General features: G+C 32.4%; 161 protein-coding genes, 4 tRNA genes and 1 other RNA gene (2 of these 166 cut by a window edge). 81 read left to right on the top strand and 85 right to left on the bottom strand.

Annotated elements, in window-relative coordinates; translation table 11 throughout:
• From ACR9ES_RS04340 to ygiD, 3 genes are all read left to right on the top strand, one after another.
• Positions 1-185 carry the final stretch of an NAD(P)H-dependent oxidoreductase gene (locus tag ACR9ES_RS04340; RefSeq protein WP_435255244.1) on the top strand. It extends 328 nt beyond the left edge of the window, so only the last 185 of its 513 coding nucleotides appear in the window; its start codon lies beyond the left edge, outside the window; its stop codon occupies positions 183-185.
• Positions 186-202: 17 nt separating this feature from the next.
• Positions 203-778: a YceI family protein gene (locus ACR9ES_RS04335; protein WP_435255243.1), complete on the top strand. Its 576-nt coding sequence runs from the start codon at positions 203-205 to the stop codon at positions 776-778.
• Positions 779-911: 133 nt separating this feature from the next.
• Positions 912-1,742 (top strand): 4,5-DOPA dioxygenase extradiol, encoded by an 831-nt coding sequence (gene ygiD, locus ACR9ES_RS04330; RefSeq protein WP_435255624.1) that lies wholly within the window; start codon positions 912-914, stop codon positions 1,740-1,742.
• 62 nt (positions 1,743-1,804) lie between these two features.
• Here ygiD and ACR9ES_RS04325 read toward each other — a convergent pair whose 3' ends face one another.
• From ACR9ES_RS04325 to ACR9ES_RS04300, 6 genes are all read right to left on the bottom strand, one after another.
• Positions 1,805-4,024, bottom strand: coding sequence for a nitric-oxide reductase large subunit (locus ACR9ES_RS04325; protein ID WP_435255242.1), 2,220 nt, complete (start codon positions 4,022-4,024; stop codon positions 1,805-1,807).
• A gap of 2 nt (positions 4,025-4,026) precedes the next feature.
• Entirely contained in the window at positions 4,027-4,749 is a 723-nt protein-coding gene (gene ric, locus ACR9ES_RS04320; protein WP_435255241.1) for an iron-sulfur cluster repair di-iron protein, read from the bottom strand.
• Between the two features lie 64 nt (positions 4,750-4,813).
• Complete coding sequence (locus ACR9ES_RS04315; RefSeq protein WP_435255240.1) at positions 4,814-5,254, bottom strand: RrF2 family transcriptional regulator; 441 nt, start codon at positions 5,252-5,254, stop codon at positions 4,814-4,816.
• A gap of 117 nt (positions 5,255-5,371) precedes the next feature.
• Positions 5,372-5,797 carry a DUF2147 domain-containing protein gene (locus ACR9ES_RS04310; RefSeq protein WP_435255239.1) on the bottom strand — a complete coding sequence of 142 codons (426 nt, stop codon included), beginning with the start codon at positions 5,795-5,797 and terminating at the stop codon, positions 5,372-5,374.
• A 45-nt stretch (positions 5,798-5,842) separates the two neighbouring features.
• The gene (locus tag ACR9ES_RS04305) at positions 5,843-6,370 is read right to left on the bottom strand and encodes a KdsC family phosphatase (RefSeq protein WP_435255238.1); all 528 of its coding nucleotides are present in this window, start codon (positions 6,368-6,370) and stop codon (positions 5,843-5,845) included.
• Complete coding sequence (locus ACR9ES_RS04300) at positions 6,354-7,112, bottom strand: Rossmann-like and DUF2520 domain-containing protein (protein WP_435255237.1); 759 nt, start codon at positions 7,110-7,112, stop codon at positions 6,354-6,356. The genes ACR9ES_RS04305 and ACR9ES_RS04300 overlap by 17 nt, the downstream gene beginning before the upstream one ends.
• 152 nt (positions 7,113-7,264) lie before the next feature.
• On the opposite strand from ACR9ES_RS04300, the gene ACR9ES_RS04295 reads away from it, so the two are divergent.
• The 3 genes from ACR9ES_RS04295 (at position 7,265) to ACR9ES_RS04285 (ending at position 9,599) form a co-directional block, all read left to right on the top strand.
• The gene (locus ACR9ES_RS04295) at positions 7,265-8,674 is read left to right on the top strand and encodes an MATE family efflux transporter (RefSeq protein ID WP_435255236.1); all 1,410 of its coding nucleotides are present in this window, start codon (positions 7,265-7,267) and stop codon (positions 8,672-8,674) included.
• Between the two features lie 77 nt (positions 8,675-8,751).
• Positions 8,752-9,468, top strand: a complete 717-nt coding sequence (gene bshB1, locus ACR9ES_RS04290; protein ID WP_435255235.1) for a bacillithiol biosynthesis deacetylase BshB1 — start codon at positions 8,752-8,754, stop codon at positions 9,466-9,468.
• Positions 9,469-9,523: 55 nt separating this feature from the next.
• Positions 9,524-9,599 (top strand) — tRNA-His (locus ACR9ES_RS04285).
• Positions 9,600-9,676: 77 nt separating this feature from the next.
• On the opposite strand, the gene ACR9ES_RS04280 is transcribed toward ACR9ES_RS04285, so the two are convergent.
• Entirely contained in the window at positions 9,677-10,588 is a 912-nt protein-coding gene (locus tag ACR9ES_RS04280) for a lysophospholipid acyltransferase family protein (RefSeq protein ID WP_435255234.1), read from the bottom strand.
• Positions 10,589-10,678: 90 nt separating this feature from the next.
• Between ACR9ES_RS04280 and ACR9ES_RS04275 the strand changes: the two genes are divergently transcribed.
• Entirely contained in the window at positions 10,679-11,326 is a 648-nt protein-coding gene (locus ACR9ES_RS04275) for a rhomboid family intramembrane serine protease (protein ID WP_274635424.1), read from the top strand.
• Positions 11,327-11,375: 49 nt separating this feature from the next.
• Here the strand turns inward: ACR9ES_RS04275 and ACR9ES_RS04270 are convergent.
• The 3 genes from ACR9ES_RS04270 to ACR9ES_RS04260 all read right to left on the bottom strand — a co-directional run bounded on the left by ACR9ES_RS04270 (position 11,376) and on the right by ACR9ES_RS04260 (position 12,255).
• Positions 11,376-11,448: transfer RNA gene (locus ACR9ES_RS04270), tRNA-Gly, on the bottom strand.
• Positions 11,449-11,495: 47 nt separating this feature from the next.
• Positions 11,496-11,568 (bottom strand) — tRNA-Gly (locus ACR9ES_RS04265).
• A gap of 240 nt (positions 11,569-11,808) precedes the next feature.
• Positions 11,809-12,255 carry a GNAT family N-acetyltransferase gene (locus ACR9ES_RS04260; RefSeq protein ID WP_435255233.1) on the bottom strand — a complete coding sequence of 149 codons (447 nt, stop codon included), beginning with the start codon at positions 12,253-12,255 and terminating at the stop codon, positions 11,809-11,811.
• 29 nt (positions 12,256-12,284) lie between these two features.
• On the opposite strand from ACR9ES_RS04260, the gene ACR9ES_RS04255 reads away from it, so the two are divergent.
• On the top strand, positions 12,285-12,719 hold the full coding sequence (locus ACR9ES_RS04255; RefSeq protein ID WP_435255232.1) for a GNAT family N-acetyltransferase: 435 nt from the start codon (positions 12,285-12,287) through the stop codon (positions 12,717-12,719).
• Between the two features lie 40 nt (positions 12,720-12,759).
• Positions 12,760-13,641: an MBL fold metallo-hydrolase gene (locus tag ACR9ES_RS04250; RefSeq protein WP_435255231.1), complete on the top strand. Its 882-nt coding sequence runs from the start codon at positions 12,760-12,762 to the stop codon at positions 13,639-13,641.
• A gap of 34 nt (positions 13,642-13,675) precedes the next feature.
• On the opposite strand, the gene ACR9ES_RS04245 is transcribed toward ACR9ES_RS04250, so the two are convergent.
• Positions 13,676-13,749: transfer RNA gene (locus tag ACR9ES_RS04245), tRNA-Met, on the bottom strand.
• Between the two features lie 104 nt (positions 13,750-13,853).
• Between ACR9ES_RS04245 and ACR9ES_RS04240 the strand changes: the two genes are divergently transcribed.
• Together ACR9ES_RS04240 and ACR9ES_RS04235 are read left to right on the top strand one after the other, a co-directional pair.
• Positions 13,854-14,237 carry an START-like domain-containing protein gene (locus ACR9ES_RS04240; protein WP_274634585.1) on the top strand — a complete coding sequence of 128 codons (384 nt, stop codon included), beginning with the start codon at positions 13,854-13,856 and terminating at the stop codon, positions 14,235-14,237.
• 108 nt (positions 14,238-14,345) lie between these two features.
• On the top strand, positions 14,346-15,176 hold the full coding sequence (locus ACR9ES_RS04235; protein WP_435255230.1) for an aminotransferase class IV: 831 nt from the start codon (positions 14,346-14,348) through the stop codon (positions 15,174-15,176).
• Here ACR9ES_RS04235 and ACR9ES_RS04230 read toward each other — a convergent pair.
• The 9 genes from ACR9ES_RS04230 to ACR9ES_RS04190 all read right to left on the bottom strand — a co-directional run bounded on the left by ACR9ES_RS04230 (position 15,173) and on the right by ACR9ES_RS04190 (position 25,425).
• Positions 15,173-15,730, bottom strand: a complete 558-nt coding sequence (locus ACR9ES_RS04230; protein ID WP_435255229.1) for a YqgE/AlgH family protein — start codon at positions 15,728-15,730, stop codon at positions 15,173-15,175. The two genes, ACR9ES_RS04235 and ACR9ES_RS04230, sit on opposite strands and share 4 nt — an antisense overlap.
• 95 nt (positions 15,731-15,825) lie before the next feature.
• Positions 15,826-16,575, bottom strand: coding sequence for a LytR/AlgR family response regulator transcription factor (locus ACR9ES_RS04225; protein ID WP_435255228.1), 750 nt, complete (start codon positions 16,573-16,575; stop codon positions 15,826-15,828).
• 2 nt (positions 16,576-16,577) lie between these two features.
• Positions 16,578-18,647 (bottom strand): sensor histidine kinase, encoded by a 2,070-nt coding sequence (locus ACR9ES_RS04220; protein WP_435255227.1) that lies wholly within the window; start codon positions 18,645-18,647, stop codon positions 16,578-16,580.
• 85 nt (positions 18,648-18,732) lie between these two features.
• Entirely contained in the window at positions 18,733-19,827 is a 1,095-nt protein-coding gene (locus ACR9ES_RS04215; protein WP_435255226.1) for a hypothetical protein, read from the bottom strand.
• A gap of 28 nt (positions 19,828-19,855) precedes the next feature.
• On the bottom strand, positions 19,856-20,071 hold the full coding sequence (locus tag ACR9ES_RS04210) for a hypothetical protein (RefSeq protein ID WP_274634590.1): 216 nt from the start codon (positions 20,069-20,071) through the stop codon (positions 19,856-19,858).
• 210 nt (positions 20,072-20,281) lie between these two features.
• Positions 20,282-22,459, bottom strand: a complete 2,178-nt coding sequence (locus ACR9ES_RS04205) for a PepSY domain-containing protein (RefSeq protein ID WP_435255225.1) — start codon at positions 22,457-22,459, stop codon at positions 20,282-20,284.
• Between the two features lie 22 nt (positions 22,460-22,481).
• Entirely contained in the window at positions 22,482-22,955 is a 474-nt protein-coding gene (locus tag ACR9ES_RS04200; protein WP_435255224.1) for a DUF2271 domain-containing protein, read from the bottom strand.
• A 66-nt stretch (positions 22,956-23,021) separates the two neighbouring features.
• Entirely contained in the window at positions 23,022-24,515 is a 1,494-nt protein-coding gene (locus ACR9ES_RS04195) for an ankyrin repeat domain-containing protein (protein ID WP_435255223.1), read from the bottom strand.
• A gap of 7 nt (positions 24,516-24,522) precedes the next feature.
• Positions 24,523-25,425, bottom strand: a complete 903-nt coding sequence (locus ACR9ES_RS04190) for a DUF6607 family protein (protein ID WP_435255222.1) — start codon at positions 25,423-25,425, stop codon at positions 24,523-24,525.
• Between the two features lie 93 nt (positions 25,426-25,518).
• On the opposite strand from ACR9ES_RS04190, the gene ACR9ES_RS04185 reads away from it, so the two are divergent.
• Positions 25,519-27,654, top strand: coding sequence for a TonB-dependent receptor plug domain-containing protein (locus ACR9ES_RS04185; RefSeq protein WP_435255221.1), 2,136 nt, complete (start codon positions 25,519-25,521; stop codon positions 27,652-27,654).
• An 11-nt stretch (positions 27,655-27,665) separates the two neighbouring features.
• On the top strand, positions 27,666-28,751 hold the full coding sequence (locus ACR9ES_RS04180; protein ID WP_435255220.1) for an HmuY family protein: 1,086 nt from the start codon (positions 27,666-27,668) through the stop codon (positions 28,749-28,751).
• 81 nt (positions 28,752-28,832) lie between these two features.
• On the opposite strand, the gene uvrA is transcribed toward ACR9ES_RS04180, so the two are convergent.
• A complete protein-coding gene (uvrA, locus tag ACR9ES_RS04175; RefSeq protein ID WP_435255219.1) occupies positions 28,833-31,628 on the bottom strand; it encodes an excinuclease ABC subunit UvrA in 2,796 nt (931 codons plus the stop codon).
• Positions 31,629-31,858: 230 nt separating this feature from the next.
• On the opposite strand from uvrA, the gene ACR9ES_RS04170 reads away from it, so the two are divergent.
• Positions 31,859-32,440, top strand: a complete 582-nt coding sequence (locus ACR9ES_RS04170; protein WP_028890901.1) for an RNA polymerase sigma factor — start codon at positions 31,859-31,861, stop codon at positions 32,438-32,440.
• Positions 32,441-32,761: 321 nt separating this feature from the next.
• Here the strand turns inward: ACR9ES_RS04170 and ACR9ES_RS04165 are convergent, their stop codons facing one another.
• Positions 32,762-33,418 carry an endonuclease III domain-containing protein gene (locus ACR9ES_RS04165; protein ID WP_435255218.1) on the bottom strand — a complete coding sequence of 219 codons (657 nt, stop codon included), beginning with the start codon at positions 33,416-33,418 and terminating at the stop codon, positions 32,762-32,764.
• Between the two features lie 108 nt (positions 33,419-33,526).
• On the opposite strand from ACR9ES_RS04165, the gene bcp reads away from it, so the two are divergent.
• Positions 33,527-33,979, top strand: coding sequence for a thioredoxin-dependent thiol peroxidase (gene bcp, locus ACR9ES_RS04160; protein WP_435255217.1), 453 nt, complete (start codon positions 33,527-33,529; stop codon positions 33,977-33,979).
• Positions 33,980-34,014: 35 nt separating this feature from the next.
• Here bcp and ACR9ES_RS04155 read toward each other — a convergent pair whose 3' ends face one another.
• From ACR9ES_RS04155 to ACR9ES_RS04135, 5 genes are read right to left on the bottom strand one after another with little or no spacing between them, the layout of a single operon-like run.
• Positions 34,015-34,962, bottom strand: a complete 948-nt coding sequence (locus ACR9ES_RS04155) for a sterol desaturase family protein (RefSeq protein WP_274634602.1) — start codon at positions 34,960-34,962, stop codon at positions 34,015-34,017.
• Positions 34,963-35,014: 52 nt separating this feature from the next.
• Positions 35,015-35,653, bottom strand: coding sequence for an alpha/beta hydrolase (locus ACR9ES_RS04150; protein ID WP_274634603.1), 639 nt, complete (start codon positions 35,651-35,653; stop codon positions 35,015-35,017).
• Between the two features lie 4 nt (positions 35,654-35,657).
• A complete protein-coding gene (locus ACR9ES_RS04145) occupies positions 35,658-35,984 on the bottom strand; it encodes a hypothetical protein (RefSeq protein WP_274634604.1) in 327 nt (108 codons plus the stop codon).
• Positions 35,985-35,988: 4 nt separating this feature from the next.
• Positions 35,989-37,248, bottom strand: coding sequence for a dihydroorotase (locus tag ACR9ES_RS04140; protein ID WP_435255216.1), 1,260 nt, complete (start codon positions 37,246-37,248; stop codon positions 35,989-35,991).
• A complete protein-coding gene (locus ACR9ES_RS04135; RefSeq protein ID WP_435255215.1) occupies positions 37,245-39,173 on the bottom strand; it encodes a BatA domain-containing protein in 1,929 nt (642 codons plus the stop codon). Before ACR9ES_RS04135 ends, ACR9ES_RS04140 begins: the two co-directional genes overlap by 4 nt.
• Positions 39,174-39,295: 122 nt before the next feature.
• Here ACR9ES_RS04135 and ACR9ES_RS04130 point away from each other — a divergent pair, with 122 nt between their 5' ends.
• From ACR9ES_RS04130 to rlmF, 3 genes are read left to right on the top strand one after another with little or no spacing between them, the layout of a single operon-like run.
• Positions 39,296-39,958 (top strand): class I SAM-dependent methyltransferase, encoded by a 663-nt coding sequence (locus tag ACR9ES_RS04130; RefSeq protein ID WP_435255214.1) that lies wholly within the window; start codon positions 39,296-39,298, stop codon positions 39,956-39,958.
• Positions 39,958-41,547 carry a bacillithiol biosynthesis cysteine-adding enzyme BshC gene (gene bshC, locus ACR9ES_RS04125; RefSeq protein ID WP_435255213.1) on the top strand — a complete coding sequence of 530 codons (1,590 nt, stop codon included), beginning with the start codon at positions 39,958-39,960 and terminating at the stop codon, positions 41,545-41,547. Before ACR9ES_RS04130 ends, bshC begins: the two co-directional genes overlap by 1 nt.
• Complete coding sequence (gene rlmF, locus ACR9ES_RS04120; RefSeq protein ID WP_435255212.1) at positions 41,547-42,401, top strand: 23S rRNA (adenine(1618)-N(6))-methyltransferase RlmF; 855 nt, start codon at positions 41,547-41,549, stop codon at positions 42,399-42,401. Before bshC ends, rlmF begins: the two co-directional genes overlap by 1 nt.
• A 205-nt stretch (positions 42,402-42,606) precedes the next feature.
• On the opposite strand, the gene ACR9ES_RS04115 is transcribed toward rlmF, so the two are convergent.
• The 4 genes from ACR9ES_RS04115 to meaB form a co-directional block, all read right to left on the bottom strand.
• Positions 42,607-44,448, bottom strand: coding sequence for a cystathionine beta-synthase (locus ACR9ES_RS04115; RefSeq protein ID WP_435255211.1), 1,842 nt, complete (start codon positions 44,446-44,448; stop codon positions 42,607-42,609).
• A 202-nt stretch (positions 44,449-44,650) separates the two neighbouring features.
• The gene (locus tag ACR9ES_RS04110; RefSeq protein ID WP_435255210.1) at positions 44,651-45,430 is read right to left on the bottom strand and encodes a hypothetical protein; all 780 of its coding nucleotides are present in this window, start codon (positions 45,428-45,430) and stop codon (positions 44,651-44,653) included.
• A 134-nt stretch (positions 45,431-45,564) separates the two neighbouring features.
• Positions 45,565-45,906 carry a tRNA-binding protein gene (locus tag ACR9ES_RS04105; protein WP_435255209.1) on the bottom strand — a complete coding sequence of 114 codons (342 nt, stop codon included), beginning with the start codon at positions 45,904-45,906 and terminating at the stop codon, positions 45,565-45,567.
• Positions 45,907-45,916: 10 nt separating this feature from the next.
• Positions 45,917-46,990, bottom strand: coding sequence for a methylmalonyl Co-A mutase-associated GTPase MeaB (gene meaB / locus ACR9ES_RS04100; RefSeq protein ID WP_435255208.1), 1,074 nt, complete (start codon positions 46,988-46,990; stop codon positions 45,917-45,919).
• Positions 46,991-47,090: 100 nt separating this feature from the next.
• Between meaB and ACR9ES_RS04095 the strand changes: the two genes are divergently transcribed.
• The 6 genes from ACR9ES_RS04095 to lgt all read left to right on the top strand — a co-directional run bounded on the left by ACR9ES_RS04095 (position 47,091) and on the right by lgt (position 52,680).
• Complete coding sequence (locus ACR9ES_RS04095) at positions 47,091-47,645, top strand: RNA polymerase sigma factor (RefSeq protein WP_435255207.1); 555 nt, start codon at positions 47,091-47,093, stop codon at positions 47,643-47,645.
• Complete coding sequence (locus ACR9ES_RS04090; RefSeq protein WP_435255206.1) at positions 47,638-48,204, top strand: hypothetical protein; 567 nt, start codon at positions 47,638-47,640, stop codon at positions 48,202-48,204. Before ACR9ES_RS04095 ends, ACR9ES_RS04090 begins: the two co-directional genes overlap by 8 nt.
• Positions 48,185-49,708, top strand: a complete 1,524-nt coding sequence (locus ACR9ES_RS04085; protein ID WP_435255205.1) for a hypothetical protein — start codon at positions 48,185-48,187, stop codon at positions 49,706-49,708. The genes ACR9ES_RS04090 and ACR9ES_RS04085 overlap by 20 nt, the downstream gene beginning before the upstream one ends.
• A gap of 108 nt (positions 49,709-49,816) precedes the next feature.
• Entirely contained in the window at positions 49,817-51,298 is a 1,482-nt protein-coding gene (gene cysS / locus ACR9ES_RS04080; protein ID WP_274633957.1) for a cysteine--tRNA ligase, read from the top strand.
• A gap of 148 nt (positions 51,299-51,446) precedes the next feature.
• Entirely contained in the window at positions 51,447-51,701 is a 255-nt protein-coding gene (gene yidD / locus ACR9ES_RS04075) for a membrane protein insertion efficiency factor YidD (protein ID WP_435255204.1), read from the top strand.
• A gap of 127 nt (positions 51,702-51,828) precedes the next feature.
• On the top strand, positions 51,829-52,680 hold the full coding sequence (gene lgt, locus ACR9ES_RS04070) for a prolipoprotein diacylglyceryl transferase (RefSeq protein ID WP_299001312.1): 852 nt from the start codon (positions 51,829-51,831) through the stop codon (positions 52,678-52,680).
• A gap of 63 nt (positions 52,681-52,743) precedes the next feature.
• Here lgt and ACR9ES_RS04065 read toward each other — a convergent pair whose 3' ends face one another.
• From ACR9ES_RS04065 to ACR9ES_RS04055, 3 genes are all read right to left on the bottom strand, one after another.
• Complete coding sequence (locus ACR9ES_RS04065; protein WP_435255203.1) at positions 52,744-53,106, bottom strand: DUF2200 domain-containing protein; 363 nt, start codon at positions 53,104-53,106, stop codon at positions 52,744-52,746.
• 9 nt (positions 53,107-53,115) lie between these two features.
• The gene (locus ACR9ES_RS04060; RefSeq protein ID WP_435255202.1) at positions 53,116-53,442 is read right to left on the bottom strand and encodes a DMT family transporter; all 327 of its coding nucleotides are present in this window, start codon (positions 53,440-53,442) and stop codon (positions 53,116-53,118) included.
• Positions 53,443-53,715: 273 nt separating this feature from the next.
• Positions 53,716-55,413, bottom strand: a complete 1,698-nt coding sequence (locus tag ACR9ES_RS04055; protein WP_435255201.1) for a M23 family metallopeptidase — start codon at positions 55,411-55,413, stop codon at positions 53,716-53,718.
• Between the two features lie 149 nt (positions 55,414-55,562).
• Between ACR9ES_RS04055 and ACR9ES_RS04050 the strand changes: the two genes are divergently transcribed.
• From ACR9ES_RS04050 to rny, 4 genes are all read left to right on the top strand, one after another.
• Positions 55,563-55,853, top strand: coding sequence for a hypothetical protein (locus tag ACR9ES_RS04050; RefSeq protein ID WP_274633962.1), 291 nt, complete (start codon positions 55,563-55,565; stop codon positions 55,851-55,853).
• A gap of 14 nt (positions 55,854-55,867) precedes the next feature.
• Complete coding sequence (locus ACR9ES_RS04045) at positions 55,868-56,155, top strand: cell division protein ZapA (protein ID WP_274633963.1); 288 nt, start codon at positions 55,868-55,870, stop codon at positions 56,153-56,155.
• 59 nt (positions 56,156-56,214) lie between these two features.
• Positions 56,215-56,323: non-coding RNA, 6S RNA (gene ssrS, locus ACR9ES_RS04040), on the top strand.
• A gap of 49 nt (positions 56,324-56,372) precedes the next feature.
• Positions 56,373-57,938, top strand: a complete 1,566-nt coding sequence (gene rny, locus ACR9ES_RS04035; RefSeq protein WP_435255200.1) for a ribonuclease Y — start codon at positions 56,373-56,375, stop codon at positions 57,936-57,938.
• Positions 57,939-57,997: 59 nt separating this feature from the next.
• On the opposite strand, the gene ACR9ES_RS04030 is transcribed toward rny, so the two are convergent.
• On the bottom strand, positions 57,998-58,705 hold the full coding sequence (locus ACR9ES_RS04030) for a hypothetical protein (protein ID WP_435255199.1): 708 nt from the start codon (positions 58,703-58,705) through the stop codon (positions 57,998-58,000).
• Positions 58,706-58,945: 240 nt separating this feature from the next.
• Between ACR9ES_RS04030 and ACR9ES_RS04025 the strand changes: the two genes are divergently transcribed.
• Positions 58,946-59,440 (top strand): DinB family protein, encoded by a 495-nt coding sequence (locus tag ACR9ES_RS04025; protein WP_435255198.1) that lies wholly within the window; start codon positions 58,946-58,948, stop codon positions 59,438-59,440.
• Between the two features lie 3 nt (positions 59,441-59,443).
• On the opposite strand, the gene ACR9ES_RS04020 is transcribed toward ACR9ES_RS04025, so the two are convergent.
• The 14 genes from ACR9ES_RS04020 to ACR9ES_RS03955 form a co-directional block, all read right to left on the bottom strand.
• Positions 59,444-60,619, bottom strand: a complete 1,176-nt coding sequence (locus ACR9ES_RS04020) for a gliding motility-associated C-terminal domain-containing protein (RefSeq protein ID WP_435255197.1) — start codon at positions 60,617-60,619, stop codon at positions 59,444-59,446.
• A gap of 9 nt (positions 60,620-60,628) precedes the next feature.
• Entirely contained in the window at positions 60,629-62,773 is a 2,145-nt protein-coding gene (locus ACR9ES_RS04015; protein WP_435255196.1) for a hypothetical protein, read from the bottom strand.
• Between the two features lie 9 nt (positions 62,774-62,782).
• Positions 62,783-63,544 (bottom strand): hypothetical protein, encoded by a 762-nt coding sequence (locus tag ACR9ES_RS04010; RefSeq protein ID WP_299008438.1) that lies wholly within the window; start codon positions 63,542-63,544, stop codon positions 62,783-62,785.
• 51 nt (positions 63,545-63,595) lie between these two features.
• Positions 63,596-64,543 carry a hypothetical protein gene (locus tag ACR9ES_RS04005; RefSeq protein WP_435255195.1) on the bottom strand — a complete coding sequence of 316 codons (948 nt, stop codon included), beginning with the start codon at positions 64,541-64,543 and terminating at the stop codon, positions 63,596-63,598.
• Between the two features lie 89 nt (positions 64,544-64,632).
• Positions 64,633-65,685 carry a D-alanine--D-alanine ligase gene (locus tag ACR9ES_RS04000; protein ID WP_435255194.1) on the bottom strand — a complete coding sequence of 351 codons (1,053 nt, stop codon included), beginning with the start codon at positions 65,683-65,685 and terminating at the stop codon, positions 64,633-64,635.
• A complete protein-coding gene (locus tag ACR9ES_RS03995) occupies positions 65,672-65,914 on the bottom strand; it encodes a DUF6095 family protein (RefSeq protein WP_435255193.1) in 243 nt (80 codons plus the stop codon). Before ACR9ES_RS03995 ends, ACR9ES_RS04000 begins: the two co-directional genes overlap by 14 nt.
• Positions 65,907-66,722 (bottom strand): N-acetylmuramic acid 6-phosphate etherase, encoded by an 816-nt coding sequence (murQ, locus tag ACR9ES_RS03990; RefSeq protein WP_435255192.1) that lies wholly within the window; start codon positions 66,720-66,722, stop codon positions 65,907-65,909. Before murQ ends, ACR9ES_RS03995 begins: the two co-directional genes overlap by 8 nt.
• A 207-nt stretch (positions 66,723-66,929) precedes the next feature.
• Positions 66,930-69,155 carry an NADP-dependent isocitrate dehydrogenase gene (locus ACR9ES_RS03985; RefSeq protein ID WP_435255191.1) on the bottom strand — a complete coding sequence of 742 codons (2,226 nt, stop codon included), beginning with the start codon at positions 69,153-69,155 and terminating at the stop codon, positions 66,930-66,932.
• A 706-nt stretch (positions 69,156-69,861) separates the two neighbouring features.
• Positions 69,862-70,209: a 50S ribosomal protein L19 gene (rplS, locus tag ACR9ES_RS03980; protein ID WP_274633975.1), complete on the bottom strand. Its 348-nt coding sequence runs from the start codon at positions 70,207-70,209 to the stop codon at positions 69,862-69,864.
• A gap of 126 nt (positions 70,210-70,335) precedes the next feature.
• Positions 70,336-71,010, bottom strand: a complete 675-nt coding sequence (gene trmD, locus ACR9ES_RS03975) for a tRNA (guanosine(37)-N1)-methyltransferase TrmD (RefSeq protein ID WP_435255190.1) — start codon at positions 71,008-71,010, stop codon at positions 70,336-70,338.
• A 30-nt stretch (positions 71,011-71,040) separates the two neighbouring features.
• On the bottom strand, positions 71,041-71,901 hold the full coding sequence (locus tag ACR9ES_RS03970) for an RluA family pseudouridine synthase (RefSeq protein WP_435255189.1): 861 nt from the start codon (positions 71,899-71,901) through the stop codon (positions 71,041-71,043).
• Between the two features lie 132 nt (positions 71,902-72,033).
• Entirely contained in the window at positions 72,034-73,713 is a 1,680-nt protein-coding gene (gene ggt, locus ACR9ES_RS03965) for a gamma-glutamyltransferase (RefSeq protein WP_435255188.1), read from the bottom strand.
• A 5-nt stretch (positions 73,714-73,718) separates the two neighbouring features.
• Positions 73,719-74,306 carry an ACP phosphodiesterase gene (locus ACR9ES_RS03960; RefSeq protein ID WP_435255187.1) on the bottom strand — a complete coding sequence of 196 codons (588 nt, stop codon included), beginning with the start codon at positions 74,304-74,306 and terminating at the stop codon, positions 73,719-73,721.
• 63 nt (positions 74,307-74,369) lie between these two features.
• Positions 74,370-75,833 (bottom strand): aminoacyl-histidine dipeptidase, encoded by a 1,464-nt coding sequence (locus ACR9ES_RS03955; RefSeq protein WP_435255186.1) that lies wholly within the window; start codon positions 75,831-75,833, stop codon positions 74,370-74,372.
• Positions 75,834-75,904: 71 nt separating this feature from the next.
• Here ACR9ES_RS03955 and recR point away from each other — a divergent pair, with 71 nt between their 5' ends.
• A complete protein-coding gene (gene recR / locus ACR9ES_RS03950) occupies positions 75,905-76,522 on the top strand; it encodes a recombination mediator RecR (protein ID WP_408036118.1) in 618 nt (205 codons plus the stop codon).
• Positions 76,523-76,552: 30 nt separating this feature from the next.
• Here the strand turns inward: recR and ACR9ES_RS03945 are convergent, their stop codons facing one another.
• From ACR9ES_RS03945 to ACR9ES_RS03930, 4 genes are read right to left on the bottom strand one after another with little or no spacing between them, the layout of a single operon-like run.
• The gene (locus ACR9ES_RS03945; protein WP_435255185.1) at positions 76,553-77,143 is read right to left on the bottom strand and encodes a CopD family protein; all 591 of its coding nucleotides are present in this window, start codon (positions 77,141-77,143) and stop codon (positions 76,553-76,555) included.
• A gap of 2 nt (positions 77,144-77,145) precedes the next feature.
• Positions 77,146-78,174, bottom strand: a complete 1,029-nt coding sequence (gene hemH / locus ACR9ES_RS03940; protein WP_435255184.1) for a ferrochelatase — start codon at positions 78,172-78,174, stop codon at positions 77,146-77,148.
• A gap of 12 nt (positions 78,175-78,186) precedes the next feature.
• Complete coding sequence (locus ACR9ES_RS03935) at positions 78,187-78,702, bottom strand: TrmH family RNA methyltransferase (RefSeq protein WP_435255183.1); 516 nt, start codon at positions 78,700-78,702, stop codon at positions 78,187-78,189.
• Positions 78,703-78,757: 55 nt separating this feature from the next.
• Entirely contained in the window at positions 78,758-79,642 is an 885-nt protein-coding gene (locus ACR9ES_RS03930) for a helix-turn-helix transcriptional regulator (RefSeq protein ID WP_435255182.1), read from the bottom strand.
• A 211-nt stretch (positions 79,643-79,853) separates the two neighbouring features.
• Between ACR9ES_RS03930 and hemA the strand changes: the two genes are divergently transcribed.
• The 9 genes from hemA (at position 79,854) to ACR9ES_RS03885 (ending at position 90,005) form a co-directional block, all read left to right on the top strand.
• The gene (gene hemA / locus ACR9ES_RS03925; RefSeq protein ID WP_435255623.1) at positions 79,854-81,125 is read left to right on the top strand and encodes a glutamyl-tRNA reductase; all 1,272 of its coding nucleotides are present in this window, start codon (positions 79,854-79,856) and stop codon (positions 81,123-81,125) included.
• Positions 81,109-82,695: a hydroxymethylbilane synthase gene (gene hemC, locus ACR9ES_RS03920; RefSeq protein WP_435255181.1), complete on the top strand. Its 1,587-nt coding sequence runs from the start codon at positions 81,109-81,111 to the stop codon at positions 82,693-82,695. The genes hemA and hemC overlap by 17 nt, the downstream gene beginning before the upstream one ends.
• A 3-nt stretch (positions 82,696-82,698) precedes the next feature.
• Positions 82,699-83,664 (top strand): porphobilinogen synthase, encoded by a 966-nt coding sequence (gene hemB / locus ACR9ES_RS03915; RefSeq protein ID WP_435255180.1) that lies wholly within the window; start codon positions 82,699-82,701, stop codon positions 83,662-83,664.
• 79 nt (positions 83,665-83,743) lie between these two features.
• Positions 83,744-85,036 carry a glutamate-1-semialdehyde 2,1-aminomutase gene (gene hemL / locus ACR9ES_RS03910; protein WP_435255622.1) on the top strand — a complete coding sequence of 431 codons (1,293 nt, stop codon included), beginning with the start codon at positions 83,744-83,746 and terminating at the stop codon, positions 85,034-85,036.
• Positions 85,037-85,106: 70 nt separating this feature from the next.
• A complete protein-coding gene (hemE, locus tag ACR9ES_RS03905) occupies positions 85,107-86,138 on the top strand; it encodes a uroporphyrinogen decarboxylase (protein WP_299008381.1) in 1,032 nt (343 codons plus the stop codon).
• Positions 86,139-86,158: 20 nt separating this feature from the next.
• Positions 86,159-86,761 (top strand): TlpA family protein disulfide reductase, encoded by a 603-nt coding sequence (locus ACR9ES_RS03900; protein WP_299001278.1) that lies wholly within the window; start codon positions 86,159-86,161, stop codon positions 86,759-86,761.
• A gap of 71 nt (positions 86,762-86,832) precedes the next feature.
• Positions 86,833-87,579, top strand: a complete 747-nt coding sequence (locus ACR9ES_RS03895) for an EI24 domain-containing protein (protein WP_435255179.1) — start codon at positions 86,833-86,835, stop codon at positions 87,577-87,579.
• 29 nt (positions 87,580-87,608) lie between these two features.
• Positions 87,609-88,511 carry an oxygen-dependent coproporphyrinogen oxidase gene (hemF, locus tag ACR9ES_RS03890; protein WP_435255178.1) on the top strand — a complete coding sequence of 301 codons (903 nt, stop codon included), beginning with the start codon at positions 87,609-87,611 and terminating at the stop codon, positions 88,509-88,511.
• A gap of 183 nt (positions 88,512-88,694) precedes the next feature.
• Positions 88,695-90,005: a dihydrolipoamide acetyltransferase family protein gene (locus ACR9ES_RS03885; RefSeq protein WP_435255177.1), complete on the top strand. Its 1,311-nt coding sequence runs from the start codon at positions 88,695-88,697 to the stop codon at positions 90,003-90,005.
• A 65-nt stretch (positions 90,006-90,070) separates the two neighbouring features.
• Here the strand turns inward: ACR9ES_RS03885 and ACR9ES_RS03880 are convergent, their stop codons facing one another.
• The 4 genes from ACR9ES_RS03880 to dapF form a co-directional block, all read right to left on the bottom strand.
• Positions 90,071-90,538, bottom strand: coding sequence for a peptidoglycan-binding protein LysM (locus ACR9ES_RS03880; protein WP_435255176.1), 468 nt, complete (start codon positions 90,536-90,538; stop codon positions 90,071-90,073).
• Positions 90,539-90,856: 318 nt separating this feature from the next.
• The gene (gene mltG, locus ACR9ES_RS03875) at positions 90,857-91,885 is read right to left on the bottom strand and encodes an endolytic transglycosylase MltG (protein ID WP_299001272.1); all 1,029 of its coding nucleotides are present in this window, start codon (positions 91,883-91,885) and stop codon (positions 90,857-90,859) included.
• Positions 91,878-92,402, bottom strand: coding sequence for a GNAT family N-acetyltransferase (locus tag ACR9ES_RS03870; RefSeq protein WP_435255175.1), 525 nt, complete (start codon positions 92,400-92,402; stop codon positions 91,878-91,880). Before ACR9ES_RS03870 ends, mltG begins: the two co-directional genes overlap by 8 nt.
• Positions 92,402-93,178: a diaminopimelate epimerase gene (gene dapF, locus ACR9ES_RS03865; protein WP_435255174.1), complete on the bottom strand. Its 777-nt coding sequence runs from the start codon at positions 93,176-93,178 to the stop codon at positions 92,402-92,404. The genes ACR9ES_RS03870 and dapF overlap by 1 nt, the downstream gene beginning before the upstream one ends.
• Positions 93,179-93,315: 137 nt before the next feature.
• Here dapF and ACR9ES_RS03860 point away from each other — a divergent pair, with 137 nt between their 5' ends.
• From ACR9ES_RS03860 to ACR9ES_RS03835, 6 genes are all read left to right on the top strand, one after another.
• Complete coding sequence (locus ACR9ES_RS03860) at positions 93,316-94,704, top strand: S1C family serine protease (protein ID WP_435255173.1); 1,389 nt, start codon at positions 93,316-93,318, stop codon at positions 94,702-94,704.
• A 135-nt stretch (positions 94,705-94,839) separates the two neighbouring features.
• Positions 94,840-96,282, top strand: coding sequence for a glyceraldehyde-3-phosphate dehydrogenase (locus tag ACR9ES_RS03855; protein ID WP_435255172.1), 1,443 nt, complete (start codon positions 94,840-94,842; stop codon positions 96,280-96,282).
• A gap of 100 nt (positions 96,283-96,382) precedes the next feature.
• Positions 96,383-96,745, top strand: coding sequence for a hypothetical protein (locus ACR9ES_RS03850; protein ID WP_435255171.1), 363 nt, complete (start codon positions 96,383-96,385; stop codon positions 96,743-96,745).
• Between the two features lie 129 nt (positions 96,746-96,874).
• Positions 96,875-97,438 carry a hypothetical protein gene (locus ACR9ES_RS03845; protein WP_435255170.1) on the top strand — a complete coding sequence of 188 codons (564 nt, stop codon included), beginning with the start codon at positions 96,875-96,877 and terminating at the stop codon, positions 97,436-97,438.
• Between the two features lie 4 nt (positions 97,439-97,442).
• Positions 97,443-99,440, top strand: coding sequence for an NAD-dependent DNA ligase LigA (ligA, locus tag ACR9ES_RS03840; RefSeq protein ID WP_435255169.1), 1,998 nt, complete (start codon positions 97,443-97,445; stop codon positions 99,438-99,440).
• Positions 99,441-99,595: 155 nt separating this feature from the next.
• Positions 99,596-100,252, top strand: coding sequence for a lysoplasmalogenase (locus tag ACR9ES_RS03835; protein ID WP_435255168.1), 657 nt, complete (start codon positions 99,596-99,598; stop codon positions 100,250-100,252).
• Positions 100,253-100,417: 165 nt separating this feature from the next.
• Here the strand turns inward: ACR9ES_RS03835 and ACR9ES_RS03830 are convergent, their stop codons facing one another.
• Positions 100,418-100,588: a hypothetical protein gene (locus ACR9ES_RS03830; protein ID WP_435255167.1), complete on the bottom strand. Its 171-nt coding sequence runs from the start codon at positions 100,586-100,588 to the stop codon at positions 100,418-100,420.
• 121 nt (positions 100,589-100,709) lie between these two features.
• On the opposite strand from ACR9ES_RS03830, the gene ACR9ES_RS03825 reads away from it, so the two are divergent.
• The 12 genes from ACR9ES_RS03825 to ACR9ES_RS03770 all read left to right on the top strand — a co-directional run bounded on the left by ACR9ES_RS03825 (position 100,710) and on the right by ACR9ES_RS03770 (position 111,795).
• Complete coding sequence (locus tag ACR9ES_RS03825) at positions 100,710-101,783, top strand: esterase-like activity of phytase family protein (protein ID WP_435255166.1); 1,074 nt, start codon at positions 100,710-100,712, stop codon at positions 101,781-101,783.
• Positions 101,784-101,811: 28 nt separating this feature from the next.
• Positions 101,812-102,324, top strand: coding sequence for a DUF6913 domain-containing protein (locus tag ACR9ES_RS03820; RefSeq protein ID WP_435255165.1), 513 nt, complete (start codon positions 101,812-101,814; stop codon positions 102,322-102,324).
• Positions 102,324-103,199 carry a 4-hydroxy-tetrahydrodipicolinate synthase gene (gene dapA / locus ACR9ES_RS03815; protein WP_435255164.1) on the top strand — a complete coding sequence of 292 codons (876 nt, stop codon included), beginning with the start codon at positions 102,324-102,326 and terminating at the stop codon, positions 103,197-103,199. The genes ACR9ES_RS03820 and dapA overlap by 1 nt, the downstream gene beginning before the upstream one ends.
• Positions 103,200-103,305: 106 nt before the next feature.
• Positions 103,306-103,821, top strand: coding sequence for a ferritin (locus ACR9ES_RS03810; RefSeq protein WP_274634735.1), 516 nt, complete (start codon positions 103,306-103,308; stop codon positions 103,819-103,821).
• Between the two features lie 131 nt (positions 103,822-103,952).
• The gene (locus tag ACR9ES_RS03805) at positions 103,953-104,765 is read left to right on the top strand and encodes an outer membrane protein assembly factor BamD (protein ID WP_435255163.1); all 813 of its coding nucleotides are present in this window, start codon (positions 103,953-103,955) and stop codon (positions 104,763-104,765) included.
• Between the two features lie 3 nt (positions 104,766-104,768).
• Positions 104,769-105,089 carry a DNA-directed RNA polymerase subunit omega gene (locus tag ACR9ES_RS03800; RefSeq protein WP_099216414.1) on the top strand — a complete coding sequence of 107 codons (321 nt, stop codon included), beginning with the start codon at positions 104,769-104,771 and terminating at the stop codon, positions 105,087-105,089.
• Between the two features lies 1 nt (position 105,090).
• A complete protein-coding gene (gene coaBC / locus ACR9ES_RS03795) occupies positions 105,091-106,302 on the top strand; it encodes a bifunctional phosphopantothenoylcysteine decarboxylase/phosphopantothenate--cysteine ligase CoaBC (RefSeq protein WP_435255162.1) in 1,212 nt (403 codons plus the stop codon).
• A complete protein-coding gene (locus ACR9ES_RS03790; protein WP_435255161.1) occupies positions 106,295-107,185 on the top strand; it encodes a DUF4835 family protein in 891 nt (296 codons plus the stop codon). Before coaBC ends, ACR9ES_RS03790 begins: the two co-directional genes overlap by 8 nt.
• A 102-nt stretch (positions 107,186-107,287) precedes the next feature.
• Positions 107,288-108,940, top strand: coding sequence for a DNA repair protein RecN (recN, locus tag ACR9ES_RS03785; protein ID WP_435255160.1), 1,653 nt, complete (start codon positions 107,288-107,290; stop codon positions 108,938-108,940).
• A 51-nt stretch (positions 108,941-108,991) separates the two neighbouring features.
• Complete coding sequence (locus ACR9ES_RS03780) at positions 108,992-109,804, top strand: enoyl-ACP reductase FabI (RefSeq protein ID WP_274634730.1); 813 nt, start codon at positions 108,992-108,994, stop codon at positions 109,802-109,804.
• 258 nt (positions 109,805-110,062) lie between these two features.
• Entirely contained in the window at positions 110,063-110,842 is a 780-nt protein-coding gene (locus tag ACR9ES_RS03775; RefSeq protein ID WP_435255159.1) for a DUF3050 domain-containing protein, read from the top strand.
• Positions 110,842-111,795 carry a glycosyltransferase gene (locus ACR9ES_RS03770; protein WP_435255158.1) on the top strand — a complete coding sequence of 318 codons (954 nt, stop codon included), beginning with the start codon at positions 110,842-110,844 and terminating at the stop codon, positions 111,793-111,795. Before ACR9ES_RS03775 ends, ACR9ES_RS03770 begins: the two co-directional genes overlap by 1 nt.
• A 49-nt stretch (positions 111,796-111,844) precedes the next feature.
• Here the strand turns inward: ACR9ES_RS03770 and ACR9ES_RS03765 are convergent, their stop codons facing one another.
• The 3 genes from ACR9ES_RS03765 to prfB form a co-directional block, all read right to left on the bottom strand.
• Positions 111,845-114,673, bottom strand: coding sequence for a M16 family metallopeptidase (locus ACR9ES_RS03765; RefSeq protein ID WP_435255157.1), 2,829 nt, complete (start codon positions 114,671-114,673; stop codon positions 111,845-111,847).
• A gap of 120 nt (positions 114,674-114,793) precedes the next feature.
• A complete protein-coding gene (gene arsC, locus ACR9ES_RS03760; protein WP_435255156.1) occupies positions 114,794-115,135 on the bottom strand; it encodes an arsenate reductase (glutaredoxin) in 342 nt (113 codons plus the stop codon).
• Between the two features lie 110 nt (positions 115,136-115,245).
• Positions 115,246-116,340: a peptide chain release factor 2 gene (prfB, locus tag ACR9ES_RS03755; protein WP_435255155.1), complete on the bottom strand. Its 1,095-nt coding sequence runs from the start codon at positions 116,338-116,340 to the stop codon at positions 115,246-115,248.
• A gap of 36 nt (positions 116,341-116,376) precedes the next feature.
• On the opposite strand from prfB, the gene ACR9ES_RS03750 reads away from it, so the two are divergent.
• Positions 116,377-117,396 carry a threonine aldolase family protein gene (locus ACR9ES_RS03750; RefSeq protein ID WP_435255154.1) on the top strand — a complete coding sequence of 340 codons (1,020 nt, stop codon included), beginning with the start codon at positions 116,377-116,379 and terminating at the stop codon, positions 117,394-117,396.
• A 35-nt stretch (positions 117,397-117,431) separates the two neighbouring features.
• Here the strand turns inward: ACR9ES_RS03750 and ACR9ES_RS03745 are convergent, their stop codons facing one another.
• Positions 117,432-118,040 (bottom strand): hypothetical protein, encoded by a 609-nt coding sequence (locus ACR9ES_RS03745; RefSeq protein WP_435255153.1) that lies wholly within the window; start codon positions 118,038-118,040, stop codon positions 117,432-117,434.
• Between the two features lie 4 nt (positions 118,041-118,044).
• On the bottom strand, positions 118,045-118,539 hold the full coding sequence (locus tag ACR9ES_RS03740; RefSeq protein WP_274634721.1) for an RNA polymerase sigma factor: 495 nt from the start codon (positions 118,537-118,539) through the stop codon (positions 118,045-118,047).
• Positions 118,540-118,689: 150 nt separating this feature from the next.
• On the opposite strand from ACR9ES_RS03740, the gene ACR9ES_RS03735 reads away from it, so the two are divergent.
• Genes ACR9ES_RS03735 through ACR9ES_RS03705 form a run of 7 tightly spaced genes read left to right on the top strand, consistent with a single transcriptional unit; the run spans position 118,690 to position 122,451 of the window.
• On the top strand, positions 118,690-119,106 hold the full coding sequence (locus ACR9ES_RS03735; RefSeq protein ID WP_435255152.1) for a DUF2141 domain-containing protein: 417 nt from the start codon (positions 118,690-118,692) through the stop codon (positions 119,104-119,106).
• Between the two features lie 27 nt (positions 119,107-119,133).
• On the top strand, positions 119,134-120,468 hold the full coding sequence (locus ACR9ES_RS03730) for a 2TM domain-containing protein (protein ID WP_435255151.1): 1,335 nt from the start codon (positions 119,134-119,136) through the stop codon (positions 120,466-120,468).
• Position 120,469: 1 nt separating this feature from the next.
• Positions 120,470-120,766 carry a 2TM domain-containing protein gene (locus tag ACR9ES_RS03725; RefSeq protein WP_435255150.1) on the top strand — a complete coding sequence of 99 codons (297 nt, stop codon included), beginning with the start codon at positions 120,470-120,472 and terminating at the stop codon, positions 120,764-120,766.
• A complete protein-coding gene (locus tag ACR9ES_RS03720) occupies positions 120,756-121,043 on the top strand; it encodes a 2TM domain-containing protein (RefSeq protein WP_435255149.1) in 288 nt (95 codons plus the stop codon). The genes ACR9ES_RS03725 and ACR9ES_RS03720 overlap by 11 nt, the downstream gene beginning before the upstream one ends.
• Position 121,044: 1 nt before the next feature.
• Complete coding sequence (locus ACR9ES_RS03715; protein ID WP_435255148.1) at positions 121,045-121,386, top strand: 2TM domain-containing protein; 342 nt, start codon at positions 121,045-121,047, stop codon at positions 121,384-121,386.
• The gene (locus tag ACR9ES_RS03710; RefSeq protein WP_274634422.1) at positions 121,370-121,678 is read left to right on the top strand and encodes a 2TM domain-containing protein; all 309 of its coding nucleotides are present in this window, start codon (positions 121,370-121,372) and stop codon (positions 121,676-121,678) included. Before ACR9ES_RS03715 ends, ACR9ES_RS03710 begins: the two co-directional genes overlap by 17 nt.
• A gap of 17 nt (positions 121,679-121,695) precedes the next feature.
• Positions 121,696-122,451, top strand: coding sequence for a LytR/AlgR family response regulator transcription factor (locus ACR9ES_RS03705; RefSeq protein ID WP_435255147.1), 756 nt, complete (start codon positions 121,696-121,698; stop codon positions 122,449-122,451).
• Here ACR9ES_RS03705 and ACR9ES_RS03700 read toward each other — a convergent pair.
• From ACR9ES_RS03700 to ACR9ES_RS03690, 3 genes are all read right to left on the bottom strand, one after another.
• On the bottom strand, positions 122,448-123,239 hold the full coding sequence (locus tag ACR9ES_RS03700) for a helix-turn-helix transcriptional regulator (protein ID WP_274634420.1): 792 nt from the start codon (positions 123,237-123,239) through the stop codon (positions 122,448-122,450). The genes ACR9ES_RS03705 and ACR9ES_RS03700 overlap by 4 nt on opposite strands.
• A gap of 5 nt (positions 123,240-123,244) precedes the next feature.
• A complete protein-coding gene (locus tag ACR9ES_RS03695; RefSeq protein WP_274634419.1) occupies positions 123,245-123,523 on the bottom strand; it encodes a putative quinol monooxygenase in 279 nt (92 codons plus the stop codon).
• Between the two features lie 78 nt (positions 123,524-123,601).
• Positions 123,602-124,144: a flavodoxin family protein gene (locus ACR9ES_RS03690; RefSeq protein ID WP_435255146.1), complete on the bottom strand. Its 543-nt coding sequence runs from the start codon at positions 124,142-124,144 to the stop codon at positions 123,602-123,604.
• A 124-nt stretch (positions 124,145-124,268) separates the two neighbouring features.
• Between ACR9ES_RS03690 and ACR9ES_RS03685 the strand changes: the two genes are divergently transcribed.
• The 4 genes from ACR9ES_RS03685 to ACR9ES_RS03670 all read left to right on the top strand — a co-directional run bounded on the left by ACR9ES_RS03685 (position 124,269) and on the right by ACR9ES_RS03670 (position 129,597).
• Positions 124,269-125,144, top strand: coding sequence for a PPK2 family polyphosphate kinase (locus ACR9ES_RS03685; RefSeq protein ID WP_435255145.1), 876 nt, complete (start codon positions 124,269-124,271; stop codon positions 125,142-125,144).
• Between the two features lie 70 nt (positions 125,145-125,214).
• Entirely contained in the window at positions 125,215-126,045 is an 831-nt protein-coding gene (locus tag ACR9ES_RS03680) for an exonuclease domain-containing protein (RefSeq protein WP_435255144.1), read from the top strand.
• A gap of 74 nt (positions 126,046-126,119) precedes the next feature.
• The gene (locus tag ACR9ES_RS03675) at positions 126,120-126,605 is read left to right on the top strand and encodes an ABC transporter ATPase (RefSeq protein ID WP_299001221.1); all 486 of its coding nucleotides are present in this window, start codon (positions 126,120-126,122) and stop codon (positions 126,603-126,605) included.
• Positions 126,606-126,669: 64 nt separating this feature from the next.
• On the top strand, positions 126,670-129,597 hold the full coding sequence (locus ACR9ES_RS03670) for a glycoside hydrolase family 3 N-terminal domain-containing protein (protein WP_274634413.1): 2,928 nt from the start codon (positions 126,670-126,672) through the stop codon (positions 129,595-129,597).
• Here ACR9ES_RS03670 and ACR9ES_RS03665 read toward each other — a convergent pair.
• The 7 genes from ACR9ES_RS03665 to ACR9ES_RS03635 all read right to left on the bottom strand — a co-directional run bounded on the left by ACR9ES_RS03665 (position 129,575) and on the right by ACR9ES_RS03635 (position 137,109).
• Positions 129,575-130,624 carry a lysophospholipid acyltransferase family protein gene (locus ACR9ES_RS03665; RefSeq protein ID WP_274634412.1) on the bottom strand — a complete coding sequence of 350 codons (1,050 nt, stop codon included), beginning with the start codon at positions 130,622-130,624 and terminating at the stop codon, positions 129,575-129,577. The genes ACR9ES_RS03670 and ACR9ES_RS03665 overlap by 23 nt on opposite strands.
• A gap of 2 nt (positions 130,625-130,626) precedes the next feature.
• Positions 130,627-131,538 carry a bile acid:sodium symporter family protein gene (locus ACR9ES_RS03660; protein ID WP_435255143.1) on the bottom strand — a complete coding sequence of 304 codons (912 nt, stop codon included), beginning with the start codon at positions 131,536-131,538 and terminating at the stop codon, positions 130,627-130,629.
• Positions 131,522-132,163 carry a DUF4159 domain-containing protein gene (locus tag ACR9ES_RS03655; protein ID WP_435255142.1) on the bottom strand — a complete coding sequence of 214 codons (642 nt, stop codon included), beginning with the start codon at positions 132,161-132,163 and terminating at the stop codon, positions 131,522-131,524. Before ACR9ES_RS03655 ends, ACR9ES_RS03660 begins: the two co-directional genes overlap by 17 nt.
• A 537-nt stretch (positions 132,164-132,700) precedes the next feature.
• A complete protein-coding gene (locus ACR9ES_RS03650) occupies positions 132,701-133,879 on the bottom strand; it encodes a helix-turn-helix domain-containing protein (protein WP_435255141.1) in 1,179 nt (392 codons plus the stop codon).
• A 42-nt stretch (positions 133,880-133,921) separates the two neighbouring features.
• Positions 133,922-134,632: a 16S rRNA (uracil(1498)-N(3))-methyltransferase gene (locus ACR9ES_RS03645; RefSeq protein WP_435255140.1), complete on the bottom strand. Its 711-nt coding sequence runs from the start codon at positions 134,630-134,632 to the stop codon at positions 133,922-133,924.
• A complete protein-coding gene (locus ACR9ES_RS03640) occupies positions 134,632-135,750 on the bottom strand; it encodes a GTP cyclohydrolase (RefSeq protein WP_435255139.1) in 1,119 nt (372 codons plus the stop codon). The genes ACR9ES_RS03645 and ACR9ES_RS03640 overlap by 1 nt, the downstream gene beginning before the upstream one ends.
• A gap of 18 nt (positions 135,751-135,768) precedes the next feature.
• Positions 135,769-137,109, bottom strand: a complete 1,341-nt coding sequence (locus ACR9ES_RS03635; RefSeq protein ID WP_435255138.1) for a transporter — start codon at positions 137,107-137,109, stop codon at positions 135,769-135,771.
• A gap of 140 nt (positions 137,110-137,249) precedes the next feature.
• Here ACR9ES_RS03635 and ACR9ES_RS03630 point away from each other — a divergent pair, with 140 nt between their 5' ends.
• Together ACR9ES_RS03630 and ACR9ES_RS03625 are read left to right on the top strand one after the other, a co-directional pair.
• Complete coding sequence (locus ACR9ES_RS03630; protein WP_435255137.1) at positions 137,250-137,531, top strand: DUF4834 family protein; 282 nt, start codon at positions 137,250-137,252, stop codon at positions 137,529-137,531.
• 1 nt (position 137,532) lies between these two features.
• A complete protein-coding gene (locus tag ACR9ES_RS03625) occupies positions 137,533-139,929 on the top strand; it encodes a YfhO family protein (RefSeq protein WP_435255136.1) in 2,397 nt (798 codons plus the stop codon).
• Between the two features lie 6 nt (positions 139,930-139,935).
• Here ACR9ES_RS03625 and ACR9ES_RS03620 read toward each other — a convergent pair whose 3' ends face one another.
• Entirely contained in the window at positions 139,936-141,624 is a 1,689-nt protein-coding gene (locus tag ACR9ES_RS03620) for a helix-turn-helix domain-containing protein (RefSeq protein WP_435255135.1), read from the bottom strand.
• A 308-nt stretch (positions 141,625-141,932) separates the two neighbouring features.
• Between ACR9ES_RS03620 and ACR9ES_RS03615 the strand changes: the two genes are divergently transcribed.
• From ACR9ES_RS03615 to ACR9ES_RS03595, 5 genes are read left to right on the top strand one after another with little or no spacing between them, the layout of a single operon-like run.
• Positions 141,933-142,460 carry a methyltransferase gene (locus ACR9ES_RS03615; protein WP_435255134.1) on the top strand — a complete coding sequence of 176 codons (528 nt, stop codon included), beginning with the start codon at positions 141,933-141,935 and terminating at the stop codon, positions 142,458-142,460.
• Positions 142,457-143,629 (top strand): glycosyltransferase family 4 protein, encoded by a 1,173-nt coding sequence (locus tag ACR9ES_RS03610; RefSeq protein WP_435255133.1) that lies wholly within the window; start codon positions 142,457-142,459, stop codon positions 143,627-143,629. The genes ACR9ES_RS03615 and ACR9ES_RS03610 overlap by 4 nt, the downstream gene beginning before the upstream one ends.
• 1 nt (position 143,630) lies before the next feature.
• The gene (locus ACR9ES_RS03605) at positions 143,631-144,911 is read left to right on the top strand and encodes a glycosyltransferase family 4 protein (protein ID WP_435255132.1); all 1,281 of its coding nucleotides are present in this window, start codon (positions 143,631-143,633) and stop codon (positions 144,909-144,911) included.
• Positions 144,908-145,990 carry a non-hydrolyzing UDP-N-acetylglucosamine 2-epimerase gene (gene wecB / locus ACR9ES_RS03600; RefSeq protein WP_435255131.1) on the top strand — a complete coding sequence of 361 codons (1,083 nt, stop codon included), beginning with the start codon at positions 144,908-144,910 and terminating at the stop codon, positions 145,988-145,990. The genes ACR9ES_RS03605 and wecB overlap by 4 nt, the downstream gene beginning before the upstream one ends.
• Positions 145,991-145,994: 4 nt before the next feature.
• Complete coding sequence (locus tag ACR9ES_RS03595; RefSeq protein ID WP_435255130.1) at positions 145,995-147,500, top strand: lipopolysaccharide biosynthesis protein; 1,506 nt, start codon at positions 145,995-145,997, stop codon at positions 147,498-147,500.
• 195 nt (positions 147,501-147,695) lie between these two features.
• Here the strand turns inward: ACR9ES_RS03595 and ACR9ES_RS03590 are convergent, their stop codons facing one another.
• The 10 genes from ACR9ES_RS03590 to ACR9ES_RS03545 form a co-directional block, all read right to left on the bottom strand.
• Positions 147,696-148,283, bottom strand: coding sequence for a Crp/Fnr family transcriptional regulator (locus ACR9ES_RS03590; protein ID WP_435255129.1), 588 nt, complete (start codon positions 148,281-148,283; stop codon positions 147,696-147,698).
• 179 nt (positions 148,284-148,462) lie between these two features.
• Positions 148,463-149,032, bottom strand: coding sequence for a Crp/Fnr family transcriptional regulator (locus tag ACR9ES_RS03585; RefSeq protein ID WP_435255128.1), 570 nt, complete (start codon positions 149,030-149,032; stop codon positions 148,463-148,465).
• A 21-nt stretch (positions 149,033-149,053) separates the two neighbouring features.
• Complete coding sequence (locus ACR9ES_RS03580; RefSeq protein WP_435255127.1) at positions 149,054-149,674, bottom strand: WbqC family protein; 621 nt, start codon at positions 149,672-149,674, stop codon at positions 149,054-149,056.
• A complete protein-coding gene (lepB, locus tag ACR9ES_RS03575) occupies positions 149,674-151,257 on the bottom strand; it encodes a signal peptidase I (protein ID WP_435255126.1) in 1,584 nt (527 codons plus the stop codon). The genes ACR9ES_RS03580 and lepB overlap by 1 nt, the downstream gene beginning before the upstream one ends.
• A gap of 79 nt (positions 151,258-151,336) precedes the next feature.
• On the bottom strand, positions 151,337-152,038 hold the full coding sequence (gene dapB, locus ACR9ES_RS03570) for a 4-hydroxy-tetrahydrodipicolinate reductase (protein ID WP_435255125.1): 702 nt from the start codon (positions 152,036-152,038) through the stop codon (positions 151,337-151,339).
• 1 nt (position 152,039) lies between these two features.
• On the bottom strand, positions 152,040-152,618 hold the full coding sequence (locus ACR9ES_RS03565) for a DUF5683 domain-containing protein (RefSeq protein ID WP_435255124.1): 579 nt from the start codon (positions 152,616-152,618) through the stop codon (positions 152,040-152,042).
• Positions 152,619-153,506 (bottom strand): ParB/RepB/Spo0J family partition protein, encoded by an 888-nt coding sequence (locus ACR9ES_RS03560; protein ID WP_435255123.1) that lies wholly within the window; start codon positions 153,504-153,506, stop codon positions 152,619-152,621.
• A 9-nt stretch (positions 153,507-153,515) separates the two neighbouring features.
• On the bottom strand, positions 153,516-154,280 hold the full coding sequence (locus tag ACR9ES_RS03555; RefSeq protein WP_435255122.1) for a ParA family protein: 765 nt from the start codon (positions 154,278-154,280) through the stop codon (positions 153,516-153,518).
• Between the two features lie 132 nt (positions 154,281-154,412).
• Entirely contained in the window at positions 154,413-155,531 is a 1,119-nt protein-coding gene (dnaN, locus tag ACR9ES_RS03550; protein WP_274635033.1) for a DNA polymerase III subunit beta, read from the bottom strand.
• A gap of 84 nt (positions 155,532-155,615) precedes the next feature.
• Positions 155,616-156,560, bottom strand: coding sequence for a lipid A deacylase LpxR family protein (locus tag ACR9ES_RS03545; protein ID WP_435255121.1), 945 nt, complete (start codon positions 156,558-156,560; stop codon positions 155,616-155,618).
• Positions 156,561-156,628: 68 nt separating this feature from the next.
• Here ACR9ES_RS03545 and ppk2 (ACR9ES_RS03540) point away from each other — a divergent pair, with 68 nt between their 5' ends.
• Together ppk2 (ACR9ES_RS03540) and ppk2 (ACR9ES_RS03535) are read left to right on the top strand one after the other, a co-directional pair.
• Positions 156,629-157,486, top strand: a complete 858-nt coding sequence (ppk2, locus tag ACR9ES_RS03540) for a polyphosphate kinase 2 (RefSeq protein WP_435255120.1) — start codon at positions 156,629-156,631, stop codon at positions 157,484-157,486.
• A gap of 2 nt (positions 157,487-157,488) precedes the next feature.
• Positions 157,489-158,268 carry a polyphosphate kinase 2 gene (gene ppk2 / locus ACR9ES_RS03535; RefSeq protein WP_435255119.1) on the top strand — a complete coding sequence of 260 codons (780 nt, stop codon included), beginning with the start codon at positions 157,489-157,491 and terminating at the stop codon, positions 158,266-158,268.
• On the opposite strand, the gene ACR9ES_RS03530 is transcribed toward ppk2 (ACR9ES_RS03535), so the two are convergent.
• The gene (locus tag ACR9ES_RS03530; protein WP_435255118.1) at positions 158,257-158,904 is read right to left on the bottom strand and encodes a hypothetical protein; all 648 of its coding nucleotides are present in this window, start codon (positions 158,902-158,904) and stop codon (positions 158,257-158,259) included. The two genes, ppk2 (ACR9ES_RS03535) and ACR9ES_RS03530, sit on opposite strands and share 12 nt — an antisense overlap.
• Positions 158,905-158,989: 85 nt before the next feature.
• On the opposite strand from ACR9ES_RS03530, the gene ACR9ES_RS03525 reads away from it, so the two are divergent.
• The 3 genes from ACR9ES_RS03525 to ACR9ES_RS03515 form a co-directional block, all read left to right on the top strand.
• Positions 158,990-159,532 (top strand): Smr/MutS family protein, encoded by a 543-nt coding sequence (locus tag ACR9ES_RS03525; RefSeq protein ID WP_299001170.1) that lies wholly within the window; start codon positions 158,990-158,992, stop codon positions 159,530-159,532.
• Between the two features lie 184 nt (positions 159,533-159,716).
• Entirely contained in the window at positions 159,717-160,850 is a 1,134-nt protein-coding gene (locus ACR9ES_RS03520; protein ID WP_435255117.1) for a cysteine desulfurase family protein, read from the top strand.
• Positions 160,851-161,229: 379 nt separating this feature from the next.
• A protein-coding gene (locus ACR9ES_RS03515; RefSeq protein ID WP_435255116.1) for an HYR-like domain-containing protein crosses the window boundary here: on the top strand, positions 161,230-169,486 show its 5' portion. The gene runs 7,001 nt beyond the window's last position; the window shows 8,257 of its 15,258 coding nt (coding positions 1-8,257); it begins with the start codon at positions 161,230-161,232; the stop codon falls past the right edge of the window.

The following is a 169,486-nucleotide window of genomic DNA, read 5'->3' as shown; positions in this document are numbered from 1 at the left end:
GTACTGAAAAAACCTATGATAGTTTTGTATCTTTAGAAGACCTATTAAAATCAGTAACAGTTTCGTTTCAATTTTGTGGATTGGAAATGTTACCAACACATGTGTTTTATGGGGCAAATGACAATCCAGAATTAGAAGAGATACAAATAAACTCAAAAGAATATGCAGATTTAATTTTTCAATAAATAAAAAACCAGAAACAATGAAAAATTTTAAAAATCTATTAGTGTTTATGTTAATCGCATTAACAATATTATCATTCACTACCATTATCAATGGTGTAAAAGAAGTAAATACCAAAGAAAGTAAAGTCGTTTGGAAAGGGTATAAGGTAACAGGTTCTCATGAAGGAACAGTTAATTTACAATCGGGTACATTAAACTTTGAAGACGATAAATTAGTAGGAGGAGAGTTTACTATAGATATGACTTCTATTGCGGTAACAGATTTATCAGGAGATTACCAAAAGAAGTTAGAAGGGCATTTAAAATCGGATGATTTTTTTGGTGTAAAGAATCACCCAATTTCAACTTTAGTATTTACTAAGGTAAAAGCAAAAGGAAAAAATTCATATGAAGTAACTGCTAATTTAACTATTAAAAATAAAACCAATCCTGTAACTTTTGAAATTTCAGTATATGGTAAAAAAGCAACAGCTTCACTAAAGGTAGATAGAGCTAAATATGAAGTAAAATACGGTTCTACAAGCTTTTTTGATGGTTTAAAGGATAAAGCAATTTACGACGAATTTGATCTAGTAGTTGATTTAGTTTTTTAAATTCAACATAGACTGCATACATATCTCGAATTAAAGTTTGGGATATGTTTAAATAATATAAATAAACAAGAATACCCTTATGAAACGATCTGCGTTTTTACAATTACTAGGGTTAGCATCAGTAAATTTGAGTATGGGATCATTAAGCGGATTAAAAAAGTTATCAGATAGTTTACCAGTTTCTCAGACAATGCCAGTGTTGTTTTTAGGACATGGTAGTCCTATGAATGCTATTGAAGAAAACGAATTTACTTTAGGGTTTAAAAATATTTCAAAAACACTACCTAAACCTAAAGCTATTATATGTATTTCGGCACATTGGTTTACTAAAGGAACCAAAGTAACTGCGATGGAAATGCCTAAAACTATTCACGATTTTGGTGGTTTTCCTCAAGAGTTATTTGAACAGCAATATCCAGCAAAAGGAAACCCAGAATTAGCTAAGGAAACAAAACAGTTATTACATCCTAATTTTGTTGAGTTAGATGAACATTGGGGACTAGATCATGGTGCTTGGACCGTATTGAAATATTTATTTCCAAAGGCAGATGTGCCCGTAATTCAATTAAGTATTGATTACACCAAAGATGCTAATTACCATTTTGAATTGGCAAAACAACTTACTTCTTTAAGGCAAAAAGGAGTGTTGATTATTGGTAGCGGAAACATTGTTCATAATTTACGATTGGTTGACTGGAAGAATTTTGATAAAGATAATTACGGATATGATTGGGCTATTGAAGCAAGAGCAACGGTTAATAAATATTTATTAGAAGGAAACTATCAACCTTTAATAGATTATACGAAACAATCAAAAGCTTTTCAGCTTGCAATTCCAACTCCAGATCATTATTTACCTTTAATTTATAGTTTAGGATTGCAACAAAAAAACGAAGAAGTTCAGCTTTTTAACGATAAGTTATTAGCGGGTTCTTTAAGTATGACTTCACTAAAAATAGGATAAAAAAAGTCTGTATAACACTTGTTTATACAGACTTTATCAATCAATCAAAAAAAAAATCAGGCTTAGAATTTTTGTTTTATTGCGCTAATTGTTGTTTTTACAACAAACCAGCAGAAATATACAATACCTAAAGAGAACACAATGTCTCCCACCATACGCATCCATTTTAAGGTTTGTACTGTAGGGTTGTATAATAACTCAGGATCTCTAGCAAAAGAATACCCTTTTGTTATAGAGGTGTATGCTTGAATTATTCCAACTGGTAGTAGGCTTAATACCACCATTAAAACTAATCCTATGTTTAGTAACCAAAATGAGTTTTTTACAAGTTTTTCGTTCCATGAAATGTTTGAATACAAGCGTAAGCAAATTAAGATGAAGCCCATACCTAACATTCCGTATACACCAAACAAAGCAGTGTGTGCATGTACAGAAGTTGTGTTTAATCCTTGGATATAATAAAGTGCAATTGGAGGGTTGATTAAGAATCCGAAAACACCAGCACCTACCATGTTCCAAAAGGCAACAGCAATAAAGAAAAAGATAGGCCATTTATAACGTTGAATCCAGGCATTCTTTTTCAATAAATTCCAGTTTTCTCTAATTTCAAATCCCATTAAGGTTAATGGCACCACTTCTAAGGCACTAAACGTAGCCCCTAAAGCAATAGCTTGCACAGGTGTTCCTGAATAATACAAGTGGTGTAAAGTACCAATAATACCTCCTGCTAAAAATATGGTTGCTGATGCAATTGCTGTTTTTCCTGCAGTTTTGGTTGAAATAATTTTCATTCGAGAGAAAATGTAGGCAATAATTACCGTAGCAAATACCTCAAAGAATCCTTCAACCCATAAGTGTACTAACCACCATCTCCAATAATTAATAACAGGTAAAGAACTGTTTTCACCATACATTAATCCAGAGAAAAAGAACATACCAATAGCAACTACAGCAATTAATAAGATGTAAAGTAAATGTTTTGAATCGTCATTTTTTCTGATACCATACAGCACGTGTCTACCTACCATAACAACCCATAAAATTAAACCAATACCTAAGAATATTTGCCAGAACCTACCTAAATCCATGTACTCATATCCTTGATGACCAAAGAAAAAGTTAGTGGTTAAGTCAAAGAATTGGTGTACTCCTAACCATTGTCCTGCCATAGAACCTAAAACGATAAATAATAAAGCAATAAATAAGAAGTTGGTACCAAATACTTGATATTTCATTTCTTTACCACTAATAATAGGAGCTAAGAATAACCCTGTTGCAAGCCAAGTAGCGGCAATCCAAAATACTGCAAGCTGCGTATGCCATGTCCTAGAAATTGAATATGGAAGGAATTCAGAGAGATTAAACCCGAAGAAAGCTTGTCCTTCTACTGTATAATGTACAGTAACAATACCCAAAACAACTTGTAACACAATAAGTAATGAAATAACTAAAAAGTATTTAAGAACAGCTCTTTGAGATTTGAATAGTTTTAAATCGAGTAAGGGATCGTTGTTAGGGTTTGTTACTGCTTCTCCTTTTTCATGATTTCGTATGTAGTAATAGGTTAATACTCCAATAAACAACAGTAATAGTATGATAGAGAACCCTGACCAAAGTTGTGAATCTGGCGTAATTGTATTGTTAATTAACGGTTCGTGTGGCCAGTTAGAAGTATAAGTGTAATCTTGATTAGGTCTTTCTGTACTAGCTGCCCAAGAAGTCCAAAATAAGAAAGCATTAAGCTTAGCAAGTTTTTCAGTATCGGTTAAAGCACCTTCAGGAATAGCATATTTTTCATGACCTTTAGAAAAGATTGCTGAATAATGTGCCGCATTTACTTCAATAGCCTCTTTTCGTTCTTTAGAAATTGTTATTGATTGGTCTTTTTCATTGAATGTATTGGTTCTAATATCTTTTACCAAACGCGCTTTTATAGCTGCTTTATTTTCTTCATCTAAAGCATCGTAATTAGTATTAAAATCTCTTTTAGCCCAATAGTCTAATAAATAAACAGCTTCTTTATGAATCCAATCAGCTGTCCAGTCTGGAGCAACATAACTTCCGTGTCCCCAAATAGAACCGACTTCCATTCCACCGATAGATTCCCAAACATTTTGTCCGTCTTGTATATCTTTTTTAGTATAAATAACCTCGTTAGTTTCCTTAACTTTTACAGTTTCAGGTATAGGGGGTTGGGTTTGATAAATTTCTGTACCTACCCATATTAATGCAATAAACGATAATACGACTACTGCAATAAATCCAGTCCAAATTTTTCTCATTATTAATTATTTAATTGTTTTTCTAATATGATTGCTTTTTTAAATAGAATGTTGTTTTCTAAATGAATGTGTTTGTGCAAGTCTTCTTCAAACTCTTGTAACATTGCAAACGATACTTTGTACGTATTACAAGCATCAGCTGGTGGTGTATAGTTGTTTGTTAGTTTTGCAATTGTTCTAAACCTTTCTCCTTCATTATCGTGCTCGGTATGCATCATGTTAATAGGGTTTTCTACAGTTCCAAATGGAGGAGGGGCAAGAGAAGTATTCGTAGTAATTGCTGTTACTAATTTTTTAATAAAAGGAAACAAAATCAGCTCTTCTTTTTTCATGTGTTTCGTTAGTTCACCTGCACTTTCGGTAAATAACTGTAAAACCTCATGTAATTCAGGGTGATTTTTTCCGTGTACTTTCGCTATTTTATTTAAATATTCTAAAAGTTCAGGAATTCGATTTTCTACATAGGTATGATGAGTTTGATAAATGTAGTCGCATAAAAAATCTAACGACCAGTTTTGATAATCATTATTAGATTTAGAGCCTCTATCAATACGAATAAGTTTATTGATTAACGTATCTGGATCTATATCTTTTTTTGTGGTTACTTCTTCAATAGTTCTGTTACCATTACAGCAAAAATCAATACCATATAATTTAAATATTGTTGCTGTTTTGTAGTTGTTTGCTACTATGTCTGCTACTGTTGAATTGTTGTTTATTTCCATCTTTCAAGTTTTTGTTTTATAAGTAATAAAGGGATCTTTTTATCTTTTATTGATTGAATTTTTTTTACTCTCGTTTTAACCAAAAAGTATTTTTTACATTGTTGGTGTATAGTACATCATAAAGGGTGTTTTCTTCTAGCATTATCCTTAAATTATCTCTAATTTCAATAAATTTAAAGTGAAGAGGACAAGGAGAACTGTCATCACATTGCTTAAGGCCTAATCCGCAACCCGTATAAATACTATCGCCGTCTAATACACGAACTACATCGCTCAGACGAATTTTTTTAAGATTATTTTTATCAATTACAAAACCACCATAAGGACCTTTTATAGAATCTATAATGTCATTTTTCGTTAAAATTTGTAATATTTTTCCTGTAAATGCTTCAGGAGAGTTAATAGCAGCAGCAATAGCTTTTACGCCCACCTTATTGTCTAAGCTAGATTGTTCTGCAACAAAAATTGTTGCTCTTAAACCATATTCACAAGATTTTGAAAACATATAATTATTTTACGCTACAAAGATATAGATTTAATTTTATAAAAGATAAAAAAGTCTTTTATATTTTATAATAAAAAGCACCATGAAAAAATGGTGCTTTTGAATCCTATTTAAAGGTTATATTTTTCGGTGCCAGTACGCTGTTCTACCAAAGGCAGAGAAACCAACATAACCTCTAATTTTAAGTTTGTTTTTACCGTCTAGTTTTATGTAACACTTGTATTCCTTACCATTTTTAGGATCCAAGATTTTTCCACCGCTCCATTCATCACCATCTTTAGATAATCCTGTTAAAATATTCATTCCTAAAATAGGATTGTTTTTTCTGTTGCCGCTACATTTATCACAAACAGCTTCTTGACGGTTTTTATCTGTTATTTCAACAATTTTAGCGTAAGCCTTTCCATCTTTTTTATATACTTCTATTACAGAATCAACCTTATTGGTTTCTTCATCTCGGTTTTCCCATTTTCCGAAAATAGTTTGTGCGCTCATCGATAAGCTAACGGTTGTAAATAATAAAGCAAAAAGTATTTTTTTCATAATCTAAAAGTTTTAATAGTATATCGTTTTCAAAAAGTATTCCAATTAATCGTATTGTGCATCAAAGTTGCTATCCCATTTTCCTTGTACACGTAATACTTGTTCTATAATATCTCGAGCACAACCATTACCACCAGTTTTATCAGAAATGTATTTAGAAATTTGTTGAATTTCACGTGCTGCATCATTTGGGCAAGCCGGCATTCCTATGAGTTTCATTACAGGGTAGTCAGGTATATCATCACCCATGTACATTATATTTTCTGGATTTAATTTGTACTTTTCAACCAATTCGTTGAATTGTTTTATTTTATTATGAGCACCTAAGTAAATATCGGTTATACCTAAATCTTCTAAGCGAGTACGTACACCTTCGTTTTTTCCTCCAGAAATAATACAAACTCTAAAACCAGCTTTTACAGCAGCTTTTAAAGCATATCCATCTTTGATGTTCATTTGACGAACTAATTGTCCATCAGGAAAAACAGTAACAATTCCGTTTGTTAAAACACCATCTACATCAAAAATTAAAGTATCTATTTGAGGTAGGTATTCTTTATAGCTTTTTTCCATTCTGTTGGATTGATTTTGTAATAAGTTTATAAATTTCTTGTTGTTCGGAATTCAATAACGCTAAATGGTTTTGAATGGTTTTTTGGTCATTTCTCTTTGCAGGACCAGTTTGCGCTGCTTCAGGATTTAGTTTTGTAATCTTTTCGGCAGTTTCTTGTATTAAAGGATATAAGATTTCAAACGGAACTTGGTGTTCATCACAAATATCAGCTCCAATTTTATACATATGATTGGTGAAATTATTCACAAAAACTGCAGCAACATGCAATCGTTTTCGTTGCTCTGAATTGATATGGTATATTTTTTTTCCAATAGTTTTAGCTAAAGTTTCTAAAAGTGTCGAGTCTTGCTCATTTTCAGCTTCTAAGCAAAATGGAATTTCATCAAAATTCACTTCTTTATCTTTAGAAAAACTCTGTAATAAGTAAAAAATACCTTTACGACCGGCATTTTGTAGCGACTGTATTGTAACACTACCAGAAGTATGTACAACTAAGCTGTTTTTATTTTCAATTGTACTTGAAACAAGACTGATAGCATCATCAGAAACCGCTATGATATACACATCAGCTTCTTTTAATAACTCTATGCTATTTGTGATGGAAGTAACGTCTTTTAAATGCTCTATCTGTTTAATATTTCGAGCATAAACTTGTACCAATGATACATCATTAGCTTTGCTAAAAGCATTGGCTAAATGTGTAGCTACATTACCACCTCCTATAATGACAACCTTAATCATAGTACGAAGATATTGAATTTAATTAAAAATATTTTCGCATATTTGTTTCATTATGATTGTATATGTCGCATAAATAGCACGGTTGCTTGAGCAACAAATAGTTACCTCTTAAGAATTTCTTAAGAGATATTTCTTATTTTAAAAATTTAGCAATGACTGAAAACAATCAAACTTCAAAACAAACTATATTTTCTCTTTTTAAAGATGCCATTTTAGGTAGGCAACAAGATTTTACGCAAGGAAGCATTCGTAAAGCAGTTTTTTTATTAGCAATTCCCATGATATTAGAAATGCTAATGGAGTCTATTTTTGCTTTGGTAGATATTATTTACGTTTCTAGAGTTAGCGTAAATGCAGTAGCTACTGTAGGATTAACAGAATCAGTACTAACCTTGGTGTATGCAGTAGCTATTGGTTTAAGTATGGCAGCAACAGCTTTAGTTGCTCGAAGAACAGGAGAAAAAGATAATGAAGGAGCAAATCAAACAGCTGTACAAGTAATATTTTTAGGAATCTTTATTTCAATTCTGATTAGTATTGTGGGGATTTTATATCCCAAAGAAATCCTCGAATTAATGGGAGGCGAACCTGATTTGATAGAAGAAGGGTATAGATATACTCAAGTACTTTTAGGAGGAAACATAACGGTAATGTTACTCTTTTTAATCAATGCAATTTTTAGAGGAGCAGGAAATGCATCTATAGCTATGTGGACATTGATTTTATCTAACGGGTTAAATATTATTTTAGACCCTATTTTTATTTTTGGTTTAGGACCAATACCAGCTTATGGTGTAGAAGGGGCTGCCATAGCAACAACTATTGGTAGAGGTACCGCAGTAATAGCACAGTTATTAGTACTATTTTTTGGAGCAGGTAAAATAAAATTAGCAGCAAAAGACTTAGTAATACGAATTGCTGTAATGGTAAACTTAATAAAAGTATCATTAGGTGGCATAGGACAGTTTATTATTGGTACTTCTAGCTGGGTATTTTTAATGCGAATTATGTCAGAGTTTGGTAGTGAAGTGCTAGCAGGTTACACAATCGCTATTAGAATAATGATGTTTACACTTATGCCTGCTTGGGGAATGAGTAATGCTGCGGCTACTTTAGTTGGTCAAAATTTGGGAGCAATACAACCCGAAAGAGCAGAAAAATCAGTTTGGATAACCAGTAAATACTGTGCATATTTTATGGGGGCTGTATCATTGGTTTATATATTCTTTGCACCAACTTTTCTAGGATGGTTCTCTGAGAATACCTTGGTGGTAGAAAATGGAGCTTTATGTTTACAAATTATCGCAGCAGGATATATTGCGTATGCATATGGTATGGTGGTAATTCAATCGTTTAATGGTTCGGGAGATACGAAAACACCAACCTATGTTAACTTTGTATGTTTTTGGTTATTTCAATTACCGTTTGCTTATATAATGGCAATTACTTTAAATTTTGGTCCTGTAGGAGTGTTTACAGCTATAACATTAGCAGAAGTTTTAATAGCTATTGTGGGCGTTTGGCTCTTTAAAAAAGGAAAATGGAAAACAGTTCAAGTGTAAACTTCATTTAGTAAATTAGCAGTGATTATTTTTAAGGAAATAATTATTGAAGGATTTGTAGAAAATAATAAAAATAAATGAAACTAGATATATTAGCTTTTGGCGCGCATCCTGATGATGTAGAATTAGGATGTGCAGCTACTATAGCCAAAGAAATTTCGTTAGGAAAAAAAGTAGGAATAGTCGATTTAACTCGAGGAGAATTAGGAACAAGAGGTTCCGCTGAATTACGTGATAAAGAAGCGGCGAATGCTGCTGAGGTCCTTGGAGTTTCAGTACGTGAAAACCTAGGTTTTGCTGATGGTTTTTTCAGAAATGATAAAGAGCATCAATTAGAAATCATTAAAATGATACGAAAGTATCAACCGGAAATAGTATTGTGTAATGCTATTGATGATCGTCATATTGATCATCCAAAAGGAAGTCAGTTAGTATCGGATGCTTGTTTTTTAAGTGGATTGTTAAAGATAGCAACAGAATTAGATGGGGCTCAACAAGAAAAATGGCGTCCAAAACAAGTGTATCATTATATTCAATGGAAAAATATAGAACCAGACTTTGTAATTGACGTAACTGGTTTTATGGATAAGAAAATAGCTTCTGTTATGGCATATTCATCTCAGTTTTATGATCCGAAAAGTGACGAGCCAGAAACACCAATAACTAGTAAAAACTTTACAGATAGTATAGAGTATAGAGCAAAAGACCTTGGTAGGTTAATAGGAGTTGATTATGCAGAAGGCTTTACATCAGAACGTTATGTGGCAATTGAAAATTTTAGTAAATTAATTTAAAAAAAAGTTTTGTCACAATGTAAAAATCTTGTATATTTGCACCCGCAAGTTACATGGTGATTGTAGCTCAGCTGGTTAGAGCGCCGGATTGTGGTTCCGGAGGTCGCCGGTTCGAACCCGGTCTTTCACCCAAAACCTTCTCATTTCGAGAAGGTTTTTTTGTTTTTAAACATGTTCTTACTAAAATAGAATAAAAAAAGCTTCTCAGTTATTTCTGAGAAGCTTTTTTATTTTCTAACCATTGCTCATATTTGTTTTTGTGTTTAAAACGATTATGAGTCCATAGGTAATACTCGGGTTGAGCTTTAATGTTTCTTTCTGTAAGCTCTAGGTATTTATCGGTAATTTCAAAATTATCGAAATCGTTAGGTGTATCAGTGATTAATTCAAATTCAACTTCAAAATAACCTCTTTTAACTTTGGTGGTTTTCATATTGATAACTACCGAGTTGTATTTTTTTGACAGAACTTCAGCTCCTGTGTGTACTGGTACTTTTTCATTTAAAAAGCTAGCCCAATACCTAGTTTTTCCCATTTGAGGAGATTGATCACTAAGTAAAAGGTATAGGTATTGTGTTTTGTTGGAGTGTTTTTCGTAGATGCTTTTATTAAACAGATACGTAGGTACGGCTTCAAAACCAAATTGGGTTCTAGATTTTTTTATTAATTTGTCAAAATAAGGGTTTTTGATCTTTTTGTAAGCTCCAAAACAGTTGATGTTTACAGAAAGAGGCATGCCGACAGACCATTCCCAATTTGCTTGGTGTGAACCTACCAAAGCAACACTTCTTCCTTGTTCAGCGTATTTGTTTATGAGTTCAGGATTTGTGTATTTGTAGCGCTTTTGTAATTCTTTTTTACTTATAGCAAAAGATTTTACGCTTTCAAAAAGGATGTCTACAAAGTGTTTAAAGAATTTTTTTGATATTCTGTTTATTTCAGCTTCGCTTTTTTCAGGAAAAGCAGTTTTAAGGTTTTTAGTGACTATTTTTTTTCTGTAACCAATGATATAGTATAATATCAAGAAGAAAAAATCAGAAAAAATATATAAAACCCTCATTGGTAATCTTGAAAGTGCCCAAATGAAAGGATAGGTAATTGTATAAATTAAAAAATTCATTTTAGAAAAATTAAAGTGCAAATATCGTATTAAATTATCAATATTTACTTTGTGAACTTTTGTTTATGTTTGTGAATATATATTAGAAGTATGAGTCAAATTATTATAGGATTAATTATAGCAAATGTGTTAATGTCAATTAAAGGGTTTAACGATCCTGTTTTTTTTGATCGATACAAGTTTCAGGTGCAAAGAGTGTTGGGAGGGGAGAAGATAAGAATGATTTCGTCAGGTTTTCTGCATGTAGATTGGTTGCACTTAGGGTTTAATATGTATGCTTTGTATCTGTTCGGGAAAGTAGTGGACTCTAGTTTCGGAACGCTTAATTTTGTGTTGATTTACTTTGCTAGTTTGTTAGCGGGAAGTATGTATTCGTTATATCAGCATAAAAAAGAACCATATTATAGTGCTGTAGGTGCTTCAGGGGCGGTTTCGGGAGTTATTTTTTCTTCAATAATGCTGTATCCAAGTATGGAGCTTATTATGTTGCCAATTCCGATTCCGATTCCAGGATATGTGTTTGGAATTGGTTATTTGTTATATTCTATTTACGGAATGAAAAATCAGGTGGGTAATATTGGTCATTCGGCGCATTTAGGAGGTGCTATAGGTGGATATTTAATTACTTTGGTGTTGCGACCAAGTGTTATAGCGAATCATACGATAATGGTAGGAATAATGGCGTTAATTATAGTTGGATTGTTCTTCTTTGGAGATAAATTAAAGCTTAATAGATAGCGTAAAATATAAAGAATAAAAAACCGAAACAAATGTTTCGGTTTTTTTGAGCGGGAGACCGGGTTCGAACCGGCGACATTCAGCTTGGAAGGCTGACGCTCTACCAACTGAGCTACTCCCGCGGTAAAGCTTTTGCTTTTTGTGTAATTACTTACACTATGTAAATTTGAGCGGGAGACCGGGTTCGAACCGGCGACATTCAGCTTGGAAGGCTGACGCTCTACCAACTGAGCTACTCCCGCAGTAAAGCGGTTGCAAATATAATACAGTTTCTAGAATTCGCAAGGGTTTTTTAGAAAAAAATAAATAAAAAAACGAAGGTTTTTTCTAACTTTCATAAAATGAATATAATAGCTGGATTTATTTTTTGAGTTTTTTGTTTTGCTCCATACATGTTAGATTAAATCTCTTGAAAATAATAGAAATTGAGTATGAAAAAAGCGGAGAGTGTCCGCTTCTAAATATTGTTTCTAACAAAAAAACTAATAAAAAGTCTTATCGTCTCGTAAAACCTTAACAAAATGAAAACCATAAATTTCAAAGCCTTCATTGTAGTAAAATTTATGAGACTTCCTATTACCTGTATAAGTGTTTAACTCAATAGCTTCACACCCTTTTTTCTTTGTGTAGTTATAGATCCAGTTAAAAAATTGTTTACCAATATTGTTTCCTCTGTAGGTTTCATCAATAACAACATGGTCTGGTTCTACACTTTTTCCTACATAATGTCTAACACTATACCAAAGACCAGAAATACCGATAAGCTTATCTTGGTCAAAAGCACCTACACATTCATAGTTAGAACAGTCAATCATTTCCAAAACTCTTGTTTTTAAAATATCATGAGGAGTGGTGGTGTTCAGCTTTTGTAAATGAGGAAGAATATCTAGGATATCTTTTTTGTCAATTGGCTTAAAATGTATATTCATTCTGTATTTTTGAGTTAAAAGAAATTAAGATGATAAAAATAAAAAATATATCGGCTCAAGAAACGTACGAAATACGATTGTCGGTACTAAGAAATAATATCGATTTACCATATAAATTTGAAGGAGATGAAGAAGGAAGTACCTTTCATTTAGGAGCTTTTTATGAAAAAAAACTAGTAGGTATTGCTACGTTTATGAAAAGTAACCTAGAAGCTTTTGATGTGGAGCAATATCAGTTAAGAGGAATGGCAACATTACCTGAAGTAAGAGGAATGGGAGCAGGAAAAAAGTTGATTATTAAAGCAGTAGAAATATTACAAGAAAGAAAGATAGCTGTTTTATGGTGTAATGCAAGAAAAGAGGTTTTAGGGTTTTATGAAAGTTTAGGTTTTAAAATTACAGGAGAAGAATTTCAAGTCTCAAATGTAGGAGCTCATTTTAAAATGTATTATCTTGTAAGCTAGATGTTTATTTTAATAATAGCTTAGATAAATCCTTAAGAATATGAAAGCATTACAATTAATACTAATAATCCTCTTTTTTAATTCATTGAACTTGTTGTCACAAGAAAAAGAAGTGAAAATAACTACAGAAAAGCTTACAGATCGTGTTTATGTTTTAAATGGACAAGGAGGAAATATTGGACTCTTTATTGGAAATAATAGTGTTTTTATGATTGATGATCAGTTCGCACCTCTAAGTAAAAAAATACAAGCTGCTATAAAAAAGATAACGGATAAACCAGTAACTTATTTAATAAATACGCATTGGCATGGTGACCATACAGGGGGAAATGCCAATTTTCAAAAAGAGGGTGCTATTATTGTTTCTCATGAAAATGTGCGAAAACGTATGAGTGTAGATCAGGTTGTTAGGGGAGAGGTAAGGTCAGCGTCGCCAAAAGAAGCTCTGCCAGTTATTACTTTTTCAGAAAATATGCAGTTTTATATGGATGAAGAGCCTGTTCTTGTTACGCATATTCACAATGCACATACCGATGGAGATGTTTTAGTGTATTTTGTTAATAGCAATGTGTTGCATGTAGGTGATGCTTATTTTCAAGGGAAGTTTCCTTATATAGATATAGATTCAGGCGGAAGTATTGATGGTTACATTAAAGGAATAAAAAGAATCATGAGAATTACTGATGCTAACACAAAAATAATTCCTGGACATGGAAATGTGACTACAAAAGAAGAGTTAAAAGAGTATTTACAAATGTTGGAAGATTTAAAAACCCAAGTTTTTACAGAAATTGAAAAAGGAGCGAGTTTAGAAGAAGTAAAGAATAATGCTAAAATAACTGAAAATTATAAAGGTTATAACGGTTGGATAACAGAAGATAAAATTAAAGAAGCAATCTATAAAAGTTTGAAAATGAAGTAAAAACAAAAACCCAAATCGAATGATTTGGGTTTTGTAGCGAAGACGGGATTTGAACCCGTGACCTCAGGGTTATGAATCCTGCGCTCTAACCAACTGAGCTACCTCGCCTGATTGCGGGTGCAAATATAATTACTTTTTGGATTTTGGCAATAAAACATTAAATTTTTTTTTAAAAAATAATTATCTATATTGGCGATCAAACAAAAAAATAGATGAGTAAAGTAAAATTTGAATTAGAGTTTCCTATACATGCTTCGCCAAGCATGCTATATCAATATTTTGCAACACCAGCAGGATTAGAAGAATGGTTTGCAGATAAAGTAAATTCAAGAGGTAAAATCATTACTTTTTTTTGGGATGATTCTGAAGAAGAAGCTAAAATTTTAACCAAAAAAACGGATGAACGTATTAAGTTTAAATGGACAGAGAGTGAAGACGATGATAGTTATTTTGAATTTAAAATACAAGTGGACCCATTAACAAAAGATGTAGCGGTAATTGTTACTGATTTTGCTGATGATGAAGATGATGTTGAAGAAGCAAAAATGCTTTGGGAAAATCAAATAGAAGCATTAAAACACAATATAGGAGCTTAATATTGGTAAGATTCCTTTTTTATAAAGATTAACTCGGCAAATTGTCGAGTTTTTTTGTGGCTAATACTTCTCTAAATTGTAAGTTTGCATTTAAATTTTTTTAAAGAAATGGTAAATTTTAACGGAGCTTTAATTGCAGAGAACGAAGTACAACTTTCAACCCAAAATAGAGCGTTTAAATACGGTGATGCTATTTTTGAAACCATTAAAGTAGTAAATGGGAAAGTAGTTTTTTTAGAAGATCATTATTTTAGGTTAATGGCTTCAATGCGTATGCTTCGTATGAAGATTCCGATGGAATTTACTCTTGAATTTTTACAAGAAGAAATTACCAAAGTAGTAAAAGAATTACCAGAGGCTTCAATGTATAGAATTCGATTGACTGTTTTTAGAAAAGATGGAGGTTTGTATACACCTATAACAAACGAAATTGATTATATTATTGAAGGTAGTCCGATAGAATTTACTGATAAAAAAGTGTACAAAGTTGACGTTTTTAAAGACTTCTATAATTATTCAGGACTGTTGTCTACGGTAAAAACAACCAATAAAATGTTAAATACATTAGCGGCTGTTTTTGCTGAAGAAAATGATTTAGACAACTGTATTTTGTTGAATGAAAGAAAAGGAGTTGTAGAAGCGATTAATGGGAATCTTTTTATAGTAAAAGGAAACGTTGTGAAAACACCAGCTTTAACAGAAGGGTGTATTAAAGGAATTGTTAGAAAAAAAGTGATAGATATTATTGAAAAGCACCCTGATTATACAATTGAAGAAACGGCTATTTCTCCTTTCGAAATTCAAAAGGCAGATGAAGTTTTCATCACAAATGCAATCATAGGAATTCAATCGGTTACCAATTACCGAAAAAAAGAATTCTCTACTGAAATAACCAATAAAATAAAGAGCAGTTTACAATTAGCAATCGTAACAAGTTAGTTCATTTGTATATCGCTAGGAGCATTTGCCCAAATTTTATATTTACCACCACGTTGTAATAATTTGTCTTTCCAAAAACTTTGATCGTTGGTGGTTAAAATATTATCGTAGTCATTTTCAGTAATAAACCAAGAATTCATTACAAGTTCTTCATCTAATTGATTACTACTCCATCCAGAGTATCCCAAAAAGAAACGAATGTCTGTAGATTCGAGTTGTTTTTTGTTAAGTAACTCTTTTAAAAGTTCAAAATTTCCGCCCCAATAAATTCCTTTAGCAACTTCAATGCTATTAGGAAGTAAATGAGGAACCTTATGTATAAAGTATAGGTTGTCTTGCTCTACAGGTCCACCTTGATAAACGGTAAAATCACAGTCAATTTCAGGAACTAAATCACTAAGAACATGATCTAAGGGTCTATTTAAAATAAAACCAACCGAGCTTTTTCTTGTGTGTTCAGTAAGTAAAATAATAGTTCTCTTAAAAGAACTATCATTTAATATTGCTGGATCTGCAATTAGCAACCTACCTTTTTCTGGTTTAAGTGCAACCATAATTTTTAATTTATAAGCACTAAGTTAAATAAATTTTTAATAAAAATTTAACATAAGTGTTAAAAATAGCAGGAAAAACAGGAAAAAAACGGTGATTACATTTTTTCTAATACCTGTATAACTTCGTTCTTTTTTCTTACGGAAACAGGAATAGTTGTTTTGTTTTTTAAAACTAAATACCCACCATCTGATTTGATGAATTCTTTAATGAATTGAATATTAATAAGATGGCTTTGATGAACTCTTAAAAAATCAAATTCTTTTAACATGTCGGCAAAGTGTTTAAGCGTTTTACCAACCAGTATTTTTTGCCCATCATTCATGAAAAACTCAGTGTAATTATTATCGGACTGACAACGGATAATATCGTCTAAATTTACTACTACAATCTTATCAGAGGTACTTAAAGAGATCTTTTTAGGGCGTTGATTTGGTTTTGTGATGGATTGTTGTAGTACAGATAACTGCTCTTTGTCGGGTTTAATTTGATCTTTAGCTTTGTTAATAGCATTTGTCAAATCTTCATTTGAATAGGGTTTTAATACATAATCAATCGCAGCAAATTTAAAGGCTTTAATAGCGTACTCATCACTAGCAGTAACAAAAATAATTTTTGAAGAAAGGTTAGGGTGAATTTCAAGCACATCAAATCCAGTACCGTCACCTAGCATAATATCCAAAAACAGGATATCTGGTTGTTGTTTTCGTAATATTTTAGAAGCTTCTACTACGCTTTTAGCAGTGCCTATAATTTCAATTTCAGGATGAAATTGTGTTAAATCATTTTGCAGCATATCTATAGCTGTTGGCATATCGTCTACTAAAATTGCAGTAAGTTTTGTCATTGTTAAAAGTCAGTTTTTAAAGGAATTTTAAAAGCAACTTTTGTGCCTTTAACCTGTTTGCCTTCGATTATTTCATCAATATGAAAAGTACTCTTTTTTGATAAACTTTCAATTCGTTCTTGCGTAACTTTTAATGCAACCGATTGATGCGTACTTGTGGTCTTTATTTTTTTTGATTGATGAATTCCAATACCGTTATCTACTATTTCACAATGTAAAAAATCGTTTTTCACAGAGAAATGAATATCCACTTTTCCGTTCTCTACAGAAGATATTCCATGTTTGATACTATTTTCAACAAAAGGTTGAATAAGCATAGGAGGAATCAGAATTTCTTCAGGATCAAGAGTAAGGTTTGTTATTATAGAATATTCGAAAGGTTTCGGATTCATTTGCTGTTCTAATTCAATATAATTTTTTAGCGTGGTAATTTCTTCTGTTAAACATATTTCTTCTTGTCTTGAATTGTGTAAAACACCACGTAAAAGGGTAGCAAACCTACTAATTGTAGCATTTAATTCAACTGATTTTCCTGAGTTTCCTAAGGCTTTTATTCCGTTTAAAACATTGAAAATAAAGTGCGGATTCATTTGTAGTTGCAATGCTTTTTGCTCAAGTGATAATAAATGATTTTCTAATTGTAGTTTTGCTACTTTAGTTTTATTTTTAGCTTGAATTCTACGAACGTATAACCAAATAATACTTCCTAATAACAAACTTACTAAACCAATAGCAGACCAGATAAACCATTTTTTTTGATAGATAGGAGTATCAATAAAAAAGTTAAATTCAATTGGGTCACTTTCTAGTTCTCCAATTTTTGATTGGGCGGTAAAAGTGTAATTTCCTGGAGATAAATAGGCTAAATCGATAGTACTTTTCTTACTCCATGGGCTTACTTGATTATTTAGGGTATAGCGATATTCTAAATTATTAGAATTGGTAATATCTACTGTTTTGTAATAAAATGAAATATGATTTTTATCTGCCGGAAGCTGTAACGTTTTTTCATACCCATTTATATTGATACTATCAATAGATTTAAAAACTACTTCTATGCTTTCAAAAGATATGGTAGGTTTTTTCAAGTTAGGTCTATCACTTTTAATAAAATAGATTCCTTTATCTTGTGTACCAATCCACGTATTTTTGTCGGAATCTTGAAAAGCAGTAGAAATTTTATTGGTAGTAAGGGTGTTGTATTTGTTGATAGTTCTTTCAAAATTGAAATTAGCGTCTAATACTTCAATACCTTCATCTTCAGAAATTACCCAAAATTGATTGTTGATTTTTTTGATTCCCTTGATATTTTGTGAAGTGATGGTTTGTGTGTCTATTTCATTATCTGTTATGAATTTAAGTCCGTTATTATAAGTGGTGGCAATAATAGTTTTACCATCAATTAAGATAGAAGTGTAATTGTTAACATCAATTCTGTCTAAAACTTCTGGATTGATAAGTTTATCCAGTTTCCATAAAGATTTATTGGTTGCTACCCAATAGAATTTACCATCAAACTGAATGTCATTTACTTTATTTAAATCTATTTGAAAATTGGTACGAAGGGGAGAAAGATAATCTTCACGAACTCTAACGATTCCTTTATCTGTTCCTAAAAAAGTATGATTGTTGACAGTTAAAACACAGTTAACGCTGTTTCCTTCAAAATTATTGAAACCGTTATGGTTTTTAATACTTAAACCTTTATCAGTTCCGATAAAAAGAGTATTGTTATTTGCTTTGACAACGTTTATATTGTTGGATATTAATCCGTTTTGAGATGTGTAGGTTATAAATGAGTTTCCATTATATCGAATTAAACCTTTATCAGAAGCTAACCATAAGTAACCTGTACGATCTTGAACTCCGCCTTTAATGTGTAAACTTGGAAGTCCGTCATTTTTATTGTAAGTTTTTAAGGGGTGATTTTGAGCAGAAATACTTATTAATCCACAAAAAAAGAAAAAGAAAACTGTGTAAACGAAATTTTGTATCAAGAGATTTTTGGTTCTTGATACAAAGCTATTTTTAGAGCAAATTTTTGTTGAAATAAGGTTTAAAAACTTCATCATAACAAACATACTTAAATTAAACGTCATTACGAAGGGCAGGAGGGAATTGCTTTATTCGTAATGACGTTTGTTCAACAATTATAAGTTATTTCATAGCATATAAACGCCTGTTGTTAGGGTCAGGTTTTACGTGTTCTAATTCACCATAAGGTTTTACTAAAGGTTTTAAAACACACAGAGCCGAAGCTTTTCCTGTGATTGTTAATTGGTCATTTTTTACAATATAAGTCCATCTGAACTTTTCTAAAGGAATGTTTGTTTTTTGTACTTCTTTCATCAAGTTTTCTTCACTAGCAATAAAATCCATAATTTCTTCTTGCATTACAAAGTGTGGAATTTCATTATCAGAATTGTGATAATCTAACTCTAAATTCACAGGAATGCTGTACTGAACTGTATATGGTTCTCCTACATAACGCTCTCTTTCGTTATTTAAAGCATCGTACCAATCAATTTCTTTTTCTTCTGGATACTTCTTAGCAATTTCTTTAGATAAATCTACTTTTCCAGGGGAATTTGCTGTTGGATAAAACACATAATACGGTTGCGCTAAATAGTGGTTAGAAAACTCTCCACCAAAAACATTGTAATAGGGTGATGCAACTACTTGCGGTATTTTATTTTCAGTAATGAAAGCACTTTTTAGCGTGTTAACTAAATCACTGTTTGATGCCAACTCATTGGTATGAAAGATAATTTTTGTGTCATCTGTAATAGCATCACTTTTTAGTAAAGGTAATCTACCTTGATCAATTGTTTTTTGTAAGCTATTAACAGTTATTTTCTCTCCATTTACAACCGTTTCTAAGTTCATTGCTTTAAACGGATTGTTGTTGTTTACAATATGAATTTCTCCATAAGGTTTTTCACTAGCATTACTATTCATCCAAGTAATGATTTCTTCAATAGAGTATTTTCCGTTGATAACATCATAGTTTTTCTCTTTAAAGTATACGCGCGCACTGTCGTAAAAATGACTGTTACCTTTGTCGTTTCCTGTAATGAAAACTACAGGGTTTCGGTATTCTACCACAGAATTTTCGATAACTTCATCTAGTTTAGCAATATTTCCCAGTTCTTGGTTTTTGTTTTCTTTTTTTGTGTCATTGCAGCTCGTAAATACTCCGATAAGTAGTAGTAATCCCATTACTGTACCTACTTTTAAAATGTTTTGTTTCATAGTTTTTTGTTTTAAGGTTATTATAGTTTTATTGTTGTAAGATGATGGTTACATCTCTACCTAAATTAAAATCGGTTGATAATTTATTTAAGATATTAGGTAGGTTTCTATCGCTAATCCATTGACCGTTTTCTTGCTTTTCAACAGAAGCGATTAATCCGTTATTACTGATTTGTAATTTTAAACTTGTGTATTTTTCCAAATACATTTTTAGTACTGATGAATAATTGTTGTTAGACCACATAATTGTTGTTTTTATATGATCAAAATTACCACAGATGTATAGGTAAATTGGGAGTAAATTAGAATTCGTAGCAGATAAATTAGAATTCGTATTTGTTAGTTGCTAGACAGTAGACGTTAGCCAGTAGTGAGTGGTTAATTTATAGAGAACATAGTAGATAAAAGCAATTGACTGAAAGCTTAAAGAATGCAGTCTTCAGCCAATTTCCTATTAATAACAATCCGTTTTAATTTGATTGTTCTTTTTAAAGTAATTTAAAGAAGTGTTCAGCTTGTTTGAAACAATTTGTTCTATGGAAGTTTCAACACCTTTCAACATTTTGATAGAGCCACAAATCATAATTGTTCCACCGTTTTGTAAAACAGAAGCAATTGTATTCTCTTCTTTTAATAATAAATCTTGAACGTACTCTTTGTTTTGTTCTTGGGAATAAGCAATATGAATGTTGTTGTTTTCTATATTGTTTAGTAAAGGAGTATAAATTTTTAAAGATTCTTGAGTTCTTCCTCCCCAAAACAAATGTGTTTTTGTACCATTTTTTTGTTGAAGCATTCCTAAAAAAGGAGCAATTCCGGTTCCGTTAGCAATTAAAATAACTTCTTTGTTTTTCTTCGGAAAATGAAAATCTTTATTTGATTGAATAGTTGCTTGAATTGATTCGTTTTCCTCTAATTGATAGAGTAAGTTAGAGCAAATTCCTAATTCGTGTTTTTTAATACTTAATAGAATATCATTATCAACTTTTCCGACAGAATATAAACGTTCAATATTGTCTTCTTTAGGGGTGATGGCGAGTAAATCTCCTGAATTAAAGCGGAGTTTTTTTGTAGGTTGTAAGCGAACTAAAAAAGAATCGTCGTTGTTTAAATCGGTTTTAGAAACTGTAGTAAAAGTTTGTTGCTTTTTAGGTTTTTTAATTATTTGAACTAGTTCTAAATCAATTCCTGTTTTGTTGCTCCATTGGTGCCCCCAAGTTTTAAAATCTTGAAATGATTGATTGTTGATTTTATATACAGGTACTACTGAGTTAAATTTTGGATGTTTTTGTAATACAGTATCAATATCAATAGCAAATTGACAAAATTTAGGGTATGCTCTAGAACCAAAACCAATTACCGAATAGTTAATCGCATTCTGACTATTTATTTGCTGAATTAATTTTAGAAACTTGTTCGCATTTGAAGGTGCCTCACCGTCTCCGTAAGTTGAAGTTAGTACAATTAAATGTTTCGCGTTCGTGTAAGAAGTATAGTTGTTTAAAACATCAATAAAAACAGAGTTATTTGTTTTAACTAATGAATTGTACAATGCAGAAGCAAACTGAAAAGTACTGTTTGTTTCAGATCCTACTAAGATGATAATTTCTGCTTTGTCTTTACGAATGTTGTTTTTAGGTAGCGAGCTTTTTTTAGTTCTGTTAAGAGTCATTACAAATCCAGAATAGATAAAAAACAGGATTGAAATTGAAGAAAGCAACAATACAATCGACCAAATAATGGTTCCGTTTCCAGTATGTAATAATAAACTCCAGTTTAAAAGGATGCTAGTTAATGAAAGGTTTTCTTTACTAATAATTGCACCAGTATATTGATGTACTAGTAATTCGCTGTTGGTTAGTTTTATGAAAAAGAAATCTTCTTCGTCTTCAGAAAAAGGGAATTCAACACTTTTTATGTTGTTTAAAGTGATGTTTTTGAAAGTGGGAAATTCAGCAATAGCTAATTTTTCTTCCGAGGTAGAAGAAGAAATATCAAAAGAATGATTGATTTTTTCCGTAGGTAAAAGAGAAAATTTATCTAAAGATAAATACACACCTGTTAGGGTGATAATAATAATAGGAATCAGTGTATAGCTTCCGATAACGATATGATAGTATTGAGCAAAATCTTCTTTTATAATCTTAGAAAAGAGATGTTTTATACCACCTTGTCGTTTGGCAATTAATATTAGTCCCGTAATTGCTATTAAACTCAGTAAAAAAGAAACGAAACCAACAATGAAACGCCCAGTTGATTTTAAAAATAATGACCTGTGTAAACTCGTTGCAAATTGAAAAACAGGATGTTTTTTTTCTGGTTCTCCTAGTTTTTCTCCGGTAAACGGATTTACATAAAAAGTAGCACTTTTTCCTTCTTTAGTAATTACCGAAGCGGTTACAAAATCATTTTCATCAACAGTAATAGAAATAACTTCATCATACTGTTTTTGTAGTTCAGAAATTGTTTCAGCTAGGGTGATATTTTCTGTATTAGGAATGCTGTATTCTGATAGCTGTTTTGATATAGGTTCAAACGCTAAAATAATACCTGTAACTGCAGCGAGAAGTACGAATATAGAAGAAGATATAGCCAAGGTTAAGTGGCTATATCTCCAAATTGAGGTGGTCATTTTTGTTAGATGTTTATTTAAACTATTGAGGTATTAGACGTATGTAACGGATAAAACCTTTTCCTTCAAATTTGTTTTTAAGATTTTCGGTTGTTAACTCAAATTCTACATCGTCTTTGTAATATTCTTGGTCTTCTACAGCCGATTCAAATCTGATTTTATAACCTTTATCAATCTTGTCGTTATCTATGTTTAGTACGCTAATAGTTCTACCACCACCGCTAACTGTAGCGCCAGTTATAGCATCGATATCAGCGCGAACTTTTCCTTGAAACTTCCACCATTCGGTAATATCAGAATACCATTCTTCATCATCACCAATTACATACAAGGTTTTATCATATTCTCCTTTCGGATTCAATAATGAAATAGTGATGTAAGCGCCTTCACCCGTATAATTTTTTAGTTGAATCATGCATTTATAGCTAGTGCTATTTGTTGAGGTAAAAGCCATGGTAAGCATAGCGATTAAAAGAACTGGAATTATTTTTTTCATCTTAATTTGTTTTTTTATTTCGATATAATTTTGATTGTTTTTCTCAAAATCACTCGATGTGATGTTTTATTTTAAAAAGTTAATATTGATGTTTTGGTTTTTAAGAACTTCGTTTTCTTTAGCTAAATCATAAACTGTTTCATCAAAATCGGTCGTGATTGATTTATCCGCACCAATACTTAATAAATAATTGATAACATCTGTATTGTTAGCTTGCATCACAGCTAAATGTAATGGAGTTAATCCGTCACTGTTTTTAGCATTTATATCAAGTTTTAAAGTGTTGATTTTTTGTAACAAGTCAACACTGTTTTTTTCTACAGCAATATGAAACAAGTTGTTTTTGTCTGCTTGAAGTTGTGTTAATTTTAATCCGTTATTCGCTAAAAGCTGCATTTTTTTGTTGAAATCCTCTGATTTTTTCGGATGGTAACTTTTCACTAAATAATAAGCCAACGAATTCTCTTTATTATCCTTTACATGAATGTCAGCCTTATTTTTGATTAAATAATCAACAATAGCTTCTGAGTTTTGTTCAACTGCGTAGGTAAGTGCTGAATGACCTTTTTCGTTAGTGTGATTAATGTTGGTTGTTTTTTCTGATAACAACTGAACAATATCTAAAGTATTTCTACTAGCAGTAATTAGTAGAGGAGTGTTTCCGTTTTCATCAACTTGATTAGGGTTTACTCCTTTGTTAAGGAAATAGTTAAAAGTAGCTATGTCTTTGTTTCCACGAGCTAAATTATGAAGCGGTGTTTTTCCGTCTTTATTCGTAATATTCGGATTGATTCCTAAGCTTTCTAAATACTTGAAAAACTCAAGTGAATTGTAACCTGCTCTAGAGCCTTGTGTAGCTAGCAAGATTGCATTTCCTCCTTTTTTGTTTAAGTTTTTATAAGGTATACCTTTCTTGATAAGAAGTTCTAAGATGGTTTTATTTCCTTTTTTTGCAGCATAGTTAAAGGCACCGTTTCCGTTATGGTCAACACTTTGCAAGCTTAATCCTTTAGTAGAAAGGTATTCTATAAAAGATAGGTCTTTTAAACTAGGTAAAACTAAAAGAAGAGCGTTGGCACCGTGTTCGTCAACATCTGTTTTAATATCAATTCCGTTTTTAATGCATAACTCATAAATTTCTTTATTGGTTTGTCCTGCATTAGCAGCAAAGGTTAATGGAGAAAACTGATGCGAATCTTTTACATCCATACGAGCATTGTTGGCTAGTAAATGCTTCATTATTTCAACATTGTTTTTGTAAGCAGCCCAGAAAATATAAGTTCTTTTATCGTGTGTTATTTTGTTAACATCATTCCCTTTTTTGGTTAGTAGATGTTTGATAACTTCATTCGGAGCATCTGCTAAAATAGCTTGTGAAACAGCATCAAATCCTCCAGAATTTGAAGCGGTAGCATCGTTACCTTCTTTTATTTTTTGTTCGATAAGTTCAACGGTAGGGGTATTTTTCCAAAAAGACCTTTCCAAAAAGATGTTTTTTGTTTGTGCTTGTATTGAACTAATAAGAACTGTTAGTATAAGAGTGATTTGTAATTTTTTCATTAGGAGTTTATTTTTTTATAAAAGATTCAATGGTTTTATCAATTTCATTTTCTTTTGAAGTTTCGTCAGAAAACAAATATTTGAATAGAGGTTTATTGTCTACTTTATTTTCTAAAGAAAGATTGGTATTTCTACCGTACACTTCATCCCATTTATTTCTTACGAGTTGCCACTTGTTTTGATTTTCTTTCCACCAATTTTGTGCAGCTTCGCATCTACTATCTGGTACTTTAACGTAGGTGTTATAACCTTTTTCGTGAGCAACAACAATATCTTCTTTACCAGCTTCTCGTATGATTTTTCTGTTGTCTTGGTCATGTAACCAACCATAATTTGTGATTTCATGACGATTACCTCTTTCTGTAACATTATAGTCACTTCTTTTGGTATATTCTCTCCTCGGTAAAGGAGCATCCGTAGTATTTTCCCAGTAGCTTTTTCCATCAACATGTACCCAAGTTCCAGAGCCTTCATATCTTGGACTATCATCTACTTGATATACTTTTTGAGTCCACTGTTTTTTTACTTCTGATTTAGGTTTTGTTTGAAATAACCAATTGTTATCACCATTATACATGTAAAAATCAGTGTTTTCGTATAGCCAATCTTGCCTCCAATGTTTAACTATATGTGGGTTAGCAGGGTTTCCAACTTGTAATAAGTGTTGAATAGAGATTTTATTATTCTCATCAACGATTAATTCTGCCCACTCTAAACCTTTGTCTTTTTTTGTTTTTGAAGGTTTGTAAAGAGAGTCTTTACTGTTGTTAAAAGTTTCAGCAAAATTGAAAGTTACTTCATAGCAACCGCACATGTTTTTTATGGCTTGTCTATCTTTTTTCTTTTTGCTTTGAGCATTAATGGTAAGTGCAGATAGTAATATAATACTACTCAATAATATTTTTTTCATTGTGAGTTTTGTTTGAATTTATTTTCGACAAAAATATAAATTTTATTTAGACTTGTTAAAAATAAAAAATATATTTGCAGAAAATTATTAAGAATGTTTCTAAATAAAAATATAGGAATTTTGTTGTTGCTTGTTGCTATATCGTCTTTTTCTCAAGAAGAAATTAAGCAGGATAGTGTTTATTATAATAAGCTTGAAGAAGTTGTAATCACAGGACAATACAATCCTCAATCAATAAAGAAATCAGTATATAACGTAACAGTTATAGATAGAAAACAAATAGAAAAACAGGCAGCTAATAATTTAGCTGATTTGTTAAACTTCAAATTAAACTTAACAGTTGTGCCAAATGCTCAGTCAGGGAAATCTACTATTTCGCTATTTGGTTTAGACTCTCAATACTTCAATATTTTGATTGATAATATCCCTTTAGTAAGTGATAATGGACTGGGAAATAATATTGATTTAACTCAAGTTAATTTAGATGACGTTGAGCGAATTGAAATCGTTGAAGGGGCTATGGGAGTGGAGTATGGAGCAAACTCAGTATCTGGAGTTATTAATATTATAACAAAAAAATCTGCTCGAAGTAAATGGAGTATAAAAACATCTTTACAAGAAGAAACAGTTAGTAATGAATTTGCTTTTTTTAATAAAGGAAGACATATACAAAGTGTAAGTGTAGCTCATAATTTTTCTGATAATTGGTTTGGTAGAATTAGCTTTAATAGAAACAAATTTGCTGGTTTTTATGATAATAGAAAAGGAAGAGATTATTATGAGAACGATAGTTTAAGAGGTTATAGCTGGTTGCCAAAAGAACAGATTAATACTAACGGGTTTTTAAACTATAAAAATGAGCGATTTAATTTAAGTTATCGATTTAATTATTTTAATGAACTTATAAATTACTATAATCCAAGTGTAAGAGCTAATATAAATACAGATACGCAAACTAGTAATCCGTCTGCTACAGATAGAGTTTTTAAAACTAATAGGTTTGTAAATAACTTAAACGTAAATGGTAATTTTAAATCAGGAAGTTCATATTCTTTCTCAGCTTCATATCAAACACAAGATAGGTATTTAAACGAGTTCAATTATTATATTTTGAATGGAGATAAAACCAATGAAGTCGATGAAGTTTATCAGTCAAGTGAAGTCTTCTTTTCGAAAGGAGCTATTTCAAATTTCATAAAAAGCAATCGCCATAATTTTCAATTAGGATACGAAACACGTTACATAAGTGGTTTTGATACACAAGCATCAGGTGGTGTTACGCAACAAGATAAAAAACGAACACAAAATAATTATGCTTTATATGGTTCTTCTGAAATTAACTTTTCAGACTCTTTTATGGTTCGTCCGGGGTTACGATTTGAATATAACTCTCTATTTCGTTCAAAACTTTTAGGTTCATTAAGCCTTCGTTATCTATTAAAAAATGGCTTTGAACTTAGAGGTAATGTAGGAACCTCGTACAGAACCCCAAATTTTGAAGAATTATACTACTATTTTGTAGATTCTAATCATGATGTAAGAGGGAATGAAGATTTAAACCCAGAAAATGGATATTCCGCTTCATTGAGTTTAAAGAAAATAAGTTGGTTTGATGGTTCAAGTATATCATTATTAAATAGCGTAAAAATTGACTATATAAATGTTGATGATAAAATTGATTTAGCAATTGTAAACTCTTCACCATTACAATATCAATACATAAACATTGATGCGTATAAGTTATGGGGAATTTCATCAACTAATACTATAAAAGCTAACAATTGGGCATTTAATTTAGGGGCAACTATACAAGGAATATCTAGAATAGCGAATAATGAAGCGAATGCAGAAAATGATTTTTTATACTCATTTCAGCTAAATACAAGTGCTACTTATGAAATAGAAAAGTGGCAAACAGCATTCACAGTTTTATTAAAACATAACGGAAGACAACAAAACTATGTTGCTTCGGGAACAGATAATGAAGGGAATTCAATTTTCTCAAAATCTACGATAGCATCCTACAATTGGTTAGATGCTTCTATGAAAAAATCATTTTTTAAGAACAAGTTAGAAACAACCTTAGGCGCTAGAAACTTATTTGATGTTACGAATGTTAATGTCAATAACGTAAGCAATGGAGGAACACACTCGGCAAATAATAATACTCTTTTGTTGGGGTATGGACGATCATACTATTTAAAACTATTATATAATATCAATTTTTAAAATTAATAATCATGACAAACAAGATTTTATCATTTTCTTTATTAGTAACAGCTTTCTTATTAGCAAGTTGTTCTAGTGATAATAATTTACCCTCAGAACCTATAAAAGTAGTAATAGAAGGGGCAACCGTAGCACCAGAAATAGGAGGGTCTAACCAACCTAATCAAGTGTATGTAGATTTAAGTACAAACACTACAACAAACGTAAAAAGAGATTCTTGGGATTTAGGCTTTTACTCAGGAGATAAGTTTAAGGTTACTTTAAATGGAGCTATTTATATGGCAGCAGCTCAGTTATCTTCTACAGATATAAATTCTGTAAACTCTTCAAATCAAGAGGTTAAAGATTTACAACCTAAAGTAGCTGTGGGTACTTTTGATTCTGAAAGTTCGGCATATATTGATGCTCCTAATGGAGACATAAATACTACTGCAATAGCTGAAATATCAGATAATGATGAAGATAATAAAGTGTACTTAATAAATTTAGGATACGAGATAGGTACAGAAACTCCAGCTGTAGGAGGGGTAGATATTTCTGATGATTCTAGAGGTTGGAAAAAAATTAGAATTTTAAAAGATGGCAGTAATTATGTTTTACAATATGCAGATTTAGATGCAATTACACATAATGAAGTTGTAATTACCAAAACAGAAGGCTATAATTTTACTTTTTTCAGTTTTAATACTGAAAATACTGTAAATGTTGAGCCTAAAAAAACTGAATGGGATTTAAACTTTACCGTTTTTACAAACGAAATTCCAGGTTACGGGGCATATGGTTATTCAGATTTTGTAGTAAACAATTTAAAATCTAATGTAAAAGTGTATATGATTGACACAGAAACTGAAGATTATACATACAACACTTTTTCATTGACAGATGTAAATTTAGACAGTTTTGAAAATGATCAACGTGGTATTGGTAGTAGTTGGAGAAAAGGTGGAGGTCCAGAAACTTTACCTTCTCTTAAAGAAACTATTTTTTATGTATTAGAAGATACCGATGGTAATTTATATAAACTAAAGTTTTTAGCATTAACAAACGAAGCAGGAGAAAGAGGTTATCCAGAGTTTGTGTATAGCTTATTAAAATAATTAAGAGTTCTTTATTTATTAAATTTTGTTAATTTTTGTTGTGAAAGGCTGTCCGACCGAGAGGTTGGGTGGCTTTTCTAATTAAAAAACTAGTTTTTCTTTTAAGTATTTAGAAGTGTACGACTCTTTATTTTTAGTAAGTTCTTCAGGAGTGCCTGCAAAAATTAAATTTCCACCTTTTTTACCACCTTCCAAACCAAGGTCGATTATGTAATCGGCACATTTAATTAGCTCAATATTGTGCTCAATAACAATAATAGAATGCCCTCTTTCTATCAAAGCATTAAACGATGCTAATAGTTTTTTAATATCGTGAAAATGCAAACCAGTTGTGGGTTCATCAAAGATGAATAGTGCTTTGTCTTTTGTGTTTCCTTTGACTAAAAAAGAAGCTAATTTGATACGTTGTGCTTCACCCCCTGATAATGTAGAAGATGATTGTCCTAATTGTACATAGCCTAATCCAACATCCTGTAAAGGTTTTAGTTTTCTGGCAACTTTTGTTTGATTGTGTTGTGTGAAAAAAGCAACAGCATCGTCGATGGTCATGTTTAAAATATCATCGATGTTTTTTCCTTCAAAAGCAACTTCTAAAACTTCCTTTTTAAAGCGTTTTCCTCCGCAAGTTTCACATTCTAAATGTACATCGGCCATGAATTGCATTTCAATCGTTACTTCACCTTCTCCTTTACAAACCTCACAACGACCGCCTTCAACATTGAAAGAAAAATGTTTAGGTTGATAATTTCTAATTTTCGAAAGTTTTTGATCTGATAATAGCTTTCGAATATCGTCGTAAGCTTTAATGTAGGTAACTGGATTGGAACGAGAAGAGCGTCCAATAGGGTTTTGATCAATAAATTCTACATGTTTTAAGGTGTCAAAACTTCCTGTAATTTCTGTATGTTGCCCTAATTTATCTCCATATCCTATAAGTTGCTTTTGCATCGCAGGATATAAAATTTTCTTAACTAACGTACTTTTTCCACTTCCTGAAACCCCAGTAATAACCGTTAAATTGTTTAGCGGAAAAGCTACATCAATATTTTTTAAGTTGTTTTCACGAGCACCAATAACTTCAATAAAATTCTTAGAATTTCTTCGCTTGGTTGGAATTTCAATTTTTAATTCTTCGGAAAGATATTTAGCTGTTAATGAATCTGATTGTAGAATTTCATCAAAAGTTCCTTCAGCAACTACATTTCCACCATAAGTTCCCGCTTCAGGACCGATATCAATAATATAATCGGCTTCTTTCATGATGTCTTCATCATGTTCAACTACGATTACGGTGTTTCCTAAATCGCGTAGGTTTTTTAAAACACCAATGAGCCTTTCAGTATCTTTTGGGTGTAACCCAATACTTGGTTCGTCTAAAATATACATCGAACCAACTAACGAACTTCCTAAGGATGTAGCTAAATTAATTCGTTGACTTTCTCCACCAGATAGCGTGTTTGATGTTCGGTTTAAGGTTAAGTAGTTTAAACCAACATCGGTTAAAAACTGTAAGCGATTGTTGATTTCAGTTAATAAGCGTTTCCCTATTTTTTCTTCGTATTTGTTGAGCTGAATACTATTGAAAAATACAGCTAATTCGTCTAATGGAAGTGTAACCAGTTCGGAAATTGTCTTTCCATATACTTGCACATAATTTGCTTCTTTGCGCAAACGTTTTCCTTCACACTCGGTACATTTAGTTTTTCCGCGATAGCGAGAAAGCATTACACGGTTTTGAATTTTGTAACTTTTTTCTTCTAATTTTTTGAATAAATGATTGATTCCTTTGAACTTTTTGGTTCCATTCCAAATAAGGCTTTTATGTTCTTCAGAAAGTTCAAACCAAGGTTTATGAATTGAAATTCCAAACTCTTCGGCATGAAGAATCAAGTCGTTTTTATATTTTTTATAGCTGTCTGTTTTAAACGGAAAAATAGCATCTTCGTAAATAGATAACCCTGTGTTAGGAATAACCAAATCTTCATCAATACCAATTACATTTCCATAACCTTCACAGGTAGGGCAAGCTCCGTACGGGTTGTTAAAACTGAATAAATGTGTGTTCGGTTCTAAAAAAGAAATTCCGTCTAGTTCAAATTTATTACTGAATTCTGTAGTAGTTTCGTCAGATAAGTTTTCTATGTAACAAATTCCTTTTCCTTCAAAAAAAGCAGTTTGAACAGCATCTCCCAAACGATTGTAAAAATCTTCTTCGTTTTTAACTACAATTCTATCAACTACTAAGAATAAAGTGTCACCATTAAAATCATCCGCAGGAAATTCATCAATTCTATAAACGGTGTCTTTGTATTTTAAACGAGCATATCCTTGTTGTGTTAATACCTGTAAAACAGTTTTAATGTCTCTCCTCTGTTCGTTTATTGTAATAGGAGCAAGTAATAAAAGTTTGGTACGTTCCTCAAATGTTTTTACATGGTTTATAACATCTGAAACCGTGTGTTTTTTTACTTCTTCTCCAGAAATAGGAGAGAAGGTTTTACCGATACGAGCGTACAATAATTTGATATAATCGTAAATTTCGGTTGAGGTTCCAACAGTAGACCTTGGATTGGTAGAGTTCACTTTTTGCTCAATAGCAATAGCAGGGGCAATTCCTTTTATATAATCAACCTTTGGTTTATGTAGTTTTCCAAGAAATTGACGAGCATAAGAACTTAAGCTTTCAACATAACGACGTTGCCCTTCGGCATATAGAGTATCAAATGCTAAAGAAGACTTTCCAGATCCCGAAAGTCCGGTAATAACGACTAGTTTATTACGAGGGATTACCACATCAATGTTTTTTAAATTGTGCAGTTTAGCTCCTTTTATTATAATGTTTTCTTTAGGGTTTACAGTTGAAATGTCAGTCTTCATGTGCTCAAAAAATAAGCGATAAAAATACCAATTTTTAAGTGATTTTAACGTGGTTACAACAGTGTTTTTCTCTTTTTTGTGAGTTTTTTTGCTTTTATTAATAAAAAATTCAATATTTGTAATTCATTATTAATCAATAAATAAAGGCCTATAGCATAATAATTACTTTATAACTTAATATCCCTTAACAAGAAGAGAACGAATTAGTTCCCCTTCAAAAAGTAATTATTATGAAAGACATAATCGACGATAGTGTTTTAGTAAAAAACTACATTAACGGCAACGAACTAGCCATTGAATTATTGATTAAACGACACCAACAGAGATTGTATAGCTTTATTTATAGCAAAATACAAGATCGAGATACTACAGAAGACATTTTTCAAGACACCTTTATCAAGGTAATAAGAACGCTAAAAAAAGGAAATTATAACGAAGAAGGTAAATTTTTACCTTGGGTTATGCGTATTGCTCATAATTTAATTATAGATTATTTTAGAAAGAACAACCGCATGCCAACGTTTAATAATACAGAAGAGTTTGATATTTTTTCGGTTTTAAGTGACGGAGCGCTAAATGCAGAAAGTAAAATTATTAAAGAGCAAATTTTAAACGACGTAAAAGAGCTAGTTGAAGAATTGCCGGAAGAACAAAAAGAGGTTTTAAAGATGCGTATATATAATGATATGAGTTTTAACGAAATATCAGAAAATACGGGCGTTAGCATTAATACAGCATTAGGAAGAATGCGTTACGCTTTGATTAATTTGAGAAAAATAATAGAAAAAAATAAAATTATTTTAGCAAGTTAAACAATATTTGAAAAAAAGCATCGTTAATTCATTGATTATAAGTTATAAATAAGGGGTTATATGATGCAAATTTACTCAGAAAAGTCTTCAGACTTTACTATGGAACCAAAACAAGAAACAGTTCAATATTTGATTAATTTTTCTAAATCGCTAAAAGTAGTTAAAACGAAATCAAACTATCTCATTGAATTGAATTTGAATTAAGAGTGGAAAAAGCTTCAACTAGGTTGGGGCTTTTTTTAGGCTCGTTAGAATATTGGATGTTTAGATTGTTGGACTTATAGATTATTAGGTTTTTATCAGAATCAAAACCCTATATAACTACTTTTTCTTATTATAATAATCGTCCATTACCGACTTTCTGCCAACCGTTTTAGTAATAATATCATTTTCTAATTTCCAACCACGAGCAGGAGAGTACTCACGTCCGTAATAAATAATTTGTAAGTGCAATTTATTCCATAATTCTTTTGGAAATAAACGCTTAGCATCCTTTTCAGTTTGTGTTACGCTTTTTCCGTTTGATAAATTCCAACGATACATCAATCTGTGAATGTGAGTGTCTACAGGAAAAGCAGGAATATCGAAAGCTTGCGCCATAACAACACTAGCAGTTTTGTGTCCCACAGCAGGTAATTCTTCCAAAGCTTCCATATCAATAGGAACTTCACCATTGTGTTTTTCAATCAAAATTTTAGATAACCCATAAATCCCTTTTGATTTCATAGGAGATAAACCAACAGGTTTAATAATATCTCGAATTTCATCTACAGAAAGTTTTACCATATCATAAGGGTTATCAGCTTTATCAAATAATAAAGGGGTGATTGTATTTACACGAGCATCAGTACTTTGAGCAGACATCAATACAGCAATTAATAAGGTGTACGGGTCTTTATGATCTAAAGGGATGGGAGTTTCAGGGTATAATTTTTCTAAAGTATCTATAACAAATTGTACTTTTTCTGCTTTCGTCATTGCTTTATAAAATTTGAAAAAATCAAAGGTACAAAGAAGCTACGTATGTTTATGGAAAATCAAAATCAACTTTGTAACTTTGACATTGTAACTTTGAAACGAAATAATATGACAACATTAAAAGTAGGAGATAACGCACCAAATTTTGAGTCGGTTGATGAAAAAGGTAATGTAGTAAAGCTTTCTGACTATAAAGGAAAGAAATTAGTTTTGTTCTTTTATCCTAAAGCAAGTACACCAGGTTGTACAGCAGAGGCATGTGATTTACGTGATAACTATCAAACATTTTTAGCTAAAGGATATGATGTATTAGGAGTAAGTGCTGATTCAGCGAAACGCCAACAAAATTTTATCAATAAAAATGAATTGCCATTTCCTTTGTTAGCAGATGAAGATAAAGAGGTAATTAATGCATTTGGAGTTTGGGGACCTAAGAAATTTATGGGAAGAGAGTATGATGGAATCCACCGTACTACTTTTGTGATTGATGAAAAAGGTGTGATTGAAGATGTTATTACAAAAGTAAAAACTAAAGAACACGCCAATCAAATATTAAGTTAATAGCTTAAAATAGATCAAAATAAAAGTCGAGTAAATTACTCGACTTTTATTTTTTCTAAACGTACTTCTAGAGGCGTGTTTTTTAGTTCTTGTTGTAATTCTTTACTTGTTTTAGAACTTCCGTCATGACTCCAACCAGGAGGCATAAACACATATTTTAATCGTGTAGTTAAAGGTAAGTTTCTTTTTCGTTTAAAGAAGTCGTTAAAAATTTCTTTCCACTCATGAAAAATAATATTGATAGGCCCTTTATTCTCTAAAGGTTTTGTTAACCCGTAACGTAACTTTTCGTATTCAGTTTCCTCTTCTTCAGCTTGAAAAGTGCCAAAAATACGATCCCAAATAATCAATACCATTCCCATATTCTTATCTAAATATTTGGTATTTGAAGCATGATGGACTCTATGGTGAGAAGGAGTAACAAAAATATAGCCCCACCAACCTAGTTTACTTTTAATAAAATTGGTGTGACATAAAGTACCGTAGTTTTGATTCATGGCGTAAGCAAACATAATATGCAGCGGCATAACACCTAAGAAAGCTAATGGTAAAAAGAACATGTACCTAAACAAAGGTTGTAAAACAGGAGATCTAAAACCTGTTGAAATATTATAAAATTCAGAGTTGTGGTGCGTTACATGTACAGCCCAAAAAAATCTTGAATGATGATCTACATAATGATGAATGTAATACAAAAAGTCTTGACCAATAAAAGCTAATAACCAATATGCCCATGACATGTTTCCTTCCCAATCAATAATTCTGTATTGATAACAAAAGCCCATAATAGCAAACGAAGTAACCTTCATAAGCAAATCTAGACTAAAGTTAATTAAGGCAAAGTAAACATTGGTCGCTGTATCTTTAAACTCATAGTTTTTGGCTTTAGCTCGATAGCTAAAGAACATTTCAAGTAAAATTACTGAGATGAAAAAAGGAGCACTCCAGTAGTAAAGTATGTCTTGATTAAATATATTGTTCATGCTATTTTTTAGATACAAAAATATTTAATTTTACTTTAATTAACTGTTAAAGTTATAGCCTTTCTTCTATCCAGTTTTTGAAACTATAAAAGTTTTGGGGAGCAACTCCATGTCCGACTGGATATTCAGAATATTCGTTTTCTAAATTAAAGTTTTCTAGTAGAATAGGCGCTTTTCTAGCCCAATCTACAGGAAGCACTTGGTCAACCGTTCCATGAGAAATATAATAATCTGTTGTAATAGAGTTGTCTATTTCAGTAGGTAATAACTCTTCGTTAATATAGCCGCTTAAAGCAACTATATGTTGTACTTTGTTAGGGTATTTAAAACTTAGCGCATAACTCAAAATAGCTCCTTGGCTAAATCCTAATAAGAAGGTTTTGTCAGGATTGGTATTATATTTTTCTTTGATTTCATCAATAAATATAGCAATTTTATCTATTGATTCATCAGCTTGAATTAAATCTGAAAACTTTCCGTTAATAGCATCGAAGTTGATAGCGTACCAAGCATAACCTCCATAGCCCATATCATGTGGAGCTCTAGCGCTTACTATTAATAAATCGTCAGGTAATTCTTCTGCAAATGAAAATAAATCTTCTTCATTGCTTCCGTATCCGTGTAATAAAATTAATAGAGGCGGATTAGAAGTTGAAGTTTTAGGCTTTCTTACAATATATTGTAAACTCATGTTCTTATATTCCTTTAAACAAGTTTTGAAATTGTTCTCCTACCACAGGAATTAGCTTTTTTTCTCCCTTTAAAACAGCTAAAAGGCTAATTATCCAAAAAGCAAACAAAAATAATCCTACAGCCCAACCTGTTATGTTTCCTAAGTATCTATATACAATCCAGATATTTGCCATGTATAATATGTTTAGTCCTAGCATTTGTCTGATATAAAAACTAGCAAACGCATTTTTATTGTTCATGTTTAAAACAAAAGCAACAATAAGTCCTATTACTGTAAAATGACTGATAATCGCTGCGGTTTTTCCTTCGTTCACTGTTAGGTTTTCCATAATTTTATGAATTTAAAATTAGTTGATTTTTAGAAAAAACTCCGTAGGCTTTACCTTTTAATTTTTTCTCTAAAAAGATACTGTTTTTAGAGGTAGAAATAATATTTTCTTCAGAAAAAGTGTATTCTCCGCTAGGATTGAATATAGATAAAGTTACTTTTTCATTCTCTTTAATAGTAACAGAATCAACTCCGAAGCGCTTTCTAGGATTGTCAGATAAACATTTTACAATTGTTTCAATATCTAACACGGTATTTAATGCTCCGAAAGCACTTTCTAAACCAACAGTTCCGTCTTTTGCAGTAGAATACTCTACTTTTTTATGCTCTACGTCAATCGGATTATGATCGGTAGTAATTATATCAATAATACCGTCTTTTATTCCTTGTAGTAAAGCTATTCTATCTTCTTCGGTACGTAGAGGTGGGGTTACTTTTTTATTCGCGTCAAAACCATGCAACTCATCGTCGGTTAAAAATAAATTATGAACCGCAACGCTACACGTTACATCTAATCCTTTTTCTTTTGCTTCTTTAATCAGTTGAACAGATTTAGCGGTAGAAATTGTAGGTATGTGTAGTTTTCCTCCAGTATATTCTAACAAAAATAAATCACGAGCAATTTGAATTTCTTCTGCCAAAGCAGGAATTCCCTTCAACCCTAAAAGAGTACTGTTCTTACCTTCATTTGCAACACCTTCACCAGCAATTAAATTATTTTTTGGAAAGCTTAAAACCAATCCGTCAAAATTTTGAGCGTACAGCAACGCAATTTTTAACAAATTATCATTGCTAACAGACTTGTTATAATCTCCAAAAGCAATAGCGCCTGATTGCTGCATGTCGTACATTTCTGACATTTCAATACCTTTACTTTGCTGTGTTAAAGCTCCGATAGGGTGAATGCTGGTAGCAGCTCCGTTTACTTTATTAATTAAAAACTCAACAGCCGATTTATTGTCAACTATAGGGTAGGTATTCGGGTTGATGGCTACATCGGTAAATCCGCTTTTAGCAGCTACTTGCACACCGTGTTGTAAAGTTTCGCGTTCTTCATACCCTGGTTCACCAAAAGACACACTAGTATCAAACCATCCAGTTGAAACGTGTAAATTATCGAGTTCTACAACTTGACAGTCTTCTTTTGGTTCGATAGCATCATCAATTGTAGTGATAATTCCGTCAGTAATTAAAATATCTTTGGTTTGCTTGTGATATGGGCTAGAAGCATCTATAATTGTTGCCGATTTAAGCAGCGTTGTCATGGTTTAAAGAATTTTAAAATCAAAATTTCTAACAGCAAAGATACAATAGCTAGTGCCAAAAACCATTTCCAAAGCCATTGAATTTTATTTTCATTATTAATATTTTCTAAAGTGTCTTTAACTGAAGTAGAAATAGTAGTGTTATCAATCCCTGAAAGTGTTAAAAAATCTAATGAACTTTCACTTTTTGGATAGTTGAAAGCACAATTTTTTATCAGGTTATTTTGTTGTTTAATTTGATAAAATCCAGCAACTAAAGGTTGATCATTAGTAGTAATTCGTACTTTATTTTGAAAAGTTTGTTGTAACGGAATGAACGAACTAGTGTTGGAAGTAATGGTTAAAATTTCGTCTTTTCCTAAATGTTTATCAATATCGATCGTGTTTTGTCTGTCGATGGTATAATACAATTCAGAAAGTTGTAAACTCTGTTTTCCGATGTTATAAAAAACAGGAACAATCAACGGAGAATTGGTGAAATTGCTATTTCCTTTTTGAAGTGGAGCTGCTACCCAATACAAAGAAGCTTTCGGTAAACGTATTTGCTGAATAAAACCTTGTCTGTTTTCAAAAGAAACAAGGTTAGAAGCATTTTTAAAAGTAGAACTGAATGATGTTTTTACAAACGGATATTGAAAATTGGTAACCTTTTTTTCAAACACATTTTTTAAAAGAGGATGATTGTAATTAATATCCGTAATTTTTAAACTGTCATTTTTTTGTGAAAGTAGCCTTCCGATATTCAACTTGTTGAATAAATTATTGTACGAAGTAATGTTTGTGTTTTTATTCGGGATTGCAACAATATTTCCTCCATTTTCTACATAAGATTCTAAGCTATTGATAAGTGTTTGCGGAATATTTTCCAATGCATTTAAAATTACCAGATGTTGCTTCGGAATTTCATTATAATTCACATTTTGCAACGAAGAAGCAGTAAAGTTAAATTCCTCTTTCGTGTAAATTCTACTCAGAAAATCGCCCGATTCTCCTACGCTTAACACATTAATTTTTTCGTTGGTGTTGATGGTAAAGTAGAATGAATTGTCGAAGCTATAGGTGTCTTTAAAATTAAGATCAATTTTTCCTAAGAAAATAGGTGTTTTTACAATAGAAAAAGTGATTTGTGTAGTGTTGTTTTCTTCTACTGAAAAAGTTTGTTTGTTAATGAGTTTGTCGGCGTTATAAAGAGCAATCGGAATGTCTTTTTTGGCACCTCCTTGATTTCTAACAGTGATGTGAATATTGAAGTTTGAAGAACCATTGTCGTTAACAAAAACACTATCAATAGAAATATTGCTTTTTTGTTCAGGACTTACTTTAACCAAAGACGTGTTTATAGGAAGATTGTTAATGTCTTTTTTTTGAGTGTTTTGGAAATCAGAAATTAGGATGTTTTTGGTGTTGTTTGAAGTGTTTTCATTTGCCGCTTTTAACAAGACATCTTTCAAATTCGTGTTTTTAGCAGTATTGCTAACTTTTAACAAAATGTCTTTAAGTTCAGAAGCTGTTTTGTTTTTATAAAAATTATCTTGAGTAGCTAACGAGTAGTTGGCTTTACCTGATAAGTTTTCAATGATTTCTTGCGAAGCTATTTGAAGTAAATTTCCTTTTTCACCGACAGCTGAGGTACTTAATGAATTATCTAAAAAAATAAAAAAGTTTTGCTTTTCATTTGCTTTATGATTGCTAAAATAAGGTTGGGCAAACGCAAAAATTAAAGCAGTAAGTAATAGTAATCGTGTAGCTAAAATCAACCATTTTTTTATACGAGAGCTTTTACGAGTTTGCAACACTAACTTTTGTAAAAAAGCTACATTGGTAAACGGAACTTTTACAAATCGCTGTAATTGGAACAAATGCACCAAAATAGGAATGAGCAAAAAAGCTAAAAAGTATAAAATTTCTGGGTGTTTAAACTGCATATTAGTGTTTTACCAATTGTAAAAATAGCCAAATTGATGGTTTAAAAAAGAATGTAGTTAAAAATCTGTTAGATACAAGTTTCTTTTTCGACAAAGGAGTAAAAATTTCCTATTTTTGAACTATGACTACAAAAGAGAGTGAATGTACACTTCCAGAAAATTTATTAAAAGAACACTGGGAAACTGCGTATAAAAAAAATCCTACTGAAAAACTGGGTTGGTTCGAAGAAAATTCGAAAGAAACCATTGGATTACTAGAGAAATCAGGTGTTGCTAAAGATGCCAAAATTTTAAATGTAGGTGTTGGGTCATCAATGTTGATTGATGAATTAGTCAACAAAGGATACTCCCAATTAATAGCTAACGATTTATCGGAAAGAGCACTAAACGATGTGAAAAATCGGTTAGGAGAAAATGCTTCGAAAGTTAGTTTTATTGCTGATGATATTGTCAATCCGACACAACTTCAAGGGTTAGAAGAAGTAGCTGTTTGGAATGATAGAGCTGTGCTACATTTCTTTTTAAAGGAAGAAGAGCAAGACGCTTATTTTAATTTATTAAAAAAAGTAGTGAAAGCGAGTGGATTTGTAATTATAGCTGTCTTTGCATTGGATGGAGCTGAAAAATGTTGTGGACTGCCTTTACAGCGATACGATGCTGAAATGTTGCAAGAAAAATTAGGAAAAGATTTTGAGTTAGTTAAAACGTTTAATCACACATTTATAAATCCGTATGGAGGCGAGCGTCCATATGTTTATACATTGTTTCAAAGAAAGAATAAGTAATGAAGGTAACGAATATCCCTTTTAAAAATACAGGGTTTTTCTCTAAAACAATGCTAGATTATTTAGAAGAATCTCCCAAAACACAACCGTTTTACGGTAATTTCTCAAATATAGAAGGTTTTAAAAAGCAGTTAAATCAAAAACGTAGCTTTTCTGTATCACACAGGCAAACTCTAGTAAGTGTTTTAAAAGAGCAATATAAAAGCAGTAAGGTTTCAGAAGCTACTCAGCAAAATATAGAAGCGTTAGCGTTAGAAAACACTTTTACGATTACTACAGGACATCAATTAAACTTGTTTACAGGTCCGTTATATTTTTTATACAAAATTGTGTCAGCAATCAACTTGTGTGAAGAATTACGTACACAGTTTCCTGAAGAAAATTTTGTACCTGTATATTGGATGGCATCTGAAGATCATGACTTTGAAGAAATCAACTTTTTTAATTTTGATGGAAAGAAAGTACAATGGAATTCACATCAAACCGGGGCTGTAGGACGTTTTTCTACAGAAGGTTTAGATCACGTATTAGAAGTGTTTTCAGAACATTTAGGAACATCGAAAAATGCACAATATTTAGCGCAACTTTTCAAGAAAGCCTATATAGAGCATACTAATTTAACCGCTGCAACCCGATACATAGCCAATGAATTGTTTGGAGAGTATGGTTTGGTGATTGTTGATGGAGATGATGCTAAGTTAAAGAAAGAGTTTGTTCCGTATATTACTAAAGAACTAACGGAACAATTTTCATATACCAAGGTTTCTGAAACGATTTCAAGCCTAGAAAACGACTATAAAATTCAGGTAAACCCTAGAGAGATTAACTTGTTTTATTTAGGAGATTCTCTTCGTGAACGTATTATTTTAGAAGATGGAGTTTACAAGGTAAATAGCACAGATATTTCATGGAGTTTGGAAGGTTTGCTAGCAGAAGTAAACGAGTTTCCTGAGCGATTTTCACCTAATGTAATTTTACGTCCATTATACCAAGAGGTAATCTTACCAAACCTATGTTACATTGGTGGTGGAGGAGAGTTAGCCTATTGGCTGGAGCTGAAAAGTATGTTTGAATCGGTTGATATTCCTTTTCCTATTTTATTGTTACGTAATTCAGTACAAGTAGTTTCAGAAAAGCAAGCCAAGAAACTAGGAAATTTAGAGTTGTCTATAGAAGATATTTTTATCAAACAGAACAACTTAATAGAGCAAAAAGTATTGGAAAACTCTGAAACTAAAGTAGATTTTACCAATCAAAAACAGTTTTTGCAAGAGCAATTTGTAACGTTAAGAGAACTTGCAGAAAAAACAGATGTTTCGTTTGTTGGAGCTGTAAATGCGCAAGAAAAAAAGCAGACAAAAGGATTAGAAAACCTTGAAAAAAGATGGTTGCGAGCAGAAAAACGCAGGCAGCAAGATTTGGTAGAGAGAATTACAGCTTTGCAAAACGAATTATTACCTAATCAAAGTTTAGAAGAGCGTCAACGTAATTTTTCAGAGTTCTATTTAGAGTATGGAGCAGACTTCATTACAATTCTAAAAGAAAACTTACACCCGTTACAACTAGAGTTTACCCTTATTACACTTTAATGAGCACAAAAAAAGGATTACATCCAAAAAACATACATAATCAAGGATACGATTTCAAATTACTAGTAGAAAAGTATCCGAAACTCTCTGAATTTATCATTGAGAAATTTGAGAAAGAGACTATTGATTTTTCTGACCCAATAGCTGTAAAAGAATTTAATAAGGCATTATTAGCAGCTCATTATAATATTAAACATTGGGATTTTTCTGATGAGAATTTATGTCCGCCAATACCAGGAAGAGTAGATTATATCCATCATTTAGCTGATTTAGTTGCAGATGAAGAAAATGTAACGGTGTTAGATATTGGTACAGGGGCAAGTTGTATTTATCCTTTGTTGGGAATTGCAGTATACGATTGGAATTTTGTAGCGACCGATATCGATTTAGACTCGTTAGATTATGCTCAAGATATTATAGATGATAATAGTTTTACTGATAAGGTTGAATTAAGACAACAGTTTAAAGAAGAACATATCTTAGAAGGAATTATAGAAGAAGGTGATGCATTTACGGTAACGATGTGTAATCCGCCATTTTATAAATCAGCAGAAGAGGCGAGAGGAGCCAACCGAAGAAAATCGAGAAACTTAGGGAACAATGCGGTACGTAATTTTGCAGGAAATTCTAATGAGTTATGGTATATAGGTGGAGAGAAAGCTTTTTTGCATACCTATTTATATGAGAGTTCTAAGTTTCCGAAAGTAAGTAAATGGTTTACGAGTTTGGTTTCTAAAAAAGAAAACGTAGAAAGTTTACAGAACTCAGGTAAGAAATTAGGAGTTAAAGAATTTAAAGTAATTCCTATGCACCAAGGAAACAAGGTAACGCGTATAGTGTGTTGGAGGTTTTAGAGAGATGTTAGAATACAAGTAATTAATAAACGTCATTTCGAGTGATAACGAGAAATCTTACTAAGGATAGTAACTCCTATCGTTAAGATTTCTCCCTCCGGTCGAAATGACGTTTTTATTTTGTCATTTCGAACTGAAGTGTAACGAAAGGAGAAATCTTTAAAATAGGAGTCACTCATATAGTCGAAATGACGTTTTGTAGTTCTTAAATACCTTTTACAAAGTCTAAGAAAACTTTTTTATGAAGCTCTAAATCCATATTAGGAGAAAGTGCTACACGTGCAATATAATCTTTATCACCTTCTTTGGTAGTTCCTTGTGTTGAGGTTGCAGGAATTGTCCAGTAACAACCTTTTAACTGTCCGTAGCTTACACAATACTTACTTTCATTCGGAATTTCAGTAATCATTAAATTGATAAGCTTTAAGTTTAAGGCTCTTTTATACGCTTCTTTTTCTTCCGCAGTATTTCCTTTGGTAGGAAGGTCTAACGAAAATACCGATGGTGTAAATCCTTGTGCTGCTAATTCTTCTGAAACAAAATTAATTTTAGCATCAGGTAACACTTCATGAATAAAGTTTACAAATTCACGAGTATTCTTATAAGCGTCACTAATTCGTTGCGTCATCGAAGGCATTTGTGCAGCCAATATTTCATATTGAAGCGGTGTAGCCTCGTTATCGCAAATATGTAAGTGCTTTTCTATTTTTTCTATTAACGCGTTGGTTGTTTTATTTCCAACACAGTATCCAGCAGTACATTTTCCACCACTAGGGAATTTAGAACCACTTGCAAACGAAATAGTTCTAATATTGGCTAACATGTCTGTATCTCCTAAAAAGTGAACATTCGGACAGAAAGTTTGATCTAGAATAAACACAGGATCAACCGCTGTTTCACCAGTAGGAGTCGTACGTTTTTTACTCAAAACATCTCTTAAATCGGTAAGGTTTGGTACTTCTACTCTTGGGTTGGTCGGAATTTCTGCAATGATATACGGAATCGCATCTTGTGCTGCAATGTTGGTTAACACGGTATCGATACTTTCTACCATATCATTGTCTCCATCAACAGGTAAATCAACAATATCTACGTTGTTTAAACAAGCAGCAACACGTCTTGCTTGGTCGTTTGTACCACCATAACAGTTTGGAGGCACTACAATTTTAATAGCTTTCCCTTTATGGTTTTCAAGAGCATCATCAATCAATCCCATTAAAATAGCATATTGTATTGAAAGTCCACTTGAAGCTACTAACGCTTTTGTGCTGGTGTTGGTAATTTCATTGATGAGTCTCTCAACCTTTGCTTTGTTTTGTGCTACGTCAGTTACTGTAACCTCATACGGCTCATCGATAAGACTTTTTAACGCTTTTAATGAATTAGCAGGAGTCATGGCAATAGTTTCTCTTCTTCTTACATGTTGAATGTCTGAAATATAAGAATCGTTTTGCTCACCGTTTACCAATAATAGGCTTCCTAATTCTGGGTGTGTGTTGATGTAGAAATCAACGTTTGGTACAATGGTAAAGTTGCAAATAGCTTCTTGTTCAACAATCAATACTGTGCTACCATCAAACTCAGGAATAGCTTCAACACTATCCACCTTTTTTAATTCAAATTGATATCCGTATACATTTTTAATTACCTCTGCATCAAAAAAGCTAGGGATTTCATTGGTGTACACTATTTGCGTGTTTTTATTAGCAAACAAATTCGCTCTTAACACAGCCAAAACAGGAACTGTTTGTGAAGAAAAACTAATTACATTTGCTGCTTTTGTGTTGTATAGTTTGGCTATCGTCCACTCTAATACAGACGATAACGGATGCCCTAAACGAATATAATCGTATGCAGTAGGCAACTCGCTTAAAGCTGAAGCAGTAGCATTGTTGTTTTTATACAAATCTTCAAACTGCTCTAAAAACTGAGTTTTGGCTAGTTTTTCTACATAAATATCCAGACGGTGCGTGGTTAGGTTTAACCAATCTGCTGGCATATTTTCTACAACATTTTTTATATAAGTATGTAAGTTTTTGTCTTGCATTATAGGTGTCTTTTAATAAGACTGCAAGATACGTTAATTAGATTTTTTTGAAATGTGTTTTTGTTGAAGTTTGGTTAATATGTTTATCTATGATTTGTTGCGTGAAAACCCAAATGATTTTTAGATTAAGAAACAAACAGAGAAAAAAATGCTAGGAAATTTCGATGGGAATTTAAGAAGTAATGAACTATACACGTCTTTGTTAGCTGTAGTTATTTTTTAAATAAGAATGTTTAAACTTTTCTTCTTTTGGATTAATATCTTTTGTTAATTCTAAAAATATTTTTTCTAATTCAATATTTTTTCCAAATAAACTTTCAGTTATAGTTATAACGCTTTTCATAGTTACTAATAAATTAAAGAAACTTATTAAAGATTTGACTAAATAAATATCTTCTTTAGGATTAAAATCGGAAAGAGATATTTTTTTATTTATATCAAGATTCGGATAATATTTTAAAAGTTCCTTCTTTGGATAAAAACGATTGTGCTTAATTGAATTTGAGATTAAGCGTAGTCTATCTCTATCTTCAAATAATTTCTTTTTGCCATAAGTGTCAATTCCTATTTTTTTAAAATCCTTAAAGTTTGTTTTATTTATGGTGTTAAAGTGGTTTAAAATTTCAGCCTCATAATTCTCAATTTTATGATAAAGTCCAACATAAAATAATAAAGTTATTTCGTCTGATAATTTATACTTTGGGTTTTCAAGTATTTTATTAATCTCTTTTAAAAGTTCTTTTTCTCCTTCAGTATATTGTTTTTTAAATTTTGAAGTGTAGTAATTTTCGGTTGTTGGAAAAATATTTTTAAGATAAAGGTCTGCGTACAAGTCCAACTCATTTTGTATTGTTTTAACCCTTAAACTAAATTGTAATAAATCACTAAAAGTTTTAAATAATCTCTCTCCTTTTTCTTTTCCATATTTTTCAACAAAGTCTTTGTTAATCTTGATGTATTCAGATACAATTTTTATTAGCATTTAGTAATTTACTTTTTTGGATTGAGTCCCTTAGATTACAGTCAATTAGTTTAAGAATATAAATCTGTTTTTATGAATTTATATTCAACGTTAGCGAAAGGTAGTAGAAATTAGTTTAAGAATCAAACTAAACCTTACCCAATCTTAGTTCCGTTTTTAACAGCACGTTCGGCAGTTAAAAGCGTAACCTCTTTATCATCACCTAAGCCACCTAATACCAAGCATTCGCTCATCATATTGGCAATTTGTTTTTTTGGGAAATTTACGACTGCTACCACTTGTTTTCCTATCAAGTCTTCGGGTTGGTATAGTTTGGTAATTTGTGCTGAGGTTTTTTTAATTCCGTAGTCGCCAAAATCTACCTGCATTTTATAGGCAGGGTTTTTAACTTCTTTAAAAATTTCAGCAGAAATAATAGTACCAATACGCATTTCTACTTTTGTAAAATCGTTCCAAGTAAGTGTGTTCTCTTCCATATATTTTTAATTATTTGTTACCTAACAATCGTTTCGCAGCCGTAAACGGTGTGGTTTTTCCGTTTTCTAGTTTGGTAACTTCTTGTTGTAACAATTCTTTAATTTTTGGGTTGTTGTAAAAATTACTTTTTAATTGTTGGTTAATGGTTTCTAACAACCAATAGTTGTTCTGTTCGTTTCTTTTTTGTTGAAAATAGCCAGAGTTTTTTGCCTGCGTGATGTATTCATCAATCATCGTATGAATAGCATCAATTCCTTGATGATGAAGTGCACTTGCCAACAAAACTTTGGGTTGCCAACCACTATCTTTAGGAGGATATAAATGTAAGGCTCTGTTAAACTCCACTTTGGCAATCTTCGCATTTTTTTCGTTACCGCTGTCTGCTTTGTTAATCACAATCGCATCTGCCATTTCAATAATTCCGCGTTTAATTCCTTGTAATTCATCACCAGCACCTGCCAACTTCAACAATAAAAAGAAATCGGTCATCGAATGTACCGCAGTTTCTGATTGACCAACACCTACAGTTTCTATAATAATGGTATCAAATCCTGCTGCTTCACATAAAATAATACTTTCGCGTGTTTTTTGAGCTACTCCACCCAGTGAAGTCCCAGAAGGAGAAGGGCGGATAAACGCATTTTCATCAGTAACCAATTCTTCCATACGAGTTTTATCTCCTAAAATACTTCCTTTGTGTACCGAGCTACTTGGATCTACTGCTAATACCGCAACTTTTTTACCTAGTGAAGTCAAATGTTTTCCGAAAGATTCGATAAACGTACTTTTTCCTACTCCAGGCACTCCTGTAATTCCAATTCGTACCGATTTATTGGCGTGTGGCAAACAAGCTTCTAAAATTTCATTTGCTTGTTCTTGGTGTTTTGGATTGGTACTTTCAACCAAAGTAATCGCTCTACTTAAAAAAGGAATGTTTCCTGCTAATATTTGGGTTACAAATTCTTCGGTAGAGGTGCTTTTTCTTCTGCTACGTTTTATTTTTTCTGCGGAAGCTTTGCTAGTCGTTTCAGGTTGTGAAACCCCATCTTTTTCAGTAAGTGCAGATTTGTTTTTATCGGTCATTGTATAGCTAAAACAGAATAATAATGTAAATTTAGAAATAAAAATGCAGGAAAATGCAACGGAGTATAAAAAGACTCGTCTTTAGGGTAAGAAATCAAGAATGAAATCAGCCAAACAGATACATCAACCGGTTATAGATGCCTGTAAAAATAATGATGCAAAAGCGCAAATGCAATTGTATGATTTGTATTGTGATGCTATGTACACAGTGGCATTACGGTACGTGAAAGATTCATTTACTGCGGAAGATGTAATGCAAGAAGCGTTTATAAAAGCGTTTAAAAATATGGATGCTTACAAAGAAGAAGTATCGTTTGGGGCTTGGTTAAAAAGAATTGTGATCAATCAAAGTATTGATTATTTAAAAAAGAGAAAATTAGAATTGATTTCGATTAATGAAGAAACTACCACATTGGTAGATGATGATCATGATAATTGGAATGTAGCATCGACCATATCGTATCAGGATATTGTAAACTGTATTCAACAATTAAAAGAAAAATACAGAATAGTGTTGACGCTGTTCTTATTGGAGGGTTATGACCATGGAGAAATTTCACAAATATTAGGAATTTCGGAAGTGAGTTCGAGAACACATTTATTACGAGGAAAAAAACAAGTACAAGAGCAATTAAAAGCAGTACATCATGTCTAAAGATCTTAGAGAAATACTAAAAAATGAGGTTGAAAACTCAACGAAGTTATCAACAAATCACAGACAGCGTTTTCAACAAAAGTTGATGGATGAATTGCACGAAAAACCATCAACAAGAAAATCATATCAATGGTTATTTGTAGCTGCATCAATTATGTTATTGGTGAGCATAGGGATTAAATTTTATTCAACAAATAATATAGAGTCAGACATTATTGATATTCCAGAAGAATATCGAACTCAAATTAGTTTAGGTTCTATTTCACCAGAATTAAAAACGGTGGAAGATTACTATGTAAACACTATTAATTACGAGTTAAGTCAATTAGAATTAACAAGTGCTAATAAAGAACTTTTTGATGGCTATTTAACCAAAATAGGTGAATTAACCAAAGAATATAAATCGCTAACTCAAGAGCTCAATACAAAAGGAGTTAACGATGATACTATCAATGCATTGATTGGAAACCTGCAACTGCGTTTACAGCTGTTAAAACGTATGCAAAAACAATTACAAGAATTTAAAAATCCAACTCAAAATGACATTCAAACAATTTAAAATCAGTGTTTTTTTACTGTTTATAACTGGCGTTGTATCTGCACAGCAGTACAATAAAAAGTTTAGTGAAAATTTTAAAACCAATAAAGATGTAGTGGTTGCTATAAATGCGTCTAACGCTGAAATAGATGTAACTACATGGAACAAAAACGAAGTTTCGGTAGAAGCAATTGTTGAGATTGAAGGGCTAGGTAAAAAAGAGGCTCAAAAATATTTAGACAATTGGAAATTTGAAGCTTTAGGAAACAAAAGTAAAGTACAAATTAATGCCAACCGAAGTAGTTTTCGTTCTGTAGGAAGCGAGAATATTGTCTTTTTTAATTCGTCGGATAATAATTTCCCGAAAGTATTTGAATACGATACAGAAAGTGAAGTTATAGTGATACCAGAAATTCCTGAAGTAAGAATTCCAGAAATGCCAGAGATCCCGGAAATTGAAATTCCAGAAATTAATTTTGAAGAAATTGTAACGGGATTAGAAGATATAGAGTTCGATTTTGATAAGTATGCAAAAGACGGTGATAATTACTTTTTTCAATGGAAAGATGGTGTAAACGATATTACGATTAAATCGAAAAAAGAATGGGAAGAATTCAAGAAAACAGCTAAATACAAAGAGTTTAAAAAGCACCAAGAAGAAAGAAAAAAAGAAATTCAAGAAGAATTAAAAAAGATTAAGGTAGAAAGAATTAATCAAGAAGAACTTAGAAGAGAAGTGGCGAGAGCTAGAGCTGAGGTTCGAAAAATTAATAGAGAAGAAATCCGAAAGGAGATGGCGATAGTTAGAGAGGAAATGCACAAGGTTAGAGAAGAGATGCATAAAGCAAGAAAGGAAGTGCATAAAAATCGTGTTGGCTATTCTTTTTCATCGGATAGTAACAACTTTATGGTAAATGGTAAAAAAGTAAAAGTTACCAAAAAAATTATGGTAAAAGTACCAAAATCAGCAACGTTTGATTTGAATACACGTCACTGCAAAGTTACGCTACCAAAAACGAAGGCTTCAGGAAAAGTAAGTTACGGAACTTTTAAAGCAGATGCTATTGATGGCGGAAAATTAACCGTGTCTTATTCGCCAGTAACTATTAATTCATTAAACGCTTGTACGTTGTTTTTAAATAATGTAACCGATGCTCAATTAGCGTCGGTTACTAACGCAACGGTAAATTCCAATTCTTCTGAAGTAAAACTTAATAATGTATTTAATGATGTTAAAGTTAATAGTGATTTTGGAGAGTTAGAAATTGTAAAAATACATCCTAACTATAATACTTTTAAAGTTTTTCTAAACTCATCTAAAGCAAATATAAATATATTGTCAATTAAGAAGAAATTAATATATGATATAGGAAAGAAATCTCCTGAGTTTGCTTCAGAGCCGTCGATGAAATTTACTATCCATAAACCTAAAGAAGAGATTAATGGGAGTTTTACAATTTTATCAAATGATAAAAAAGTAGAAATAAAAGGAAAATACAGTCAACTAGAGCTGAAAAAACAGTAGATATATGTAAATAAAACTACTTTTTCCTTAACAAAAATACTGCTAAATTCCATTTCTGTATTCTTTTTAAAGTGCCTATCTTAGCGTTTGTAAATAGTCACTTTTACTATGGAATTATACAAAGAAAATCAACTTAAAATATATAACTCTTTAAGCAAATCAAAAGAGCTTTTTAAACCAGTAACTGAGGGGCGCGTAGGAATGTATGTGTGTGGACCAACAGTTTATAGCAACGTGCATTTAGGAAATATTAGAACCTTTATGTCGTTTGATATGGTTTTTCGTTATTTACTACACTTAGGCTATAAAGTACGTTATGTACGTAATATTACCGATGCAGGTCACTTAGAAAATGATGCAGATGAAGGTGAAGATAGAATTGCTAAAAAAGCGCGATTAGAAGAAATTGAACCTATGGAAGTGGTTCAGCGTTACACGGTAGATTTTCATACAGTAGCCGCAAAATACAATTTTTTACCACCGAGTATAGAGCCAACTGCAACAGGACACATTGTAGAGCAAATAGAAATGATTAAAGAAATCATGGAAAAAGGTTTTGCTTACGAAGTAAACGGATCGGTGTATTTCGATGTGTTAAAGTATAATGAGAAGAATAACTACGGAATTCTTTCAGGGCGTACTATTGAAGATGCTATTCATAATACAAGAGTTTTAGACGGACAATCAGACAAGAAAAATCCACAAGACTTTGCACTTTGGAAAAAAGCAGATGAGCGTCATATCATGCGTTGGCCTTCTCCTTGGAGTGATGGTTTTCCTGGTTGGCATTTAGAGTGTTCGGTAATGAGTACCAAGTATTTAGGAGAACAATTTGATATTCATGGTGGAGGAATGGATTTGAAATTCCCGCATCATGAATGTGAAATTGCGCAATCGCATACTTGCTCAGGAGTACAACCTGTTAATTATTGGATGCACGCTAATATGTTACTGTTAAACGGTCAGAAAATGGCAAAATCTACAGGAAACTATATTTTACCTGATGAAATTTTAACAGGAACAAACGCTATTTTACCAAAGGCGTTTAATGCAGGTGTGGTACGTTTCTTTATTATGCAGGCACATTATCGTAGTATCCTAGATTTTTCAGGAGAAGCCTTGTTAGCTTCTGAAAAAGGGTATAATAAATTAATGGAAGCGATAAATGCTTTAGATAAAATAACTGCTGGCGCAACTTCAACATTTGATATTACTCAATGGAAAGAGGATTGTTATGCTGCTATGAATGATGATTTTAACACGCCTATTTTAATTTCTCATTTATTTGAAGCCGTTAAGGTTATCAATCAAATAAAAGAAGGAAATGCTAGTTTAACTGAGGAAGATTTAACAATGTTAAAAGAAACCATCAAGGCATTTGTTTATGATGTTTTAGGATTGTTAAATGAAACTTCTGAAGGAAATAATTCTGATAAATTAGACGGTGTGGTAGAAATGTTAATTACCATGCGTAAAGAAGCCCGCGAGAACAAAGATTGGGCATTGTCAGATGAAATTCGTGATAAGCTACTTGCTTTAGGTATTCAATTAAAAGACGGAAGAGAAGGAACAACGTTTACAGTGAATTAAATAATAGCTCAATGAGCTAATGATTTAATGAAACAATGATTTAATGAGTTAATTCGATCATGAGTAAATGTGTTAATGAAGTAAGATGTTATTTCGAGTACAGTCGAGAAATCTTTAGTAATATTGAAGAAGCCTTAAAAATCAAAATTTGGAACTAAAAACTATCATAGCATACCCGTTTATATTGTTGGTGCGATTTTATCAAACTGCAATTTCACCGTTTACACCCGCTACGTGTAGGTATTCGCCTACTTGTTCAAGCTACACCATAGAAGCATTACAAAAACATGGATTGTTTTATGGTGGATGGTTAGCACTCAAAAGAATTTTTAGTTGTCATCCGTGGGGCGGTAGTGGTTATGATCCTGTTCCAGAGAAAAAAGAAAAAAATAATCGTCATTAAGAGTAATAACTTCGTGAAGGTTTGCACTCAATTTGACAAAATAATAAGTGTAAAGATTCATTAATTGAAAGATTTCCCGTAATGTTGTTTTTCAATTTTTAAATCTTTTAATTTTTTAATTAGAAATATGAATTTTTTATCCATAGTGTGGGATTGGAACCCAGAATTAATAAACATTGGAGGTTTTGGTATTCGTTGGTACAGCTTAATGTTTGTAGCAGCATTTGTATTAGGACTTCGATTAATGAAAAAGATTTACATCAACGATAACATTCCTGTAGAAAAATTAGATCCGTTATTTATGTACGTATTCGTTTCTATGTTAATAGGAATGCGTTTAGGAGATGTGTTTTTTTACAGTTGGGATTATTACCAAAACCACTTACTAGAAATTATTTTACCAATTAAAAAGCAAGAAGGAGCTTCTGCTTTATTTGGTTTGTTAGATGGATGGAAATTTACAGGGTTTACAGGGTTTGCAAGTCACGGAGCAGCGATTGCTATTCCAATAGCAATGTATTTCTACGCTAAAAAACACTTAAATAAACCATGGTTGTTTATTTTAGATAGGTTAGGAATTATGGTGGCCTTAGCAGGATTTTTTATCCGTTTCGGAAACTTTTTCAACTCAGAAATCTATGGAAAACCTACAGGGAGTAGTTTTGGAGTAATTTTTAAACTAGCAGGAGAAACGGTACCACGTCATCCAACCCAATTATACGAAGCATTTAGCTACTTAGTTTTGTTTTTTGCATTGTGGTATTTCTACTGGAAAACAGATAAAAAGAATCAAACAGGGTTCTTATTCGGGTTGTTTATGGTCGTTTTATGGTCGTTACGTTTCTTTATCGAGTTCTTAAAAGAAGCACAAGTAGAAGGACGTGAAGATTGGGTGTTCAACTCGTTAAATACAGGTCAAGTATTAAGTATTCCGTTAGTGTTAATCGGTTTCTGGTTAATGTTTAGAAAAACGAAGTAAAAAATATATAAAATAGAAAACTCCAAGTGAAAGCTTGGAGTTTTTTTGTGGAAAATAGTGATATTATGTGCGTAAAATTTTCTCCATTTTACGTCCCTTAGCTAATTCATCTACTAGTTTATCTAAATAACGAACTTGTTTAGTTAACGGAGTTTCTATTTCTTCAATTCTGTAACCACAAATAACACCAGTAATCAAATCAGAATTTGGGTTGAGCGTCGCTTCTTCAAAGAAAGTTTTAAAAGTAACTTTTCTGTCAACTAGCTCGTTTACTTTTTCAATATTAAAACCAGTTAACCATTCAATTACTTGATGTAGTTCTTCTTTAGTTCTGCCTTTTTTCTCAACTTTTGTAATGTAATGAGGGTATACAGAAGAGAAGGTTATTTTGGCTATTTTTTCGTCGTGTTCTGGTGTTGTTTTCATAATGTAATATTAATTCGAAACAAATTTAAGCCCTATTATTGAAACGATTAATGTTGTGATAAAGAACAAGCGCCAAAAGGTAGCAGGTTCTTTAAAAACGAAAATACCTATTAACACAGTCCCCACAGCACCAATTCCTGTCCAAACAGCATAAGCCGTTCCAATAGGTAATTCTTGAGTAGCTTTCATAAGAAGTAACATGCTTATTGATAAACAAACTAAAAAGCCGATATACCAGTAAGTAGCTTCAGTTCCTGTGGCCTCTTTTGCTTTTCCTAGGCAAGTGGCAAATGCGACTTCAAAAAGTCCAGCAATAATTAATATAATCCAATTCATTTTTGTTCAGAAAGAAAATAAATTCATTATTCACTATACGAAAATAACTAATTAACAGAAACAAAGTAGGGTAAGTTTATAAACTTCCATAAGACCAGTATATTTTCTGTTTAAAAAGTTTAACAAGAAAGAATCAATTAAGTTAATTTAAGAGAGATTCTCTTGGTTTTGGCATTAATAATGTACCTTGCATCCTTTTAAACACAACATTTTATAGATACATTATTTCCCAATAATTAAGAGACACTTTTTTTATGCGTTGTTTTAAAGAGTTTAGTTTATTTTTTTAAAGAAAGTAGCAGATACAGTTTCAGTATTTCCAACATTGTCAGAAACTACAATTTTAAAAAGATGTTTACTTCCTTCTAATTTTTTATCACTAAAATCATAGGTTAAAATTCCTTTTTTGTGGTTTAATTCCATTAAAATCCATTGACCATTAATAGTAGCGCGGTAGTTTTTTACACCGGTTTCAGCATCTTTAATTTTAACTTTTAGGGTCTTATTTTTAGAAATCCACTGATTATTGCTAAAATTATACAGTTGAATAGTTGGTTTTTTAGTGTCAAAACGTAAAGCGTAACTACCTAAAACTTTAGTGGTAGTGTACACCTTGTCTATTTTTTTCTTGGTAGAAGTATATCTAGGATATTTAGGATTGGTAACATTAGCAATGTACACATGCTGTTTTTGATCTTCGGTTAAAAAAGAAGTTTCAAAAGTAAGAGTATATCGTTTATCAAGCGGAATGGTAGGTTCATGAATTTTAGCCGTACCGTTTTCTACCTTAAAGTCGATGAAACAATCGGTATAAAATGTGTTTTTTGGAAAGGCTACTGTAACATTTTTTTGATGAAATTTATTGAACTCAGCAGCAGTAATTTTGTAATTAGTTGTGTCTTTTTCTTTAAAAACTAAATTACTTTTTACTCCTTGTACCGGAATCCTAATTTTAGAGGTGTTGTTATCAAAATCTTTGGCTATAATTTCAATATTATAATTAGCATTTTCATCAATGTGAATTTTACCGTTATTTATAAGATCTTCGTATAAACTCAATTTATTAGCGGCCACTTTATGGGTTTTTTGAAGTCGATTTTTATATTTTTTGTAGTGTTTATAGTCAATTAACAAATTAATATACTTCGATTCAGCAAATGAAAAGGTTTCAACATCGTGGTAATACACTCTTTTACCATTTACGTTCATTTCTAAGCTGTAAATTCCGTTTTTATTTAAAGCACCATTAAGTCGGTCAAAAACGCTAATTCCAAAACCAATGGTACCGCTAGCTGTAATTTTTTCAGCAACATAATTACCGTTACTATTGTTTTTAAAAGAAATAACAGATTCTAACGAAGAATTATTAATTCGAGCATCATCACTTAATGGATAAGCCATCAGTTTTTGTATGGTAGGAGGGGTGTCATCATGCGCGGTTAATCCAAAATGCATTGGGTTGATAATGTTTTCTGTTTCGGTATCTCTAATTTCATAATGTAAATGTGGACCTCCAGAGCTTCCCGTATCACCAGTATATCCTACAAGCTGCCCTTTTTTTACAGGAAACTTATCAGCAGAAAGAAAAAGATTTCCAGTACTATAATTTTCTTTTTTATACTGAATGTCTTTCACATATTTTTGAATTTTTGGTTCAAAATATTTTAAATGCGCATATACGGTAGTATAACCGTTAGGATGTGTAATGTACAAAGCTTTTCCAAAACCATATTGTTGTACTTTAATACGAGAAACATAACCATCTGCAGGGGCATAAATAGGAATCCCTTCTTTACCTTGTGTTTTAATATCGATGCCTGAATGAAAGTGATTGCTGCGCAGTTCACCAAAAGTACCAGATAGTACCACAGGAATTTTTAAAGGGTTAGAAAAATAGTTTTTAGGGTACTGTTTCTGTGCATTAACAGTTGTGATAAATAGTAATAAAATAAGTGAAAAGTAAAGCTTCAAAGTACAATCGTTTTCAAACAAAAATAGTAAAATAATACTAAGTTGTTAAAGGGTTAATAAACAGTGTTTTGGTAAAAAACACTAAAAGTGTTGCTAATTATAAGTTATATTAATAACTTTGTGAATATAGTTTTATTCTCTAAAAATAAATGAGTAACCCTTTAGAAGCAATTCATTTACTGGAAGATAAGTTGAAGAACTTACTTGCTAACTATGAATTTTTAAAAGAAGAAAACCAAGTATTACTTCAGAATAACGCGGAGTTACAAGTTTTATTACAAGAAAAAGAGAAGCAATTAGAAAAACAGCAAAAAGAATATGCTTTGCTTAAAGTTGCAAAAACTATTGAAGGCAGTAATGAAAATACAAGAGAAACAAAACTCAAAATAAATACTTTAGTTCGAGAGATAGATAAATGTATTTCTCTTTTGAACACATAAAAAAGGTTCTTTACATGGCAAAAATAAAAGTTAATGTAGTTATTGCAGGAAGAACGTATCCGTTGAGTGTTAATGATACCAATGAAGAAGAAGGGATGCGAAAAGCGGCAAAAAACATTAACGAGTTAATAGCTAAGTTTGAACAAAATTATGCGGTAGCAGATAAACAAGATGTATTGGCAATGTGCGCGTTGCAATTTGCATCAAAAGCAGAAATAGTATCGTTAAAAAATACTAAAGAAAACACCGAAGTATTGGAAAAGATAAATGAATTGACTAACTTGCTAGAAAATCATTTATAATACGTTCTTTAAAATATAATATTTAAACATACTGCCTACATTAGTACATCGTTTGTTAAACTCAACGTTATTCAATTATAAAGGATGAGTCATGGTTAGTAAAGCACGCCGATTTCACCTCGGATCCTTGATCAGCCAGTTAATCCTAAACTTGTTTTTTTGGAGTTTATGATAACCCTATTAATGTAGGCTTTTTTTATATAATCAAATCACAATTATGGAGGGAATATTATTTCCTGTTTTAGCAGGAATTATAGGTGTAGCAATAGGTTTTTTTATTGCTAAGATGTTAGAGAAATCTAACGCGAATAAATTAATACAAGAAACAAAAAAAGAGGCAAATAGCATTTTAAAAGAAGCTAAAGTTGAAGCCGAAGCGATAAAGAAAGATAAGATTTTACAAGCCAAAGAAAAGTTTATAGAGTTAAAGTCTGAACATGAAAAAGTAATCTTATCGAGAGAGAAAAAAGTTTCTGATGTAGAAAAGAGAATAAGAGACAAAGAGAGTCAACTATCTTCAGAGTTAGATAAAACCAAAAAACTTAACAAGCAATTAGAAAAGAAAGAAGCTGATTTTGACTACAAAATTGAATTCTTAGAGAAAAAAGAATCCGAAGTTGAAAAAATGCACAAGCGTCATGTAGATATGCTTGAGCAAATTTCTGGTTTATCTGCAGATGAAGCTAAAACAGAATTAGTAGCTTCTTTAAAAGATGAAGCAAAAGCTGATGCGATGTCTTTTATTCAAGATACGGTTGAAGAAGCTAAAATGACTGCACAACAAGAAGCTCGTAAAGTAGTATTAAATACAATTCAGCGAGTTGGAGTAGAGCAAGCAGTAGAAAACTGTGTGTCGGTATTTAACTTAGAGTCGGATGATGTAAAAGGTAGAATTATTGGTCGTGAAGGACGTAATATTCGTGCATTAGAAGCAGCTACAGGTGTTGAGATTATTGTTGATGATACTCCAGAAGCAATCATTTTATCTTGTTTTGATCCTGTTCGCAGAGAAATTGCTCGTTTATCAATGCATAAATTAGTAACTGATGGTAGAATTCACCCTGCGAGAATTGAAGAGGTTGTTAAAAAGACTGAAAAACAAATAACTCAAGAGATTATTGAAGTAGGTAAACGTACGGTTATCGATTTAGGAATTCACGGTTTACACCCTGAATTAATTAAAACAGTTGGACGTATGAAGTATCGTTCTTCGTACGGTCAAAACTTATTACAACACTCGCGTGAAGTAGCTAATTTATGTGGTATTATGGCTGCAGAAATGGGCTTAAATGCTAAAGCAGCGAAGCGTGCTGGATTATTACATGATATTGGTAAAGTGCCAGAAACAGAAAGTGAATTACCACACGCATTATTAGGAATGCAATGGGCTGAAAAGTATGGTGAAAAACCTGATGTATGTAACGCTATTGGAGCGCACCACGATGAAATTGAAATGAAGAGTATGTTATCTCCAATTGTTCAGGTGTGTGATGCTATTTCTGGTGCAAGACCAGGAGCACGTCGTCAAGTATTAGATTCGTACATTCAACGTTTAAAGGATTTAGAAGATATTGCTTTTGGATTTAACGGAGTACAAAAAGCATACGCTATTCAAGCAGGACGTGAGTTAAGAGTTATGGTTGAAAGTGCTAAAGTAAACGATACCAAAGCAGCTGAATTATCATTTAACATTTCTCAAAAAATTCAAAATGATATGACGTATCCAGGTCAAGTAAAAGTTACGGTTATTCGTGAAACTAGAGCTGTAAACGTAGCTAAGTAATTACACGAAATTAAATAGAATAAAAAATCCCTCATCAATTTTGATGAGGGATTTTTTTATTAATCATGGTTTCTTCTTGATTTTCCTCTTTGCTCAGACTTTCCTTTTTTGTAATATTTATTGTCTTTGTTTTTACGTCTTTTAATTATTTTACTCTTTTTACCAATCTTAGCATTTGGTAACGCTCTGTAGTAGTAAAAGTCGTTATCCTCTCTAAACTGACGATAGTTTCTGGTAAAATCTTTTCTGTAAAAATAAACATCATTATAATCAAAAATATCACCAATGTTTATATCAATATTCACCCCAAATCCATCATCGTAATAGTAATGATCATCGTCATAATGGTGGTGGTTACCTGGTTTTACAAATCCTCTGTATCTAGGATTTCCCCATCTATCATATTGAATACGTAGGTTACCTACTTTAAATAAGTTACCAAACTTGTATTTCATAAACACACTACCAATTCGGGTAACATTACCTCTACGATCATAATTAATATGTACATTACCTACACTTCTAACACGTCCGCTTCTATCTCTGTTAATTCGTACTCCGTAATCAGAATATCTGTTGTAATGTGTGTTAAAATCGAAATCACCATTTAAAAATACATGAAATTGAATTCCTCTTTCAACAAAGGTAACTGCGTCGTTGTGGCGAATAGTAACCCCAATTTTGCTAGTTGATTTTGTAATGTTGTCGTCTGCTTTTACTGTGCTTAAAGACATCATTGCTAATAATAATAGTATCCCTGTTCTCATAATTGCTAATTTTAGGGTTATGCTTACTCTATATGCTTTTCGGCTTCCGCATTTGTTAGGGTAATTTTCAAAGAACGTGCCAAAAAATGAAAAGACTGATTTTTTGAAGTGTTTTTTAAGGTTGATTTATTTTGTATAAAACTGTAATTCAGTGTGTTACTTCTGGTTTAAAAAATAATTTACTTCTTCTGCTGAAAAGTTCTATATTTATACAACTTACTTTAAAACTTATATATACGAATGATTGAAGCTATCGAGAAAAATTTACAACGAGGAATTAAACTATTAACAGCAATAACAGACGAACAATACAGCGATAAATCAATACCTCCTTACTATTCAAGTATAGGAGCGAATATGAGACATATTTTGGATGTTTTTGCTTGTGTTTTTAACGGACTCGATAAAAAATGTGTAGATTTTTCTGATAGAGAACGAAACCAATTAGCAGAAGAAAAAACAACGTATGGAATCGCTTATTTTAACGAAGTAATTGCTCAATTACATTGTTTACAATCAGAAGATTTTGATGAAATTATCTCTGTTACAGATGATTTGGGGACAGGAAAAGTTACGGCAAATTATACCTTAGGAAGCGCATTGATACAAGCGCATAGTCATGCGATACATCATTTTGCAAGTATTGGGTTCATCATACATCAATTAGGAATAGAATTGCCTGACGCAGATTTTGGCTACAATCCAACAACTCCAAAGAAAATATTAGTTGAGTAATTATTATCGGTTAATATAAACCCACCCTTTTTTATGCTTTTGATAGGTGTTAGGTTTATCTCCTAATTCTAAATAATAGAAGTAAGTAGCAGCAGGAAGTTTGTCTTCTTTGTTAATGGTAGCTCTTCCGTTAGAAGTACCGTCCCAGTTATTTTTGTAGTCTTCTGTTTGGTAGACAATAGTTCCCCAACGATTGTAAATAACTAATTTATTGTGAGCGTATTCTTCAACTTCATCAAAAACTAAGAAATCGTTTAGATTATCGCCATTTGGAGAGATTAAAATATTATTATTGTTGTCTTTTATTTCGTCACTCATCAAAGAACCAATGGTAATTGCCTCATAGTTATCAGGAACAAAGGCAGCAGAGGTAATTGTTCCTTCATATAAATCTCCAGTAACTTCTAATACATCTAAATTTACCCATTGATTTTCAGTTTTACTCCATGCTACAACAATAAGTTGAGAAATAGTATTAGCTAAGGCTGAAATATCACTTCGAGAATTCCATGTTAATGTAATTTGAGTTTCATTATTTCCATCTAAATCCCAAAATTCAATATTGCTAATATTTTCAATGATCGCTTGTTTTTGATCAGTTAAAAAATTAGCAGTAAATGTTGTTGGAAAATTAGGGTCTTCATAAAAATAAGCTCCTTTAAACGTATAATATCTATTGGCATTCGGAATGCTCATCGGACGTAACATCGTGCCATCTCCCACAGGAAAGGTAAAATCTGCGGTATTTTTATTTCCTTGGTTTAAAGAAGTATAACCGTTAACATGCCGCTCATCGTCTTCACCTGCGTAAAAATCATAATCGATAAAATCGAGTGTGATATTGGTGTTGTTTCTAGGTGTAATTACTTGTCCGTTAATAAAGTCTAATTGATTACGTACCCCAAGAGAGTTGTATAGCTCAAGATTTTGTAGTGCATCAATTTCAACATTAAAAAACGTAATTTTATTGGTTCCTGAAATAGTTCTAATTTCAGTATCGGCATAAAAACCAGCAAAACCAGTATAATTATCTAGAGTGCCATTGTTTACTATATTGGTATGAAACCCAACTTCTGCATTACTATGTATTTGTATCGATCCGTTGTTTTGAAAAGCCTCTTGGGAGTAAAATTTGATTAAAAAACCAAAGAAAAAAAATATGAAGTAATATTTTTTCATGAAATGTTTTTAATAATCATAAACTGTGAACATGAATTCAACATTTTCTCTTCCATTTTCTACTGATGATCCTCTGAGTGTACCTCCTTGTCTCCAAAATCTATTACGATTATATTCTATATAAACTTCAAAGCCATTAACAGTTTGATTATAATAAGTTGGAATAGCTACGTAATCTGAACCTTTTGAATAACAAGTTAATTGAATTATATAGTTTGCATTGCTCAATGGATTGATAAATGTAATTTGGTAATGACCGTTAATACCTCCAGAAGTAATTCGTGTAGAGTTAGCATTAAAGAGGGGTTTATTTGAAGAACCATTTTCGTTTACTTTCCCCATCGCTTTTATTGGTGAGTTGTAATACACTCCACCGTTAGCTCCATTGGTTATACTGTTGTTAGCTTGAGTGTCTACTAATACTTTTTTTTGCACAACACCATTTGCATCGGTTGTTAAAATGTCATTATTTGTAGTAACAGTAGAGATGTCTCTAATACGTACTTTACCATTAACATCTAAACGTTCAGAAGGGATAGTGGTATTTATACCAACATTTTGATTAGATTGAAGAATTCTAACTGCTTCAGTATTGTTTGTTCTTAAAGATAAATCTTGAGCATCAGTAGTTCCAATAAAATTATTTGTAGGATTTGTGGCTGAGTTACCAGTAACTTTCCAATTATTATTAATATTGTTTAGAATATTACTAATACTTACCCATCTAGTTCCATCACTCTGTACCTTTAATGTAGTATTATTGTTTATCGTAGATGTATCTGTGTTTGATTCGTTTCTGTAAGTAGAAGAATTAATGTTTCCACCAGATACATTTTTAATTATGTAGATTCTTCCTTTACAGGTATTTGCTGTAGGAAAATTAATTGTAACGTTAGCTGTAACAACTACTGTATGATGGTCTTCATTAAGTGTAGTGTTAGAGTTAATTTGTTCAATAGATTTAGAGACAGATCCCTCAATTTGTAAAGTCGAATTAGCTATTAATTTAGGGTTTGTAACACCTCCGTTTGAAGGTGCATTTATATTGTCTGTTACAGAATATTGATTCTGATTAATATTAATACCAAAACGTGTTTTAGCATTCTCAGTAGCATTAGATCCTTGAACTCTAAAAAACTCTTTATAGAACTCTCCATTTCTATAGTCAAACCTTTTGAAAACAATAGGTTCGTTTCCATCATCGGCAATAACAAACTCCAAACGACCGTCATTAGTAGGACCAGCGGAACCTATTTCAAAAAAATCAGTACCTCCAGAACTACCTTTTAACCTAAAACTTCCATTAGAAGTTGTATAAAACATAGGTTTATAAAAGCTAGCACCGTCAGCTCTAAATTGTAATGCAGATACACCATCAGAACCATTTAAATATACTAACGATTGATCTGGGTTGTTATAATCAGTTCTAGTTGGTTCGTTTAAGCCTAATGTTTGTCTTCTACCAAACTCTAGCATAGAAACGTTATTAGAACGGATTTGCATTTTAACATCATCAATCGTTCCTAAAAAATTTGCATTAGTAGTTCCATTATTACCTGTAATTAGCCAGTTATTCAAAGCAGGATTGTCTATCCAATCTACACCGGTACCTGTAGAGCTTAGTATTTGACCAGAAGTTCCAGCAGAGCTATTTATGTCTATAAGATTTTTTTCTAATATAAGATCTTCGTTAATTCTAGTATTACTTCCAATTAAATCTATAAGACCGCCTGTAGCTCTTAAAGCTATAGATCCAGTAGATTCTATGTTAGTGAATCCAGAGTTACGAATATCAAATCGACTAAAGTTTGTAAAATCTAAAGAATTTCCATTTCCATTTAAAATTCTATCTGATGTTAAATTATCGTCGACAGTATAAATGTTTTGAGCTGTTGTAGAGGTAATTAATTTCCAACCGTCTGCAGTATCATAAACCTTTATTTCGTTGCTGGTTGTATCAAACCAAACATCTCCTTCAACAGGGTTAGGGGGTGGATTCCCGTCGTTAGTAGTGTTTACAAGGTTATTATTAATTTTTTGTATCGTTCCTTTATTGTCAATAACCCTAACTTCTTGTGCATTGGTACTTAAAGTAAAAAGTACCAATGCAAAAGTTAGTATAAAAAGTTTTGTATGTTTAGTTTTATTAAACATAAAAAAAAATTAATTTACCCATTGTACTTCAATAAGGTCACCAGCATAGGTAGTCCAGTCATTAGGAGTTGGAGCACTAGTGTCAAGAGTAATAGTGTCATCTGCTGTAAGGGTATAATCTACACCAGCTCTTAGTTTAGCACCATTTCTGTAAACAGATATTTTATTTATAGATGTTCCCATAGCTAAACCAGCTGCAGTTACAACAACATCGCCATCGTTTGTTATTGGAAACTCTGCTCTTCCTGCTGTCACTAAGTCTGAAGCTAATATTTTTTGTATTTCACCAGTTGCTTCATCACGAACTAATACTGTCCATCCAGTATCTGTACTTGCAGTACCAGTTGAACCTAAAGCAATACCATTAGAACCGACAGTTTGATCATTAGCTGCCGTAGCGGCTGCCGTAGCTGGCGGCACTAATTTAAGACCGTCTAAAGAAAAGGTCTTACCAGTGGCATCAATATAAGTGTTGTCTGTTAAAGTACCACCTAATTGCCAAGTAGAAATAACTCCTCCATCAGTACTAGTATCAGTTAAAAGAGTTAAACCATTCTTAACTTGTAAGAATTTTTTAGTTCCTTTGTTGTCTATGACTCTTATTGTACCATTAAGAGGTGATGATTTGCTTACATCTTCTCTTTTTCCAATTGTAGTTGTACCATCTGCTTCTGTAGCATCACCAGAGATTTGCTGCGCACTTACCGTACCAACAGCTAATAAACCAACAGCAGCTAGCGCGATTTTAAATTTGTTTGTAATTGTTTTCATAATTTTAAAGAATTGATTGCGTTATTAAACTTTTTTAATTTTTGTTTTATATTAATATAATTGAACGATTCGTATTTCATCACCTGCGTAACAAGTTGCTGCAGATTCTATGGTTATGGTGGTAGGGTTGTCTATTGTAAAATCAATACGTACTCCGTTTCTATATACATTTATCTTGTCGGTAGTATAAAGCGTTAACCCTGTAAACGTTACTTGTCCGTCAGTAGCAATAATGTCAGTTACCTCTTCTCTCAATAAGTTACTGGCAGGAGCTCTTTTAAGGACGCCTGTGGTTCTATCAACAGTTACAATATCATCTGTAGTAACATCTCCGTTTTGTAAACCTGTTATGGCTAAGGTATTGGTAGCATCGGTTTCAATAACGGTAGGTTGTATTAAAACGCCGCCTAACTGAATGGTGCTGTTAGCATTCACTAACAAACCGTTATTGGCAGATGGCGTTGTGTTTGAGTTTACCCAAGTAGTGCCATCGTAAGCATAAATAATTCCCGTACTGCTATCTACATACACATCACCAGCAGTAGGGTTAGGGGCAGTACTTGCATTCGGACTTCCGTTTCCTCTTCTCGGGTTGTTATCGATAGCAATCCAGTTGCTGCCATCCCAAATATGTGTTGTGTTATTTTGCGTATCGTTTATCCAAAAATCACCTAAACTATTACTGCTAGGTGCAGTACCCGATGTCGTTACGTTAATTCCGCCTCCTACACCTCCTGTACATAAACTAGCCCAAGCGGTTCCGTTGTACATAAACACACAATTACGATCGGTGTTAAACACCAACGCACCTCGTAAAGGTTGAATTGCGTTCATTTGAGTGTCAGTCATTTTACTAATAACTAAAACCTTGTCTGAACTTTCTAATTCTAAAATGGAATTTGAGTGTATAGAAGAAGGATTGTTCCCAATTTTTACCTGAGCAAAAATAGGGGTTAACAGAAAAATAAGAATTAAAGAAAAGAGTAGTTTTCTTTCCATTCAGTGAGCTAATTAATTGGTTTCTAAGACTCGGGGGATTCTTAGAATACAGGTTCTGTATCTGAGACAAATGTAATAAAAAAGTTTTCTTATTTTGAAAGATGCCTAATTTTTTTTGTGTATTTTTTTAAAACGAGTATTTCACCTAAGAAATGAAAAGGATTTTTATATGGTGTGTTAAAATCGGTGTGATTGGTAGTTGCTATGCAAAAAAGAGACTTCCAATGCGCTCTAATAGCTTTTAAAGCTTTTAGGTAGGTGTAGTTTTCAGAATCGTAAATATGCGTAGGTTCAGCGATGATTCCGTTAATTTCTAAAATCTTAAAATCGGTACCGTTTTCTAATTCTTCAAACGTATTGTATTTTATGTCAACCCTTCCGTAGTACCAACCAGGAATAGCTTTGCTTAGTTGATCGAAAGTCTTAATTAACTTTTTGCTGATAAGGTGATTACCATTGATAAATTGTGTTCCTTTGGAATGATTTCCTACCGCTGTAAGTTTTATGATTTCGTTTTTCTTCGGAATAGAAGCGAGTTTTTCTTTATGGATTTCAGCAAATAAATCGACGTATAATTTAGCCCTATCATCTGCAAGGATTAATTCTTTTAGATTTGCGTTACCATTTCCTGTTACTGATAGAAAATGTTTCAAGGTTAAAGAAGAAATTTGCCCTGTTTGCTCATTCGGATTTCTATGATAAAAAACGCCACATTCATTTTCGTAGTCTAAAAACTCCTGAATAATAATATTAATAGGATACTTTTCAAGATAGTTTTTAAGTTCTTCTTCGGAAGCTATTTTTTGAACCAATAATCCCCTGAAACCAACATCTGGTTTCGCAATTAAAGGAAAAGCTATTTGTTGTTGATTGATAGCAAAAAGAACGTCCTCAAATTTAGTAGTAGCTTTTACTAAAACTGATTTCGGACGGTGTTTTTCAGGAACCAATAAAATGGTTTCGTATTTACTTTCTGTTCCGTTTCCTGAACTTTTTATACAGGGATTCGTAGCGCTGAAAAAAGTTAAATGTTTAGCTCTTAACGCTAAATAAAAAGCATAGGGTAGGTTAGGGAGGTAAAACATGGCTGAAGGCCAATGCTCCCAATTCGTAAGTTTTTGTATGGTGTTACTTTTTCTCAAAAAGGTAATCTAGCAAGGTTTTAAATGTTTTAAAACCGAAATATACGGTAAAAAGGGTTAGCAAAATACCAATAGCCAATAAAGCATAAGCAAAGAAAACTTTTGGAGCTTCTTTAAATATGCGGATTGCTTTAAAAGCAATGCTTAATACCAGTGGAGATGCAATAAGTAATCCTAAAAAGATTAGGAGTTTTTTGATGCCTTTTTCTAAAGTAGAAGTGTTACTCATTGTTGAAATTTTTAATCGCTTCTCGAACACTTCCGTGTTTTTTTAATAAATCTGCTGCGGTTTTTTGGTCAATCTGTAACTCAGTCATTAACATTTTTTCGCCTCTATCAACTAGTTTGTTGTTTGATAGTTGCATGTCTACCATTTTATTTCCTTTTACTTTTCCTAATTGAATCATGCTTGCAGTAGACAACATGTTTAAAACCAATTTCTGAGCGGTACCAGCTTTCATTCGAGAGCTACCCGTTACAAATTCAGGTCCAACCACAACTTCAATAGGAAACTGTGCTGTAAGTGCCAACGGACTTCCTTCATTACAGGTTATACAGCCTGTAATTATATTGTGTTCATTGCATTTTTCTAGAGCTGATATTACATACGGAGTGGTACCAGAAGCCGCAATACCCACTACTACATCTTTAGATGATATATCGTGTTTTTGTAAATCTTCCCAACCTTGTGTGGTAGAATCTTCAGCAAATTCTACCGCTTTTCTAATGGCATAATCTCCTCCAGCAATTAAGCCAACAACCAACTCATGCGGTACACCAAAAGTAGGAGGGCATTCACTGGCATCAACAATTCCTAATCTACCACTAGTTCCTGCGCCCATATAAAATAATCGTCCACCTTCTTTTAGTTTTAGAACGATTTGTTGGGTTAGATTTTCTATTTGCGGTAAAGCTTTTTCAACAGCTAAAGGAACTGTTTTGTCTTCATTATTAATGTTTGTTAATAATTCAGAAATACTCATCTGCTCTAAGTTGTTGTACTTAGAATCTTGCTCGGTCGTTTTGGTAAACTTCATGCTTCAAATTTACTAATTTAAAAGTTTAAGGAAGAAGTGTGACGTTTATAATTTTTGAGTGTCTTATTATATGAAGCCTAACAATATTAATGGGGTATTATATAATAATTTGGGGGAATTATTAGTAAGTTGTTTGGTTTTCTTATTTTAAACAAAAAAGCAGGTGATTTCTCACCTGCTTTTTGTTTTATAAGTTGTTATACTATATTAAATGCTTTGTAAAATAGTATTGAAAGTAGTACTAGGACGCATAACATTGTCAGCTAAACCATCATTAGGTTCGTAGTAACCGCCAATGTTTACGGCTTTTCCTTGAACAGTGTTTAATTCATTTACAATGGTAGTTTCTTCTGCAGCCATTTTTTCAGCAATAGGAGCGAACTGAGCTTTTAATTCTGCATCATTGTCTTGAGCGGCTAATGCTTGCGCCCAGTACATAGCTAAATAAAAGTGAGAACCTCTGTTGTCTAACTCTCCAGTTCTTCTTGAAGGCCCTTTTTTGTTATCTAACAACTTGCTTGTTGCATCGTCTAAAGTTTCTGCTAAAACTTTTGCTTTATTGTTGTCATTTGTTTCACCTAAGTGTTCTAAAGAAACCGCCAACGCTAAAAACTCTCCTAAAGAATCCCAACGTAAGTGATTTTCTTCTACTAATTGCTCAACGTGTTTAGGAGCAGATCCACCAGCACCAGTTTCAAATAATCCACCACCATTCATTAATGGTACGATAGATAACATTTTAGCTGAAGTTCCTAATTCTAAAATAGGGAACAAGTCTGTTAAATAATCACGTAATACGTTTCCTGTAACAGAAATAGTATCCTTTCCTTCTTTAACTCTTTCTAAAGTATATTTAGTAGCTTCTACTTGTGATAAGATTTTAATTTCTAAACCAGTAGTATCGTGATCTTGTAAGTATTTTTCTACTTTTTTGATGATTTCTGCATCGTGTGCTCTTTCTTTTCCTAACCAGAAAACAGCAGGAGTGTCAGTAGCTCTTGCACGAGTAACAGCTAGCTTTACCCAATCTTGGATAGGTGCATCTTTAGTTTGACACATTCTCCAGATATCACCAGCTTCAACAGTGTGCTCTAATAAAGTAGTTCCGTTTGCATCGATCACTTCAACTTTTCCATCAGCAGCAATTTCAAAAGTTTTATCGTGAGAACCATATTCTTCAGCTTTTTGAGCCATTAATCCTACGTTAGGAACGGTTCCCATAGTAGTTGGATCAAAAGCACCATTTTTGATACAAAAATCGATAGTTTCTTGATATAATCCAGCATACGAACTATCAGGAATTACCGCTTTGGTATCTTGTTGTTTTCCTTCTTTATTCCACATTTGTCCTGAGGTACGAATCATTGCAGGCATAGAAGCATCAATAATTACATCTGAAGGAACGTGTAAGTTGGTAATTCCTTTGTCAGAATTTACCATTGCTAAATCAGGATTGTTAGCATAAACAGCTTCAATATCAGCTAAGATTTCTGCTTTTTTATCAGCAGATAATTCTTCTAGATTGCTTATTAAGTTTCCGAATCCGTTGTTTACATCTACACCAATTTCTTTGAAAGTTTGGCTGTGTTTAGCGTATAAATCTTTAAAGAAAACACGAACAGCATGTCCGAAAATGATAGGATCAGAAACCTTCATCATGGTTGCTTTCATGTGTAAAGAGAATAATACTCCTTTGTCTTTAGCGTCTTTAACTTGCTCTTCTAAGAAAGTTAATAAAGCTTTTTTACTCATTACAGAAGCATCTATAACTTCTTCAGCTAGTAAAGAAACTTTTTCTTTTAAAACAGTTTTGTTTCCGTTAGCATCAGTGTGTACAATTTGTACATCAGTAGCATTTGGTACAGTAACCGATTTTTCACTATGAGCAAAATCACCTGATGTCATTGTAGAAACGTGTGTTTTAGAGTCAGCACTCCAAGCTCCCATTGAATGAGGATTCTTTTTTGCGTAGTTCTTAACAGCTTTAGGAGCTCTACGGTCAGAGTTTCCTTCACGTAACACAGGGTTTACTGCAGAACCTTTTACTTTATTATAACGTGCTAAAACAGCTTTTTCTTCATCGGTAGTAGCTTCTTCTGGGTAGTCAGGTAATGCGTAACCTAAAGCTTGTAATTCTTTAATAGCAGCTTTTAACTGAGGAACAGAAGCAGAAATATTAGGAAGTTTAATAATGTTAGCTTCTGGTTTTGTGGCTAAGTCACCTAAAAAAGCTAAAGCATCTTCTACTTGTTGTTCTTTTGTTAAGTAGCTTGAAAAATTAGCAAGAATACGACCCGCAAGAGAAATATCTTTGGTTTCTATTTCTATGTTAGATGATTTTGTAAAAGCTTTTACGATAGGTAAAAACGAACGAGTAGCTAATGCTGGAGCTTCATCCGTTTTAGTATACATAATTTTAGCAGTCTTATTCATATTTATATGTAATAATTAAATTATATTTTGAAGTGATGCAAATTTAAGAATTACGAATGAGTTTTTCGCTGATAAATTATTATTAATTAAGGTGTTTTATTGTGAAAATGATAATATAATTATTGGAAATGGAGATTTTGTTATTAAAAAAAAAGCCATATCAAACAATTTCTTGTAATTGACATGGCTTTCCTGAAATAATAAGAGCACTGACTTGTATTGCTACATCATCAAATAAAACAGTGTTTATGTTTCTTCCGTAGAAAAAACTACATTACTACTTCAAATTTGAAGCTTCATTTTATAAAAAATCTATTTATAAAACTACTACTTCGATGTTTTTAAACGGATTCGCTAAATTTAAAACCAATAATACTTATAAACTTATAACTAGAAAATTATAAATTACTAATAACTTACAATTAATCAAAAATTACGATGGTATTTAGCTTTTCTAAGCTTAAAAACAAAATATATAAAGAACGTTACTTTAAATGGTTTACTTTGTGTGATTAATATAGTTTAACTATTTTCTGACGTCACTTATTTGTAAACTCTTTCTCAAATATAAGAAGATTTTTTGGAATTTCATTGGTTTTAACTAGTTAGTTATCAACAGGTTGAAAGGGAGGGGTTATTAACAAAATGTGCATAAAAAAAGCACTGTGAAACCACAGTGCTTTTGCTTCTTAAACGAAAGAAAATCTTAGTGTCTTCTTTCTTTAATTCTTGCTTTCTTACCAGTAAGACCTCTAAAGTAGAAAATACGAGCTCTACGTACTTTACCTCTTTTGTTAACTTCGATCTTTTGAATAGATGGTAAGTTGATTGGGAAGATACGCTCAACACCTACAGTACCAGACATTTTTCTGATAGTAAATGTTTCAGAAGCTCCACTACCTCTTTTTTGGATAACAACTCCTCTAAAGAACTGAGTACGAACTTTATCTCCTTCTCTAATTTCGTAGTACACTGTAATAGTGTCTCCAGCTGCGAATTCTGGTAATTCGTTTTTTGTTACAAATTCGTCTTGAACAAATTTTACTAAATCCATTTCTATAATTATTTATTGTTGCGTAAAAGCAACATACACGATTTTTTCGTCAGAGGTTGATTTTAGTGGCTGCAAATTTAAGATTTTTATTTTGATAAAAAAAATAAATAAATAGCTGATTATTAGTTAATCTAACAAGTCAGGTCGTATTTCTTTGGTGCGTTTATACGCTTGTTCTGAACGCCACTCTTCAATTTTAGGAAAATTTCCTGATAGTAACACTTCGGGTACTTTCATGCCTTTATATTCAGAAGGTCTTGTATATACGGGAGGTGATAATAAATTGTCTTGAAAACTATCTGTCAAGGCAGAAGTTTCATCACCTAAAACACCAGGGATTAATCGAATTACGGCATCACATAAAACTGCGGCCGCAAGTTCGCCTCCCGTTAATACATAATCGCCAATAGATATTTCTTTGGTAACATATTTATCACGTACACGTTGGTCAACACCTTTATAATGTCCCGTTAAAATGATGATGTTTTCTTTTAAAGAAAGTGTGTTTGCAGTAGCTTGATTTAAAGTTTTAGCATCAGGAGTCATGTAAATTATTTCATCATAAGTTCTTTCTGATTGCAACATGTCAATACATTTCGCAATGGGTTCAATCATTAAAACCATGCCTGCACCTCCACCAAATTGGTAATCGTCTACTTGACGATAGTTGCCAAAACCGTATTCTCTTAAATTGTGAAAATGAACTTCTGCTAAGCCTTTTTCAATAGCTCTTTTCATCATTGAGTTTTCAAAAGGGCTTTTAATTAAGTCGGGTTCTACTGTGATAATATCTATTCGCATGCGGCAAAGATATATCTTTTAAAGGAGATTTTACTGAGAGAATATTTTTTTGAATTTCTTCGGAAGTTCTTTCGTAATCGTTATTTTTTCTTTGGAAAAAGGATGTGTAAAAGCGAGTGTAGAAGCATGAAGAAATAGTCCTTTTCCGTTTAAGATTAGATCTTCTAAAAAATACTCTTTATCACCTAAAATCGGATAACCAATAGCAAAAAGATGCTTACGTAATTGATGTTTTCTTCCTGTTTGAGGTTGAAGTTTAACTAGATTCAAGAATTCAAATCGGGGGGAAGCGACTGTTTGAAGAATTTGATAGCTAGTAAAAGCGCTTTTATCATCAATAGGTAAATCGATTTCTCCGTTTCGTTTCATTTTACCAATACAAATCGCGTGATATGTTTTTTGAATTTCTTTTTGCTCAAAAAGTTTATTCAAAGCAATGATACTTTCGGTTGTTTTTCCGATGAGTAACAATCCACTAGTCGGATAATCTAATCGATGTACTGGTCTGGGACGAGTAGCAGTTGGTAAGCTACTTTTTTGTAGATTTTGAGTTAGTGCGTTGTCAATTGTAGCAAAAGAGTTTCCACTAACTAAAATTCCCGCTGGTTTGTATACAATAGCTAAATAATCATCTTCAAAAAGAATTTCTAAAGGAAGATGGAAGTGCTTTTTGTTAGCGTTGTCTTCAGCTTGAAATAATTCAATGGTTTCGTTTCCTTTAATAAATAATGCGGTAGTAGCAGGTTTTCCGTTAACAAATATCAAATTATTTTTAATAGCCTTTTTTAGTCCAGATTTTGTGGGTAATGTAGCAAAAATACCAACTCCATATTCTTGTAATCGAATAGGAGTTTTTAAAAGAGGAACTTTATGAGTTTCTAATAACTGCATATCTGTTGGTTGAAGTGGTAAAAGTGAAAAGTGAAAAGTGAAAAAAAATTATGAAATTATTTGTGATATAAGTGTAAAAAAATAAACTTCCTAAAGCCTAAAGCCTAAAGCCTAAAGCCTAAAGCCTAAAGCCTAAAACCCTACCGCAGTATCATCCCCTCTAGGATCAGCACCACCTTCTAGTTTTCCATTGGGAAGTACTAAAATAGCATCTACTTTACCAATAACAGGTGAGTTTGTTTCGTCTAGTTCGTATCCGAGTAGTTGTAATTCTTTTTTTACTTTTTCGTTAAAACCATTAGGTTCCATTTTAATTACATCAGGCAACCATTGATGGTGAAAGCGTGGTTGATTTACTGCTTCTTGCATTCCCATGTCAAATTCATGCACATTTAAAATGGTTTGTAATACAGATGTGATGATGGTTGAGCCTCCCGGAGTTCCAACAACCATATATAAATGACCGTTTTTTTCTACAATTGTAGGAGTCATAGAACTTAACATGCGTTTTTCAGGTTCTATTTTATTAGCTTCAGCACCTACCAAACCAAACATATTTGGTACCCCAGGTTTGCTTGAAAAATCGTCCATTTCATTGTTTAGGAAGAACCCTAAATCTGAACAATATAATTTAGAACCGTAAGCTCCGTTGATGGTTGTGGTGGCAGAAATAGCATTTCCAAATTGATCAATAATAGAGTAGTGGGTGGTTTCGTCGCTTTCAATCATAGTAATGCTTCCGTGAGAAACATCGGTTGAAGGAGTCGCTTTTTCAAAAGAAAAATCATCCATTCGATTTTTTGTATACTCTTTACTTATAAGTGTTTTAACTGGAATCTCAACAAAATCAGGATCTCCTAAGTAAAAACTTCTGTCTGCATAGGCTCTACGTTCAGCTTCGGTGATTACTTGCATTGCTTTTGTTGAATTATGTCCGTATTTGTCTAGATTAAACGGTTCAATTCCATTCATAATTTGTGCTAAACAAATACCTCCGCTAGCGGGTGGCGACATAGAAATGATTCGCAAATCATCGTAGGTAAAAGTAATCGGAGTTCTCCACTTAGCTTCGTATTTGGCTAAATCTTCTTTGGTCATAATTCCGCCATTGTTTTGCATAAAAGCAACTAAACGTTTAGCGGTCTCGCCTTTGTAAAATTCATCACGACCGTTTTTTGAAATGCGCTCCAAAGTTGCTGCTAGAGCAGGGTATTTAATAGTGTCGCCTTTTTTCCAAGATTTATCAAAAAGAATAGAGTCTTTATTAGTTTTTAAAAAGTAGTGTTGATACTTTTTAATGCGATCTTCTTGTTTTTGAGTAACCACAACACCTTTTTTAGCTAAGGCTATAACTGGTTTTAAAATTTCTTTTATAGGTAATGAACCAAATTTTTCGTGTGTAGCAAAAACTCCAGCTACTGTACCGGGTATTCCAACAGCCATAGCGCCCAAGGTACTTTTGTTTTCAATTACATTTCCTAAGCTGTCTAAATACATGTTTTTATGAGCGGCAAGTGGTGCTTTTTCGCGGTAATCTAACGCGCCAATTTCTCCTGAGTTTTTGCGGTAGACCATGAATCCGCCACCGCCTATGTTTCCTGCATACGGATAAGCAACTGCCAATGCTAGTTCGGTAGCAACCATGGCATCAAAAGCATTTCCTCCTTTTTGTAAGATATCTGATCCTATTTTTGAAGCTTCTTTACGAGCAGAAACTACCATGGCTTTTTCGGTAATTACACCCGTAACTTTATCTTTTTTACAACTGTATAGTGTTATAAATGCAGTAAGAAGTAATAGTGTTTTTTTCATGAGTTTTAACTTAATTCTTCTAGTTTTTGATGTGAAAAAGTACGTAAATCTTCAAAAAATGTGGTAAAATCGTTTTCAAAAATAGTATAGTGTTCTAGTAGGTCTTCCGTGGCTAAGTTCATGTGAGATTTACCATTGGTGCGTCTGTTCATTCCGCTTAATACTTCTTGAATACCTTTAGCAAACTGGTAGTTGTATAACCAGTTGTATTCAATCATGTATGGAAGCATCTCCTGAGTTTTTTGAGGAAGAATAGTGAAGTTTTTTTGTAGTAAATTATAGACAGAATCTACATAAACGTCTAACGGAATTTGTGAGTAATTTTTCCAATTTTTAGCTAAATAATGATCGTAAAAAATATCGATGATTACTCCGTCATAGTGGCGATATCTTTCGTGAAGGCGACGCTTACTAATCCTAACAATTTCATGTGCATCTGTATATGAGTCTATTTCTCGGTGTAGTAAAATACCTTTTTGAATATCTTCATGATAGTGAGAAAAGTTTTTCCCTTTTACATGATCGGCAATAAAGTTACCAATCATTATATTGGTATTGTTGCCTGAAAGGTATAAATGCGCTAAAAAATTCATTTTATAAATGTAAACAAAAAACCACAACCGAAAAGTTGTGGTTTGAAAGTTTATGTATAAAATTTAGTTTTTTACTGGAGTGTTTTTTAAAATCTCTAATAAAAACTTCCAGAATTTTTGTGTTGATGATATTTGAGCACGTTCATCAGGTGAGTGAGCTCCTTTAATATTAGGACCGAAAGAAACCATGTCCATTTCTGGGTAGTTTTGACCTAAAATACCACATTCTAATCCTGCATGACAAGCAGCTACAATAGGTTTTTCGTTGTGTAATTCTTCATATAAATCAGTTACAGTTTTTAGAATTTCAGAGTTTACGTTTGGTAACCATCCTGGATACGAACCAGAAAACTCTACGTCAAAACCAGCTAATTCGAAAGCTGAACGTAACGAGTTCGCTAAATCCCATTTATTAGTTTCAGAAGAAGAACGTGTTAAACATCCAATTTTAATAGAGCCGTCTTTTACAATAATACGAGCAATATTATTTGATGTTTCTACTAAACCATCAATATCAGGACTCATACGGTACACACCATTTAACGCGGTGTAAACAGCTTTAATTAATCCTTCTTGAACACCTAAATCCATTACAGTTTTTGGAGTTTCAACTTCTTTCAATTCAATAGAAAGATTAGGTTCTAATGTTAAAAACTCAGCTTTGATGTTGTTGATAAGTTCATGGATTTCAAATAAGAAAGGTTCTTTTGAAACAGCATCAATAACTACAGTTGAAAAGCTTTCACGAGGGATAGCATTACGTAAACTACCTCCGTTAATTTCAGTAACACGTAATCCGAAGTTTGTAAAACCATCAAATAATAAACGGTTCATTATTTTGTTAGCGTTACCTAAACCTTTGATGATGTCCATTCCAGAGTGACCTCCATTTAATCCAGTTACAGAAATTTCATAAGCGATTGTGTTTTCAGGAGTAGCTTCTTCAGTATAATTTCTAGTAGCGGTAACATCTACACCACCAGCACACCCCATTCCTATTTCATCGTCTTCTTCGGTATCAAGGTTTAATAAAATTTCACCTTCTAATAAACCTCCTTCAAGTCCCATAGCACCTGTCATACCTGTTTCTTCATCAATTGTGAATAAAGCTTCGATAGCAGGATGAGGAATGTCAGTAGATTCTAAAACTCCCATGATAGCAGCAACACCTAAACCGTTGTCAGCACCTAAAGTAGTTCCATCAGCTTTAACCCAATCACCATCTACAAACATTTTAATTCCTTCGGTGTCAAAATCAAAAACAGTATCTGCATTTTTTTGGTGTACCATATCTAAATGGCTTTGCATTACTACTGTTTTACGGTCTTCCATTCCAGTTGAAGCAGGTTTGCGAATAATCACGTTTCCTACTTTATCAACCATAGTTTCAAGGTTTAATTTTTTACCAAAATCAACCATGAATTGAATGACTCTTTCTTCTTTTTTTGATGGACGAGGAACTGCGTTTAAATCTGCGAAATTTTTCCAAACAGCTTTCGGTTCTAGGTTTCTTATCTCTGAATTCATTGTGAATTGTTTGTTTAATTTTAAAGCTACGAAGATACTTAATCCTTATCGAAAAATTGTAAATTCGCAGCATGGATTTTTCGTCAAAATTATTAGAAAATGCAGTAAATGAAGTAAGTCGATTACCAGGGATTGGTAAACGAACAGCACTTCGTTTGGTATTACATTTATTGAAGCAACCGAAAGAGAATACGAAGTATTTAACAGAAGCATTGACACATTTACGTAACGATGTAAAATCATGTAAAAAGTGTCATAATATTTCGGATACAGTGTTGTGTGATATTTGTAGTAATCCGAAGAGAAACGCTGAGATTGTTTGTGTGGTAGAAGATATCCGTGATGTAATGGCGATTGAAAATACAGCACAATACAGAGGTTTGTATCATGTGTTAGGAGGGAAAATTTCACCTATTGAAGGAATTGGTCCTCAAAACTTACAAATTGAATCCTTAGTAGAAAAAGTAAAAGAAGGCGAGATTAAAGAACTAATTTTTGCCTTAAGTTCTACGATGGAAGGTGATACAACCAACTTTTATATTTACAAGCAAATAGAACAGTACGGAATTACAACTTCAACGATTGCTAGAGGAATCTCGGTAGGAGATGAGTTAGAATATGCAGATGAGGTGACGCTTGGACGAAGTATTGTAAATAGGATACCTTTTGAACAATCGATAAAGGGATAAAAAAAGCGAAGTTTTAAACTTCGCTTTTTTCTAATTATCTAATTTTTCATCTTCTTCAATCAACTCTTGTTCGTATTTGTCCCAAGATTTTTTAGCTCTTACTTTTTTATAATAGCGAATACCAATCATCAATAATACTCCAAATAAGATAATTCCTACAACGCCCCAAATCCAATTAATTGCACTTTTTAAAACGACTAAAAATACAACAGCGAATAAAATTACAGTTGGAATTTCATTAAATATGCGGAGTTTATTAGGTGTGTATTTAATCTCATCACGTTGTAGTTCTTTGTAGATTTTGTGGCAAAATCCGTGGTAAAAATACAGCGCTAATACAAAGGCTAATTTTACATGCATCCACGGCATTTTTAAATAATAAGGATTTTTATATAGCATCCAAAAAGCAAAAAAACTCGCTAAAAATAAAGAAGGCCAAGTAATGATGTACCATAAACGTTTAGACATTAACTTGTACTGGGTTTGTAATATAGACTTGGCTGGTTCGTCTTTCTTTTCTGCCTCTACATGGTAAATAAACAGACGACCTATATAAAATAAACCAGCAAACCAAGTTACTACAAATATGATATGTAATGCTTTTACGTAATAAAAATCCATAATTAATCTTTATTGAAATCGTTGATCCATCCTGCTAATACATTTACCCATTCGTCGTTGTCGTTAATACAAGGAACTGTGTAAAATTCTTCACCACCAGCTTCTAAGAACTCGTGTTTACCTTCCATTGCTATTTCCTCTAGTGTTTCTAAACAATCAGAAACAAAGGCGGGAGTTACAATAGCTAATTTTTTAATTCCGTCTTTTTCAGCTTTATTTACAATCGTTCTGTCGGTATATGGTTGAAGCCAAGGATCTACTCCTAAGCGAGATTGAAATGAAGTGGATACTTTATTTTCGTCTAAACCTAATTCAGAAATCACATTTTTAGTAGTTTGATAACATTGGTGACGGTAACAATACTTATGAGCTTCTGAAGGAGTGTTACAACAACTTAAATTTCCTGCCTCAGGGTTACAGTGCGATTTAGTGATGTCAGATTTTCTGATGTGTCGCTCTGGTACTCCGTGATAAGAAAATAAGATATGGTCGTAGTCTTTATCAGCTAAATAATCTTTTATGCTGTTAGATAAAGCTTTAATATATTCTGGTTTGTTGTAAAAAGCAGGAACATCCGTAATTTTCATGTTAGGGAAGAATTCTTTTCTTAATTCTTCAGCTAAAACCAAAATAGTCTCAGTGGTCGCCATAGCAAACTGAGGATATAACGGAACTAATAAAACATCCGTAACACCTTTGTCGTGTAGTTCTTGTAATCCATTTTTGATAGAAGGGTTTCCATAGCGCATTGCCAAAGCAACGGGTAGTTCTGTTTTTGCTTGTACTTTGTTTTGTAAGCGTTCTGATAATACGATTAGGGGAGAACCTTCTTTCCACCATATTTTTTGATATGCTTCTGCGGATTTTTTTGGGCGTGTATTTAAAATAATACCTCTGACAATAAATGCACGTAACCAAAATGGAACGTCAATAACACGTTCGTCCATTAAAAATTCATCTAAGTACTTTTTTACATCTTTTGGATTTGTGCTTTCTGGTGAACCAAGGTTTACTAATAAAACTCCTTTCATATTTATCCGAATTTATTTCAGTTTTTTTTCTTTTAATTGATTTGTTGTTTCGTATAAAGCGATAGCTAAACTATGAACTACATTCATGCTGGAATTTCGCCCGTACATTGGTATAGCTACTGTTGTGTCTACCAAATTAACGTTTTCTATGCCGTTTCTTTCGCTACCCAAAAGTAACACAATTTTCGAATGTGGACTGAAATCGTAATCGCTAATATCTATGCTTTCATCGGTAATTTCAATTCCAATAATCGTGTTTCCTTCTTCTTTTAATTGATGGATAAGTTGTTCGAAATTGTTATACGTATTATGTGATATTTGTTGAATTGTATTTCGAGCAGTTTTCTTAACAATTCTGTTCTCTATAGAGGGAGAACTTTCGTGTAAATAGATTTTAGATACCCCAAAACTTTCTGAAATGCGAAAACACATTCCAATGTTTTCAGGAGTTCGGATAGCGTCACAAACAATAGTTATAGGAAAACTTTGTTGGTTGTTTTCTATGTCGTAATGAGTTAGTTGTTTCATTTGTTTTTAGTTGAAAAGTTAGAAGGTTTAAAAGTTTCTAAAGTTTATATTTTGCCTACTGACTCAAACTCATTACATATTGTTTAGGTGTAGTACCAAACTTCTTTTTAAAAGCAGCTATAAAGTGACTAGAAGTACTGTAACCAACATGCAATCCAACCTCGTTAACATTGTATTGATTACTTTCTAAAAGTTTACGAGCATGATCCATTTTGTAATCAAACAAGAAGCTATATACCGTATCTCCATAAATTTGCTTGAATCCTTCTTTTAATTTTTTAAGGTTTAATCCTACTTCATTAGCTAGGTCTTGTAAACTTGGTGGTTCACTCATTCTAGAGATAATAATATCTTTAGCTTTTCTAATTTTTAGAACCTCCCTGTCATCAATTAGGAAAGGGCAGTACTCTTCGCTAGTGTTTTCTCCGCTATCAAAATGTAAACTCAGTAGTTCGTATGTTTTTCCTTTAATATAAAGGTCTCGCATAGAACTTTGGTTTTGAGCTGTTAATATTTGCTGAAGCACAAATAATACATTTGGATTTATTTCAGCGTTGTCATAATACTTTTTGTTCTTATTGTTTTCACTTAAAAAAGGAATGTAGCTCGCTTCTTTAGAAAAAAAAGTGTGGAACTTTTCAATAGAAATCAACACAGAAACTAGTGAGGTTTTTGGTAAAATCTCTAAGTTAATAGGAAGGTTTTGTTGGGGGTTGTATAAGAAAATAGAATGCTTATCTAATACGTTAAAAGTATAGCTGTTGTTGTTAAAATGAAACTTACAATTACCTTTAACACAGTAGTGTAGTTGTATGTAAGAGTTGTCGATATCTCTTTTGAAAAACTCAGTCTCATCAGAGTTGTTTTGAAATTTTAGCACAAAAAAACCCTTTTCTAGCGAAACTTCTCTAAATGTACTTTCTGCGATATTTTTTGACATAGATTCTATGTTTTTTTTAAAGCTTGTTATTTAGAATGATTCTAAAATAATATATCTCTACAAGCCTAATTTACTGCAAAAATACACTTTTGAATAGGTTTTTGGTGTGTTTTTAGGTAAAAAAGCAAATAGCGACATTAAAAGTTCTTTTAGCGATACTTTTTTTTATTCAATATTTATATTTTTGACCGACTTTTTTGAAGAAGACTCAATGACAGTAGAAAACAAACAACAAGGCAACTTATACAACATAGGCGTTAGTTATAAAAAAGCTGATGCTGCAATTAGGGGGAAGTTTAGCATTTCTAAGGAAAATCAGAAAGCACTTTTAAAAGAAGCAAAGCAAAACGGTGTAGACGGTATTTTTGTATTGTCAACTTGTAACAGAACAGAAATCTGTGGTTTTGCCGAACATCCTTTTCAGCTAATTAGTATGTTGTGTAAATATTCAAACGGAACTGTTGAAGAATTTGCAGACGTATCAAACGTATATAAAAACAAAGAAGCTATAAACCATTTATTCAGAATGGGAACTGGTTTAGATAGTCAGATTTTAGGAGACTATGAAATCGTAGGTCAGTTACGTCAAGCTTTTAAACAAGCAAAAAAGTTAGGAACCACTAATGCATATTTTGAGCGTTTATTAAATCATGTAATGCAAGCGAGCAAGCGTGTTAAGAACGAAACAAAATTAAGTTCAGGTACTACTTCAGTATCGTATGCTGCGGTACAATATATCATCAATAATTTACCAGATTACAATTCGAAAAATATTTTAGTTTTCGGATTAGGTAAAATGGGGAAACACACCTGTAAAAACTTAGCGGAATATACCCAAAACAAATCGGTAAGTTTAATTAATAGAACAGAAGAAAAAGTTTCGGAGTTTGTAAAAGAACATCCGTTAATTAGAAATGCTAAGTACGCTGATTTAACAGCTGAGGTACATAATACAGATGTGTTAATTGTCTCTACAGGAGCTAGTTTTCCAACAATCACGAAAGAACACATTCCTGCAGATAAAGAATTGTTGATTTTAGATTTATCGATGCCTGCGAATGTTTCCAAAGAAGTAGCTGAGTTAGAAAATGTAACTATTGTAAATGTTGATGACTTATCTAAAGTTACTGATGAAACTTTAGCAATTCGCCAACAAGAAGTTCCAGTTGCTGAAGCAATTATCGATACTCACAATCAAGAGTTTCAAGAGTGGTTAAATCACAGAAGATTTACACCAGCTATTACAGCGTTAAAAGAATCATTACAAACGATTCAGCAAGATGAAATAGCATTTCATAAAAAGAAAATTAAAAATTTTGATGAAGAACAAGCAGAGATATTAACATCAAGATTTATTCAAAAAATAACTACACAATTTGTAAAACACTTAAAAGACGAAGAAACTTCGGTAAATACAAGTATTGAAGTAATGGCTAAAGTGTTTGGGGCAAATTTACAAGCGATCCATGCAGAAGATAATTAGAATAGGTACACGTGATAGCCAATTGGCTATGTGGCAGGCAACAAAAGTTCAAAAACTTTTAGAAGAATTAGGACATGAAACTAAAATAATACCCGTTAAATCAGCGGGTGATTTAATTTTAGATAAACCCCTTTATGAGTTAGGAATCACTGGGATTTTTACTAGGAATTTAGATATTGCAATGTTAAATGATGATATTGATATTGCGGTGCATTCCATGAAAGATGTTCCTACAGTATTGCCAGAAGGTATTATACAAGCAGCGGTTTTAAAACGTGCTAATTATAACGATATTTTGTTGTTAAAAGACAATGAGGAATTTATGTCGCAACCAAATGGAGTAATTGCAACGGGTAGTTTACGAAGAAAAGCACAGTGGTTAAATCGCTACCCAACACATAAAGTAGAAGGTTTACGAGGAAACATTAACACACGTTTACAAAAATTAGAAGATAATAATTGGAATGGAGCTGTTTTTGCAGCTGCAGGATTAGAACGTGTAGGATTACGACCAAAAGGAGCAGTGAACTTAACATGGATGATTCCAGCTCCAGCTCAAGGAGCAATCATGGTTACTGCTTTAGATGAAAACAAAGAGATTAAAGAAATTTGTGCTGAGTTAAATGATAAGGATACCGAAATCTGTACGGGGATAGAGCGTGAGTTCTTAAATCGTTTAGAAGGAGGTTGTTCAGCACCTATCGGAGCTTTGGCTTTTATCAACGAAAAAGAAAATGAAATAAACTTCAAAGGAATTTTACTAAGTAGAGATGGTAAAAAGAAGATTGAAGTAAGTAAAAAAGTAAAAGTAGGTAAGCATAAATTTGTAGCAAAAGATTGCGCAAATTATGTGATAGATAAAGGAGGAAAGCTAATTATGATGGAAGATGAAGGGATTGAAAAGCAATTTTCAGTTTATTCAACCAAAAAATTATCAGAAGCACAAAAGAAATTATTACCAACAACTATGCATGTTGAGGATAGTGATTTTATTAAAATCCGTTTTAATAGAATTGCTCCTAAGGTAATTAAGAATGGAATAGAGAATGTAATTATCACCAGTAAAAACGGAGTAGAAGCACTTTTAAACTCTTTTACTTCAGAAGAATTACAGTTCAAAAATATTTACTGTGTTGGTCGAAGAACTAAAAAGTTAATCGAACAACGTATTGGTAAAGTAGCTCATTCAGAAAATAATGCTAAAAAATTATCTGAATACTTATCAAAAGAATTAAAAGGACAAGAAGTTACTTATTTCTGTAGCGATTTACGTTTAGATACACTTCCTATGCTTTTAAAAGCAAACGGAGTTACGGTAAATGAAGTAGAAGCTTATAAAACCATGTACAGTCCAACTAAGGTTGATGAGAAGGTAAATGGAGTATTATTCTACAGCCCATCAACAGTTGAAAGTTATATGGAGGAAAACGCTGCTGATAAAATTGCATTTTGTATTGGTGAAAGTACAGCAAATGAAGCTAAAAAGCATTTTAAAGAAGTACAAGTAGCAAAAATGCCAACGGTAGAAAGTGTGATAGAGTTAGTAAACCTTCACTTTGTTAAAAAATAAACTATGTTTAGAACTCGTAGACTAAGAAAAACAGAAAACATCCGTCGTTTAGTTAGAGAAAACAAACTATCGGTTGATGATTTTATATATCCATTATTTATTGAAGAAGGAACAGGTATTGAAACTGAAATTCCTTCAATGCCAGGAATCAATCGCTATTCGTTAGATACGATTTCTAAAGAATTAGATGAGGTTGTAGCATTAAAAATTCCAGCAGTTTTGTTATTTGGAATTCCATCTAAAAAAGATGATGAAGGTACCGAAACATGGAATGATAACGGAATTATGCAACAAGCTATCCGATTCATTAAAAAGAATTATCCGAGTTTATATGTAATTACCGATGTGTGTTTTTGTGAATACACCTCACATGGTCACTGCGGTGTAATACACGATAATGATGTAGATAACGATGCAACTCTAGTAAACTTAGCGAAGCAAACAGTATCGCATGCCAAAGCAGGAGCAGATATGGTAGCCCCATCAGGAATGATGGACGGTGCTATAGCTATGATGCGTGAAGCATTAGACAATACAGGTTTTGCGAACTTACCAATCATGGGATATTCTGTAAAATACGCTTCAGGATTCTATGGGCCTTTCAGAGAAGCAGTAGATTCAGCACCATCGTTTGGAGATAGAAGAACCTACCAAATGGATCCTTCTAATAGAGATGAAGGTTTACGTGAAGCAACTTTTGATGACGAAGAAGGAGCAGATATTTTAATGGTAAAACCAGCTTTATCGTATTTAGATATCATCAGAGATTTAAAAAATAATTTCGATAGACCAATTGCTTGCTATAATGTAAGCGGAGAGTATTCAATGATAAAAGCAGCTGCTGAAAAAGGTTGGATTGACGGTGAAAAAGTAATGATGGAAAGCTTATTGTCTATGAAAAGAGCAGGAGCAGATATTATCATTACGTACTTTGCTAAAGAAGCAGCGAGATTATTATTGAAAAGTTAAACTGTTTAATTGTAAAACTGTTACTTTGAGCGCAGTCGAAAAGTTTCTATTACACGATTAAACAAATACACAAATACACATTATGTTCAAAAAATCACAAGAATTATATAACAAAGGATTAGTGAACCTAGTAGGAGCGGTAAATTCACCAGTACGTGCATTTGCATCCGTAGGAGGGAATCCTTTATTTATAAAAAAAGCGAAAGGAAGTAAAATTATTGATGTTGATGATAATTCGTATATCGATTTAGTATTGTCTTATGGCCCAATGATTTTAGGACACCGTCATAAAAAAGTAGAAAAAGCTATTAGAAAAGCTTTGAAAAATGGGTATTCTTTTGGAGCATCAACAAAAGGTGAAATTAAATTAGCAAAAATTGTTTGTGATGCTTTCCCTGGAATGGACAAAGTTCGTTTTGTAAACTCTGGTACAGAGGCGGTATTAAGCGGAATTCGTTTAGCGAGAGCGTTTACAGGAAAAGATAAAATTATAAAGTTTGCAGGTTGTTATCACGGGCATCAAGATGCTTTATTAGTAGCTGCAGGTTCTGGTTTAGCTACGTTGAGTTTACCAGGTAGTAAAGGAGTACCAGAAGGGGCTGTAAAAAATACCTTGATTGCAAATTACAACGATTTAGAAAGTGTAAAAGCACATTTTGAAGCGCACGATGATATTGCAGGAGTTATTTTAGAACCTATTGCAGGAAACATGGGAGTAGTAACTCCACAAGATGACTTCTTAAAAGAATTAAAAGAGTACGTAAACTCAAAAGGAGCTTTATTAATTATTGATGAGGTAATGACAGGTTTCCGTTCTAAGTTTGGAGGAGCTCAAGAAGTGTTAGGTGTTGAAGCTGATATTACTTGTTTAGGAAAAGTAATTGGAGGAGGTTTTCCAGTAGGAGCCTATGGAGCACGTAATGAAATTATGGAAACAGTAGCTCCATTAGGAGGAATGTACCAAGCAGGAACTTTATCAGGAAATCCAATTGCCATGGCAGCAGGAATTTCAACTTTAACAGAATTAAAGAAACAAAATCCGTACGAAAAGTTTAACGAGATTGCTCAAATTATTGAGGTATTCTTATTGGAATCAGCTAAAAAGCATGGGGTAGAAATCACAGTTAACCGATTTGGTTCGATGATTAATCCGTTCTTTACCAATAAAAAAGTAACTAACTTTGAAGAAGCACAAACTTCAGATACGAAGAAATATGCTACTTTCTTTTGGGAAATGACTAGAAATGGTGTGTTTTTACCTCCAAGCCAGTTTGAAGCTTGGTTCTTATCATCAGCATTAACAGAAAAAGATATTCAAGAGATAGCTAATGCCATTGATAAGTCGATGGAAGCAGTAGGGAAAGTTAGTTAAAAGTTAAAAGTAATAAAGTTGTAAAGTAAACTTTTAAACCTTTAACTTTTCAACTTTTCAACAATGAATTATGATAAAAAACGATTTATTTTTAAGAGCTTTAAAAGGAGAAACAGTTGATCGTCCACCAGTATGGATGATGCGTCAAGCAGGAAGGTATTTGCCAGAGTTTATGGAAATTCGTGAAAAGTACGATTTCTTCACACGTTGTAGAACCCCAGAATTAGCTTCAGAAATTACAGTACAACCAATTCGTAGATACGGAATGGATGCTGCGATATTATTCTCAGATATTTTAGTAATTCCACAAGCAATGAATATTGAAGTGGAAATGAAACCTAACTTTGGACCTTATTTACCAAATCCTGTAAGAGATAAAAAAGGGTTAGATAACGTAATTATACCTGATATTCATGAAGAATTAGGGTATGTAATGGATGCTATTAAAGCAACCAAAGAAAAGCTGAATGAAGAGATACCATTAATAGGTTTTGCGGGCTCTCCATGGACAATTTTATGTTATGTTGTGCAAGGGCAAGGGTCTAAAAACTTCGACAAAGCAAAAGAATTTTGTTTCACCCAACCGGTTTTGGCACACGAATTGCTTCAGAAGATAACCGATACCACTATTGCGTATTTAAAAGAAAAAGTAAAGGCCGGTGTGAATGCTGTACAAGTTTTTGATTCTTGGGGAGGAATGTTATCTCCAACCGATTATCAGGAGTTTTCATGGCAATACATTAATCAAATAATAGAAGCATTAAAAGATGACGCTCCAGTTATCGCTTTTGGTAAAGGATGTTGGTTTGCCCTAGGTGAAATGGCACAATCAAACGCCTCAGCTTTAGGAGTAGATTGGACGTGTTCTGCAAAAAATGCTCGCTATTTAACAGGAGGAAATATTACTTTACAAGGTAACTTTGATCCTTCAAGATTGTTGTCTCCACCAGCTGAAATAAAAAAGATGGTACACCAAATGATTAATGAGTTTGGTAAAGACAAATATATTGTTAACTTGGGGCACGGAATTTTACCCAACATTCCGCTAGAAAATGCTAAGGCGTTTATTGATGCGGTTAAGGAGTATAAGGCCGATAGATAACCCCCTTTAAATAATTAAAAATGAAGAACTTATTTTTTGTTTTGATGTGTTTTTTAACTACTGTAAGTTTCGCTCAAAATAAAACGTATTACAATTTTGCTGTAAATAATTGTGTAGAAGAAAGTACCGAAGGTTTGATTGATAAGTGCATTAAAGGCTCTTATTTGTTAAATTATAACTTTACTACAATGGATAGCAAAACGGTAAGTACAGACAAAATTAACAAGCCAATTGTACTTATAGCTAACGCTACTTGGTCAGCTCCTAGTTGGGGAGATGTACCTGCCTTAAATGCTATGGTTGAAAAATATAATAACCAATTAGAGTTTATTATGATTTTTTGGGATAAGGAAGCTAAGGTTAAAAGAATGGCTGAGAAGTTAGATAAAAGAGTAAAATTAGTACCTGCCAGAGATATAGATAAAGTTGAAAAAGGATATTTAGACATCAGCGGGTTTGTTCATAGATTAGACTATCCTACAGTATACTTAATTAACAAAGAGAAGCAATTTGTTAATGTAAAAAGAGGTGCTGCTACGCCAACAAAAGAAGTTGGTTGGGATGAAGTAAACGAAATTAATACTAAGAATTTCGAAGACTTTTTAGCACCAATTTTAAAGTAGTTGAAATAACAATATTTTTTAAACCTCTTTCCTAATCGAAAGAGGTTTTTTATTTTCACACAAAAAAAGAAATGATACAAAATATTGTAAAAGGAATTCAAGCATACTTCGGAGCATTCGGACTAATATCTAAATTAAAGCTATGGAAATATTTCATCATACCAATGTTTATAAGCTTATTAACAGCAACATTTGTAGGTTTCATGGCTTATACCTTTTCAGATAATATTGGCCATTATGTAGCTAATTTTTGGAAATGGGAATTTGGTAAACAAACCTTTGAGGTAATTAGCACTTTTATAAGTGGATTGATAATAGTCGTAATAGGATTGATATTGTATAAACACATCGTAATGGCATTATCAGCTCCTTTTATGAGTCCAGTTTCAGAAAAAATAGAAGATTATCTTAGAGGTGAAGATCATACTCATAGAATAACTTCTTTTCAAGAACAATTAATTAGAGGTATACGAATAAACCTAAGAAATTTAACAAGAGAATTGTTGTTAACCATTCCTATTCTATTATTAGGGTTTATTCCTGTTATAGGTATTATTTCAACCGTATTATTGTTCTTGATGCAAGCATATTATGCAGGTTTTGGAAATATGGATTATACTTTAGAACGTCATTTTAAGTATCGAGAAAGTATTAATTTTGTAAAAGAAAATAAAGGATTAGCGATAGGAAACGGAATAGTATTCATGCTTTTTTTATTAATCCCTATAATCGGAGTCATCCTTGTATTGCCATTATCAGTTACTGCAGCAACTACTGAAACTATTAAGAAAATACAGCTTAAAAAATTACCAGAATAAGTACTTTTGCACTTCAATAGAATCAACACATGAAAGAACAATTTTACGCCTATATCCAACAATTACAAGACACGATCACTTCAAAATTAGAAGAAGTAGATGGTAAAGCGAAGTTTCAAGAAGATTTATGGGATCGTGCTGAAGGTGGTGGAGGTAGAACACGTGTGATTGAAAATGGAGACATTTTTGAAAAAGGAGGCGTAAATATTTCAGCAGTACACGGTGAATTACCAGAGGTGTTAAGAAAGCAATTTGGAGTAGAAAGCGGAGATTTCTTTGCCTGCGGATTGAGTTTGGTAATTCATCCTAAGAATCCGTTTGTACCAACAGTGCATGCTAATTGGCGCTATTTTGAAATGTATGATGGAGAAGGAAATATTGTTACTCAGTGGTTTGGAGGTGGACAAGATTTAACTCCGTATTATTTATTTGAAGAAGATGCAGTGCATTTTCATTCGGTTTGTAAAGAAGCTTGCGACCGTCATAATGACGGTTTTTATAAAAAATATAAAGAAACCTGTGATAATTATTTTTGGAATGCACACAGAAATGAAGCCCGTGGTTTAGGAGGTTTGTTCTTTGACTATTTAAAAGAAACAGAAGAATTTTCAATTCAGGATCGTTATGATTTTGTGACTGAAGTAGGAAATAGCTTTTTAAACTCGTATGTACCTATTGTAGAGAGAAGAAAAGACATACAGTATACCCAAGAGCATAAAGATTGGCAAGAAGTTCGTCGTGGTCGTTATGTAGAGTTTAATTTGGTACACGATAGAGGAACATTATTTGGATTGAAAACTAACGGACGTATTGAAAGTATTTTAATGAGTTTGCCACCTACGGTACAATGGAAATACAATCATCATCCAGAAGAAGGTTCAGAAGAAGCGAAATTATTAGAGGTATTAGCAAAACCTAAAAATTGGGTATAGCATTACGAAAAGCATAATTTTAAGACAGAAAATCAATGTTTAAAAATGGTAAATGTTGTTTTTAGTCTTTTTTTTTGAAAATAATTCAAAAATAAAAATTATATAAAATGATTTTTTCATTGTTAAAATGATGAAAAATCATTGCTTTTTAGTAACTTCGCAAGCGTTAAAAATATATACACTATGGCTAGATACGAATTGAAGTTGCCTAAAATGGGCGAAAGTGTTGCAGAAGCAACGATTACTTCTTGGGTAAAAGAAGTTGGAGAAACTATTGATATAGATGATACCGTTGTAGAAGTAGCTACTGATAAAGTAGATAGCGAAGTGCCTAGTGAAGTTGAAGGAACCTTAGTTGAAATCTTATTTGAAAAAGATGCTGTTGTGCAGGTAGGGCAAACAATTGCTATTATCGAAACTGAAGGCGGAGAAGGAGTAACTACAGAAGCTCCGAAGAAAGAAGAAGTACAACCAGCAGCTGTTGAAGCGGTAGAAAAAACAGTTGAAGCAGCAAAAGAAACTGTTGCTACATCAATTGATACTTCTTCTAGCGATCGTTTTTACTCACCATTAGTAAAAAGCATTGCGCAAACAGAAGGAATTTCTGTTGAAGAATTAGATTCTATTTCAGGAACAGGAAAAGAAGGTAGAGTTACCAAAAATGATATTTTATCATATTTAGAAAATAGAGGAAGTCAACCAAGAGTAGCTGAAAAACCTGTTGCAGCTCCAACAAAAGCAGCTCCAGCTGAAAAAGTAGTATCAACACCAATTACCTTAGGAGGGCAAGATCAAGTAATTGAAATGAGTCGTATGGGTAAATTGATAGCGAAGCACATGGTTGATTCGATACAAACATCGGCGCATGTTCAGTCTTTTATTGAAATAGATGTTACCAATATTGTAAACTGGAGAAATAAAGTTAAAGATGCTTATTTTAAGAGAGAAGGAGAGAAGTTAACCTTTACTCCAATCTTTATGCAAGCGGTAGCGCAAACAATTAAAAAGCACCCATTAATTAACATTTCTGTTGATGGAGATAAAATCATCCAAAGAGGAAATATTAATTTAGGAATGGCAGCTGCTTTACCTGATGGAAATTTAATTGTTCCTGTGATTAAAAATGCAGATCAATTAAGTTTAGTAGGAATGACTAAACAAGTAAATGATTTAGCAAACAGATCGAGAGCTAATAAATTAAAGCCAGACGAAATTCAAGGAGGAACTTATACGGTAACAAACGTTGGAAGTTTTGGTTCAATTATGGGAACTCCAATTATCAACCAACCACAAGTAGCAATTTTAGCTTTAGGAGCTATTAGAAAAATGCCTTCGGTTGTTGAAACACCAGAAGGAGATTTCATCGGAATCCGTCATAAAATGATTGTATCACATTCTTACGATCACAGAGTAGTGAACGGAGCATTAGGTGGTATGTTTATCAAAACATTTAAAGAAATTTTAGAATCTTGGAATGTCAACCAAGACTTTTAATAAAAGCATAGAAAAACAAAAAAGCTCACTGAAAAGTGAGCTTTTTTGTTTTTTAGTTAAGTTAGTTAAACAACGGGCTTTTTAGTTGCTTCGATATTAGAAACATCATAATCAGCAAACTTTTTCAAATACGATTCTATTGATGTTCCAAAAGCATCGTTAAATTGAATAGCTCCGTTTGATCGTAAAAACTTTTTTACGTTACCAGCACCACTTAAATGGGCTGCAGCTAAAATACCTGATTCAGTTATCTTTATTCCGTTAATGGTTTTGCCAACGCTTCTTTTAATATCCTTACGTAAAATCCATTTGTTTAGCTTACAGTAAGCTACAAATGTACGTTCTTGTAATTCAGGAGTTTTTAAGAAGTAATCGGTGTTGTAAATTCGGAATCTTTTTAAAGTTTCTTTACCAAATTGGTATTTCCCTAAGTAGCCAAGCTCATTAATAACTCTGTATCTCCCTTGAGATTCTTTAAAAGCTAGAGCTTCTTTAAATCCAACAAAATCATTTGATAAAAAAGGAACATTCACTTTTTCGATTTTGTTCGCTGGAACTGGGGTGGTAACAGCTTTTTCGTGTTTAGTTGTAACCTCTGTGAAACTAGTTAAGAATCCAAATGTTACAATGACTAATACTAAATGTCTGATAATTATATACTTTCTGTTTAGCCAGGCAAAGATACGGTAATTTTTTACAACAGATTATAAATCAATAAATTACCATTATTTAACTGTTAAGAATAAGGGTGTTTTCTGGTGTTTTATTTAGTTAGAATATAAAAAAAAGAGGGTTTTATTATCTTTTTGATAATCTTTTATTAAAATTAGTAAAAATAAATTTTTGTTAATTTATCTTCTTATTCCTTGTTGATTTATCCATTGTTGGTATTTCGCAGCATTTCTGTTGTGTTGTGCTAAAGAATTCGCAAATTCATGAAAACCAATCTTATCTACACTTGCACACATATAATAATAGTTGTGCTTTTGATGGTTTAAAACAGCATCAATAGATGAAATATCAGGCATTGCAATTAAAGTAGGAGGTAGTCCTGTGTTCTTGTAGGTATTGTAAGGAGAGTCTATTACTAAATCTTTATTCAAAACTCTTTTTACTACAAAATCTTGTCCTTTTATTTCTCTGATAGCATAAATAACTGTAGGGTCAGCTTGTAAAGGCCAGTTGTCTTTTAATCTATTCAAGTATAAACCAGCAACAATAGGACGCTCAATTTTTTGAGCTGTTTCTTTTTGAACAATAGAAGCTAATGTGATAACTTCTTCTTTTGAAAGATTTAGTTTTTTAGCTTTTTCTAATCTAGCAGGAGTCCAAAAACGATTGTATTCGCGTAGCATTTTATCACGGAAGTTTTCTGCAGAAGTATTCCAGTAAAACTCATAGCTATTCGGAATATACATTCCTAAAGCTGATTTTTCTGTAAACTTATTAGTTGATAAAAAGTTAGTATCAATCATTGCTTGTAATAAAGCAGTAGAATCAGCTTCAATTTGTTCGGAAATTCTTCCTGCTAATTTTTCTAAAGTATCTTGATTGTTGAACGATAAAGTGATTGGAGTTTGATTTCCGCTACGTAAAAGATTTACCACATCGTTCATACTCATACCTTTTTTTAACAAGTATTTTCCGCCTTTAGGTTGGGTGAATTTTTTCTTTTCTGCAACCCAAACAAAATTTTCGGGATGTTTTACAAATTCGGTAAGTTGTTTTTGAACATCTATAAAAGAAGCATTTGAACCAATAAAAACAGCACCATCTTTGGTAACTGCTTTTCCAAATATTTTTTGATAATAGTTAAAGCCAATAATTCCGCCAATTAAAAAAATAACAGCAATGCTTCCTAAAATAATTTTCTTATTCATTGATTAATTGAAATAGTAGTTCGTTTTTATATGTTCCTTTGTGGTATGTCCAATCTTTTTTTATACCAATTTGTGTAAAGTTGTGTTTTTGAAAAAGATGTAAACTGTTATGGTTATCATCTGTAATATTTGCATACAATTGATGTAATTGTAAATGCGTAAAACAATACTTTATTAATAATTGTAAAGCTTCTGAAGCAAGTCCTTTGTGTTGAGAATCAGGGTGGACTAAAATTCCAATTCCAGCTCTTTTATGTTGAGGATTAAAATCAAACAAATCAATCATTCCAACAGGCTCACCAGTAGATTTCTCTTCAATTACTAAACGTAATTGCTTCGCTTCGTATATATCTAAATGTGAATTTTCTAAATATTGTTTCAATAAAAATTTAGAAAACGGAGCTAGTGTGTGGCTAACTTCCCAAAACAGTTCGTTGTTTTCCATTTGAAATAAAAACTCTAAATCTTCAGGTTCTAAAGCTCTTAAGTTGATATATGTTCCTGTTAACGTATGCACTAAATGTTTATTTTACCTTCAAATACAAATGTAGCAGGTCCTGTTAAAAATACATTAGTATAAGTGCTGTTTTTTTCTTCAAAAGAAACTTTTAATTCTCCTCCTTCTACAGGTAGAGTAATAGAAGTATTAGTAGTTTTTTTAGTAGCATGCATAGCGATAGCAACAGCGGTAACACCTGTTCCGCAAGCTAAAGTTTCGTCTTCAACACCACGCTCGTAGGTACGAACTCTGAAAGTATTAGAGTTAACTTGCTCTACAAAATTCACATTACTTCCTTCAGTACCGTAAATTTCATTTCTGATTCTTCTTCCGTTTGAAAAAACATCATATTCAGAGAGGTCATTTACTAATTGTACATGATGAGGAGAACCTGTGTTGGTAAAAACATAATTGTCAAATATTTTTACATCCTCAATATCTATCATTTGAAGAGATACGATGTCATTAGCAATAGATGCATGATGAAGTCCATCAATAGCGATGAAAGTTGTGTTGGTTTCAAAAAGCCCTAGTTTATGGGCAAAAGCAACAATACATCGTCCGCCATTACCACACATGGTACTTTCGTTACCGTCAGAATTATAGTATACCATTTTAAAATCGGTATCAGTATCTTCTTCGAGTAAGATTAAACCATCAGCACCAATTCCAAAATTTCTATTACACAATTTTGCAATAATGTCAGTTTTATTTTTTGGAAAGGTTTTTGAACGATTATCTACCATAATAAAATCGTTCCCTGTTCCTTGATATTTATAAAATTCTAAATCCATAATAGTAAACAAAGATACATATTTTATCAAGGAGAGCAGACTGTTAAATAGCGGTTAAAGTCCGTTAAATAGAAGTTAAACACATTTACTTAAAATGTTAAAATTGATATATTTGAAATATAAAATTTTGTAAGCATATGAAGAAAATATTTGGAACTTTAGGAATTGCAATCTTAGGAGGAGCAATAGCACTTGCAGGATATAAAACATTGATTGATGAACCGCAAGTAGTTGTAGAGAAAGTAGTAGAACCAACAATGCAAACTGTTAAAGCAAGTTATACGCCAACAGTGATAAACTCATCATCAACCCCGACTGATTTTACCGAGGCAGCCGATAAAACGGTGCATGCAGTAGTGCATGTTAAGAATACATCGATACGAACACAGCAAAATCCGTTAGCAGAATTGTTTTATGGTAGAGGAAGTGGAACCAGAAAGTACGAGCAAGTAGGCACAGGAAGTGGAGTAATTATTTCTCCTGACGGATATATTGTAACCAATAACCATGTAATTGAAGGAGCAAACGATATAGAAATTACGTTAAACAATCAGAAAAAGTTAAAAGCTACGTTAATTGGAGCAGACAAAGCAAATGATATAGCTTTGTTGAAAGTAGAAGCTGATATTGAATTGCCAAATTTACCTTTCGGAAATTCAGATAACATGAAGGTCGGAGAATGGGTATTGGCAGTTGGAAATCCGTATAATTTAACATCTACGGTAACTGCAGGTATTGTAAGTGCAACAGGACGAGATTTAAACGGAAATACGAATATTGATTCGTTTATTCAAACAGATGCAGCGGTAAATCCAGGAAACAGTGGTGGAGCTTTGGTAAATACACGTGGTGAATTAATCGGAATAAACACGGCAATTTCATCAAGAACTGGTTCGTTTATTGGATATTCGTTTGCGGTACCATCAAACATTGCTAAAAAAATTGTAGATGATTTGTTAGAGTTTGGAATGGTGCAGCAAGCTGTTTTAGGAATTGGTGTTGATACAGAAGCAAACGATATTGAAGGGGTTAAAATCAAAGATATATACGATGAAGGAGGTGCTAAAAAAGCTGGATTAAAAGAAGGAGATATCATAACGAAAGTAAACAACGTGAAAATCACCAAGTTTTCAGACTTAAAAGGTCAGTTAACAGCAAAAAGACCAGGAGAATACGTAAATGTAATAATCGATAGAGATGGAGAAGAACTTACTAAGGTCGTTAAGTTAACTAAGCTTATAAAATTACCAGTAAGTAAAGTTTTACAAACCGAGTTTGAAGATATTACAAACGATGATAAAAAGAAGTTTAAAATTGAAAGCGGTGCTAAGATTAAAAGAACTGAGAATATAGCATTTAAGCAGTTTGATGTAGGAGAAGGGTATATTTTGACTAAAATTAACGGAAAGAAGGTTCCTGATGCAAAAGAAGCAGCAAGTATGTTAGACAAAACTTACGGTAGTGGTAATAGACTTTTGTTAGAAATGATTAGTCCTTCCGGTCAAATAGAAAGATTTAGATATTAATAGAATAATATTTTTATAAAGAAAGCCTTGTTAAAATCACTTTAACAGGGCTTTTTCTTTTGAAAAACCAATCAAAAATCAAGAAGAAATACCTATTTTTGCACAAATTTTTTAATTTTTAGTTAACACACAACTATGTCAACAATAACAAATTACGAAAAAGAAGTAGTAAATCAAGCGCAAGTTCGAAGAGCTACTGTTGAGTTTATTAACATCGTAAACGATTTATGGTACGATAAATCTATCGAGTTAGTATTATTTAGAAACCCGTTAGTAGATAAAAGAGCTAGTGAGGTTTTAAACTTAATCAACTATGCTAAAGAGTTTGTAGCTAAGCCAATAACTATTGAAGATGCTTTAGAAATTGCGAAAGCTATTCAATCAATCGATTTGCCACCATCAAAATTAGATATAGGTAAATTAGCTTATGAATTTCACTTACAAGACGATGCTTCAGCAGACAAAATTGCTTTTGTAAAAGAGCAATTAAAAGATGCTACTGAGGCAGAAAATATCAAACCAAAAGATGTAGTATTATATGGTTTTGGTCGTATTGGTCGTTTATTAGCTCGCGAGTTAAGTAGCAAAATGGGTAAAGGTTCTCAATTACGTTTAAGAGCTGTAGTTACTCGTGGTAAAATAGACCAAACAGTTTTAGAAAAAAGAGCTTCATTATTAAGCGTAGATTCAGTTCACGGAGATTTCTTAGGTACTGTTCAGGTAGATGCTGATAACAATGCGTTAATCATTAACGGAACTACTGTTTATATGATTTCAGCTAATCAACCAGAAGATATCGATTATACTGAATACGGAATTAATGACGCGTTAATTATAGATAATACAGGTGCTTTTAGAGATGAAGAAGCGTTAAGCCGTCACTTAAAAGCTAACGGAGCTAGTAAAGTATTATTAACTGCACCAGGTGGTGGTGTGCCTAACATCGTTCATGGTGTTAACCACGAAGAGAACAACCCAGATAATATCGATATTTTCTCTGCGGCTTCTTGTACTACGAACGCTATTACTCCAGTATTAAAAGTATTAGAAGACAACTTTGGAATTAAAAAAGGACACTTAGAAACGATCCACGCATATACTAACGATCAAAACTTGGTTGATAACATGCACAGTAAATACCGTAGAGGTAGAGCAGCAGCTTTAAACATGGTAATTACTGAAACAGGTGCAGGAAAAGCAGTAGCAAAAGCGTTACCAGCATTAGCAGGTAAATTAACGTCAAGCGCTATTCGTGTACCAGTACCAAACGGATCGTTAGCAATCTTAAACTTACAATTAAACTCTCCAGCTACAGTTGAGTCTGTAAACGCTATTATGAAGAAATATGCGTTAGAAGGAGATTTAGTAGAGCAAATTCAATACTCATTAAGCAACGAATTAGTTTCTTCTGATATTGTAGGAACAACAGCCCCATCTATCTTTGATAGTAAAGCTACTATTGCAGATGGTGATACAATCGTAATTTACGTATGGTATGATAATGAATACGGATACTCTCACCAAGTAATGCGTTTAGCTAAGCACATCGCTAAAGTACGTCGTTATACTTACTATTAATAGAAAGTAAATAAATAGATAAATTTAGCCGAAGCCTTTAAAGCTTCGGCTTTTTTTATTATTTTTGAATAAGAATAAATCCCTTAAAATGTCCCCTAAAATGAAAAAGATAGTTGTACTACTATTCTTAACACTTGGTGCTACTTCACTAAGTTATTCTCAAGAGTTAAATACGTTAATTACAGGTAAATGGTTTGTAGATTCAATGAAAGTTGGAAACGAAGTTTGTGAATTTAAAGAAGGATCAAGCTGGTTAGAGTTTTCTTCTGAAGGAAAATATGAAATCATGATGAATGCTCAAAAAGAAGAAGGAAGCTGGAAGCTACTTAAAGAGAAAAATGAATTAGAGTTTGATAAAAAAAGCTTTGATGAAAACTTAAAAATTGAAAAAATAACTGAAACAGAATTGTTAGTTTCAGCAAAAGACGAAGATATTATCTATACGATGTCGTTAAAAAGGTAAACAATAATAGTTAGTTTTTTTAACAGCCGAGGTAAGGGATTACCTCGGTTTTTTTATTTTTAATTGATAGGAGTTTACTTCTAGTTCTCATAAATCTTTTCCTTAAATTAGCGTTTAAAAATAAATTTAATGAGATCAATACTTACTCCTATATTATTATTGTTTGCCGCAATAACAACCAATTCACAAAACAAATTACCTTATTACGAAATACCTAAAGAGGCAGAGGAGTTTACAGCAGGAACTGTTGTGAGTAGAATGATAGACGGATTAGGATTTCGTTATTATTGGGCTACAGATGGTTTAACTGAAGAAGATTTAGAATACAAGCCAAGTAGAGAAGCAAAAACAGCAGGAGAAACAATAGATCATGTGTTAAGCTTGTCGATAGTAATTAAAAATGCAGCATTAAAGGTTCCGCATAAAGAAGTAAAATCAGAAATGACATTTGCTGAAAAGAGAAAAGCAACCTTAGAAAATTTAAAGTTAGCAAGCGATATTTTTAGAAAAAGTACAGATGTATCGCAACACAAAATAATTTTTGGAGAAAAAGAACATCCGTTATGGAATGCTATTAACGGACCTATTGCCGATGCTACATGGCATGCAGGACAATTAGCTTCGTTTAGACGTGCATCAGGAAATCCAATCAACTCAAAAATCAATCATTTTACAGGTACCGTTAGACAATAATTTAATGACAGTTCAAGAAAAGATACAACAGTTAAGAGAAGAGCTACATCAACATAATCATAGTTATTATGTGTTGGATAAACCAACTATTTCAGATTATGAATTTGATATCAAATTAAAAGAACTTCAACAGTTAGAAGACGAAAATCCAGAGTTTTTTGATCCAAATTCACCAACACAACGAGTTGGAGGAGAAATAACTAAAAATTTTGAAACAGTTACTCATAAACATAGGATGTACTCGTTGGATAACTCGTATTCTAAGGAGGATTTGTTAGATTGGGAAAAGCGCGTTCAAAAGATCTTAGGAACTGATCAAATTGAATATACGTGTGAGTTAAAATATGATGGAGCCTCTATTAATCTTACATATGAGAACGGTGAGTTTGTACAAGCGGTAACACGAGGAGATGGTTTTCAAGGAGATAATGTAACTACGAATATTCGTACTATAAAATCAATTCCATTATCATTAAACTCTGATTTTGTTCATGATTTTGAGATGCGAGGAGAAATCATCTTACCGTTAGACGGATTCAATAAGATGAATGAAGAGAGAGCAGCAAATGATGAAGAACCGTATAGAAATCCTCGTAATACTGCTAGTGGAAGTTTAAAACTGCAAGATAGTGCAGAAGTAGCGAAGCGCCCGTTAGATTGTTTGTTGTATCAGTTAGTAACCCGAGAGCGTAAATATGCTTCACATTTTGAAAGTTTAGAAGCTGCTAGAAAAGTTGGATTTAAAGTTCCAGACACAATTGTTTTAGCAAAGTCGATAGAAGAAGTGTTAGACTTTGTAAACGAATGGGATGTAAAACGCCACAGCTTACCTTATGAAACGGATGGGGTTGTGGTAAAAGTAAATTCATTTCAGCAACAAGACGAACTAGGATATACTTCAAAAGCACCTCGTTGGGCAATCGCCTATAAGTTTAAAGCGGAACAAGTTTCAACGGTATTAAATGAAATTACGTACCAAGTAGGGCGTACAGGAGCAATAACTCCTGTTGCAAACTTAGAACCTGTGCAGTTAGCAGGAACAATTGTAAAAAGAGCTTCATTACACAACGCTGATCAAATTGAAAAATTAGATGTACGAGTAGGAGATACTGTTTTTGTTGAAAAAGGAGGAGAAATTATTCCGAAGATTGTAGGTGTTGATTTAACAAAACGTCCAGTAGATTCTGTTCCTACGCAATACGCAACGCATTGCCCTGAATGTCATACTGAATTGGTGAGAACAGAGGGTGATGCAAAACATTATTGTCCGAATGAATTTGGTTGTGCACCACAAATTACAGGAAGAATCAAGCATTTTATCAGTAGGAAAGCTATGGATATTGATGGATTAGGTGGAGAAACGGTTGATTTATTGCGCAAAGAAGGATTGATAAAGAATTATGCAGATTTGTACGATTTAAAGGTAGAACAAGTAGTTCCGTTAGAGCGAATGGCTGAAAAATCTGCGCAAAATATGATTGAAGGAATTGAAAAATCGAAAGAAATTCCGTTTGAAAAAGTATTATTTGCTTTAGGAATTCGATTTGTGGGAGAAACCGTAGCGAAGAAACTTGCAAAACATTTTAAGTCAATCGATAATTTAATGAATGCCGATTTTGAAACACTTGTTGCAGTTGACGAAATTGGTGATAGAATAGCACAAAGTATTATTGACTTTTCAAATGATTTAGGAAATATAGAATTGATAAATCGATTAAAATCATACGGAGTTCAGCTAGAAGTTTCTGCTGAGAGCTTAGAAGGACAAACAGATAAGTTAGCAGGAAAAGTTTTTGTGGTTTCAGGAGTATTTCATCAAATGAGTAGAAATGAACTCAAAAAAGCGATTGAAGATAACGGAGGAAAAGTATCGAGTTCAATTTCTAAAAAAACAACTTATATTGTAGCAGGTGATAATATGGGGCCAAGTAAACTTACAAAAGCTGAAAGTTTAGGAATTCCAATTATTTCTGAACAAGATTTTATTGATATGATTGGATAGTTTTAGACAGTAGACGGTAAAGTTTATTTGTTTATGGGTTTAACTGTTTATAAAGTTCAAAAGTGAAAAGTGAAAAATATTATGAGATTATTTGTGATGTAAGTGTAGAAAGAACAAATTTAAACATCTAACATCTAACATCTAACACCTGAAAAATGACTAAACAAACTAAAATTACCATAGCTTCCATAGTGTTTTTATTGGTTGCTATTGCTGATGTATATGGAGTAATAACTCAAAACCAAACCATCGAAATGATTTTTAAACCGTTGCTAATGACAACACTTGCAGTAGTGTATTTAGTATCGGTAAAAAAGCCAAGTTTTTGGTTGTTGTCAGCGTTGTTTTTCTCTTTTTGGGGAGATGTATTTCTATTAGATAAAGAGAAATTGTTTGTGTTTGGTTTAGGGGCTTTTTTAGTAGCGCATATCATCTACATTAAAATCACTGCGAGTTTTTTACATAATGATTCAGCAACAAAAATTATAACCTCTGCAATTCCGTTTGTGTTATTATTTACAGGATTGTTAGGATTGATTTATGACAATTTAGGTGATATGTTATTGCCAGTAATTGTATACGGAATTACAATTTCAACTTTTGGTACTGCGGCATTGTTACATTATCGTCAGCAAAAAACAACTTCGAGTTCTTGGTTATTACTGGGAGCTATTTTGTTTATAGCATCAGATAGTTTAATTGCGTTAAACAACTTTTATACGCCAAAACACTTATTTAATATTGCCATTATAGTATTGTATATCGTTTCTCAATACTTAATTGTTAAGGCAATGATAGCTAAAGAGAGTTAATCTAAATTTTTAAAAAAGGAATGCTTTTTCGATAGGAAAACAATAAAATCAATCCTAAAATTAAAGTAACAATGGCGCTAGTAAATAAAATGCCCCCGTCACCATTATGTTCAATACCTATAATAGTTAAGAGACTCATAATTGCACCAAACATTAAACCTAGGGTTAGTAAAGCACCCAACCAGTTTTTTTAGGAGTAAATAAAAGTACAGAAGGAATTAACTCTAAAACACCTGTACTTATTCTCATGTAAGCTTCGTTATTTCCTGCTATTTTGGTAAATAAATCAATGCTTTCTTGTGCTCCAGTGAATTTGAAAAATAATGTTTGAAGCATAATAATAGCAGCTATTAACTTTAAAATTAAAAGAGTATATTTTTTGGTTTGATAAAATCTATTAGGTTAGACGCTATAAATTTTAATGCTTACATAAACTAAAAACAATACTTTTGTAGGTATGAAAAAAATAGCAATAGCCTTGTCAGTTTTTGGTTTACTGGCGTGTAAACAACAAAGAATATCACTTAAGTTTTTAAATGAATACATAGTAAAAGATTCTTTACAGATTGATAATACCGTAATAGGAGGAATTTCAGGAATCGACTATTACAATAATCAATATTATATGGTTGTTGATGACGCGGCAAATCCAAGGATTTTGATAGGTGATATTGTTGTTAAAAATGATTCGATTCAATCGGTAAGTTTTGAAAAAGTTATTGTAGTTGATACTGTTAGTCAGTTTACTAAAAACCATGTGTTAGATTTAGAATCTATTTTTATTCAAGACGGAGTTCTTAATCTAACAAGTGAAGGTTCAATTCAGTATAAAAAAGATCCGAGTATTTTTCATATAGATACAAAAGGGAATTTTATAAATGAGGTAGTTATACCAAATTACTTCAAAGCCACTTCAGAAGCAAAACCTAAACATAATGGAGTTTTTGAAGGTTCATCAAAAAGTATTGATGATAAAGGTTTTTGGGTAGCAATGGAGGCTCCGTTAGAAGCAGATGGAGAAGAACCAACATTTCATGAAACTCAATCACCTGTTAGAATCACTTATTACGATAAGAACACAAAAGAAGCAACTAAACAGTATGCTTACCAATTAGAAAAGATTGATAAGCCTGCTAAAGGAAATGTGAATTTAAATGGAGTAACGGCTATTTTAGAGTATAAAAAAGATCATTTTTTTATCATTGAAAGAATTTATCAAAGTGGTTATGGAAGTCACGGAAATGTAGTTAGAATTTTTAAAGCTACGATTGATGATGCTTCAACAAATACGCTAGCTATAGAATCATTGAAAAATGAAAAATATACACCATTAAAAAAAGAGTTATTGCTAGATTTTAGCACTGTTGAAAATCAACTAACAGACGGAATTATAGATAATATAGAAGCAATTACTTTTGGTCCAACCTTAGCAAACGGAAATAAATCGTTAATTCTAGCTTCAGATGACAACTTTCAAGTGTATGGTAAACAATTGAATCAGTTTTTATTGATAGAAATTGAAGAGAAATAAATAAATTAGCTACCCCTAATTTTCATACATGATAAATACATTAAAAAGTAAATCTATTCAAAAAGAATACGATAAGTTAATAGCTAAACAAGGCAAGAAATCACACAAGAGTTCACAGGTTAAAAAAGTAGCTGTTTTGTTAGATAATGAGGCTTTAGTTAATGTTGTGTTAGCAAATTTAGCAAACAACTTTCCGTTTAAAAAAGAAGATATTGCGGTATTGGTATTTAGAGAATATTCTAAGAAAGATGAGCCTTCATCACAGTTTTTTACTGAAAAAGATTTAGGATTTAAAGCGAGTTTAAAATCCGACAATTTGAAAGATTTCGTTAAAAATGATTACGACTTACTTATAAACTATACAAAAACCTCCAACTTATTAACGAATGTAATAACTTTGTTGTCGCAAGCAGATTTAAAAGCTGGTTTTGCTGAAATTGATGACAGGTTATACGATATTGTTGTGTCTGACGAAGGTTTTAATGAAGCAGTTTTAAATCAAGAGTTAAAAAAATATCTAACGATTTTAAATAAAATATAATGCAAAAGTTTGTAGGAACAGGAGTGGCTTTGGTAACTCCTTTTAACGAAGATTTAAGTGTAGATTTTGATGCGCTTAGAAAGTTAGTAAACTATAATATTGAAAACGGTACAAACTACTTAGTAATAAATGGAACTACTGGAGAGAGTGCAACCATTACTAAGGAAGAAAAATTAGAAGTAATAAAGGTTGTAATTGAAGAAAACAATAGCCGTTTACCTTTAGTTTTAGGAGTTGGAGGAAACAACACGCAAACAGTTGTAGAAGAATTACAAACGTTAGATTTAAATGGTATCGATGGAATTTTATCGGTAGCACCATATTACAGCAAGCCAACTCAAGAAGGTTTTTATCAGCATTATAAAGCAGTTTCTTTAGCAAGTCCTAAACCAATTATTTTATATAATGTTCCTGGAAGAACGGCAAAAAATATGGAACCAGCGACTACTTTACGATTGGCAAGAGACTTCGAAAATATCGTTGCTGTTAAAGAGGCAGGAAACAACCAACAACAGTATTATGAGTTGTTAAAAGATAAACCAGAAGATTTTTTAGTAATTTCTGGGGATGATGATTTAGCTTTAGGTGTAGCTTTAGCTGGAGGATCAGGAGTTATTTCTGTAATCGGACAAGCATTACCAAAAGAGTTTTCAAAAATGATTCAATTAGGATTAGAAGGAAAAGCTAAAGAAGCGTATGAAATACATTATCAATTAATGGATATTATAGGCTTAATCTTTGCTGAAAACAATCCAGCAGGAATCAAAGCAGTATTACAAAAATTAGGAATTTGTTTAGACGAAGTGCGTTTACCGTTGGTAAAAGCTTCAGAAGAATTACAAACTGAAATCTCAGATTTTATTGACAAGATGTAACTTTTCTAAATAAAATTTAAAAATACAAAAGACTACAATTTCGTTATTGTGGTCTTTTTTTAGCATCTTTGTATAAAGATTACAGATTACAATTAAAACAGAAAATATGTTATCAAAAGTAATAGAGAAAGCATTAAACGATCAGATAAGAGTAGAAGCAGAGTCTTCACAAATATATTTAGCAATGGCATGTTGGGCAGAAATTCAAGGTTTTGAAGGTGTTGCGCAATTTATGTATGCACATTCTGATGAAGAGCGTATGCACATGTTAAAGTTAGTAAAGTTTGTAAATGAACGAGGAGGACACGCACATGTTTCAGAATTAAAAGAACCACCAGCAAAATTTGGATCTTTTAAAGATATGTTTCAAACATTATTTGATCATGAAGTAATGGTGTCGCAATCAATTAATGATTTAGTACATATAACCTTACAAGAAAAAGACTATGCTACACATAATTTCTTACAATGGTATGTGTCTGAACAAATTGAAGAAGAGGCTTTAGCACGTAATATTTTAGATAAAATTAATTTAATTGGAGACGATAAAGGAGGTCTGTATTTGTTTGATAATGATGTGAAGCAAATTGTAGCACAAACATCAGCTGCAGCTCAGCAATAAGATTAACAAACATTTAGTAACTTTTTTGAAAAATTATAAGAGATTTTATAGTTTCTTGTAAAACTCTATTTTAGAGTAAAAAATCGTTTTAATAATCCATAATTAATCACTAATTTTGCCAGATGCAAAAAATGAAAAATCTAGCGTATATTGTTGTGATGCTTTTAGTACTAACTTCATGTGGAGAGTATCAAAAAGTATTAAATAAAGGAACTGTAGAAGATCAATACAAAATGGCTGTAAAAATGTACGAAGCACAAAAGTACGGAAAGGCCTTACGATTGTTTGAGAAAATTGTACCTTCATACAGAGGAAAACCTCAAATGGAGCGCATTCAATTTATGATAGCACAATCTAATTTTAATGAGAAAAACTACAGTTTAGCTGGTTATTATTTTAATAGATTTACAGGGAATTACCCAAAGAGTTCTAAGAAAGAAGAAGCCGCTTTTTTATCGGCATTAAGCTATTATAAAGCAGCTCCTAGTTTTAGTTTAGATCCAACAGATACAAACAAAGCATTAGAGTCTTTTCAGAAATTTATAGATGCTTATCCAGATTCAGACAAGCAAGAAGAGGCAAATAAATATTACACAGAGTTACGCTCTAAATTAGAAAAGAAATATTTCGAAATAGCAAAAACATATTATAAAACTGCAGATTATGATTCGAGAAATTACAAGGCGGCTATCGTTGCATTTGATAATTTATTAGAAGATTATTTAGGAACTAAGTATAAAGAAGAAGCTTTGTACTATCGTTTAAAAGCAGCGCATGATTTTGCAATGAAGAGTACGCAACGTAGAAAAGCAGAAAGAATAAAAGAAGCAGTAAAAGCGTACGACAAGCTTAAAAGAAACTTCCCAGAATCAAAATTCATGGAAGAGTCAAACGAAATGTTAGCAACATTAAACAAAGAACAAGAACAATTAGTTAAAGGTTAAAAAATGGATTATAAAGAAACGAAAGCGCCGTTAAGTACTATAACTTATAATAAAGAAGCTATCGAGGCTCCAACGCATAATATTTATGAAGCTATTTCTATTATAGCAAAGAGAGCTACACAAATTAATTCTGATTTAAAAAAGGAGTTAGTAGATAAGTTAGATGAGTTTGCTACTTATAACGATAGTTTAGAAGAAGTTTTTGAAAACAAAGAGCAAATTGAGGTTTCTAAATTTTACGAGCGTTTACCAAAACCACATGCTATAGCAGTAGAAGAGTGGTTAAATGGTAAAGTTTATTATAGAACTCCAGAGACAAAATAATATGTCTGTACTAAGCGGTAAAAAAGTTTTACTTGGTGTTACCGCCGGTATAGCGGCATACAAAACAGCGAACTTAGTTCGTTTATTTATAAAATCGGGCGCAGAAGTCAAAGTAATTATGACTCCTGCGTCTAAAGATTTTATAACACCTCTTACACTTTCCACCTTATCAAAAAATCCAGTTCATTCTACTTTTTACGATAAAGAAGATGAAAATGAATTGTGGAATAATCATGTAGATTTAGGTTTGTGGGCAGATTTAATGCTAATAGCACCAGCTACTGCAAATACCTTGTCTAAAATGACAAATGGTACTTGCGATAATTTATTATTAGCAACCTATTTGTCGGCAAAATGCCCAGTGTATTTTGCACCTGCGATGGATTTAGATATGTACCAACATCCATCAACAAAAACTAGTTTAGATAGCTTACAAAGTTTTGGGAATATCTTAATTCCTGCTACTTCGGGTGAATTAGCAAGTGGATTGGTAGGTGAAGGTCGTATGGCTGAACCTGAAGATATTGTTGATTTTATTGAGAAGGATATAGTATCTAAGTTACCACTTCGTGAAAAAAAAATATTAATTACCGCAGGACCAACCTATGAAGCGATAGATCCTGTTCGTTTTATTGGAAATCATTCTTCTGGTAAGATGGGGTTTGAAATTGCAAAAACAGCAGCTAACCTAGGAGCTGAGGTGTTTTTAATTGCGGGTCCATCACATCAACAAGTAAACCATTCATTTATTCATAGAATTGATGTAAAGTCAGCAGAAGACATGTATGACGCTTGTCATCAATATTATGCTGATGTAGATGTAGCAGTGTTATCTGCTGCAGTTGCCGATTACAGACCAAAAAATGTGGCAACTCAAAAAATAAAAAAGAAGGAAGCAACGTTAAGTATTGAGTTAGAACCAACTAAAGATATCCTAAAATCATTAGGAGAAATTAAGAAAAATCAGTTGTTAGTTGGGTTCGCCTTAGAAACGAACGATGAGGTACAAAACGCAAAAAGTAAGCTTACACGCAAAAATTTAGATTTTATTGTATTAAATTCGTTACGTGATGAAGGTGCTGGTTTTGCAACCGACACCAATAAAATTACAATTATTGATGCTGATTTGAACGAAAAATCATTCGGTTTGAAGTCAAAAAAAGAAGTATCAAAAGATATCGTTAACGAAATAATACAAAAATTAGATGCGTAAATTAGCCTTTATAGTTTTTCTTTTTTCAATTGTTTTTTCTTCTCATTCACAAGAATTAAATGCCACGGTAATTATCAATTCAGATAAAGTACAAAGCAGCAATAAACAAGTATATCAAACCTTACAAAAGGCGTTAACAGAGTTTATCAATGATAAACAGTGGACGAACCGAAACTTTAAACAGCAAGAGCGCATTAACTGTGCATTTAATATTATTATAAACGAACAAAACGGAAGTAACTTTTCAGGTACTTTACAAGTACAGTCCACACGACCAGTTTATAACTCTACCTATGCAACGCCAGTTTTAAATATTAACGACACGAATTTTAACTTTCGTTATAACGAGTTTGATCCGCTAATTTATAATCCAACAGTTTACGAGTCTAATTTAATTTCTATGATAGCTTTTTATGCGTATACGATCATAGGAGTAGATGCTGATACCTTTGCTTTAAAAGGAGGAGAAAGCTATTTAAAGCAAGCAGAAAGTATTATGTTGTTAGCACAATCTAGCGGAGAATCAGGGTGGCAAAATGAAGTTGGTAAGCAAAATCGTTTTGCTTTGATAGATAACTTGTTGTCTTCAAAGTTTAGCGCGCTACGTAGTATTTATTATAACTACCACCGTAATGGGTTTGATAACCTTGCAGATAATAAAAATTCAGCAAAAGAAGCTATAGAAAAAAGTGTTTTAGATTTAGATAAACTATTTAATATTGCTATAGGAAACTACATGATTCGTGTTTTTTTAGATGCAAAAGGAGATGAAATCGTAAATGTTTTTTCAGATGAAATTCCGTCTAAAAACCAACCACAAATGCTTACTGTTTTAAATAGAATTGCTCCGACCTATAAAAGCAGGTGGAAAAATATTAAGTAAGTAAAAGTTTATAAACTGTTGAAAATTCAATAGACTTCCTTAGTTTTTGGTCGATATAATTCAATCAAAATCCTTACTTTTATTCCTTTTAAAGAATAAAATTTGTTAACACATTTATCCATACAAAACTACGCGCTAATCAATCAGTTATCGATTGATTTTACAAAAGGTTTATCTATCATTACTGGTGAAACTGGAGCTGGAAAATCTATTTTATTAGGAGCTTTAGGTTTAGTAATGGGTAATCGTGCCGATTTATCTTCACTTAAAGACACTGAAAAAAAATGTGTAATTGAAGCACAATTTTCGGTTGAAGGCTATAATTTACAAGAATTGTTTGAAGAGTTAGATGTAGATTATGAAGTGGAGACGATTATTAGAAGAGAGATTTTACCTTCAGGAAAATCACGTGCTTTTGTAAACGATTCACCAGTAAACTTATCTGTACTATCAGCTTTAAAATCAAAGTTGATAGATATTCATTCGCAACATCAAACCTTGCAGTTATCGGACGAGAGTTTTCAGTTTTCTGTTATTGATGCTTTAGCAAAAAATCAAGCTAAAATAGCCTCTTATAAAAGAGGGGTACGTGCCTATAACAAATTAAAAAAGGAGTTAAAATTTCTTCAAGAAGAAACTGAAAAATCAAAAGAACAGTACGAATACAACTTACACTTGTTTAATGAACTAGAGGAAGCAAAATTACAAGTAGGTGAGCAAGAAGTTTTAGAAGAAAAGCTAGATAAATTAAATAATATTGAAGAGATAAAATTGAATTTATCGGAAGCTTTAGGTGTGTCAATAAATGAAGAAATTGGTCTTCAAACCTTATTACTTTCTCTAGAAAATAAACTACAGAAAATAAGCTCATATTCAAAACAATATGAAGAGTTAGCGAATCGTGTTACGAGTGTTAAAATTGAGCTAGACGATGTGGTTACTGAATTGGAAAGTGCGAATGAAGAGGTGGAGTTCAATCCAAATGAAATAGAAGAGTTGAATGATAGGTTACAATTAATTTATAACCTTCAAAAGAAGCATTCAGTAGCGACGATAACTGAGTTACAAGAAATCCATGAATCGTTAGCGGAAAAAGTAGCACAAGTTGAAGACGCTGGAGGATTGATTGGAAAAAAAGAAGCAGAGATTAAAGATGTAGCTAAGAAATTAGACGAAGTAGCCAATATGATTACTACATCGAGAAATAAAGTCATTCCAAAGTTGAAAAAAGAATTAGAATACCTTTTATCGGAATTAGGAATGCCAAATGCTCGTTTTGCTATCGAATTACAACCTTCTGAAGACTATTTATCTAACGGAAAAGATAATTTAGAGTTCTTGTTTTCTGCCAATAAAGGTGGAAATTTTGGTGAATTAAAGAAAGTAGCATCTGGTGGAGAATTGTCGCGAATTATGCTGTCCATCAAAAAAATATTATCAGAGAATATACAATTACCAACGATTATTTTTGATGAAATAGATACAGGAGTTTCAGGAGAGGTTTCTAACAAAATAGCAAAAATAATGCAGGATATGGGAGCGAATATGCAGGTAATAACTATTACACATTTGCCACAGATAGCTTCAAAAGGTGTGCAACACTATAAAGTATTTAAAGGGGAAGAGAAAGGAGTAACAACCTCTAATTTAAAGTTATTGTCAGATGACGAACGAATTAGAGAAATAGCTGAGATGTTAAGTGGAAAAGACGTTTCTGAAAGTGCTTTAACTCATGCAAAAGAATTATTAAATTAAGAGTATATTTGCTTTCTAAACAAACAACGATAGACTAAAATATTTTAAAATATGTATAATTTATTAAAAGGAAAAAAAGGAATTATTTTTGGAGCATTAGATGAAAATTCTATTGCATGGAAAGTTGCTGAACGTGCTCACGAAGAAGGGGCAGAGTTTGTATTAACCAACGCACCAATCGCTATGCGTATGGGAGGTATCAAAGATTTAGCAGCAAAAACCGGATCTGAAATTATTCCTGCTGACGCTACTTCTATGGACGATTTAAACAACTTAGTTGAAAAGTCTATGGAAATTTTAGGAGGTAAAATCGATTTCGTTTTACACTCAATCGGTATGTCAGTAAATGTACGTAAAGGAAAACACTATACAGATTCTAACTACGATTTTACAACGAAAGGATGGGACGTTTCTGCGGTATCTTTTCACAAGGTAATGAACGTTTTATACAACAAACAAGCCATGAACGAGTGGGGAAGTATTGTTGCATTAACGTATATGGCAGCACAACGTGTATTCCCAGATTACAACGATATGGCTGATAATAAAGCGTATTTAGAAAGTATTGCTCGTAGTTTTGGATATTTCTTTGGAAGAGACCACAAAGTACGTGTAAATACAATTTCTCAATCACCAACTCCAACAACAGCAGGTCAAGGGGTAAAAGGTTTTGACGGATTTATTTCATATGCTGAAAAAATGTCTCCACTAGGAAATGCCACAGCGTTAGAATGCGCAGATTATACAATCTCATTATTCTCTGACTTAACAAAGAAAGTAACGTTACAAAACTTATTCCACGATGGAGGTTTCTCTAACATGGGAGTAAGTGATGCAGTAATGGAAAGATTTACTGAAGAGTAAATTAACTTGTGCCTTGAGCGTAGTCGAAAGGTACTGAAAGAATATAAAATTAAATGCAAATCGTTAGATTTGCATTTTTTATTGAACTCATCTTTTCTTTTTGTTTTTAACCGAAAATGAGTTGAAATTTGTTCAGATAAGGCACTTTTTGAAAGATATAGCAAGACTATATGTAAAAAAAGTAACGAAATATGAGCAAATTTGAAACATTTTTTAGGAAATAGAAAAAGGGAAGATGAGTTCACTAATAGCTACAAAATGAACAATATTTTACAGATAGAAAAGGAGTTAGTACCGTTAAGGCAACAGTTAAAAGAACACGAATTATACAATTCTTTAAAGCATATTAATGATGTAAAACTATTTATGGAATCGCACGTGTTTGCTGTATGGGATTTTATGTCGTTGCTAAAAGCGTTACAGCGAGAGCTAACCTGTGTAACTTTACCTTGGTTACCTGCTGTAAATACCAAAACAGCGCGTTTTATTAATGAAATTGTGTTAGGTGAAGAAACAGATGAAAATGAATTAGGAGAGCCTAAAAGTCATTTTGAAATGTATATTGATGCGATGCGTCAAGCAGGAGCGAGTACTGTTCAAATTTCAAGTTTTATTTCAGATATTATTGATGGGAAACCTGTTGAATTAGCCATAGAAGATTGTTCTATAATTGATGAAGTAAAAGACTTTGTAAACTTTTCTTTTGAAGTTATCAAAACAGGACAACCACACATTATTGCATCAAGTTTTACTTTTGGTAGAGAAGATGTGATTCCTGATATGTTTTTAGAAATTGTAAAAAATACAGAAGAGAAAGAAGGAAGTTCATATAGTAAATTGACCTATTATTTGAATAGACACATTGAGCTAGATGGTGATGAACACGGACCGTTATCATTACAAATGATAGAAGAACTATGTGGTGAAGATCAGCAAAAGTGGGATGATGTGTTATATTACGCGAAAGAATCACTACAGAAAAGAATTCAGCTTTGGGATGGAATCGCTAAACAAATCAATCAAGCAGTTTTAGCGTAATGAGTTTACAATTTTCAATAATAGTACCTGTTTACAATCGACCACAAGAAATTGATGAGTTGCTGCAAAGCTTAACTAAACAAGATTTCCAAGACGGTTTTGAGGTACTAGTTGTTGAAGATGGTTCAGAAGACTCATCAGAAGAAATTGTAAAAAAGTACACTTCTGAACTTAACCTAAACTATTTTTATAAAGAAAATAGTGGAGCAGGAGCGAGTCGTAATTACGGAATGGAGCGAGCCTCAGGAAACTATTTTATTATTTTAGATTCTGATGTTATTGTTCCAGTAGAATATCTATCCGAAGTAAAAAAAGCATTAGAAGAAAATTATACCGATGCTTTTGGAGGTCCAGATGCAGCGCATCCTAATTTTACAGCTTTACAAAAAGCAATTAATTATTCGATGACTTCGGTATTAACTACAGGAGGAATTCGAGGTAAGAAGAAATCTGTAGGGAAATTTCAACCAAGAAGTTTTAATTTAGGGCTATCGCAGATAGCTTTTAGTAAGACAAAAGGTTTTAATAAACTCAAAGTTGGTGAAGATATCGATTTAACTTTTCGTTTGTGGGAAAATGATTTTGAAACGCAACTAATAACTAAAGCTTTTGTATATCATAAACGTAGGAGTACTATTAAACAGTTTTTTAAGCAGACTTTCGCTTTTGGTACAGCAAGACCTGTTTTAAATAAAATGTATCCTGAAACAGCTAAACTAACTTATTGGTTTCCGAGTTTGTTTATTATAGGAATTGATATTGCGATTATCGCAGTTTTCTTTGGATATTGGCAATTGTTGGCTTTTTACGGAATTTATTTTACTTGTATTTTTTTAGATTCTCTAATTCAAAATAAAAATCTACAAGTAGCTTTATTGAGTGTTGTTACAACTCTTACTCAGTTTTATGGCTACGGATTAGGTTTTTTAGAGTCTAGGCTTCTAAAAAAATAAAAGCTCCCAAATTTTTGAGAGCTTTTGTTAATTATAATTTTTTTTAAAATTATTTTTCAGGATTTAAAACTCCTAAGATATATCCGTTAGTTAAATATTTCTTAGCTACTTTTTGAATATCTTTTGTCGTTAAAGAATTTACACTCTTTTCAAAAGAAGCTACGTCTGAAACATCGTTGTTTTGGTAGTCTACATTTTTAATAGTACTTAACCAAAATTGATTCTTTTTAAGCTCTTCTTTGTAGTCAGCAATCATTCCTTTTTGAGCTTTCATTAAATCTTCTTTTGTAGGTCCATTTTTAACTACAGAAGCAACTTCAGCAACAGAAATGTTCTTTAATTTTTCAACATTTTCAGGTGCACAAGGGTATGCAATTGTAAAGTTATACCAACCGTAAGGCATTTTGTTTATGCTACCACGAGCACCAGCAGAATAAACACCACCTTCTTGCTCACGTAGTTTTTCAATTAACTTAATTCCTACAACTTCTCCTAAAACTTTAAAAGCTAAAGCATCTTTTTTGTTGTATTTTGCTTCTCCTTGGTAGGTAATACGAACGTTACTTTTAGGATCTTTTCCTTTTTCTACTATTTTAGTGTGTGAACCTGATAAAGGTCTGAAATCAGTAACATTATATTTTTCGTTTGAATTTTTCCCTGGCAAACCAGCAATATATTTAGTTGCGTATTCAGCAAGTTTCTTTTCATCAACATTTCCAACAAAATAGAAGTTAAAGTCTCCAGCATCTGCAAAACGCTCTTGATACTTTTTATATGCTAAGTTATAATCAGTAGCATCGTATTTTTCAGGAGAAGGAAAACCTGTATGACGAGGATCTTTTTCATGGATAAAATCACTCATTTCTTTTTGGAAGAAGAAATTAGGACTAGCCAATAAGTTTCCTAAAAAGCTTTTGTTTTTGTTGATGTATGAATTGAAAGCTTTATCATCTTTGTTTAAAGAGGTAAAGTACAAGTGTACCATTTGGAATAATTCTTCTAAATCTTTAGGTGTAGCAGAACCTCTAAAACCTTCACTTAATTCATAAATATATGGAGAGACATTTACAATTTTACCAGACATCATTTTAGATAAATCTGTTTTAGAGAAACCATTAATTCCTGCTTCAGAAAGTCCGCTATTTGCAAAAGCAGTAGCTTTTAATTCTTCATCAGAGTATAACGAAGTTCCACCGAAACTAAACGCTTCAAATAAAACTTCATCGTTTTTAAAGTCAGTTTTCTTATAAGTAATCTTAGCTCCGTTACTTAAAACCATCGTTTTTGTACCTAAATCTTTGTTTTCAGTAACCTTAGTAATAGTACCAGGAGTTGGTTGTTTTGTAATTAAAGAAGCAGCTACAGCTTTATCTTCATAAGGTTTTAACTCTTTAGTTTTAACGTTGTTTAAAGCATCTAATACCTGCTGTTCAGTTACTACTTTTTTAGGTCCAGTAATAACTACAACACGGTTATCATCATGTAAATAATTGTTAATTAGGTTGTTTATTTCTTCTAATTTTACAGAAGGTAATAATTTTTGATGAGTCTTATATCTCCATTCAATACCTGGAATTGGCTTTTGCTCTAAGAAATTGTTTACATATTGACCAATAATTCTGTTAGACTCTCTTTTGTCTTTATCTTTAAAAGACTTTTCCATGCGAGCACTAACGCTCATTTTTGCACGATCTAATTCTCCTTGTTGGAAACCGTATCTTTTAACACGTTCGCTTTCATCTAATAAAGCTTGTAATCCTTTTAATTGACCATCGGCACTTACACTTGCTCTTGATTGGTAAGCTTCTTTACCACGAGCCCAAGTTCCACCATGATAACTAAATCCGTAAACAAAAGGAGGGTTTTCGCTATTACGTAATTCCTCTAAACGATTATTAATCATTTGAGCAAAAAGCGATTGAACAATTGAATTTCTGTAATCAGCAACAGTTGTTTCTGGTTTTGCTTCATCATAATCTTTGTACATTAACTGTACACTCGCAAAAGGAGCTTCTTTATCAGCTTCAATCGCGATAAAAGTTTCCTTGTGATTTTTTAATGGAGCAACTTCTCTTTTGCGAGGATTTTTAACTGCAGGTATTTTACTAAAGTGTGATTTGATTTTTTCTTCTAAAACGTCAACACTTACATCACCAACAGCTACAACAGCCATTAAATCTGGACGATACCAGTCTTTGTGAAAACGACGAATACTTTCGTGTTTAAAATTTTCTATGTTTTCTTTAGTACCAATAGGTAATCTTTCAGCATATTTAGAACCATGCATTACCTTTGGTAAATACTTTTCTAACATACGGCTGTCAGCCCCTCTACGAGAACGGTATTCTTCTAAAACTACACCACGCTCTTCATCAATGTCTTTTCCTTCTAATAAAGCACCATGCGCCCAATCTTCAAGAATTTGAAATCCTTTTTCTAGTTTTTCTTGGTCATCACTTGGAATAGGCAAGATGTATACAGTTTCATCAAAACCTGTATAAGCGTTTAAGTGTGCTCCAAACTTTACTCCGATAGACTGTAAATAATCTACCAATTCGTTCTTTTTAAAGTTTTTGGTACCATTAAAGTTCATGTGTTCCATAAAGTGAGCCAATCCTAACTGGTCATCATCCTCTAAAATAGAACCTGCATTTACAACTAATCGTAATTCTACTTTGTTGGCTGGTTTCGGATTTTGTTTGATGTAGTAGGTCATTCCGTTTGATAGTTTTCCTATCTTAACTGAAGGATCAGTCGGAATGTTCATAGCAGTTACTTTTTCTTTTTTGTTTAGCTTTTGTTGTGTTTCTTTTAAAGCTTGACTATACCCCGTGGATATAATGAAGGCCAGGGATAGCCCTAATACTACTTTTTTCATAGTGAATGAATTTTTAATTTGAGAGCAATTTACAAGGAATTATTAATAAACTAAAGAATTAGTTATTTAAATTGTGTTAAAATAAAAAAGCTCCCAAATTTTTGAGAGCTTTTAAAATAGTTAGATAATTTCTTTGATGGTTTCAGGTGGACGACCAATCACCGCTTTGTTACCGTTAATAACGATTGGACGTTCTATTAATTTTGGATTATCAACCATTGCTTTGATAATTTCAATATCCGATAATTCTTTTCCTTTGAAATTGTCTTTCCAAATTTGTTCATTTTTACGAACCAATTGAATAGGAGAAATATCTAATAAGCTGATGATTTCTTTTAATTCTTCTTCGGAAGGAGTATTGTCTAAATATTTTACAACTTCAAATTCTTTTGAAGAGTTTTCTACAATTTCTAAACCCTGACGTGATTTAGAACAACGTGGATTATGGTATATTTTTATCATTTTATTGTTAGTTTATATATAAAGTTATAGAGTTTATAAAGTTGAAAGTTATAAAGTTTTTAATTTTGCCAACAGCCAACAGCCAACAGCCAACAGCCAACAGCCAACAGCTAATCTTCTTTTTGCCCCATCATCATTAAATAGGCTTTTAAAAATGGATTGATATTTCCGTCCATAACAGCATCTACATTTCCTGTTTCATGGGCAGTACGAACATCTTTTACTAATTTATATGGATGCATTACATAGTTTCGAATTTGACTTCCCCATTCATTTTTCATTTTGTTAGCCTCAATTTCATCTCGGGCAGCCAATCGTTTTTGTAGTTCGATTTCGTATAGTTGAGATTTCAACATTTGTAACGCAGTAGCTCTGTTATCGTGCTGCGAACGTGAATTAGAACACTGAATTTGAATTCCAGTAGGTTTGTGTACTAGTTGCACTTTCGTTTCAACTTTGTTTACATTTTGTCCACCAGCGCCACTAGAACGTGCTGTGGTAATTTCAATATCGGCAGGGTTTACTTCAATTTCGATAGAATCATCAGCAACTGGATATACATATACAGAAGCAAAGGAAGTATGACGTTTAGCATTGCTATCAAAAGGAGAAATACGCACCAAACGGTGTACACCATTTTCACCTTTTAACCATCCAAAGGCATAATCTCCTTCAAACTCTAAAGTAACTGTTTTAATACCAGCTACATCACCTTCTTGGTAGTTCAAGGTCTTTATTTTATAACCTTGTTTTTCGGCCCACATAGTGTACATTCGAGTTAACATTTCAGCCCAATCACAACTCTCAGTTCCACCTGCTCCTGCAGTAATTTGTATAGTGGCACTCAAACTATCTCCTTCTTCAGAAAGCATATTTTTAAATTCGATATCTTCTAAAAAAGTAGCTGTTTTTTCATATTGCTCTTCAACTTCACTATCTTCAACATCACCTTCTTTATAAAAATCGTACAAAACTGTTAAATCGTCGTTCATAGCCGTAACAGTATTGTAATCTTCTACCCATTTTTTCTTAAAACGAAGAGATTTCATAATAGCTTCAGCCTCTTTCGGATTGTTCCAAAAATCAGGATTTGCTGTTTTTTCTTCTTCATTTGAAATTTCAATTAACTTCTTGTCAATTTCTAAATATCCTTTTAACTTGCCAATTCGTTCAGCGATATTTTTAAGCTGTTCGTGTGTAATCATAGATGCAAAAATACATTTTAAAAATCGTAGTTAGAAATGGAAATAAACTTAATAAGTGATACTGTAACAAAGCCAACTCAAGGAATGTTGGAAGCAATGATGAGAGCTAAGGTAGGAGATGATGTTTTTAAAGCAGATCCAACAGTGAATTTGTTACAAGAAAAAGTAGCGGATATGTTTGGAATGGAAGCTGCGTTATTTTTTCCTTCGGGAACCATGGCAAATCAAACAGCGATTAAGATTCACACACAACCAGGTGATAGAATGTTTTGTGATAAATGGGCGCATGTGTATAACTATGAAGGAGGAGGAGCAGCATTTAATGCAGGAGTAACTTCTTGTTTAATTGATGGAAATAGAGGAATGTTTACAGCGGAACAATTAGAAAGTCTAGTAACAGGTAGAAACGATATTCATACTCCGTTTAACCGTTTGGTATGTGTTGAAAACACTACCAATAAAGGAGGAGGAGCTTGTTGGGATTTTGAAGAGTTACAAAAGATTCAAAGAGTAGCAAAAGCAAATGATTTAGCATATCATTTAGATGGAGCACGTTTATTTAATGCGTTGGTAGCAAAAAATGAAACTCCGAAGCAGTATGGAGAGTTGTTTGACACCATTTCAATCTGTTTATCAAAAGGTTTAGGAGCTCCAGTAGGTTCTGTGTTAGTAGGAAGCAAAGAATATATTGAAAAAGCGTTACGTGTGCGTAAGTTGTTTGGTGGAGGAATGCGACAAGCAGGTTTTTTAGCAGCAGCAGGAATTTATGCGTTAGATAATCAAGTAGAACGTTTAGCAGAAGATCATCAAAAAGCAAAAGAAATAGGTAAAGTACTAGAAAGTTGTTCGTATGTGTCTAAAGTTGAACCTATAGAAACAAATATTGTTATTTTTTATGTAGATGATTCAATAAATCCAGATGATTTTATGAAAAAGATAGCTGATAAAGGCATTTTGTTAATTTCTATGGGAGAAGGAAAAATACGAATAGTTACCCACTTAGATTATACTGATGAGATGCATGAGAAATTAGTAGAAGAGTTGAAGTTATTTTAAATAAAAAGAGAGGTTGTTTTACAACCTCTCTTTTTTTAGTTTAACTCTTCAAGTTTAGCTAACTCTTTGTAGTTTTTATTCAGCTTACGTAACAAAATTCCATATAGTAATTGGTAAAAGCACCATAAAATTATCACCATAATGATTAATAACACGATAGTAACAATTATAGAAACTAAAATTTGTTTAGAATTGAATTCTGGATGAGAATTAAGTGTAGCAATAGAAACAATAACTCCAAAAATAAAAACATATAACAAATTAAATAAAACATAGTACTTTACAGTTTTTCTTGTTTTAATAATCTTATCCATTAAAGTTTTTGTTGAGTCAACTACAGATATACTTTTATAATTTAAATAAAACTTAATTAAAAAATAGAATAGTATTGGATAAAGAACAAATTGTGAATAAAACATGAAGTTGTATAATCCAAGTTGTCTGTACTCATTATAAGCCTCTTCCATATCAAAAACAAAATACAAAGAGTTCAATAAAACAAATTCTAAAATTCCAATAATAAAAATCCATTTTACTATTGATGATGACTTGGAGTGTGCCATCTTATATATATCGACCTTAGAAACTTTACGTGTTTCTTCAGGTTGATTTTCCCAAGCTTTTTTATATTTATCTAAATCCATTAATTTATGGGTTTAATACTTTTTTTAATTTATCCTTTGCTCTGTTCATTTTTACTCGAGCGTTTACTTCACTAATACCTAAAGTGTCAGAAATTTCTCTGTAAGATTTATCTTCCAAATACAAAAAGATTAGCGCTTTATCAATATCATTTAATTTACGTATTGCACTGTATAGTGCTTTTAATTGTAACTCTTCTGTGTCGTCATAATCCTCTGCTTTAATTTTAAATGAATATTCTGAAATGTCTTGTGTTTGTATAGTTCTAGTTGATTTACGATATAAAGAAATTGCAGTGTTAAGTGCTACACGATACATCCATGTACTAAATTTTGCATCTCCTCTAAATTTGCTGTAATTTTTCCATAGTTGAATAGTGATTTCTTGAAACAAATCATTGTGAGCATCTTGGTCGGTCGTGTAAATTCTACATACCTTATGTACAATGTTTTGATTGGCTTCGAAATCGTCTAAAAATTTATTTTCTAGTTCTTTTTCCACAAAGTTTGATAAAGTTGATATGTTATAAGTAGCCTAAAAATACAAATTGTTACAACTCATCCTAAAAAAAATACAATTCAGTTTGTTTTTGTTTTTAAAAGCTGATTTCTAGAAGAGATTTGTACAAGAATTAACCATAAAAACAACATTATGAAATTTTTTACACACATTTTAATCGTAATAGTAGTGTTTACTGTCGAAACAATTTCTGCTCAAAAACAGAACATCACAGCTACAGTTGTTAACGCAACATCAGATGTTGGAAACATCAAATATGCGTTATATACTAAAGAGAATTTTAGAAAAGAACCAGTACAAGCAAAAGAAGCTAAGATTAAGGAAGGAAAAAGTACTGTAGTATTTGAAAATATACCTACTGGTGAATATGCAATTATTTGTTTTCACGATGCAAATAATAATAACAAAATGGATTTTGAACCAAGCGGAATGCCTTTAGAAGATTATGGTGCATCAAATAATAATTTATCTCGCTTTGGCCCTCCACGATATGAAGAAGCAAAGTTTTTAGTTAGGGATAAAGATGTATCTTTCGAAATAAAATTTTAAAATCATATGAAACCCTCATCAAAAATAATGTTTAAGAGTTTTAAAAGTGATGTTTGGATTTGCTTAAAACTTACGATTGTTTTCGGTATAGTTTTTACATTAATAAATCAAGCATTTACTTTCAAAGAAGCAGGGTTAGTATTTTTATTTTCAGGAATGTATTCATTTATTCTTGGATTAGGTAATGGTATTATTAATGATTATTTAAGTGCTAAGTGGGACTGGGTTACGCAAACCAATCAGCGAGTTTGGTGGGGAATTATAGCAACGGTAATTTATACGATAGTAGCAGTTTTAGGAATACACTACATTCAATATTTTGTAATATTTTCAAATAAGATAGAAAACTTTTTTACAGGGCAATTTCTATGGATGCACTTATTTGCCATTATTCTTTCTTTAGGAATTGCAGCTTTTTTTCATGCAAAAGGTTTCATTGTAAACTGGAAAAAATCTATTAAACAAGAAACTACTCAGCATGAAATAGTAGCAAAAACTGAAACGGCAAAGTTTGAAACTTTAAAAAGTCAGATAGATCCACATTTTTTATTCAATAGTTTAAATGTGTTGACTTCTTTAATAAGTGAAAATCCGAAACAAGCAGAGAAGTTTACAACAAAACTATCAAAAGTATATCGCTATGTACTGGAGCAACGAAATAAAGAACTAGTACCAATTCAAGAAGAATTACAATTTGCTAAAACCTATATGGAATTATTGCAAATGCGTTTTGAGGAAGCAGTAAAGTTTACAATACCTGAAGAAGTAAGTAATTCTGAGTTAAAGATAGTTCCGTTATCACTTCAATTGTTATTAGAAAATGCGGTGAAACACAATGTAGTTTCGGCTTCAAAACCGTTAGAGATACGCATTTTTGAAGAAGACGGATTTCTAAAAATTCAAAACAATATCAATCCGAAAGAAGCTATTGGAAAAAGCACAAAAGTAGGGTTGAGAAATATAGCAGATCGTTATGGTTTAATAACCGATAGAAACGTTCAAATAATTAATAATAACAAAACATTTACAGTGTGTTTACCGCTGTTAATTGATATAAAAAATAGTATTATGGATACAAAAAGCTTAGAAAATAGTAACTACGTAAAAGCAGTAGAAAAGGTAGAAAAACTAAAAGAGTTTTACCAAAATTTAGTTTCGTATTGTATAGTCATTCCTTTTTTAATATTTATAAACCTTAAAACATATTCAAAATTTCAATGGTTTTGGTTTCCAATGATAGGTTGGGGAATAGGACTAGTTTTTCATTATTTAGAAGTAAATAATTATAGTTTATTTTTAGGAAAAAACTGGGAAGAACGCAAGATTAAGGAATTAATGGATGATGATAAAAACTATAAATAAAATGAGAAAAGATTATAGAATTGAATATAAATACGCAAAGGCAAAAAAGAGAGTAGAAAAAATAAAGGGGCTATACATTCATCTTATAGTAACTGTGTTAATTATACCAGTATTGATTTTTATAAACTTAAAGTTTGTGCCTAGTTACCATTGGTTTTATTTTCCAACTATAGGAATGTTTTTAGGGTTGTTTTTTCACTGGTTTGGTGTTTTCGGAATAGAAAAAATAGGTTTAGGAAAAGACTGGGAAGAACGAAAAATTAAAGAATTTTTAGAAAATAATAGCAATGGAAAATAATTATACAGAAGAAAAAAGATATTTAGAAGCTAAAAAGAAAATAAAACAAGTAAAAGGGTTTTATGCTCATGTTTTAGTAAATATAGTTTCAGTAATTATTATTGTTTTAGTGAATTTAAAATTCTCTCCTTATTATCATTGGTTTTGGTTTCCAGTTATAGGAATAGTACTAGTTACTTTTATTCATTGGATGTTAGTTTTTGGTGTTGATGTTATGGGGTTTGGAAAAGATTGGGAGGAAAAGAAGATAAACGAATACCTAAATAAAAAGAATTAGTATGGAAAATGATTATAAAGAAGAACACAAGTATTTATTAGCCAAAAAAAGAATAGAAAAAATAAAAGGATTTTACTGGCATTTAGCAGCATACATAATTGTGAATATATTTATTTCGGTTGTAATTATTATGGGATTGATGAATGAAGATAATTTAACTTTTACAAAATCAATAACCAATTTTGGGGTGTATGCTACTTGGCTTTTTTGGGGGATTGGAGTCTTTTTTCATTGGTTAGGAGTATTTGGAACCAATATATTCTTTAATAAAGAATGGGAGCAACGTAAAATACAAGAATATCTAGATGAACTAAGAAAGAAAGAAAATGGAAACTTTAAATAGAGAACAACAATATATAAGAGCTCAAAAAAAAGTAAATGAAATCAAAAAGTTTTATAAACATTTAGTGGTTTACATACTAATAAACTTAGTTTTTATAGGAAGAAGAATATATAAAGATATTGTTTATAGAGACGAATCTGTTATGGATGCTTTCTTAGATATAAACAACTATAATTTATTTTTTTGGTGGGGAGTCGTAGTATTTATACACGGATTTAGTGTTTTAGGAAAAGATAAGTTGTTTTCAAAAAACTGGGAAGAGCGAAAAATTAAAGAATATATGGAGCAATAATTACTGAGAATAGAACTATGAATGTTATAATTATTGAAGACGAAAAGCCAGCAGCAAGAAGATTAAATAGAATGTTAGCAGAACTGAATATAGAGGTTCAGCAAATGTTACACTCGGTAGAAGAGTCTATAAATTGGTTTCAGAATAATGAACACCCAGATTTAATTTTCTTAGATATTCAACTTTCCGACGGATTATCATTTGAAATTTTTGAAGAAGTCACTGTAAAATCAGCCATTATTTTTACAACGGCTTATGATGAATATGCATTAAAAGCATTTAAGTTAAACTCTATTGATTATCTCCTAAAACCAATAGATGAAGACGAGTTAAGATTGGCGGTAGATAAGTTTAAAGAATATCAGCCTTTACAAAGTAACATACACGTTAATATAAATGACATTCGCAAGTTGTTGATAAACCCGGTAGATAGAAAGTACAAAAAACGATTTACGATAAAAGTTGGGCAACATTTAAAAATCATAAATATTGAAGATATTGAATGCTTTTATTCAGAAAACAAAGCAACTTATATTCATACCAATTCTAATAGAAATTATTTAATTGATAATTCACTAGAATACTGGCAAGAGCAGTTAGACCCTGAACAGTTTTTTAGAGTAAATAGAACTTTTGTAGTACAAATAAATGCGATTAAAGATATTGTATCTTATACAAACTCTCGCTTACAATTAAAGTTGGAGTCTTATAATAATTCTGAAATAATTGTAAGCAGAGAGCGTGTAAAAGATTTTAAAAACTGGATTAACTAGCTTAAAGGTTTATAGTAAAAATGATTGTCAAAGTTTTTAGTTACAAAATACTGGGAAGGTTTAAGATTTGTAAAACTTTGAAATTCTTTAATAAAATGACTTTGGTCGTAATAACCATTATCTAAAGCAGTAGACAAATAATGTTTGTTACTCGATAGCAATACTTGTTTTACAGTTTTTTGAAGCCTAGTGATTCGTTGAAATTTTTTAGGAGAAACGCCAAACTTTTGTTTGAATAGACGTTCAAATTGACGATAACTTAAGTTGCTATGATAGGCTAATTCGTGAAGAGATATTGAATTAAAGTTTTTGTATAGAGTTTTAATTATCAAATCCCAATTAACTATAGTAGAAAAATGATGTTTTTTTAATTGATTGCATAGAAAGAAATCAATTAGTTTAATTTTTTCTTCTATACTAGGTAATGAATAAAGAATATCTAAAAGCTCTCTACCTTCATTATTCCATATTTCTTCTACAGACAAATATTGATTAACAATTTGTGTATGTGGAATAGAAGTAAAGTGCCTAAAACCACCACTATGAAAACGTACTGAAATATAATTTACGTTGTTTGTTGAATCAAAAATTAATTTATCTCTAGGACAAATAATATGAGCAGTATCTAATTTGTTGTTATTGATAGATAAAGGAGTATCAATATGAAAAAGTACTTCTAAACCAGTGCCTGGTAAAATTAAAGGAAGACTTTTGGTTTGAGAACAAACAAAATACCTATCAATATAAGGAGATAGGTATTTTGATGGTTTATAGTGTTTTACACTCATTTAGATTAATAAATGTTTATAATAGGCTCTTTGGTAATTAAAGCAGTAATATCCTTTATAAATTGATGAAAGTGAGTAGAGTTATTATGCGCATCTACAGCTTTTCTATCAATATACTCTTCATAAAACAAATAATTACCTTCACTAAATAAATCTTTATGTAATTGATAGGTAATGCATCCTGTTTCAGAGTTACTCGTTTTTACCATTTCCTCAGCCAATTTTAAAAAATCGCTTTCTTTTCCTTGTTGAATTGCTATTTGAGCTATAATTACTTTTTGCATTATAATGAATTAAAATTAAAACTCAAAAATACTGTCAAAGGTTTCTTATAAATTGTAAAAAAACGACATCTTAAAATTCTAACGGGTTAAAACATCCTTAAAATTTTTAGTAGCTAAAATATTTCTAAATTCATTAATTTTAACTCTAGCATCAGGATGTATGTCATTTCCATCTTCAGTAAACCAGGCATGGGCACTACCAAGATAGTTCATGCCTAAATATTTAGCACTTTCAATAAAAGGCATTTCAAAACCATTTCTACGGTGATTAGCTCCTGAGTTACTAATCATCGCCATGTTTTTACCTCGTAATAACCTTCCTAAGTCTTTTTTGTATTTTAATAAGTCAGACAAACGATCAAAAAATATTTTTAAAGTTGCACTCATTGTATACCAGTATACTGGGGTTGCAAAAACAATCGTATCATAGTTATTAATAACTTCTTCCATAACAGGAATAAAATCGTCATTAGCATTGCTAAAGTCATACTCAAAAACACCAATATTTTTTGTTTTTAAGTCGATAACATCAAAAGAGTTATTGCTGTTGAGGTAGTTAATAACTCTGTTTGTATTTCCGTTACTTTTAGAGCTTGCTTGTATTATTACAGTTTTTTTCATTTTGTAGATTTATTTTGATGTTAAAACTCTAAAAATAATTAAGACGAAAGCGACGTTCTTAATTGTAAAAATTGATAATAACCAAGAGAAAATCAATGCTAGAAGTCTATATTTTTGTACTTTTATGCTGAAATTAAGAGGAAAAATGGATGTAAACGCATACAAGTATGAAAAGGGAACAGCTTTAAAAGACTATACTACAAAAGAGATAGACGAAGATGCTAGAAAGAAATTAAAAAAAGCACGAAAAAAAATTAGTGAACTACAAGATACCATGTATGCAGAAGGTAAGTATAGCGTCTTACTTTGTTTACAAGGTATGGATACTGCTGGAAAGGATAGTTTAATACGTGAAGTTTTTAAAGATGTTAATGCGCGTGGGGTAGTGGTTCATAGTTTTAAAGTTCCAACAGAATTAGAATTAAAACATGACTTTTTGTGGCGTCATTATATGGCCTTACCTCCTAAAGGAAAAATAGGAGTTTTTAATCGTACACATTATGAAAATGTGCTAGTAACCAGAGTGCATCCTGAATATGTATTTGCAGAAAATATTCCGACCGTAAAAAGTTTAGAAGATTTAGATGATGCGTTTTATCATGGTAGAATGGAGCGTATTAATCAATTTGAAAAACACATTGCAGAAAACGGAACTATTATTTTAAAGTTCTTTCTAAATGTTTCTAAAGAAGAACAAAAAAATAGATTATTACGACGTTTAGATATTCAAGAGAAAAACTGGAAATTTTCCGCAGGAGATTTAGAAGAAAGAAAATTGTGGAATAATTACCAAGAGTGTTATGAAGATTTGTTGCAGCGTACGTCAACGAATTATGCCCCTTGGTATGTAGTTCCTGCCGATGATAAACCAACAGCACGTTATATTGTAGCAAAAACTTTAGAAAAAGAGTTAGAGAAATATAATTTTAAAGAACCAACGTTACCAAAAAAAGTCTTAGATCAAATAGACGAATTTAAAAAGCAATTAAACAACGAATAATATATAGAAAAGGCAATAAAAGAGTATTTAAAGTAAATAAAGTCATTGTCTTTTAACCCTTAATTTAAAAATGAATTTAAACTTAACCAAACCCATTGTATTTTTCGATTTAGAAACTACAGGAATCAACATAGCTAAAGATAGAGTTGTAGAAATATCAATATTAAAAGTATTTCCAAACGGAAATAAAGAAAGTAAAACATGGTTAGTAAACCCTGAAATAGAAATTCCAGCAGAGGCAACAGCAGTACATGGAATTACAAATGAAAAAGTGGTAACTGAACCAACCTTTAAAGAGCTAGCGGGTAAGATTAACGAAATGATATCTGATTCAGATTTAGCAGGATTCAATTCCAACCGATTTGATATTCCTCTATTAGCAGAAGAATTATTACGTGCAGGTATTGATTTTGACATGAATAATCGTAAGGCAGTTGATGTGCAAACAATTTTCCATAAAAAAGAACAACGTACGTTAAGCGCAGGGTATCAGTTTTACTGCGGAAAAGACTTAGAGGGCGCACATTCTGCTGAAGCAGATACCAATGCAACGTATGAAATTTTATTAGCTCAGGTTGATAGATATGACGATTTAGAAAACACTGTTGAAGCATTAAGTGAGTTTTCTACTCATGGGAAAAGAGCAGATTTTGCAGGGTTTATTTTATTTAATGAAGATGACCAAGAAATCTTTTCTTTTGGAAAGTATAAAGGAAGAACAGTAGAAGAAGTGTTAAAAGAAAATCCAGGATATAACGCATGGATTCAAAATGCGGATTTTCCATTATACACTAAAAAGGTATTGCGAGAAATTAAAGAACGAATGTCTGTACCAAAGAAAGAAACTATGACGGATGAGGAAAAATTACAGGCTTTACAACAAAAGTTTAATTTAAGGTAACCTTTAACATTTATTTTTAGTAATTATCTAAGTTGTTTTTTTAATTTAGATACAGTAAAATTAATACATAAAAAATGTATACAGAATATAAAGAATTACCTAAAAATTCAAGAGTTTGGGTATATCAGTCAGATAGAGAGTTTACAGCCGAAGAAATAGAGTACATTACAGCAAAAGCGTTAGTTTTTATTGAAAATTGGACGCGTCATGGAGATGATTTAAAAGGGTCATTCACCATAAAATACAATCAATTTTTGGTATTAGCTGTTGATGAAAACTTCAACAATGTATCAGGTTGTTCAATAGATGCTTCAGTACGTTTTATACAAGAGCTAGAAAACGAGTTGAAGTTAGATTTAATGGATAAAATGAATGTTTCTTTTAAAGATGGAGACAATATCAATATTGTTAAACTTCCAGAGTTTCAAAACTTTGCCAAAGCACAAAAAATTACAGCAGAAACTGTAGTGTTTAATAACATGGTAAATACCAAAGAAGATTTTGAAGCCAAATGGGAAGTGCCAGCAAACCAAAGTTGGCACGCACGATTTTTGGTATAACTATTGACGTTATTTAAGAAAGAATATTTTTTAAACCCCCGAAATTTTAAAAGAAGGAAGGTATATGAAGAGAAAGGCGCTTACATTATTAGCATTCATTTTTGCACAAATAATTCAAGCACAACAAGTAGATCCGTTGTTGGCAAAAGATTCAGATGCGCAAGGTGTTTGGGTAGATAGTATCATGAAAAACATGTCTATAGATGAAAAAATCGGGCAGTTGTTTATGATACAAGCCTATTCAAATAAAGATAAAAAGCACGAAGATTTTATTTCGAATATGGTTACAAAATACCATGTAGGAAATATTATTTTTATGCAAGGTACGCCAGATAAGCAGGTAGTTTTGAATAATAAATACCAAGAGCTAGCAAAAGTGCCATTAATGGTTGGTTTTGATGGTGAATGGGGCTTAGATATGCGCTTGAAAAACACCTACCGCTTTCCTTGGAATATGACTTTAGGTGCAATACAAGATACGTTATTGTTACAAGAGGTAGGAAAAAGAATTGGAGAGCATTGTAAGCGAGTGGGAATTCATATGAATTTTGCACCTGTGGTTGATGTAAACACGAATCCAGATAATCCTATTATCGGAAACCGTTCTTTTGGTGAAAACAAAGAAAATGTAGCACAAAAATCCATCGCATTTACAAAAGGAATGCAAGGAGCAGGGGTTTTGGCGAATGCAAAACATTTTCCAGGACATGGAGACACCGAAGCAGATTCTCATCATACCTTACCAACAATTAATTTCAGTGAAAAACGATTAGACTCAATAGAGCTGTATCCGTTTAAGGAAGTATTTGCTAATGGAGTTGCTAGTGTTATGACAGCACATTTAAGTATTCCTGCCATTGAAACAAATCCGAAGTTACCATCGTCATTATCAAAGAATGTTGTAACGGGTTTATTACAAGATAAATTAGGTTTTCAAGGATTGATAATTACTGATGGATTAAACATGAAAGGGGCAGCGAATTATTCTACACCAGCAGAAATTGATTTAGCAGCAATTTTAGCAGGAAATGATATGTTGTTAATTCCACAAGATGTTCCAGGATCAATAAGTTTGATTAAAAAAGCGTTAACGGAAGGTAAATTGACTGAAGAACGTTTAAATCACTCCGTAAAAAAGATTTTAAAAGCAAAATATTTAGTTGGATTAAACAATTATAAACCTATTGCTACTGAGAATATTTCAAAAGATTTAAACTCTCCATACGATGAGGTATTGCATCGAAAATTGATAAAAAACTCAATAACGGTTTTAAAAAATCAAGAGAGTGTTTTACCTATCCAAAACCTTCAAGATAAAAAGATAGCTTATGTATCATTAGGAAATGATAATGGTTCTGATTTTTATGAAATGCTAACGAATTATACTAAGGTTGATAAAGTTTCAGATGCTAACTTAAATGTTTTATTACAAAAATTACAGAAGTATAATTTGGTAATTGTAGGCTTTCATAAATCAGATAAAAATCCATGGAAAAGCTATAAGTTTTCTACTAAAGATTTAGCTTGGTTACAAGAAATAGCAAGAAATCATAAGGTAGTTTTAGATGTTTTTGCAAGTCCATATAGTTTACTTCAAGTACCTTCTTTTACCAATATTGAAGGTCTTGTATTGTCGTATCAAAACAGCAAATTATCTCAAGAGATTTCTGCGCAAGCGCTTTTCGGAGCTTTTGAATTGAAAGGTAAATTACCAGTATCTATAAAAAATGAGTTCAAAGTCGGTCATGGACTTTTATTAGATGATTTAGATGTATTACAGTATACCATTCCTGAAGAAGCTGGAGTTTCTTCTGAAAAATTATCAATTATAGATAAAAGAATAGATACTATTTTACAGGAAAAAATGTCTCCAGGAGGTCAGATTTTAGTGGCTAAAAACGGTAAAGTGATTTACAATAAAAGCTTTGGATATCATACCTTATCAAAAGAAAGAGCCGTTAAAAATTCTGATTTGTATGATTTAGCTTCACTTACTAAGATTTTAGCTTCATTACCAATGATAATGAAAGCTGAAGAAGAAAGAAAAATCAGTTTGTTTTCAAATTTAGGAGATGTTTTACCAAGTTATAGTAAGTCGAATAAAGATACGCTATTGTTAAAAGAAGTGTTGTCTCATTACGGACGTTTACGTTCTTGGATTCCGTTTTATTTACAAACAAAAGATAGTGTAACAGGAGAAAATTCAACTAAGTATTACAGAAAGAAGCGTACTTCAAAATTCAGTATAGAAGTAGCTAAAAACTTATATATAGCTAAGGAGTATACCGATTCTATCTATAAACAAATAGTGGATTCTGAACAGCGTAAAAGGCCAGGATATAAATACAGTGATTTAGGGTATTATATTTTCAAAGAAATTTTAGAAAGAAAGTATAAAAAACCTTTGGATAAATTGGTAGACGAACAGTTTTATCAATCATTAGGAGCAAACAGAATGACGTATTTACCATTAAATAAATTTGATAAAGACGAGATTGTTCCAACAGAAAGAGACAACTATTTCAGACATCAATTAGTGCATGGTTATGTTCATGATATGGGAGCGGCCATGATAGGAGGAGTAGGAGGACATGCAGGATTGTTTGCGAATGCAAATGATGTAGCAAAAGTGATGCAAATGTTTTTACAAGATGGTTCTTATGGAGGGAAAAAATACTTAGAGCCAGAGACTGTACATAAATTTAATAAGCGTTATTACGAAAACAAAAGGGTACGTAGAGGATTGGGTTTTGATAAACCGCAGCTAAATCCTAATGTTAAAGCAACCTGTGGTTGTGTTTCAGATGTTAGTTTTGGACATAGTGGCTTTACAGGAACGTATACTTGGGCAGATCCTGCAACGGGTGTGGTGTATGTTTTCTTATCTAACAGAGTGTACCCTACAATGAGGAATTATGGTTTGGTTAAGAGTAATATTCGAACTAAAATTCAACAAGATATTCAAGACGCTATTCTGATGGCGGGGGAGTAGGTGATAGTTTAGTGTACAGTAGTACGATAAACAGCGAAGAGAAAAAATATGCAAAGGCAAATTTCCATCCCCAAAAAGAGCCTATTATCCAACTTTGGATACAATAAAAGAAAGGAAAAAGAATAGCATTTACACCAAAACGAAAAGTATCAATAAATTCAATTTCATCTATTTTTTTACTTAAAAATTTCCAGATAGTAAAAGGAATAATACTATTTAAAATAATTAGATAAAATAAAGGAAAAGTGTAGTTTTTACTGCGCCTTTTTTTAGTTGTAGTAAGTCTGTTTTTTATAGTAGCATTTACAGTATTTACATCCGTAAAATCCGTTTGATTTCTGTTAAGAGAAGTTAAGGTTTCTTCGTAGTCTTTATCAAAAGGAATGTGTACACTTAATTCTTTTAATTGTTCAGAAACGAGTTCTTTAATTGTTTTAACTGATTGGTTAATGTCTTGCTGATTATAAAAACTATTGGCTAAAATAGGCGAACCAAAGTGTATAGCTACTTTAGAAGGATAACTAGAAACATTTTGATAAGTAATTCCTATAGGAATAATATGAATATCTGTATCAGGATGCTCATCTAAAGTTCTAAAAAGAATTCTTTTAAACCCTTTACTCAAAGGTCTAACAGTTCTTGCTTTATTGTGAGTTCCTTCAGGAAATATAAGTAACGCTTTTTTGTCTTTTAAAAGATTTTGGCATTTGTTAAAGATTTCTTCATTTTTAGATAGTTGTTGTATCCCATCTCTAATGCGGTAAACAGGCATCATTCCAAGTAAATTAAAAAACTTAGCGATAAGAGGATTATTAAAAACAGCCGCACGTACTAAAAAATGTGTTTTTCTTTTCATATGTGTGGCTATGAAAAGTGGATCAACCAATCCGTTAGGGTGATTAGCAGTAAACAGAATAGCACCTTTTTTAGGGATGTTTTCATTTCCTAATACTATTATTTTTTTTGTGTAAAAGAATAAGCCAGATTTAACATATGCTTTAAAAAAGTAATATACTAAAGTTTTCATTTTTATTTTTTTCTTCCCCAATAAGTAGCTAACATCATTCCTGAAAAAATATCCCAAACACCCCAAAAAGCGGCTAATAAAGCCATACCGCCTAGACCATCAAAAAAACTAAAAATAAGCAGCAACCCTAATCCACTATTTTGAATGCCAGTTTCCATTGAAATTGTTTTACAATCTTTATTATTTAGCTTAAAAGATTTTGCAGTAACATAACCTATTACAAAAGCATAAATATTATGAAATATGACTAAAAACAACACTAAATGAATATAGTTTTTAAAAATGTCAGCATTGTCATATAACGCAACAACGATTAGTATAATAAAGAAGAAAATAGAAAAAGGTCGTAATAGCTTATTAATTTTTTTTGCCATTTCATGATGGTAGTGGTTCACAATCATTCCTAGAATTATTGGAATACCTAAAATTAATAAGACAAGTTTAAAAAGCTCAAAAGGGCTTAAAGAAACACTTTTTAAAATAATATTAGTTGGTTCATACAAACTCCCCCATAGCTGTAAGTTTAGAGGAGTCATTACCAAGCATATTAAAGTAGCAAAAGCTGTTAAACTAACCGATAAAGCGGTGTTTCCTTTTGCCATTTTGCTAAAAAAATTAGATACATTCCCGCCAGGACAAGCAGCTACTATCATCATTCCTAAAGCAAAGCTAGGGTAGGGTTTTATGATGTAGATTAATATGAAGGTTAAAAAGGGAAGTAAAATAAATTGAGATAATAATCCTACAAATAATATTTTAGGGTTATTTATAAGTCTTTTAAAATCCTCAATTTTTATATCTAAGGCTATACCAAACATAATTATAGCAAGTGCTATATTAAGCATCCATAAAGCTTCTGTGTCAAAATTAATCTTTATGTCGTCTATCTGTAAGGGGTTAATGTTTGAAAGCATATTCAATTATATTAGCTCCCATTTTAAGAGCTTTTTCTCTTATTTCTTTAGGGTCGTTATGTACTTCTTGGTCTTCCCATCCATCGCTTAAATCACTTTCATAATCGTAAAATACAATAAGTCTTCCTTCGTAAAAAAGACCAAAACCTTGTGGAGGTTTTCTGTCATGTTCATGAATTTTAGGTAATCCGTTTGGAAAAGAGAATGTTTGATTGTAAATAGGATGATTTTTAGGAATTTCTTGAAGTGTCAGTTCAGGGAATACTTTTTTAAATTCTCTTCTGATGTATGAATCCATTCCAAAATTATCGGAAACGTGTAAGAATCCTCCTGAGATTAAATAGTCTCTTAACGTTGTAATTTCATCATCTGTAAAATAGATATTACCATGGCCAGTAATAAAAACTATAGGATAATTAAAAATCTGTTCATCAGCCAATGTAACGGTTTCAATATCTTTTTCGATTGAAGTTTTAGTATTAAGGTTGGTAAAGTTGATTAAATTAGGTAATGCAGTTGGATTAGCATACCAATCACCACCACCATTGTATTTTAAAACAGCAATTTGTTGAGAGAAAAGACTAGAGAAGAATAAAAGAAAATAAAACGTTATAATATTTTTCATAAAATAAGCTTTGCTTAGCTGAAGCAATATAAGAAAACAGTAATAAAAAAACACTAACAACTAGGTCGTTAGTGTTTTTATTTTCCCCTTAAACATAAATTATACTTTTTAATTTGAAAAGTCCCCACTTTTTCAAAAAGCAATTAATTTACGATGCGAAAATAAAAAAGATTAAATAGAAGAAGTACAATAACGTCTGATTGGGTGTTTTAGAACTTACCTTTTATAAAAAGCATAGTTTTAAAATGAAAAAAATCAACTTTTTTCAAGTTGCTTAAGTAAGTAAAAATAAAAAACACCAATATTAAATACTGGTGTTTTTAAAGTTTAGCTCTCCCTTTTTCGTATTGAGAACGAGTAGCTCCCAATAATTTTTTAGAAATCTTAATTATAAATTGAAAACCCCTTCAACTAATTTTCAATTACTAATTTCTTAATCTCACTACGTAAATATAATTTACATAAGGAGAATAGGAGTTCGAAAACATCCAGTTTCAGTGTTTTCGGACTTTCTTTTTATAAAAAGAAAGTAGAATTTTACCCGTTAATAGGAGTTAATGCTAGTTTTTTAAATTCTACAGGAGTGTTTCCGGTATGCTTTTTAAAAACAGTATAAAAGGTAGATTTAGAGTTAAAACCAGATTCTAAACCAATAGAGGTTATGGTGTAATCTGAATATTCAGGATCAAGTAGTAATGTTTTTGCCAAATCAATTCTCATTTCATTTAAGTAATCAGTAAAAGATTTTTTGGCAATGTTATTAATAATTAAAGAAAGTGTACTAGAACTTAATTCGGTATCTTTCGCTAAATCTTGAAGCGTGTATTTCGTAGATAAATATTTCTTTTTTGATTTAATAAAATCATCAATTTCTTGAAATTGCTCTTTATGTCGTTCAGCTTGACTTTGAGAAGGACTTTTTTCAGTGTCTACTTTTATGGTGTCTACACTAAAATTTCCGTTTAAATCAATCAAAAGAGATTTTCTAATATTTTCTCTTTCTTTTAAAATTCTAATCTGTTTAAAACCTTGGTAACCTAACCAGTAGATTAAAACAGTAGTGAATACTCTTAAAGGATAATAAGAAAATAAGAAATCACTAAAGTTTAGACTTATTTTCACAACAAGGGCAAGAATCCAAAGCAAATAACCTACTGAAGAAAGAATAAAGAAGGAGTAGAGCCATTTAAGATTATCAAAAGATAATATTTTAGGGAATAAGTTTTCCTTTTTATACAAAATGTACATTGAATATATGAAAAAGCTCAAAGAGGTAAGCATACTAAAAAACTCTTCAAGAGATGAGTACCTTTCATAAATATAGTCTAATCTTTCTTGTGAAGCAGAGTCACTGTAGTACACAACAAAACTTATTTGAGCAATTACCATAAGGATAAATGCAGGAACAGCGAATTTTAAAACATTAAAAGATTTTTGAGGTAAATCTAAATAATGAACTAAAAACATGTATAAAAAAGGCATAGCTAAAAAATGCCAAGAAAATTGCATGTACTCTAAAGCAAATTTATTTTGAAGTAAGCCTTTTTCTAAAGCCCAAGATTGAAGGTTGTTTATAGAAATAGCTAAGATTAATAAGTTTAAGTATACCATACTTTTTTCTCTACCATTTTTAGAAGAGAATAATACAATACTAAAGGCAAAGCCATGTAAGGCACTTATTAATAAAAAGAGATTAAATAGATATTCTATTGTCACAGCCTATATTTTTAACAAAAAGTTAAATATACAAAAAATGAATTATTGATGGAGGTATGAAATGCTTTGAACTACGTTTAAACCTGCTGTTTCTGTTCGTAATCTATTTTCTCCTAATGAAATAGGTTCAAAATTTTTAGATAAAGATTGTTGAATTTCTTTTAATGAAAAATCGCCTTCCGGCCCGATAAGGATTGTATAAGAAGCGTTTGGTGTGGCTATGTTCTTTAAAAGTTTTTTCTCAATATTTTCTTCACAATGTGCGATAAACGTTTCGCTAGTAAAGTTTTGAGTGATAAACTCAGAAAATTTTATAGGCTCGTTTAGTTTAGGCAAAGTGAATTGCAAAGACTGTTTCATAGCAGCTTGTACAATTCTTAAAAATCGTTCTGTTTTTACAACTTTTCTTTCTGAGTTTTCACAGATAATTGGCGTGATTTCATCAATGCCAATTTCAGTAGCTTTTTCTAAAAACCATTCAAAACGGTCGTTGTTTTTTGTAGGAGCTATGGCTACGTGTAAATAATAATCCCTAGTACGTGGTTTTTCTTCTGATTTAATAATTGAGGCAATGCATTTTTTATCATTCCCTAATATAATTTCCGCAGAAAATAAAAAACCTTTTCCGTTGGTGATATGTAATACGTCTCCTTCCTTTTTACGTAAAACTCTAATGATGTGACGACTTTCGTCTTTATCAAAAATAATTTCTTTTGAAGTAGGTCCTAAATCAGGATTGTAAAATAGTTGCATTATAAATCGAGTTTATAGGTTCTTCTACGTTTATGAATTTTAGGATCAAAAGCTTTCCAAATTTGATGAATAGCATGGTTATCTTCTAATTCAGGAGTTCTAATACAGTTTTCAATTCCTTTGGCTAAAAAAGCAGAGTGAAACTGCTCAAAAATAACAGCAGTTACTCCTTTGTTTTGGTATTCTGGATCTACGCCAATTAGATAAAAGGTAACATCTTTTGAATTTTTTCTAGCATTTAATAAATGGAAAAGACCAAAAGGAAATAGTTTACCATTCGCCTTTTGTAAAGCTTTAGAAAAAGAAGGCATTACAATAGCAAAAGCAACAAGCTTGTGGTTTTCATCAACAACAAATTTTATGTATTCAGGGTTGATGAAACTGATGTATTTCTTTTTAAAATAGTCTATTTGAGCTTTTGATATAGGGACATAAGTTGATAGTTTTGAATATGTTTTACTAAACAATTCAAACATTTCATCAACATAAGGCATTATTTTATCGGTAGAAGTAAAGTTTAAAGGAGTTAAATTATACCTCTTTTGAATAATAGTACTTGCTTTTCCGTATTTATTAATGTCTACATTTTTAAAAGAAAAGATGCTTTCTATGTATTCTTTTTCTTTTTTAAATCCTAGTTGTTCTAGGTGTTTAGCATAGTAAGGATGATTGTACCAAGTAATCATGGTACCTATATGATCAAAACCTTCAACAAGAACACCAGTTTTGTCTAGATTGTTAAAACCAACAGGACCTTCGATGTATTCTAATCCATTTTCTTTACCTATTTCAGCAACTTTATCTAATAGAGCTTTAGTTACTTTTATATCATCAATTACATCAAACCAACCAAAACGCATTTTTTTTATGTTTTGCTGTGTAGTTTCATAAGTATTGATAATAGCTACAACTCTACCAACAATTTCATCGTTTTTGTAAGCTAAGAAAAAACGAGCGTCCGCATGCTCAAAAACAGGGTTTTTATCCTTGTTAAAACTTTCAACTTCATCATTAATGATAGGCGGAACCCAATATTTATTGTCTTTATAAAGAGAAAAAGGAAATTTAACAAATTGTTTCATTTCCTTTTTGGTTGTTATTTCTTTAATTTGAATCATAAGTCAAATGTAAGATTTTTAATTGTCATCTTTCTCTTGATCTTCTTTCTCTTTTTGTTCTTCTTTTTTGATCTCTTCTTCTAGCTTTTTAATTTCTTTTTCAAGTTTCAAGCGTTCTTTCTCTTTTTGCTTCGCTTCTTTTTCTTCCTCTTTTTTAATCTGCTTTTCAAGCTTTAAACGTTCTTTTTCTTTTCGTTTTGCTTCTTTTTTAGCCTTTTTTTGTGCCTTTTTAGCGGCTTTCTTTTCTTCTTTCGCAGTTTTCTTCTTTAGTTTTTTATCTTCTTTCGCAATAACATCTACTAAGGATCCTTGACGTTCTCTTCTTGGTTTTTGATTTAAGGCATCGCCATCAGTTTTAGAAATATCTAAATCAACTTTTTGCTCTCGTTTCTTTGAAAATAATTTTCCTGTCTTACTGAATAATCGACCAAAGAAGCTTCTGTCTTCATCGTACTTAACTTGTTTACCTTCTTCTATTTTATTTCCAAATTCATCTATTTCAACAAATTTATCTTGGTGTCTATTAAGTCTATAAGAAACACCTACTGAAGTGTAAAGACCAATTTCATCTTGTTGCATATTGGCTCTTAGTGAGGCGTTAAATTGTAAATTTTCGCTAAATAAATAGGCTGCACCAGCACCTATATTAGTTTTCTTTTCATATTCTTCAAAAATACCTTGTATTTCTGCGAAACCAGACCAATAATCATTAAAATTATATGTTCCTGTTACGATGTAAGAAAGCTGTGAAAAGTCTGTTCCAATGTAATCGTAATGAAGGTTGGTAATTACGTTTAACTTGTCTGAAAACTCATTTTGTAATAAAAGTCCTACTTTCGGACTAAAACCATCTCTTTTGTGGTAGTCAGTTAAAAAACTACCAATGTTTACTCCCGCTGAAATACCAATATGAGGTATCCAACGTTTCCAGTCAAAAGAATGGCGAGCTTTCCAGCTTCTTATTTCTTTACTTTTATCATCATACTTCGGAGCATAAATAAGGTATTTAGCACCCAAACTAAATTGACTTAGACCTGTTTTGTTGTATGATGATTCAAAGATGTTTTTAAAAGCTATTTTGTCTCTTTGTAAAGAAGTATTTAAATTTACTTCTAATTTTTCAGAAATAAAACTGGTTCTAAAAAATAAGTTCAATCCTAAGGCTTCTGGATTGCTAAAAGTAGGAGTAGCATTAATTTTTCTATAAAAAATACTCGATTCAAACTGATATACACCTGATCCAACGCTGTAAGGGCTCTCAGAAAAACCTGGTCTATTTGAATTTATAACAGGGGTGTATTGCGCGTTTGCAGTTAATACTGAGAAAAATACAAAAAACAAAAGGAGTTTCTTAATCATATAATAAGTCCAGATTTTCAGGTTTTACAAACATACGTAAAAATACAATTACCTATATAATATAAGTTTTGTAAAGTCTTAACGCTTCCTTTTGCTTCAAATTGTTATTTTTGATTGATTTTTTTATTTTTTAGAAAAAGATGACATATATAAATGAAGCTGGACCTGTGAATTTTTTAAAGACCATATTAATTATTCTGTTAGTTTATTACGCTATAAAGTTTTTGGCGAGATTATTTGCACCTTACCTTATAAAAAAAGCGGTAGATAAAGTACAAAAGAAAGCAGAACAACAGTTTAGAAACCGAGAACAAGCATCTGATGTTGAAGTAGGAAAAACTGTTATTGATAAAAAGCCAAATACTACAAAGCAAAGTAATAATTCGGTTGGCGAATACGTTGACTATGAAGAAATAGACTAACATGAACTTAAAGAAAATTTTACCGTTTGCAATTGCAATTATTGTCTTTGCAATAGCATCGGTGTTGTATTTTAATCCGGTTTTAAGCGGAAAACAAATAAAACAAAGCGACATAACTCAGTTTATAGGAATGTCGAAAAGTGTTAATGAATACAGAGCAGAAAAAGGAGAAGAACCATACTGGTTAGATAATGCTTTTAGTGGAATGCCAGCTTATCAGGTAAGTGCTTATTATCCGAATGATTTTGTGCGATATATTGATAAGGCTTTTCGTTTTTTACCGCGACCTGCCGATTATCTTTTCTTATATTTTTTAAGTTTTTTCATATTATTAACTGCTTTAAAAGTTGATTGGAAACTTGCCATTTTAGGAAGCTTGTCCTTTGGTTTTTCTACCTACTTGATTATTATTTTTGGAGCAGGACATAATGCAAAAGCACATGCCATAGGATATATGCCAATGGTTATTGCAGGGGTTATTTATGTTTTTAGAAAGCGATATTTACTCGGGTTTGTACTCACAGCTTTAGCTATGGCTTTAGAAATATATTCTAATCACCCACAAATGACGTATTATTTAGGGTTTTGTTTGTTGATTTTAGCTATTGTTGAATTTATTGAAGCTTTTAAATCGAGAACATTATCAGTGTTTTTTAAACAATCAGCAATTTTAGTAGCGGCGATGTTAATCGGTATCGGAGCGAATTCAACTAGGTTGATGGCGATGAAAGAATATGCTGATTACAGTACGAGAGGAAAGTCAGAATTAACTATCAATCCTGACGGAAGTCCAAAAGAAAAGTCTTCCGGGTTAGATAAAGAATACATTACTGAATACAGTTACGGAATTGCTGAAACATTCAACTTATTAATTCCTCGATTTACAGGAGGAGGAACTGTTGAAGAGTTAGGAGAAGATTCCAGTTTTTATCAAGTTTTAGAGCAAAATGCAGGTAGAAGTGTAGCAAAAGATTATTCGAGTCAAGCATTAACTTATTGGGGAAAACAACCCATTGTAGAAGCACCTGCGTATATAGGCGCAATTGTCTTTTTCCTATTTTTCTTAGGGATTTTCTTAGTAAAAGGACGTTTAAAATATTGGTTGGTAGCAGCCACCGTATTTTCAATAGTATTGAGCTGGGGAAAGAATTTTCCAGCAGTTACAAACTTTTTTATTGACTATGTTCCGTTGTACAACAAGTTTAGAGCGGTATCATCTATTCAAGTAATTGCAGAGTTGTGCGTTCCGTTGTTAGGGATTTTAGCATTGAAAGAATTTTTCTCGTCAGAGAATTCTTCCGAAGAAAAAGAAAACGCCGTAAAAAAAGCTTTTTATATAGTAGGGGGAATCTCGTTAGTATTCCTATTGTTCGGATCAAGTTTATTTGCTTTTGAAGGATTGCGTGATGCGAATTACCAACAACTCCCAGAATTGATTGATGCTATAATAGCCGATAGAAAATCGATGTTGTTCAACGATAGTTTGCGTTCGTTGCTACTTGTTTTAATGAGTGGAGGAGTGTTGTGGTTTTATTTAAAAGGAAAGTTGCAGCAGGTTCCAGTATTGCTTGTTTTGGGAGGATTGATTTTATTTGATTTGGTGTCGATAGATATTAATTATGTAAATAAAGAAGATTTCATATCGGCAAGAAGAGTAGAAAAACCATTTATTGAGACTAAAGCAGATATTGAAATATTAAAAGACAAAAGTGATTATCGTGTAGCAAATTTTGCTGGGAGTCCGTTACAAGATGGAAGAACTTCATATTTCCATAACTCAATAGGAGGATATCATGCAGCAAAAATGAAACGTTACCAAGAGTTGTTCGATTATCAGATTGCAAGAAATAATATGGAGGTGTTGAATATGTTGAATACCAAGTATTTTATTGTGAATGAGGAGCAATTTCAAGAAAACCCAGAAGTAAATGGAAGTGCTTGGTTTGTAAATTCATTAGAAAAGGTAACTTCAGCCAACGAGGAAATCATTGCCTTAGATAGTTTGAAAACAAAAACGGAAGCTGTAATCAATACTAAGGAGTTTGATTTTAGCGGGGTAGATACATATCAAAAAGATACTACAGCAACTATCAATTTAGTGAAGAAAGACCTTACAGAACTGGTATACGAAACAAACACAAGTTCAGAACAGTTTGCAGTATTTTCTGAAATATATTATAAAGATGGATGGAATGCATATATAGATGGTGAAATCGTTCCGTATTACAGAGTAAATTACGTGTTAAGAGGTATGGAGATTCCTGTAGGAAAACACACTGTAATGTTTAAATACGAGCCAACAGTTATAAAAACAGGAAGTTTATTCTCGTTAATCTGTTATGGGTTGTTAGTTCTTGTACCTATTGGTTGGTTTGTCGTATCAGGCAAAAGAAAATAGCTTTAATTAATCGTCAAGAGTTTTTAAAAATGCAGATGGAGTTACACCAATATGCTTTTTAAAAGCTCTTGTAAAAGCAGAGGCATTGGTGTAGCCTATTTCATCAGCAATGGCTTGAACAGAGTATTTTCTAAAAGTCTTGTCATTCTTTAGTTTTTCTACTACATAATTAATCTTAAGCTTAATACAGTATTGCTTAAACGATTCGTCATGGTATTTGTTAAAGACAAAAGAAACGTACGTATTGTTGGTTTCTAGTTTGTCAGCAATATAGTTAATAGAAAAATCAGGTCTTAAAAAGTCTAGGTTTTTTGTTGCATTTTTAAACTCATTTAAAATCTTATTTTCTAGTTCTTCGTCAATATTGTACTCTTTTTTTTCAGTCTCTACGGGCTTGTCGTTATTTATCATTAAAATAAGTTCTTTCTTTTTCTTTTTTTCTTTTTTTAATAAATAATAAGTAATAATAAAGAAGGTTATTAATAAAACAACAAATGAAATAGTGAGCTTTTTTTGTTTGCTAGCTTCTTTTTCTTTGATTTCCTGATTAAGTAGTTGAGCTTTGTTGAAGTTGTTGTTGTAGAATAAGTTAAAAGTTTTGTCTTTGTTATTTCTAGCCAAATTATATTGCTCTAAAGTGAGTGTAGAGTACTTAAAAGCACTGTCTAATTTATTTAAGTTGTTATACTCCTTTGAAAGAATATCGTAAATAGTGATTAATTTACTTGTTTCACATTTTTTATGGTTTTTTAAAAGTTTATTTGAGTAATAAACAGCCGAGTCAGAACTGTTTAAGTTGTGGAAACAAATAGCTTTTTGAAAATATTCTCTATGAAGGTAATTATAACCGTTATTAATATTTTTATAGTTATTGATAAGGTCAATAGCTTTTTGATATTTATTTTGCTTCATTAACACCTCGGTTTTTCTAAAACTGTAAATAATTTCAGAGTCTTTATGAGGAGGATTAAACATCTTAGCTACTTCATAAGCTTTGTCGTAATAGTAATTTGCAGAGTCTAGAAAAGTTTTATTTGGGTGCTGATTATTTAGCGAAACATAAGTGTTGCCAAGACAATTGTATGAGTTAGCCTTCCAGTGAAGAAAAAATTCTTCTTTTTGAACATTTTTCAAAATAGGGTTTTTAGCCTCTGATAATGACTGAAGCAAAATACTTTTGGCTTTGCTCTGCATATCAAGCTTGTTTTTTATAACGGCTTTGCTAAGAGTCAAGCCGAGTATATTACTAAAGTTGACATCATCTTTAATAGGGTGGTTTACTATTATATCTTCTTTTTGTATAAGAATAGCAAAGGCCTCTTGATATTTTTCTTGATTTTTTTTAATCCAAAAAAGCCTATTTAAAGCGGCTATTTTTCTGTCTAAAAGACAAGTTAGATTTTTGTGATTTAATATAGAGTCAACTTGTTCGATAACTCTGAGGGATATACTTTCAGCTTTATCGTAGTCTTTTTTTCGGTAAAAACCATAAGACTTACCAGTAGAGCCCTCAAGACTTTTACAGATGTTGTTAGATTTTTCTAGTTTTTCACAGTAAAAAAATAAACTATCACTATTAGTGTTTTTATAATAATTGATTTTATCAAGGAAAAATGAATCTAAACTTTTTGTTTGAGAAGCACTGTTTGTGCTGAAAAAAAGAATAATAAATATAGCAATTAAAAGTCTGGTCATTTTATACAAATCAATAAAACATATACTTTCTATAAAAAGCATAGGTTAGAAAACCAAATATAAGATTTTTTAGTTATGCTTTTTATAAAATAGGGTGTATAGTGTTTTTTTTATATCTAAAACAACAATATGTTTGCTGTAGTAAAAAGTACATACAATAACTGTACGGATTGCTATGGAAAATTAAAAAGTTAGAAGCGAAGGAATTACCCTTCGCTTTTATGTTTTTAATTACTGTTACAACGTATTTTTACTTCTATTGCTTAGAATGGTAAAATAATAATACATTTGTTTTTAAAATAAATTTCATGTATTCTACATTACCAAAAAAGAGATACAATCATACACTTGAGTTTTTACAAAAACATCTTCCTGCTCCGGCAACAATATTAGATTTGGGAGTTCGTAATCCTTTTTCTGAAATCATGGAAGAAAACGGATATACAGTATACAATACTAATGGAGAAGATTTAGATGTGTTGCCACAAGTGGTAAAGGAATATAAAGTAGATGCTGTAACGGCTTTTGAAATTTTTGAACATTTGTTAGCTCCTTTTAATGTGTTAAGAGAAATAGAAGCAACAAAAATTATTACCACCGTTCCTTTAAAGTTGTGGTTTACGAGTGCTTATAGAAGTAAAACAGATATGTGGGATAGGCATTACCACGAGTTTGAAGATTGGCAATATGATTGGTTACTAGAAAAATCTGGTTGGAATATTATAGATACACAAAAATGGACAAGTCCTATTAATAAATTGGGAGTGAGACCTATCTTACGAAAATATACGCCTAGATATTACGCTGTTTTTGCTGAAAAAAAGAGTTTGAAATGAGAATAGGAATGATTTTAGACAAAACATTCCCTCCTGATCCAAGAGTGCATAACGAAGCTATTGAATTAATCAAATCAGGGCATGAGGTTTTTTTATTTTGTCTAACGTACTCGAATCAGCCTTTAGAAGAAGTAATAGATGGAATTCAAGTTAAAAGGTATAAGTCAAATACTTTAGAATATAAATTATCAGCTTTGGCGTATACTATTCCGCTATATTCTATTCTAATGAAGAAAAAGATTACTCATTTTCTTGATGAATTTTCTATTGAAGCAGTCCATATACACGATATGGTTGTTGCAGAAGCGGTTTTGAACGCTTGTAAAAAAAAGAAACTTCCTGTAGTGTTAGATTTGCATGAGAACAGACCTCAAATAATGAAGTTTTACCCTCATTTAAAAAAGTTTCCGCAGAATGTATTAATATCTCCAAAAAAGTGGCAACAAAAAGAAGAGGAGCTTGTAAAAAAAGTTGATAACGTAATTGTTGTTACTGAAGAAGCAAAAGAAGAAGTATGCAAGAGGACTAAAATAAACCCTGATAAAGTTGTAGTTGTTCCTAATACGGTTAGAAAATCATTTTTTGGTGAACAAGACAATTTTGAAGAAAACTCTGAAAGAGATACTTTTAATCTACTGTACATAGGAGATACAGGAGAGAGAAGAGGTTTAGCTACGGCAATTAAAAGTTTACCAGCGTTAAAAAAGGAAATAGATAATATTCAATTAGTAATTGTAGGAAGTGTTAATGCAGAATTAAAAAAGTTATCTGAAGAATTAAATGTTGAAGAACAAGTGAGTTTTGAAGGATGGCAGGAAGAAACTACATTTCCTAAATACATAAAACAAAGTGATGTTTGTTTGTCTCCTTTACACAGAAATTTACATCACGATACAACACATGCTAATAAATTATTTCAATACATGAGTTTGAGAAAACCTTTATTGGTAAGTGATGTAACAGCTCAAAAAAACATAGTAGAAAAAGTAAATGCAGGATTGGTACATGAAGCAAAAAATGTAGAGGATTTTACCGATAAAGTATTTAGGTTATACAAAGATGAGTTGTTGAGAAATGAATTAGGAGAAAACGGAGAAGCTTTTATCCGAAATGAATTTACATGGGATAAAACTTCGAAAGGATTGGTGAATTTGTACAATAGCTTATAATTTGAAAGTACTAATCATAACATATTATTGGGTGCCAGCAGGCGGATCGGGAGTGCAACGTTGGTTAAAATTTGTGAAATACTTACGAGATTTTAATATTGAACCTGTAATTTTCACAGTAGACGAAGCAAACTATCCAATTATAGATGCTTCTTTAGAGTTAGACATTCCAGAAGGAATTGAAGTAATAAAGAATCCAATATGGGAGCCTAACAATTTATTTTCAGTTTTTAAGAAAAAAGGAGCGAAAACCAGTGCAGGATTTTTAGATCCAAATCCTAGTTTTTTTGGGAAAGTCATGCAGTATGTTCGAGCGAATTATTTTATTCCTGATGCTCGTAAGTTTTGGATAAAACCTTCTGTGAAAAAACTAAAAAAGTACTTAGAAGAAAATAAAATTGATGCAATTATTACGACAGGTCCTCCACATACTTTACATTTGATAGGATTACAATTGAAAAGAGAATTGGGGGTAAAATGGATTGCAGATTTCCGTGATCCTTGGACAGATATAGATTATTTTCATCAATTACCATTAACCCAAAAATCCAAAGCAAAACATCATCAATTAGAGCAAGAGGTGCTTATAAATGCTGATGTAACTTTAGTAGTGGGTGAAACCATGAAAAAGAATTACGAAAAATTTTCAAACAATATTCACGTTATCACTAATGGCTATGATTCTGAAGAGCAAAAAGAAATGGAAGTGAAGCTTGATGAGAAATTTTCAACTACACATATAGGTTTGATGAATGCTGATAGGAATCCGAAAATAGTTTGGGAGGCATTGTCAGAATTATCTAAAGAAAATGCTGAATTTTCAGAAGATTTAGAAATAAAGTTGATAGGTAACATAGCGAATGAGGTAGAAGAGGAGTTAGCTAAGTATCAATTCAAAAACGTTACTAAAATAGCTTATGTACCGCATAGTGAAGTGCAAAAGCATCAAAAATCATCGCAAATTTTGTTGTTGGCGGTAAATAAAGTTCCGAGTGCAAAAGGAATTATAACAGGCAAAATTTTTGAATATTTACAAGCAAAACGTCCTATCTTAGCAGTTGGTCCTGAAGATGGTGATTTAGCCGAAATTTTAACTAAAACCAATGCAGGAACCATCGTTGATTTTGACGGTAAAGCTAAAATGAAGAAAGAAATCATGCAGCTGTATGTAGATTATAAAAAAGGGAATCTGCAAGTGGCTTCTAAAGATATAACACAATACCATCGAAAAAAATTGACTGAACAATTGTCTATCATACTTAAACAAGTCGTTAATTCTTGAAAAAAATAGTAACCATATTAGGTGCTCGTCCGCAGTTTGTAAAAGGAGCTGTGTTAAGTAGAGTGATTCAAAAACATAAGGAAGTTGAAGAAATAATAGTGCACACAGGCCAGCATTTTGATGCTAATATGAGCGCTGTTTTTTTTGAAGAAATGCAAATTCCGAAACCGAAATACAATCTAAACATCAACGGATTGAATCACGGAGCGATGACTGGGCAAATGTTAGAGAAAATTGAAGAGATTTTATTGATAGAAAAACCAGATGCTGTGGTTGTATATGGCGATACAAACTCTACATTAGCGGGAGCTTTGGCAGCTAAAAAACTACAGGTTAAAGTAGTGCATATTGAAGCCGGTTTACGTTCTTTTAACATGCAAATGCCTGAAGAAGTAAACCGAATTTTAACAGATAGAATAGCAAACTTGTTAAGTTGCCCAACAGAAATTGCTGTATCAAATTTAAAAAACGAAGGTTTTGACGGATTTGATATCCTAGTAGAAAAACACGGTGATATTATGAAAGATGCTGTAGAGTTTTACAGCAAAGTTTCCAAAGAAAAATCTACCATTATAAGTGATTTAAAATTAGCTAAAAACGAATTCGTACTAGCGACAATTCATCGACAAGAGAATACAGATGACAAAGAAAAACTAACGAATGTTTTTTCAGCTTTAGAAGAAATTAACAAAACAAAACAAGTGATACTTCCTTTGCATCCTAGAACAAAAAAAATGTTGGAGAAGTATCATTTACAGCCAAACATCACATTTATTGATCCTGTGGGTTATTTTTCAATGTTAGAATTATTGAAAAATTGTAGCATGGTAATTACAGATAGTGGAGGATTACAAAAAGAGGCTTTCTTCAATAAAAAGTTTTGTGTAATTGCTCGTGAAGAAACCGAATGGAAAGAGCTTGAAGAAAATAGATATGCCACGATCTCAGGTACAAATACTGAAACATTGGTAAACGATTTTAATCAGTTCTTAACTTTGGATAAAAGTTTTACAGAGGAACTCTACGGAAATAATGTGGGAGAGAAGATATATCAATCAATAAAAAAACTAATTCAATAATACTTTGGGAATCGTATTTAAACAATCGTTCAAAAACACGTTAATAATCTATTTAGGGTTTTTAATTGGAGGTATCAATACCGTAGTTTTATATACTCGTTTTTTAGGCGATGAATACTACGGGTTAGCAACCTACGTGTTTTCGGCGTCTAACTTAATCATGCCGATTACAGCCTTTGGTGTTCATTTTACGATTATCAAGTTTTTTTCAAGTTATACTTCAAAATCAGAGCAAGATAAATTTTTAAGCTCTGTAATATTTCTGCCGCTTTTAATCGCTATTCCCATAGGATATTTTTGGGATTACTTTCATAATTGGATTATGCATTATGTTGCTAAAAGTAATTCAAAAGAAAACCTAGTTATTGAAAGCTATACGATTTATATATACATAATAGCGGTTTGTACAGCTTATTTTGAAGTGTTTTACTCATGGGCTAGAGTGCAAATGCAATCTGTCTTCGGAAACGTTTTAAAAGAACTATATAACAGGGTTGCTGTAATGGTAATGCTATTTGCAGTGTTTTTTCAATTCATAACCAAAGAAGAGTTTCTTATTTATATGTCGCTAGCATATGTTTTAAGAACTTTTTTAATGATGATTTACGCATTTCGTTTGTACACACCAACATTTTCTTTTTCGTTACCGGATAACATAAAAGAAGTATTACGCTACACTTTTTATATCATCTTAGCAGGAAGTGCAGGAGCAATTATTTTAGATATTGACAAAGTAATGATTCCAGGTAAGGAGGGCTTTGAAAAAGCAGCTTATTATACCGTTGCCGTTTTTATAGGTTCTTTTATTGAAGCACCAAGTAGGGCAATGGGACAAATATTACAGCCTTTAACTTCTAAGGCACTTAATGAAAATAATCCTGTTGAGACAGAAAACTTATATAAGAAAAGTTCGATTAATCTTTTGTTAATAGGTGGTTTGTTTTATGTGTTAGTAAACTGTAATGTAGAAGAGTTGTTTAGACTTATGCCTAATAAAAATTATGCTGAAGGCGGTGCTTTGGTGGTATTATTAATATCATCAGCTAAGTTATTTTTAATGTCTTTAGGAAGCAACGGAGCAATTATAAGTAATTCTAAATTTTATCGTATTACATTACCAGTAGGAGTAGGAATGGCGTTATCGGTGTACTTTTTAAACGATTATTTTTATAATGGTTTAGGCATGGGAACTGAAGGATTGGCTTTGGCTACTTTAATTACAGTTGTAGTATTTAACACGTTTAAATTGTGGTTTGTTAAAGAGAAGTTTAACATGATGCCATTTACAAGTAAAACATTTTTAATGATCATAGTCATTTTAATTATGTTTTTAGGGTTTAACTTTTGGAACTTCTCAGTGCCTGAGTTTTCTGTTTTAGACTTCCCTATTCACCCGATAGTAAACATATTGCTAAAGAGTATCATTATTATAGCTGTTTACGGATTTGTAGTGGTGAAAATGTCTATTTCAGACCAAATTAATGATCTTGTAAAAAGGTACGTGAAATAATTTACGATTTTTTGTTTGTTAGCTAAGGTGAGTAACAGGTTTATATTGTTGAATTAAAACTGTTTATAAAAGAAAAAAAGACTTACACACACAAGAGGTAAGCCTTTTATTAAGGGGGAACGAAACAAATAATAAGGGGGAATTTGTCTCTGTGTCAAATATAGGGAAAATTAACAATACGATTGTTAACAAATGTTAAGAAAGTTTATTAACAATAAGTTTTTTCTTAATTCTACTAAGCTGTACAGGTGAAATGTTTAAAAAAGATGCAATATATCTTTGTGTAATCAAGTCATCTATATTCGGAATTCTTTCTTTCAAGGCTAAATATCTTTCTGTAGCAGTAAGGCTAGAAATTTTTAAAAGTATGTCTTCTGCTTTTACGTAGGCACTTTCTAATGTTTTAATATAAAACAAACTAAATTCATGATGCTTTAAAGTAAGTTTTATCAATTCATGAAAATTACCTTTATACCCTGTTACCTTTGTTAAAGCTTGGTAATTTACTTCAGACGGAATTTTTTGCATCATTGCAGAATTAGCCCCAGTAATATCACCCGAAGTAAAAAAAGCACGAGTTGTTTCCATACCATTATCATTTAATAAATAGGAACGCATGATTCCTGTTTTTACGATAAAAAAATTACTAGGATGTTCACCCACTTTTGTAAATATTTCATTAGGTTCTAGCTCTGTATAGGTAACTAATGACTCAAAAGTAGTTATTAGGTGATCAGGTAATTTTATATACGAATTAAGAAAATTCTTAACATCATCATTCATAATTAACAAGTTATATGCTGATAATAAGAAAACTAATATACTGAAAAAAAAATAAAGTAAGGATGCGAAAAACAGACCTAATTTTAAGGGGTATTAGGTCTGTTATATTTTAAGGGGTTGTAACTTGTTAATTACACTACAAATGTATGACGGTTTTAAATTTTGAGCATTAACATATGTTAATAAATGGAATTTTTTCTGATTCTACTCAACTGTACTGGAGTAATATTCAAATAAGAAGCAATATGGTATTGATTAATTAAATTATCTATACCAGGGTAATTTTCTTGTAGTTTTTTGTATCTCTGAGTGGCATCTAGCATTTGTAGTTCTAGAATTTTTCCTTCTTCTCTTATATAAACATTTTGCAATATCTTGTAATGAAAAATTGATATTTCATGGTATTGCAACGATAGGTTGTAAAAATCTTTATAGTTAAATTCTAAGACTTCACAATCGGTTAAACACTCGTAAATTAATGTTGAAGGTTCATTTTTTATAAGAGCTCCTAAATTACCAGAAGTACTAATAGGAGTGTATATAGTTTTGGTATGTTCTTTGTTTTTTTCAACACTATAAGAACGTATAACACCAGTTTTTAAAATGTATGCATTCACAGGTGTCTGATTTAATGATACTAACTCGTAGTTTTTAGGGAATTTTTTAATTGTTAAAAGGTTGAAAATTCTTTCTAAACCATCTTCTGATAAAGGATGGAAACTAAGTGCAAATTCTTTAAAAAAGTCCATACGAAGATGTAAATGTTGAGATTATCTCAAATCTACATCAATTTTTTCTAAAAAGCTAATCGTATTTGGCCCTTCCATAAAAAGTAAATCTAAAATGGATAAATCAGGAATAAACCCGTGTTTGTCATCAAAAATTTGAATGTAGGTATCCATTTCTATTTCGATACCTTTTTTTGCAATGGCTAAATCTCTATAATCTGTGCTGTTCGGAGTTAACTCATAACTCGATGTTTTAGCAAAGTTTTGCTCCATTTGTAAAGCATCTGTTACAAATAGATGGGTATCGATGTTTAAGTCTTGTAAAAACGTATATTTTTTATTGAAGATTTTTAATAAATCTTCTTCAAAAAATTCAAAAAAAGGAGAAGAACGATATGCAGATTGTAACGATTTATAGTGTTGTTGTTGCCACGGAAAATCATTTTCTACTAAAGTATCTTTAGTCTTTTTTCTCCCTTCAGTTGCATTGTGTTTTACAGGAATATTTAAAGCCAATTTACCATTAGCTCCATAAATATAACATCGATTACGATAGGTTTGCTTTTGATAATTGTCTTCTAATTCAAAAGTAACTGATTCTGCTTGGTATATCGCTGCGTACTGAGAAATAGGAGCGAAGTAAGTAGGAATAAAAAGTGACATTACGCTTTCTTCTTTTTACTTTTTCTAAAACTATATACAGTGTAACCTCCAATTAATAGTAGTACTAACCATAAATAAGATACAGGTTTACCACTACCTCCAACAGTTGTAAACATTCTATCCCAACGAATAGAGTTTAGTTTTGCAACAAAATTAGGAGCATTAGCATCCCAACTTAACCAAATCATTACAGGTTTTCCTACTACATGGTCAAAAGGTACATAACCCCAGTTTCTCGCATCTAAAGAACGTTGACGGTTGTCACCCATCATCCAGTAATAATCTTGTTTAAAAGTGTAGTTTTTAGCTTTTTTTCCGTTGATATACACATTGTCACCTATAAAAGTAAGGTTGTTGTTTTCGTATCTTCGGATGATTTGCTCGTAAAACGGAATTGTTTTAGCATTTAGCTCTACGGTAACTCCTTTTTTAGGAATGTAGATAGGACCAAAATTATCAGAAGACCAAGCATATCTTGGATCATGAGGAAAAACAGATTCATCATAAAATCCTTTAGGCGTTAAGTATTTTTCAATGCTTTTAACAATAGGGTTTTTGGCAACCAAAGCAGCTTCGTCATCTGTTAAATTTAGATAATACTTGCCATCGTTGGTTGTTCCTCCTTCTCTAATATTGTATCTAGAAAGAGCTCCTTGACTAAATTTTTCTCCGTTGGTGTCAACTATAAAATGCCATTGCGGTTTAGCTCTGTCGGGTAATACAGTTCTTTCTCCATTGATAAAAACATATCCATCACGTACTTCTAGGCTATCACCAGGAATTCCTACAGCACGTTTTACATAGTTTGTACGTTTGTCAATTGGTTTATAGGTAAAATTACCTGAGTTGTCTCCCCACATCGTAGCTAGCGAGTCTGAAGGCCAGCTGAAAACAACAATATCGTTACGCTTAATTTTTTGGAAACCAGGCAAACGCATGTATGGTAATGATAGTTTGTTTAATAAACCATCTTTGTTTTTATCGTCAGATAAAAATGATTTTGTTCCTAATACAGGAATGGTATCATGTGCCATTGGTGCAGCAACAGTAGTCATAGGTACGCGAGCACCGTAATGAAACTTGCTAACAAATAAATAATCACCTACTAACAATGTTTTTTCTAACGAAGAAGTAGGAATAGTGTATGGCTGCATAAAATAAGTATGCACTAAAGTAGCGGCTATAATAGCGAAAGCAATAGAACTTATCCATTCACCTAAAGGAGACCTTGGTTTTAAGCTTCTGTTTTCAATGTATTTTGCATCTGTAAAATAATTGATGTAATAAATATATAAGCCTAAAGTAAGAACAGCTAAAATAGTATCTGGTTTTTTGTTGAAGCCAAAACTTCTACAAGTTTCAATCCATACTATTGGAAACATAAGTAGGTTTACAATAGGAACGAATAATAAAATCACCCACCATTTAGGGCGATTAATAATTTGCATTAGTACTATGGCGTTGTATACAGGTACAGCAGCCTCCCAAGCTTTTTTACCAGCTCGTGTGTATAGCTTCCAAGTACCTAAAAAATGAACAACTTGTATGAATAAGAAGAATAAAAACCATTCAGTAAATGTCATAATCTGTATATTTTGTTTTCCTTTTCAGGAATGTAATTCTAAGCTTATTTGTGCTTTTTAGCTGCTTATTGTTACGGTATTAACCTAAGTTTAACACATCTCTCATGGTGTAAATACCTGTTTTGTTATGTAACCATTCAGCGGCAATAACGGCTCCTAAAGCAAAACCTTGTCGGTTGTGTGCTGTGTGTTTTATGTCAATTGTATCTACTTCAGAACTATAAGTTACAGTGTGAGTACCTGGTACATCTGGAGTTCTAACAGCTGTAATAGGAATATTTTCTTCGGAAGTTTTTTCGTCTAACTCCCAAGCTTTTTTATTGGTGTTTTCAATAATTCCTTCAGCTAAAGTAATAGCAGTACCACTTGGAGCGTCTAATTTTTGTGTGTGATGAATTTCTTCGATAGCAATATTGTATTGCTCAAGCGTACTCATCATCTTAGCCAGTTGCTTATTTAACTCAAAAAAAACATTCACTCCTAAACTAAAGTTTGAAGCATAGATAAAAGCACCACCTTTTTCGTTGCATAAATCAACAATTTCATTGTATTTATCTAACCAGCCAGTAGTTCCTGAAACTACAGGGATGTTATTGTTAATACAGTTGCTGATATTGCTATAAGCAGAAGCAGGTACACTAAAATCAATAGCTACATCAGCTTCGTTAATATCATAAGTGTTTTCTCCTGTAGATTTAATAACGATCTCGTGTCCTCTCTGTAAAGCAATCTTTTCGATTTCTTTACCCATTCTACCATAACCAAGTAAGGCTATTTTCATTTTAAAAAGAATATTTTAGTGTTAAACCAACTTTTGGCGCTTCAATAAATAAGGGGTCTGGAGTTATTACAGGTCTTACAGATAAGCTGTCATCGGTATCAAATTGTAATAAGTGTGCGTTTACACTGGCTTCTACAATTTGCAAAACGTATAAAAGTACCCCAGTTAATAATGATAAGTCTCTGTTTTTACGTAAGGTTTTTTGAGCAGATTCTAATCCAGCTGTTGAAATAAATGGATTTCCGTCCTTACCATTGAATTCATCAGATAACCCTTGACTTCTAAGTTTAAAAGCTGTTCTGTATCGATCGTATTGATCGCTATTGTCTAAATAAAAATAGACACTTGTACCCATAGCAGCCCAAACTATTGGAGCTTTCCAATATTTTTTATTGTATATCTGTCCACCTCCTGGAAAAATAGCAGAATAAAATGCTGCTTTAGATGGAGAAAGTGGGTTGTATTTGTCGCTTGATAACTGAAGTTGTTTAGCTCTTACAGCAATAGAATCTTTTTGAGCAAAAGTATTTTGAAACAAAAAAAGACTAAAAAAAGCGAATATGATTACACGTATGTTCAATTACTTTAATAAGTTTTTAATACGGTTAAAGTCTTCTTCTGAGTGAAAAGGAATAGATATTTTTCCTTTACCACGATTGTTAACAGTTACATCAATTTTATGCCCGAAATAATCGCTGATATCTTTTACACTATCAGAAATATAATTAGGTAAAACTTTCTTTTTAGCGGCTTTAGCAACAGTACCCGCTTTTAAGTTTTTAACCAATTCTTCAGTTTGACGAACAGATAGTTTGTCGCGAACAATTTTTTCGTAAATATTTAACTGATCTGTAGTGCTATCAACATTAATCAATGCACGACCATGACCCATTGAAATAAATCCGTCACGCATTCCTGTTTGAATAATCGGATCTAACTTTAATAAACGTAAGTAGTTGGTAACTGTTGAACGTTTTTTTCCTACACGTGTACTCAACTCTTCTTGTGTTAATTGAATTTCATCAATTAAACGTTGATACGAAAGAGCAACTTCAATAGGGTCTAAGTTTTTACGTTGGATGTTTTCTACCAACGCCATTTCTAACATTTCCTGATCGTTGGCTAAACGAATGTATGCAGGAACTGTTTTATTTCCAATAAGTTTAGAGGCTCTAAAACGACGCTCTCCTGAAACTAACTGGAACTTATCGCTCGATAATTTACGAACAGTAATAGGTTGAATTACCCCTAATTCTTTAATAGAACTAGCTAATTCACGCAAAGCTTCTTCATCAAAATAAGTTCTAGGTTGGTATGGGTTTACTTCAATCGAGTTGATGTCGATTTCAATAATATTTCCAACTAATTTATCTGCGTTTTTATCTTCTGCTGAATTTACTTCCGCAGTTTCTTTTAATAAAGCGGATAAACCTCTACCTAAAGCTTGTTTTTTCGTTGCTTTTGCCATGTATCTTTATTATGCGTTTTTAGTTAAAATTTCGTTCGCCAAATTTAAGTAATTTACGGCACCTTTAGAGGTTGCATCGTATGAAATTATACTTTCTCCGTAACTAGGTGCTTCACTTAAACGGGTATTTCGGTGGACTATTGTTTCAAAAACCATAGAGCTGAAGTGTTTACGAACTTCATCAACTACTTGATTAGACAAACGTAAACGAGAATCGAACATAGTTAATAACAAACCTTCAATTTCTAAATCAGGATTGTGAATTTTTTGAACGCTTTTAATGGTGTTTAATAATTTACCTAAACCTTCTAAAGCAAAATATTCACACTGAATAGGAATTACAACAGAATCTGCCGCTACAAGTGAGTTTAAGGTAATTAAACCTAAAGAAGGAGCACAATCTATTAAAATATAATCGTAATCATCTTTAATATCTTCTAAGGCTTTTTTAAGCATGTATTCACGCTCTTGCTTGTCAACTAATTCAATTTCAATAGCTACTAAATCAATATGAGCAGGAATTAAATCGACGTTAGGAGATTCTGTTTTTAAAATTGTGTCTTTTGCCGGAATTGTATGTTCTAAAACTTGATACGTTCCAATTTCTACACTTTCAACATCTATACCTAAACCAGAAGTAGCATTTGCTTGGGGATCAGCATCAATTAATAATACTTTTTTTTCTAAAACACCTAAAGCCGCAGCTAAGTTTACAGATGTAGTAGTTTTACCTACGCCACCTTTTTGATTTGCAATTGCAATAATTCTACCCATTATTATTTATAAAGTTTGAAAGAGGTAAATTTACAATTATTTATCGTTTTTGAAAGTGAAAGGTGTTATAAAAAACAAAAAAGCCACAGGTGTTGATACTGTGGCTTTTATAATATTGTGAGTTGGTTTTTTCTACCCGTTTAACATTACCGGCATCACTAACATAGTAACTTGTTCACCTTCTTCAGTACCGTCAATTGGAGTTAAAATTCCTGCTCTATTAGGTAAACTCATTTCTATTAAAACATCGTTAGAGTTTAAGTTGTTTAACATTTCGCTTAAAAAACGAGAGTTAAACCCGATTTGCATATCATCTCCTTGGTAATCACAATGTAAACGCTCATCAGCTTTGTTTGAGTAGTCTAAATCTTCCGCAGAAATATTTAGCTCAGTTCCTGCCATTTTTAAACGAATTTGATGTGTTGTTTTACTAGAGAAAATAGAAACACGACGAACAGAGTTTAAGAAAGAAGCTCTGTCAACTGTTAATTTATTAGGATTCTCTTTTGGAATTACAGCTTCGTAATTAGGATATTTCCCGTCAATTAAACGACAGATCAATACTACGTTGTCAAAAGTGAACTTAGCATTGGTGTCATTATATTCAATAGTAACATTATTTTCAGAACCTCCTAAAATCCCTTTTAATAAGTTTAAAGGTTTTTTAGGCATAATGAATTCTGCTGATTTTTCAGCGGTAATGTCTGTACGTGTATATTTTACTAATTTATGAGCATCTGTAGCTACAAATGTTAATTCTTTAGAGTTGAACTGGAAAAATACACCGCTCATTACAGGACGTAAATCATCATTTCCTGCCGCAAAAATAGTTTTAGAAATAGCAGTTGCTAAAATATGTGATGGAATTTCAGTACTGCTTGGTGAAGGTAATTCCACAGCTTTAGGGAATTCGTCTCCACTAAAATAAGCCATGTCATACTTACCTTGCTCAGAAATAATTTCAATAGTACTATCGCTTTCTACTTTAAAAGTAAGTGGTTGCTCAGGAAATGTTTTTAAAGTATCTAACAATAAACGAGCGTTAATAGCAATGGCTCCAGTATCTGTACTTTCAACATCAATAACTGAAGACATGGTTGTTTCAAGATCAGATGCAGATACTTTTAATTCGTTTTCAGATAGTTCAAATAAAAAATTATCTAAAATTGGTAATGTGTTATTGCTGTTTATAACTCCTCCTAAAACTTGTAGCTGTTTTAATAACTGTGAGCTAGATACGATAAATTTCATTGAATAGTTTTTCTATTTATTAGACTTACAAATATATTTTAATTATATGATTATAAAAATTATTTTTTTAACCAGATATTAACCTTAGTTAAACTGATAATTTAACTGAATAGTTCCGTAAAAATTCCCTTTTGGAACTCGAGCGCTTTTCAGTTTTTTGGTGTGATAATTCATAGCATATCCAAAATTAAAACGGTTGCTGGTAAAACGTATTCCAAATTCGGTAGTGAATACAAAAGGTTGAATGTCAAAAGTAACAGGGCTTCCATGAGCTAAAAAACTTCCTTCTATGGTTGCGTCATACGCTGCATAACGAATCATAGGATTGATGTATAAAAAAACTTCCGCGTTGTTATGAAATTGGGTGTTTTGGTTGTTTAAATTCCCGTTAAAAGCAATAGAATTTAAAATGCTTTCTAAAGGTTTAAAGCCAATACGAGTGTACAAACCGGTTGATAAATCGGTGTAAACAGTGCCAATTCTGGCGGTATTCTTCCAGTTAAGATCAAAAAAGTTGTCTTTAGCTAGTTTTTTAATGTATTCTGTTTTTAAGTTAAGGGCAAAAGCGTCTTTTATTTGATATTTCCAACCAGTAGCTTTTTTAAATCCGTAAATATCATGGATAAAATCTTGCAGTTCTTCACTAAAAGCAGAAGAGCCAATACTACCAACCTGTACAGATGTTTTTAGTATTGATTCTTTTTTGAAGAAATAATTAATGCCAAAGCTTCCGTAGAGATACCCAGCAAAAGGTCGGTCGTGTTCTTCTACAGTTTCAACAATGGCCTTAAAAGGTGTATACATGTGGTGTCCAAGCTGAATTTCGTAGCTTTTTTTTTCAATATTTTGAAATTGTTTTTCACTAAGATAACGATACGTTAAAAATACACCGTTTGTATAGTATCTGTCATAGTAAGTTGAAGTGTATAAGTCGTTGTCGTTTAAGAAACTGAACTCTTTAGCGTATTTTCGTTGCGAGAAGATAGTAAGTGAAAATAAGATGAATAAAAGTGCTATGTTTTTTTTCATAGCTGTAAATATCGTATTATTTTAGCACAACCTAGGTTAAATTATTAAGAAGAATAATTAGTGGTTTTATGAGTAAAGAATCTGTATTAACTATTGAAGATTTTGAAAGTGTTTCTACCAACGAAGAACTTTTAGCTAAGATTAGAAAAAAAGGAATTTCTATAGCGAAAGTTCAAGTGAAGTTAGATTATGAAGAAGAGTTAAAGAAACTTCAAATTGAGTTAGTAAAACTTCAGCAATGGATTGCGAAGAAGAATAAAAGAGTGGCTGTGATTTTTGAAGGTAGAGATGCGGCAGGAAAAGGAGGAAGCATACGTAGATTTATGGAACACTTAAATCCTCGTTCTACGCGTTTAGTTGCCTTAAATAAACCGACTGAAGTTGAAAAAGGTCAGTGGTATTTTCAACGATATATAAAAGAATTACCAAATCCAGGAGAGATTGTTTTTTTTGATAGAAGTTGGTATAACAGAGCTGTTGTTGAGCCTGTAATGGGATTTTGTACTGATAATCAGTATAAAAACTTTTTAGTGCAAGTTCCTGAGTTTGAGCACATGTTGTATGAAGATGGAGTGGTGGTTATTAAGTTTTGGTTGTCTATTTCAAAAGATGAACAGTTGCGTAGATTTAATTCGAGAAATGATAATCCGTTAAAGCGTTGGAAATTTAGTCCAGTAGATAAAAGAGGTCAAGAGCTTTGGGATGAGTATACTTTTTATAAAGATGAAATGTTTAGTAGAACACATACTGCGTACAGCCCTTGGATTGTTGTTAAAACAAATGATAAAAAAGAGGCAAGGGTAGAGTGTATGCGTCATGTGTTAACTCAGTTTAATTATGATGGAAAAGAGGAAGCGCAAACCATTTTAACGCCAGATCCTAATGTAGTAATGCGTTATTATCGTTCAGTAAAACAGTTAGATTAAGAATGAGAAAATTAACTCAAAGAGACGTAAATAAATTAAACAGTACAAGAGGTTTAAAAGCATTATTGTCAAAACCTTTTAATATAGAAAAGTCAATTCGTTATGTTGATTATGAGCGAAAGCTGAAAAAATTACAAGTAGAATTAATTCGTTTACAAGCATGGTCTATTAAAGAAAATGAACGAATTATAGTAATTTTTGAAGGTCGTGATGCAGCTGGAAAAGGTGGGGCAATTCGTAGAATTACCGAACGTATTAATCCGCGTCACATGCGAATTGTAGCTTTACCGAAACCTAATGAAGATCAAAAAACACAATGGTATTTTCAACGCTATGTAGAGCAGTTTCCAAAAGCAGGAGAAATATTATTTTTTGATCGTAGTTGGTATAATAGAGCTGTGGTAGAACCTGTAAATGGGTTTTGTACTCAAGAAGAATATCAAATCTTTATGAATCAAGTAAATGATTTTGAGCGTATGATTTTAGAATCAGGTATTCGTTTGGTGAAAATTTACATGTCTATTACCAAAAAAGAGCAAGCAAAACGATTTAATGATATTAAAAACGACCCGTTAAAACAATGGAAAATGACGCCTGTTGACGAAAAAGCGCAAGAGTTATGGGATGATTATACTGAATACAAAAAAGCGATGTTTTCTAAAACGAACACAGCAATTTCTCCTTGGAAAGTTATTCGTGCGAACAGAAAAACAGCAGCTCGTATAAATGTAATCAATCACATTTTAAAAAGTATTCCTTACGATAAAAATTTAGAGGTATAACTGAGGAAGTCTGTCTTTAACTTCTTCAAAAATAAAATACAGCTCACCAGCAATTTGTTTACTTGTCTGCAAGTAAGTTTCTTCGGTTAGGTCTGTATTGTCAGAAGTTTTTGGGTCTTTGTAAGGTAAATGAAAACGCTCAAGAGCATCAGGAATAAACGGACAGTCTTTGTCGGCACTGTTGCAAGTCGTTATCGCTATAAAAGGATAGCTATTTTGAGGGTGATCAAAAACTTTAGAAAAGCCTAGAATAGATTTTTTAGTTCCTTCAAAAGTTACTAAATATCTAGGGTTTTGGTGCGAAAAATCAACCACTTTAAAAATAAAACCTGTTTTTTGTAAACATTTTACAGTGTTTCTATGAAAAGAAGTGGTTTCTGTACCTCCTGAGTAAGTGAATATATTTTTTAAGTTAAAATATTCAATAGCAAAAAAACTCCACACCTGCGCTAACTGACTTCTGCGTGAGTTGTGAGTGCAAATAAAGTTTAAATTTATTTTTTCTCTGTCAAGATATTCGTCGAAGATAGCGTCTGATATTGCAAGCAATAAATTTTTACGCTCATCGGTAAGCATCATTTCTTTTCTAGCCTCTTCAAAGAAAACTTTTGTATTGATATTTTTGGTGTTTATCATTTATTTGCAGTTCTTTTGCAGTGTGTAATAATTAGTGCAAAAATACAAGCTAAAGTCCTTTTAGCTAATTAAATAAAGGTTAAGGATGTGTTTAGAAATCGGTAATAAAGTAGCTGTAATTGATGCTGATATTAGAGGATTCGTAACAAAAATTACTAATGAAGAAGTTTTTGTTAAAGATGCTGATGGAATGGAGTACCGTTTTTTTAAAAATGAATTGGTAAAGATTGAAGTTGATCAAAATGAATTAAGTAAGTATTCAGATATTAACAACCCGATGTTAAAGGCGAAAACTCAATCTAAAAAAACGTCTAAAAAATCCCTTTTTGTAAAAGATAGAAATGAAATCGTGATGGAAGTTGATTTACATGCCGAAAAGCTTGTAAAATCAACAAGAGGAATGGATAATTTTGATATTTTATCGCTTCAATTAGATATAGCAAAACAAAAACTAGAGTACTGTATCTCAAAAAAAATATCAAAACTAGTGTTGATACATGGTGTGGGTGATGGTGTGTTAAAAACAGAACTTCAGTATTTATTAAATAATTATCGGGTGAAATATTACGATGCTTCTTATCAAAAATACGGACAAGGAGCAACCGAGGTGTACGTATATCAGAATTAAATAGGTAAGTTGTAAAATTTATTTGTTTAAAGGTTTAATTGTTTAGGGGTTTCTAGATGTTAAACTAAAAAGGTGAGTGTTAGTAATCTTGTTTTTTTAAATCTAAAATTCCAAATATCTAACCATCTAATAATCTAGCAATCCAAAAATCTAACTATCTAATATAAAACTTTACTTTTGTGGTATGAATTCAGTGTATTTAGATAATGCGGCTACCACGCCTATGTTGCCAGAGGTAGTAAGTGTAATGCAAGAATCGATGCTTGCTAATTTCGGAAATCCGTCTTCAACTCATCAATACGGAAGAAAGGCAAAAGCAGCTGTAGAAACAGCGAGAAAAAACATAGCAAAACATTTTAATGTATCTGCAAGTGAAATCATTTTTACCGCAGGCGGAACAGAAGCAGATAATTTAATCTTACAAAATGCAGTAATGCATTTAGGAGTAAAAAGAATTATCACCTCTAAGTTAGAACATCATGCTGTTTTAAACACCGTACAGTTTTTAGAAAAAAAACATAAAATAACTGTAGATTATGTTAGGGTAAATGAAAACGGAGCTGTTGTATTGGATAGTTTGGGGGAAGCTTTAAAAAAGTCAAACGAAAAAACCTTAGTGAGTTTGATGTATGTGAATAATGAAATTGGTAATATTTTACCAATTGAAGAGGTGGCAAACATGTGTAAAGAACACGATGCTTACTTTCATTCAGATACAGTACAAGCTATCGGACATTATCCAATAGATTTACAAAAAACTCCGGTTGATTTTATCGCGGCTAGCGCACATAAATTTCACGGTCCTAAAGGGGTTGGTTTTGCTTATGTTAAAAAAGGAATAGCAATTCAACCTATGTTTTTTGGAGGAGAACAAGAAAAAGGAGCGAGGTCTAGTACCGAAAATGTTCACGCTATAATAGGTATGGATAAAGCATTGCATATTGCTTTTGAAAACCTGATAGCAGATGAAACTCATATTAAAGAGTTGAAAAATTACTTTGTAAAAAAAGTAAAAGAACTGGTGCCAAATGCAGAAATAAATGGAGAGCCAGCCGATGAAACAAGTTATACTATTGTAAATGTACGATTTCCTGTTCAAGATAAAATGCTACTGTTTAATTTAGATTTATCAGGAGTAGCAGTATCAGGAGGAAGTGCTTGTCAAAGCGGTAGTAATAAAGGTTCACACGTGTTAAGTGCTTTTTTAAATGTAGAAGAAGTACAAAAAGCTTCTGTACGATTTTCTTTCAGTAAGTTAAATACGATTACAGAAATTGACTACGTACTAAATCAGTTAAAAAAGACTTTAAAATTATAAATAAGTCTTTTAAGGTGTTTTAAAAGAGTTTTTGTTGTTTATGGTGTTGTTGGGTTAGATGTGAAATAAAACTTCTTAAAACATTTTTTATAAAGCCGTTTTTTATAAGTTTTTGTAATAGTTTAGGTTTTGTATATTTTTTTTAACTATAATGTGACTTAAACTGTTAATTTTACATCTAATATTTTAGTGAGAGTAAAAAAAGTTTATTTTTGCACACTATTAAAATAGAAGTCCCCCACAAGAAAAAAAGTTGTAGAACAGCAACTTAGTTTTTTTGTGTGGGATTTTTTTATGCCCACCTATTGTATTGAAACGATTGCCTAAGCTAAAAGCTTGGGTTTTAAAATATATAGTTGTTTGTTATAAAAAACGAGAAATGAAAGAAAATTACGTAGAAAGGACTAAAAAAATATTTAAGCATTTTTTTGTGACAATTTTAATGTTTATTGTCAGTTTTAGAGCTTTTTCACAGGCTACAATTACCCCAAACCCTACTGCTGCTCAAATAGCAACAGAATTACAATCGGCGGGAGTAATCATAACAAACCCTGTAATTACTAGAGGTGCAACAAATCAAATAGCTCTTTTTACAAATGGAATAGCAGGGGCAGGTTTAGAAGTAGATAGAGGAATTGCCTTTACAACATCTAATGTTAATGGGGTTTTTGTTACAAATAATGAAACAGGGCTGTCTGTAAATGCTTCAGGAACAAATTATTCAGATGCTGATTTAACAGCTATAGATGTTGCAGCAACTAGAGATGTAGTTGTTTTTGAATTTGATTTTAGAGCATTGCCAAATTATACAGGAGTTCTTTTAGAGTATCAATTTGGTTCAGAAGAATACCCAGATTTTGTAGGGTCTCCTTATAATGATGTTTTTGGTTTTTTCGTGACAGCCCCATTAGGATTAGATTCAACAATACCAGATATGGCACCAGGAGCAAACTTAGCACAGGTACCCGGTACTACAAACCCAGTAGCAATTAATAACATAAATGCAGGTTTTAGAGGGTATTATGGAGGTGGAGCAAACTATCCCGGTATTACTCCTGATTTGTCGAAAGGTGCATTATATATTAATAATGGACATGTTTTAGATAATGATGCTGACCCAAATAATGCAGGTCCTTTTAACACCAATCCTGGAGCCACTCCTATTGGTGTAGAGTTTAATGGTATTACTAAAAAACTAACAGCAAATATAAATTTGACACCAGGTATAACATACCATATGAAAATAGCTATAGCTGATGTTGCTGATTCAAGTTATGACTCAGGTGTATTTATTACAAAAGTTGGAGGTGTGCCTATTATAGTTGCAGAAGATGATTTTGGAGAAATAGTAAGTACAAATGGGGGAGTAGCTATAGCAAATGTGTTAACAAATGATACCGTAGCAGCTAATAGTAATCCTTCGTTATCAAGTGTTGAGTTGTCTGAAATTAGTTCAGGTAACCCAGGTATTACATTAAATACTAATACCGGAGAAATTAATGTTGCTCCTGGTGTGCCAGCAGGTGTATATGATTTAGTATATAGTTTATGTCAACCTTCAACAAATTGTGATACAGCTATAGTAACAGTAACAGTTTTAGCAGATAGTGATGGAGATAATGTTGCAGATAGAGATGATTTGGATGATGATAATGATGGAATTTTAGATGTAAATGAAGGTTTGTGTACACCTTCACAATCAGGTTTATGGACAGTTTCTGGAACTACAGCAACTTATGATTATGGAAATGGAGTTATAGCGAGAGTTACAACTACGGATGCAGATAGCTTTACTAATGATAGTTTCAATAATCAATCCTTTTGGTCTGAAACTCTTGGAGGAGATACCTCTTTAGCTGGTATTTTTGATTTTGGAACAAGTTTAACAGTGAGTTTTGAAGATTCATTAGGAAATCCTGTTGAAGTAAAAAATCCAACCATACACTTAGATAGAATAGGTGGTTTATTAGGTTCTGGCGAGCAATATTCAGCCCTTGTAACATTACAAGGAGGGCTCACTTGGTCTAAATTAGCAGGGACATCAGATTTTTCTGTAACATCAAATACAGTAACAGACAAAGGTGCTGGGGTACCAGGTTCTGGATGGGATGGAGATAGTACGGCTAACGATGTTGACGGAACTGCTGCAGGATCGTTAAAAATTTATGGTACAATTTCTACATTTACTTTGAGTTTTTCTCAAAACTATGGAGGGAGTGCAGATGGAATAGAGTTAATATTATTTGCATGTGAAAATTTAGATACAGATTTTGATGGTATTCCAGATTATTTAGATACAGATTCGGATAATGATGGTTGTTTTGATGCTATTGAAGGAGATGAAGATGTTCTTACTTCTCACTTAAATCCTGATGGTAGTATTAATTTCGCTGCTAATGGTGGAGTTGATGCAAATGGAGTTCCGAATTTAGTAAATGCTTCGGGTGCAGCTGATGGAGGGAATAATACACAAGGGCAAGGAAATACTACAGCAGTTGTTACTTCAGCTCAAATAGTTATAAATACTGATTTAGCAGTCAATACACCTCTTTGTGCAGGTGAAACAGCCAATTTTACATTTACAGCCACAGGAAGTGATGGTTCAGGTATAGGTTGGACGTACCAGTTACAAAAACAAAATGGAAGTAACTGGGATAGTATAGGAAGTTCAGGGACTCTAGTAAATAATACGTCAGAATCCAAGACAGTTACAATAACCAATGTCCAAGTTTCAGGCTCTGGTACCTATAGAGTTTTATTTACTCATCCTAACAATTCATGTGAACAAGTATCACAATCTGTTAGTTTAATAGTAAATGAGTTGCCAACTCCTATTGATACCCCATTAACAATTTGCCCTAGTGAAACAAGTACTGATTTAACAGTGAATGATAGTACAGTATTAGATGGAGAAACTGGTACGGTAACTTGGTATGATGGGGAACCGGGTAATGGAGGAACTGTTATAGGGAGTCCAACAACAGCAAACTTAAATACCATTACAGATTTATGGGTTCAAGTTAGTTTGTCTAGTAATGGATGTACAGCCAATGTTGATATAACAACAAATAATGATACAACAGATCCAACAGCGAGCAATCCAGCAGCAGTTAATGTTCAGTGTTCATCAGATGTACCAGCAGCAGATATCACTGTAGTAACAGACGAGGCCGATAACTGTGGAACGCCAACAGTAGCGCACGTAAGTGATGTAAGTGATGGCGGATCAAATCCAGAAGTAATCACCAGAACATATAGTGTTACCGATGCAGCAGGAAATAGCATCAATGTAACCCAGACGATCACGGTAAATGATACAACAGATCCAACAGCGAGCAATCCAGCAGCAGTTAATGTTCAGTGTTCATCAGATGTACCAGCAGCAGATATCACTGTAGTAACAGACGAGGCCGATAACTGTGGAACGCCAACAGTAGCGCACGTAAGTGATGTAAGTGATGGCGGATCAAATCCAGAAGTAATCACCAGAACATATAGTGTTACCGATGCAGCAGGAAATAGCATCAATGTAACCCAGACGATCACGGTAAATGATACAACAGATCCAACAGCGAGCAATCCAGCAGCAGTTAATGTTCAGTGTTCATCAGATGTACCAGCAGCAGATATCACTGTAGTAACAGACGAGGCCGATAACTGTGGAACGCCAACAGTAGCGCACGTAAGTGATGTAAGTGATGGCGGATCAAATCCAGAAGTAATCACCAGAACATATAGTGTTACCGATGCAGCAGGAAATAGCATCAATGTAACCCAGACGATCACGGTAAATGATACAACAGATCCAACAGCGAGCAATCCAGCAGCAGTTAATGTTCAGTGTTCATCAGATGTACCAGCAGCAGATATCACTGTAGTAACAGACGAGGCCGATAACTGTGGAACGCCAACAGTAGCGCACGTAAGTGATGTAAGTGATGGCGGATCAAATCCAGAAGTAATCACCAGAACATATAGTGTTACCGATGCAGCAGGAAATAGCATCAATGTAACCCAGACGATCACGGTAAATGATACAACAGATCCAACAGCGAGCAATCCAGCAGCAGTTAATGTTCAGTGTTCATCAGATGTACCAGCAGCAGATATCACTGTAGTAACAGACGAGGCCGATAACTGTGGAACGCCAACAGTAGCGCACGTAAGTGATGTAAGTGATGGCGGATCAAATCCAGAAGTAATCACCAGAACATATAGTGTTACCGATGCAGCAGGAAATAGCATCAATGTAACCCAGACGATCACGGTAAATGATACAACAGATCCAACAGCGAGCAATCCAGCAGCAGTTAATGTTCAGTGTTCATCAGATGTACCAGCAGCAGATATCACTGTAGTAACAGACGAGGCCGATAACTGTGGAACGCCAACAGTAGCGCACGTAAGTGATGTAAGTGATGGCGGATCAAATCCAGAAGTAATCACCAGAACATATAGTGTTACCGATGCAGCAGGAAATAGCATCAATGTAACCCAGACGATCACGGTAAATGATACAACAGATCCAACAGCGAGCAATCCAGCAGCAGTTAATGTTCAGTGTTCATCAGATGTACCAGCAGCAGATATCACTGTAGTAACAGACGAGGCCGATAACTGTGGAACGCCAACAGTAGCGCACGTAAGTGATGTAAGTGATGGCGGATCAAATCCAGAAGTAATCACCAGAACATATAGTGTTACCGATGCAGCAGGAAATAGCATCAATGTAACCCAGACGATCACGGTAAATGATACAACAGATCCAACAGCGAGCAATCCAGCAGCAGTTAATGTTCAGTGTTCATCAGATGTACCAGCAGCAGATATCACTGTAGTAACAGACGAGGCCGATAACTGTGGAACGCCAACAGTAGCGCACGTAAGTGATGTAAGTGATGGCGGATCAAATCCAGAAGTAATCACCAGAACATATAGTGTTACCGATGCAGCAGGAAATAGCATCAATGTAACCCAGACGATCACGGTAAATGATACAACAGATCCAACAGCGAGCAATCCAGCAGCAGTTAATGTTCAGTGTTCATCAGATGTACCAGCAGCAGATATCACTGTAGTAACAGACGAGGCCGATAACTGTGGAACGCCAACAGTAGCGCACGTAAGTGATGTAAGTGATGGCGGATCAAATCCAGAAGTAATCACCAGAACATATAGTGTTACCGATGCAGCAGGAAATAGCATCAATGTAACCCAGACGATCACGGTAAATGATACAACAGATCCAACAGCGAGCAATCCAGCAGCAGTTAATGTTCAGTGTTCATCAGATGTACCAGCAGCAGATATCACTGTAGTAACAGACGAGGCCGATAACTGTGGAACGCCAACAGTAGCGCACGTAAGTGATGTAAGTGATGGCGGATCAAATCCAGAAGTAATCACCAGAACATATAGTGTTACCGATGCAGCAGGAAATAGCATCAATGTAACCCAGACGATCACGGTAAATGATACAACAGATCCAACAGCGAGCAATCCAGCAGCAGTTAATGTTCAGTGTTCATCAGATGTACCAGCAGCAGATATCACTGTAGTAACAGACGAGGCCGATAACTGTGGAACGCCAACAGTAGCGCACGTAAGTGATGTAAGTGATGGCGGATCAAATCCAGAAGTAATCACCAGAACATATAGTGTTACCGATGCAGCAGGAAATAGCATCAATGTAACCCAGACGATCACGGTAAATGATACAACAGATCCAACAGCGAGCAATCCAGCAGCAGTTAATGTTCAGTGTTCATCAGATGTACCAGCAGCAGATATCACTGTAGTAACAGACGAGGCCGATAACTGTGGAACGCCAACAGTAGCGCACGTAAGTGATGTAAGTGATGGCGGATCAAATCCAGAAGTAATCACCAGAACATATAGTGTTACCGATGCAGCAGGAAATAGCATCAATGTAACCCAGACGATCACGGTAAATGATACAACAGATCCAACAGCGAGCAATCCAGCAGCAGTTAATGTTCAGTGTTCATCAGATGTACCAGCAGCAGATATCACTGTAGTAACAGACGAGGCCGATAACTGTGGAACGCCAACAGTAGCGCACGTAAGTGATGTAAGTGATGGCGGATCAAATCCAGAAGTAATCACCAGAACATATAGTGTTACCGATGCAGCAGGAAATAGCATCAATGTAACCCAGACGATCACGGTAAATGATACAACAGATCCAACAGCGAGCAATCCAGCAGCAGTTAATGTTCAGTGTTCATCAGATGTACCAGCAGCAGATATCACTGTAGTAACAGACGAGGCCGATAACTGTGGAACGCCAACAGTAGCGCACGTAAGTGATGTAAGTGATGGCGGATCAAATCCAGAAGTAATCACCAGAACATATAGTGTTACCGATGCAGCAGGAAATAGCATCAATGTAACCCAGACGATCACGGTAAATGATACAACAGATCCAACAGCGAGCAATCCAGCAGCAGTTAATGTTCAGTGTTCATCAGATGTACCAGCAGCAGATATCACTGTAGTAACAGACGAGGCCGATAACTGTGGAACGCCAACAGTAGCGCACGTAAGTGATGTAAGTGATGGCGGATCAAATCCAGAAGTAATCACCAGAACATATAGTGTTACCGATGCAGCAGGAAATAGCATCAATGTAACCCAGACGATCACGGTAAATGATACAACAGATCCAACAGCGAGCAATCCAGCAGCAGTTAATGTTCAGTGTTCATCAGATGTACCAGCAGCAGATATCACTGTAGTAACAGACGAGGCCGATAACTGTGGAACGCCAACAGTAGCGCACGTAAGTGATGTAAGTGATGGCGGATCAAATCCAGAAGTAATCACCAGAACATATAGTGTTACCGATGCAGCAGGAAATAGCATCAATGTAACCCAGACGATCACGGTAAATGATACAACAGATCCAACAGCGAGCAATCCAGCAGCAGTTAATGTTCAGTGTTCATCAGATGTACCAGCAGCAGATATCACTGTAGTAACAGACGAGGCCGATAACTGTGGAACGCCAACAGTAGCGCACGTAAGTGATGTAAGTGATGGCGGATCAAATCCAGAAGTAATCACCAGAACATATAGTGTTACCGATGCAGCAGGAAATAGCATCAATGTAACCCAGACGATCACGGTAAATGATACAACAGATCCAACAGCGAGCAATCCAGCAGCAGTTAATGTTCAGTGTTCATCAGATGTACCAGCAGCAGATATCACTGTAGTAACAGACGAGGCCGATAACTGTGGAACGCCAACAGTAGCGCACGTAAGTGATGTAAGTGATGGCGGATCAAATCCAGAAGTAATCACCAGAACATATAGTGTTACCGATGCAGCAGGAAATAGCATCAATGTAACCCAGACGATCACGGTAAATGATACAACAGATCCAACAGCGAGCAATCCAGCAGCAGTTAATGTTCAGTGTTCATCAGATGTACCAGCAGCAGATATCACTGTAGTAACAGACGAGGCCGATAACTGTGGAACGCCAACAGTAGCGCACGTAAGTGATGTAAGTGATGGCGGATCAAATCCAGAAGTAATCACCAGAACATATAGTGTTACCGATGCAGCAGGAAATAGCATCAATGTAACCCAGACGATCACGGTAAATGATACAACAGATCCAACAGCGAGCAATCCAGCAGCAGTTAATGTTCAGTGTTCATCAGATGTACCAGCAGCAGATATCACTGTAGTAACAGACGAGGCCGATAACTGTGGAACGCCAACAGTAGCGCACGTAAGTGATGTAAGTGATGGCGGATCAAATCCAGAAGTAATCACCAGAACATATAGTGTTACCGATGCAGCAGGAAATAGCATCAATGTAACCCAGACGATCACGGTAAATGATACAACAGATCCAACAGCGAGCAATCCAGCAGCAGTTAATGTTCAGTGTTCATCAGATGTACCAGCAGCAGATATCACTGTAGTAACAGACGAGGCCGATAACTGTGGAACGCCAACAGTAGCGCACGTAAGTGATGTAAGTGATGGCGGATCAAATCCAGAAGTAATCACCAGAACATATAGTGTTACCGATGCAGCAGGAAATAGCATCAATGTAACCCAGACGATCACGGTAAATGATACAACAGATCCAACAGCGAGCAATCCAGCAGCAGTTAATGTTCAGTGTTCATCAGATGTACCAGCAGCAGATATCACTGTAGTAACAGACGAGGCCGATAACTGTGGAACGCCAACAGTAGCGCACGTAAGTGATGTAAGTGATGGCGGATCAAATCCAGAAGTAATCACCAGAACATATAGTGTTACCGATGCAGCAGGAAATAGCATCAATGTAACCCAGACGATCACGGTAAATGATACAACAGATCCAACAGCGAGCAATCCAGCAGCAGTTAATGTTCAGTGTTCATCAGATGTACCAGCAGCAGATATCACTGTAGTAACAGACGAGGCCGATAACTGTGGAACGCCAACAGTAGCGCACGTAAGTGATGTAAGTGATGGCGGATCAAATCCAGAAGTAATCACCAGAACATATAGTGTTACCGATGCAGCAGGAAATAGCATCAATGTAACCCAGACGATCACGGTAAATGATACAACAGATCCAACAGCGAGCAATCCAGCAGCAGTTAATG

Source organism: Tenacibaculum sp. A30, assembly GCF_051200845.1.
GTDB lineage: Bacteria > Bacteroidota > Bacteroidia > Flavobacteriales > Flavobacteriaceae > Polaribacter.
Note: the sequence above shows the minus strand (reverse complement) of the source record. Positions and strands in the feature narration are given on the sequence as shown.

Excerpts from the sequence above, each read along its gene's own strand:
- ric (WP_435255241.1), bottom strand. The coding sequence starts at position 4,749 with ATGGAAATAAACAACAATTCAACAGTAGCAGACATAGTAGCAAACAAC.
- ACR9ES_RS04025 (WP_435255198.1), top strand. The coding sequence starts at position 58,946 with ATGATTGAAGCTATCGAGAAAAATTTACAACGAGGAATTAAACTATTA.
- murQ (WP_435255192.1), bottom strand. The coding sequence starts at position 66,722 with ATGAAGTTTACCAAAACGACCGAGCAAGATTCTAAGTACAACAACTTA.
- ACR9ES_RS03615 (WP_435255134.1), top strand. The coding sequence starts at position 141,933 with ATGTATTCTACATTACCAAAAAAGAGATACAATCATACACTTGAGTTT.
- ACR9ES_RS03520 (WP_435255117.1), top strand. The coding sequence starts at position 159,717 with ATGAATTCAGTGTATTTAGATAATGCGGCTACCACGCCTATGTTGCCA.
- ACR9ES_RS04050 (WP_274633962.1), top strand. The coding sequence starts at position 55,563 with ATGAGTAACCCTTTAGAAGCAATTCATTTACTGGAAGATAAGTTGAAG.
- bshC (WP_435255213.1), top strand. The coding sequence starts at position 39,958 with ATGAAGGTAACGAATATCCCTTTTAAAAATACAGGGTTTTTCTCTAAA.
- ACR9ES_RS03930 (WP_435255182.1), bottom strand. The coding sequence starts at position 79,642 with ATGTCAAAAAATATCGCAGAAAGTACATTTAGAGAAGTTTCGCTAGAA.
- ACR9ES_RS04015 (WP_435255196.1), bottom strand. The coding sequence starts at position 62,773 with ATGTTTAATAAAACTAAACATACAAAACTTTTTATACTAACTTTTGCA.
- trmD (WP_435255190.1), bottom strand. The coding sequence starts at position 71,010 with ATGCGAATAGATATTATCACAGTAGAACCCGACTTAATTAAAAGCCCT.
- ACR9ES_RS04005 (WP_435255195.1), bottom strand. The coding sequence starts at position 64,543 with ATGGAAAGAAAACTACTCTTTTCTTTAATTCTTATTTTTCTGTTAACC.
- ACR9ES_RS03725 (WP_435255150.1), top strand. The coding sequence starts at position 120,470 with ATGAGAAAAGATTATAGAATTGAATATAAATACGCAAAGGCAAAAAAG.
- ACR9ES_RS04045 (WP_274633963.1), top strand. The coding sequence starts at position 55,868 with ATGGCAAAAATAAAAGTTAATGTAGTTATTGCAGGAAGAACGTATCCG.
- ACR9ES_RS03900 (WP_299001278.1), top strand. The coding sequence starts at position 86,159 with ATGAAGAACTTATTTTTTGTTTTGATGTGTTTTTTAACTACTGTAAGT.
- ACR9ES_RS03585 (WP_435255128.1), bottom strand. The coding sequence starts at position 149,032 with ATGGACTTTTTTAAAGAATTTGCACTTAGTTTCCATCCTTTATCAGAA.
- ACR9ES_RS04235 (WP_435255230.1), top strand. The coding sequence starts at position 14,346 with ATGGTAAATTTTAACGGAGCTTTAATTGCAGAGAACGAAGTACAACTT.
- ACR9ES_RS04170 (WP_028890901.1), top strand. The coding sequence starts at position 31,859 with ATGAAAGACATAATCGACGATAGTGTTTTAGTAAAAAACTACATTAAC.
- ACR9ES_RS04295 (WP_435255236.1), top strand. The coding sequence starts at position 7,265 with ATGACTGAAAACAATCAAACTTCAAAACAAACTATATTTTCTCTTTTT.
- ACR9ES_RS03945 (WP_435255185.1), bottom strand. The coding sequence starts at position 77,143 with ATGGATTTTTATTACGTAAAAGCATTACATATCATATTTGTAGTAACT.
- rplS (WP_274633975.1), bottom strand. The coding sequence starts at position 70,209 with ATGGATTTAGTAAAATTTGTTCAAGACGAATTTGTAACAAAAAACGAA.
- ACR9ES_RS03855 (WP_435255172.1), top strand. The coding sequence starts at position 94,840 with ATGTCAACAATAACAAATTACGAAAAAGAAGTAGTAAATCAAGCGCAA.
- ACR9ES_RS03525 (WP_299001170.1), top strand. The coding sequence starts at position 158,990 with ATGTGTTTAGAAATCGGTAATAAAGTAGCTGTAATTGATGCTGATATT.
- ACR9ES_RS04130 (WP_435255214.1), top strand. The coding sequence starts at position 39,296 with ATGACTACAAAAGAGAGTGAATGTACACTTCCAGAAAATTTATTAAAA.
- ACR9ES_RS03960 (WP_435255187.1), bottom strand. The coding sequence starts at position 74,306 with ATGAATTTTTTAGCGCATTTATACCTTTCAGGCAACAATACCAATATA.
- ggt (WP_435255188.1), bottom strand. The coding sequence starts at position 73,713 with ATGAAAAAAACACTATTACTTCTTACTGCATTTATAACACTATACAGT.
- ACR9ES_RS03860 (WP_435255173.1), top strand. The coding sequence starts at position 93,316 with ATGAAGAAAATATTTGGAACTTTAGGAATTGCAATCTTAGGAGGAGCA.
- ACR9ES_RS04210 (WP_274634590.1), bottom strand. The coding sequence starts at position 20,071 with ATGTGGTCTAACAACAATTATTCATCAGTACTAAAAATGTATTTGGAA.
- mltG (WP_299001272.1), bottom strand. The coding sequence starts at position 91,885 with ATGAATAAGAAAATTATTTTAGGAAGCATTGCTGTTATTTTTTTAATT.
- ACR9ES_RS04030 (WP_435255199.1), bottom strand. The coding sequence starts at position 58,705 with ATGAGAACAGGGATACTATTATTATTAGCAATGATGTCTTTAAGCACA.
- ACR9ES_RS04065 (WP_435255203.1), bottom strand. The coding sequence starts at position 53,106 with ATGAAAACAACACCAGAACACGACGAAAAAATAGCCAAAATAACCTTC.
- ACR9ES_RS04200 (WP_435255224.1), bottom strand. The coding sequence starts at position 22,955 with ATGAAAAAAATAATTCCAGTTCTTTTAATCGCTATGCTTACCATGGCT.
- ACR9ES_RS03830 (WP_435255167.1), bottom strand. The coding sequence starts at position 100,588 with ATGCTTCAAACATTATTTTTCAAATTCACTGGAGCACAAGAAAGCATT.
- ACR9ES_RS03630 (WP_435255137.1), top strand. The coding sequence starts at position 137,250 with ATGACATATATAAATGAAGCTGGACCTGTGAATTTTTTAAAGACCATA.
- ACR9ES_RS04195 (WP_435255223.1), bottom strand. The coding sequence starts at position 24,515 with ATGAAAAAATTACAAATCACTCTTATACTAACAGTTCTTATTAGTTCA.
- ACR9ES_RS04205 (WP_435255225.1), bottom strand. The coding sequence starts at position 22,459 with ATGACCACCTCAATTTGGAGATATAGCCACTTAACCTTGGCTATATCT.
- ACR9ES_RS04240 (WP_274634585.1), top strand. The coding sequence starts at position 13,854 with ATGAGTAAAGTAAAATTTGAATTAGAGTTTCCTATACATGCTTCGCCA.
- ACR9ES_RS03985 (WP_435255191.1), bottom strand. The coding sequence starts at position 69,155 with ATGAATAAGACTGCTAAAATTATGTATACTAAAACGGATGAAGCTCCA.
- ACR9ES_RS03625 (WP_435255136.1), top strand. The coding sequence starts at position 137,533 with ATGAACTTAAAGAAAATTTTACCGTTTGCAATTGCAATTATTGTCTTT.
- dapB (WP_435255125.1), bottom strand. The coding sequence starts at position 152,038 with ATGAAAATAGCCTTACTTGGTTATGGTAGAATGGGTAAAGAAATCGAA.
- ACR9ES_RS04060 (WP_435255202.1), bottom strand. The coding sequence starts at position 53,442 with ATGAATTGGATTATATTAATTATTGCTGGACTTTTTGAAGTCGCATTT.
- coaBC (WP_435255162.1), top strand. The coding sequence starts at position 105,091 with ATGTCTGTACTAAGCGGTAAAAAAGTTTTACTTGGTGTTACCGCCGGT.
- rlmF (WP_435255212.1), top strand. The coding sequence starts at position 41,547 with ATGAGCACAAAAAAAGGATTACATCCAAAAAACATACATAATCAAGGA.
- ACR9ES_RS03820 (WP_435255165.1), top strand. The coding sequence starts at position 101,812 with ATGATAAATACATTAAAAAGTAAATCTATTCAAAAAGAATACGATAAG.
- ACR9ES_RS04220 (WP_435255227.1), bottom strand. The coding sequence starts at position 18,647 with ATGATGAAGTTTTTAAACCTTATTTCAACAAAAATTTGCTCTAAAAAT.
- ACR9ES_RS03735 (WP_435255152.1), top strand. The coding sequence starts at position 118,690 with ATGAAATTTTTTACACACATTTTAATCGTAATAGTAGTGTTTACTGTC.
- ACR9ES_RS03800 (WP_099216414.1), top strand. The coding sequence starts at position 104,769 with ATGGATTATAAAGAAACGAAAGCGCCGTTAAGTACTATAACTTATAAT.
- ACR9ES_RS03995 (WP_435255193.1), bottom strand. The coding sequence starts at position 65,914 with ATGAGTAACACTTCTACTTTAGAAAAAGGCATCAAAAAACTCCTAATC.
- ACR9ES_RS04185 (WP_435255221.1), top strand. The coding sequence starts at position 25,519 with ATGTTTCTAAATAAAAATATAGGAATTTTGTTGTTGCTTGTTGCTATA.
- prfB (WP_435255155.1), bottom strand. The coding sequence starts at position 116,340 with ATGATTACACACGAACAGCTTAAAAATATCGCTGAACGAATTGGCAAG.
- ACR9ES_RS04145 (WP_274634604.1), bottom strand. The coding sequence starts at position 35,984 with ATGGAAAACCTAACAGTGAACGAAGGAAAAACCGCAGCGATTATCAGT.
- ACR9ES_RS03745 (WP_435255153.1), bottom strand. The coding sequence starts at position 118,040 with ATGGATTTAGATAAATATAAAAAAGCTTGGGAAAATCAACCTGAAGAA.
- hemE (WP_299008381.1), top strand. The coding sequence starts at position 85,107 with ATGATAAAAAACGATTTATTTTTAAGAGCTTTAAAAGGAGAAACAGTT.
- hemC (WP_435255181.1), top strand. The coding sequence starts at position 81,109 with ATGCAGAAGATAATTAGAATAGGTACACGTGATAGCCAATTGGCTATG.
- ACR9ES_RS03810 (WP_274634735.1), top strand. The coding sequence starts at position 103,306 with ATGTTATCAAAAGTAATAGAGAAAGCATTAAACGATCAGATAAGAGTA.
- ACR9ES_RS03775 (WP_435255159.1), top strand. The coding sequence starts at position 110,063 with ATGAACAATATTTTACAGATAGAAAAGGAGTTAGTACCGTTAAGGCAA.
- bcp (WP_435255217.1), top strand. The coding sequence starts at position 33,527 with ATGACAACATTAAAAGTAGGAGATAACGCACCAAATTTTGAGTCGGTT.
- ACR9ES_RS04230 (WP_435255229.1), bottom strand. The coding sequence starts at position 15,730 with ATGGTTGCACTTAAACCAGAAAAAGGTAGGTTGCTAATTGCAGATCCA.
- ACR9ES_RS03750 (WP_435255154.1), top strand. The coding sequence starts at position 116,377 with ATGGAAATAAACTTAATAAGTGATACTGTAACAAAGCCAACTCAAGGA.
- ACR9ES_RS03555 (WP_435255122.1), bottom strand. The coding sequence starts at position 154,280 with ATGGGTAGAATTATTGCAATTGCAAATCAAAAAGGTGGCGTAGGTAAA.
- lepB (WP_435255126.1), bottom strand. The coding sequence starts at position 151,257 with ATGACATTTACTGAATGGTTTTTATTCTTCTTATTCATACAAGTTGTT.
- ACR9ES_RS04150 (WP_274634603.1), bottom strand. The coding sequence starts at position 35,653 with ATGAGTTTACAATATATTGTAAGAAAGCCTAAAACTTCAACTTCTAAT.
- ligA (WP_435255169.1), top strand. The coding sequence starts at position 97,443 with ATGACAGTTCAAGAAAAGATACAACAGTTAAGAGAAGAGCTACATCAA.
- ppk2 (WP_435255120.1), top strand. The coding sequence starts at position 156,629 with ATGAGTAAAGAATCTGTATTAACTATTGAAGATTTTGAAAGTGTTTCT.
- ppk2 (WP_435255119.1), top strand. The coding sequence starts at position 157,489 with ATGAGAAAATTAACTCAAAGAGACGTAAATAAATTAAACAGTACAAGA.
- ACR9ES_RS04110 (WP_435255210.1), bottom strand. The coding sequence starts at position 45,430 with ATGCTAATAAAAATTGTATCTGAATACATCAAGATTAACAAAGACTTT.
- ACR9ES_RS04300 (WP_435255237.1), bottom strand. The coding sequence starts at position 7,112 with ATGATTAAGGTTGTCATTATAGGAGGTGGTAATGTAGCTACACATTTA.
- ACR9ES_RS03695 (WP_274634419.1), bottom strand. The coding sequence starts at position 123,523 with ATGCAAAAAGTAATTATAGCTCAAATAGCAATTCAACAAGGAAAAGAA.
- ACR9ES_RS04135 (WP_435255215.1), bottom strand. The coding sequence starts at position 39,173 with ATGCAGTTTAAACACCCAGAAATTTTATACTTTTTAGCTTTTTTGCTC.
- ACR9ES_RS03665 (WP_274634412.1), bottom strand. The coding sequence starts at position 130,624 with ATGAAAACTTTAGTATATTACTTTTTTAAAGCATATGTTAAATCTGGC.
- hemB (WP_435255180.1), top strand. The coding sequence starts at position 82,699 with ATGTTTAGAACTCGTAGACTAAGAAAAACAGAAAACATCCGTCGTTTA.
- hemA (WP_435255623.1), top strand. The coding sequence starts at position 79,854 with ATGACAGTAGAAAACAAACAACAAGGCAACTTATACAACATAGGCGTT.
- ACR9ES_RS04215 (WP_435255226.1), bottom strand. The coding sequence starts at position 19,827 with ATGAAACAAAACATTTTAAAAGTAGGTACAGTAATGGGATTACTACTA.
- ACR9ES_RS04335 (WP_435255243.1), top strand. The coding sequence starts at position 203 with ATGAAAAATTTTAAAAATCTATTAGTGTTTATGTTAATCGCATTAACA.
- ACR9ES_RS03710 (WP_274634422.1), top strand. The coding sequence starts at position 121,370 with ATGGAAACTTTAAATAGAGAACAACAATATATAAGAGCTCAAAAAAAA.
- lgt (WP_299001312.1), top strand. The coding sequence starts at position 51,829 with ATGAATTTTTTATCCATAGTGTGGGATTGGAACCCAGAATTAATAAAC.
- ACR9ES_RS03580 (WP_435255127.1), bottom strand. The coding sequence starts at position 149,674 with ATGTCACTTTTTATTCCTACTTACTTCGCTCCTATTTCTCAGTACGCA.
- ACR9ES_RS03720 (WP_435255149.1), top strand. The coding sequence starts at position 120,756 with ATGGAAAATAATTATACAGAAGAAAAAAGATATTTAGAAGCTAAAAAG.
- ACR9ES_RS04155 (WP_274634602.1), bottom strand. The coding sequence starts at position 34,962 with ATGAACAATATATTTAATCAAGACATACTTTACTACTGGAGTGCTCCT.
- ACR9ES_RS04010 (WP_299008438.1), bottom strand. The coding sequence starts at position 63,544 with ATGAAAACAATTACAAACAAATTTAAAATCGCGCTAGCTGCTGTTGGT.
- ACR9ES_RS03825 (WP_435255166.1), top strand. The coding sequence starts at position 100,710 with ATGAAAAAAATAGCAATAGCCTTGTCAGTTTTTGGTTTACTGGCGTGT.
- ACR9ES_RS03530 (WP_435255118.1), bottom strand. The coding sequence starts at position 158,904 with ATGATAAACACCAAAAATATCAATACAAAAGTTTTCTTTGAAGAGGCT.
- ACR9ES_RS04105 (WP_435255209.1), bottom strand. The coding sequence starts at position 45,906 with ATGGAAGAGAACACACTTACTTGGAACGATTTTACAAAAGTAGAAATG.
- ACR9ES_RS03885 (WP_435255177.1), top strand. The coding sequence starts at position 88,695 with ATGGCTAGATACGAATTGAAGTTGCCTAAAATGGGCGAAAGTGTTGCA.
- ACR9ES_RS03655 (WP_435255142.1), bottom strand. The coding sequence starts at position 132,163 with ATGAAAAATATTATAACGTTTTATTTTCTTTTATTCTTCTCTAGTCTT.
- ACR9ES_RS03660 (WP_435255143.1), bottom strand. The coding sequence starts at position 131,538 with ATGCTTTCAAACATTAACCCCTTACAGATAGACGACATAAAGATTAAT.
- ACR9ES_RS04275 (WP_274635424.1), top strand. The coding sequence starts at position 10,679 with ATGAGTCAAATTATTATAGGATTAATTATAGCAAATGTGTTAATGTCA.
- ACR9ES_RS03705 (WP_435255147.1), top strand. The coding sequence starts at position 121,696 with ATGAATGTTATAATTATTGAAGACGAAAAGCCAGCAGCAAGAAGATTA.
- ACR9ES_RS03635 (WP_435255138.1), bottom strand. The coding sequence starts at position 137,109 with ATGATTAAGAAACTCCTTTTGTTTTTTGTATTTTTCTCAGTATTAACT.
- ACR9ES_RS04115 (WP_435255211.1), bottom strand. The coding sequence starts at position 44,448 with ATGCAAGACAAAAACTTACATACTTATATAAAAAATGTTGTAGAAAAT.
- dnaN (WP_274635033.1), bottom strand. The coding sequence starts at position 155,531 with ATGAAATTTATCGTATCTAGCTCACAGTTATTAAAACAGCTACAAGTT.
- ACR9ES_RS04085 (WP_435255205.1), top strand. The coding sequence starts at position 48,185 with ATGACATTCAAACAATTTAAAATCAGTGTTTTTTTACTGTTTATAACT.
- ACR9ES_RS04280 (WP_435255234.1), bottom strand. The coding sequence starts at position 10,588 with ATGAATTTTTTAATTTATACAATTACCTATCCTTTCATTTGGGCACTT.
- ACR9ES_RS03715 (WP_435255148.1), top strand. The coding sequence starts at position 121,045 with ATGGAAAATGATTATAAAGAAGAACACAAGTATTTATTAGCCAAAAAA.
- hemF (WP_435255178.1), top strand. The coding sequence starts at position 87,609 with ATGAAAGAACAATTTTACGCCTATATCCAACAATTACAAGACACGATC.
- ACR9ES_RS04325 (WP_435255242.1), bottom strand. The coding sequence starts at position 4,024 with ATGAGAAAAATTTGGACTGGATTTATTGCAGTAGTCGTATTATCGTTT.
- ACR9ES_RS03560 (WP_435255123.1), bottom strand. The coding sequence starts at position 153,506 with ATGGCAAAAGCAACGAAAAAACAAGCTTTAGGTAGAGGTTTATCCGCT.
- rny (WP_435255200.1), top strand. The coding sequence starts at position 56,373 with ATGGAGGGAATATTATTTCCTGTTTTAGCAGGAATTATAGGTGTAGCA.
- ACR9ES_RS03640 (WP_435255139.1), bottom strand. The coding sequence starts at position 135,750 with ATGATTCAAATTAAAGAAATAACAACCAAAAAGGAAATGAAACAATTT.
- ACR9ES_RS03620 (WP_435255135.1), bottom strand. The coding sequence starts at position 141,624 with ATGACCAGACTTTTAATTGCTATATTTATTATTCTTTTTTTCAGCACA.
- ACR9ES_RS03780 (WP_274634730.1), top strand. The coding sequence starts at position 108,992 with ATGTATAATTTATTAAAAGGAAAAAAAGGAATTATTTTTGGAGCATTA.
- ACR9ES_RS04140 (WP_435255216.1), bottom strand. The coding sequence starts at position 37,248 with ATGACAACGCTGCTTAAATCGGCAACAATTATAGATGCTTCTAGCCCA.
- ACR9ES_RS03935 (WP_435255183.1), bottom strand. The coding sequence starts at position 78,702 with ATGAAACAACTAACTCATTACGACATAGAAAACAACCAACAAAGTTTT.
- ygiD (WP_435255624.1), top strand. The coding sequence starts at position 912 with ATGGGATCATTAAGCGGATTAAAAAAGTTATCAGATAGTTTACCAGTT.
- ACR9ES_RS04305 (WP_435255238.1), bottom strand. The coding sequence starts at position 6,370 with ATGGAAAAAAGCTATAAAGAATACCTACCTCAAATAGATACTTTAATT.
- ACR9ES_RS03690 (WP_435255146.1), bottom strand. The coding sequence starts at position 124,144 with ATGAAAAAAACTGTAATAATACAAGCAAGCTCTAAAAGTAACGGAAAT.
- ACR9ES_RS04020 (WP_435255197.1), bottom strand. The coding sequence starts at position 60,619 with ATGAAAAAATATTACTTCATATTTTTTTTCTTTGGTTTTTTAATCAAA.
- meaB (WP_435255208.1), bottom strand. The coding sequence starts at position 46,990 with ATGACCGATAAAAACAAATCTGCACTTACTGAAAAAGATGGGGTTTCA.
- ACR9ES_RS04225 (WP_435255228.1), bottom strand. The coding sequence starts at position 16,575 with ATGACAAAACTTACTGCAATTTTAGTAGACGATATGCCAACAGCTATA.
- hemH (WP_435255184.1), bottom strand. The coding sequence starts at position 78,174 with ATGAAAGGAGTTTTATTAGTAAACCTTGGTTCACCAGAAAGCACAAAT.
- ACR9ES_RS04180 (WP_435255220.1), top strand. The coding sequence starts at position 27,666 with ATGACAAACAAGATTTTATCATTTTCTTTATTAGTAACAGCTTTCTTA.
- ACR9ES_RS03790 (WP_435255161.1), top strand. The coding sequence starts at position 106,295 with ATGCGTAAATTAGCCTTTATAGTTTTTCTTTTTTCAATTGTTTTTTCT.
- ACR9ES_RS03680 (WP_435255144.1), top strand. The coding sequence starts at position 125,215 with ATGAATTTAAACTTAACCAAACCCATTGTATTTTTCGATTTAGAAACT.
- dapA (WP_435255164.1), top strand. The coding sequence starts at position 102,324 with ATGCAAAAGTTTGTAGGAACAGGAGTGGCTTTGGTAACTCCTTTTAAC.
- ACR9ES_RS03835 (WP_435255168.1), top strand. The coding sequence starts at position 99,596 with ATGACTAAACAAACTAAAATTACCATAGCTTCCATAGTGTTTTTATTG.
- ACR9ES_RS03805 (WP_435255163.1), top strand. The coding sequence starts at position 103,953 with ATGAAAAATCTAGCGTATATTGTTGTGATGCTTTTAGTACTAACTTCA.
- ACR9ES_RS04260 (WP_435255233.1), bottom strand. The coding sequence starts at position 12,255 with ATGAATATACATTTTAAGCCAATTGACAAAAAAGATATCCTAGATATT.
- ACR9ES_RS04190 (WP_435255222.1), bottom strand. The coding sequence starts at position 25,425 with ATGAAAAAAATATTATTGAGTAGTATTATATTACTATCTGCACTTACC.
- ACR9ES_RS03765 (WP_435255157.1), bottom strand. The coding sequence starts at position 114,673 with ATGAAAAAAGTAGTATTAGGGCTATCCCTGGCCTTCATTATATCCACG.
- ACR9ES_RS04250 (WP_435255231.1), top strand. The coding sequence starts at position 12,760 with ATGAAAGCATTACAATTAATACTAATAATCCTCTTTTTTAATTCATTG.
- ACR9ES_RS03645 (WP_435255140.1), bottom strand. The coding sequence starts at position 134,632 with ATGCAACTATTTTACAATCCTGATTTAGGACCTACTTCAAAAGAAATT.
- ACR9ES_RS03545 (WP_435255121.1), bottom strand. The coding sequence starts at position 156,560 with ATGAAAAAAAACATAGCACTTTTATTCATCTTATTTTCACTTACTATC.
- ACR9ES_RS04165 (WP_435255218.1), bottom strand. The coding sequence starts at position 33,418 with ATGACGAAAGCAGAAAAAGTACAATTTGTTATAGATACTTTAGAAAAA.
- ACR9ES_RS03955 (WP_435255186.1), bottom strand. The coding sequence starts at position 75,833 with ATGAATTCAGAGATAAGAAACCTAGAACCGAAAGCTGTTTGGAAAAAT.
- ACR9ES_RS04090 (WP_435255206.1), top strand. The coding sequence starts at position 47,638 with ATGTCTAAAGATCTTAGAGAAATACTAAAAAATGAGGTTGAAAACTCA.
- uvrA (WP_435255219.1), bottom strand. The coding sequence starts at position 31,628 with ATGAAGACTGACATTTCAACTGTAAACCCTAAAGAAAACATTATAATA.
- ACR9ES_RS03850 (WP_435255171.1), top strand. The coding sequence starts at position 96,383 with ATGAAAAAGATAGTTGTACTACTATTCTTAACACTTGGTGCTACTTCA.
- ACR9ES_RS03700 (WP_274634420.1), bottom strand. The coding sequence starts at position 123,239 with ATGAGTGTAAAACACTATAAACCATCAAAATACCTATCTCCTTATATT.
- cysS (WP_274633957.1), top strand. The coding sequence starts at position 49,817 with ATGGAATTATACAAAGAAAATCAACTTAAAATATATAACTCTTTAAGC.
- ACR9ES_RS03730 (WP_435255151.1), top strand. The coding sequence starts at position 119,134 with ATGTTTAAGAGTTTTAAAAGTGATGTTTGGATTTGCTTAAAACTTACG.
- ACR9ES_RS03590 (WP_435255129.1), bottom strand. The coding sequence starts at position 148,283 with ATGAATGATGATGTTAAGAATTTTCTTAATTCGTATATAAAATTACCT.
- ACR9ES_RS03770 (WP_435255158.1), top strand. The coding sequence starts at position 110,842 with ATGAGTTTACAATTTTCAATAATAGTACCTGTTTACAATCGACCACAA.
- dapF (WP_435255174.1), bottom strand. The coding sequence starts at position 93,178 with ATGGATTTAGAATTTTATAAATATCAAGGAACAGGGAACGATTTTATT.
- arsC (WP_435255156.1), bottom strand. The coding sequence starts at position 115,135 with ATGATAAAAATATACCATAATCCACGTTGTTCTAAATCACGTCAGGGT.
- ACR9ES_RS04310 (WP_435255239.1), bottom strand. The coding sequence starts at position 5,797 with ATGAAAAAAATACTTTTTGCTTTATTATTTACAACCGTTAGCTTATCG.
- bshB1 (WP_435255235.1), top strand. The coding sequence starts at position 8,752 with ATGAAACTAGATATATTAGCTTTTGGCGCGCATCCTGATGATGTAGAA.
- ACR9ES_RS03610 (WP_435255133.1), top strand. The coding sequence starts at position 142,457 with ATGAGAATAGGAATGATTTTAGACAAAACATTCCCTCCTGATCCAAGA.
- ACR9ES_RS03685 (WP_435255145.1), top strand. The coding sequence starts at position 124,269 with ATGCTGAAATTAAGAGGAAAAATGGATGTAAACGCATACAAGTATGAA.
- ACR9ES_RS04315 (WP_435255240.1), bottom strand. The coding sequence starts at position 5,254 with ATGTTTTCAAAATCTTGTGAATATGGTTTAAGAGCAACAATTTTTGTT.
- ACR9ES_RS03670 (WP_274634413.1), top strand. The coding sequence starts at position 126,670 with ATGAAGAGAAAGGCGCTTACATTATTAGCATTCATTTTTGCACAAATA.
- ACR9ES_RS03675 (WP_299001221.1), top strand. The coding sequence starts at position 126,120 with ATGTATACAGAATATAAAGAATTACCTAAAAATTCAAGAGTTTGGGTA.
- ACR9ES_RS03895 (WP_435255179.1), top strand. The coding sequence starts at position 86,833 with ATGATACAAAATATTGTAAAAGGAATTCAAGCATACTTCGGAGCATTC.
- ACR9ES_RS04095 (WP_435255207.1), top strand. The coding sequence starts at position 47,091 with ATGAAATCAGCCAAACAGATACATCAACCGGTTATAGATGCCTGTAAA.
- ACR9ES_RS03970 (WP_435255189.1), bottom strand. The coding sequence starts at position 71,901 with ATGCAGTTATTAGAAACTCATAAAGTTCCTCTTTTAAAAACTCCTATT.
- recR (WP_408036118.1), top strand. The coding sequence starts at position 75,905 with ATGGATTTTTCGTCAAAATTATTAGAAAATGCAGTAAATGAAGTAAGT.
- ACR9ES_RS04255 (WP_435255232.1), top strand. The coding sequence starts at position 12,285 with ATGATAAAAATAAAAAATATATCGGCTCAAGAAACGTACGAAATACGA.
- ACR9ES_RS03845 (WP_435255170.1), top strand. The coding sequence starts at position 96,875 with ATGAGATCAATACTTACTCCTATATTATTATTGTTTGCCGCAATAACA.